Raw genomic sequence first — 230,686 nt, forward strand, 5'->3', positions numbered from 1 at the left:
CAATCCGGATGCAAAACCGCAGGAAATTGATCATTTATTTCGCATAGCTGGTAGTGTGCAAGCCTTGTTTATCATTACAATCCCAGTTGCCGCAGGACTATTCTTATTCCGATACCTTCAGGCAAAATCACCCGCAGATCTTTGGCATAGCCTGCCTTTACGCAGAGAGCATTTATTTACAGCTCATCTGACGAGTGGACTTACCTTACTGTTGCTGCCTGTTTGGTTAACTGCTGGGGTGGTTGCCGTTGTTAAGCCATGGAGTGGGAATTTTTTTATTTTTCAAGGCGCAGATATTTGGCAATGGTGTATCACAGTTAGTATTCTGACTTTGTTCCTCTTCTGTTTTAGTGTTTTTGTGGGAATATGTACGGGCCAATCTATTCTTCAGGGAATTATCATTTATATTTTGCTTATTCTTCCTGTTGTACTGATCTCATTAATCAATAGCCATTTAGTCATGTATCTTTATGGATATGCAAATGCAAATGTAAACTTCAGTGATTCTAGTTTGCAAGTCTGGTCTCCGTTTGTTCATATCGTGTATTATTTTACCGGCAAACCCTTCACAAATACAGAATTATGGATTTATGGGGTATTGGCACTTCTATTTATTGGATTATCTTACCTTTTATATCGAAAACGTAATACGGAAAAAGCGGGTCAGGCTATTGCTTTTGGATATTTCAATCCACTGTTTAAAGCAGGGGTTATGTTATGTACTATGCTTATTTCCGGAAATTATTTTGCACAAATGAAGCAACAGCAAATGGGCTGGGTGATTAGTGGATATGCCATCGGAGCCATTATTGGTTATGTTGCCGCAGAAATGATTATTCGGAAAACATGGCAGATTATGACGCGTAAAATGGTAGCTGAGTTTGCAGTTTATGCGGTAATGATAGGGTTACTTCTGTATATCCCGGTATCAAGTGTTACGGGGTATGAAGCAAGAGTGCCTTCCGGTGATAAGATTAGCGGTGTATATATGGGAGCTAACTACCGGTTGTATACCCCAACGGATGATTTGTACACTACACCCTTCATGGGGCAGAACCCTTTTTCCGATGATAAAGATTATATAGAAGCTGTCCATAAACTTCATCAAACAGTAGTTGCAGTACGTCCAGAACTTACCTCACAACAATACGTTTATGAATATTTTACTCTGGCTTATCAATTGGAGAACGGCGACAAGCTAGTGAGGGAATACTGGATCCCTAATAAGGGGTTTGAATCAGAGCTCAAGGCGGTTAAGGATACTGAAGCTTACAAGTATGAAAAGTATGATTTAGCTCTCTTAGACAAAGATCTGGATTTTATGTGGGTTACTAACAGGAATAAAAAAGTAGCCATCTCTGATCCCGGGGAAATTTCAGAGCTAAAGGAGATTATCAAACGCGAAATTTCGAATATGTCCTACGAAGTACAGATAGATAAGGACGGAAAACCTGATGTGGCTAATATCCAAGTGGAGGTGAAGGCAAAAGAGAACAGTAATCAAGTTTCTACAGATTATGGTTATTATTATCCGTGGAAGTCATCTTTTCATGAGTTAGAGAAATGGATGAATGAAAAAGGTTATGCCGATAAAATACGAATAACAGCTGAAGATATCCAATCGGCAGAGATTATAAAAGATGATTATATGGACGAGCAAACACCTAAGAACCCTACTAGTCCTGAACAAAGAGTAGTGCTTGCACGTGAAAAGAATCGTACGGCTGTTACGAAGGATAAGACATTATTAACAGATATTTTGGACCATCATTTCCATTATGGTGTTGAGAATGGTAACTACATTGTGAAGTTGATGTACAAAGAGGGGTATAGCGATTTCGTAATGTTAAAAGAATCGGATATGACGCCTGAATTGAAAGCATTGCTGAAATAAGTTAAGAATAAGTTAAGAATAAGTTTAGAATAAGGTAAGTAAAAGATTACAGATAAAAGACTACTGGTTGACATAAACTGGATAGTTGGATTATGCTTTTGGAGATACGATAAGGATGAAATGGAACTTTCAGGTCAGCCTCTGAACCAGTATATTCATTTCCGGTAAAATAACATCGCTGTATTAACTGGTAAGGAGTTTTGTATTTAGGTGAAGCCCGACCATGGACGATAGAGTCCATGGTCTTTTTTGCATAGTAAGAGGTAATACATGGATGTGTGATTGCTGTAATGCCTCTGGAATCTACTTCGAAGAGATCCTTTACTGTAGAATAATATAAATAGGAAAAATTGAGGTGTAAATATAATGTTAAGCAATACAGCGGAAGTGTCGTTAAGTAAGTTTATGACTAAGCTGCTGCGGCATACCCCGGAGCAATATGGTCTTATTTTGGATCCAGGGGATGGTTCCTGTAGGTTGGATGATTTGCTGTCTGTTATTGTAAGCACTCCTAGATGGTCAGAGGTGACTGTGGGAGATATTCGGCAAGTGGTCGCAGGTTGCGACAAGCAACGATTGGAAATCGTTGATGACCGGATCAAAGCCCGGTACGGGCATAGCCATACAAAAATCACTTATGAGCCGGGGACTCCGCCTGCTGTACTTTTTCACGGAACTCATGCTGGTGTGCTTACTGTGATTTTGGAAGAGGGGCTTCAATCGATGGGACGGCAGTATGTTCATTTGTCTGAAGGGACTCATTTTGCCAGTTTAGCCGGAAGTCGCAGAGGGAAATTGATATTGTTAACTGTTGATACGATTAGAGCGGGTCAAATGGGTGTAACCTTTTATAATGCGGGTAATAAGGTATGGTTGGCAGGTCATATACCGCCTTCCTGTCTTAATGGGTTTACCCCGTAAGTTGAACTAGATCGACGTTTAGTTAGGAGGCATAATAACATGGATGAAATTCCAGATCACTTAGATCACGGATTACAGATTGTATTTATTGGGTTCAATCCTAGTATCCGTTCTGGCGAGGTAGGACATCATTACGCGAATCCGCGGAATAATTTTTGGAGAATATTACATCAGTCTGGACTTGCTCCCCGGTTGTATGATGCGTCTGAGGATGGGGACTTGCTTAAGCTGGGCTATGGGTTTACAAATATTGTTGCCCGTCCCACACGGGGAATCGACGATATTACTCGTGAAGAATACCAGGAGGGTCGGGAATTGCTTCGCTCCAAGCTGGAGAAATATCGGCCTCAAGTCGCCTGTTTTGTAGGTAAGGGTGTGTATACAGAGTTTAGTCGCAGAACAAAAGCTAACTGGGGATTTCAAGGGGGCGAGCCTCCAAAGGTAGATGGTGTCCGTGAATTTGTTGCACCCTCTTCCAGTGGATTAGTTAGAATGCCGATGGAAGAGATCGTTGGAATTTATCGCAGATTAGCCGAGTTTACGCAAGAGAACGATGGGTGATTGATGTATTTGGAGTTAGGGTGCTAAAGGACACAGGAGTCGCTAAAAGTAACAAATCACTCTAATTTGCGTGCTATCGGACTCCAATGCAGCTATTGGGTAGAAATAGACTGAATATGAGTCCATTTTGGGTAGATAGCGTCTCTGGAGTCCGAAATCACCACTAAATGGCCGAAAATCCGCGAATAACGGCGACTGAGTCCGTAAGAGTAAAAGCTGCGGAGTTGGCCATGGATCTACGTAGATTCCGTAGATCCCGCAGATCACCGTAGATCCCGTAGATCCCGTAGATCTCGCAAGCTCTGGCAAACTATCGCATCCTAGCTATCTCTCGCTACTCTAGAATACCCTCCAACACAAAAAGAGCAAGATTCCATATCGGAATCCTGCTCTTTTTATAACTTTAAAGGGCAGTCTCAGTATATGAGACGTGCCCTTAGTCCCTAATGCATTAGGTCTCAATCAGCAGCAGAATGATAGAGGATAAGGATAGGCAAACACTAATCAGGCAAAGCACGGCAACGACCTGCTTCTGGTTCAGGCCTGCCCGAAGCAGGCGGTAATGAGCCTGGGTGGCATCGGCTTGATAAATGGACTTGCCTTGGATGAAACGTTTGACTACGACAAAAATGTTGTCGAAGATCGGTACGCCCAGCGCCAGAATAGGGATGAACAGCGACAGGACGGTGGCTTGCTTGAACGCGCCGTCGAGTGCGATTACCGCAAGGATGAAGCCGAGAAAGGTTGCCCCAGCGTCGCCCATAAAGATTTTGGCGGGCGGCTTATTGTAGCGCAGATAAGCAAGCGTAACGCCAATCAGCGAAATTGCCATAATGGCAGATGAGGATTGACCCTTCGCCAGTGCGACTACGAATAACGTAACCGCCGAAATGGCCGTCAAGGCACCAGCTAGACCGTCCATGCCATCCGAGAAATTAATAACAGTGGTTACGCCGAAGATCCAGATAATCGTCAGCAGAAACGATAGAATGACTGGCAAAATGATATAATCACCTGAAAATGGATTGTAAAATCCGGTAAAGGCGTTGCCAGAAGCATAAACCAGGATCGCTGCGCTAACTTGTACAATTAACTTGGGCAGGGCTGGGAAATCTTTGCCCTTCGTTTTGTACCAATCATCCACCGTGCCTATGGTCAGCAACAGTACTCCACCAACAAATAATGCGACAGTCTCCATGGAGAAATCACGCGCGAACACCAGATAAGTAACAAAAAATCCGAGAAATATTGCGTAGCTGGCCGTTAGCGGAATGGGCTCTCTATGAATTTTACGCTCAACGTCCTGCCGAGGCTTGTCCACAAAATCAAGCCGAAAAGCAAGCTTGCCGAGCGGCGGAATTAGAAAGTAGACGATAAGAAATGACATTAGAAATGATAAAACGTATAAAATGACGCTCACCACCGTTTTCTTTTTAAAATACCACAGATCGATTAAATCTACCTTAAAAAAGTAAAATTTTGTCGTGAGAGGTGTGAAGTTGACTTGCCAGCATCGCTGTAGTACCTTGTTGAGAAAAGCTCTTTGGGGGATATTTATGAAATACGATGTTATTTTATTTGATGCCGACGATACGTTGTTTGATTATGGAATGGCAGAAAGTCACGCGTTGTCTAATGCCTTTCTACACTTTGGGATGCCCACAGGTGCAGCAGATTATGCTGCCAGTTATCAAGAGATTAACCACGCATTGTGGAGGGATTTAGAACAAGGAAGGATTTCATCTGCGGCGCTGCGGGTAGAGCGGTTCAATCGGTTGTTTGCTGCACATGCGCTTGAGCTTGATCCTGAATCATTTAGTGAGGCGTATCTACGTTTCTTAGGCGAAGGAACCTTTCTGATGCAGGGAGCGATCGAGCTATGCGGAGAGCTTGCAGAGTGCCGCCTGGCGATTATCACGAATGGAATCAAGGATGTGCAAACTTCCAGAATCCAAGGCTCGCTGCTGAGTGATACATTTGAGCAGATCATTATCTCAGAGGAGGCAGGATGTCAGAAGCCAGAGACCGGGATTTTTGATTACGCTTTTGCCAAATTGGGGATTGAGGATAAAGAAAAAGTATTGATTGTGGGTGACTCCTTAACCTCTGATATTCAAGGCGGAATTAATTATGGGATTGATACCTGCTGGTTTAACCCGCTCGGTAAGATTAATGAGTCCGGCGTTCAGCCAAAATACGAAATTCGAAACCTCTCGGAGCTACTAGATATTGTAGGGAAAGCTACTAACCTTCAATAAAAAAATAAGGTGTGAGCGCATAAGCGTCTCACACCTTTTATTTAGTAACCTGAAAGAGGTTTATTGCCGAGTATCCAGCGGCTTCAGATACGCCTCGATTTGCTGGCGTTTCGATTCCAGAAATGGCGGCAGCGCAAGCGATTCACCTAAACTTTCCATAGGCTCATCTGTAGCAAAACCTGGTCCGTCTGTAGCTAGCTCGAAAAGGATGCCGTTAGGCTCACGGAAATAGAGGGAACGGAAGTAGAAGCGGTCGACGAAACCGGAATTAGGAAGCTGTGCCTGGCGGATGTGTTCGATCCATTGCTTCAATTCGTCTTCATTATCGACGCGGAAGGCGACGTGATGTACCCCGCCACGTCCCAAATGCTCTTGATCCAGATCATTGCGTTCCTCCAGATGTACCTCAGTGCCTGACCCGCCTTCACCGGTCTCGAATACGATCACATCTGGCTGACAGGCAACTGTTGAAGGGTAGGTTCCTATACGGCGGAAGCCAAGCAACTGCTCCAGCACCACCGCTGTATGTTCTGCACTTTCGACTGTGAGATGTGCGGGACCTAAGCCTACAATGCCATATTGGGCAGGCACTGGGCTTTTAGCCCAAGGAGTACCGCCGGCAACACCGTTATCATTTTCGTCGGATACGAGAATGAAACGTTGACTCTCGTGATCGCGGAAGGATAAAGTCTGGCGTCCACCAAGTACCTGTATCGTCCCATGCTCCACGTTAAGCTCGGTGAAGCGTTGCTCCCAATAGGTAAGTGCGGCATCGCTTGGGACTCGAAGGGAGAGGGCGGAGATGCTGTTATTGCCCTCGCGGTTGCGGCCCGCCATCGGAAGTTCAAAAAAGGTTAATTCGGTTCCGGGATTGCCCTTCTCATCTCCATAGAATAAATGGTACACTGAAATATCATCCTGATTTACTGTTTTTTTAATGAGACGAAGTCCGAGTACCTCTGTATAGAACTTAAAGTTCTCCTGTGCTTTGCCAGTAATAGCTGAGACATGGTGAAGTCCTTTTAACGTTAAGCTCATGGTAGTTACCTCCGTGTAAATGCTTAGGGTTTGTGGATTATTTTTAATATCGATAGAATTATTGGTGAATATTATTAAGTTACTATAATTTTAATAGTAATAACAAACTTTTGCAAGTGGATATTAATGTTTCATGAAATTTAATTCATACATAAGGAGAGAGTATAAGTGCACACAACAACAAGCTTGATGAAACAATTACAGGAGTTGGAGATTGATCCACGGGGGACCATTCTAGTTCATTCCTCGTTAAAAAGTGTTGGCGAAGTAGAAGGAGGTGCGAACACGGTGCTGGATGCACTCAGCGAATATATGAAGGACGGGCTGCTTGTTTTGCCAACGCATACATGGGCTTATATTAATGCGGATAATCCACGCTTCTCTGTTCAAGATTCCCCATCTTGTGTTGGGATATTACCGGAGCTGTTCAGAAAACGTCCGGGCGTTGTTCGCTCTTGGCATCCGACTCATTCTGTAGCGGCTTTGGGTGTTGATGCTGAGGCGTTTACTGCAGGGGATGAACGTTGGGATACGCCATGCGCCCGTGGTTCAGTATGGGGCAAGCTGCTTGATCGTAAGGCGGAAATAGTACTGCTGGGCGTCGATCTGCGGCGGAATACGTTCATTCACGGTATTGAAGAGTGGGTGGATATTCCGGGCAGAATGACGGATAGTCATGAGGAATTATATACTGTGACGCCGGGTGGCGATGAAATCATGGTGCCTTCTCGCAGACATTGTGGTCTCTCTTGGTCGGAGCATTTTTGGAAAGTGGAACGCGAGCTTGAGGAAGGCGGTGCCATGCGTAAGGGGAATTTCGGGGATGCGCTAGTTAGAGTGTGTGGAACAGTAGAAACGACGGATATTTTAAGCCTGATGCTAAAAGAGAATCCTGATCTTTTCTCCGATAATGAACCGCTGCATGGTGAGTCCAAACCAGATCCGCTTCCAAAGACCAGACGTGAACAACCATAGGTGGGAGAGGCTAAACCAATTTTTCAGCCCGCACAATCTGGAAGCCGCTATCAATGTATGGTATATTAATCTCACTAAAACATAGTAAGGAGATTGGAAATGGAAAAAACATTGGTCTTTGGACACAAAAATCCGGATACGGATACTATTTGTTCGGCAATTGCTTATGCAGCACTCAAAAAAGAATTAGGCTGGGATGCTGAGCCAGTTCGTCTGGGAGACGTTAGTGGTGAAACGCAATTTGCGCTTGATCATTTCGGAGTAGAGGCTCCTCGTCTGGTAGAGAACGTAGCTGGAGAAGCTAATCAGGTTATTCTTGTTGACCATAATGAACGCCAACAAAGTGCGAATGACATTGATCGAGTGCGTGTAGTTGAAGTTATCGACCATCACCGGATCGCTAATTTTGAGACTGCACATCCGTTATACTATCGTGCTGAGCCAGTAGGCTGTACTGCTACTATACTTAACAAAATGTATAAAGAAAACGGTGTAGCTATCCCTAAAGACATCGCCGGATTGATGTTGTCTGCAATCATTTCTGATTCCTTGCTGTTTAAATCTCCAACCTGCACCGCTGAAGATGTAGCGGCAGCGCGCGAATTGGCTGAAATCGCTGGTGTAAATGCAGAAAGCTACGGCCTTGATATGCTGAAGGCTGGTGCTGATCTTAGCGACAAGAGTATCGCTCAACTGATCTCCTTGGATGCTAAGGAATTCAAAATGGGTGAATACAAAGTAGAAATCGCCCAAGTGAACGCGGTTGACGTTAATGATGTACTCTCCAAGCAGGCTGAACTGGAAACTGCACTGACTTCCATTATTGCTGAAAAAGAATTGGATCTGTTCCTGTTCGTAGTTACAGATATCCTCAACAACGATTCGGTGGGTCTGGCTCTGGGCCGTGTTGCAGGTGCAGTAGAACAGGCGTACAACGTGAAGCTTGATGACAATAAAGCCCTTCTTAAAGGTGTAGTATCCCGTAAATCACAAATCGTACCGGTACTTACAGAGACGATTGCTAAACTGTAAAGCATTTTGACAGTTGTCTATGAGAGTAGATTGGATAAAAAGAGCTCATGCCCCATCAGTAGTTAAGATGGTGACATGAGTTCTTTTTGTTTTACGGCGTATTCTGCTACAATATTTTGGGAGGGGATCCAACTGATCCTCTTCTAATTGCATGAACTTTGAACCAGCATGAGGAATATGACAAAGGGATAGGGGATATTGGAGATGGAATTGTTTGCAGCATTGGAACGGGACGACTACGAGGAATTATTATTTTGTCAGGATAAGGCATCGGGATTAAAGGCGATCATCGCGATTCATGACACGACACTGGGACCAGCACTGGGTGGAACACGGATGTGGACCTACGCTACGGAAGAGGAAGCTATTGTTGATGCGCTTCGATTAGCAAAAGGGATGACCTATAAAAATGCAGTATCCGGCCTGAATTTGGGTGGTGGGAAAACAGTAATCATTGGAGATCCCAAGAAGGATAAAAATGAAGCCATGTTCCGTGCTTTCGGAAGATACATACAAGGTTTAAATGGACGGTACATAACTGCTGAAGATGTAGGGACTACGGAAGAGGACATGAACATTATTTATCAAGAGACAGATTATGTTACTGGCACCTCACCTACGTACGGTTCTTCGGGCAATCCGTCACCAGCAACGGCTTACGGTGTTTACCAAGGAATGAAGGCAGCCGCTAAAGCCGCCTTTGGCAGTGATTCGCTCGAAGGGAAGACAGTAGCTGTTCAAGGTGTGGGGAACGTGGCCTTTACACTGTGCAAACATCTTCATGAAGAAGGAGCACAGCTTATCGTAACGGACATCCATAAACCAGCCGTTCAACGTGCAGTAGAGGCCTATGGCGCTAAGGCTGTAGATCCAGGCGATATCATCAGTGTAGATTGTGATATTTATGCTCCTTGCGCTCTTGGAGCGACAATTAACGACGAATCCTTACGGGTAATCAAGGCGAAAGTGATTGCAGGAGCTGCTAATAATCAGCTGAAGGATTCCTCGCATGGTGATGCACTTCATGAGATGGGGATTGTATATGCTCCAGATTACGTGATTAATGCAGGTGGCGTCATTAATATTGCGGACGAGCTGAACGGCTATAATAAGGAACGTGCCTTTAAGCAGGTGGCGAAGATTTACGATAATATTACCCGCGTAATGGAAATTTCCCGTTTGAACGGAATACCTACTTATGCCGCTGCGAACCAGCTTGCAGAGGACCGGATAGCGCTATTAAGAAATAGCCGCAGCACCTTCCTGCGTAATGGTCAACATGCACTTACCAGAAGATCGCTGCGGGGATAAGCTGTAAAAAAACTCGGCAAGCTCCATCCGATTACAACTTCGGAGGGACTGCCGAGTTTTTTATGTTCTTTTATTTCTACAAGAAACGTTTATCCTCTTTCGAGGACGGTAACGTCGCTTCTGCTTATTCCTAATTACTGAACCTTTTGGGGTTCTGGGTAAGTGACGCCGAAGGTGTCGACCGTCACCTTTTTCATTACTGGTGGCTCATCTGGACGATCAGAACCGTCACGAGGCAGGCTCACAATTCTTTTTACAGCTTCGATACCTTCGGTTACTTTACCAAAAGCGGCGTAGCTTCCATCTAGACTAGGGTAAGCTGCATCCATAATAAAGAACTGGGAACCGGCAGAGTCAGGAGCCTGTGATCTTGCCATGGATAGAACACCTTCTGTATGCAGAAGGTTATTGGTGAACCCGTTGCCAGAGAATTCTCCGGCGATACTGTAACCCGGGCCTCCCATACCTGTGCCATCAGGGTCGCCGCCTTGAATCATGAAGTCAGGAATTACTCTATGGAATATAGTGTTATCATAAAATCCTTTTTGAATAAGTGAGATGAAATTGTTTACGGTGTTAGGGGCAACCTCAGGGTATAGCTCAGCTTGGATGATATCCCCGTCTTCCATTTCAATGGTTACTAAGGGATGACTTGCCGTAGCTGAAGGAACGCCTTCAGTTGGGGCTGCACCTTCCCCAGGTGCTGATCCGCTGCTTCCATTATTACTGCTTGCATTGTTATTGTTTGGCTTGTTACCGCAACCTGCCGCAATAACCATGACCAGGCATAACATGATCAGAAGAATAGCGGATTTTGTTCGTGTAGACTTCACTAAATAATCTCTCCTTTTTATTGAATAATCTCGTAGGTACTTCCCATAATACCTCCTTTGTCCTATTACATGCAAAGGTCAGTTATGACTTCTGGGATTGGCACATCTTAAAAAGAAGTTTACAATGGTAGGATGTTTCCAAAGAGAACATCGAGAAAGGATGTGCATAGGATGCTCTTTTCGTGGAAGCGGAATTTGATCGTGCTTTGGATAGGGGTTTTCTTTTGTAGTACAGCTTATTCGATCTCGATTCCCTTCCTTTCCATTTTTTTGAGCGACGAACTTGGGGTTTCAAATCATTTGGAGATTTGGTCAGGGGTTAGTTTTGGAATAACCTTTCTTGCCAGCGCTTTAATCTCTCCCTATTGGGGTTCGCTAGCCGACAAGTATGGTCGGAAACCGATGCTTATTCGCTCGGGTTTTAGTCTGGCAGCTTTATACCTTATTAATTATTTTGTACATGATCCTTATGTTTTTTTGATTGTGCGTGTGCTGCAAGGACTGCTTGCCGGTTTTGTTCCAGCAGCTATTGCAATGGTAGCCACCAATACCCCTGAGCATAAGACGGGGTACGCTTTAAGTATTATGTCTACAGCCGGAGCTACAGGTAGTATTATTGGGCCATTAATCGGCGGTGTAGTGAGCTATTATACCAGCAACCGGATTGCTTTTTTATTCTCGGCGGGTATTGTACTTATCTCAGCGCTCATTGCTACTTTTTTTGCAAAAGAGGAGAACTTCGACCGTTCGGCTCCAAGGTCACATGTAAGTGATGATATCAGGGAAGCGAGAAGTAACCGAGCCTTTATTACTTTGCTCTCGCTGGCGGGAATCAGTACCTTCTCCGTTATGATTCTGGAACCGTTAATCCCAATTTATCTACTGGACATGGGGATCTCCAAAAATAGTGCCTCGCTAAGCTCGGGAATAGTGTTCTCTGCTGTGGGGATTGCTACGGTGCTGATGGCTCCGCAGTGGGGCAGAATCGGCAGCCGAAAGGGCTTTGGGATGATCTTATTTATTGGACTGATCGGGGGCGGCATCGGTAATATTCTGCAGTTTTTTGTTTCGGGCTATGTAGAGTTCGCTATCCTTCGCTTTGCTTACGGCTTGTTCTATGCAGGTGTGCTGCCGTCAGTGAATGCCATGATTGTACAAGTAATTGAGCCGGGATTCCGTGGACGGGCCTTTGGCCTGAATCAGGCGGCATCTCAGCTTGCGACGATGGCTGGACCGATTATCGGCGGCTTATTGGGCGCGGTTATTCCAATTCGCTGGGTGTTTGTAATCAATGGAGTGATGCTGCTGGTAGCAGCGATATTGGTTAAGACCCGCAAGCTGGAAGCACAAATCGCCGCTGCTCGTCCCGCAGAACAGCCAACAACGATGCAGGGCTAACTGCTAACTCAATGAGCATGTTGTTATTTAGAAACAACATAAAGCCGCCGGGCTCATAGCCCGGCGGCTTTATTCATATTAAGCTGCTATTCTCCCTGCGAACCGTTCAAAACGTCTGTTCCCGGCATAACATCCACTGGCGGGGAGGCAGGGTCAATAATGGAATTTGGATATACATCGTCTGCATCTGGAACATCCTCTAGCGGCTGATCTTCTTCTTCCATCTCCAAGAGTTCCTCATCCTTAGTATAATCCGTATCATCTAGGGTTAATCCTGCGGTTTTAGCGGCTAGATATGCATCGGATTCCACCAACTCATCTCTTTCGATTACATCCTTAGGTGAGTTTAAACCAATATCTGCTGCCAAGTATTTATCGCCAACCAAGACAGGATCTGCGTCATCATCAACAATATCCTCTTCATCCATATCAGCTTGTATATAACGTTCATATTCAAAGTCAGCTTCAGTTTTATTTGGTGAACTATCCATAGCCGTTCACTCCTTTTTTATGATAAAATTTGAACTTCCTATGTTTATCTTTACCCGTTTGACCATGATCGAATCGCTGATCCAATAAATGGGTATGTCTGTATTGGATTAGTAAAAATGGGTGAAAGCAAAAGCCGATGAAAAACGTCCTTTTTCGAGAAAATTTACAAGAATAGGCAGGGATAGTGCGAAGCTTGTCGAAATTAAGAAGCATATATGAACGTTTAAACAACTAATGAATTACTGAGGTGCTACGATGAAGTTGCCAAAGCCCAATATAGCGGCTGCTTTTTTATTAATTCTACTGCTGACCGCTATGGTCCCTTTTGGTACGGCGATAGTGAGTGCTGAATCATCAGACTCTACGCTGCCCAATTGGGAGATTAAATTTGAACGTATAGAAGTAGATCATATTGAAGAAGCTGTGGCAGCTCTTGATGAAGAATGGACTCGTGTTATGCCTCATGGGAAAAGCCCAGAGACTCCAAGTGGGGCAACCTCAGCCTGGCTGCGGTTTACTTTACCACAAATTGGTGATAAATCTGCGTTATTCATAGATAAAGTATATGGAAATAATGTTAAGGCTTATTTAAATAACGAATTAATATATGATTCCGGAAAAGATTTTAATTTCAATGGCAGTAAGGTTTTCATTCCTCTGTCCAAAAGTGTTGGAGGACAACAGCTATATTTATGGACCCATGGTGGCAGCAAAGACTTAGGGATCCACGGCGAAATAAGAGTAGGCCAATACGATGAGCTGTTATCTGTTTATGTAAAGCAGGGCTTAATGGATCTGATCATTGGAACGACGCTTATTTTTATTGCGATTGTACTGCTGATCTGCTCGCTATTCATGAGAAAAGGTTATTTTTCCGGCGGATTTCTATTGGTGCTGATTATTTTATCCATTGGCGTGTTAGTGGTAACGTATTCATCGTTCCTGCCGACAATCCTAGGCGATTATGGAGAGATTGTACTTGTTTTCTTTGATGTAGCATTATATACGCTTCTGCCCTCCTTTACATTTTATTTTGAAAAAATATTTGGTCCAGGGAAAAAGAAAATCGTTACCCGATTCCGCAAGTTTCAAATTGTCTATTCTATATTCTGTTTTTCCCTAATGGTTGTTAATATCCTTTTGTCATATCAGTTGGATGACTTTTATAGATTGATGACTACGAGTGTGCTGGGTATCCTTATGATTGTGCAATTTATATTGTTGATCAGCTTAGCGTTTATTCATGCGAATCGTGGGAATGTAGATGCTGTTGTTTTTACTACAGGGTTCTCAATATTTGCTTTCATGTCTCTTAGCGAACTGGTCATGTTCTATGTATCGGGCCAATCCTATCAATTATATTGGTGGAAATGGGGAGTGGTGATTTTCGTAATTGCCTTAATCGTCATTCTGGGAAGAAGGTTTACTAGAAACCATGAACAGCTTATTGAATATTCCCATCAGCTTGAGAAGTTCAATAATGATTTGCAGCGCTCGGAGAAGATGGAGATTATTAGTGAGCTGGCAGCTTCGGTTGCGCATGAAGTACGGAATCCATTGCAGGTTACCCGAGGGTTTCTGCAGATTCTTGGGGAGCGTTCAGATCAAAAGGAGCGGGAATATCTGCAAATGGCGGTTACAGAACTGGATCGAGCTACGCTCATTATTACAGACTTCCTAACCTTTGCAAAACCAGGACTTGAAACCGTAGAGCAGCTTGATGTGTCCGAAGAGTTGAGGCATGTGACGGGTATTCTTTCTCCGTTAGCGAATCTGCAAGGGGGCGTCATTGAACTTAACCTGCAGCCAGGACTTTACGTTACTGGATCATCTGCCAAGTTCAAGCAAGCGTTTATCAACATTCTCAAAAATAGTATTGAAGCTTTAAAGGACAATGGGCTGATTAAAGTCACAGCCTGGAAGTCTGGAAAACATATAATAATCAGTGTTCATGATAATGGGGAAGGGATGAACCGGAATGAGCTGGCTCGGTTAGGGGAACCTTATTACTCCAATAAGACCAAAGGAACGGGGCTTGGACTGATGGTAACCTTTCGGATTATTGAGGCGATGGAGGGATGCACTGAGTTTCGCAGTGAGAAAGGGGAAGGGACTGAAATTATAGTAAAAATACCAGAACTTAGAAGAATTTAGAAGTAATTTATGATAATTCCGTTTTTTAGAAGGAAAGAGTGAGGGGCTGAGCGAAGTAGTACAGACAGAATATTGTTTCTGATACTTACTTCTGAGGTGCATATATGCGCTTGATGATTAAAGTCCTACATATAGCAATAGCCCTTACTCTCCTTCTGATAGGATATAGTTCAATTGTTGTATCAGCAGCGACCCCATATCCATCCCAAGAAATTACCAGTTGGCAGATGAGATGGGGCGATGGAAGCGAAAACAGCGGCGTAGTGGTTCCTCAGAATAATGACCAGCAGTATTGGATAAATGTGAATGCTACGAAGGAAATCCCACATCTGCCATCAGGCGTATCCACTTCTTGGACTCGTATTTCCATACCTAACTTTAGTTATATCTCCCCTTCAATCTACATTGATACTTTATATGCTCTTCATGTGAAGGTGTATGTGAACGACCGTTTAATCTTCGAGGAAGATCGTAATTATATTAAGGATAACTATTCTTTGTTGTTGCCTTTGAGTCAAAGCGATAGTGGGAAAACATTATACATTTGGACTGAAACGCTGCAGGATAGAATCGGAATTAAAAATGAAGTAGTGATCGGTGAACACAACCTGTTAATCAATGATTATATTAAAAATGGACTCAGCGATGTGATTTTGGGCTGTGCTTTTTTTCTTGTGGCTATCGTTCTATTTATAAGTTCTCTCTACATTAATAGGGACTATTTTTCCAGTGTGGCTTCACTAGCCGTTGTAATAGGTTCAACCGGAATTCTCTCGATAACCTATTCTCCTTTTATTTATACCTTTTACAGCAATTTGGGCGCGATTAGTAATGTATTTCTTGATTTGGCTTTATTCTCACTTTTACCGGCGCTTACTCTTTTATTTGAAAAAATATTTGGCAGTGGAAAATATGCGATCGTCCGTCGTTTTCGTCAATTTCAAGTCATTTACTCCTCATTTTGTTTGCTATGTCTTTTGATCAATTTTCTATCGAATAATAGCTATATTGAGTTTTATTATTTTGTATCCACCACTATTATCGGGTTCATCCTCATCCTTCAGTTCATCTTGCTTATCGTATGTGTGATTATATTTTCGCTTAAAGGGAATAGGGACGCTATCATTTTTGCCATTGGCTTTGGAACGGCTGCATTTACTGTAGTGTCAGAGTTACTGTGGTATTACATTCATAAGGGGAACTATGATTTATTCTTGTGGAAGTGGGGCATTGTTGCCTTCATAATCTCCTTGATCGTAATTCTAGAGCGAAGACTAGCCTATAGCCATCAACAGGTTGTTAACTATTCTAAAGAATTAGAGCGTTTTAACAACGAATTGCAGCGTTCAGAAAAAATGGAAATTATTAGCGAGCTTGCTGCATCTGTTGCTCATGAAGTGCGGAATCCACTCCAGGTAACTAGGGGTTTCCTTCAGCTGCTTAGCGAGAAATCCGTTGGTGAAGAGGAAATATTTATGTCGATGGCCCTTAGTGAGCTGGATCGTGCTTCCGGGATCATTACGGATTTCTTAACCTTCGCAAAACCGGAATTTGAGACGATTTCCAGTCTGAATTTGTATAATGAATTTAAGCATATTGAGAGTATTATGCAGCCGCTTTGTCATTTAAATGGAGGAAAAATGATTCTCGATGTATCGGGCGAATTATGGGTGAAGGGGAATTCCTCGAAGTTTAAGCAAGCCTTCATCAACATTATCAAAAATAGCATTGAATCTTTCCGTGACGAAGGATTTATCTATATGTCGGTGTATGCGGAAGAGGAGAACGTAATTATTCATATCAAAGACAACGGGGAAGGGATGGACGCGGATGTCCTGCACCGATTGGGAGAGCCTTATTTCACTAAAAAGAATAAAGGCACAGGTCTTGGATTAATGGTCACTTTCCGTATCATCGAAGCTATGCAAGGTAAAGTGAAATTCACAAGCAAAAAAGGAGTGGGAACCGAATCCATCACCATACTGCCATTGGCAGAAGCTCCGGATGATTCTCACTCCTTAGGGGGTTAATCTTGTTGTCTTACCACGAACCGCGTGGTGCTGCGGTTGCCTTCAATACATCGGATGTAGGACTTGGTGGAATTACAAGATAGAATTCGTTGGAGCCTTCTTCAACGGCTTTCAAGGTAACGCTGTCGGGAATGATTACGCCTAGTGCTTCTTGGAGAGCCGCTTTTGGGTCTGAGAGTAGTCTTTTCTTGAAACTTGGATCTTCCCATGCCTTTTGAATGACTTGATTTCTAAGAATTGCTTCTGACATAATAATCACCCTTCCCAAATTGTATATATTTACCTTTAATAATATAACATAGCAAAACTACTAATACTATTCTTTTTATTACAAAATAATAGAATTAATGGACATTTTTTGACAACCAATGATATAATCCTCCGTTTAGCAAGAGCTGCTTGTCCGCCTCGATGGAATCAGAGATCTGCTGTAAGTTACTTACTAGCATGGAATGGAACGCGATAAGATGAGGGGCATTAAGGTCGGAAGCTGTAACTTTGTTATGTGTGTCGTGTGCTAATTCCGTATAGGTATGTAGACCATTTGCAGTGAATAGATAAAATTCGACCTCTTGCGAAGTGAGTTTAGCTGCACTGCTGTTTGGCAGATGTTTGCGAGTTAGGGAGAGAAGACAATTATAGTTGCCCGCGGATAAATCTTCTTTCCAGTCCTCATAGTCATCCAGCATTTGCAGTGTAAGCAAAACCGAATGGATAAGTTCTTCAGCTTGCGGCACTAAATCACTCTTTCCAGACATCAGAAGGGCAGCGGTGCTGGATAGCTTGAGCGGACTGGCTTTATAGGAAATTTTGACCCGATCATTAAGAAAATAGTCACTGGTATTTTCGTTGCTAACACTATCTGCCCACTCCATGATATAACGATTAAATAAGATCCAGAAAGCGGATGGCTCCGGAAATAGTATCCGGTAGATATTTAAAAATTCCACATAAAGCAAATTCGCCAAGGGCAATTTTTCGTATGCGGAGGATTCTTGGCTGTCCATCAGGTCATCCTGTATGAAGAAATACAACATAAAAAAGACGTTGCCCATCGACATCTGGCGAGTAACCTCTGCAGAGATTCCGCATCCCTTTTGCAGCCAAAAGGGTAAAAGATAACATATGTAATTTTTGTGGCTTTCAGCGTTAAATACGTTAAAATGCTCAAGATAGGACATGCCTTGTTGATTTAGAGGTTCTGGAAATTCAGAAATAATCCGTCTGCTTTCTTGGAATACCAAGCGCAGTTCATCTTCGTAGTCATTTAGCCAATCCATAACAACCCTCCTATAAAATTTTTACGAAAATGGTTCTTTTGCCCTGATTATAGCTTTCTCTTTATTCCATTACAACTAAAATTTAGGAGGTATTAGCAGATATGGAATGGTATACTTTCGGCCAGATGCTTATGGCTATTCGAATGGGTCAAAAGGCGGAAACACCGGATGGCCGCATGGTTATGCGTACTTCCACGGGACTTTTTTGGATAAACGGAATCTTGAAGGGAAAAGTGGTAGAAATCAAAGACTATCTGTTCTCTGACCTATGGCGAATCTATGAGGATGAGGAAAGCCAGCAGGAGGGAATTGGCAGGGAACAACACGAGCAACGTGAGCGGGAGATGCTTGAGAATCAATATGAAGAGCTGCGTTGGGCGAACCGAAAGCGTTAGTTCAACGTTCGTTTACCCAACAGCAGCTATATAGTGAATATTAATAAGAGGGATTAGGAACTTACGGATGCGGAGAGTTCTGATTTCAATGCTTCATATTGACTACGCAGGCGTTGAAGTTTCGAGATACTTTGCTCCAAGCCGCCGAGCCGGTTGCGTTCCGTCCACAAGAGACGATATTGGTGAAGGAGTACATCAAGGTCATTGATTTGCTTCGTAATCAGCGCAGGATCAAGCGAATCTGGTGCTGATGTCAACTGTAGCTTGATTCTGCCCAGCTGCACAGCATGCTTCACAAAATGGATGCCATTACTCAGTTCTTTCAGCACAAGAGCAGCATCTTCACATTGAAGATCTAACCCCGATAGCCGCGCCTCAATGGAGAGCAGATATTCTTCGAGATTATTGAAGTGTTCCTCAGTAAGCTTCTCTATGATTAGGAAATTGTCCAGATGGGTACGCAGCAGCAGGGACATTTCTGCATCATTTGAACGGTTGATACTGGATTCAAGCTGATAGTAATTGCCGAGATCCAGGAGCAGCTGGCCAATTCCCTCAGAACGATCTGCAAAAATAAATCTATTTAAATACTGTGCAGTATCTGCTTCCAGATTATGATCTACACTCCAGGATAGGGCTGCGCCGTAGGCGAAGCCGGCATAGCTGACCGGCAGATGCTGCCAGTGTCCAAAATCTCCCCAATCCGTAATGAGATAACCGATAGCGCCGTTGTTTTTGCCATGAATAGCTGCACTGCGCAGATTGGCTAACATATTGTCTGTGCGTCCTGTAATGGAGTTCCATGAGCTGGTGCCTGGGCAGACATAAAAAGGAATACCTGCTTCATGGAATTTGAGCGTATCGGACTCGAAGGGATGCTCCGCGCTATAACCCCATTCCATAGCAATAATATCCTTAGGAAGCTGAGGAATCAGTTCGGGATGCTGGATAATGATATCGCCCCAGAATTGCATCGTTTTGCCACGTTTTGTAACCAACTCATAAATCTTTTGCAGGAATGATAAATAGAGTTGACCTTTGCCTTGAGTTTCTGCCAGAGCTTTATTTTTACCAAGACCGAGTTCATAGGTCTCATCGCAGCCTACATTAAACTGATTGGAGCTAAAGTAAGGTAGCAGATCGTCAAACATTTTGTCTAGCAGAGGTAGTACAGCAGGATCTTCGGTATCAAAAGTACCAGGGTGCATAAATAAGCCTTCTGGATAAACGTCCTGCGCATACAAATTCTTCGGAAGCATAAAGCCTTCGGGAATTTCAGCTAAAGCGTTGAATTCTGGACGAGAGAGCCAGCCCTCCATATGCCCAAAGCTGTTCTGATTGGGAACAAGCTCTATATAACGTGCTTTGCAATAGGCATCCAGAAGCAGGATTTCCTCTCCGGTAATTGGGGTTTCAAGCTCCCAGACTTGAGGGAAGGATTCATAAGCGAACGGAGCACCTTCTATATATAGCTGAAGTTCATTCATCTTCAAATCAGCCATAAGGTCAATGATCCGGTACAAGGTTTCTTGCTTCGGGATTTTATTGCGGCTGATATCTATGAGCAGGCCTCTGGCTCCAAAATCAGGTTCATCGCGAATATGCAGCTGAGGTATAGATTTGCCACTTTGTTCTATGATTTGTTTCAGGGTTGCTGCTGCGTAGAAGGCGCCTACAGGAGAGCTATAGGAGACAACGATACCCTTCTGATCGACAACAATCTCATATGCCTGTGCAGACAATAATGGCACATAGTTAAAGTTACAGACAGATACAACGGTTGGACGTAAGCCAATGGATAAAGTCAGCTGCAGATTCAATGCTTGTGCAATCACTTCCTGTAGTTTTCGTGCAGCTGGCATGGCAGATTGTTCTTCCATATTAGGAAGCACGATGCTTCCGCTTGTTGGGAAATGGAAGGAGCCTTGTGACAATGTGATTTCACGCGGATTAGGGAAAAGCAGTAGTGTAGAATGATTAAGCATAGCGTGGACACCTCTTATTCATGTAGAATATGATCATCTTCACAATAACCTTATCACTACTAAACAAGGGGAGGAATGCCTATAATGTCCAAGCACATGGATTATATGATCAGTCCATATCCAATAAGAATTATTGATCCGAAGGTTGAATCCTCCAAGCTGAAGCTCAAGAATATAAGGGTGGGACAGGCAGGTCATCTGCCAGGAAGAACGTTATTCCGTTCAGGTGTAGTTTTTGAGCACTGGGCCATTGTTTACATAGTGTCAGGTAGTGGCTCCTACATGGAGATTGGGGGAAAAGAGCAGCAGGTGCGTGAAGGCAGCTTATACTTTTTTCGCCCAGGTTACAGTTATAACTTTGGTCCACCACCGGGAGGCAGCTGGGATGAGTATTATATTAACTTTAATGGCACGCGTGTATCCGAATGGCTGGAATCGGGCCTCATAGCCGGGGGAAATGTTTTTCAAGCCCAATCTATAGTAGGTCTTACTACCTTATTTGAAGAAGTGCTGGAACGGATGGAGAGCGGAGAACCTGTGGATGCGGATCGGGCAGCATTATTGCTCGAAAGAATGCTGCTGGAGTGTTCTTTTATAATAGAAGAAAAAAGTTGGAATTCTCAGGCTGATTATATGCGTCAGATTCGGGAAGACCTGAACTTATGCATGTATGGTGAAATGGACCTAGAACAAATAGCGGCAAAACATCATGTTTCGATGTCTACACTTCGTCGTCTTGTTCGACGCAGCAGTGGATACCCGCTTCATGAATATATTCACCGTCTAAAAATGGCGGAAGCCAAAAAGTTGCTTTTTAACACCTCATTACAAATTAAGGAAATTTCTAGTATGCTTCATTATAATGATCCGTTCTATTTTTCTCGTTTATTTAAAAAATATATGGGGATCGCACCCCAGCTTTGCCGGAATAACATTTAAATCGACATCCTCCTACTAGAGTCCCAACAGTAATTGTTATAATTTGTATAATTGTTGTCGTTTTATAAGATATGTTGAAAAATATGGATTAATATTACATAAATGCGTTAGTTCTTATTAACTATAGTGGATAAAATTCCAAATTTTAGTGATAAAACCTACTGAAAAAATAATAAATTTTTTGTAACTATTTTTCAAATGGAAGCGCAAACATGGGAAATGTCAACTTGTTATTGTGATTTTTCTCATGTATGATGCTTTTATCGAGCACAGTACAATCTCGCATTTTCCAAAAAACTGGAGAATAGGGTGGTGGGATGAAAATCAAACCAACTGCAGAAGACAAACTGATTGCGTATTACAGGTATTTTTCATTGTCCCTCACATCACTCATGTATCTTCTAGATAAGACGGGACCTTCCATAATTTATAAATCACTTATTATTGCTATACTTGTTGTGTTTGCACAAACGTTCTCATTTTGTTATCGAAGGCTACGCAGCAGGCCAAAGACTCTCGTCCTGGCTGTTAGTATAGAGATGGTGGGAATTATCGCATTGACCTTGTTTACGGGTGGGTACGAAAGCTCTTTTAGGCTCTATGTGCTTAATCCTGTATTGATTGCTGCAGGCTCATTGTCCATTTATTTTGGATGGTCGTTGCTCTTAAGCTATATCAGTATTTTTGCGGTGCTCTGTTATTTTTTTATCAATTCTGCGAACAGAAATTTTTTAGAAATTGTATTTATAAATGGGAATCTGTTTCTAACACTGGTACTTACGGTTATAATAATGCAGATCGTTAATCGGATGAAGCGGCAACGTGAAGAATCGAATGCTCGCACGAAAGAGACGATGGAGCATATCAAATCCCTGTACCATATCGTGGAAACCTCAAGCCAACATGATTTCATGAATATCGGTCAAGTGATCACCGATTATGTTGTTAAGCTAACGAAGCTAGATAAGGCTTTGTTTTGGTTCGCCAAGAAAAGCGGAGAACCAGCTCCGCAGAGCAGGCAGACCGGCTGGCAGCAGGAAGAGGAACAGTTCCTATTCTCAGAACTGGGAAAACATGAGCATGAATGGAGATTGCAGCGAGAGCCTATTTTTAGAAATCTGCCGGGATTAGGCGATTTCCTGCTGATGCCTGTACGGATGAGCACCCGTTTTGTAGGGATGATTGGACTCAAGCTGGAGTCTACAGAGGGGCTGGAAGGCCGCAGATGGTATATTCAACAATTGATATTCTTATCTGAGCTAAGTGCGAATATTCTTGAAAGACATGAGCTTGGTGTGATCGAGAACCGGTTGATCATCACGAACGAACAGAACCGGATTGCGGATGAAATGCACGACAGTGTATCGCAGAGCCTTTTTGGTATTGTGTATGCGACGCATTCGCTGAAGGAATCGTGGAAGAGAATGTCAGATCATGAGCTAGAAGAACAAATTGAGCTTATTCATGATTCTGCTACAAAGGTTGCTAAAGAACTGCGGATCACGATCTACAGTCTTAGCTCCAAGAAGAGTGGCGGTCCTACTTGGTTGGGCATGGTAAGATCACATTTGAAGAGCTTATCCAGGTTAAATGATGTTGATATTGATTTAAAAATAACGGGCGATGATTTCAGTCTCCCTTATCCTTACCACAAAGCGCTTTTTCGGATTATCTCCGAAGCCACGGGTAATGCCATCAGGCATGGTGCTGCCAGTCGAGTAGATGTAGAACTGTCTCTGAAGCCGACTTGGATTCGATTATTGATTTGTGATAATGGTGTTGGTTTTGATACTGATTTGTTATGGATTGAATCTGAAGATAGTGTAAGCGGACTTGGCATGAAGAATATGCAATATTTGACCCAGTCGCTCGGTGGCGACTTTCAGTTGTCCAGTAATGAGAGCACAGGAACAAGAATTATGATTTCGATTCCTGTCGGTGTAGCTGAATTAAAGAATGCATAAACTTTAGGCGGGAGGTCGTTTCTGTGAAAATCGTCATTGTTGATGATCATCCTTTAGTTAGAAGAGGACTGGCATCTGTCATTTCGATGCAACCGAATGTGCAGTTTGCGGGTGAGGCGACGAATGGCCAAGAAGCGCTTCTTGTGATTGAGGAGACGCAGCCTGATCTCGTATTGATTGATCTTAAGCTAGCAGATGAATCGGGATTGGATGTCATCAAGACAGCGCGTGCTCGTGGTATCGTTAGTAAGTTCATTCTGTTGACGTCATCTGCAAGCAGAGAGGATTTCCTGAAGGCTGAAGAAGTACTGGTAGATGGATATGTACTGAAAGAGGCGTTGCCCGAGGAGTTACTGTTTGCTATCCAATTGGTGCACAAGGGAAGAAAGTATTATGATCCTGGTCTGATGGAAGATAAAATGCGCATGAGTGGAAGCAGCCCAACGGATGAATTAACACCCAAAGAAAAGGAAGTCCTGATCGAGCTGGGACAGGGCGCCTGCAACAGAGAAATTGCTTCACGTCTTTTCATTAGTGAATTTACGGTGAAGAAGCATGTCAGTCAGATTTTAGCTAAATTACAGGTGGCTGATCGTACTCAGGCAGCGCTTTATGCAAATGCTGTCGGATTAACCAAATATGAAATGTCTTACGAGTGAAAATTGAAATAATTCGTAAGCATAGTACATGAACACGGACAGGTTGTCCGTGTTTTTTTGTGCGTTAAAACCTAAATTTGCCCTCGATATGGCACTAAAGTATACCTAATCCCCCTCTTAAGAGGTATAACGTCTTACTCCAAAGTGAAGAGGAAAGTGATGGTATGAGCCATGTGGCGAATGGTGTGGATTGATAGAATTAAAGCAACAACTGAAACTTTCATGAATGCTTTCAGAATGTAATTTTAGCGGAAGGAGGGTTACTGTGGAAAAGACGATTCTGGATTACATTAACCTGATTAAAAAAAGGTTTTGGCTCATCATGGTGTTCGTTTTGATCTCCTGTGCTACGACTTACTATGTTAGCAAAAACTTCGTTGAACCCGTCTATTCCGCTTCCGGACAGCTGCTTGTCAACAACATTGCCAAAGCTCCCGAGAGCAACAATCTTAACGATTTGAGCTTTAGCCTGAATTTAATTGAGAGTTACAAGGAAATTATGAAATCACCGACCATCATGAAAAGCGTAATAGAAAATCACCCGGAGTTTGGTCTCACGGCCGATGAACTAAGCCAGAAGCTTGAGATTAAAACTTCAGAGAAGAGTCAGGTGATCAACCTCAATGTTCAGGATGAAAGCTACACTAAAGCTGCCGGGATCGTAAATGCGGTATCGCAGACATTCATTCGTGAATTGCCATCGCTGATGAGGGTAGACAATGTTACCTTGCTGACACCGGCCGATCCGACTGATGTTCCAGGGCCCTCGAACGGCGGGTTTGCGATGAATCTCATCATCAGCTTTGTTGTATCACTTATGGCTGCCCTAGGAATTATTTTGCTGATGGAAACACTTAACGGCACATTAAGGTCTGAAAAGGAAGCGGAATATGACCTTGGTCTTCCGGTAATTGCTTCGATCGCAACCATTCGTAAACGTGATTTAGGTAAGGCGGCAGGCAACACCAGAGTGAAGGAGGGTGCTTATGTTGCGGCTAAATAAGAGTCTGGTTACAGACGTTAATCCATCCTCGCATATCTCCGAATCGTTCCGATCACTGCGCACATATATACGTCAGCTTGGACTAGCACAGGGCGGCGGAGGAAAAGTGCTGCTCTTTACGTCAGCAGAAGCTGGAGCAGGCAAGACGACAATATTGTCGAATCTCGCGGTCTCTTTCGTCCAGGATGGCAAGAAGGTAGCGGTGGTTGACTGCAATCTGAGACATCCCGGTCTTCATACCGTGTTTGAAGTAGAGGGGAGTGACGGGCTTGCGGCTTATTTAAGTGGGCAAGAGGAAGCAGATAACATCGCTGTCCTCGGAAACTTAGCCAATCTTTCAGTCATCCCGGCGGGAAAAACTCATGTTAGTCCGCCGGATTTGCTAGGCAACCCCAAAATGACCGCTTTGCTTGAGGAACTAAAAGAAAACTACGATCTGATCCTGCTGGATTCTCCTTCGGCAGTCGATTTCAGTGATGCTCGTATATTGGCACCTCAAGCGGACGGCGTGATTCTGGTGGCCAGATATGGAAAGTCCAAACGGGAATCGATTCGCAAAGCGAAGACGCTGCTTGAACAGACCGGCTCTAATCTAATCGGAATTGCCATGAACCAGGCGAAGTAAATGTTTATGCTTTCGAAGTGTTTTTTGCTCGAAGTGAAATCATTGAAGCTAATGCTCACAAAACTTTTAGGAGGTAAAGTGCGATGAAAAAGGTGAAAAAAGTAATCATACCCGCGGCAGGACTAGGTACGCGCTTTCTTCCTGCAACGAAAGCCATGCCTAAAGAAATGCTTCCGATTATCAATAAACCAACCATTCAATACATTGTTGAGGAAGCTATTGCTTCCGGTATTGAAGATATCATCATTGTTACTGGTAAAGGTAAAAGAGCCATTGAAGATCATTTTGACAATGCGTTTGAGCTGGAGTCTAGGCTTCTGGAAGATGGAAAGCTGGATCTGCTTAAAGAGGTTCAGCGTTCAGCCAAGGTAGAAATTCACTATATCCGCCAGAAGGAACCAAAGGGTCTAGGGCATGCGGTATGGTGTGCAAGACGGTTTATCGGAGACGAGCCATTCGGTGTCATGTTAGGCGATGATATCGTCACAGGAGCCGTACCTTGCCTTAAGCAGCTGATTGATCAATATGAAGAAACACAAAACTCGGTTATCGGAGTTCAAGAAATTCCTGATGAATTCACGAATCGCTACGGTATTATTGAACCGGATTTGCAGGACGGTAAATTGTATCGGGTTAACAATTTTGTAGAGAAGCCGCCACTAGGTACGGCACCTTCCAATCTGGCGATCATGGGTCGTTATGTGTTTACTCCGAAGATCTTTAAGTATCTCGATTTAATGGAAGAAGGCGCCGGCGGAGAGATCCAGTTGACAGATGCCATTCAGAAGCTGAATCAGAGTGAACGGGTATATGCCTATAATTTTGACGGAACAAGATATGATGTCGGCGAGCGGCTTGGATATATTTTGACAACACTTGAATTTGCACTGCAAAGCGAAGATTTGCGCTATCCGGTGATGGATGCAATGTCGGAATGGCTGAATAAAATGGGACAAACCAGCTTGAGTAGTTAAGTTGAGTTCGCAAAATTTTAGATGAGGAGGATGAGCATGCAAAAACTGCCGGAAGACTACGAGGCGGTCCTGCCGAAAATTTACATGCTGCATACCGATGAGAGAAGGAAAGAAGCAGAGTCCTATTTGATAATGAAACGGATGATCGATATCTTTTTTTCCGCTCTTGGTCTTCTCGTGTTAATGCCATTATTTGTTGTCGTGGCGATTCTGATCAAGCTGGAGGATCCGAAAGGAAAGGTGTTCTTTCGGCAAAACCGGGTTGGGAAGAATGAAAAGCAATTCCCGATGTATAAGTTCAGATCCATGGTTAGTAACGCTGAGGAGTTAAAAGAAAACCTGATGGCCTATAACGAAGTGAGCGGTGCCATGTTCAAGATTAAGAACGATCCGCGGATCACACAGATAGGGAGATTCCTGCGCAAGACGAGCATCGATGAGCTACCTCAGCTGTGGAATGTGCTGATAGGTCAAATGAGTTTGGTTGGTCCTCGTCCTCCGCTGCCAGAAGAGGTGGCTCAGTATACGGAATATGACAAACAGCGTTTGACGGTTACACCAGGCTGTACCGGATATTGGCAAGTGAATGCCCGAAACAGTGTCGGCTTCGACGAAATGGTACAGCTGGACTTAACCTACATCCATATTCGGAGCACCATGCTGGATCTAAAAATCATTGCTAAAACCGGACTGATGTTACTCGGTTCAAAAGATGCTTATTAATAATGTGGAAATTAGGTGAATGCCGATGCGTGAATACGGAGACGTTCCTAAGCTTTCCATTATCATCTGTACCTACAACAGAGCACCTTTATTGATCAAGACGCTTCAGTCACTTTTAAAGCTGGATCACTTAGAGCAGGCGGAGATCATTGTTGTGGATAACTGTTCCAAGGATGATACTGAAGCTTGCGTCAAAAAGTTTATAGGAAAGCATGGAGCTGATGTGGATATCCGCTACATGATGGAGCCGATGCAGGGGCTTTCAGCGGCTAGAAATACAGGAATTCTGGCTTCCAAATCGCCGCTGATTGCCTTTCTCGATGATGATGCGATACCTTGCCAGCGTTGGATAACAACGATTGTCAGTACTTTCGAGAGTAAACCGGAGGTCATGGCTATGGGAGGCAAAATCGCTCCGATATTTGAAAGTAAACGTCCGGACTGGTTGATTAAACCCTTTGAGCTTCCGTACACGATTGTTGATTTAGGTAGCCGGATTAAGGAATATCCCAAGCAACTTCATCCTTGTGGGGCCAATATGGCGATGCGGAAGCTCGTATTCGACATCAGTCTTTTTCCCCTGGATCTCGGAAGAAAGGGTGATTCTCTGCTCTCCGGTGAAGAGACCTGGTTATTCGGACAGATTCAAAAAGAAGGGCATTCCATCCTCTACCATCCGGAAATGGCGGTTGACCATTTCGTTCCGGCGGCCCGCTTGACGGAAGACTGGATTATGAGGCGCTATTATAGCCAAGGTATCTCTAACGCTATGAAAAGCGAAGGACTAAAAGGCAAGCTGCTTCTAGTGGGAAAGACAGCCGCTAAACTCGTGTATATCCTGGCTGATTCTATCCTCTCAAGAAGCAAAGGAAGAAGGCTTTTGAACAAATGCAGGCTGGAGAGTATTCGTGGAACGCTTCATATGATTCTCAATCGGGAGAGGCATTCCGCAGCGGGGTGAGGGATTAACATGACAAATTTTGAGTGGGGCTCCAAATTAAATGTTTTGCCATACGGGATGCTCTATCTCATGTCGGCCCTGTTCTTTGGAACGGCGGTCATCTACCAGCCGATGATTGCGATAGCTGCCGTGCTTCTGATTATTTTGCTGGGAATCTCGATTTCACGGCCTGAACTGATCAGTTATTTCGTTCTAATCACAACGGCAATATCGATTAACTTTTTATATGATGGCAGCATGTTCGGAATGGAGATACTGTCCCTTTATAAATTAGTTATCGTGATGCTGCTTGTTCCTTGTATTCTGGTCAATGGCTTGCGGTTTCGTCTGAGTCACCCCTTGTGGGCAATGGTGGCGCTGCTGGTGATTACCTTTGGATCTTCGATCTGGCTGCCGGAAATGACCTCATCCATTGCAGTTAAAGCTTTTATCGGTCTATCCATTCCATTCGTATTTTTATTAATTAACTGGAAAAAGAATGTAGCCGAGCTGCAAATCAAAATTATCTGTATGCTTCCTCTTGTTAGTGTAGTGGTTGGTTTGTTGCTGCAGCTTGCGCATGTTCATAATTTTCTCAACATCGAGTATACAGGCGCTGTACGGATTCAGGGGGCTAATATTCCTGCGCATCTAGCGATGCTGGCCTTTATGGGAGTAGCGATTCCATTTATTGAGGTGAAGCGGAATCCGCAGCAAGCACGCTTTTTCTATATCATGTTAGTTCTGAATTTCTTTATCTTGATTGGAACAGGAACAAGAGGGCCTATCTTGGCACTTGGACTTACCGTTCTCTACTACTTCTATGATATTCTTCGCCAATATTTGAAGGGCAGAACCTATCTGCTAATTCCGTTGATGGGTGCATTTTTCCTGATTATGGTCGCTGTTTTCTGGCAGCTTGATAATTTTGAGAAACGTTCCTTTGAGAGACAGACAGATACGGCTGTTGATTTATCAGGAAGGTCGGAGGCATGGGAGTATTTCTTAAATAAGGCTGCGGACTCTCCTTGGTCTGGTAGAGGGCTTGGAGCAGTGACGGTAGCAAATGATGGAACGTTGTATAAGGGTTTTGTAGTTCCGCACAACGAGTATATCCGCTTTTACTTCGATGGGGGATATATTGGCGCTATTCTGTTGATGTTCTCTTTATTGGCTGTATTTATTCTGGTGTACAGAGCATTGGCTCCGCCGATCAAACCTTATTATCTGTTATTTATTGCAGCGTTTTTAATCTACTCATTCTCCGATAACACGCTGTCGACGGTCCAATTTATTATTCCGTTCTGTTGGTACCTGAACTGCCTGTATCGATCTTCACAGCCAACCGATTCCCCACAAAAAGAAGTGATACGATGAGTCAAGTGAATATGTTCGATGTCAATTTTGATAACTATGATTTCATGGATTTGCTTGATTACATTGATAAAACCATTCAGGAGAGGAATCAGTCTTATATTCTCACTTGTAATGTAGATCATGTGATCAAGCTTCGTAAGGATAAAGAATTTCAAACGGTATATTCGAAGGCAGGCGCAGTTGTTGCTGACGGAATGCCACTGATCTGGGCATCCAAAATGCTAGGTAAGCCGCTTAAGCAGAAGGTATCCGGCGCGGATCTATTTAATCGATTGGGCAACGCCTTTGAGCAAAGGAAGTACCGGCTGTTCTTCTTAGGCTCAGCTGAAGGCGTGGCGGAACGGGCAGCAATGAATTTGAAAACAGCGCATCCCGGAATAAATGTGGTTGGCTGTTATTCTCCATCCTATGGATTCGAGCACAATGAGGAGGAGAATGAACGCATTATAGAAATGCTGACAGAGTGCCAGCCAGATATCGTGTTTGTTGGTGTAGGAGCGCCTAAGCAGGAAAAGTGGATTTATCGCCACTATACCTCTTATCAAGCTCCGATATCGATCGGAGTGGGAGCGACCTTTGATTTTCTGTCAGGCTCAGTGAAACGAGCACCTAGCTTCATGCAAAAAACAGGGTTCGAATGGTTCTGGCGGCTTAGCCAGGAGCCCGGCCGGCTCTGGAAAAGATATCTTGTGGACGATGCACAATTTCTACTTTTATTACTTAAGGAACTGCGTAAGCGGGATAAGGTGAAGGAAGGAGGCTTGGAATGAGTGTATTTACGCCCCCATCACTTAGGTTCATCAAGACAGCTGGATTAATAGGGGGGACTGCTGCTGTAGGTGTCTCTCTTCCGCTGATCATTGGCTTCTCCAGTGCGATGCTGAGTTCATCGAACAGTCTGCAGGGAGCCATTCTCTCAGCCATCCTATTCCCGGCTTTCTTGTTAGCCATACTTAGACCGAAAATGCTGGTTGCTTATACCTTGCTAATCTGGGCCGTAGCTCCAGAGCTGCGCCGCATTGCTGACTGGTCAGAAGGAGTTTATCACTCTGTATCCTTGCTGAGCTTAGCTCCCTTGTTAACCGGTGTGACCTTGATCATTCCGCTGCTGAAGGAGATTCATAATATTCAAAAAGCCTCCACGCGGATCATGTTAATGTTCGCAGTTGCGCTGGGTTATGGTGCTTTAATCGGTTTGGCTAAGAATGGCATGGGCTCAGTTTATGACTTAGCGAATTATATTGTGCCACTGCTGTTATTGCCGTACTTTGCCGTCACGAAGTTCAAGCCGAAGGATATCGATCGATTGCTTACTGCTTTTGCCAATATTGCAGTCCTAGTTGCCATTTACGGGATTGTTCAGTATTTGACAGTGCCACCTTGGGATGTGTTCTGGATGAAACATGCGGACATGATGTCCATCGGAAATCCATATCCATTGGAAATCCGAGTGTTCTCTACGCTGAATTCGCCCGGACCGGCAGCAACATTCTTAGCGTTTGCTTTAGTTCCGATGATACTGGAGAAAAAATGGCGGGGAACATTGCGCTGGATCGGCGTTCTGCTAGTTGTAATTTGCCTGCTGACTACTTTAGTACGTGCGGCATGGCTGATACTTCTGGTAATGCTGCTCATGTACATTGGAACCTCTCCTTCTAAGGGAAAGTGGAAAACCTTGATCCAATTAGTTTTTGTGGCTGCTGCGTTGTTCTGGGTTGTGCCGAAATTGCCTGGCGCCGAAGGACTGGTTGCTCGGGTAGAGACACTATCTTCTGTTCAGGAAGATCACTCTTATAATGAACGGCTAAGCTTATGGCAAAACATGCTGCCGATGGTCGCTGCCAATCCAGTAGGTCAGGGAATTGGTAGTGTAGGCCAAGGGACTAAGCTTGGTAATGACGGCGAGCTTGGAGAGTACGGAATTATGGATAACGGAGTTATCGCTTTACTGCTTACCTTTGGTGTTCTGGGTGCTGTGTTCTTCTTCGGAGCTTTAGGCGCAGTTGTCAAACAGATATTCGCTAGAGTAATCAGCAGGGACCAATTGCAGCCCTACGCCCGACTTGCGTTAGCTACTTGGACCGGTGCGATTGTCAGTTTGGTATCAGATAATGGATTTCCCGGACTCAAGGGATACTTAATCTGGATGCTGATCGGTCTTGGCCTCAGCGCAAGGGAGATTACTCAAAGTAGAAGGAAGGGAACACCGTATGCAGCAGTTGAATGCAAAATCTCTCCCCGCTAGAACAATCTGGTCATCTTTTAGACTGTTCGCCAAGAGCAAGGACAACAGCTCGGCAGCCGTAAAAACTATGTTTGTCAGTGTCATGATCCTATTGATTAACATGTTAACTGGTGTACTGACCGCCCGTTATCTTGGACCGACAGGTCGTGGGGAACAGACGGCGATGATTAACTGGTCACAGTTTCTGGCGTTTAGCATGAGCTTTGGCATTCCTTCAGCTCTCATCTATAACGCTAAGAAAAACCCGGAGGATGCCGGAGTGCTTTATCGTATGGCGTTGCTGCTTGGTACCATTTTTGGGGTCATAGCGATGATTATAGGTATCGTGGTCTTGCCTTATTGGCTGAAGTCATTCAGTCCGGAGGTCGTGACCTTTGCTCAGTGGTCTATGATTCTGTGTCCGATTATAGCGATCTCTCAAATTAACAATGCAGCTTTTCAATTCAGAGGAGAATACAAGAGATTTAATTGGATTCGCTATCTAGTGCCATTGCTTACACTGACGATGATCGGGATATTGATCGCGCTGGATCAGATGAATCCTTTTACAACTGCAGTTGCCTATCTCCTTCCGGGGGCGCCGCTGTTTATCGGAATGACGATTTCCTTGCTTCGCACCTATAAGGTGAAGATGAGAGGGGCCTATCAGAATTTAAAAAGATTGTTCACTTACGGGCTGGGTTCCTACGGCAATGACTTGCTTGGCAATTTCTCTACCTATATCGATCAGATCGTAATTGCCGGTTTGTTAAGACCTGCTGATTTGGGACTGTATGTAGTGGCTGTGAGTCTATCGCGGATGGTTAATTTTTTCTCAAGTTCGATTACGATCGTCTTGTTTCCTAAGGCTTCTGAGCTGTCAAAAGAACAGGCAGTTGAGTTAACATTCAAAGCCTTTCGAATAAGTACGACCTTCACCATGCTTGGCGGAGTAGTTCTGATGCTCTTAGCCCCTTTAGTAATTCCGTTGATGTACGGCAAAGACTTCAATGCGGCATTAACCGTGTTTCGTTTGTTGCTCCTTGAAGTGACTATTAGCGGGGGGACGATCATTCTGGCGCAGGCCTTTATGGCGCTAGGCAAGCCGAAAATTGTTTCGATGCTTCAAGGTTTTGGCTTACTCTTGGTTATCCCAATGTTGTTCCTGCTCATCCCTAAATTTGGCTTACTCGGAGCAGGGATAGCGATGTTGTCATCAGCAATCCTGCGATTTTTCTTCATTGTTCTCAATATAAAGTACACCTTAAAAGTTAAACTTCCGCGGCTGCTTATTACCCGCGAGGACATTCAGTGGATGAAGACGACGATGAATTCTTACATTCGCAAGAAACCTATGGATATGAATGGATAATGCGAAAGATAAAGGAGGAAACCTTCATGGATTCAGTAAAAAGCGTGGTAGGCGGCCAAGGCAATTATCCAATATCGGCTGTCATCATCGCTCAGGATGACGAAGTTCGAATATCTAAGGCCATACAATCCTGCAGGTTATTCGCCGACGAGGTGGTTGTGATTGACGGAGGCAGCAAAGACGGGACAGTACAGCTTTCTGAAAGCTTGAATTGTCGAGTATACGTCAACCCTTGGCCCGGATATGCGAAACAGAGGGAGTTCGGAGTAGAACGCGCGGTTCATGATTGGGTCTTCCTTATTGATACTGACGAAGTGGTCAGCGACGAGTTGGCCGCAAGTATTCTTGAACTGAAACCGGGGCTTATGGATCAATCGGTTGCCTATTCTATCTACCGGATCGGTGATTTTATGGGCAGATGGCTGGATCGTGGCGAATATCTAGTGCGCCTATACAACCGCAAAGCATATGGAATTCGAAATAGCTTGGTGCACGAGATGCCCGAGGTCTCAGAAGAGCGAACCATACGTTTGACAGGAACCCTCTGGCATTATGGTTACCGCAGTATTAACGATCATGTGGCACGTTTCAATAAGTATACTGACTTGGAAGCTGAAAGTGCGTATGCCAAGGGCAAACGATTTCGGGTCAGTCATCTGCTGTTAAGACCACCAGCCCGTTTCCTGCAAAAGTATTTCTTACATGGGTTGTTCAAGAAGGGAATGTCAGGCTTCGGTGTATCCGTATTCTGGGTCATGTATGAATTCATGGTCGGCTTCAAGCATTACGAATTAATTAGATCGGGAAAGCTGACTCAGCACAATGCGAAGACGAGTCAGACCGAGAAGGAGAATAAAGGAGAGAGAAGCTATGCCGTACAGTGACGGATTGAACATTATGACGACAGGCCTTAGCTGGCCGTCGCTACAGCCGGGTGGGCTTAACACGTATTTCAAATCCGTTTGCGAGCAACTCTCCTCACGTAATCGGGTGCATGCGCTGATTTGCAGTCAAGAGACGCCTGCTACCCCTGAGGAATTGATTATTCACAATGCCGGAGATCCAAAAGATGGGATCTGGAAACGTAAGGATGCTTTCCAGCGTAAGGCGGCCGATCTGATGGGAGAGGGCAGTGGCCGTATAGATATTTTATACACTCACTTTGCTCCTTATGGTATTGGTCCAGCCTTGGAAGCAAAGAAACGTGGGATTCCTGTAGTAATGACTTTTCATGGCCCATGGAATGAAGAAATGAAAATCGAAGGCCAAGGCATTAAGCACCGGGTCAAAACAACCATCGCCAAATCCATTGAACATAGAGCCTATAAGCTTGCGGATAAGTTCATCGTGCTTAGTGAGACGTTCCGCGATATTCTCCATAAGCTGCACGGAGTGCCACTACACAAAATTATTGTGATTCCAGGTGCAGCTAATGTGGAACGTTTTATCCCCGCTACGAATCGATTGGCGATTCGCCGGACCTTGAATTTACCTGAGGGAGCAACAACCGTGCTGACTGTCCGGCGTTTGGTCAATCGAATGGGACTACTCCAGCTGCTTGAAGCCTGGAAGCAAGTTGCGGAGCGTTTTCCGAATGCAATTCTGCTGATTGGTGGTAAAGGGCCGTTGCGGGGGGAACTGGAAGAAAAGATCGCCGACTATGGCTTAAGCAACAAGGTAAGACTGCTAGGCTACATTCCTGATCATGAACTAGCCTCTTATTATCAGGCAGCGGACATGTTCGTGGTTCCCTCACAGGCATTGGAGGGCTTTGGTTTGATTACCGTTGAAGCCTTATCTTCAGGATTGCCAGTGATGGCTACACCGATTGGCGGCAATAAGGAGATTTTGCAAGGCTTCCGGCCGGAATTGCTATTTAAGAGTTCAAGTAGCGACCACATGGCCGAAGGCATGATCCATATGCTTAGCAATCGAAAGCTGCTTCCGAGCCGTGATGAATGTAGAGAGCATGTACTAGAGAGATATACTTGGGAGCATGTTACGGATCAAGTAGAATCCGTGTTCCTGCAAGCTTTAGGAGAGGAGGTGACCACGTAATGCTTAGAGTGGCCTATATAGATCACACTGCTAAATGGAGTGGTGGAGAAGTTGCCCTGTTTAACATCCTTACCCATATTGGAGAACAGATCGATCCACTGGTAATCCTGGCTGAGGATGGTGCGCTGGCTGAACGGCTACGTGAAAAAGGGATGGATGTCCGTATTATTCCGCTGGATGAGAGCATCAGAAGTCGTGGTAGAAATGCAGTCAACTTGGGAGCACCTGCTGCAGCCTTCAAGCTGTTGGCTTATGGCCGCAAGCTTGCGCCGCTCTTAAAAGCGGAGAAGGTAGATTGCGTGCACACCAATTCCCTGAAATCTGCATTATACGGAGCCATCGCTGCAAAAATAGCAGGCGTTCCATTGATCTGGCATATCCGGGATCATATTGGAGCCCCTTATTTAAAGCCTATCGTTGCCAAAGGAATTCGTTTGCTGTCGCGACTGCTCCCAAATGGAGTCATCGCGAATTCACATTCTACGCTGAATGCTTTGGAGCTGCCGCGTTCCAAAAAAACGCTGGTCGTATACTCCGCTTTCGCTAAAGCGATTGGTAATGGGATCGGCATGCGGGACCAGAAGAATTTTAACGTACTGCTAGTTGGTCGATTGGCGCATTGGAAAGGTCAGCATATTGTGCTGGAAGCCGCAAAAAGCTTTAAGAACGAACCTCGTGTGAAGTTCTGGCTGGCCGGAGACGCTCTGTTTGGAGAAGAGGCTTATAAGCAGGAATTGCTGCAAAAGATAAAAAACGACGAGCTTACTAATGTAAGCATGCTAGGGCATGTGGATGATATTCAAGGCCTTATGAATACTGCTGATTTACTGATTCACACTTCGGTAACTCCTGAGCCTTTTGGCCAAGTTATCGTTGAAGGAATGGCAGCGGGATTACCGGTGATCGCCTCCAATGAAGGCGGGCCGGTAGAAATTGTAGTTCAAGGTGAGACAGGATTACTGATAGAGCCTGGTGACGCGGCGATACTGGCAGACTCCATTAAATGGATGCTGGATCACCCAGAGGAAAGACGGCGGATGGCGGACAATGGGATGAAACGAGTGAAAGAGCATTTTGTTATCGAGAATACGGTCAAGGACATCGTTGACTACTATAAAGGTTTGTTGGCGGGCACCTGACAGATGATATGACGCGGTAATTCTGAAGATGATGCTCCATAAAACTTTGAGGATGATTCACATGAAAATTGCGATAGCGCACGATTACTTAATCCAAATGGGCGGCGCGGAAAGAGTGGTGGAAGTCTTTCATCACATGTATCCCGAGGCTCCAATCTACACAACGGTTTTTAACGGAAGCCGCCTTACTGACAATCTCAAAGATGCGGATATCCGTGCCTCCTGGCTGCAAAAGATTCCGGGAGTAAAGACCAATTTTAAAGGGGTGCTGCCACTTTATCCAATGGCCATCCGTGATTTGGACTTTCGCGGTTTCGATATCGTCCTGAGTTCCAGCAGTGCTTTTATGAAAAGTATTCAGGTTCCTAAACATACGTTTCATCTTTGTTACTGCCATACGCCTATGCGCTTCGCATGGGACTATGACACCTATATGGAACGTCAGTCGAATTCCGGGCTGTTCAAGAAAATGCTTAAGGTATACATGCAGCAGCTTAAAACGTGGGACCAACGGACTTCCAAAAATGTGAATCAGTTCGTAGCCAATTCTTCAGTAGTGAAGACGAGGATTCAGAATTATTATCACCGGGATGCAGATGTCATATTTCCACCGATTAATACAGCCCGGTTTACAAGCTCTTCTACCATTGGCGACTATTATTTAATTGTCTCCCGGCTTGTTTCCTACAAGCGGATTGATCTGGCGGTAGAGGCTTTCAATCGTAACGGTCTTAAGCTTTATATCGTAGGGGATGGACCGGATCGCAAGCGCCTCGAAGGCATGGCTAAGGATAATGTATCGTTTCTGGGCCGGCTAGAAGATGAGCAAGTGACTGGAATGATGGCACAGTGTCGAGCATTTATTTTTCCAGGAGAAGAGGACTTTGGAATTACACCGCTGGAAGCGAACGCTGCAGGAAGACCGGTAATTGCTTATCAAGCAGGTGGCGCACTAGATACTATTATTCCTTATGTAAATGGTGTGTTCTTTCAGCATCAAGAAGTGGAGGATCTACTTAAGGCTATTTATGAGGTAGAGTCCTACGCTTGGGATATCGATCAAATTATGGAGCATGCACGTAAATTCGATGAGCAGGCGTTTATGGTTAAGTTCAAGCAGTATGTTGAGCAGGCGTACGTCAATTTTCTAAAAGGAGGATGATTATATGAAGCTGACAGTAATCGGTACTGGGTATGTGGGTCTTGTATCTGGCGTGTGCTTTGCACTGGGCGGACATCATGTCATCTGTGTGGATAAGGACGAGGAAAAGATTAAGAAGCTGAAACAGAAGGAATCGCCCATCTATGAGCCGGGAATCGAGGAACTGATTGAACTGAATCTTCGTGAGGAACGGTTATCTTTTTCTGCGGATCTTCAGGATTCGGTGCGCCGTTCAGATATTATCATCCTTGCTGTAGGTACGCCATCACTGCCTAATGGTGAAGCAGACTTAACCTATATTGAGGGTGCAGCCGCTGAAATCGCTAAAGCGATGGAAGGGCACAAAATTATAATGACTAAATCTACAGTTCCAGTAGGGACAAATGAGAAAATCTCCAAAATGATCTCTAGCCATACCCATCATCCTTTTGATATCGTGTCTGCACCTGAGTTTTTACGTGAAGGCTCAGCGATTCGCGATACCCTCCATCCCGACAGAATTGTCATTGGTCTTGATAATCCAGAGCTGGAACCAACTATGCGCGAGCTTCATAAGGGTTTCACAGAAAATGTATTTGTAACAGATATACGCAGTGCTGAAATGATCAAATATGCTTCGAATGCATTTTTGGCCACGAAGATTTCCTTTATTAATGAGATCGCCAATATTTGTGAAAAAGTGGGAGCTGATGTAACCGAGGTAGCACAAGGAATGGGTATGGACCAAAGAATCGGGTCATCCTTCCTGCAGGCTGGCATCGGTTATGGAGGCTCCTGTTTCCCGAAAGACACTAATGCGCTCATTCAAATTGCGGGCAACGTCGATTACGAATTCAAATTATTGAAATCTGTAGTCGAAGTGAATAAGGGACAACGCTTTATGATCATCTCCAAGCTGCATGAATCACTTGGCAGCCTGCGCGGTTCGACGATTGGGATATGGGGGCTTGCCTTTAAGCCTAATACTGATGATGTCCGCGAAGCTCCCGCCAGAGAGATTGTTGAGGCACTGGTGGCTGAGGGGGCAACAGTCAAACTATATGATCCAATCGCAGCTACAAATTTCAGGCTGCAATACGATCATCCGCAGCTTCGCTGGTGCCATCTGCCAGAGGAAGCGGCTGAGGGCAGCGATGCCGTCTGCCTCTTGACCGATTGGAGCCTGCTCAAGGAGATTGATCTGCATCAGCTGGCGAAAAGCATGCGTAATGGGGTATTGATCGATGGACGCAACGTGTATTCCAAGGAGCAAATCGAGGGTACCGGCCTCGTTTATCATTCTGTCGGCCGCCCGCAGATGGGCGGATTGAGCGGTTATTCTGCTAGTGTGGCTGGAGCGGTTTAATCTAAGTTATATTGATTGAACTTGTGATTTTTCTATTTAGGGATGAGCCGTGACTCCAGAGAATGTTTGGACTTCCAGCCGCTGTTGTCTGCAGATTTCCTGATTTTAACCGCTGATAGCGGTAGAAATCCGCAGACAAAGGTGGACCTATCGCTCCTCCAGTTCCAAAATTCTCTTCCGCCACTCCATTCCCTTAATCTTAAGTTTCTAAGCAATTTATAAAGTTAGGTACTCTGATTATATACCGCAGTAGCATTTGTAGTTGTCATTGTCATTGTCTCTGTCTCTGTGGTGGCAACTAGTCTTGTTCTTGTAGTTGCAGTTGTTCTTGCAGTTGTTCTTGCAGTTGCAGCTGCCTCCCCCGGAGCAGAAGCAAATCTTTAGAAAAACGTGCTCGCTTCCGGCTGGTACAGCCCGGTGCGCATGGATCATTGTTAAAAAGTAGTTGGTTAGGTTAAGAACGGAAAGGGAATTTGGAACTGTAGAAACGGAGTGTTCGCCTTTATCCTCGGATTTCTACCGCGAGAAGCGGTCCAATCAGGAAATCTGAGGATAACAGCGATCGGAAGTCCAAAATCCCTTGGAGTGGTTCATACCTAATAAATTTTTTAAAAAATGCATCCGCTCGAACTAAGGCTAAGCGGAAGCTATACGTTTTGATAACAATTCCATTATGCTCGATTTCCATAATTCAAGGAGGGTTCATTCTATGAAAATGGTACTTCTATCAGGCGGTTCAGGTAAACGGTTATGGCCGTTGTCTAACGACTCACGTTCAAAGCAATTTCTAAAGGTACTTGAAAGCCCTCAAGGTGAACCAGAATCCATGGTACAACGTGTCTGGAGACAGCTGGAGGAAGCAGGGATGGCAGAATCATCTTATCTAGCCACCGGCCGCGGCCAAGTAGAAATGATACAAAGCCAACTGGGAAGTCATGTGCCGATTATCGTTGAACCGGAGCGTCGGGATACTTTTCCGGCTATCGCCTTAACAGCTACCTATCTTTATTCAGTGGCAGGTGTTTCTCCAGCGGAGACGGTAGCAATATTGCCTGTTGACCCTTATGTAGAAGCATCCTTTTTCGATACCATAGCTATGCTTGAGGGGACCATGCTGGAAAGTGGAGCAAATCTGGCACTAATGGGTGTTGTTCCTGAACATGCCTCAGAGAAATACGGATATATTATTCCTACCGCTGAAGAGGCGGGGGGGAATGGTTTTATGAAGGTGAGTCACTTTCAAGAGAAACCAGACCGCATACAAGCAGAACAGCTCATCGAGCAAAATGCATTGTGGAATTGCGGAGTGTTTGCCTTCCGTTTAGGGTACTTGTTAGATATTTTGCAGCGTAAAGGGTTGCCTTTAGGATATGAAGAATTGCAGAAGCAGTATAAGCTATTGTCTTCCATCAGCTTTGATTATGAAGTGGTGGAGAAAGAAGAACATATTGTGGTGCAGCCGTATGATGGATTCTGGAAGGATCTTGGAACGTGGAATACGCTGACAGAGGAAATGAGCAGCAAGCATGTAGGAAAAGGTTTTGTGACGGCGGATTCTGAGGGGACTTGCTTGATTAATGAGCTGGACATTCCGATTACGGTAATTGGTGCGAAGGATCTGATCATTGCGGCTAGCCCGGATGGAATTCTAGTTACCCATAAAGCTGAGAGCCCACGGATTAAAGAAGTGCTGAAGACCTTTGAACAAAGACCGATGTACGAGGAACGCCGCTGGGGCCATTACAAAGTTATTGATTATGTGAAATATGATGAAGGCAATGAAGTGCTGACCAAACGGATTTTTATATCCGAGGGGAATAATATCAGCTATCAATTACATCGCAAGCGTAGTGAAATTTGGACAATCGTCAGCGGCGAAGCAAGTATTGTGCTGAATGAGAAAAAACATAATGTGAAGGCTGGGGACGTGGTACGTATACCGGAAGGAACGAAACACGCGATCCTTGCTTTGACGGATGTTGAGTTTATAGAGGTACAGACGGGGTCTGAATTAGTAGAAGAAGATAACATACGTATTACTTTAGACTGGAATGATATAGAACTACAACAATTCATTTCATAGGTCTAACCTATCTATTTAACCAATTCAAAATTTCTTGAAACAGGTAAATTGACTCAATTATCAAAAAAAGTCATAAAAACACTAAATATATCATTAATTGTCGTCGATACTTACGGTAAGAGAGATTATTTCTCTTAAATTGAAAAGGCAAACCTATCGAAAGGTAGGGACGCAAAGCTATAGGGCCTTCGAAAGAGTGGCAGCCTGGCTACCGAAAGGGAGATTATTTTGAAAGCTTACCGTACGTATCGATTGTTTGGTGCATTTCTGTCACTCGTCCTGTTTCTGACTGCACTTCCGCTTGCTGTTGGAATTTCGCCGTCTATTGTCATAGCTGCTTCAAATTCTGGAACGCCAGTTACCCCAGGTGCCTCACCTGAAGCCGTAAAGCTGCTTAACTATTTTTACTCGATCTCAGGAAAAGGCATTATTGCTGGTCAACATGACTATTTAGAAAGTCCAGATGAAATTAACAATATGCTGAAGGGAACCAGCGGACAATATGCGGCTCTTCACGGTTATGAAATGGGTGCGATCAGTGGTCAGTCCGAAGCAACGATGGCTTGGCAACGTCAAAATGTGGTGAACAGCGCCATCAACTGGAATAAAGCGGGCGGGATCGTAGCTATGACTTTTCATGCTAACCTGCCGGGCACCTCTTATGACTGGGATAATGTGAAAAAAACACTTAGCCAGAGTGAGTTCGATAGTTACGTTACACCGGGTACTAAGCAATATAATAATCTGATCGCTGAGCTTGATAAGGTGGCAGTCTCTTTAAAAAGCTTGCGTGATGCCAATGTTCCGGTGCTTTGGAGACCCTATCATGAAATGAACGGGAACTGGTTCTGGTGGGGGAAGAAAAATAACTTTTCTAAACTATGGAATATAATGTATGACCGTTTTGTTAACGTTCATAAATTAAATAATCTGTTATGGGTATGGAGTCCGAATGCTCCCAATGTTTGGTCAGATCCTTATGCGCTAACTTATCCAGGTGCTGATAAAGTAGATATTCTGGCAGCAGATATATACGAAAATGATTACCAGCAAAAATACTATGACAGCTTGTTGAGTCTAGCCGCAGGCAAACCGATTGCGATCGGGGAGAATGGTGAAATGCCTAATCTGGAGAAGCTTCAGCAATCGCAAAGTAAATGGACGTATATGATGAGCTGGGGAAAAATGCTTTACGAAAATAACAGTGCAGACACAATCAAAACATTTATGAATAGCAACTACACCCTGACCAGAGATAAATTAAATACTGGTCTGGCACCGACACCTAGCGCCGCACCAGCGCCGGCACCTTCCGAAGAAGAGGGGGAGGCAGCAATTCCTCTCGCGAAGGGGCTTGCAGGAGAGTATTACAACAACATGTTGTTGTCGGGAGCGGCAACTCTTAACAGAACTGATGCAATAATCGATTTCAATTGGCGGCAAGGATCGCCGGATGCCGCCCTCGGGATTGATCGTTTCTCCATACGTTGGAGCGGTAAAATTAAGCCGTTATATAATGAGCAATATACATTTTACACTACCTCAGATGATGGTATCCGTGTCTGGGTGAATGGGGAATCCGTGATTGATAGTTGGACTAAGCAAAGTGGTACTGAGCGTAAGGGCACTATAACGCTGAAGGCTGGTCGGCTATACGATATCAAGGTGGAGTATTACGAGAATGAAGGCGATGCGAGAGTCCGCTTGATGTGGGAAAGTGCTAGTCAAGCTAAAGAGACAGTTCCAGCAAGTGCACTTTTTCTTCCGGATGTCTCCTGATTGATGAAAATTAAAGGTCGATCCTTAGTGGCTCTGCGTTATTGCAGAGCTACTAAGCTATAGTCCTCATTAGGTCAGAAGACGATTGTCCGATAACAGGTATGTTTATTTAGCACCTGTAGAGGCAGTACAGCTACCGAAAGGAGGATTTATTTGCGTAAATATTATAAGAAAAACAGATTGTTGTTTACTATGTTACCGGTGTTTATTATTTTTTCCTTGCTGCCTTGGGGAGAGGTTAAGAGTCTTCCGAAGGCTATGAGTGTTTCTTCCTCTTTACCTCCGGTTATACCCAGTAATCCATCGGCTTCTGAAGAGGCTAAGCAACTGCTGAGTAATTTGGTGAATCTACGTGGCAAAGGGATTTTGTCCGGCCAGCATGATTATCTAGAAAGCCCAGATGAACTGGTTCATAAGCTGAAGAATACTTCGGGACAAAATGCCGTTCTACATGGTTATGAATTAGGGGCGATTAATAATCAATCCGAAGGGACGATCGCAGAACAGCGGCAAGCAGTGATAGACAGTGCAATTGAATGGCATCACGAGGGTGGCATTGTAGCCATGACATTCCATCAGAGTTTGCCGGGAACATCTCCAGAATGGTCCAATGTAAACAGAAGTCTCAGTCAAGAGAAATTTAATGCTTATGTTACACCTGGGACAGCTCAGTATAAGAGGCTAATCTCAGATCTAGACGAGGTTGCTGGATATTTGGGACAATTGCGTGATGCCGGAGTTCCGGTCTTATGGCGACCTTACCATGAAATGAATGGCGGTTGGTTTTGGTGGGGGAAAAAGGAAAATTTTTCAGAGCTTTGGAGTATTGTCTATGATCGTTTTGTAAACACACACAAGCTAAATAATCTACTGTGGGTATGGAATCCGAATGCGCCGAATGAATGGTCAGATCCTTATGCTGCATATTATCCCGGTGGGGATAAACTCGATGTTCTGGCTGCGGATATCTACAATAACGATTATAAGCAGTCCTACTATGAGGATCTGCTCGCATTGGCCGAGGGTAAACCTATCGGAATCGGGGAGAGCGGACAGCTGCCGAACCCGGATGTATTAACTGAGAAACAAAATAAATGGGTCTATATGATGACCTGGGGAAAATTACTGACAGAAAATAATACGCTACAGTCAATTAAAAGCTTTATGAAAGACTCGTTTATAGTATCGAGAGAGGACTATGTTCTCACAACAGGAGGTCCTTCGATAGCACCCGTAACTCCGGTAACCCTAACGGGTTTAACTGGAGAATACTATAACAATACTGATTTAGAGGGAGAAGCGGTACTTATCCGCGATGACCGTAAGATTGATTTTAATTGGCATGGTGCGTCACCTGCCTCAGGGATAAATGAAGATCACTTTTCTGTACGCTGGAAAGGGAAGCTCAAACCCAAATTCAGTGAGAAATATACAATTTCAGCATCCTCTGATGATGGAGTCCATGTCTGGATTGACGGAAAGCTGATCATCGACAATTGGAAAAATCAAAGTGCAACCCTTCATAAAGGAAGTATCCCGCTCACAGCTGGAACGCTTTATGATATCCAAATTGAATATTATGAAAATGAAGGAGATGCCAATCTTCGTTTGCTATGGGAGAGTTCCAGCCAGAAGCAGCAGGTAATTCCACAAGGGGCATTGTTCCTTCCTTAATCTAATGAAATGATAGGGTAAGACATTCCGGAAGAAAGAGAGGACCTATGGATGGGAATAACGAGGAGAATATCTAATAGAAAAAATAAGATATCTGCAAACAAACCATTACTGTTATTACTAAAATTCGCCGCATTAACCGTCTTGTTTCTGTTGTCTGTCTCTGTCTTCGGAACGAATAGGACAAACGATTATAAGGTAGGTGCCAATATACCGAGACTATCTGCAGGAACTGATGCTGCAGCAGAAATACCGGATGGTACTGTGATCTGGAATCTGGGACAACATGATGGCTCAGCAGCTGAATTCGCTGCGAGTGGCACTTCTGGCAGCAAGAAGGACTTTAATGTTCCTTCTTCGGTGCTCAAATCATCGGCTCTGCAGAGCTTGCCTGCAGGCTTGAATGGAAAGACCCAGCCGGAATTAACGATCACATATCAGCTAAATAAGATCCCGGAGAATGGGGTCTTATTTAGCGTAGGTATTCTGGATGCGTATAAATCCGTGCCGCAAATGAGTGTGTTCTCCAATCATCAATTGTCGGGGATCATTCAAATTGCAGGCGTTGCTGGCACAGAAAGTGAATATAGCTTTCAAAAGACCTATGAATTATATATTCCCAAGGAGCAATTGAAGATAGGAACGAACGAATTGAAGCTGCAAACGGTTCGCTGTTTATATTGCAGTGACAAAGAAGACGAATATTCCTGGTGGACTTGGGATAATCTCCGTTTAGAGTCTCTTAACGCTCCAATTTCTGAGCCTATCCATGGCAGCTACACATTGACCGGAACAGTAGTGAATAATAAGCAATTTTATTTCGATGAAGGTGCAGTTACGCACTTGCCTTATGTTATCAAATGGCTAGGTATGGCTTATAGCGGCAATGTGATGCGAACCAGCTGTGCCAGCGATGTTGGGCGGTCCTGCTCGGATATGATGGAATATTACAAGGTGTTGCAGGATTACAACATGCAGGCGGTTGCTCTGTATTTGCATACTGGTGATATTAAGCTTAAGGCAGACGGATCGTTGCCCGCTGATGCAGAGAAAAAGCTGACGGATTATTTTGAGCAATATAGCCCCTATTTTCAATATTATGAGGTAGATAATGAGCCAGGATTATTCAATCGTTCTAAGGCAGTTAACTTGGCGATTGCGGACTGGCTAAATAAAAAGGGCAAGCAAATCGCGCCCCATTTACAAACTGTTGCTCCGGGCTGGGCGTATTGGCCGAGTTACAGTGAGGATTCCTGCGGTAATCAGAAGGGAACTGGGAAGGAATGTGGAGATCCGGATGGCTGGGAACGTGATCCAGAGCAACGTATGGAGCTGGAGAAGGTTACGGATTTGACCAATGGACATTCCTACGGGGACTCTTATATTTTTAGTAATGGAGGAAGCTTTACTGAGAATTTGAAGACCTTCACTGGCGCAGAAAATGGACTCGGCAAAAAAATGCTGACCACTGAATTTGGTACCTCGGACAGTCATGTGGATGCCTATCAATACGGGGCAACGGAGCGGACAGCGGCTGTATTCGACCGGATCATGCGTGCACATATTGGTTATGCGGATATGTTTGTGCAGCATGCTGCTTTTTTTAAGGATTTCAGTTTATTCAAATACGGGTTTAATTTAGAAGAGCATGATCCGGCGACCACAGAGATTTATTATACAAAAGAAAATGAGGATTCACGTGTCAGCATCATGAGAAGGCTCAGTCTTGCCTATGCTACGCATGGAGCTCCATTAACTTATCAAGTTGCCAACAAAGATGTGTTAGCCGACAAGCTGGTATATGTTCGGGCCGTGGATACTTCTACATTGAAGCCTCTTGCGGGAAGCGGAGCGACCTCAAATAAGGTGCTGGTTAATTTCGTTAACTTTGAGTCTACTCCACAAACTGTGAGTGTAAATGTGACTATGCCGAAAAACGGGGTGTATGAAGGGGAACGTTTTGGAAACGGGGATACGTATGAGAAAGCAAGAAGCTATGTAACAGGTAAAAAGGCTACTCCCACGTTAACTTTTACGGAGACACTTGCTCCAGGAGAGGCTGTGCAGTATATTTTGCAGCCTTCCTCTGAAGTAAAGCCGTCGGCCCCTAAAGGATTCAAAGCCGCAGCAACAAAAGGTTTAGCTGTAAAATTAAATTGGTTGGAGGCACCGGGAGCAAGCTACGAGCTGCTTCGTGCTGAAGGTAGCGGGGGGGAAATGAAGGTGGTAGCCACCGATGTGAAGCTTACAGAATACACGGATCATAATTTACGTGAAGGGACGTTATATACCTACGCGGTAAGGGTATCAGGTTCAAATCTACTTTCCGACAAAATTCAGATTACAGCCACCGGCCTGGTTCCTCTGGATCGGACAAAGTGGAAGGTAACCTCAAATGTGAATACGGTGGCATCAGCTCCAAGTCTGGCCATCGATGGGGATCGGCGCACGCGCTGGGATACGGGGAAACATCAGGTTTCTGGAGAGTATTTTCAGATTGATCTGGGTGAAGCACATGAAATTGAAAGAATAGATTTGGACAGCACGTTATCACCATTTGATTATCCAAGAGACTATGTAGTTTATATTTCTGACGATGCTCAAAACTGGAAAAAACTCACGTCTGGTAAAGGTACGAAAGAGCTTACTAAGATATCCGTTTCTAAAGTGAAGACGAGGTATGTAAAAATTGTACAGACCGGAGCGGGCGGGAATTATTGGTCTATTCAAGAGCTACAGGTGTACTCCAGAGAATAAGCAATCCTTTGAATTTATATAACTGTTAATAGAGCATACTAAATAACCTCAGCGGGATCATTCTCCCGCTGAGGTTATTTTTGTGCTTTAAATAAAATGGAGACCAGACATATAAGGTAATGGAATTGCCTCAGATTCCCCTGAGGAATCTGAGGTGCGAAGCGGGCTCGCTGGATCAAACAGCAGCGAGATCAGCTCCTTGTCGTCCACGGACGACAAGTCGAGGCTACGCTTGCGGCATACTTCCGTCTGCCGCAAAAGCGCTTCCCGGTCTGCTATGCAGACCGTCCCGCTGTTCGCGCCGGCGCTTAAGGAGGCGCCGGCGTCCCGCAGAAGCGCGAGCAGGCTGCGCTCCTGCCACGGCACAGGCACTTGCAGCGTGCCAACGCCGTTGCACAGAGCCGCCTTGGCCAGCAACGCCGCTACCGCTTGCGGCTGGCCGGCCCAATCCACCGCCGTCGCTGGGCTCGGCGCCGGCACATCCGCCGCGGGCACAGCCATCGCGGCGAACCCCTCGATGCTGCCGTCCCGCACGGCTACGAGTGTGCGCTGGGACAAGCCCAGCACACCCGCGTAAGCCTCGGCACCCAGCAGCAGCGCCAGCTCACCCGGACTGTACATCTGTCCGGCTTCGCGTTCATTCAGCAGCCGGTTGACGGCGAAGAAGTCGCCCGGCTGCATTGGCCGCAGCGTCCATTCTTCCCCTGCTGCGGCAGCAAGTGCGTGAGCCGAGCTTGCGTTCAGCTCGGCAAATTGCGTACCGCCGAACGGTACGCATCCCGCTCGGGTATACAGCGAGCGGTCACCCGAGACAAAGATAAGTGATGCGCCAGCATTCGCAGCATGGGTCTGGCATAGCTGTAGAAGCTGACCGGCTAGTCCCTGGCCGCGATAAGCAGGATCTGTGCAAACTGCACCGATGGAGAATACGTTCAGGAGAGCTTCTCCAGTGCGGATCGTGGAGGGCACTAATCCCATAAAAGCAGCGATGCTACCGTCCTCGGCAACGGCTGCATAAGAGTGAGTGTAACCAGGGCTGAAAATCAGCGGAAACAGCTCTTTCATAGAAGTGTCGCCGGCTTTGCGAAAGATGGAATGGGCTAGAAGAGCGGCTTGATCCAGCTCCGCAGGTTTAATTAATCTCAATTGCATTTACAGTCAGCCTCCTTATATGTAAATACGAGCAGGGTAGGAAGGAATTATTTTAAGTATAAGCCCCAGCGGATGAAATCTTCAATCCTGCTTATATTATTCAATGTCTCAAAAGGATGTGGATAAGGGTAATAACGTACATAAATAAGGAAGCTTATATTTTAAGCTAGAAGAGAAAGGGAAGTGAATAAACGGTGACCCAACTTGCAGATAATATCATATTATTGCTGGCAGCTCTCTTACTTGTAGGTGTGTTTTCCACCAAATTCTCCACTAAATTTGGAATGCCAGCGCTAGTGCTTTTCCTTGCTGCGGGGATGGTACTGAGTCAATTTATCTTTTTTAACAATGCTTCCTTAACACAAATGGCCGGGATTTTTGCGCTGGTTGTTATCCTGTTCGAAGGTGGGATGCAGACCAGTATTAAGGATATCAAGCCTATTATTCGGCCGGCATTATCCTTATCTACGGTAGGCGTATTGTTAACGACAGCTATCGTTGGGGTGTTCGCTAAGCTGATTCTTGAGGTGTCATGGGCGGAAAGTTTTCTGTTCGGAGCTATCGTGGGTTCGACTGATGCGGCTGCGGTCTTTTCGGTATTAGGCGGTAAGAATATTGACAAACGACTGACCTCGACACTCGAAGCGGAATCAGGCAGCAACGATCCTATGGCGGTGTTTTTGACAGTATCGCTGATCGAATGGATTCAGCATCCGGATATGGCGATATGGGGACTTGTGCTGTCCTTTATATGGGAGATGGCAGTTGGTTTGGTGATAGGGATTGTACTTGGCAAAATCGCAGTATACCTTATCAATCGAATTAACCTGGATTCCACGGGGCTTTACCCGGTATTGGCGATTGGATTTGCTGTCCTAACCTACGGGTTATCTGCACTCGTTCATAGCAGCGGCTTGCTGGCTGTCTATGTAATGGGTCTTACCCTTGGCAATTCTGAGCTAATGTATCATCGAACAATTATGAATTTTAGTCATGGCTTCGCTTGGATGATGCAAATATTTATGTTTATATTGCTGGGTCTACTGGTATTTCCACAGGAGCTGGCGGAGGTGGCTTGGCAAGGTATATTGCTGTCCGTCATTCTGATGGTTGTGGCAAGGCCCATTGGTGTGTTTATAAGCTTGCTCTTTTCCAAATTCTCTATTCGTGAAAAAACACTGATTTCCTGGGCAGGCCTGCGCGGAGCCGTTCCAATTGTACTGGCAACCTATCCGCTGCTAGCCAATCTTCCCCACGGACGACTGTTCTTCAATGTGGTGTTCTTCGTCGTGCTGACCTCAGCAGTGATTCAAGGAACAAGCATTTCACCGCTGGCTTCCCGGTTGAAGCTGGTGGGGCAAGAGGATTCAGCACAGCCATCACTGATGGAGCTGGTCGCCCTTGGCAAGACAGATTCCGAGTTCAACCACATAGGAATTGAACCCTACATGCCCATTGCCGGGCAGAAAATCTCCGATATTGGACTGCCAGATGATATCTTATTTACTGCTATTATCCGGAATAAAAGCATTGTCACCCCCCATGGCAGTACCGTCATTGAGCCAGGGGATACTGTATATGTCTTAAGTCCAAAGAGCAAACGCGATGAGATGAGGGCTTTTTTCCGGAGTCAGAAAGGGAAGACGGCGGAGGAAAATATATCTTTGATTTAAGTTTAGAAAGAGGCCGTTATCCAGAGTGTGACAGAGATAATAGGCGGTATAACAAAAGTTATGCTAGAATCGGCAACATGTAAATCTTCAAAGTGGTTGCAAAAAGCAAAAGGATGTGTTAAATTGTATATAGATTTAGAACGAGTCTAAATACAATATGATAAATTAACCATAGGAGGTTTTATTAATGAGTACACAACTAAAGAGCCAAACTGAACTGCACGCTGCTTTGAACCACCAGACCGCGAACTGGTTCCTGCTTGGGGTAAAGCTTCATCATTATCACTGGTATGTTAGCGGATCCCAATTCTTCACGCTGCATGAGAAGTTTGAAGAACTCTACAATGAAGCTGCTGGTTATGCAGATGATTTGGCTGAGCGCCTGCTTGCTATTGGTGGACAACCTGCCTCCTCTATGAAACAATATTTGGAGCTTTCCGATTTACAGGAAGCTCGTGGTGGCGAAGATGCCAAGGGTATGGTAATGGAGCTGGTTAGAGACTTTACGACTGTCTCTAAAGAACTGCAAGCTGCGATTGCTACTGCAGAAGAACTGGCTGATCAACCTACTGCGGATCTGCTGATTGGTATTAGAAGCAGCATTGAGAAACATGCATGGATGTTGAATGCTTTTATCGCCTAAGACAACAGTCTTATAAAGGATAGAACCACAAAGAGCGCCTGCGTATAGGATACGCATGGCGCTCTTTGTTTTGTTGTTTTACTGCTGAACACAACTATTTAATAAACACACCCCCGAAGGGGACTACCTCGCGTAGAAATCGTTTAACAATTCCATCATCGTTATTATCTCTTTCGAATCGGCGGTTCTGACGTCCTGCCTGAAACAGCACAGGCCCGTGACCTGTCATCTTCCAGTGATAGCTCATATGCTGGCTAGCCAAATGGTTGCCGTAAACGGTGAGCTCCAGCTTGGCATTCTCAGGGTAGGCAATAATGCTGCCTGCATCGACATAAAGGGGGTTGGTCGGATGCAGTACAGCTTCACAGACCGTACCCTCTGTCAGTATGCCAATCATGCCATTGCCCGAAAATTTCACCTTTACAATATCCCGTGTAACGAGCACATTCTTCATGCTTAGCACCCGGGTCTCCAGCGAAATACCTATACTGTAGAAGAAGAGATGCTTAAAGTCGTACAGCAGATCGCTTTTACCATCGAGCTGCAGGATTTTTATGCGATAGCCTGGCGGAAGGGCGGCAACGAAATGGCAAGGACCTGCCATATCGGAACGAATCAACTTTCGCTTGCGGTATATGCCCTTTACATCCATAAATCTGTCCGCTCGTCCTGAGGAAGGACCTTGATAAGCGATAATTTGTTGTGGATGGAGTACATGAACCTCTTCCTTCTCCTGAAGGGAGAAGGCTACGGCTTGTCCGCTTCCACTGTCGCTTTCATCTTGGATATCGATGTTCATAGTTCATCTCCCTCATGCTGTGACTGTGATCTTCAATGAATACGTAAGACTAACGCAGACGATCCCCTTTTCGAGAACGGTAAAGCATGCTGAAACGAATAAAACGGATCAGTATAAAATAACCTAGGATTAGTCCAATCCCTGTAAAAATAGTCACTTTGATTTTATGATAATATTCTTCGCGTGCCGTCCGGTCATTTTTTAATTCATCAACCATCTGCGTCAGTTGGCGATTCTGCTCTTGTAGGCTTTCGTTCTGTATCCGGTAAGCTTCCATCTCCTGCGTGGTATTCGCGAGCTTATCCTTTGCCTGCTGAAGCTCTTCAGCAGTTTGCTGAAAACCTTCCTTTAATTCATTCACTTCGTTTGGCAGCTCGGAGAAATTTTTAACTCCATTATAGATATCACTGAATATATTAGCTTTTGCTACAGGAGCTGGCAGGCATACAGTAAGCGTCAGCAAGAACAGGAGCGAATATAACAGCTGTAGATATGCTCGGGATTTATGTTGCTTCATCTATATAATCACCACCCAATTTAGGCTTGTAGTTCTTTTATTTTAACACAGCTTGACAGCTTCTGACAGCGTACGCCATGGGACTGGCAATGCTTATAATGAAAGTAATTTTTACCTCCTTAAGGTTTTCGTTTACTCATTATTAAACACGATCAGTCCGTGATTATCTCGATTGAGAAGAGGTACTATTTATCGTATACTTTGGACGAAAGGGGCTGCTGTCGATTGAACAAATGGCTTAAAACAATATTGCTTCTGATCGGATCTGCTTTTTTGACTAGATTGATCCCATTTTCATCTTTGTTTCGGAATTTAGACACGATGATTCATGAATTTGGTCATGCTCTGATGACCTTACTACTGTCGGGTAGTGTGCTGAGGATTGAATTATACGCAGATCATAGCGGTGTAACCTATTCAGCCATTCAAGAAGGGGGCAAGGCAATATTAGTTTCCCTCTCGGGTTATTTGCTAGCCTCCTTATTTGCACTTCTGCTCTTCTATTTATATAGTAAGGGACGCCATGATTGGGGCCTTATCTTAGCTACGGGTGTGGCGTTGATTATGCTCCTGCTATACGTACGAGGAAGCTTTGGCATGATGTGGTTGGGCGGATTTATTGCGTTAAATATTCTAATGCTGGTGGTTTGGAAGAAGGCCAGCAAATATTATTATTTGTTATTGGCCTTTTTAACCTTGGAGGAGTCTGTAATGGGAAGTTTATTTCTGGTATACGCGGCTGCTGTATCACCGTCCCGTGCAGGAGATGCCAGCAATCTGGCAAAAATGACTCCCGTACCGGCTATATTTTGGGCCACACTGTTTTTTATATTTTCTCTGTTGTGTGCCAAATGGGCACTGGGACTATTTTTCAAGCGAGAGCGAGTGCAGACTAAATTAGGGAGTCGATGAGAAAAAAAACATAAAATTTTCGTCATAAAAAGACAAAAGGGGTTGTTTTTACAAGAGTCAGTCTACTAAGCATGTAGAATGACTCTTTTTTTGTCGATAATATAGAACCGAACATACATTCCATGACATGGAGTTGTCCGCCATTATTGGTACATTAATAGAAGACCCAAAAAAAGAAAGAGGTGGAAATAATGATAGAAAGTATTCATCCCGTATTCACATGGAGTCAAAATCGTATTTTTGCAGGCGGCAATCGTAATGTTATCTTGCTTGTCGAATGGAAAGGGAATATGCCTTCAGAGCACAGCCGACCCAGCAGTTATAAAGTGGTTGCACGTGAAATCGAACTGCGGGTTTGGCTTGAACCCCATGTAACTTTTAAGCGCTCGTATGGGTGTGAGTTTGAAGTCGGTGAAGGCAGTTCGCTACTTCTTAAGCTTGGCAAAATAAAAACGGGGCAACGAAAGTTTATTGCACTGGAATTCAATATCTCTACTACTATTGCAGGTAGATATGAAGCTCTTTCCTTACAGTGGAAATATAAAAAGCCAACCGTAGAGCGTGTTCAAGAGCTTCCAGTAAAGGTTCTTGAGCTAGAATACACTCATCATACTCAGGTTCTGAGTGAAACCTGCTGCTTTCATGTAGAGAAACATCTGGAATTGTTAAAAACAGCTGAAACGATTGAGGAGGCAACCACGTTGCAAAATGAAGGACAACATAGTCAAGCTCATGAAATGCTCTGCCGTCACGCAGATAAATTACTATTACTAGCCGTACGTTCTGGAGATCCTTTACTACTTAAAGAGGCCGAAATGTTGTATAAACAGATTGGATTCGAGTATCAGAAGCGGGGTAAAACTGCTACTGGAAATTGATATAGGACATACAACTAGAAGATGCATATTGACGAAAAAAGACCTATACATAAATTTGTTTTGTCAGCGGGTTCGGCGGAAAATAATCAGAAGAATTGTAATATAAAATGTGGTAACATAGTAAAAAAGTTCTATCACACTATTACTTTTTTTCATAAAATAATGGGTCTATTTAACCATAAATCAAGGGGAACTGAATATGACAGACCGATTAATCCGACTGATGCGCATTATTACACTTGTTCAAGCCAAGCCAGGGATATTAGCCCGTGAATTGGCGGAACGCTGCGGCAACAGCGAGAGAACGATATACCGGGATATGGACGCGCTTAGCGCCATGCATATTCCTATAACCCACCTTGGACATGGAAAAGGCTATGCTTTTATTGGCAATTTTGCACTTTATCCTTTGGATTGGTCGGAAGAAGAGGCGGCTGCGTTTTCGCAATTACGCTATATTATGGAAGATATTAAACCCGTTCTGCCTATCGATTTTGAAGGCGCTTATGAAAAAGTAGTCGCAGCTGAATACAAGCGAAAGGCAGAGCGGGAAGAAACGATAGAACGTGCAAGAAGAGAAGCAGGTACAAGCTGGTTGGAAAGAAGCGGTGCACAGATGGAGCATCAATCTTTTTTGACACCTATTTTGGAGTCTTTATTAAAGCAGAGGAGTATTCAAGCGAATTATTGCGAGAATGCGGTGGAGGAGAAGGAAATAACCATCGATCCTTATTGTTTAGTCCCACTGGAAAATCGTTTTCATCTCATTGGATTTTGCCATCATCAGGGTGTTATTCGTACATATCATATCAACGATTTTTCAAACGTAAAGCCATTAAACCGCTGCTTCTCAAAGGAATCATTTGATTTGCAAGCTTTTATGAAGCAAAAATGGTCACTTGACCGCGATAGTTTGCAGGTAGAGTTTAAAGTGAAATTTTCGGAGCGAATCATGGAAGGGCTAAAGAAAGAGGATTTGCCCTATAAGCCGAATAAAGTAGACCGTCAAGCTCGGTGTTGTTATTTTAAAGTCGCATTGGAACAAGATATTGCATTTGTCCGCTGGATTAAGCGATTTGAAGAGGATGCGGAAATCATAGAGCCGTTTTATTATCGTGAAGTGCTCAGGCAGCAGTTGGAGAAATGGATATCGCAATATAAATAAGATGGATTCTCACCTTCAAATGAAATATTCGTTTACATATATTGTTACAAATCAAAAATTATAGAATATTTCTCTTGTTTGGTGAGTCTTTTTATAATACCACATACATTTAATAACATAATTGCAATTTAGAGGTTTATTTTTATCCTCGAATTTGACCTTTGTTCAATTTTATACAGAAGAGGGCTATTCTCTAGATCCATTTGATTCTTAAAAATGAATATATTAATCCGGGTGAGCTTCTTGGGGGAGTGGATTATCCATTATGTTGAATGTACTTGGCTTTAACCTGGTGGGTGACGGTCAACATGATGTGCTTGGCCCACAGATGAAGAATTAATATCATTCGTGAAATAGGTGTCTTTGCAGCCCTATTTAGGGGAGTCAGAGGCATCTTTTTTGTGTGCAAAAAGCCAAAATCATCATTATATATTGTCTAATTATAACAATATATAACTAAACATATCTAAACATATCTGTAGTTATAGAAAAACGAAAAAGTGTATGCTAGAATAGCATCTAAATATATACATACGAAATTGGGAGGAATGGAAATGTTTAAGAAATGGACACTCTCCGTGATGGGGATATTGGCAATCGTTCTGGTTGTGAATTTATCTGCAGGTCCAGGGGGAGAGGTGCAAGCAGCCACCAAGAAGACTGAAATTATTGTTTCCGCTGCGGCTAGTTTGCAGGATAGCCTGGATAAGATTGCCCTCCTTTATGAAAAGAAACATCCCGATATTGATTTGGTTTTTAATTATGCAGCATCCGGTACTCTGCAAAAGCAGATTGAGCAAGGGGCTCCGGCGGACCTGTTCTTCTCTGCAGGTGATAAACAGATGAATGCACTGGTGGAAGGTGGACTTATCTCCGATCATAAGGTTCTGCTTAAGAATCAATTGGTTGTAGTCGTACCCTCAGATTCAAAGGTTAAATTAACAACGATTACTCAGCTTACGGATAAAGCTTTTAAGAAGGTGGCAGTGGGACAGCCTGAATCTGTACCAGCGGGTCAGTATGCTCAGCAATCATTGACAGCGAAAAAGGTCTGGGATCCGCTGCAAAGCAAACTCGTATTTGCCAAGGATGTGCGTCAGGTTCTCTCTTATGTAGAAACAGGAAATGCCGATGCCGGTTTTGTCTATAAGACAGATGCGCTTACTTCAAAGAAAACTAAAATCGCTTTGACGGTCGGTCCACATGTACACAAAGCTATTAATTATCCGGCAGGCATCGTGAAGAGCTCGAAGAATCAAAAGGCAGCTAAGGAGTTGTATAGTTACCTTCAAAGCAAGGAAGCTAATGATATCTTTGTAAGTTATGGCTTCCTGCTTCCTTAAATAGAAATTACGAGTAGAAGCGGGTGGAATAAGGTTGGAAATAAATTGGACTGATTTCTTCGCCCCGGTATGGCTTTCCGTAAAAATATCTGTGATTACAAGCATTATTGTATTCATTTTGGCAACAGCTGCTGCGAAGGCTATGGCGGGCCGGAGGTTTCCCGGTCACAGCTTGGTAGAGACTATAATGCTGCTTCCGCTCGTATTGCCGCCGACGGTCGTAGGATTTGTACTTTTAGTTATTTTAGGCCGACGAAGCTGGATCGGCAGATGGTATGAACAGATGACGGAGCAGACGATCCTGTTCACATGGGGGGCAGCTGTTATCGCCGCTGTAGTCGTAGCTTTTCCACTCGTATACCGCACAGTGAAGGCGGGTTTCGAAGGGATAGAAGCAGATCTTGAAGATGCGGCGCGGGCACAAGGGGCAAGTGAACTGCAGGTACTGCGTTATGTCACGCTGCCGCTTGCGGGCCGGTCGCTGGCAGCCGGTTATGTTCTTGGTTTTGCCCGCGGTCTTGGGGAGTTTGGCGCTACCATCATGGTAGCTGGCAATATTCCGGGCCGCACGCAAACCTTACCCACAGCGATCTATGTTGCGGTAGATGGAGGCAATATGACGCTCGCGTGGATGTGGGTATGTTCAATTATTGTTATTTCAGCCGCTATGCTGATGTTTGTGAATCGGCGTTCTTAAAAAAACACCAGACAGCGATTCTCCGGTTATTGGAGAGTTGCTGCCTGGTGTTTTTGGTTTGAAGCGGGTGGTTTGAGCAGATGCTGGGCAAGTGAACCCGGCAACTTTGATGTCATCTTCTAGCGCCGTCGGATTTTGATGGAGTCTGTGAGTTAACTGCATTCTATACAGTTATTCCGTCTGCATAAGGAATCGTTCTAACTTTAATTGTATTCTATACAACTAAAACTAGAAAAGTCGCCTATGGGGTAGTAAATCAAGAGAAATAGGTGTACCAAATACAGTTATATCTAATTTGCGAGTTGTTCGAAGTAATATAGTTGTACGAAATACAGTTAAACGCTTCTGCATAATGCTCCCGTCTTCTGCTGTGACCCATTAAGTCTCATAAATTATCGTCCCTGTTTCCGTGAGATCATATCCGTGAATGGACCCAAGCTCACTCTGGAAGGCTGGTGAACGCAAAATATCAATCACGGCAGCAATCCATTGCTCATGATCCGGTTTTTTAATCATCACCAGATCGTAGCACTCCTGAATCATAGGAACGAAATCAACACCGTCGACAATCTTAGCGGCTTTCTCGGTGCCGATGGCTACATCTGCTTCTCCCCGGGCCACTTTACCGGCAACTGCCAAATGGCTGTTCTCCTCGTTCTCATAGCCTGATAGGCAGGCTGCTGGAATGCCATGCAATCGAAGCTGTTCATCCAATAATACGCGTGCACCTGAACCTCGTTCTCTATTGATCAGCGTGAGTCCGTTCTGCTCTAAGTGAGACCATTCATGAATACCCCTGGGATTCCCTTTTTGTACATAAAAACCTGCACTTCGGGTAAGTAGGCGAACTACAACATAAGAGCATCCTACGAGTATTTTTCGGATATAGGGTAGGTTGTATTCTCCAGTATCCCCGTCGAGCAGATGTGTGCTGACAATGTCCGACTCCCCTTTATACATGGCTATCAGGCTATCAAGACTCCCGGCATAAGAACGAAGAGGGCGTTCAGGCAGAGCCCGTTCCAAATAGGTAGCTAGAATATCCAGTGACATATCCTGACCTGTAATCACCAAGCTGTGTCCTACAGTTTTAAGGTGGGGAGATTGTGCTGGCATTTGAGCTGGATTTGTACCGGAAAAGGCCAAGGGTATTGCTGGTGGAGTCTGGGCCATTATAGTAGTAGGATTAGCGGTGGACGCCCCACTCCGTGTATTTTGTTTGTAGGTTTCCAAATCGGATTGATCCACGCGCATTTGTTTTCCTACACGGTAGGAGGGGAGCTCCCCTTTTTTAATTAGATCATATACTTTTAATTTTGATATTTTTAATAAGCGGGCAATTTCCTCTGTCGTATAGGATGTATTATCGGACATGACAAAAGCCTCCAGAACTTCATATTAGGACAAGACTACCCTATTTTGAAGTCCTGTGCAATTAGCCTATTGTTGTTTACCCGCCTGCTGTGTACTGGATAATTTGATCAACTCAGAGACAGTGACAAATCGAAAGCCTTTCTTTTCTAATTCCGGCAAAATAATTTTAAGAGCTTCTCTAGTTTGTGACTGCCCGTGCACATGATCATGAAATAGAACGATGTCCCCATTACGTGCATTTCGAATGACCTTGTTCGAAATACTGTACACGCCTGGGCGATTCCAGTCACGAGTATCTTGATGCCAGGACCATAATATTGGCTTCAAGCCCATATTGTTAGACAGATCAACTAAGGTCTCGTCATACATGCCGCCTGGTGGTCTGAACAGTGAACTATGTTTACCGGAGACTTTTATAATCTCTTCTTCGGTCAATCTTAGCTCCTGCTCAAATTGTGCTTCATTAATAGGTTTTTTAAAATAAACGTGATTGTAGGTATGGTTAGCTAATTCATGCCCCTCAGCAATAACTCGTTTCGCTACCTCTGGATAGGCTGCAATTCTTTTTCCTATCGCAAAAAAGGTGCATTTCGCATGATATTGATTCAATACCTTTAAGATTTGATCGGTTTCAGAAGGGTCAGGACCGTCGTCGAACGTCAATGCAATCACTTTTTGGTTAGTATGTACTTCCCAAATCATGTCTCCTCTTTTTTCGTAGTAGTCGCGGTTTTTGCTTGGACTACCTAGAGCAGAGTTCGTGAAGCATAAAAAGAATGCAAGGGTGATCAACATAATTTTGCTGCAAGTTTTCATCATTTCACCTGTTTTTTTATTTTAGAGTGCTCCTTTTGGGGGTCGGTATATTCATAGTTTCAGTTTTGTATAGGCAACCAGTCTTTTTTCGTGCTCATTCTTCTTTCTACTATATCTTCATGTACAGGTTATGAGATTCATTTTGGCTTCTGACGATTACATAGTTATCCACGTGACCGTCTATAATTAAATTAGCCTTTGTATTTTGATGTGAAAATTGTTATGAAAATGCCTTATAATGAAGTACTATATACAGACATTTGGTTAGGGTGGTGGGAACATGACACTTATTGAAAAAAGAGAACACCGGCAGTATCCGGAGATTACCCGCCTAGAAACGTCGAGAGCTGCTTATGAGCGTGATTATTCACGCCTGATTCATTCGCCTACTTTTCGGAGGCTGCAAGGTAAATCACAAGTATTCGGGGCTGGGACGGGTGATTATTACCGCACGCGTCTGACTCATTCACTTGAAGTTGCACAGATTGCTCGTGAGGCGGCGAAAAGTCTGCTGCGATCGTATCCAGAAGTGGAAACCACCAAGGCGGAGAATCCGGGTCTTGTTATAGATCCAGAGGTAGTGGAATGCGCAGCTATCGCTCATGATTTTGGCCATCCTCCCTTTGGACATAAAGGGGAAGAAGTGCTGGATAATATTTTGGAACAGCTTATTGAAAAGAAAACTAACGAAGCTGCGCTGCAATCAGTTGCAACGGGTGTGGATCGCCTGCTGATCCATGAGCAGATGAAGCAACGTTATGAGCATTTCGAAGGCAATGCCCACAATTATAGGCTGATTATGTTTCTGGAGAAGCGTGAGAATATTGATGGGCTAAATCTGTCAGATGCTGTGCTGCTAGGCATAAATAAGTATCCTTTTCCCGGCACCTCGCTGAAGAAGGGGATGTACCTTCACGAATGGGGATATATTTCGGAGATCCGCAAAGAGTGGGGAATACCGGCAGGTAAGAAAACGTTAGAGGCTCAGCTTATGGACCTTTGTGACGATATCGCTTATTCTGCACATGATCTGGAGGATGGGATTAAAGCCGGAAAGATTGAAGTGCATGAACACTTTATGCATGATTCTTATATCCAGCGGTTAATCGTAGAGAAAATCACCACGCTCGAGGATTTCTTCTGGAAGGGCTGGGAAGAGGAAGGCATTCGCGCGAAGGTCGAGGAAGTGCTCAGTTCATTTCTTCGGGTTTGGAAGGAAAAAATGCCAACCTGCGAAAATGACTATTCCCGCACTCGACGTGAAGTTAAGGCTTATTGGGTAAGTACCTTTGTCGCCAGCTTGGGAGTGATCCAAGATGAAGACTGGAAGAAGGTCACCTTTATAAAGGAAGGAAAAGAAGACGAAGATATGCTGCGGACCGTAAGTGTGCTGAAAAGCTTCGCGTGGGTTACTATGATCCGTGATTTGCGTGTGCAGCGGCTGCAGAAACGTAGTGAGTGGATTTTGCGCCGTCTATGGGGAGCGTTTCTGGATCCACAGACCTCTAAAGCCATTATTCCATCGGATTGGCTGCAGCGATTTGAGAAAGATCAGAAGCAGGCAAAACCGATTTGGACTTGGGAGCATATGGTGATTGATTATATCGCAGGGATGACTGATGCTTTTGCAGAGAAAATATATAATGAGCTGTACGGACTGAAAGTCGGCTCGATTTATGATTTGGATTAGAGACGCTTAGACAAGTAGTCCCTGCTGTTCATTTAGGATAATCTAAATGAACAGCAGGGGCTATTTTTATAAGGATTATTGATTTAAATACCACTCATATGCAGTTCTTTCAAGATTAACCACAAATTCTTCTTTCCCGTCTATATAAGCTGCAATGTCCTCTGGGAATTGTTTGGCAAGAGTATCCTTCAAATCTCCGTACTGTTTAACCGTCTCCGGATGTGATCGAAGGTAGTCTCTTACAGCCAGATGACGGTCGATATCTATCTTATTATCCATCTGGAAGACATGAACATGATGGGTTCTGCTATTTCCGCCTTTTCTGAAATATCTTCTGCCACTGGTACCGAACTCACCCATACATTCATAACCAAGTGCTGTCATTTGCTGGTTGAACTCATCTACAGCTTCGATATTTCGTACTACAGGCATTATATCTATGATTGGTTTAGCTTTTAGTCCGGAAACAGAAGTGCTGCCAATATGGTGAATATCAACGAGGGCATCAGCAAAGATGGCTTTAATCTTCTGAGCCTCTTCAATGAACGTTAGACTCCATTGCTCGTTAAATTCTGTGACCGTGACCTTCATTTCACTAACCCTCTCTTTATGGATAACTTTGGATTTTCTTATTATAGAACAGATGTTCCTGTTTTGTAAAGCGTATTATTAATATTGCCGGTCGTAATCAACAAGATTTAGAGAAGGTGTGCCTGATGATAAGTAAGACTTCACATTTTCGGTAAAAATATTAACGATCCGGTCAGCGTATTGATCTGTAATTCCAGCGGAGTGTGGAGTGATGATTACTTGCTCCATAGACCAAAGCGGATGATCCTGCGGAAGGGGTTCGGTCTCAAAAACATCCAAACCAGCGCCACGGAGTTGTCCGCGATTCAATGCATCGATCAGAGCCTCAGTATCGGTAGTTGCGCCACGGCCAATGTTAATGTAATAGGAGCCTTCTTTAAACGCGGAGAAGCTGGTGGCATTAAATAAATGCTTGGTTTCATCGGTAATAGGAAGGGTATTGATGATGAAATCGCCTTGACTTACAGCTTCGGATAAACGATCTGTTGTATAGATTTGATCAAAGTCTGCGACTGGTTTACCGGAACGGCTGACACCGATAGTCTTCATCCGGAAGGCTTTAGCAATTCTGGCGGTTTCACTGCCGATCGCTCCAGTTCCAGCTATTACGGCTGTTTTACCGGACAGCTCGCTTTCACTGCCATCAGATTTCCAAATCCGGTTCTGCTGATTACGTACAGCCGTATGCAAATTACGTGTGAAGAGAAGCATGAACCCGAAGATTACCGCAGAAATAGGTTCGGCATGAACTCCGCTCCCACTGGTGAGCAGGATTCCTTGTTGCTTAAGACGATCGAGAGGAAGCTTCTCAATACCAGCAGACCAGGACTGGACCCAGCGAAGGGAGGACTCGGGGCGAAGGAGTGTATCCGAAATACCTTTTGCCCAGCCAATTACAATTTCTGCTTCTGCAAGCAGCTGCAAATCCGGATTTTTTGCGTCTCCTTGTGTAAATGTATAGCCTGGGGCAGCCGCTTTGATCCTTTCCTGCTGCTGAGATGTAAGTGGTTGTAGACATACTATAGACTTAGTCATGATGTGTTCCTCCTACTTTGTGGTTTAATGGATATGGATCATGTTATAGGTTAAGAATACCAAATCTATTGGAGAAGGTGAAATTGACCATGAATACTAAAGTATCAGAGAACGAATCAGAACGGCTTTTTCTAGCTGTGAAATTACCTTCTGAGCTGCAAGAAATAGTGGCGCAGGCATGTTCAAAGCTATCTGGAAACTTTGAATTTGCTAAATGGACAAATCCGCAAGATTATCATATTACCCTGCAATTTTTAGGAGATACCCCAAAGACCGTAATTCCAGATTTAGTAAAATCATTAAGGCAGATCGCGGGTCAAGGCAGCCCCTTCAATCTCTCTTTGGACAAATGGGACACATTTGGTCTTTCAGCTTCCCCCAGAGTCCTGTGGATAGGGGTTTCTGGCGAAATAGAGGCATTAAATCAATTAGCTGCGAGAGTGTATTCTGCGACGTTTCCATTAGGTTTTTCAGGCGAATCCAGGGCCTATAAACCGCATCTTACCGTGGCTCGAAAGTACCGGGGAAAAAATTCATATGATGATAAATTGCTGGAAAACTTACTGAAATTGGATGATGATTGGAACCTAAAAAACTATCAGAGAGACTGGACGATTGATAGTTTTGTGTTGTATGCTACCAGAATGTATGCCATTCCTATGTATGAAATTATTGAAAAGTTTACAGTTTAAAATCGATAATAAAGTTTTCAAAGCTTCCGTTTTCGGTTACATACAATAGGAATGTGCCGTGAAATAGGAGGAATATCATGTTAATTTTTAAACAAAACCGCTATATTGCGTTGCTCGTTGGCGTTATACTAGTGTGTTTCTCTGCCATAAGCTTATTGCAACCCGAACAAGTTGCGGAAGGGAAGATGGACAGGGTGCAGATGGATAAGTTGCAATCCACCAGCCGTGCATCCGTACTTTCTCTTTTGCAAGATGAATCGAAGTCTAGTATAACGAGTAGCATTACGAGGGGCATTACTGAAGTTACACAAGCCAATAAGCTTAATAACACACTCAGTCTTTTAAGTTCCGCTTGGAAACCGGCGAAGGGTGTGGAATGGCTTAGTGTAAAAAAAATAAAACAAAAAAACACAAAAAACACATCGAACGTTTCCATTATTCGGGTGAAGGCTGATGTAGTACAATCCAAGCCAGCTGCGCAAAAAGCGTCGCAATTGGCGGAAACAGCAACAAAGAGTAGTCAGGCGACAGCGAAGATAGCCTCGGCTTCTCAGAAACATCCCCTCACAACATTGTACTTCTCTCGGACAGAGCTATTAAGCCAGGAGCAGCAAAGTAAAGCAACCCGGCGCTACGCTGTATCCGAAGAAGAACTGCTTCTGCTACAAAAAATTGTAATGGCAGAGGCGGAAGGTGAACCGTACAAGGGCAAGGTGGCAGTTGCCAACGTTGTTCTGAATAGGCTGCGGTCAGCCAATTTCCCCGACACGATATATAAAGTTATTTATCAGAAGAGCCAGTTCAGCCCTGTAGCTAACGGGCGTCTTAACCGTGTGAAGCCTAACGATGATAGTATTAAAGCGGTGAATGCTGCACTCTCCGGAGTAAAGGAAGTTCCCGATAATACTTATTTTTTCTTGTCGCTAAAACTTGCACAGGATCTGACCGTACATCATTCACAGACTTATGTTAAAACTATTGGCAATCATACTTTTTATAAATAATTTGGTGGATCTGTGAACCTCAGCGCTATATAGGGTAAACTAAACTATATGAATCTGGAGGTGGAAGATAACCATGAAAATCACTTATTATGGACATTCAGCTCTGCTGGTAGAGACGGGGAACGTGAAGGTTATTATTGACCCTTTTTTGTCAGGTAATCCGAACTCCGGTATTTCACCTGCCGATATTTCCGTTGATGCCGTTCTGCTTACTCACGGCCACTCTGATCATTTAGGAGATGCTGTCGAAATTGCCAAGCAGAATGATTGTCCGATCTTTGCAATGTTTGAGCTTGCCGAATATTGCCGGATGAAGGGTGCACAGGTTAAGCACATGAATATAGGTGGTAGTCATACCTATGCAGGGATGACTGTGAAATTTACGCAGGCGTTTCATTCCTCATCCATTCAGGAGGGCGATTCTTGGATTTATGCTGGACAACCCGCGGGGATTTTGTTGACGATTGAGGGTAAGACGATTTTCCATGCGGGGGATACCGCACTATTCAGCGATCTGCGCCTCATTGGAGAAAGGAATGCGATTGCCCTGGCAGCTCTTCCTATAGGCGATATGCTAACCATGGGACCGGATGACGCCTTGCTGGCCGCACGCTGGCTGCGGGCGGATAAAGTGATCCCGCTACATTACAATACATTTCCGGATATTGCTCAGGATGGTGCTGATTTCTGCGATCGCCTGCATCAAGAGGGAGTAGAAGGTTTTCCGCTTAAAGCTGGTGAGAGCGTAGAAATTTAACCAATCCGATTTATATTATAAAAAAAAGCAGGTAGCCGGGGGAAATTCCCTGACTGCCTGCTTATTCTTTAAGGTGTAATACATACAGGTTCTTCATTACGTGCTTGCGCTCTTGTGCCTCTGATTTCAGTTGCCTCGCTTACGGGGTTACCTAACATCTTCAGAACAGTAGTCGCACAGCTTTGCGGTTGATGTTTATCTGGAGCGAGACGTCGTCTGCGTTGCTCTTCCAGAACTGAATATTCACGAAGCATCATAGTGAACCATTTGTTCACTACTTCCGAGTCGAGCACCTCTGCCAGCCCAAGCTCTACGAAATATTGGCAGTTTTTCTCTTCCTGACCTGGAATAGCTTTATAGAAAAGCATTGGAATTCCTTTGGCCTGACCTTCCGTACAGGTCATGCCTCCAGGCTTCGTAATCAGCAGGTCTGAGGCATCCATCAATTTATTGATTTCACTGCTATATCCCAGAATTTTAACATTGGGATGATTGAGCAGTGGATTGGACTTCATTTTGGCGATTAGCTTCTCATTGCTGCCCATACAGAAGACGAGCTGAATATCATCCATTCTGGCGGTGAGGGAATGCATAATCTCTTTGCCGAACATCAGCCCCCATCCTCCGCCCATAATGAGTACGGTTGGAATATCAGCCAATCCCAGCTCCTTGCGTAGCAGCGTCTTGTTGGAGCGTTCCCAGAACTTTGGATGCACTGGGATGCCAGTGACGGTTACTAGCTCTGGAGCGATCCCACGGCCTGTCAGAATGGACTTGACGCGTGGGGTAGATACGAGATAACGATTGACCTCGGAATTTACCCAACTCCCATGTGCATCATAATCAGTAATTAATGTATACAGAGGCACATGTAGTCCACGACGTTTCAGTCTGGAAATGACCGCAGCCGGAATGGGATGAGTGCAGATAATTAAATCAGGCTTTAGCTGCTCAATGACCTGTGAAGCATGTGTATAAAAAATCCGGTGAAGCGCCATTTTAGTCAACGGGTTCAATGATTTATGATATTGTGTCTTATACATCATGCCGACCAGCTTAGGCTGGCTGCTAACTGTTTTGCGGTAAGCGGAAAGAATCCAAGGGGCGACCGTCGGGTTAAGAAATTTCCCCAGCTCGATGACTCGGCATTGGACATCCGGATTCAGCAGCTTTATTCCTTCGGCCAGAGCATAGGCTGCTCCTGTGTGGCCCGTACCGAAGCCTTCCGAAAACAGCAGTACTCTTTTCTTTCGCATAAGTTCACCTGCTACTTTCCTTTTCTATAGAAATGCGTTTCTTCTTCTAATTATACTAGGAAATCTATACTATACTCACATTATACAAGTAAGACGTAAATAGAAAGTTAAAACCCTGCAATAAATAAAAAAAATAAAAGGTTCGCCCAAAGTATTGCAAACTAGAAAACAACATGATAAAGTAGTGAATGACCAATTGACCGGATTAGTAAAATGGTCAGAAGTCAGCGGGAACGATATTTTCTGGAGAAAGGAAGTGTGCACAGGTGGCAGTGGTGGATCGAAGACAGCAGGTGCTTCAGGCCGCAGCAAAATCTTTTTCATTATTTGGCTATAAGGCAACTACAATGGATCAGGTTGCTAAGATTGCAAATGTCGGTAAGGGGACCATCTACACCTTTTTTACAAACAAAGAGCAATTGTTTGACGAGATCCTGCACGATATGATGATGGAAATGAAGACGATTGCTGAGCGGGAGATCAGGCGAGACAGACCCTTCTTTGACAACTTGCATCGTGTGCTGGATGCTCTGCTTGAGTTTCGGAGTGAGCAGGAGCTATTCATAAAACTTTCCCAGGAGAATCGCGAATTCGGTACGCCGCAGGCTGGAGAAGGACTCGAGAAGATCGAGAACGTAGTTTTAGAATATTTAGAACGGGAGGTGCAACAAGCGCTCCAACAGGGAGAAATCAAACCTTGCGATCCCAAAATCGTCTCGGTAGTCATGTTCAGATTATATATTGTATTGACTGCTGAACTGAATAAAACACATACTCCCTTGGACAAGGAACAGATCAAGATGTATTTTCATTTGTTTCTCGCCGAAGGATTGGCACAGTAAGGGTTGATTCAGGACAGGGATGGCGTTCTCAGCTTCACTCGATTCGCTTTCCCTTAACAATTCTCAAGATGGATTAGGCATTGAAAAAGAGCCGCGAGGCATTTTTTTATACCCTGAATTGACCGAATGGGGAAAACAGTCACTTAGTGTTACGTAATATTTCGCAAACAAAGCATTTTAAAGAGAGCATAAGCTCATAAGGAGAGAACCAGAATGAAATCATTATCCGTATTTACCAAGGATCTTGGCGCAGCCCTTAGAAATCCGAAGGTGCTAATTCCAATGATTGCTATCCTATTTATTCCGGTGATGTACAGCGGATTCTTCCTGAAGGCATTCTGGGATCCGTATGGCAAGATGAATGAGCTTCCGGTTGCTGTGGTCAACCAGGATGTCGGCGCTAATTATGAAGGCAAGCAACTACAAGCCGGTAATGATCTTATAGAAGAGTTGAAGGTAACCGACGGCTTCCAGTGGAACTTCGTTTCCCTTGAAGAAGCGGAAGCAGGAATGAAGGACAATACTTATTATATGTCGATCATTGTTCCGGAAGACTTTTCTGCTAAAGCTACTACTCTTATGGATGATGAACCACAGCCTGCAAAAATTATTTATGAGCCAAATGAAGGTTACAACTTCTTGGCTGGTCAAATCGGTGGTACGGCTGTAGCAGAAATTAAAAATAAAGTATCTGCTAAAGTAACTGAAGCTTATGTAGAGTCTGTATTCAATCAGATTACAGAAGTATCTGATGGATTGGGCGAAGCAGGAGATGGAGCCTCCAAGATCGCTGATGGCGCTGGTAAGCTAGATGACGGAGCCTTGAAGCTGAAAGATAATCTACTTGTACTGACAGATGGTACAGGTAAACTTCAAAATGGTGTAGAACCCCTTACACAAGGCGTGACTGATTTGAATGCAGGTGCTACGGCGCTTAAAACAGGATCAACCACGTTGGCAAGCGGATTGCAACAACTGTCTACTGCACATACGCAGCTTCAAGACGGTGTTGCACAGAGTGCTGCCGGCAGTAAACAACTTAGTGACGGCTTGAAACAAGCTGTAACAGGGGCAACACAGCTTCAGGCGGGAACGCAGTCTGCTGTGGATGGTACTTCTAAACTACAAGCAGGAACACAATCTTTAGTTGATGGCAGCGCGAAGCTGGAAGCAGGCTTAACTTCTTCCGTAGATGGCAGCGCGAAACTGGAAGCAGGTTTGCAAGCTTCCGCCGCAGGCAGCACGAAGGTAACTGAGGGTGCTAAAGCGGTAGCTCAAGGATTGGAGCAATTGGCACAGGCTAGTCCTGAGCTGGCACAAAATCCAGCGGTACAGAAGCTGCTGGCAGCCAGTGCAGCTGTGGCACAAGGCAGTGAGCAACTGCAACAAAGTCAAGAGCAGCTGGCACAGGGTGCTACTGCACTCCACAGTGGGCAAGAGCAGCTGGCACAAGGTGCAACTCAATTGCACTCGGGTTCACAGCAGTTAGCTGCTGGTGTAACTCAGTTGCATGATGGAGCACAGCAATTAAATGCTGGTAGCACACAGCTTTTGACAGGACAACAAAAACTGGCACAAGGCGCATCTGCACTTGTAACCGGTGGAGATAAGCTGAATGCAGGGATGCAACAATTTGGTGCGAAGCTTAAAGAAGCTGCAGCTGGAGGCAGCAAGCTGGCTGAAGGCGGTAAAGCGCTTGGCGATGGTACTACAAAACTGTTAAGCGGTGTAGGCGAACTAGGTTCCGGTATCAGTGCTGTAGCAGATGGTTCGAAAAAACTGGCTGATGGCGCAGGCGAGCTGAAAGATGGTATGGATGATCTGAAATCTGGATCAACAGAACTGGCAACTAAGCTTGGCGATGCTGCTGAAAAAACAGGCAGTGTGAACAAAACAGATGCAATGATGGAAATGTTCGCACAACCAGTGGTGGTTGAGGATCAAGTTGTGAATCATGTTCCGAACTATGGTACAGGTTTTGCTCCTTACTTCCTATCCCTTGGATTGTTTGTAGGTGCTTTGATTTCAACAATTGTTATTCCAATGCGTGATTCGGCTGTCCTTGGTGCTAGCCGTATGAACCGTTTCATTAGCCGTACGCTTACTTTCACAATCATGAGCTTTATCCAGTCTATGCTGGCTGCTGTGGTTGTATTGTATGGACTTGGATTGGAAGTACAAAGTAAACCGCTATTCTTCGTATTTACATTCTTAACAAGTTTAGTTTACACATGGGTAGTTCAAGCGATTGTTACTTGGATGGATCAACCGGGACGTTTCGTTGTTATCGTTATTCTTATTTTCCAATTAACAACTAGTGCCGGAACATTCCCACTTGAATTGATCCCTGACTGGATGAAATTCTTTAATCCACTGCTTCCAATGACTTACACAGTTAGTGGACTTAAAGCAGTAATTTCTACAGGTGACTTCAGTGCAATGTGGGGAGATGTAGGTATCCTGGCAATCTTTGGTCTTGGATTCCTTGCTCTTACCTTCGCTTACTTCATGACTCGTAGCCGTGAGAATGAAGTTGGAGTGAAAAGTGAACAAGTTTTGACTGTATAAACTGATAGATTTTTTGAAAAAAAAGTATAAAAAAGCGTCTCCTCCGGGAGACGCTTTTTTTGATTTAAAATCATAAAAACCCTTTTTCTTGCAAACATATTAGAAGGGATGAAAAATCTTGTAACGCTTTCATTGCATATGCACTTATGCGTTATTTATGTATAATTATGCATCGTGAAGTTTTTTTAAACTTTTACTCGCTAAAGCTGTGATGCAAAAACAAATGTTAATCAGCATCATAAAAAAGTTTAAATTGCGCTGATGTTACCTCGGTGATAAAATAATAGCACTAATCTGGATTGAATAATTATTAAGATTTTCATGTGAAAAATTTTCCTAAGACATTGCATACTTTATAATAGAAAGGTTGCGTTCGATGAAACACACTGAACTGCCCGTAAAACAGGGCCTGTATGATCCCCAGTTCGAAAAAGATGCTTGCGGCATGGGATTTGTAGCTCATATTAAAGGCACACCGTCTCACAATATCGTAAGTAATGCTTTGACAATGCTCTTTAATATGGAGCATCGGGGAGGCCAAGGTAGCGAACCCAACTCTGGTGACGGAGCAGGTATCATGCTTCAAATTCCGCACCGTTTCTTTGCAGGTGAAGCTCAGAAGCTAGGCTTTACTTTGCCGGAACAAGGCCATTATGGCGTGGGCATGATCTTTTTATCTCATAACGAAGAAGTTCGGGCGCAGCATGAAGCCCTCTTAAGCAATATTATTGCTGAAGAAGGTCAAATAGTACTCGGCTATCGTGATGTACCTACCTATGATGAAATGCTTGGCAAGACAGCGAAAGCTGCTAAGCCTTTTGTGCGTCAAGTGTTTATCGGCCGCTCGGCTTCGGTCACGAATGAATTGTCTTTTGAACGTAAGCTTTATGTTATCCGCAAACGTGCGGAGCTTGCCATTCGTTACGGTGGTGTAGAAGAGGCTGAATCCTTCTATATACCAAGCTTGTCGTGCCGTAAGATTGTATACAAGGGCATGCTGACTACAGAACAAGTCAGACAATTCTACCTGGATTTGCAGAACGAAGAGCTGGAATCAGCGATCGCGTTAGTTCACTCCCGTTTCAGCACGAACACCTTCCCAAGCTGGGAACGTGCGCATCCCTACCGTTTTATGATCCACAACGGTGAGATCAACACCTTGCGTGGTAATGTGAACTGGATGCATGCACGCCAGTCATTGTTCAAGAGCGAAGTGTTTGGTGAAGATCTGAACAAGATCAAGCCTGTTATTAACCCGGATGGATCGGACACTGCAATGTTCGATAACACCTTTGAGTTTCTCTATTTGAGCGGACGCTCCCTGCCACAGGTAGCCATGATGATGGTTCCTGAACCATGGAGCAATCATGATAGTATGGATGCTGATAAAAAAGCATTTTATGAATATCACAGTACTCTAATGGAGCCATGGGACGGGCCTGCTGCAATGGGCTTTACCGATGGGATACAAATCGGCGCTATTCTGGACCGTAACGGTCTGCGTCCTGCTCGTTATTATGTAACGAAAGACGATATGATTATTTTATCCTCAGAAGCCGGTGTACTGGACATTCCAGCAGAGGACATCTTATATAAAGACCGCCTGAAACCTGGACGCATGCTGCTTGTGGATACGAAGGAAGGCCGCATTATCTCAGATGAGGAAGTTAAATCGGCTATCGCCTCTGAGAAGCCTTATCGCCAGTGGCTGGATGAGCATTTGATCAGTCTTGATGAGCTTCCGGATGCGCCTGAACTGCCAAATCCTAAGCATGACAATGTACAACAGCTACAGCAGGCTTTTGGCTATACTTTTGAAGACTTGCGCAAGGTGCTTGAGCCAATGGCATCTACTGGTGCTGAAGCTGTCGGTTCCATGGGTTATGATGCTCCACTCGCTGTATTTTCGGACCGCCCGCAACGTCTCTATAACTATTTCAAACAAATGTTTGCTCAGGTAACGAATCCACCCATCGATGCCATTCGTGAAGAGCTGGTTACATCCACAACGACTACGATTGGACCAGAGCGTAATTTGCTTAAACCGGAACCGGAAAGCTGCCGCCAGATCTCGCTGCAAACGCCAATTCTTTCGAACGAAGATTTTGCTAAGATTCGCCATGTTCGCCGTGCAGGCTTCAAATCGATGTCTATTCCAATTCTTTTCCCAGCTGAGCTTGGGGCAGAAGGATTACGCATCGCGCTTGAGCGCATGAACGAGGCTGCTGACCGTGTTATGGCTAAAGGGCATAACATTCTGATTCTGACTGACCGCGGTGTGGACAGTGAGAATGCTGCGATTCCAGCGCTGCTTGCGGTATCGAGTCTGCATCACCATTTGATCCGCCAAGGAACACGGACGAAAGTAAGTATTTTGCTGGAATCCGGTGAACCACGTGAAGTCCATCATTATGCGCTGCTGCTCGGTTATGGGGTGAGCGCAGTAAATCCTTATCTGGCTTTTGAAAGCTTGGATGATATGATCGGCCAAGGCTTATTGCGGGGAATCTCGCATGAAAAAGCAGTGAAGAACTATATTAAAGCTGCGACTAAGAGCGTAGTTAAGATTCTTTCCAAAATGGGAATTTCGACGATTCAATCTTACCGCGGTGCGCAGATTTTTGAAGCTGTGGGTCTGAACTCTGAGTTCGTGGATCGCTACTTTACTTGGACACCTTCCCGGATTGGCGGTATTGGCCTGGAGGAAGTGGCAACTGAGGCACTTATCCATCATAACCGTGCTTTTACAGAAAAAGACGGAAATGATAAGGTGCTTGATTCCGGTGGCGATTATCAATGGCGTAATGATGGGGAAGAGCATCTTTTCAATCCACAGACCATTCATCTGCTTCAGCACTCTGTGCGTAGTGGGAATTATGATATGTACAAGAAATATGCTGCCCTTGTTCAAGGAGAAAGCGAGAAGCAATTGACGCTTCGTTCCTTGTTGCAATTCAAGTCAGCCTATGAACCGATTCCACTGGAAGAAGTAGAACCGGCATCGTCTATTATGAAACGGTTTAAGACGGGTGCAATGTCCTTTGGTTCCATTAGTAAGGAAGCACATGAGACACTGGCCATTGCGATGAACCGTATCGGTGGCAAGAGTAATACGGGGGAAGGCGGCGAAGATCCAGCCCGTTATATTCCGGATAGCAATGGTGATTCACGCCGCAGTGCGATTAAACAAGTAGCTTCCGGACGTTTTGGTGTTACCTCGAACTACCTAGTTAACGCTGATGAGATCCAGATTAAAATGGCTCAGGGCGCTAAACCAGGGGAAGGTGGACAGCTTCCAGGACGTAAAGTTTATCCTTGGGTCGCTGAAGTACGTGGCTCAACAGCAGGTGTCGGTCTGATCTCACCTCCACCGCATCATGATATTTACTCAATCGAGGATTTGGCAGAGCTGATCTATGATCTGAAGAATGCAAATCCACGTGCAAACATTAATGTTAAGCTCGTATCGGAAGTTGGAGTGGGTACGATTGCTGCTGGTGTAGCCAAAGGGCGCGCTGATATTATCTTGGTTAGTGGCTATGATGGAGGTACAGGGGCATCGCCGATGAACTCCATTCGTCATGCGGGTCTTCCGTGGGAGCTTGGCTTGGCTGAAACCCATCAGACATTGATGCTCAACAATCTGCGTGACCGTGTTGTTCTAGAAACAGATGGTAAAATGTTAAGCGGCCGCGATCTGGCTGTAGCTGTATTGCTTGGGGCTGAAGAGTATGGATTTGCTACTGCTCCGCTAGTATCTGTTGGCTGTATTATGATGCGTGTCTGCCAAATGGATACTTGTCCGGTTGGTGTAGCTACCCAGAATCCGGATCTTCGTAAGAACTTTACTGGGGATCCGCAGCATGTAGTTAACTTTATGACCTTCGTGGCACAGGATCTACGTGAAATTATGGCAAGTCTCGGCTTCCGTACAATTGAAGAGATGGTAGGCCGTACCGATTGCCTAGACGCAACTCAGGCGTCGAAGCATTGGAAGAAGAAAGGCATAGATTTGAGCAGCCTGCTGCATACACCGGAATTACCGGAAGGAAGCACACGCTTCCGCAGTAAATACCAGAATCATGGTCTGGAAGAGACACTGGATGTCTCGCAGCTGCTCGACCTGGCAGCACCTGCATTGGAATCGGGTACGGCTGTTGAGGCATCTCTGCCGATCACGAACGTAAATCGTGCCGTCGGAACTATCCTTGGCAGCGAGCTGACCCGCAAGTATGGGGCCGCAGGTTTGCCAGATGATACGATTCGGTTTCATTTCACCGGTTCTGCTGGTCAAAGCTTGGGTGCATTCGTGCCTAAGGGGATCACACTTACGGTGGAAGGAGATTCCAATGACTATGTAGGTAAAGGATTGTCAGGTGGTAAGATTATTATCAAGCCATCTCCGAAAGCTACCTTTGCTGCTGAGGACAATATCATTATCGGAAATACTGCATTCTACGGTGCAACAGGTGGAGAAGCTTATATCAACGGTATCGCTGGTGAACGATTTGCCGTCCGTAACTCCGGAGCGAAGGTTGTTGTAGAAGGCGTGGGTGACCACGGCTGTGAATACATGACTGGAGGCCGAGTGGTTGTCCTTGGTGAAACTGGCCGTAACTTTGCGGCAGGGATGTCAGGCGGTATCGCTTATGTCTACGACCCGGATAGAACCTTCATCGGCCGCTGCAATCTCGAAATGGTACTGCTCGAGAGAGTGGAAGAGTCTGAGGAGATCGAAGAGCTGCGTGAGCTGATTATCCGCCATACCGAGCTTACAGGTAGTGCGGCTGGCGCACGGGTACTGGATCAGTGGGCAGATAGCTTGCCGAACTTCGTTCGTGTCATTCCGAAGGATTACAAACGGATGATGGAGCAAATTCGCAAGGTAGAACAAACCGGATTGACCGGAGAAGCTGCGTTGATGGCTGCATTTGAAGCGAATATGCGCGAGCTTGCCCGTGTTGGCGGCTAAACTGCTGTACCTGAATGAAATAGGAATTAAATGAATAAGGGAACCTGACTCTTCCTAATGCCGGAGAAGTCAGGTTCCTTTTTTTTAGATGGCAGACTCGTATCCTCTAGTGATTTTCGGGAAAAAGGGTATATGTGGTAAACTAGGTTATAGATGAAAGGAAGTGAGACTATGTCGAATACAGAAATATTGATGGAGCCTGTTGCCCGCCTGCAGGGAGTCACCAAAAAAATCGGCTCGAAAACGCTGGTGAGCGATTTAACGCTGGACATCCCGCCTGGACAAATCTTCGGTTTTTTGGGGCCCAACGGAGCAGGTAAGACTACTACAATACGGATGATGGTGGGGTTGATTTCCATTAGTCGTGGAGACATCTTGATCTGTGGCCGTAGTATTAAAAACCATTTTGAAGAGGCTATCGCAAATATAGGGGCCATTGTAGAAAATCCTGAGATGTACAAGTTCCTATCCGGTTATCAGAATCTGCGCCAATATGCACGGATGGTGCCAGGGGTAACGAAGCAACGGATAGACGAAGTCGTCGAGCTAGTTGGACTAGGTCAAAGAATTCATGACAAAGTTAAGACCTATTCACTGGGAATGCGTCAGAGGCTGGGAGTGGCTCAGGCACTGCTGCACAGACCCAAGCTGCTGATTCTAGATGAGCCAACCAACGGCCTGGATCCACAAGGGATACGCGAGCTTAGAGACTATTTACGCCGTTTATGTCAGGAAGAAGGAACAACTGTATTCGTCTCCAGTCATTTACTTTCCGAGATGGAGCTCATGTGTGACAGCGTGGCGATTATCCAAAATGGACGACTGGTGGATGTGAAGCAGCTGAAAGGGGTAGGCAATACTGCAATGCCTCTGGGAGAAACCTTGTTCGAGGTTGATAATGCTGAAGCTGCTCTAGCCCTCATTGGACGTGGAGTATTTAAGAGTGGGGGACTTGTGCTTGAGGCAGAGCGTGAGGAGATCGCAGAATTAAATGCCAAGCTAGTGGCAGGTGGGATTAAGGTGTATAGCATCAGAGCCCTTGCCCGTACGCTGGAGGATCAATTCTTAGAGGTTACAGGAGGTGAAGGAATTGGGTGAATTTACAGCTCTCATACATAATGAGAATATCAAAATATACAGCCGTGTCCGCACATGGATTATGCTGCTTATTCTTGCAGTGATGAGCGTGCTGCTTCCTGCGCTTATTTATTTCACAAGCGAAGGCGATTCATCGCTCATGGGGCTTTGGGACAACTTTCAGATGACGGTGAGTATTGCGTTCTTCTTGAATACAATATTTACCGTTGTAGTGGCTTCTGACTCCGTAGCGGGCGAATTTACCTGGGGAACCATCAAGCTGCTGCTGATTCGCCCGTGGAGTCGCTCCAAGATCCTGCTCTCGAAATATATTTCCATGGTGTTATTCAGTTTGCTTAGCACCGCAGTATTGATTGCTTTTGGCTTTGCTGCTTCGTTAATCTTCTCCTCATCTTCGGGAGATACGATGTCATCCATTACGGCTTGGAGCCCAGCGGAATATTCCTTCCTAGATCTCCTATGTCGTTACATTGAGCTTTTCCTGACCGCTGCTCTGGCTTTCATGGTATCTAGCGTATTCCGCGCAAGTGGACTGGCTATTGGATTATCCTTATTTATTATGTTTGCCAAGAGTATTTTTACGGTTATTTTTAGTCCAGAACGGTTTGAATGGGCCCAATACTTGATCTTCACACATATGGATCTAAGAGGCTACCTATTGTCGGATACGGGTCCGGGGGGCTCTACACTTGGCTTCTCCATAGCTGTACTAGCGGTGTACTATATCCTATTCCTGGCCATTTCCTGGATTGTCTTCCGTAAAAGGGACGTTGCCTCATAGAAATAAGTCTAGCCGGCTTCGAGTGTTCCTTGTGCTTTGGAGGAGCGCTTGGCTGCCTTGTCCTTTTTCATATTACTTTTGGGCTCACCTGCTTTTTCAGAGGTGGGCTGTTCTTGCATGGCAATGGAGCCATTCAGGAGGCTGCCTTCCATAATGCTAAGTGCTCCTGCTGAAATATTACCATGTAACTCCCCGGTTCCGGTCATAATGAGTCTGCGGTCTGCGGTAACATCCCCGTATACTTTGCCGGCAATCACGATTTCCTCCGCTTTAATACTGGAGCGCACTGTTCCTTCTTCTCCTACAGTCACGACACCACTGCAAATAATCTCACCGCTAAAAGTACCCTCAATCCGCAGGTTTGTATCGCATTGCACCTTGCCCTCCAGTGTTCCTCCATGCCCTATTAGGGAATCGGTAGATTTAAAGGGGACACGCTGCTGCCGTTTGTTCCACATTTATAAATTCCTCCTATTATATATATTGAATGAATCCTTAGGGTTTGACATACGCCAAAGGGTTGACAGTTTTATTCTGCTTCACAACCTGAAAATGAAGGTGAGGACCTGTGCTTCGGCCAGTGCTTCCAAGCAAGCCGATTTTTTGCCCCTTGCTAACCTTGTCTCCGGCAGATACGTTCATTCCGTTCAAATGCATGTACCAGGTTTCCAACCCGTTTGAATGCTTAAGCACGATGTATTTTCCGCGTGCGCCCATTTGTTCCGCAGTAATAACCTCGCCATCTAAGGCAGCATATACAGGATCACCGATGTTCCCGGCAATATCGACACCGGAATGGAAAGCAGACAAACCTTTGAATGGATCTGAGCGGTAGCCGAAGCTTGAAGAAATAACTTTGGACTCGGTAGGCCAAAGCGGTACTGCGTTAAGTCTAGCCTTTTCTGCACGGGCCTTTTGAGCTTGCAGATTTGCTTGTACGTTATTCTCATGCTCTGCCTGTGTGATTGTCTGTGTGATACTTTCCACCATTTCATCAAGCATTCCGTGAATCTCCTCAAAGTCATCCTTAGTTTCTTCCACCAAGCTTGTAGCGTCGTTCTGATACACCGCGATGTATTCTCCACCAACCTGTGGGGTGAGTGTTTTTGGAAGGGCTGCAGTAATGGCTCCAAAGCGGAAACTTATGGCGGATAGAGAAGTGGAAGATGAGTTCTCTTCAGTACTCTGCTTAAAGGAGGTCTCTTTAGGAACAGGAGAAGAAAGACGGCTCGATAAACCTAATGTTGAATTTGAAGTGGCCGATCCAGCTTTTGATTTTTCTGTTGCGGATTTCTCCGGTTGGGATTCATTCGTGTCTGTAGCGGCAGCAGCACCTTTGCTTTTGTTAATCAATGCTTGCAGCTCCTGTTCCAGTGCATTTACACTCTTCAGCTTGTCTTTAATGTTATCTGCCTCTTCCGAAAGTTCGCTGACCTGGCTACGAAGCTGGGTTAAATCTTTATCCTTGTCGGCGACCTTCATTTCCATGCGGAGATTGGTTAGCGATAGTGCGGCTGCCTCGGCTTCTAGCTGTGAGATGGACTGAGAGGCATGGAAATGCATAGAGGTGACCAGACTGGAGATAGAGAGGGCTGCTGCTGCCGGCAAAGCGAACGCTAGCGGTTTGGAGATGTGGAGCTGTTTGACTGGACGTCCGGCATCCCTTACGACAAGCAGCGTAATCCGTTTATGATCTGGCTGACTCTTCATGGCTTCTCCTTTCTGCGGCTTATGGCAGCCGCTTGCGATACCTGAGGCTAACGACTTTTCTTCCATTAGGCTCATCCGAATTGTCCTACTACTCTATGTATTCCATATCTTTCAGGAACATGACAACGGTTTGTTTGAATAAAGAAGGAGAGTTACGGCAAAACCTGTACTAGAGTCATCGCAGAGAGTCTATTGCATCTGTTTTTATTAATTGAGGGGGTAGAGAATTGAAGATTTTTGCGATAATTCTAATTCTTTTTATCATACAGATTGCATTGATTGTATTTCTGGAGTACCGCCGCCCGCAAAGGGCTATAGCATGGTTGTTTATTTCCTTCTGTTGTCCACCGCTTGGTCTGGCATTCTATTATTTTCTAGGTCGTGACTACAGACAGAATAGAAAATTGAACAAAAGATGTACTTCGCTCTTCCGGGAAATTCGTTCGTATGTCACTGGCAAGATTAAGGTAGTAAAACAAGCGTCGGATACTGGAAACGCTCAGTTTGAGAATAACGAAGGTTTATTGGTTTTGCTTGCAAAGCTCTCGGAAGGGCCTATTACAGGCCATAACAAAAGCAGAGTACTGTCAACTGCGAGAGAAGCGTACGACGCAATGCTGAAAGCCATGGAAGAGGCAAAAGAACATATCCACATGCAATTTTATATTTATCGTGATGATGAGATCGGAGAGCAATTTCAGGACGTTATGATACGAAAGGCGCGGCAGGGAGTTAAGGTGCGTTTGCTTTGTGATGGACTGGGCAGTCATCGATTAAGCCGTAGGTTTATTCAAACCATGAGAAATGCCGGGGTGGAGTTCCACTTTTTTTTACCTCCGGTTAGTTCTTTACTGGATCGTCGTTTTAATTTCCGCAATCATCGGAAGATCCTAGTGGTGGATGGATTGATTGGTTTTACGGGTGGAATGAATATCGGGGATGATTATTTAGGAAAGGACGCCAAGATGGGTTACTGGCGCGATACTCATCTGCGTCTAGAAGGAGATTCTGTTTATTATATTCAGTATGTTTTCCTGAAGGATTGGAGACTGGCCTCTGGTGAAGGTATGAGCCATCCTCGTTTGTTCCCTGAGCATTTTTGTAAGGAGCAAGAAGCCGTGCAGATTGTAGGAAGTGGACCGGATGCTGCGATCGATGCTTCTCAGGAGATGTATTTTGCCGCTTTTTGCTCTGCTAGGGAACGGATCTGGATTACTTCACCGTATTTTATTCCGGACCCTGCGATTTGTCGTGCTTTGAAGAGTGCAGTCCTTCGTGGAGTGGATGTTAGAATCATCATTCCGGCGAAGCCTGATAATAAGCTCGTTTATCATGCTTCTTTGTCTTATCTGGAGAATTTACAAGATGCAGGCGTGAAGTTCTATCGCTACACCAAAGGATTTATGCATGCCAAAGTCATGATTGTGGATGATCTGCTGGGTACGGTGGGAAGTGCGAATCTGGATATGCGCAGCTTCTATTCTAATTTCGAAATGACAGCGGTTTTGCTGCATCCTGAGACGATAGCAGTGCTAGTCGCGGGGTTTGAAAAGGATCAAAAGCATAGTGAATTCATTGATCCTGTAAAATTTAAGGAGAGAGGGAGAATTGTCAAACTCGGTGAAGGGCTATGTCAGTTGTTATCACCGCTGTTATGACCGGAAAGAGGACTAAATCTGAATTTTTCGAAGGATAGTACGTGTTCCATTCATTATTAGAGCATATTTTGTGATATAATAATTGTATAAGAAGAAATGTAAGAAAGTATAGATTGTAATTATACTTCCGAATGTTTCAAAACTATATTGTTAAATTGTAGGGGGAGTTCTATGAATGTGAGTCCACAAATGTTTACCAAAGAGGAGCAGAACAAACTGCAGAAGACCGGTGCCCATAAAATGGCTAAGTTCGCGCAGCGTATGGTTATGTTATCCATTGGGGCCGCCATGATGGCTGTTGCACTTGAGATATTCCTAGTACCTAATCAAATGATTGATGGCGGGATTACCGGTATCTCCATTATTTTATCACATTTATTCGACATTCCTCTGGGTATTTTATTGACACTGCTCAATCTTCCGTTCCTGTTAATCGGTTATAAGCAAATCGGTAAGACATTTGCCTTATCTACCTTATATGCGATTTTACTTATGTCTATCGGCACTTCAATGCTGCATCATGTAGAGGCCTTTACAGTTGAACCGATGCTTGCTGCCGTGTTTGGCGGTATCATACTAGGTGTAGGTGTTGGGTTGGTTGTACGTTTCGGGGGATCTCTAGACGGTACAGAAATTGTTGCGATTTTAGTGGCTAAGAAGCTTCCCTTCTCTGTAGGTGAAGTAGTTATGTTCTTCAACCTGTTCATCTTGTCCGGAGCTGGATTTGTGTTCGGTTGGAATAACGCGATGTTCTCCCTGATTGCTTATTATATTGCATTTAAGGTTATTGACATTACCCTTGAGGGTCTGGATCAATCGAAATCAGTATGGATTATCAGCGATAAATTCCGCGATATTGGGGAAGCTCTGACAGAGCGTCTCGGACGTGGTGTTACTTATTTAGATGGAGAAGGCGGATTTTCCGGTGAGAACAAGAAAGTGATCTTTGTAGTTATCACCCGTCTGGAAGAAGCTAAGCTTAAAACCATTGTTGAAGATTGGGATTCTGATGCATTCATCGCAATAGGTAACATCCATGATGTTAAAGGTGGCCGCTTCAAGAAGAAATCCATCCACTAGCGTAGCTCTTAAGTATCATTAACTGAAAGAAGGTATTTTTACGGATAAAAAAGCAATAAATACGGTGAACAAAGCTCGGCATGCCGTATTCTTATATAGTATACCTTCTGTCCTTGAGTGGGACGCCAAATAAGCTCGTAGCATGTAGTTGATGCTGCGGGCTTATTGCTGTTTTTGGGGTCTTTTTTCTATGGGATTGCTCCTTTATGGGAGCTTAGCGATGAGCTGTTCAACAGGCTGTGGTGGCACTTTCTCTAAAAGATCTCCCATACGCTGAAGGCGTTCCTCGATATTAAGCAGATGAAAATTAGAGGGAGATACATTTTGCTGAACCTCCTCCCAGAGCAAGGGTGTAGAAACTGTAGCAAGCGGTCTTGCACGCGGTGTGTAAGGTGCAGCTAATGTTTTGCCGCTATAATGCTGGAGGTAGTCGAAATAGATTTTATCTCCGCGATTCTTTTTTAGACGTTCCAGGGTGAACAGGTTGGGATGCTTTTCGGTGACATAACGACCCACAAAATGCCCGATTTTCCGCAATCCATCAAAAGTAACACCAGTCTCGATAGGGACGATGATCTGCACCCCGGTAGCACCAGAGGTTTTGGGTACAGAGGAGAGGCCAAGGGAGGTTAAAACCGCCCCAACGATCGCAGTTGCTTCCATGATACGAGGTTCGATTTCAAGTGAAGGATCAAGATCAATCATCCATTCACAGGGCAGCTCGCTGCCTACATAATGCAGGGAAGGGTGAAATTCCAAAGCAGCCAGATTCCCCAGCCAGATCAGCTCAGGTAAGCCTTGCAGCTTGATATAGTTAATATTCTCGTGTACAGCGGTTTGGACAAAGGCCGGAAGAGGATCAGGCGCATTTTTCTGATAAAAGGACATTCCAGAGATGCCGTGCGGATAACGAATGACGGTAAGCAGCCGGTCTCGGCAATAACGCAGCAGATAGGGAGAGAGTGCAGCGAGCTTTTGCAGATAAATCCGTTTTGTAATGCCACATTCAGGCCACAGCAGCTTCTCTGGATTAGTGATGATGATTTCTTCTCCGTCTATGGTAATTGTACCTTTGATCGCTGCCGGCATCGGGAAACTCCTTTCTGTGATAGGAATGAAGGTATTATGTGTCAGTCTGCTCCTTTTCATGAAAAAAATATTCCCAAAGTGTCCCTTTTGGATGATCATAAGACTTATAAAGATATACGATTATTAGAAAGGGGAGTTTGCTGATTTTGGACGGGATCGAGCACACCGTTGTTCGGGTACAGGCAGGCGAGGTTGAGTCTTATGCCTTGGTCGTCGAGGCTTTTCAAAAGCCGATTTACCGCTATTGCTGTCGGCTGCTTGGGAGCCGTACTGAAGCTGAGGATGCAGTACAGGATATTCTGGTAAAGGCATATCAGCATATAGGCACATACCGCCCTACCGCGAGCTTCTCTTCATGGCTATATAAAATTGCCTACCATCATTGCCTTAGTCTAATCCGCAAACGTCAAAGCCATATAAAGTTTATGGCGCTTTATCAACCAGATCCGCCTGCAGAAAGCCCGGAACAGTTGATGGACCGTTACATATTTAACGAACATCTGACTTTAGCCCTCGCGAAGCTGAAGACAGAGGAGCGAAACCTGTTAGTACTTAGAATCTTTGAGGAACAGAGCTTCCCGGAGATTGCGGAGATTCTGGATAAGAATACTGATGCTGTGAAGAAGAAATACAGGCGAACGATTACGAAGCTTGGCAAAATGCTGAATGCTCAGAAAGGGGGAACGGAATGGTGCGGCAACGAGGCTTTGTTGAAGAGAAAATGATCAAGAAAATGGATGCGGTAGGGAGCTGCGAAGAGCTGGATGTAAAAGCAGCTGTTATGAAGCGGGTAAGAGCAATTCATGAACAACAGAATAGGATTGACGGTGAAAGGACGAGCATGGTTAGCGAGCTGAAGCCGTTCCCAGAACCGGAAGATCCTATTATGCAGAAGCAAAAGGAGATGCCCCAACACCCGTCTAGGTTTAGAAAAAGAGTGCTCACTGGAGTCTCCGCGGCTGTATTGCTGGGGATTATCGGGTTGGGTGCTCTGCAGCTGTCTGAACATGGAAAGTTATCGGAACAAGGTAGCCAGTTTACAATTGATATCACAAAACCCCAAGGTGGTATTATTACACTAGTGAACAGCGGAGGGAAGGCTGTTGTGAAGACGGTGCATAATAATACGCCTGATCCGACAACCTCGCCTGCGATAGAGAAGTATCAGAGCTTATCTATGACTTATAAAGAGCAAGTGCTTGCTCGTTTAAACACTGGGGAAATGGCTGCTTATTATGTGAAGGATGCTGAATTAAATAAGCTGGAGTTAGGGTTAGGCTATGGAAATCAATTGCAGTTTGCTTTTATTTCGCCGGTGTATTCGAAATATCAAGACTTCGTAAAAGAATTAAAAAATGTTGGCGATTTCTGGCCAGGGTTGCCTTCCTCGTTAGCTGATGGTTATGAATTCGAGCAAGGAACTTTTAATGCAGCTCCCCTATACAGGTCGCTAGACACAGAATATGAAGAAATCCTTGAACAATTTCAAAAAAAGGCTACAACCGATAAAACTGGCCAAAAGTTGTTTATGGAGAAGATAGCTGTAAATTCCATAGATAATGCTGAAGTTACCTACCACAAGGGACATGAAAGAATAACACTATCCTTAAGGCAGAGTGCCTTTAGGGGTTATACCATGCAAGTGTCTATCTTGGAAGGCCAGACTGCTGAAAAATGGTCTGTGACAGGCACGAGGAAAGAGGCAGTTTTTATCGCGGCGGGTACTGGAAAAGGGAAGAAAGCTTGGTCTTCTCAGAATCGATTGTATTGGTATGATGAAGCCACCCAGATGGTTCTTTCTCTAAGCGACAAGCAGGAGAGTAAACTGACTCGTGAGCAATGGCAAAAGATTGCCACCAGTTTTATTCACTAGCTACTGTTCTAACTGTACATTATGAGAAGCTGTCTCAAAAGTAGTGAATTCTACTTGGGAGGCAGCTTTTTTTATGGAATAGGAAAAGTAATGGATATTACTGTGCCATGTGACGATATGCCACGCGTAGTGTTCTATGCTACTGGTTGGGGCGGTGGGCGATGTGCTATGTGTGATTTTCGTGCGGCTTGCAGTAGATGATTTTGTGGAATTAGTGGTATATGTGACGGTGGACTATGGGCGTTACGTTCTGTGTTTGTGCAATGTATAGAGTGCTTTAAACTAATTAGGGAAAAACTCCCTGAAAATAGCCGCTATTTGCCCTAAATGAACGAAATCAGGGAATTCCTCCCTAATAATCATGGGAATTTCTTTATTCGTTGCCGAATTGGCTGAATTTCAGGGAAGTTTTCCCTAATTATAAGTCCGATGAACAGAAATCTCTGAATTTTAGGGAGAAATCCCCCAATTGTTCTATAAGTGCTTCACATATTGCATCCTTAGGAGCATCACTTAATGCGTCACTTGTAATGTTAAGAACAAAAAAGAGGCTGTCCCAAGCAACTATTTCATGGCTTTTGGGACAGCCTCTTTTTTGTGAGAAAATGTCCCTTTTTCTAATGATGGATTGTTATAGAAGTGTAGTTAAAAAAAGTGGTGAAAATACATTACCATTTTGAAGGAGAGGATGTTAGAAATTGAAGCTTCATTATGATTTCAAAAAAACACTGATCGCACTCTCTGCAGCAATCTTGCTGGGAACAGGAGTGGCCGGGGGTGAGGATGTACCTGGCTTGTCCCTTACAATTGCGGTGGCATCAGGACAGCAGGCTGCATCACAAACTGATCAGAAGACTCAAAAGGAATTGCAGGCACTCGTAGCTGGAGTGAAGGAAGGTTCGCTTTTGGCCTACTACGTACGGGATAAAGTCTCCAATCCACAGGATACGATCAGCTTCTCTGGTAAAGGGTTTGTTTTTAAAGACTATAAATCCTTTGCAGCTAAGTTTAAAGCGCTAAAGGGTCCGTCTTCTCCGCAGCCCGGAAATCTTCCCAAAGGCTTCACTCTGGCGACAGCCATCATCTATCCACCGGCTGTAGCTAATGATTCAGAGCTGTACTTGCAACTAGAGCAGGAATTGAAAGCAGCAGCAGCTGCTGGTAATTCTAATAAACAGTTGTTTAGTAAAATCATCAGCTGGAACCAGACGAATTTGTCTATGCAGCTGTATGCCAAAGGAAAAGCTAATTTTAGCATTGTAACTGGGTCGCCGCCCGCCAAACTTCCAGAAGGAGCGGTACCTTTTGTACGAGCTTCGGAAACTAAGAAAGAATTAACGGTCAACGGCAGGAAAGTAGTACTTACAACTGATTCCGCTAAAGACGCAAGCTTTAACACAAAGCTAGTGTGGCTGGATAACTCAGGCACGATACAATATACCCTTTCAGACAATCGGGCTAGTACGCTGACGACAAATGAAATGTTGGCGGTAGCTAAAACCATGATCAAATAACCAAGGGGCTAAAGGAGGATATTATAATGACGATTAAGAAAAGCGCGGCGATTACAGCCTTAAGCTTATTAGTATTGATGAGTGCGGTGAGTGGAACAGCAGGCGCAGTGCCTGCGGGGAGTAATAATAAAAGTAAAGCTACCGCACCCGTTGAGCAGAATACGCCCGTATCTTCAACGATTGAAGCTTTGATTGCCAAAGAAAATACGGTTCCCTTACAAGCAGGCGAACTTAAGGTTCTGTATGTAAATGATAAGAAATCTAATCCACATGAAACCTTGAGTATAAGCTATATGCCATATAGATTCAGTTCTATAAACGAAGCGGCGCAGAAGTTTTTTTCCTTAAGCGGGAAGTCACTCCTGATACCCACTTCTCTACCAGAGGATTATAAGTTACAGGATGTCGTTTTAAATCCAGTGATTCCAATGTTTTTTAGCTCAGAGTATAAGACCCTCAGGGATCAGTTAAAAGCTAAAGCCCAAGCTGGGGGTAAAAAGGTGATTTCGCAAAGCTTGAAGTGGAGCAATACAGAAACTTCTATCACCTATCTACGAAATGGAGAGAGGGTGAATTTAAGATCTGCACCTGCATACACGCTACCGGAAGGGGTGACTTTGGCCCAGCTGCCTGGCGACCAAGATGAGAATTTGAACATCAACGGAGTTGAGGCGGTTTACACAGTTTTTGGGCCTCATCACGGAGATCTTAAAGTCCAGCTGGTATGGTCCAGTGCTGATGGAAGTGTCGATTATACGCTTACGAGTACAAAAAATACTGCGCAGACAAAGGCAGAGCTGGAGGCCCATGTAACAAGACTTACAGTGCAATAAGAAACGTCCTCCCACTTCAGATTGGGAGGACGTTTCTTTATTAATTTATCCTTTTTGCTCCATTGTGCATGACTCCGGGGGAAGATCCACTTTAGCTTGAGTAACAGGCTGACGCAGAGTGCCTGAGGTGTTCCATTCCAGAAAATGAACTTTGAAGACGAGCTCCGGCTTTATCCAAAAAGCACCCTTGCCTCGCTGTGGAACATCAGCAAAGGGCATCCGATCCAGCTTAAGGCGGTGTGCCTCCGCAGTTAAGTCGCGTTTATCCTGTACAGTCAATTTGCCCGGACCGGCATGTCCGATATAATGCAAATTTCCTTTATCATCATAAAGACCAAGAAGTAGTGCGTTGACGATACCGTCACGGAACGTCACACCCCCGGCTACAGCTGTAATGTCAGAACTGATTTTGCGTTTCTGCCAACGTTTATCTTTTCCGCCCGGAGCATAAGTACTGTTGATGTCCTTGCAGACGATTCCTTCCAAACGCTGGTTCTGAGTGGCGGCGAACAGTTCTGTAGGATCGGTATAACTTGGCACAGCTTGAACATGGGGATGGGGCAGCAGAATATCACTTAACAGCTGCTGCCGCAAGAATAATGGTTGATCCATCGTCGATTGGCCATTATAAAACAGAATATCAAAAATCATATAAATGACAGGAACCTGATGCCTAACGACGGAAATCGTGGAACCATTTTTTAAACTGTCCCTCCGCATCACCTCGTGAAATGAGGGTTTGCCGTCCTTGAGTGCGATGATCTCACCATCAAGAATAACGGAGCCAGCCTTGCAGTAAGCAGATACATCAGTAAGCTCCGGGTATTGCATGGTACGGTAATTGCCACGTCTGTTAATAAGCTGAGTAGTGCTTCCATCGTAATAGGACAACATCCGCACACCGTCCCATTTAATTTGTGCGATCCACTGGTCACCTGCTGGAAGCTGCCCAGCCAGTATAGGTTCAAAAGGAATAATGGGCTGAAGCTTCATCCGCAGAGCCTCCTAAGATACGGTTGTTTTGCTTTTTGTGCTGCGGCGTTTCGGTTTCGGCGTAATAACAGGAGTCGGCCCGGAGACCTCGTTTTGCTGCTCCGCAGGTTCCGCGGCGGTTGTTTTGGTCTTGGTTGTTTTTCTTTTGGCAGCAGGAGCCGCTTTAGTTTTGGTTTTTGTGGTGCCTGTTAATGAAGGACCAGGGTCTGAAGGAATATGCTGCACAGCTTGAATACTGGCCTGCAAGGCAGCCATTAGATCAATCACATTGCTTTCCTGTTTAGCAGGAGCGATATGAAATTCCTCGCCTGCAATTTTATGTGAAATCAGATCAAGCATACGCTGGCGATAATCATCGGTATATTTTGCCGGATCAAAAGGAGTGGATAGCTGTGAGATCAGCAGCTTAGCCATTTCCAGCTCTTTATCGTTCACTGTCCCTGCTTCGGGCAGACCGGGCACTTGTGAGATCGGCCGCACCTCATCGGGATAAAAAATGGTCTCAATCGCAAGGCAATCCTCAAGCACACGGATCGCTGCCAGACTGCTTTTTGAGCGAATTGAAATTTTGGCGATGCCAATTTTACCTGTCTGCTTCATGGCCTCCATAAGAAGTCGATAAGCATTTGATCCTGCCTGATCCGGGGATAAATAATAGGTTTTTTGAAAATAAATCGGATCGATTTCCGTCAGGTCTACAAAGTCGAGAATGGAGATGCTTTTACTGGTCTCGTCGGATAGTTGATCCAATTCCTCTTTGTCGAAGAGCACAAACTTCCCTTTTTCATACTCATATCCTTTACCGATCTCTTCCCAAGCCACTTCTTTGTCACATACCGGGCATTTGCGTACATACGACAGTGGGCTGCCACATTCCTTATGGATATAACGCAGAGAAATGTCCTTGTCTTCCGTAGCGGAGAACATTTTAACCGGAACATGCACAAGCCCGAAGCTGATGGCTCCTTTCCAAACGGTATGCATGAGAAACACCTCCTGATCTAAGTTGATTTGCTTTGGGTTAGTATGAGGCAGGAAAGGCTTTTCTAGCCGGGTGCATTTTTTGAGAAGCTTGGGAAAAAATAAACTCGGACCTGTGAAGTTGAGGAGGAGAATCTAAGGTATGGAACCAAGAGATAACGAATGGAGCGATGCGCTGAGCGAGCAGGATATTCCGGCCACAGTTGTGGATTGGGAGAGCATTATTGCGCCCACGGAGGCCAGTCAGGTATCCGATTCGGAAAAGCTGGATGCAGAACGAACCCTCGAAGATACGTCACCCTTAGAATCGTAAACTTTAGGAAAGATAAAGGAGGAGAACAGTTGTGGACGTCAAACGGGCACAGGATATTTATGCTTCTAAAGAGACTGTAAGTGTACATTTGGATGGGGAGCCTGTCTGGATTGAACATGTGGATGAAGAGAACGGAATGGCTACGGTACAAGTTGGTTCTCGACCAACCAATACGCACACTGTGGGTGTTGAACGACTCGAAGAGCAAGAGCACTAACAAAGGTCTACTTAGAGCCTACGTTAAAGCTGAATTATAGTTTTTAAAAAAAGAGACTTTTTATGCTTAAGTTTGCGTAAAGGTCTCTTTTTTGCGTAAGAATTAAAGCAATATATTGGGTCAGGCAGGACAGTCCATTATTGTTGCGCTGTGTTCAGGAGTTATTGCGACAGTATTATTCTTTCAGGCTACAGATATGGTAAGGAGCAGCATGAGCGGATTAGCGGCAGTCGAAGCCACCCAATCTCGCAGCGTTCATTATCGAAATCTGCTTAACCACGCAAGTGAAGAAGAGGGCTGTACCTCCTTCGGCTTAAACAATGGGCAGGGACAGTTGTTGCGGTGGATGGACCATACCGATATAATTGAATGTAATGGTTTTCGACAGGGATATTTTAAAAGGTGGTAGTTGTAGTTGGACAAAACAGTCGAAACGGTGTTCACGTACCGTTCTTACAATCTGCAGGATACGGAGCAACTGGCAAGTGCAATAGCTGCTGCTTCAACGGCAGGCATGGTTATCGGTTTGGACGGTGATCTAGGCGCAGGAAAAACGGCCTTCTCGCAAGGTTACGCTCGCCATCTTGGAGTGAAAGGGATCGTAAACAGTCCTACTTTTACTATTATTAAAGAGTACGAAGGTCGTCTGCCGTTATATCACATGGATGTATATCGGATTTCACTTCAGGAAGCAGATGAGCTTGGATTGGATGAGTATTTCTATGGTCAGGGTGTTTGTTTGGTAGAATGGAGCAGTATTATTACGGAGTTAATGCCGCCGCGGCATATGCATATATACATGGAAACAGTTGGACCGGAGGAACGAATCATTACGGTGACCGGAATCGGGGCGCCTTATGGTGAGCTTTGCCGGGAGCTATCCAGAAGTGGGGTTAATGAATATGACGAATGAGAATACAGAGCCGCGCAAGCGGCTTTTAGCGCTGGATACATCAACTGCTGTATTGGGGGTTGCAGTGACCGAAAATGGAGAATTATTGCATGAAATTAATGCTTCCGGTGAACGGAATCATTCGGTGCATTTGCTGCCGATTATAGAGCAGGCGCTGCAAGCTTCGGGAACAACCGTTGCTAATCTGGGCGGGATTGCAGTTGGTGTGGGTCCGGGATCTTATACGGGAACACGGATCGCGGTTACGGCTGCCAAAACGCTGGCTTGGGCATGGAATGTCCCAGTAGTTGGTGTTTCGAGCCTGCATGCTGTGGCATGGGGTGGGTATGAAACAGCCCTTAAGAATAAGACGACAGCAGAGTCAGGACAAGCCAGTGCGAACAGTGGCTACGGTCCAGACTGGATCATTCCACTGATGGATGCGCGCCGAGGACAGGTCTACACAGGGTTATTCGCAGCGGATGGGAATAGTGCTCTCAGCCGCCTTGAACCAGATGCCATCCGGTTGATGGCCGACTGGGTGGAGTACTTGGCAGAACGTTTACAACAGGCTTCAGCCGAAGGAACTAAACCAGCTATTCTATGGTTTGTTGGAGAAACCGCTGTACATGGCAGCGAAGAATCACTACATCCGCTGGCGGAACTCGGCACTTCTGTAGAAGTTCCTTATGAGCTGGAGGGGCGTTGGACAGGCTTCCTTGGTGAAGCCCGGCTGCAAGTAGAGAATGATGATATTCATAGCTTAATCCCTAACTATACTCAGATTTCGGAAGCGGAGGCCAATCTGCGGTTAAGTAGTAAAGGAGGCTTAAAACGATGACGGAAGTGGAATCATTGAGAGCACAAGAGGCTGATCTTGTTTTTCGCCTGATGAAGCTAGAGGATATACCGGACATCCTTATTATTGAGCGTGAAGCCTTTACCATGCCGTGGACAGAGGAAGCTTTCCGGAATGAGCTGACGCATAATCATTTTGCTAAATACATGGTCATGGAGCTGGCGGGTCATATAATTGGCTATGCTGGAATGTGGGCTATCGTGGATGAGGCGCATGTGACGAATATTGCCTTACTCGAAGCTTATCGTGGACGTAAATGGGGGGAGCGCCTGTTGGAAGAGTTAATGAATACTGCCTCTTACGTAGGCATGAAGTCCATTACACTTGAGGTGCGGGTATCCAACGAGGTAGCTCAGAATTTATATCGTAAAAAAGGCTTTCGTTCTGCCGGCACGCGCAAAGGATATTATTCCGATAATCGCGAGGATGCACTCATTATGTGGGCGGATCTACCGGAGTATAAGGAGCACGGCTATTTGGAAGGAAGCGTGGACTTGAAATGAAGACAGAAACAGGCACAGCTCAACCTGTACTAATACTTGCTATAGAGACGAGTTGTGATGAAACCTCGGTGGCCGTGGTCAAAAACGGATCAGAAGTGTTATCCAACATTATCTCGAGTCAAATAGAGACACATCGCGCTTTTGGGGGCGTGGTGCCAGAAGTGGCTTCCCGTAAACATGTGGAGGTAATTACGCTCGTAATCGAGGAAGCGCTCGCCAAGGCAGGCGTTACACCCGAACAATTGACTGCGGTAGCGGTGACTCAAGGCCCGGGGTTGGTGGGCGCTTTACTGGTCGGTGTAGTAGCAGCTAAAAGCCTTGCCCTTGCATGGGGCAAGCCGTTAATTGGCACGCATCATATTGCAGGCCACATCTATGCTAACCGCCTGGTTGCAGAGTTGCAGTATCCATGTATGACACTAGTAGTGTCAGGTGGACATACTGAACTGGTTCATATGGAGCGTGAGGGTGAATTTCGAATTATCGGCCGCACGCGTGATGATGCTGTAGGTGAAGCATATGATAAAGTGGCTCGGGCGCTTGGGTTTCCTTATCCCGGTGGCCCCCATGTAGACCGCCTGGCACGCGAAGCGACGGAAGTTGTTGCATTGCCGCGGGTATGGCTGGAGCCGAACTCTTATGATTTCAGCTTCAGCGGTCTAAAATCGGCGGTGCTGAATGTGGTGAATCAGAGCAAAATGAAAGGTCTTGAACCCAATGTCGCAGGCATCGCCCGGGGGTTCCAAGAATCGGTAGTAGAAGTGCTGGTGGAAAAGGCGGTACGCGCCGTTAAAGCCACTAACTCCAAACAGTTATTGCTCTGTGGGGGTGTCGCTGCTAATGGTGGACTCCGCTCGGCATTAATCTCGCGCTGTGAAACGGAGGGCATTGAACTTATTATTCCTCCACCGGTGTATTGCACGGATAATGCGGCGATGATTGGAGCGGCTGCATACGTGAAGTGGCAGCATGATGGAGGAATACCGCTGGATATGGTTGCTGACCCTGGATTCTCACTGGAACAATGGTCTGTATCTGCCTATTGACATCATTTGGAGCTAACGAGTATAATCAGTTCAATTAAACAAGCAAACGCGATGAGCGGAAGTAGTAAGGATACTCTGGGATAAGAGAACTGCGGGTGGGTGCAACGCAGTCGAAGGAGTCCTGAACTCGTCTGGGAGCGGAGCGGTGGAAGCATTACTGGCAATTGTCGCCGGAACGTTTGTACACCGTTTACGGGTAACCTCCGTGATAGGGTGGTCTAGTACCTAACATACTGGACCGTAGAGTGGATGTTCAATTGGAATCGGCAGTAACTTAGCCGATACAGAGCATCAACAAGAGTGGTACCGCGAAGGTTAACAGCCTGTCGTCTCTTGAATGAGATGGCAGGCTTTTTTGTATGGATTTAGAGTGGTGAATAATTTATATTACACACGCTAAGAACGGGAGTAGTAGAGTTTGACGGTGAACAGAGAGCTGCGGGTTGGTGCGACGCAGTCACCGGATTTCTTGAAGCTCGCCCGGGAGCGGAGCGGCGGAACTAGAGTACGCTGCCTACGATTGTCCTCGTTATCGGACCTTTCCGGATTTAAGCTGGCACGCCAGATTGAACCGGGGAGAAGAGCTGGACGCAGCTTTAAGGCTTGTTAGTAGTGACAGCCGATGCGTCAAAAAGAGTGGTACCGCGGAGGGGTAACCCGCCGTCTCTTTATTAGAGACGGCGGGTTTTTGCGTTCTTGTAGAAGAAGTCCGAGTTATGGACTCATCGCTACATAAGACGCCAAAATTGAACGCTCTGCACATTGTGCAGAGATTCATTTGTATCAGCTGCCGGCAGCAGTGGGTGGGAAATGAGCAGAACCGCAAGTCGACGTGTGGTTCTGCGCTGAAGCATAGGATAGAGATAAAGCATCCAATTACATGAAAACAAACTAGGAGGAATTCAGATGATTATTCCAGTTAAGAAACGTATACAAATTTTCGATACGACTCTGCGCGATGGTGAGCAAGCCCCTGGGGCGAGTCTGACTCCTGAGCAAAAAATATTGCTGGCCTATAAGCTTGCTGATCTGGGTGTTGATGTAATGGAGCCGGGGTTCCCGGTATCGAGTCCTGGAGATTTTGCAGCGGTGCAGACGATTTCGCGCAAGGTGCGCAACGTGGAGATTTGTGGTTTCGCGCGGGCCGTAAAAGGAGACATCGATGCTGCAGTCCGGGCCACTCAAGACGCTGAACGTCGGCGGATTCACTTGTTTATTTCTTCTTCTGATATTCATTTGCAGCATCAACTGCGTATGAGCAGAGCTGAAGTCGTAGCTAAAGCGCGCGAGATGACGGCTTATGCGCGACAATTCTGTGATGTAGTTGAATTCACGGCCATGGACGCTGCACGGACAGGGATTGATGATCTGATTGAAATGGTTGAGGCAGTTATAGAGGAAGGGGCCTCCATTATTAACCTGCCGGATACAGTAGGATACGCATTGCCACATGAATATGGCGAGATGTTCCGGAGAGTGCGGCAGGGAGCAAGAGGTGGCGGCAAGGTCAGCTATAGTGCCCACTGTCATAATGACTTGGGGCTGGCTGTAGCTAACAGTCTGGCAGCGATTGATGGAGGGGCGACTCAGATAGAAGTCACCGTGAATGGTGTAGGCGAGCGCACAGGGAACTGCGCGCTGGAAGAGCTTGTTATGGCGCTCGAAACCCGCGGCGATGCAATCGGTGCAGAAACAGGTATCGTGCTTGATAAACTGTATGATACTTCCCGGCTGATTAGTGGAGCGATGCATTTTCCAATCGCCTATAACAAGCCGGTCGTCGGAAGAAATGCCTTCCAGCATGAATCCGGGATTCATCAGGATGGCCTGCTCAAGGATCGTAGTACCTATGAGATTATGGATCCCGAACGGCTGGGCATCCCCCGCAGCATGATCATTCTGGGCAAACATTCTGGCAGACATGCGCTGAAGGATCGGGCTGCGAAGTATGGAATAACGCTGGAGCCTGCGGAGCTGGATGCACTTTATGAGTCCTTTAAAGAGACCGCTGACCGTCAAAAGGTGGTCAGTGATGACCAACTGCTGCAAATGGTAAGCAGTACAACTGGACAACAAGCTCAGGTCTATGAGCTGGGTGAGGTTCAGGTATTGGCGGGCAGTGCCCAGCGCCGTGTAGCCGCAGTTACGGTACGCCATCTGCAGACTGGCCGGGAAACGTCACATACCAGCACTGGCGAAGGCCCGCTTGAAGCGATTATCGCCGCTATTGGGCAAGGGATTGCTGAGGAGATAGACTTTGCAGGACTCGAGCTTCATTCGCTTGGAAGCGGAGAGAATGCGCAAGCAGAAGCAGCGGTGATGGTGGAGTGGGAGGGCCTAAAATTCAGAGGCACGGCCACTCACCAAGATATAATTATGGCGGCTGGCATCGCTTATATCGCAGCCTGTAATGCTGCTCTGCTCTCTACACAGATTGTCTAAAATACGACGTGCCCGCTGTCAGTTTAGGAGATAGCGGGTTCTTTTTTAGCATAAATTCGGTCTTGTAAAATGGGGTTACGTCTTTTGTCAAGTTGTGGACAACGTTATCCACATATTCTGCCTGAGTTGTGTAAAAAGTGCGTAAAATCAGCAATAACGGCTTTTTTCAAAATGCTCTAATAAACAATTTTGTTGGCAATGAAACACTGTGAGAATTGTGGATAATGTGGATAGATCCGTGGATAATAATTCCTTTTCCTTGAAAATACCGATTTAACGCATAAAAAAGACCCCGAAGGGTCTTTTAAAGTAGGGAGTTATACACGAAACCTGTGTATAGAGCTGTGGATAACTATTTATGAACAAATCTAGAACGATGAAAAAATATTTATAAGGAGGATTTACATTATTCGTCAGCAAGGATTTCCCATTCGCTAAAGAAATCTGCCAGCTGAGATTTTTTGTTCTTTAGGTCCTCTTCATAACCTTGAAGTGCTAAATAATCCTGATAAACTTCAGGTTTAGTCATTTCATGCTCTATAAATACGATCGATTCTTCGAGTGTGGCGATGTTCTCCTCAAGCTCTGCGATACGCCGTTTGCGGTTACGCTCTTCACGCTTAGCCTGCTTGTCTGCTTCAAAAGAGGTTACAGCGCTTTTTTCAGGTACAGCAGTGTCCTTATTGACGTTTTTAGTAGCTAGTTCAGCGGCATCTTTTGCAATCTCTTCTAATTCTCGTTTCTTCTCGACATAGTCATCGTAGTTGCCGAGGTATTGGTCGATCCCTTCGGGATGCAGCTCCAGTACGCGTTCAGCCATTTTGTTCAAAAAATAACGGTCATGGGAGATGAACAGCAGGGTGCCTTCGAAATCAATTAAAGCAGATTCCAGAACCTCACGGCTGACCAGATCCAAATGGTTGGTAGGTTCATCGAGAATTAGCATATTTGCACCGCGGAGCATTAGTTTAGATAACGAAACCCGAGCTTTTTCGCCGCCGCTGAGTGCGGAAATTTTCTTAAGAACATCCTCTCCGCTAAAAAGAAAATTGCCAAGGATCGTACGAATTCTGGCTTCCTCGATCATTGGATATTCACTCCACAGTTCTTCCATAACCGTATTTTGTGGATTAAGTCGGGTTTGTTCCTGATCATAATAAGCAATTTTTACTTTAGTGCCCCAATTCACCGTTCCGGCAGAAGGCTCACGGGTTCCGGTCATACACTGCAGCAGCGTGGATTTACCGATACCATTGGGACCAATCAGGGCAGCAGTCTCCCCGCGACGAAGCTCAAAAGAGGCGTCCTTGAATAAAGGTGAACCTTCATTAAAGGCAACCGCAACATTGCGCACTTGAAGCACCTCTTTTCCAGACATGAAGTCTGGCTCAAAGGAGAAGCTAGCTTTCTTCAGATCGCCCATTGGGCGATCTAGACGATCCATCTTTTCAAGCGCTTTGCGTCTGCTCTGTGCACGTTTTGTGGTGGATGCCCGGACAATATTTTTCTGAACGAAATCCTCCATCCGCGAAATTTCATCCTGTTGCTTCTCATATTGCTTCATCCGTGCTTCATATTCGGCAGCCTTCAAATCTACATACCGACTGTAGTTACCTGTATAACGCCGGGACTGGTGCCGCTCGATCTCTACAATAGTAGTCACGAGCCGGTCTAGGAAATAACGGTCATGGGATACAACCAGAATCCCGCCAGCATAGCTGCGGAGGTAATCCTCCAGCCACGTTAACGTTTCGATATCCAGATGGTTAGTAGGCTCATCCAGCATCAGAAGATCCGGAGCCTGAAGCAAAATACGGGCCAGCGCGAGCCGGGTCTTTTGGCCTCCGCTAAGGGTAGAAATGGGTGTATCCGGTGGAAAATCACTGAAGCCCATGCCGTGTAGGACACTGCGAATCCGTGTATTCATTTCATAGCCGCCGTGGTCCTTGAACCAATCCGAACGCCGCGCATATCGTTCAAGCAGTTCTTCGTACCGCTTGGGATCTTCCGCGAGCTTAGGATCAGCAATACTTACTTCTAACTCTCTCAGCTCAGTTTCGGCTTCGATCAGCGGAGCGAAGACCGCCATCATTTCTTCATGAATGGTTTTGTCAGATTGCAGTCCGCTATTCTGAGCTAAATATCCGATCGTTGTTTCTTTTGATTTATGAATTTGACCGCTGTCATAAGACATCTCACCGGCCAGAATTTGTAGAAAAGTCGATTTGCCGGCACCATTCACACCCACTAGCCCGACACGTTCCTTTTCATTTACCTGTAGGCTTATGCCATCCAGTACGTTCTGTATACCATATGATTTAGTAATTCCTGTCGCTTGAAGAAGCATAACGATGAAACCTCCACCCTTGCATATTTCGCCTTGGTATTTATCCCTCAGCCGTATGAACAACTTATTCTATAGTTTACATGAAAAGCGTTTCCCAAGCGAGGGTTCGATCTAATGTAAGGAGGGAATAACGACCTAGTCCGATAACACAGTTCTATCCACCTTGGCGAACCGGGGAGAAGAGTGGTAAACTGGATTTACAAACAAGGATAAGCTAGGGATGAATAAGAGGGGGAAGCCGACAATGTCCAGCAAGGAGTCGGAGATCTCCAAAGTAAAGCAACAACTACGAGCGGAGAAGACCATCGCCCGAAACGAGCTGTCTTCGGACCAGAGAAGTAAACTATCATTTCAAGTCTGCCACTATGCATTGGAGTGGCTGGACACGAAGGATATAACTTCACTAATGGCCTATGTGTCTTTTCGTTCAGAGCTTGAAACCCGCCCACTTATCACACAGGCGTGGAAGGATCAGCGTAAGGTGCTGTTGCCGCGTGTAATTCCAGCAAGCGGTGAAATGAGTGTCCACGTGGTGAATGCATGGAGCGATTTAGAGCCGGGAAATTATGGTATCCATGAACCTATCGTCTCCAGCAGAGATTTATTAGAGGTTGAAGAGATTAAGCTACCTGCTGTTGTTTTCGTACCAGGGCTAGCATTTGATCTTCAAGGCGGCAGGCTTGGCTACGGTCGAGGATACTATGACCGGCTACGTGCGTCTTGGGAGAACGCCGGGTACGTTAGCGCACAGCCTCCGATATGGATCGGGTTAGCTTACAGCATGCAGTTGGTTCCAAGAGTGCCGATGGATGAGCATGACGCTTTAATGGACATGCTGATTACTGAAAATGGTATAGTGCACTGCCGAAAAGGAGAGTGAGCCATGGAATTGACCCATTTCAACGAGCAGGGAAGAGCTCGTATGGTGGATGTGAGTGAGAAGGAGATCACGAAGCGGACAGCTGTCGCGCGGAGTATGATCAAGATGGCCGCTGGAACGCTGAGCGCCATTAAGAGTGGCAAGATCAGCAAAGGTGATGTCCTTGCTGTTGCACAGATTGCCGGAATTATGGCGGCTAAGAAGACGTCAGACTGGATTCCGATGTGCCATCCGCTGCCACTTACCGGTATTGATATCAGCTTCTCCGATAACAGCGAAGATGAACTTTATATAGAAGCAACAGTCCATACTACAGGAAAAACCGGAGTAGAGATGGAGGCTTTAACCGCTGTTTCTGCCTCAGCACTAACGGTGTACGACATGTGTAAGGCTATTCAGAAGGATATGATTATCGGACCGACGCTACTGGTATCTAAGAGCGGGGGCAAGAACGGAGATTATACGCTCGAATAAGTATCAGTTGCTTATGTTCGAAGCGCTGATGCGAGCAGGCTGAACTGTACAGCCAACTATACATATAGAGAGGAAGGACAAACCTATGGCGTGGAAGACAGCAATCCTAACGGCCAGTGATAAAGGGGCCAGGGGCGAACGGGAAGACACGAGCGCCCAGGTTATTCGGGAGCTGGTGGAAGAGGAACTAGGTGGCGAGATCATTGAATATCGAATCGTTCCCGATGAACAAGATGAGATTATCGCAGCATTGATTGAACTGACGGACTATTTTCAGGCAGATTTGGTACTGACCACCGGAGGCACAGATCTGGCAATTCGTGATGTGACCCCGGACGCTACTCGGCGAGTGGTAGAACGGGAAGTGCCTGGGCTCTCAGAAGCTATGCGCAGCACAGTGATGCAAAAAAACCGTGCAGCTATGCTTTTCCGTGGGATATGCGGCATTCGTGGACGCACGTTGATTGTCAATTTACCTGGAACGCCGAAGGGTGTCCATGAGAATTTGGCAGCTATTATGGATCAATTGCCGGAAGCGCTGCTCATGGTAACTGGCCAATACCGCCAATAACCCTTTGTCATCTTCTTGTCACGTCACAACGATAATCTATTTATAGAAGAAAGTGGATGTAACTGTGACATAAGTTATGGTATTATTAAATTAAAGTAAACGATACCATGAACGGACAGGTGGACAAGGAGGAATAATAATGTTTAGTGGAATTGGAACTCCTGGTATTATTTTGTTGGTCATACTGGCACTTCTGCTCTTTGGCCCAAATAAACTGCCAGAGCTAGGCCGTGCAGTTGGACGAACCTTCCGTGAATTTAAGGAAGGCGCGCGTGAAATCATCGGGGATAATGAACCGGTGAAGAAGAGCGAAGCTCCTGTGCCGACGGCCCCGCAAACGGTCGCTGCAGATATTCCTCAGGACAAACGCCTGCCGGAATAATAGAAGATCTTTCAATGGGGCATTCTCAGGAGTCTACTAGACTTGAGGAGACGCCCCTTTTTCTTTGCTTTCCGCAGCAACGGACACTGCTTTGAAGAAAGTTAGTGTTATCTTTTTTACTCTTGTCATGGGATGGTGTCTGGATGTCTCTGAAATCGGAAGAAATGTCGGTGGTGGATCATCTCACCGAGCTGCGCAAACGGATTATTTATGTGTTAGTCGTATTTGTCCTTGGATTAATTGGCGGTTTATTTTGTGCAAAGCCCATTTACGATTATCTGATTAGCACGGACCTGGCGCAAGGTTTTGTTCTGCATGCATTCTCATTCTGGGATGGCATTGGGATGTACATGAAGATCGCGATGGCCGTTTCGCTAGTGATATCTGTCCCGTTTATTGCCTACCAATTGTGGGCATTTATCAGTCCGGGCCTGCGGCCGGAGGAGCGAAGTGCGACACTTCGTTATGTTCCTTATGTGTTTGTTCTTTTCCTTATCGGTCTTTCTTTTGCTTATTATATTGTTTTTCCAATGGCACTTTCGTTCACGATCTCAATTACCCGGAGTATGGGACTGGAAGAGACCTACGGGATTGCACAGTATTTTAACTTCATGTTCAGCCTGGTATTGCCGCTGGCATTGCTGTTTGAACTTCCATTGCTGGTGATGTTTCTGACCAAACTAAGAGTTCTCAACCCGCTACGCTTGCGTAAAATGCGTCGGTATGCCTATTTCACGCTTGTATTTATCGCCGTGGTTATCACACCCCCGGATTTTATCTCAGACTTTCTGGTGACGATTCCACTGCTCATCCTGTATGAGTTCAGTGTATTTTTATCTGCATTTGTCTATCGCAAGCAACTTGCTGCGGACGCGGCACGGGATGAACGGTATGTTCAGAAGAAGGAGTGAGGAAAAAAGGCTGCCGCTAAGTAGATTTTCTACGAATGTGGCAGCTTTTTTGCTATAAGTTGATTTCATTAGTTGGATTGAATACACTTAATAAGTAATTGTTATCGGCCGATCAGGATCATTAGATGCAAAGGTCTAACCATTCTAGCAACGTTCATATCGATAAGGGGTGAGAGGAAAGCGCTGGAATCCTACGCATATTTTCAAAACCCGTGGATACAATGTAATAGAGTGTGTGCTTGGACAAGCATTGAAACGTATTTTTTGCGAAAACTAATACGAATTTGTGTAAAAAGACTTGAAATCCGGGCTCAAGTTGAGTATCATAAAAATTGTTGTTAGCACTGCACGCTGTTGAGTGCTAACGCTCTTGAAAAATAGGAGATGGGCTGGAGATTAGCAGGCTTCCATTGATATTTTTCAAGAACATCACAGAATTCTAAGTTTGGCCCGTAAGTTCTAAACTATGTTTTGAAGCAAAATAACATAATTTTAAAGGAGGCTATTTTTTCATGATCAAACCATTAGGTGAACGCGTATTGGTGCTACCGAGCGAGCAGGAGGAAACAACTTCATTCGGGATTGTGCTTCCGGACTCCTCGAAAGAAAAGCCACAAGAAGGAACGATTATCGCAGTAGGTAGCGGAGCTTTGAAAGATGGAGTACGTGTAGCGCTTGAAGTTAAAGAAGGCGACCGTGTTCTTTTCTCTAAATATGCAGGAACAGAAATCAAATATGAAGGTAAAGAATATTTGATTATGAAAGAAAGCGACATTCACGCGATTCTTGACTAAGCAGGAGTCGATCATAAGCTAAATCTAAACTACTTAAAGTAATAGGATATACAAAAAATTCTAGGAGGTAATTACACAATGGCTAAAGAAATTAAATTCAGTGAAGAAGCTCGCCGCTCTATGCTTCGTGGTGTAGATGCTCTGGCAAACGCGGTAAAAGTTACACTTGGACCAAAAGGCCGCAACGTGGTGCTTGAGAAGAAATTTGGTAGCCCACTCATCACTAACGATGGTGTAACGATCGCTAAAGAAATCGAACTTGAAGATGCATTCGAGAACATGGGTGCTCAATTGGTTAAAGAAGTTGCTACTAAGACTAATGATGTAGCCGGTGACGGTACTACAACTGCAACGGTTCTGGCTCAAGCTATGATCCGCGAAGGTCTGAAGAACGTAACTGCTGGTGCTAACCCAATGGTTATCCGTAAAGGTATCGACAAAGCGGTTCGTGCAGCTGTTGAAGAATTGCAAAAAATCGCTAAGCCTATCGAAGATTCCCAAGCTATCGCTCAAGTAGCTGCTATCTCTGCTGCTGACGATGAAGTAGGTCAATTGATCGCTGAAGCTATGGAAAAAGTAGGTAAAGACGGTGTTATCACTGTTGAAGAATCCCGTGGATTCGCTACTGAGCTTGAAGTAGTAGAAGGTATGCAATTCGACCGTGGTTACATTTCCCCGTACATGATTACTGATACAGACAAAATGGAAGCTGTTTTGGAGAATCCATACATCTTGATCACTGATAAAAAAATCAGCAGCACTCAAGAAATTCTTCCATTGCTTGAAAAAATCGTTCAACAAGCTAGACCGCTTGTTATTATCGCTGAAGATATCGAAGGCGAAGCACAAGCTATGCTGATCGTGAACAAACTGCGTGGAACATTCAACGCTGTTGCTGTTAAAGCTCCTGGCTTTGGCGACCGCCGCGAAGCTATGCTGCAAGATATCGCTGCCCTGACTGGCGGCCAAGTGATCACTGAGAAGCTCGGTCTTGATCTGAAGAGCACTTCCATTGAACAACTGGGTAACGCACGTCAAGTACGCGTAACTAAAGAAAACACAACAATCGTAGACGGAAGCGGCGACAAAGCGGACATCAATGCACGCGTAAGCCAAATCCGTGCTCAACTCGAAGAAACAACTTCCGAGTTCGACAAAGAGAAATTGCAAGAGCGTCTGGCTAAATTGGCTGGCGGCGTAGCCGTTGTCAAAGTGGGCGCTGCAACTGAAACTGAACTTAAAGAGCGCAAACTTCGCATCGAAGATGCCCTGAACGCAACTCGCGCAGCGGTTGAAGAAGGTATCGTATCCGGTGGGGGTACAGCTCTTGTGAACGTATATAACGCTGTTGCTGCTGTAGACGTAACTGGCGACGAGAAAACTGGCGTTAACATCGTGCTTCGCGCGTTGGAAGAGCCAATTCGCACCATCGCAGCTAACGCTGGTCAAGAAGGTTCCGTAATCGTGGACCGCTTGAAAAAAGAAGCAGTAGGTATCGGCTACAACGCTGCTACTGGTGAATGGGTGAACATGTTCGAAGCGGGTATCGTTGACCCTGCTAAAGTAACTCGTTCCGCGCTGCAAAATGCTGCATCCGTAGCTGCTATGTTCTTGACTACTGAAGCTGTTATCGCTGACAAGCCTGAGCCTGAAAAAGGCGGCGGCATGCCAGATATGGGCGGCATGGGTGGAATGGGTGGCATGATGTAAGGAAATCATTATCGAAGCAATTCGATGATGAGTTTCCTTGAGAGGAAACACCATTTGACCACATAGTACAAAAATGAGAGACCTTTCATAAGTTCATTGAACTTTTGAGAGGTCTCTCATTTTTTTGTGGGTATAATTTAATCTAATTCTTGCTCTAAAACAGTTTTTACTAACCGACGTACTTCATCAGTTGATCTTGTATCCATTAATTGGTTTCTTAGTTCACCTGCGCCTCTAAATCCACGAACATAGATTTTGAAAAAGCGAAGAAGTGGTTTAAATAAACGTGGCTCAAGTTCATTTGAATATTTATCGTGAAGATCCAACTGTAAAAGAAGTAAATTGAGAAAATCCTTCGCGCTGTGTTCTTTAGGTTCTTTTTCAAAGGCAAATGGATTGGTGAAAATACCGCGGCCAATCATGACTCCATCAACGCCGTATTGTTCTACTAATTTTAATCCTGTTGCGCGGTCAGGAATATCTCCATTAATAGTTAACAACGTATTTGGAGCAATTTCATCGCGCAATTTTTTTATTTCAGGGATTAGTTCCCAGTGTGCCTCTACTTTACTCATCTCTTTTTTTGTACGAAGGTGAATGGAAAGGTTCGCAATATCTTGTTTCAATATATGTCCTAGCCAATCGCGCCACTCGTCAACATCAGAGTAACCCAATCTTGTTTTAACACTAACCGGCAATCCACCTGCTTTTGCTGCTTGAATAATTTCTGCTGCTACTTCAGGATGTTTTATTAATCCAGCACCTTTTCCATTCGAAGCGACGTTTTGTGCCGGGCATCCCATGTTTAAATCGATACCACGAAAACCAAGTTTTTTCATATCAATGCTCATCTGTTCAAAAAATACGGGTTTATCACCCCAAATATGAGCGACAATCGGTTGCTCATCTTCTGTGAATGTTAATCGACCACGTACACTGTCTTTTCCTACAGGGTGACAATAGCTTTCTGTATTTGTGAATTCTGTGAAAAATACGTCGGGTTTTGCAGCTTCACTAACGACGTGACGAAATACAACATCTGTGACATCTTCCATGGGTGCTAATATAAAAAACGGCTTCGGTAAATCAAGCCAAAAGTTTTGTTCGTTACTCATATTATCTCCTCTTGTTGTAATATATAAAAACGATATAAGGATAGCAAAGTCCTATACCCATCATACATAGTATCATTTTTTTTCGTTTGATGCACAGAATCCATGATGTGTGAATGTTCGTCCATGGCTATTTGTTTATAATCTGTTTATTGATACTTGTTATAATCCTGTAGATGAAAAGTTTGTAATATAAAGTCGAATCGTGTTAACGAATCGATTATAGACAAACGACATAACGCATCCAAAGAACAGGGGGATAAGCAAGTGAACAAAAAGCAATGGATAAGCTCTATATTGGCTGCTGCTGTATTATCAAGCCCTATCATTATGCCGACCAAAGGATCGGCAGCTGCTTCCTTTATTGATATTGATGGCTCATATGCAAAGAAAGCGATTGTTGAGCTATTCGATCAGGGGATAGTGACCGGTGTTGGAGAGAGTAAGTTCTATCCTACGTCGAATATTACAAGGCAGGATTTTGCAATTATTTTAGCAAAGACATTAAAGCTGGATGTTTCGAACCCTCCTGCACTGCCAACCTTTCTGGACGTTCCCACAAGCAACTACGCATACAGCTATGTGGAGGCAGCTGTCAAAGCCGGATTGATTAAGGGTACAGGCAGTAATCTTTTCGGTACGGGGCAAAATTTATCACGTCAGGATATGGTCGTCATGTTCGTGAGAGCATTGGGAGTCAATCCTACGGGTAAAGCTGGAACTTTGCAATTTGCTGATAGTAGCCAAATTGCTGATTATTCTAAGGATTTTATAGCTGCCGCTGTGGAATATGGATTGATTACAGGATATAATAATTTTTTTAATCCTGATACCAAAGTAGATCGTCAGGCCGTAGCTCTAGTAGCTTCTAAGTTTCTGAAGTTTAAGGAGAACGGAAACACTGAGCAGCCCGCTTCCACCCCAACTGCTCAACCGAGCAAAGAACCGGTAACAGTGCCTACTCCTGTTGTTGGAGGGTCTTCGTCTTCGCAAAGTGAGCATAGCAGTAATTCAGATACAAATGCACCTGTGGTTGAAAGTACCAAGTTCGAGGCGATCGACAACTACAACGGGACACAAGATCAGCTTCGCGGGTTAGCGGGAGCCATCGGGGAGCAAGGAGCAGCGGTACAAGCCTACCTGTGGACGGATGCGAATGAGAACGGTGAAGTAGATGCCGATGAATTAGGAACAGCCATCACATTAGGCACCAGTGCAGCAGATGGATCTGTGAGTGCGGCTAATATTGGTGATCTGAACGCAGGAACGTATCGTTTCGTGATTACCGCTAAGGATTCATCCAATAATGAATCAGCGAAGAAAGCTGCACATGCGGTTACGGTGACCTTGAGCAAAAACGATGTTCCGGATACGACTGCACCGGTAGTGGACGCAACTAAGTTCGAGGCGATCGACAACTACAACGGGACACAAGATCAGCTTCGCGGGTTAGCGGGAGCCATCGGCGAGCAAGGAGCAGCAATACAAGCCTACTTGTGGACGGATGCGAATGAGAACGGTGAAGTAGATGCCGATGAGTTAGGAACAGCCATCGCTTTAGGCACCAGTGAAGCAGACGGATCTGTGAGTGCGGCCAATATTGGAGATCTGAACGCAGGAACGTATACTTTCGTGATTACCGCTAAGGATTCATCCAATAATGAATCAGCGAAGAAAGCTGCACATGCGGTTACGGTGACCTTAAGCAAGAATGAAGTTCCGGATACGACTGCACCGGTAGTGGACGCAGCCAAGTTCGAGGCGATCGACAACTACAACGGGACACAAGATCAGCTTCGCGGGTTAGCGGGAGCCATCGGGGAGCAAGGAGCAGAGGTACAAGCCTACCTGTGGACGGATGCGAATGAGAACGGTGAAGTAGATGCCGACGAATTAGGAACAGCCATCGCTTTAGGCACCAGTGAAGCAGACGGATCTGTGAGTGCGGCCGATATTGGTGATCTGAACGCAGGAACGTATCGTTTCGTGATTACCGCTAAGGATTCATCCAATAATGAATCAGCGAAGAAAGCTGCACATGCGGTTACGGTGACCTTAAGCAAAAACGATGTTCCGGATACGACTGCACCGGTAGTGGACGCAACTAAGTTCGAGGCGATCGACAACTACAACGGGACACAAGATCAGCTTCGCGGGTTAGCGGGAGCCATCGGCGAGCAAGGAGCAGCAATACAAGCCTACTTGTGGACGGATGCGAATGAGAACGGTGAAGTAGATGCCGATGAGTTAGGAACAGCCATCGCTTTAGGCACCAGTGAAGCAGACGGATCTGTGAGTGCGGCCAATATTGGGGATCTGAACGCAGGAACGTATCGTTTCGTGATTACCGCTAAGGATTCATCCAATAATGAATCAGCGAAGAAAGCTGCACATGCGGTTACAATTGAGCTTGTTAATGGTGTTCTGACCACACCTACGGTTACTAGCTCTATATATGGTTTTGACGGAGGCGGCGGTTCAAAAACAAAACAACTGATAACGGGTTCTACACAATCGCGCATTCGCTTCGACTTTTTCTCCGGAGAAAGCTTTACGAATGCTGAAATTCAGGTAACGTTGGAAGGCATGATCTTTACCACAAACGACTATTATACCATTAGTGGATGGACACATCCGACGAGTGATCAAATTAGCAATAATGGGCATACGTTAACTTTCACAGGAAGTAACATAGGTGTTTCGGATATCGCTTTTGAACTTCATAATAAAGTGATGCCGGCACCCGGGACCTATCTCATTAAGTTCAAAGCAGATGCGGATGGACCTGGAACAGCTAGATCTTATTCCGAGGAACAAGTCATTACCTTAATTATTTTGCCACCGGCTTAAACTAGAAGTTTCTCATGAGTTCTTTGAACTTGTGGGAAGCTTCTTTTTTTATGAAAAATAGGATTGCTCAATATAGTCTAAATGATTATTATGAGTAAGGTATGTTCATATAAAAATAGAGATAAACAGGATGGAGAGCACCATGAAAACAACACGTCAGAACGCATTGATTTTCTCGTTTACTTTTATGGCTTTTATTCTGGGTACGACGGAGTATATTATTGTTGGTTTACTCTCTGAAATATCCTCAAGCCTCGGAGTTACGCTTGCGACAGCCGGGGGCTTGGTATCTGGCTTCGCGATTTCTTATGCCATTGGCACACCAATTATGATGTCCTTGTGCAGCCGTGTTCCGAAACGGATTACGATTCTTGTGTCACTTGTATTGATTCTGCTGCTGAATTTGTGGAGTGCTGTAACTGGAACTTACAGTATGCTGCTGGTGACTAGAATAGTTACTGCCATACTATGTGGCTTTGTTCTTTCTGTAGCCATTACGGTAGCGAATGAAGCGGTTGATCAGGAGAAGAGAGGCAAAGCGATTGCTACAATTTTGAGTGGTTTTGCTATTGCAAATGTTTTTGGTGTGCCGATCGGTACTTTTGTAGGGCAGTTTTTTAATTGGCCAGCAGCGTTTGTTCTGAATGGGATATTAGCTGGAGTTGCCATAGTCCTAAATTATATTTATATTCCACGCCAATTACCGAAACCTGTGCCTAGCTCACTCAAAGATCAGATCGGATTGCTCACAAACGGCCGCATTATTCTTGCATTTCTCATTCCGGTTACAGCAGTGGGAGCCGTATTTGTGATGTACACTTACATTACACCTATACTGGAGCAAGTCATGAATGTTCCTAAAAGCTCGGTTAGCGGCGTGCTGTTTGCCTACGGGATTGCCACGATTGTCAGCAACTGGATTGGTGGCAAAGTTGCGACCGGGAATGCGGTAAGTAAGCTAAGATTCGTATTTCTTATTCAAGCTGTGGTCTATGTTATCTTTAGTATGACCGCATCTGTTTCCATTCTTGGAATGATTGTGCTAATGGCTCTGGCCATGATGTCGAGTATTGTGAGCGCACCTGCGCAGCTCTATTTGATTGACTTAGCTAAGCAGTTCTCACCAAAAACGAAGGATCTTGCTGCTTCCTTGAATCCAGTAGCCTCAAACCTGGGAATTGCAGGCGGGTCTGCGATCGGTGGAGTGGTTGCCGGGCATGGAGGATTAATCTCTCTTCCTGTAGCTGCTGCCATTCTGGCAATATTGGCATGTGTGATTACCTTGATATGTTATAAGATGGATCATCAAAGCCAAGCAGCGGTCATCACTCAGCATCATAACTTAACCTAATGAGATGATATAAGATATCCCGGCTTCATACGAGTTCATTGAACTTGTGTGAAGCTTTTTTATAACAATAAGCTGCAAAGCGTTGACTTCCTATAGATTCAGTGCTAAACTTATCTTAAATTAAAGATAATTAAAGTAAAGATAAAAAGTCTCGGTGGTATCCGCTAAGGAGCTTGCCCAGTAGAAAAGATCTTTTTTTAAGTGATATCTTAACGTTAAGATAATTAAACTAAACCTTCTTATTCTTGGGAATTATATTACGAGTCAACATCAACTAAACATTAGGAGTGTATAACAATGAGAAACTTAAAAGGGATTCACCACGTTACAGCCATCACAAGCAGCGCAGAGAAAAATTACGAGTTTTTTACTTACGTATTAGGTATGCGTCTAGTGAAGAAAACAGTCAATCAAGATGATATCCAGACGTATCATTTGTTTTTTGCAGATGATAAGGGCAGCGCCGGAACAGACATGACCTTCTTTGATTTTCCTAACATCCCTAAAGGGGTTCATGGAACTAACGAGATTGCGAAGACATCCTTCCGGGTACCAACAGATGCTGCATTAGACTACTGGGTTAAGCGTTTTGATCGGCTTGCAGTGAAGCATACCGGCATTAAAGAGCAATTCGGCAAAAAGACATTATCCTTCGTAGATTTCGATGATCAACAGTATCAACTTATTTCAGATGAATTGAATAAAGGTGTCGTATCAGGTACACCGTGGCAAAAAGGGCCTATCCCTTTGGAGTATGCAATAACTGGCTTGGGACCGATCTTTGTACGAATTGCTGACTTCAACTACTTCAAAGAAGTATTGGAGAAAGTGATGTTGTTTAAAGAAATTGCTCAGGAAGAGACGTATCATTTATTTGAAGTTGGCGAAGGCGGAAACGGTGCACAAATTATTGTAGAGCATAACGAGTTCTTACCGAATTCACGCCAAGGTTTTGGGACTGTTCACCATGCTGCATTCCGTGTAGAGGATCGTGCGATGCTGGACGAGTGGACAGAGCGTTTTGAAGGCTTTGGATTCCAAACTTCAGGATATGTAGATCGTCACTTCTTCGAGTCGTTGTATACACGTGTTGCACCACAAATATTGTTTGAGCTTGCCACTGACGGGCCTGGATTTATGGGAGATGAGGAATATGAAACCGTTGGCGAGAAGCTTTCTTTGCCACCTTTCTTGGAACCTAAACGTGAGCAAATTGAGAAGTTAGTCCGTCCTATTAATACCGTTAGAAGTACGATCGACTTTGTGAAAGAGTGAAGAAGGGGCTGAGGAAATTGATTTCAATTGATCCAAAGTACAACAGTGAGCGGGAAAATTACAAATTATTAATTGGCACTATTATTCCTAGACCTATAGCCTTTGTCACAACACAATCAGAAGAGGGTCTCTTAAATGGTGCACCTTTTAGCTATTTTAATATCGTTTCGTCTAATCCTCCAATGGTTTCATTGGCTATTCAAAGACCGGCAGGCCGTTTAAAAGATACAGCCCGTAATATTTACGATAATCAACAGTTTGTTGTGCATATTGTAGATGAGGAGAATGTTGCGAAGATCAATCAGACTGCAGCCACATTACCTGCTTCTGAAAGTGAAATTGAATTGGCGAATCTTACACCGATTCAAAGTACAAGTGTAGCTGTGCCTGGCGTTTTGGAAGCGAAGGTGCGGATGGAGTGCAAGCTTGTTCAAGCAATCCCTCTAGGGGGTGAAGAACCTGGGAGTGACTTGTTTATTGGCGAAATTGTTCAATTCCATATCGATGAATCGATCTATCAGGAGGGGCACATTGACCCGAGAGTTCTAAACGCTGTGAGCCGCTTGGCGGGAAATAATTACGCAACTCTTGGAGAGATTTTTACAATAGATAGGCCGGAATAAGCAACTATAGAATAGACCTGCTAGTAAGCAATGAAGCCTACTTAGCAGGTCTTTTTGTGTACCGAAGCTACAGCGCGTCCGCAACCCCCAACAAAGCAATCCCTAGAATCACAACGAAAATAACGGCATATTGTGCCTTGCTTAGTTTTTCTTTGAGGAAGATGCGCGATAATATTACGGAAAAAATGCTGTATGAAGCAATAAGTGGTGCCGCGATAATGGCGTTGCTGGACATAGCAAATACGTAGAAGAATTGTCCGGTCGTTTCCAGAATGGCTGCGAAGCCCTTATCCCGTTCTTTAAATAGGTTGAACTTTACCTTTTTAAAAAATTTCAGGTATGTAAAAGACAAGATGGCACATATAAAGAAGGTGTATTCATACGCGAGCAGAGCTGCTTTTTCGCTAATCAGGCTGAGTTCATCCAAATAAATAGCATCGGCAAAGGTGCCAAGTCCATCGATTAGGCAGTATAGGATTGGAAAAATGATGGCGATACGCCAATCTGATATTTTTTATCAATCTGTGTGGTGCTGTTTTGAAGCGCTTGGTGTTCTGCTCTCTTTTCCAAGATGGCGATCCCGATAATGCCTAAGGTGATAACGGCAACACCAACGATTTCAAGCGCCCCTAGCTCATGGGTGAAAAAGATAAATAATAATATCGTCGTTACAGCGCCTGATGAATTTTGTACGGGGGAGGCAATGGATAACTCAATATATCTAAGTCCAATATAACCAACTGCCATCGACAGGATATAGAGTGCAGACACAGGGAAATATCGGATTAAGTCTATAGGATCAAAGGTCAATCCTTGAATGAGCATATAAGCTGTTGCGTGAATACCCATGACTATCCCCACGATAATGACAATCTTAATATGGCTATACCGATCCTGACTATCGGTCCCCTTTTTATAAAATAAGTCAGCCCCTCCCCAAGCGAAGGCCGTTAATAATGCAAACATAAACCACATGATCATTGCTCCTTGATGTAATTTAAAATCCCCGCCGATTATACCAGATTAGATTCTACACAGGGTGCTCATTTCGTCACACATAAAAAATACACCCTCTAGAAGCGACCGGACAAACCATAGGTTTATCGAAAGTCTATTCTAAAGGGTGTACTTCATAACATAACAGAGGGGGAAGGCGTTCTATCTTAACGTAGAGTTTTCAATGCGCCACTCCAAGCCAAGACTTGATCCAGCATCCCATTAAGATTGGTAAGATGAAGATCCGCTGGTTTGAACACAGTTCCGTTCTCGAAATCAGTGAACAGTGACAACGCAGGGTGTACACGAACGTCTGCTACAGATAGTTCTCCCAAGATTCCGCGTAGATGTTCAGCTGCACGAGCGCCCCCTACGGAACCATAACTTACGATACCTGCTGCTTTATTATTCCAAGCTTCACGGGCGTAATCGAGCGCATTTTTCAGTGATGCAGAAATACTGTGGTTATATTCTTGTACGATAAATACGAAACCGTCTAGTGTAGCAAGTTTAGTGTTCCAAGCTGTTGCTTGTTCAGTTGCATCAGCCTCACCCAATAGTGGAAGCTTGAAGTCTGCAATATCTATGATCTCATAATTAGCATCCCCGCGTGCATCCGCAATCTTTTTAACCCATTCTCCTACTTGCGGGCTTAAACGACCTTGACGAGTACTTCCGAGAATAATACCGATGTTTAATTTTGACATTGTTTGTTCCTCCTCAATTTTTGTTCTACCAAATAGTTTGTCTAGAAATCCCATGAAGTACACAACCTTTAAAAATTATTTATCTCAAGAGTAGTAAACTCTGGTTGTCTTTAAGTTAAGTATCTTTAAGATGAGATAATGATACCGCACATAGTGTGCTTTGTCAAGCAACTTTATAATAGTTAGTTTATAGCTTTGCTTCACCTTTACAAAATTAGTTGTTAGGAATATAATTGTTTAAGCAACTATTAAAACAGTGTTAATTGGGAAGGGATACGATCATGACGACAAAGCATAACCAATCCGAGCTTACTTTAGGATTTATGATGGGCACGACTTATCGTAAATTAAGCATGTTATTTCAAAGTGGGCTGAAAGAACATGATATAACACCGGAGCAATGGTCAGTCCTTTTTCATATTGACAGAACGGAAGGTCTGATTCAGAAGGATATCGCTAAGCGCTCTGGTAAGGATAAGCCAACTACAACGCGAATTCTGGATCATTTGGAAGGAAAGGGACTGATCTACAAAAGAACCGGCGAGAACGATCGGCGTTCTTTTAAAGTCTATATTACGGAAAAAGGAAGGTCTCTGGTGAAGGAAACCGTTCCTATTGAAGATAAGGTAACAGAAGAGATTATGAACTGTATTTCTAGTAAGGAATATGAGTTGCTCATGGAATTGCTGCTAAGAATAAACAATCATGTAGATCAAATAACAGATGGAGAGTAGGAAGGCAAGTTATGTTAGAACAACAAGAACTACGTACGAAATTATGGACCAAATCTTTTATTGCTTTAACGATTAGTGCTTTATTTTTATTTATGAATTTACAGATGTTGTTATCTTCATTTCCGTCTTACGTAAAAAGCGAATTTCAGGCCGGAGATATTATGGTCAGCCTCGTTACCAGCGTCTTTGCATTAACTGCGATCGCTTCACGTTTTATGACCGCTTTTCTGATGCGGAAGGTTAGCCGCAATGTATTATTATATATTGGCTTAGCAATTGCCGCCGCTATAACCGGCCTTTATGTTGTAGCAGATTCCATTGGCTCGCTGCTGCTGATGCGTGTGGGCTATGGGATTGGATTCGGGATTGCCAGCACGATTATTCCAACGATTGTTTCGCAGATTATTCCGAGCAAAAGAATGGGTGAAGGGATAGGTTATTTCGGTTTATCTACCAGCCTGGCGATGTCGATCGGTCCGATGATTGGCTTAAATGTGATGAAACAATCGGGTTTTGGAACACTGGCTATGATTGGTATGGTAACCTTACTTCTTGCCTTTCCAGTACTTTTATTTTCTCGTTCACTTCCTGCACAACCGAAAAAACAGCCAACCCCAACTCAAAGCGAATCCACCAAACCTCTCAAGGTTCCGTTTAATACAAAGTTAGTATTGCCTGCCATTCTGAATGTCATGTTGGCAATTACCTACGGGGGATTGCTAAGCTTTATCGCTTTATTCGGCGAATCAGTTCATCTGGAGCAAGTGGGTTTGTTCTTTTTATTTAATGCGGTTACGATCATCATTATAAGACCTATCTCCGGCAGATTATTTGATAAAAGAGGACCAGCTTCTGTCCTAATCCCGGCGGCGGTTTGCGTCGTTGCAAGCTTAACTGTGCTTTCTTATACGACCTCTATGCCAATGCTCATCGTTTCTGCACTGCTATATGGACTTGGTTTCGGCGCTATTCAGCCAACGATCCAGGCTTGGATGCTTCGCACCTCAACACCTGCACAATATGGTATGGCCAACAGTATGTTTTATAACTCAACGGATTTGGGTGTAGCCAGCGGAGCCATTATTCTGGGGGCAATCTCGGCAGCAACTGATTATGGGATAATGTATCGTTATTCGGCTGGGTTTATGGTGTTGTTCCTTATCGTGTATGTGGGAATTCAGATTAACAAGGCTAGAGTGAATCCTTCAACCTTAAGTCAATAGGGTTCGGAGATTAAGCCAATCTTTATCTACTATTCATATTATTTTAAGCTAAGAGGGTTATAGTAATCACATAACCCCCTTATAATATAGACTTTGACCCTGCCGGACGTTGGCAGGGTCCTTTTTTTGTGTATGAAGAGAAGAAGTACATTATGTCGATGCACTTTTCTGGCAGGATGGATTATGCTTAGAAGAATAGGAATCGAAGGGGGAGAGATTTGCGGATGAATATGACATGGAACTTAGATAGTTTATATCCTTCCTTTGAATCGGAGCAGTTAAAAAGGGATCGCAAGCTACTGGGCCAGCATGTACAAGATTTAAAGCGGTGGGCTAAGCACCATTTGAATGTAAAAGACGTTACAGCCATGCCTGTGGAGGGCTTTTTAAGAATTTATAATGATTATAAAAGCATATATGTATGCTTGTTAGCTTATGCAGAGTTAACACTCAGCGCAGATCGTGGCTGCGAGGAAGCCATGAATCTTGCTGATGATATTGAGGAGGCCAATTCAGAAATCATTGGGGTAGTTGTGGCTTTTAAGCGCTGGTTTAGCACTTGTGATCATATGGATGAGCTTATCGTTAGCTCCCCTTATCTAATGGAGCATCAATTTTATTTGCGAGAACTCCTGTTACAATCCCGCTATGAGTTAAGCGAAGAACTTGAAATGGCTATAGCCAAAATGCAGAGTACAGGATCCAAAGCATGGAGCAGACTGTATATGGAGAGGACTTCAAGTACACTTGCAGATTTAGCGGTGGATGGGGAAACTAGACAAGTGACGCTTGCGGAGCTAAGAAGTATGGCTTATGAGAATAATGCCAGCTTAAGAAAAGCTGCTTATGAAGCAGAGGCAGAAGCCTGTAGTCTTATTGCTGAGGTCTGCGCAGCCAGCTTAAATGGCATTAGTGGTGAGGCGCTGACGATTTATGGCATGCGGGGTTATCAATCTTCGCTGGAAAAAGTGTTAATCGCTTCGAGAATGGACAGTGAGACTTTAGCCGCTATGCTCACTGCTCTTCGGGAGAGCCTGCCAGCCTTTCATACCTATTATCAAAAGAAAGCCGAGCTGCTGGGACATCCGGCAAAGCTGCCTTTTTACGATATTTTTGCACCAGTCGGTGTAGAAAACGGGAAAATTACATACGCTAACGCCAAAGATACAATCATCTCGAGCTTCGCAACCTTTAGTGAGGAACTGGCTTGTTTTGCTCAGAAGGCTTTTGATCAGCAATGGATTGATGCAGAACCTAGATCAGGCAAAGGGGGTTATGGACTTTGCATCGATATTTTCCCGATTGGCGAGAGCAGAATTATGACCCAGTTCACCGGAAATGCCATAGATATTAGTATCCTTGCCCATGAGCTCGGCCATGCCTATCATAGCTCCTGTCTGGCTAATGAAACGATGCTGAATACGGATTACCCGATTCCGATTGCTGAAACGGCTTCGATTTTTTGTGAGACGATAGTGAACCATGCCATAATTACAAATTCAACGGAGAAGGAAGCTCTGCTTATTCTGGAGAGAAGTATTTCTGATGCCGGTTATTATCTTGTAGACTTTTATGCCCGTTATTTATTTGAGATCAAATTATATGAGAGAAGAGCATTAGGCCCGCTGTCTGTTCAAGCGCTAAATGAATTGATGATTGCCTGTATGGTGGAAGCCTATGGTGAGGGCATTGACCCGGGTACAATCCATCCGTACATGTGGATGAACAAAGCTGGATATTTTATGGCTAGTAATGAATTTTTGAATTTCCCGTATTCCTTTGGTTTGTTATTCTCTAAAGGACTGTACGCGGAATATTTAAAGAGGGGCGAAGAGTTCGCCCCTAAGTATCGCCAGTTCCTTAGGGATACCAGCAAACATAATATTGTTGATGTAGCAACAACAATGGATATAGATGTTCACTCCGTCGACTTCTGGAGAAGTGCGTTGAAGCTGATAGAGAGCGACATTGGGGTGTTCATCGCTAAAGCCTAAACAACTCTCCAATTATGGTCACAGGTAGCTTCAATTTGGCCATGCTTTTCAATGTAGTCGGTGACAATTTCAGATATGTCGATCATAATTTCTTGAACAATCGGCTTACCCTTATACATCTCATAATCTCCGCCACCGCTGGCTCTATAATTGTTCATAACAACCTCATATTCTTTAGAGTCCTCTATAGGCTGACCTTGGTACAGCAGATGGAGGACTCTTTCGCCTGCAGGTCTAACGGTATCAAGCTCGTATTGTATTCCTTCCCACATATCATAATTGTAATGCTGCGGTTTAGGCTCGATGTAGGCGGGGTTAACGGCTATTATTCCGTTCTCGTCTTGTTGGAAATAGTTAGCGGTTTGTTCTAAGGCCTCTCTAATATCTTGTCCTGTCAGTCTTAGGACGGTTAAGGTGTTGGGATAAATGAAGTTCGATAAAATGTCTCTGCGTGTGATGGTTTCGCTGAAACCCTTGCAATCGTTACTGAGTAAGGCTGCTGTAGAAATGTCTACGCCAGCAGCCTCCATTTGTACCTTATTCATAAATTCTATAAAAGGATGGTCAGCCAAGCGGCATTCATCAGCACTGGAAATAGACAGGTCCCCGATAACCGTTCCTATTCTCTCATCCAGCCAGGTTTGTGTTTCTGATTCAAGAGTACTGTTCAGCTCTAGGATTATATCATCTGCAGCTGTTGTCTCATTAACGTTAAGGAGCTCGGCATGTTTACGCTGAATCTTCCAGTGTGTATTTTCTTTTTGGAAAATAACCGAAATTTTACCGAGGGAAAGTCCATTACAACCAGGTTGTATGATTGTAACACCGTTCAACTCCCCAGCTATGGAGCGGTGCTGATGTCCGGTAATTAGCACATCTATGCCCTCTACCTCTGTACACATGGCGTAGGCTTGATTCTCCCCCGTTAGTCTTTCTACAGGTTCTCCACTGCTTAGATCGCGTTCGAATCCGCCGTGGTAAGCTACAACGAGCAGATCAGGCTGCTCTTCTGCCCGTATAATGGCACACCAATGCTTTACAGTCTCTAGCGAATCCTCAAATTGAAGCCCTTCAATATGGCTAGGGTTCTCCCAGTGGGGGATGTAATGCGTCGTAACCCCTAGAACGGCTACTTTGATTTTATCTACCCATTTGATGATATAGGGTTTACCAAAGGCGGGTTGATTTGTCGTGTTATCTATAATTCCAGCTGATAACCATGGAAAGCGGGAATCCTGAACGGCTTTATTCAGCAGAGTTTTGCCAAAATTGAATTCATGGTTGCCAATAATTGCAGCGTCATATTTCAATTCATTTAGTGCAGCTATGCCCGGATTCAGCTCATTACTATAATGTGTAGCTGCATAATAAGTTAACGGTGTGCCTTGAATAAGATCGCCGTTATCTATAAGGATCAGCTCAGGAGTATGGGATCTTTCTTGTTTAATGAGGGTAGCAATTGTTGCTAAGCCTGCTGGTCGTTTCCCCCCCGTGCGGTAATCGACGGGCCCAAAATGTCCATGTAGATCACTTGTTACGAGGATTTCACAGGTTATTGAATTCTCTTTATTCATAGGTAGCCCCTCCTGATAATAAGTTCAGACCTCATTCTAGCAGATAATTTGCTAACTTTAAGAGATTGGAATAAATTTTACATATATTTGATGCTTGGTTGCTATTGATTTAATAAAACACATCTATAGTTTAGAAGTACTCAAAAATAAAAATAGAAAACAGTGGAGGTCTTTCGTTTGAGAAAAATCAGTAAATTCGTATTGCCGCTAATGATGTCTATTACATTGCTTAGTGGTTGTGGCGCTAACAACACTACAAATAATGCAAACCAAGGATCGACGGACGGGGCAAATGCACCGAAGGAAACGGCAGCTCCTGTAGCAGAGGGTTATGTTCCAGAGAAGCTTACTGTACAATTTGTTCCTTCTCAAAATGCAGATACGCTCGAAGCTAAAGCGAAACCTCTTGAAAAATTACTGGGTGACAAGCTCGGTATTCCTGTAGAAGTAAGTGTCTCTACTGATTACAACACCGTTATCGAAGCTATGGCCTCTAAAAAAGTGGATGTAGGTTTCCTTCCTCCAACTGCTTACGTGTTAGCTAAAGAAAAAGGAGCAGCTGAGGTTATTCTTCAGGCTCAACGTTTTGGTGTAAATGATGAAACCGGTGGTCCAACAGATGAATTAGCGGATTTCTATAAATCTATGATTATCGTCAAGAAAGATTCTGCGATCAAATCGGTTGCCGATTTGAAAGGTAAAAAAATTGCCTATCAAAACGTTACATCCTCTGCAGGATTTGTATGGCCGGCTGCAACGCTTATGGATGCGGGACTTGATCCGCTGAAGGATGTACAAGCCATTACGGTTAAAGGTCATGATCAAGGCGTGCTTGCTGTGCTGAATGGTGACGTAGATGCAGCAGCTATTTTCCAAGATGCCCGGAACACGGTCGTTAAGGATTATCCAAAAGTATTTGAAGATACTCAAGTTCTCGCCTTTACTGATAAAATTCCTAACGATACGATTTCGGTCCGTTCAGATATGAATAAAGAATGGATTGAAAAAATCCAGCAGGCATTCATTGATATCGCAGCTGACACAGAAGGCCATGAGATTATCAAAGACATTTACTCTCATGAAGGTTATGTGAAATCACAAGACAGCAACTTTGACATTGTTCGCGAATACAACAGTAAAGTAAAAACAGAGTAGAACAGGCCGTTCAAGGATACAACGATGTTGGTGTATAACAGGCATTAAGGATAGCCAGCTCCGGATTCCCCCCCGGATCTGGCTATCTCTTTTATACGAATATACGAAAACACATAAAGGGATGATTTCATGATAGAGCTTCGTAATGTATCCAAAACGTATCTAAACGGAACCAAAGGATTAAACAACATTAACCTGACCATTCCAGCCGGAGAATTTGTAGCTATTGTTGGTCTTTCGGGAGCAGGGAAGTCGACCTTGCTGCGTTCCATTAACCGGCTTCATGATATTTCCGAAGGTAATATTCTTATTAACGGACAGTCCATTACGAATGCAAAAGGAAGCCGGCTACGAATGATCCGTAGGAATATCGGAATGATCTTCCAAAGCTTCAACTTAGTGAAACGTACGACGGTGCTTCGTAATGTTTTGGCAGGACGGGTGGGCTATCATTCCACACTGCGGACGATACTTGGCAGATTCCCACAAAAGGATATCGATTTAGCCTTCGAATCCCTTGATCGGGTAAATATCGCGGAGAAGGCCTATACACGTGCAGATCAGCTATCTGGAGGTCAGCAGCAACGTGTAGCTATTGCCCGTGTTCTTGCGCAGGAGGCACAGATTATCCTCGCAGATGAACCTGTAGCTTCACTAGATCCGCTCACAACCAAGCAGGTTATGGATGATCTAAAGAAGATTAATATGGAACTCGGGATTACGACCATTGTGAATTTGCATTTTATTGATCTGGCTAGAGAATACGCTACCCGGATTATTGGGCTCCGGGCAGGAGAGGTTGTCTTCGATGGTCCTGTATCAGAGGCAACCGATGAGAGGTTTGCGGAGATTTACGGCAGACCGATTCATCAGGATGAGTTGTTGGGTGAGCCTGTACTCGGAGGCGTGTGAGATGAGTGTGAATGCAGAGAAGCTACATCCCAAACCGCCAAGAAAGATAAAACATTATTTTACAGCCATTATATTAGTAGTATTACTGTGGAGAAGTGCTGTCTTAACCGATTCATCCTTCGGAGAGCTGATTTCCGGTCTGCCGAATATGCTTGATTTGCTTAAGGAAATGTTTCCCCCGAACTGGGGGTATTTTGACAACATTATAGATGCGATGCTGGAGACGATCCGGATGGCGCTGGTTGGCACAACGTTTGGTGCCATTCTTGCGGTTCCGGTTGCGCTGTTGTGTGCAAGCAATATTACGCAAAGCCGTTGGCTTCATTATCCGGTCCGTATGCTGCTGAACCTGATCCGCACGATTCCCGATCTGCTGTTGGCTTCTATCTTTGTGGCCATTTTCGGCCTCGGTGCGCTTCCTGGGATATTTGCTTTGACGATATTTTCGTTGGGGCTGATCGCCAAGCTTACCTATGAAACGATGGAGACGATTGATCAAGGACCTTTGGAAGCAATGACTTCAGTAGGGGCTAATAAGATTCAACGCATTATGTTCGGAGTCATTCCACAGGTACAGGCTCATTTTATGTCTTATGTCCTATATGCCTTCGAGATTAATGTTCGTGCTGCGGCGGTTTTAGGTCTGGTAGGAGCGGGTGGGATCGGCCACTATTATGAAGTCACCCTAGGCTTTTTGGAATACGATAAGACTTGCACCATCATCTTGTTCACATTAGCAGTAGTACTGATTATTGATTATGTAAGCACTAAGCTACGGGAGAAATTAATATGAGTAAATCATGGAATACCCTTGTCCCTAAACCCCGTAAAAATCGTTTTCGTTGGCTGATTTATGTAGCCCTAGCTGCGTTATATATTTGGGCTTTTTCGGGAGTGCCGTTTAATGGATTCAAAGAAACCGCCGGGATCATTACTAAAGCAATTTTTGCCGGGATATTCTCACCTGACTGGGCCTTCGTTTATTTACCAGATGGGGAGGATCTCCTGCGGGGATTGCTCGAGACGTTAGCTATTTCAATCCTAGGCACTTTTATCTCGACCTTTTTATGTATTCCTTTTGCATTTTGGGCTGCAGTTAACATGAGCAAGGGAAAGGTAATTTCAGGTTCCGGCAAGCTGATGTTGAGCTTTATACGAACCTTCCCTGAGATTATTATGGCTTTGTTATTCATCAAGGCTGTTGGACCGGGTTCTTTTGCAGGTGTGCTGGCTCTGGGACTACATTCGGTGGGCATGCTCGGCAAATTGTTCGCGGATGAGATTGAGAATATCGACAACGGTCCACTCGAAGCTTTAATTTCTTCTGGCGCCAGCCGCATGCAGGTATTGTGGTTTGCAGTGTTACCGCAGGTGCTGCCGGGATTCTTATCCTATACCTTATATAGATTCGAAATTAACGTTCGTTCGGCTACGATTTTAGGTGTGATTGGAGCAGGGGGGATCGGCACACCGTTAATCTTCGCGCTCAGTTCACGGAATTGGGACCGCGTGGGGATTATACTGCTAGGTATCATTGCGATGATCACAATTATTGATTTGATTTCCGGCAAGATCCGGAAGAAGCTGGTGTAACCGAGTTGCATAATGATATGTGAGACAAAGACCTCCTTAGGGTATGAACCGAACCTGAAGTGCACCCCTTAGAATAGACATTGGATAAAACCCCTGGTTTGTCCGATGAAATTCTAGGGGTGTATTTTTATGGCGATTAAAGGACAGTAGTACTACGCTCGGGCATCTTTAATACCACATACTGGCGTGTCTTCCATTCGATAAAGGTTGCGACATGCGCCTTGCTTTTCCCCACGACTAGATACACAGCAAATTCTTTACCTCGGTTAGTCGTCGCTGTTTGAAATGTGTCGTTCGGGTACTGACTAGCCACAACCCCAAACGCAATCTCCATCGAGTGTGCCGTTTGAGACGGTATCGAGTCCCCAATGGCCAAAGGTTGTACGTTTGCGAACTTCTTTCGGTCGCTTACTGATGGGAGTCCCGATGAGGAAGCGACCACGTGTTTCGACAGGCTTCTGTCGCTTGCCTTTATGACGCAGCGTTTAAACGTTACCTTCGGCAAGACGTCCTTTGTAGAGCCAACGATAGATTGTTACGAAGCACACAAAGGTTTAGTCGTCTGATCGGCGCTTCTCTGCAATTTGTTCAGGGGACCACGTTTCCTTTAGTTTTTAGTCGATCTCTTTGCCAAGAGCTGCAGTGTATTTACCGACAGGAACGCTCAACTCTCTTCATTTGCAGTGCCGTTGCTGAGCGATTTGAGCGCACCGTCCTGCTCACAACCGCGACCTAGATCTCGAGCGATGGTTGAGGGATGTTGGCCTAGTTTGCTAAGCTAGGAATAGCTCATATTTGGTTCTCCTGTAATGGTTTAATATCCTAAGTTTCAACTTTATTCTGAAGGTAATTTAATAGGTCTATAGCTAATAAATTGCAGCGCACGTACCAGTCAGAAAATGTATAACATAATAATAAAAAGCCGCTTCACAGCGACTATTATTGTGTTTGAGTTATAATAATGGTAAGTGGTTGTGTGTAGATCCTGTTACGAATATTATTCCACCCTATTCTTCTTGTACTACAAACGGTACTGTTCAAGAGCGTAAGGTATATCGGTTACATGGTCCGCTTTTAAGAGATCATAATTTGACATAAGAACATCGTAATATTCGATGAGCCATTCATCTGGGCTATACCCTTGCAATATATAAATCTTGTCAAGCTTATCTCCATCTACAATACCTATCTGTTGGCCTTTTAATAATCCAACCCCTGAACCAAACAATGAATAAGTAATCGCACCTCGTTTAATTTTAGCAACAGATTGATCTGGATTAGTTATTCGGGAAAGACGTTCAAGAGGTTCCGACTGAGAGTCCGTTAAAAACAATGATTTAATTATAAAGAGTCCCATTACTATTCCAACAACTGAAAGAGCAATGATCATTTTTTTTATTTCATTTCCCCTTTATCTACAAGGTTTTGTTAGTACAAGAAAGCAATGAGCCTTGTTCTTAGCTCATTGCTTTATCTTTAGTCTCACATGAAAAATTAATAGTGCGTGTGTGCTTCTTCTGTATGCGCGATCCCGTAAAACCAGGAGCAGTTGATATGGCTGAGTTTACTAGCCCCATTACGCATGTTCGACTTCCCATTACAGTATATATTCTCAGCACTGGTTTCCTCAGAACTAACGGCTTCATTAACACAATAAATACTATTGTTATACATTGAGAGTTGGCTATTTTGAAGAGCCATAACACCAAGTTTTACTGATACAGAACAGTCAGAGTTTTGAAGAGCAAACTGAGCTGCTGTAACTGAATTCAAGTTTGCATCGTGTTTATTGCAGCCAACAATATTTTTGTTTTTGTAGACCATGGATCTGCCAACACCTGCTCCAAAATATGAGCCGACAGGTATTTGGGAGTAGGTATTTATTCCTTGTGCCTCTGCCTGCATGTCTGTCCCCATCTGTTGAACCCCTTGAGCAAACTCTTCAAAGCTTTTTACAATTTTTATTCAGTGCTTTGCGAATACTGATATTTTCAACTCCGATCATTTTCTTAACATCATCGAGTGTTGAAAAACCATTGTTATCCGAGGTTTATTTCGAATCAGCTTCTTTTTTAACCATTTCATTCTCAACGTAGTTGATATTGTTAGTAGAAACAAATTCATTGTCTGAGACAAGTATTTCCTCGTTCGCATGCTCAAGATATGGATGATAGGGGTATGATATACTAAAAAGTAGAACCAAAAGGCATATCGAAAAAAACATTCTAAAAAGTGAATTCTTCATAATTTCATTCCCTAACCTCAACGGAGTATGATTTCGGAAAAAAAGATTAAATTTTAAAATGATTACAAAATTTAACAAATATGGCTTTTGGGATCATTATATTAGAATATTCTTAAATTAACAACCCACATATTACATTTTTTATTTAGGTTTACGAAGGGGGGGCGAGGAATTCATCGAAATCTGAATTATATTACCATCAAACTAAGGATAACCTAATTAGTATTATCGTATATTTCAATATTTTTCTAATCAAAAAATCGGTAACCTTAAGAAAATAACGGTCTATAGTTACAGAAAAAACCCTGAAAATGTATGAAAAAGTAATAATTATTTTTTCTGAAACATATGTTGGTCTATCCGACTTGTACCAAAGGAGTTGAAGGTTTGGAATCTGCGCTTATTGGCAGCTTTGTATCGGCAATGGCTACCGTTCTTGGAGCATTTCCGATCCTGTTCGTGAAGAGGTTATCCGAGAAGTGGAAAGATATCCTCGTAGCCTTCACTGCGGGGATTATGGTGTCCGCCTCCACGTTTGGACTCATGCCGCAATCGATCAAAGAATCGGGGATTATCGCTTTAACCTTGGGCTTGATTACCGGAGTGCTGCTGCTTGATTTAATTGAAAATAACATCCCGCATATCGATGTGGAGAATAAGCCCGGTTATACCAATATGGATTCAAAAGCGCTGCTTGTTATGATTGCGCTGTTCATCCACAACATACCAGAAGGCCTCAGTACAGGTTTCAGTTATGCCAGCGAACAGGCCAGTTTAGGTCCTACCGTGGCGATTGCCATTGGCGCACAGAATATGCCGGAAGGTTTGATTCTTGCGGTCTTTCTGATGAATTCGCGAACTAGCAAGCTAAAAGCTTTAGGAATCGTTACGCTTACCGGCTTAATGGAGATGGTATCTGCGGTGATCGGGTATTTTACTGCCAGTTACCTGCATAATGTTGTGGGTTATGGTCTCGCTTTTGCAGCCGGAGCTATGCTCTTTATCGTCTACAAGGAGCTGATTCCGGAGAGTCATGGCCATGGTTATGAGCGGCCTTCGACGTATTCTTTTATTTTTGGATTATTGATCATGGTGTACATCACGCAGATATTTGGGTGAGCAATTAACTCTAATCTATAAAAAAGAAGACCAATGAAATGCCAGAGCAGCTTTAAGCTGCCTGACCTCATTGGTCTTTGCTGTTATAACTAAGCTTTATCCCCGCAGAATTGCCTCAATTTGCTCTAGCTCTTCAGCGCTAAGATCTGGGGCATTTAAGGAAGCGACGGCGTCTTCAATCTGGCTTACCTTACTTGCGCCGATCAATGCAGAAGTTACTTTGCCTCCACGGAGTACCCAAGATAACGCTAGCTGAGACATTTTTTGTCCACGTGCAGCAGCAACCTCGTTCAGTTTGCGAACCTTGCCGATCGCCTCTTCGGTAATGGCATTCTCAGACAGGAATACACTTGGACCAGCGGCACGGGAATCAGGAGCGATTCCGTTTAGATAGCGATCGGTCAGTATGCCACCTTGTAACGGGGAGAACACAATGGAGCCGATGCCTTCTTCAGACAATACATCCTGCAAGCCATCTTCAATCCAGCGGGACATCATGGAATAGTTTGGCTGATGAATCAGGCATGGCGTGCCAAGTCGACGCAGAATTTGTGCCGCTTCGCGTGTTTGTTCAGGTCCGTAATTCGAAATCCCGACATACAGCGCTTTACCTTGGCGTACCACGAGGTCCAGCGCTGCCATGGTTTCTTCCAGCGGTGTATTTGGATCTGGGCGGTGGTGATAAAAAATATCAACATAATCCAGTCCCATACGTTTTAAGCTTTGATCTAGGCTGGAGACGAGATATTTTTTGGAGCCCCATTCACCATAAGGACCAGCCCACATATAATAACCAGCTTTAGTCGAGATAACCATCTCATCACGATAAGGGGTCAGATCCTTTTTAAGAATTTGGCCAAAGCTTTCTTCGGCGGAGCCTGCGGGTGGACCGTAATTATTGGCAAGGTCAAAATGAGTGATTCCAAGATCAAAAGCTCTTCTTACCATGGCGCGGCCATTCTCAAATAAGTCGTTGCCGCCAAAGTTATGCCATAGACCAAGCGAGATCGCTGGCAGGAGTAGACCGCTCTTTCCGGTGCTATTATATTTCATATTGTCATATCTGGTAGCGCTTGCGTTATACATGATTTATTCCTCCTATAAACACTTATTACTTAGTAAGTTACGTCCTTATTGTAGCGAAAGATCGCGGACAAACGTATGTCAGCAAGGAAGGAGTTTATAGTACAATGTCATTTTCGAGATGACGGCTACGGTATTCTTTTGGCGAACAACCTTTCACCTTCTTGAACATCCGCGAAAAGAGTAAGGGGTCCTGATAGCCTACAGAACGTGAGATTTCACCAATCGTGCATAGGGTCTCTGTCAGCAGCTCGCACGCCTTAGCGATGCGAAAATTTAATAAATACTGCTGTGGTGGCATACCTATTGTCCGTTTGAACAAGGAGGATAAATATTTGCGATCCAGCTTGAGCGAAGAGGACATCATCTCAACCGAAATATTTTCACAATAATGTGTATGCAAAAAGTGCAGGCATTGCTCGACGTAAATACTTTTTTGACGTGGTAAAGGAAGTACATCTGGAACTGCTGGCACCGCTCGAAGTAACAGAGAAAAGAACTCATACATAATTGCTTTTAGAGGTAGATCCAGGCTGTCCGAAGCTTCAGCTGCTTGTGTCAGGAGCTCGTATAGTTTCGGCATAAGCTGTTCATCCATTGGAAAGATCGGGTGCTCAGGTGACAAGGCGGTTTTGGCCAAAATATAATCAACCTGCTCCCCGGTAAAAGCTACCCAAGAATAGGTCCATGGATTTGCTATGTCTGCTGTGTAGGCAGTTACGATATGCGGATAGGTGAGAAAAGCTTGTCCTGGCTTAAGATAATGGGTTTGTTCACCCACAGTAACTTCACCTGTTCCTGCATGGATAAAATGTATCTTATATACGTCACGGACCCCAGGTCCAAAAAAATGCCCGGGAAGACACTGCTCCCGCCCCCAGTAATGGAGATGCAGGTCGGGATTGCCTCGGAAGGGACGCTCAGAATTATAGTTAAATATCGCCATGGATGATTCCTTCTCTTTCTTTTATAGAGTTGATCTAGGGTAGTTGTACCCGCTTACTTTTATTATACAGCATATTTTAGAAGGAATATGAACTCGGAATTGTTGCGAATTTAAATATCGTAGTTTATCCTTGTCCAGTTTGGTTAAGTAAGCTATGAAGCTGAACGTATGAGCTAACTACATCAATAGGAGGTAATGGAGATGAATAAGAGAATAGTGGGTGTCTTTGCTGCCGAATACGAAGCTTCGCGAGCTATTGAGGAGTTGAAGCGTCAGGGCTGTAGGACAGAGGATATTTCGATTATCGCGAGAAATAAAGCGGATGAGGAAACTCTTAGAGACGAGTCGGGAACCGTGGCCCCGGAAGGTATGGCTACAGGTGCAGCTACTGGTGGTCTGCTGGGTGGAGTAACGGGGCTGCTGATGGGAATTGGCGCTTTGGCTATTCCTGGTATTGGACCTATTATTGCAGCCGGACCTCTTGCGGCAACACTAGCCGGAGCGGCGATAGGCGCAGGCAGTGGCGGTTTAGTCGGCGGACTTATTGGCCTTGGTATCCCTGAAGAGGAAGCAGAAAGCTACGATAACTACGTGGATGAAGGTCATATTCTAGTAATGGTGGATGTGGAAGGCGAGCAGAAGGAGCAAGAAGTGAAACAAATCTTCACAAAGTATAACAGCCTGAACGCAGAACGCTTTGAGAAAGTTGCTAATATAGATCCATTAGCGAGTGAGCGTATTGGAAATAAATAAGAAGCAATTAGCATTCAGTGTAAAAAAAAAACAGGCTATCTCACTAGCAATGGATACTGTTAGTGAGATAGCCTGTTTTTTGTGGTTTTATAGAGAGACAGCATTTTGTCTAACGGTCAGCGCTTCTGGTATTTCTTTTCCTGGCAGGAAATGAATGCTGCGGATATAGCGGATCGTGCGGCTCTGTGCCCGCATGATTACCGAATGTGTCTCCGCGCGTTCTTTGCCGATAAAACGGACACCGTTCAGGAATTCACCTGACGTTACACCCGTGGCGGCAAAGAGGACGTCGCCCGTGCCAACCATGTCTTCCATGTATAGCACTCGCGTTGGATTGGCAATTCCCATGCGTACACAGCGCTGCAGCTCTATGGGTCCATCCGGGAGCAATCTGCCCTGCATTTCACCACCAAGGCATTTCAGTGCAGCGGCAGCAAGAACACCTTCCGGTGCTCCACCGGAACCCATATATAAATCGACATCGCTGTCTGGCAGTGCAGCCGCAATAGCGCCAGCGACATCTCCGTGACCAAGCAGCTTAATTCGTACCCCGGCTTCACGCAGGCTATTAATCAGCTGCTCATGCCGTTTGCGATCCAGCACCATTACGGTTAACTCGGAGAGGGATTTGCCAGTGTAATGGCAGGCTTTTTGCAGAGTGATCTCTACAGGGTCCTCGAGTCTAAGCTTACCGGCAAGCTCGGGTCCGCAGGCTAACTTCTCCATATAAATGTCCGGGGCATGCAGCAGGCTGCCTTTATCTGCTATAGCAATAACAGATTGCGCATTATGCAGGCCGCAGGCAACAACCTCAGTTCCTTCGAGTGGATCGACGGCTACATCGACAGAGGGACCTTTTTGGTTCCCGACTTTCTCACCAATATAGAGCATTGGAGCATCATCCATCTCTCCTTCACCAATCACAACAGTTCCGTCGATGGACACAGAATCGAACATGGAACGGATCGCAGTCGTGGCTGCATCATCTGCCGCATTTTTATCGCCCCGCCCAATCCAACGAGCCGAGGATAAAGCACCTAGTTCAGTTACCCGTACAATCTCAAGGGCCAGTTCGCGCTCCATTCTAATTCCCTCCAGTGCATTCTATATATTTTGTAAACTGAAATTTAGATATAACCCATAATAATACCAGCGGTTTCTTCTATAGCCTTGTCAGTAATATCAATTACAGGACAGCCCAGCTTGTTGAACAATGAAGTGGCGTATTCCATCTCTTCGGTGATCCGCTCCAGACTTGCATATTGGGAGCCTGTCGGTAATCCGAGAACCTTAAGCCGCTCAGAGCGGACCTTCAGCATGTACTCGGGTTTCATGGTTAATCCGATAAGCCGGTTCGGCGGCAAGCTTAATAGTTCTTGTGGAGGACCAATCTCCGGGATAATCGGATAGTTAACGACTTTTTTTCCTCTATGGGCTAAAAAGATGCTAAGCGGTGTCTTTGAAGTACGGGACATGCCCAGCAGAACGATATCGGCTTTGAGCATGGCACCCAGATCACGGCCGTCATCACAGGCGACGGTGAATTCTATAGCTTCTATGCGGCGGAAATAATTCTCGTCGAGCTGGTGGAGAAGACCCGGCCGCTGCTGAGGAGCATCGTCGAAGGTATCAATGAAGGCCTGCATCATTGGGCCCATGATATCAACGATCCGCAAATCAAGACGTACCGCTTCCTCGCGGATCATTTCTCTTAATTCTGGCTGCACTAATGTATAGGCGACAAAACCTTGATGCTGAGCTGCTTCTTCCATAAGCTTGCGTAGCTCGTCTTCATGCCTAATATTGCCGTATCTTTTAATGGTGACCTGCTGATTCTGAAATTGGTGAATAACGGCCTGCACGACAGCCTCTGCCGTATCTCCTATAGAATCCGAGCATATCGTTATTAAGTTGGAAGATTGCTCGATGCTCATGGGTTCCTCCTGTTATCCTTTGGCTTCAAGTTCGAGGAGAAGTTTGATGATGGAGGTTTTTGTTAAACGTCCTACCACATCCAGTTTTGTACCGCCGTCTTCAGCGGCGCTGGGAACAACCACCGGCAAACTGTCTACCTCGTGAAAAATCATCTTATGTGCAGCTTCAAGCACCGGCTCATCCGGTGAAGTTGTGACCACTTTGGGCTGGCGCGTCATAACCATGCTTACGGGCATGGAGACTGCACCGGGGTTGCCCAAGGTTACCTTTAGGAAATCCTTACGTGAAGCAACGCCCGTGAGTTTACCCTCTTCGTCACAGATAATAAGAGTGCCTACATCTTGTAGAAAAAGCGTAACTACGGCATCTTGAATAGTTGTGGTCTCACGGATAACTATAGGTACACTTTGAATTTCTTTGACCATCGTTTCCTGCAGCAGATAACCGCTTCCCTGACGACTGGATGATTTCAATCCTGGGAAGTACCCGACCTTCGGCTTGGCGTCGATATATTTGAGCATAACCAAAACAGACAGATCCGAGCGAATTGTAGGCCGGGTAAGATTCAAACTTTCGGCAATCTGTTCGCCGGTAATCGGAGCTCTTTTGTTAACGATATCGATAATCTCTATTTGACGTGATGTCAGTTCGATCACAATTCCCTCCACTTCCGATAAAAAAGGCATTCCTCTTTAGAAAAGAAGCGCCGTTAAGCGAATCCTCCTTTCATATATGAGTCATATTTAGCTGTATTTAATTTAACTTGTTTATATAATACGCAATAGTGGTCATAAATGCAATATATAGTACGTCATATATTTGATTTTTTTAACGCAACAGTGTTGATCTTCTTTTTTTGCAGTAATTGCTTTAAAGCATCAGCATTCACTAGGATTGTTCCGGCAATGATGGTGAACACTCCGAGAATCGTAATCCAAGATACGGACTCATTGTAAAAGAAAAAGCCTACACCCACCGCAATCGGTGGAGAAATATAAAGCCAGGTAGAAGGAAACACTGGGTTGGTCTTAGCTACGAGCCAGTAGAACAAGGTATGGCCGACCATGGAGCCGATAACTGTGAGATAGAGCAGTGAACCTGCTGTCTCGAATGAGAAGAGAAATGCAGGATGTACTTTTTCCGTGGCAAAAGAAAGAATGAATAACAGTGCACCGCCATACATCATTTGAGCCGCATTCAGTGCGATCGGTGAGACTTCAGGCATACTGTTAATTACTTTTTTGGAGTAAATCGCACCTACAGCATAGCAACACTCTCCAATTAGGACTACAGCGCAACCGATGAGCCACAGTGGTGAAATATCAACGGCGAGATTGGGGAGAACCAGCAGCAGTACGCCAGTGAAGCCGATGATGCAGCCATATAGGGAGATGGCGGGTGCTTTTTGCCGAAGAATAGAGGTTTGGAGCAGCAGGATCATGATCGGTCCAGTGGCAGAGAGTACAGCTGCAAGCCCTGAAGAAACATATTGTTCAGCCCAGTAGAGACCCGCGAAGGTGCCGAAGGTTAGAGCAGACCCGGTGAACAACATTTCTTTGCGCAACAGCAAGGAGAAGCTGGCTTTTCGTTTCCAGACCATCCATAGGAATAGAACAGCGCCCGCGACAAAAAATCTTAAGCCCGCTGAAAAAAAAGGAGGCGCACCGGCATCTACACCGATTTTGATAGCTAGAAAGGTCGTGCCGAAGATCAGACATACAAGTGCATAAGCAAATAAGATCATTTTGAAAGTCCCCTTTTGTGTGCTTTATAAAATATAAGAATTTATAAGCTGGCATTTTGTTAATCATATAGGGGAGTGGACAGAACAGATTACCTTGAGTAGAACAGATTAATTCAGAAATCGTGTACAATATGATTACTAGGTTGTTCGGAGAGGAGTTGGTCAGATGAAAAAAGTTGTAGGAGCGGAGCATAATCATCCCTTGTTTCGGCAGGTCTATGAATTTCTATTAAATCGCATGGAGCGAGGGGAGTGGGTCGCACATGATAAGCTTCCTTCTATACGGCTGCTGGCGGAGGAGCTTAAGGTACATCGACTGACCGTCTTCAAAGCGTACAGACGGTTGACGGAGGATGGAAAGGTTTATGTAAAAGATAAATCAGGATATTACGTGGCACCCATAATCTCGCTTCCTGCTATTGAAGTAGGAGCCGCAGTATCGGCTTATGCGCTCACTAACCCGCTGTCTGATATTCAGAGAGTGCCAGTTAAGTATCAGTTCTCGCAGGCGCTGATTGATCCGGGGCTGCTGCCGAATCTTTTTCTATCTGACTATGTCAAAAAAGTGTTCGATCTATATCCCAAGGTAATGGGAACGTACGCCTCGGTCCAGGGGGATAACGAGCTGCGTGAGACGTTAAGCCACCATTTTCGGAACCAACATCGGCTGCAGTTATCCTCGGAAGAGCTGCTTATTACCTCGGGTGCGCAGCAGGCGATCAATCTGATTGCCCGGATTGTGCTTGGTCCTCTGGATACGGTGCTTGTGGAGCGGCCTACTTATAGTGTTGCTATGGATATTTTTCGCCGGGAGGGGGCACGGTTGGTTCCGGTAGAGATCACTCCGGAGGGATATGATCTGGAGGAAGTAGAAGCTTTGATGAAAAAGCATAAGCCGCGTATGTTCTACATTAATCCAACGCATCACAATCCAACTGGATACACGGTACCTGTGCAACAACGCAAGCTGTTGGTAGAACTGGCCGAACGTTATCGCTGTTTACTGGTGGAGGATGACCCGTTCCGCGATATGTATTTTGATGAGGAGCCGCCGCCGCCCTTTTTTGCTTATGATACGGAGGGGTGGGTGATCTATATCAGCAGCTTCAGTAAATATGTAGCCCCTGGCTTACGAATCTGTGCGGTGGCCTGCCGATATCCATTTATGGAGCGTCTAATCACGGCCAAATCACTCGCAGACAATGGCACTCCGCTGCTGAATCAAAAAATATTTCTACATTACTACACCTCCCCACGCTTGCAACAGCATCTTGGTAAGCTGCGCATTGCGCTTCAAGTGCATAAGGAAATCGTGGAAGAGGAGCTGGCGGGAACTGGCTGGGAATGGACGACTCCGCAAGGCGGATTAAATCTATGGGTGAAACTACCGGAGCATCTTACGATGGATCGCCTGTTTGCTTCAAGTATGGCGCAGTCGATCGCTTTTGTTCCTGGGGAGTTATTTGATCCACTGGGGGAAATGAAGTCAAGGCTTCGCCTAAGTTATTCCTTTGCAAGCGAAGGGGTGCTGCGCGAAGGAATACAGCGTTTGATTGGGATCGCGCACAGTCTGTGAGTGGTACAGCAGGTATGGGGGATTAATGAAGAGGATATGAGGAGTTAAAGAGGATTAGAGGAATTAAAGAAGAAGATTAGAGGAATTAAAAAGAGGATTAGGGGAATTGCTCCCGGGTAAACTTGTATCACTTGTTTGGGAATTCCTGTAACACTTTCCACGTTTGCTCCGTCTGTAAGGTAAAGAAGGGGGTTATCAAAGTGCGAAAGATCAAAGTGCGAAAGATCAATTTCCGAAATTTTAATTTCCGAAGTCCAATGATGATATTTCTAGGTGTCCTATTAATATTTACGGCTTTGCTGACGGTGCGGCCCTCAGTCACTTACGCTTGTTCCTGTGTTATGCCTGCGGAGCCACTGGAAGCTCTTGAGAAAAGTACAGCTGTCTTTGTCGGGAAAGTAGTGGACATGAAGGAGCCGTCTCAGGGGAACATAATTTCTTCTGCTGATCCAGTAAAGGTAACCTTTGAGGTGGATTCCAGCTGGAAAGGGGTCGAGGGAAACCAAGTTACATTGACTACGGCTTTATCTTCTGCAAGCTGCGGCTTTGAGTTTGTGGAAGGGGAAAGTTACATTGTCTATGCTTATGCTAGAGACGGTGGAGACTCTGGTAATCTGGAGGCTAGTTTATGCAGTCGAACTAAGCGGCTAACCGCTGACTCAGTGGATCTAAAAGAGCTGGGGCCGGGTATTTCGGCAACGACGCCTACCGCTTCTCCGGAGGTAACCCCGAATAATTCACCGGAGTCAGGAGCAGGGAGTAATGAGCCTGATCAAACGGGGGACCCCGCTGTGGACAGTGATTCCTTTCCACTTGTTACTGTGGGGATCAGTGGAATAATTATCGTTCTAGTAACTATCGCTGGGGCTGTTCTATACCGTCGTAGAAATGATGGAACGCGCAAAAAATGACTCTACCTGTAGAGTCACGTCATGTAATGGTGAGATCAAAGTAGGCAGTAAGAGTATATAAGGTGTTGTGCTGAAATAAGCGGTCGCTCGGGATAACATCCGAGCGACCGCTTATTTGTTTGAGATGACCTTGAGTAACTGGTGGGCTTGTTGGTGGCTGCTGGTGGTTGTGCTGGTGCTGGTGGTGCTGGTGGTGCTGGTGGTTGTGCTGGTGGTTGTGCTCAATTGTAGCTCGGAACCATCTAGAATCAATAATTAGGGAAATCCTCCCTGATTTTATCGTGTTTTACTCAATATTAGCGATAATTGGGGAATTCCTCCCTAAAATTCTGCGGAAATTGCCCTTTTTGCCTATAATCGGCTAATTATTAGGGAGAAATTCCGCAAAAAGTTCAATGTGTGCTTATAAAGTACGATTATTAGGGAGGAATTCCGCAAAAAGTTCAACGTGCGCTTATGAAGTTCGATTTTTAGGGAGAAATTCCGCAAAAAGTCCAACGTGTGCTTATAAAGTTCGATTATTAGGGAGAAATTCTGCAAAAAGTTCAATGTGTGCCTATAAAGTTCGGATTTGAGGGGGAAATTCCCTAAATATGATTTCAAAGTGGGCGGGACTTTGTGAAGCAAATTCTAGTTATTGTTGGTGTTGCAAAGTGAAGCAAGATGAACTCTAGATATTGTAGGGTGTTGCAAAGTGAAGCAAGTTGAACTTTAGATGTTGTAAGGTAAAGTAAGGTGAATTCCGTGTAGCAAGGTTAATTTGGGTGATGTGATTAAGGTGAATTTAATGAGTTAATGATGAATTTTTGCGATGTAAGTTGAAATCAGTTGAAGTTAGTTGTGAAGTTACTTGAAGCTAGTTGAAGTCAGATAAAATTAGTTAAAGTTAGAAGATGTCAATTGAGTTTAGATCGCAAGCCTACCTCGCCCTCGTCACACCCACCCAAATAACCGGGTAAGCTGAGCGACAGCAAAGGTTACTCCGATGGCGATACCCAGCGGAATGACTGCTGAGAGAACGGCCCACTTCATGCTTTTTGTTTCCTTGTAAATGTTCACGAGTGTCGTACCACAAGGATAGTGAAGCAGGGAGAACAGCATCATGTTGAGTGCGGTCAGCCAGGTCCAGCCATGTGAGAGAAAGACATCTTTGATACTGCCTAAACTGTCGATATCAACCATAGCGCCTGAGGACATATAGCCCATAAGCAAGATAGGCAATACGATTTCATTCGCAGGAAGTCCAAGAATAAAGGCCATGATGATAAAGCCGTCCATGCCGAGCATATGTGCAAACGGATCAAAGAATGCAGCCATATGATTCAGTACAGAATCGCCGCCAATAAACAGATTGCCTAGAATCCAAGTGATAATCCCGGCAGGGGCAGCAACGACGATAGCCCGAGTAAGTACGTTAAGGGACTTATCTTTGGAGGAAATAAGTATGGTCTTCCAGATTTGTGGACGGCGGTAGGGAGGAAGCTCCAATGTGTAATGTGTGGGAACCCCACGCAGCGCAGTTTTGGACATGACCCAGGAAACGGTTAAGGTAACAATGATGCCGATTAGAACCATTCCCATTAGGACGGAGGCAGTGGTGAATGTACGAAGCGCACCTGTCGTAGCGGCTCCTGCCATAAATAAGGAAGACAATAAAATCAGCGTGGGCCAGCGGCCGTTGCAAGGGACAAAATTGTTGGTCAGTATAGCCAGCATTCGTTCACGCGGCGATTCGATGATTCGTGTGGAGAGGATAGCGGCCGCGTTACAGCCGAAGCCCATGGACATGGTTAAAGCTTGCTTGCCATGACCACCTGATTTTTTGAACAGTCGGTCCATGTTAAAAGCAACGCGTGGCAGATACCCGAAATTCTCAAGCAGAGCGAATACGGGGAAAAAGATCATCATTGGTGGCAGCATGACACTGATTACCCATGAGGTGCCTCGATACAAGCCAAGCACAAGCACGCCGTGCAGCCAAGCTGGGGCATGGAGAGCTTCAAATCCCGCTGTCAGATATCCTTCAATGAAGCCAAAGAAGGAAGCGAGCCAGCTAGAAGGGTAGTTAGCCCCGGCAATCGTAATCCAGAATACGACACCGAGAATGGCGAGCATGATGGGAAAACCCCAAATTTTTGAGGTCACGATATTATCCAGCTTATAAGTGCTGTTCAGTTTCTTCTTATCCCGATAAGTAACTGCATCCCCGCAGATGCCTGCAGATACCCCGTATATACCACTGACAATCTCATCCCGAATGGCTCCGCCGTCAGCGAGCTTTTTTGCGGTAGACAATAGGGAATCTAGAGCGTCAGATCCCTTAGTGATAGGCAGTGACTCCATGGCCGATGACCTCCTTTGCTTCGGGTAAATCCTTGCTTTTCATATGCTCTTTGAGTGAAGTAAGCAGGCTGTCATCACCGTCCAATAAGCGCAGTGCAATCCAGCGAGCGGGATATTTGGTGCCGATGGTTTGCTCTACCAATGGTGTAAGCTCGGCAATTCCCCGTTCGATCTCTTCGTTGTAACTAATGCGCAACGGCTGCGCTGTGAATGCGCCTGTAGCCACTCGCTCCACTTGATCCAATAAGGCATCGATCCCGATTTTATTGCGTGCCGATATCGCAACGACGGGTACGCCGAGACGTTTGGAGATACTCTTCAGGTTGATGTCGATGCCCAGCTTACGTGCTTCATCAATGAGGTTGATGCAGACAACCGCCCGTCCGGTAATCTCCAGCACTTGCAAGGCAAGATTGAGATTACGTTCCAGCGAAGTAGCGTCAAGCACTACAAGTGTCACATCTGGCTGTTCAAAAATAATATAATCTCTAGCCGCTTCTTCATCCGCGGAATTTGAGTATAGGGAGTACGTTCCTGGTAAATCTACCGCGAGGTATGAATGGTTATTGTGTTTGAATTCCCCTTCGGCAGTAATGACGGTCTTACCTGCCCAGTTTCCAGTATGCTGTCGCATGCCGGTTAGCAGGTTGAATAGTGTGCTTTTTCCAGTGTTAGGATTGCCTGCAAAAGCGACGGTGAACTGACTCATGCTTCTACACCTCCAATTAATTCTCCGAATATTAAAGAACTTTCTTCTCTACGCAATGCAATGGTCGTATTGCTTACCCGAAAAGCTATAGGATCTCCTAATGGACTACGCCGCAACACCTCTACGATATTCCCGACTACGAACCCGAGGTCCAGTAATCTTCTTCTAAGCACACCTTGGACTTCAATGTCGCTGATGCGCAGCGTGCTACCCTTTGCAGCTTCTGATAAAGGAATAGTTGTTCCAGTCATGAGATCCCTTCTTTCATTTATATTTTTACCGCCTATGGTTTTTATTTTGTGTATTAGAACATTTCTTGTAGTCTGGCACAACATTAGTATATGGCAACAACTTTGTCCCTGCAACAAGAATGTTTCCCTTAGGCAAAATAAAATTAAGCAAAAAAAGCCCATGACGAAAAAGGGCTTGTACGCTCTTTTCCGCAGGGTTGAGCTTAATTCCTAATTAGCAGTAAAATTACGACCAGCTGCCAAAATCAAGTGTACGTCCGGTCTCGACCAAGGTTTTAATATTACTCAGAACCTGCCACCAGGCGTTGATACTGCCAGCATAGGAAGGATCATCAGGATGCCATTCATCGTGGATAAGCGTAAGCTTAGTAGTTCCACCCACCGGTTCAAGCAGCCAAGATATACGCGATTCATATCTTTCTGTACCCTTATGATAGGAGGGGCCGACCTTATGCGTGAAACGAAACGCTTTTTGTGGAGTGAACTCCAGCAGAGTCCCATATACATGTATCGTTTCATCGCCATCTGCACCGGGACCAACATATTCCAGCAATTCGCCTTCTTTAAAGGTGGATTGGATTACGCTCCCGTAGTAAATCTGTTTAGTACCTTCCGGAGAGATCAAAGTCTCCCATACCTGCTCAGGTGTTCCGCCAATATAAAATTCATAGTGAAGTTCTTTCATTTGTTATTCCTCCTTGGTTTGTACAATCATTTATTCCCTTAGACTTATTTACACTATACAAAAGGATCACTGACAACTACGGTCAGTGATCCTAAAATAATCATTTTAAGTTTTATAATAAGCTGCCAGATCGGTAGCTATAGCGGACAGCTTTTGCTTCAGAGCTAAAGGCTCTAGGATTCGTAGTGTTGATCCATAAGGCAACAAGAAGTAAGGCGCATAAGTCAGTAAGGAGGTCTCATCGACTTGAAAGCGGGCTTGTCCGTCAATACGCTGCACCAGAGTATGTCCAAACAGCCAATGACTGCATAGATCGTTCAGGATTCCTTCATCAGCGGCGATGACTACTGCTATGAGTTTCTCTGGAGTATTTGGTGTTGGCAGCAAGCTTTTTAACAAAAAATCACGTGCAGAGAAGTCAGCAGGACGGGCAAACACAGCTTCTGTACGTTTCAGTTCAGTCATTCTATCGACTCGGAAAGACCGAATTCCTTGCCTCTGATGGCAATAAGCAACGGTGTACCACTGCCCTTTCCACAGTACAAGTCCATAAGGATCAATAGCGCGGGAAGAAATTGTCTCCCCGTTTCCCTTCCGATATTCCATCTGGAGGGTATGTCCGTTCGCCGTCGCTAATTCAAGCTCTTGCAGCAGGTGGGGAAGCGGCACAGCAGGGGAGTGGATGGTTTCTATCCCGCCCTCATGACGCTCCATCTGTTCTAATTGCTGCGCATTGCTGTATCGTTTCAGTTTGGCGATTGCTTGATCTAGAGCTTCTACATAAGGATATCCAGTTCCCCGCGCAAAGGAGGCGGCTTGCAGGAGGGAACGCTGTTCGTCGGAGTCAAAGAATAACGGGGCCTCGGAAAAATGCTCCGGAAGGCTATAGCCACCACCAGGTCCACTATCCGCGATAATGGGTACGCCACTGATGCATAACGCGTCGATGTAACGATAGACAGAGCGGACACTGATCTCTAGCGCTTCTGCTAGTTCCCCGGCGGTTCTTCCCCGTTGCTTGAGCATCCAGAGAATGGATAACATGTGATCAGCCTTGGACATAAATCAAGAACCTCCTTGCTTCATTAATTAATAGCTCACTAACTATAGCAAATTGCCTAATGATCAGCTAGAGAACCTTTTGGTGCTGACATAAGTTCCAAGCCGCGAAGTACATCCAGGGTTATGATTCTTTTCGACATGTCGTTACACCATTATTTTCTTGAGACTATGAATGTAACGTGATCTCGCAATAAGGAAATAGATAGTTTGCACAACCAGAAATACAGCTGATGTAGTAAGCACGGGCACAGTTACATTTGTGATATTAATCTGTTTCAGTATCGGACGAATCACGACAAGAGTCTGGATGGTGGCAATAATAATCGGAATATAGAAAAGTACCGAAATCTGTTTGGTAGCAGAAGCTGACATTTCTTTAGTGCTTAAACCGATTTTGGATAAAGCATTATACATTTGCTTATCTGTATTGAGCTCAGTATGAAGCTTAAAAAAGAGAAAGCTGGCCGATGAAAGCGAGAAGATCAGAGCGATAAAAATCCCTATAAAGCTAAGCATGGCAGCTCCCTGCTTGGTCGATAGATAGCTGTCTGCTCGCGATCCCAGTATAGCGCTGTATTGATGGTTAGCCTTGTTAGCGGCTTTATTCCATTGGATGAGGTCTCTGGTGACAACAGCTTCAGCTGAGCTGTCATTAGGTGTAGGACCGTCCCATGCAGGGATTTTGTATAGATATTTCACATAAGGTCTCGTGTACTTCTCTGTTGAAGTAGAAATCTTATGATATAAGTTGTCATCTACGATTAGAAGTGAGGTGGCCATTGGATCTACTGGATGCACCTTTGGTGTTCGTAATTCTTTTAGCATCAGCTCCGCATCTTTCTGAACCTTCAAATGAATCGCTCGATCAGCAGCAAAATTCTGTGAATCCATATGTGGGTTCAGCAGTAATACAGCTTCTTTTTCAGACAAGGGCCCAACCTCGGACACATCCATTTGTAAGCCCAGTTGATTGAACTGTGAGCGGGATATCAGATCAATTCCAAGTATTTTTTCCTTATCGATTCCTTGAATGGAAGCAGAGATTAGTTCTACTTTATTCTCTGTGTACTCGACTTTAGCATTCTTTAATTTAGTGTGAATGGGCTCTAAATCTGGTGCTTCATCCTTCGGATCATAAATCGTATAACTCACAGCGAATGGGGATTTTTTATAGAGGTCTGAGTTCGCTTGATTAATCGATAAAAGAATCCCCGATGCCATGCAGGCAAGCGAGGTAACTACAGTTACAAGGAAGAGCATTCTTGCATTGTCTTTAATCTTATAACTCATCTCAGAAATCCACAGCAGATTGGTTCCGCGCCACAGCCGCTTGCGTCTTAGTTTTAGTAAGCGAATGCCCAATACAGATAACTGAGAGTAGAAAAAGTAGGTTCCAGCGATACCTGTGACAGCGGCGACTAACAGTGAGGTCGGGGACAATTGCTTCCGAATCGCGAGAGCGCCGACGGTCAACAGTAGAAGCCCAAAGAATGAGAACAATAAGGAGACACGGGGTTCTTTTTTAGGTTTAACATTTCCCTTAAGCAGTTCAAGAACTTGATGCTTACGAATGAACAATAATGTGAAGATCGAAATGACCAGAAATAATGAAATGAAAGAGATAGAGGTAATCATTAACGCCTTCATTGGCCAATAAAAGGGCAGTGGCTCCATGCCCATAATTGTCGTGCTTAGCAGCAAAAATAACTTGGATAAAAGCATGCCGAAAGACACACCTGTTACAATAGAGAGCAGTCCGATAAGCATATTTTCTATAAGAATCAGCTTGTTGATCTGGCCAGGGCGTGCGCCTAAAATCATCAGTATGCCGAACTCCAGATTACGCATTTTCAGAAATGCGCTAATCGAATATAGAACGAAAAAGAACGCAAAGATAAACACGATGTAAGAAGCAATTTGCATGCCGGAGGCTGAATTCGCACCCAGCTCGATGTTGGTAATACTAGGGTGGTAAATAAAGACTGAATAAGAGAAAAAGATCATGACCATAAAAGCACTGCTTAAGAAAAAAGCAAAATAAGCGCGTGAATTACGGCGTACATTATTAAACGCGAATTGAGGAAAGTTCATGACTATTCCCTCCCCAGAACGAAAGTGTGTCGATAATCTTTTGGAAGAAGGCCTGACGGTTATCGCCCCGATGAATTTCCGCTGCTAGTTTGCCGTCTTTTATAAAAACAATTCGGTTGCAGTAGCTCGCTGCCAGTGGATCATGTGTTACGAGCATTAGCGTGGTGCCTTCTTTGTGATTAATATCCTCCAGCGATTCCATCACCATCCGCGAAGAATTGGAGTCAAGCGCACCCGTAGGTTCATCGGCCAAAATAATCGAAGGAGAGGTGATGATCGCCCGGGCAATTGCGGTCCGCTGACGTTGTCCCCCTGAAATTTCATAGGTGCGTTTGCTCAGAATATCGGTAATGTTTAAGCGTTCTGCGACTCTTTGAAGCAAGATCTCCATCTGGGAGAGCTTACGGTTATCCAAAGTCAGGGGCAGCACAATATTCTCGGCGACGGTTAATGTCTCAAGCAGGTTGAAGTCCTGAAACACAAAGCCTAGTTGTTTTCGGCGAAAGTGGGCGAGCTCTTTTTTATTCAAAAGATAAGGGTTGCTGCCATTGATATTCACTTCGCCAGAGGACGGCTGGTCGATTGTGGATACCATATTGAGCAGTGTTGTTTTACCGCTACCAGACGGTCCCATAATTCCGACAAATTCACCTTTTTCAATATTTAGATGAATATCAGTGAGGGCTTGGGTCACTATTTTGCCGGGGTATACCTTATGAAGTCCTTTGACTTCCAATACGTTCATATCATTCATTCCTTCCAATACAAAAATGATTTCATCCGCCTTATTCGGGGAACGGGTTATGTATATAATTTATAAGATCGAGAGATTAGCTGCTATGGATTTACCTTAAGGTTTCCTTACAGAGAAGTTAAGGTTATGTTCGCCTTTCTCCTTGTGAAGAATGGGTTGAGAGATAAGTAACCTATAAAGAAGAAGGAGGCTTCAAAGCCATGAATAATGACGACGAAGTCCCCTCAATATTATTTCTGTAGATGATCACTGTTGCTAAAAATAAGCCGCACGCGGGTTCCTTCCCCGAGCCGGGACTGAATATCCACCTTGTGTTCGAGCCTGTTGCAAATCTCCCGGACGAGATACAGCCCCATCCCTGTCGATTCATGATAATGTCGTCCGCGGTCACCCGTAAAGTAGGGATTAAAGACCCGCTTCAGATCCTCAGGAGAAATGCCGATCCCTTGATCGGTAATATCCAGAATAGTGTCGGTGCCCACACGCTGAGCTGAGAGGGTAACGGTTTTGCCAGAACCGGAGGTATAGTTTACGGCATTAGTTAAGATTTGGGCCAGCATAAACATTAACCATTTGGCATCGCTATATACCGCTAGATTGGCATCCACCTGTATATCTACTTTTATGCCCCGGCGTATGAATAGTCTGCGATTTTCGGCTACCGCCTCACTAACGGTTTTGCGCAGAAGTAACGGTTCAACTTGAAAATCATTTTCAAATCGGTCAAGTCTTGAAGTGTAGATAACCATCTCCAGCCCTCCGCGCAGACGTTCCAGTTCCTCCTGAATACTTGCGGCAGCCTCCTCTTCAAGATCCTTTAGCGTAAGCTGAATTACAGAGAGCGGGGTCTTCATTTGATGAACCCAGCGATTCATGAATACGATATGCTGATCCATCTGGCGCGCATGCGCATTCACTTGCTCTTGATATTGGCGGTCAATCAGCTGCAATAACTCATGGATAGCTTCTGAAAGAGGAGTGTCTCCTAAGGAAACAAGATGTTTTTGGAGCATGTCCATAGGTTCGCTTAATGCCGCATACAATCTCCGGTGCTGAACGTATCGGTAGCCTAGATATAGCAGTAGAACTACGGTACTCAAGGCGATTCCATAAAGCATGATAGAGATCGGTCTGCTCTCACCAGACAGCCAATACAGCAAAGGGATAAGCAGCATCTGAAGCAGATAGAATAGGATCAGTGAGATCTGGTCTCTCCAAAAAAGCCTCATGGCGTATCCTTAGAGACATTAAGCCGATAGCCAGCGCCTCTTACGGTTTCCACAATGTCACCAAGACCGAGATCCTTGAGCTTTTTGCGGACACGGGTTATGTAGACATTTAATGTATTGTCATCTATGAAATGCTGATCCTTCCACATGAGATCGAGCAGACGCTCCCGGTTAACCACTCGTCCTTCCTTAAGCAGTAAAGCTTCCAGTAGAACCGCTTCCTTCTGGGTTAGCTCACTCGTGTGCCCGTCGTATTGGATCACATATCGTTCAGGATAGAGGATTAAACCTCCAGACTGGAGTTTATGCTCTTCTTGAGTCTGTGAGTATGAACCGTATGCTCTACGTATGTGGCTGCGGATTTTGGCAAGCACAACCTCATAGTGAAAAGGCTTAGTGATATAATCGTCCCCGCCATTCTCAAGCGCCATCACCTGATCCATTCCACTATCCCGTGCAGAAATGAACAGAATCGGGCAGAGTGAGAGGGAACGGATCTGGCGGCACCAGTAGAACCCATCATATTTAGGCAGATTGACGTCCAGTAAGATAAGGTCAGCCGAGCTTTCATTAAAAGTCTCCAGCACCCTGTTGAAATCCTCTACAATAATTGTACGGAACCCATATTTCGATAGGTACGTGCTCAGCAAGCTTGCCAGCTTGGCATCGTCCTCTATGATTAGAATTGTCTCCATATTTTCACTCCTTTGTTCAGTAATACAGTAACATGGACAAGGAAAATTATGCAAAAAGAGTACTCTTATTCGTGGTCAACGTAAGAATCTAGCTAGATTTACCGAAGGGGAATTTAGCTGATCTAAGTCTAGCTGACCTAGCCTAGCTGACCTAGCCTAGCTGGCCTAGCTCTAGCTGATCTAGCTCTAGCTAACCTAGCCTAGCTGACCTAGCTGTAGCTGACCTAGTTCTAGCTGACCTAGCTCTAGCTGACCTAGCTGTAGCTGGCCTAGCTCTAGCTGACCTAGCTCTAGCTGAATAGCTCTAGCTGATCCAACTTTAACCGATCTACCGCTAATCGATCCAAAACTAACTGATCTAAAATCTAACTCAGCTAGATCTATGCAATCCAAATTTAGCTCAAGCGGCTTATCCAGACTTAATTGCACTTTGTACACTTATTTCTGCGTAGATAGTCCATAGAAGCCATTTAATTGCACTTCGTGCAACTAAAAAGGGTGAATTCGGTGCAATTAAAGGAAAACCGGAAATTTAACTGCACGAAATACAACTAAACTAACTTTTGAATGAGCATTCTGAGGAATAGTTGCACTAAATGCAGTTAACGGATGCGTGGAGCTCATATATCGCTTGAAAATGCTTGATCAGTGACTATTTCCTCCAGAAGAAGATCGCCCACTCAACAAACTTACTCTAATTGCACTTTGTACACTTATTTCTGCGTAGTTGGTCATTAGAAGCCATTTAATTGCACTTCGTGCAACTAAAAAGGGTGAATTCGGTGCAATTAAAGGAAAACCAGAAATTTAACTGCACGAAATACAACTAAACTAACTTTTGAATGAGCATTCTGAGGAATAGTTGCACTAAATGCAGTTAACGGATGCGTGGAGCTCATATATCGCTTGAAAATGCTTGATCAGTGACTATTTCCTCCAGAAGAAGATCGCCCACTCAACAAACTTACTCTAATTGCACTTTGTACACTTATTTCTGCGTAGTTGGTCATTAGAAGCCATTTAATTGCACTTCGTGCAACTAAAAAGGGTGAATTCGGTGCAATTAAAGGAAAACCAGAAATTTAACTGCACGAAATACAACTAAACTAACTTTTGAATGAGCATTCTGAGGAATAGTTGCACTAAATGCAGTTAACGGATGCGTGGAGCTCATAATTATCGCTTGAGAAAGCTTGATCAGTGACTATTTCCTCCGGAAGAGATCGCGAACGCCAAAACTTTCTCTAATTGCACTTTGTACACTTATTTCTGAGTAGATAGTCCTTAGAAGCCATTTAATTGCACTCTGTGCAACTAAACAGGGTGAATTCGGTACATTTAAAGAAAAACCAGAAATTTAACTGCACGAAATACAACTAACTATCTTTTAAAGGACCATTCTGAGGAATAGTTGCACTAAATGCAGTTAACGGATGTGTGGAGCTCATAATTTTCACTCAAGAAATGTTTGTTTTGTGAACGTACGGATCATATTCGGTAGTATAAAATAATAATAACTAATTATGATATATGCTTCATTTTGCATCCCCCTTAATATGAAATTAAAGAGAGGGGCGCGGAAAATGAACATTAATTTTAGAAGCTACCGTTCAGAAGATCTGCTAAAGGTACGTCATTTTCTTATACAAAGTTATAGTAAGCTGAAGACTCCAAATACCTGGCTTATAGACCGCTGGGAATTCGTTGTTTTTTTTCAGGAGACGAGAAGTGGAACGCTGGAGCAGTGGGAACAAAAAGTAGGCTTATGGGAGTATGAGAATGGAGAGCTTGCAGCTGTAGTGTGCAGGGACGATGGGTTCTATTTTCAGTGTGCTGAGATGAATCCTCCGGAAAAATTACTTGAAGAAATGTTCGCTTTTGCTGAACAAAAAGCTGAGGAAGAGAACGGTGGTTACGTAGAGCTGTATGTGCCAATACCGGAGAATATGACTTCTGCGGCGGAGGTTGCTCGTAAGAGGGGGTATCATCAAACGGGTGGTAAGGAAAGCGTAAACTCCTTGCGATTGGATAAGGAATTTCCTGTGGAGCTCCCCTCTGGATTCAGAATTTGCAGCGGAGATGAGATCGAGGTTACTGCAAAAGCGCTCGGACATATTATGGCCTTCGACTATGCAGAAACGGTGGAGGCAGAACTCACGCTGCTGCATTATGGGAATATGAGTAACGCTCCAAGTTATAATCCGCAGCTCGATCTTAGCGTTGTGAATGACGCGGGCGAAGTGGTTTCCTTTTGTAATATTTTTTGGGACAGCAGCAATAGAATTGGTATTCTGGAGCCTGTAGGCACATCCATTAATTATCGAAAGCTAGGACTGGGACGGGCGGTCCTACACGAAGGATTTAACCGTTTAAAACAACTCGGAGCTAGTAAAGTTTACGTAGGTTCGATGCAGCCTTTCTACGAGAAATTGGGCTTTACTACTGAAGTTTGGTTGCAGGTGTGGGAATATTCAGGTCACACAGATTAAGTTGCACCGGCTGCCCCCAACACTGGATCTGTCAGCAGTACCTAAACTGGCAACGTACTATGAAAAATCCCCTTGATGGGTAAGTCGTCAAGGGGATTTTTGGGTTTGAGCTCGGCAATCATATGCTGCACAGTAGTTTCAAACGTCGTACAGCAATCATACCGCTATAGCAATTATGCGCTGCAAACTGCCTCTGATTACACTTTGTACAATAGAATCATATATTCTTAGTAGCCGTCTGGCCAAGAGATTTTATTGATATTTGACTACAATTGCATTGCTGATCTGACGCCCGGGGGACGTGAGATATTTGCCGTTGTAGTAGAGCCCGCTGGATGCACCACCATCCAGATTCATGGCTTGATACGCTCCAGCTTGCTTCATCATTTCTGCCAGCTGTGGGATGGTGGCTCCACCAGTGGTCAGCAGAATGAGCTTATGGTCGCGTGTTAATCCGAGCGCGCTGCGGGCTCCGCCGCCGGTCAAGATTTTCGGATCCTTGAAGCCTTCTGCCGCAACATTAAGGGATACCTTGCCGTTCACAAGAAGACGCGGGCCGGCTTGAAGAGCTCCTTCCATGGAGCCGGAAGCGAAGCGGCTTGTGAAATCCAACCCAGGAATCAGTGACGCTAGATGGTTGCTGTCATAGGTAAAAATCGTCCGGCGATCCCCGGAGCTATTTTTAAGCATTTTTCCACCGCTGACAATGTAACCGTATGGAGCTTTGTATGCCCCTTTTGTATAGGCATCAAAAAACGTTCCGTTAATCGCAACTACGGCATTATTACGTTTAGCCAGACTGCTTAGGTCCTCCACTTTTCCGACCGTATTTCCAGCCAGTACGACATCAAGTTTCACCTTAGGATGCAGCAGGGACACTGTAACCGTCTGGGCTTTGAAGGATCTGCCGCCAACCTTGAAGGTTTTACTAGCGCTGACAACTGGTGAAGAATCCGCTTTGATTAGTGCGCCGGACTGTACAGGAACAGTGGTTGCAATATCATTACTCTTAAGGGTTAACGAAGAGGCTTCCTTATCCCAAGTTAATTGAATGCCAAGTGTTGTGCTGATAAAAGACAACGGAATATATACCGTGCCGTTATCACTGAAAGCAAGATCAGTTAGTGTAACCGACTTTTCATTGACGAGCGCAGCGGTTTGACCTAATGTAAGCGTTATGGTTGTGTCTGCATTCGTAATGCTTATACGTTTTTCGTTAGGATTCCATACAGATTGTATACCAGTGAAGCTATTTAATAGACGCAGTGGTATGTATGAATGGTTATTCTTGTCCACATAGACGGTGTTTTTAGGAAGCGGTGTTGCACCAACAGTGGAAGGGCAAGTGGCGACAAGTGGAATGAGCAGTAAGAAGGTAAGAAACAAAGTGGACCCTAGCTTTTTCATCATAAACAATTACTCCTTATCTTGTAGCTGTTGTAAAAAACGACAAGGTTTATTATACCTCATGTTCAAAAACTTGGATAACCTTTATTTTTAAATGTTCATAGGGTGAATCTGATAGAATATAGATTATATTATTTATATTAGCACTGAAGTAGCACTGAAATTAGCATTATAACTAGCACTATAACTAGCACTATAACTAGCACTATAACTAGCACTACAACCAGTATCACAACTGCCACTAGACTCATTAGCTAAAAGGAGATTTTTATGACTACAATAGGTTTAATTCGCCATGGAAGTACCGCGTGGAATAAAGAAGGCAGAGTGCAAGGGCATACGGATAATTCATTGGATGCTGAAGGCCTGCAACAGGCACAACTACTGGCTGAACGACTTAGCACAGAACAATGGGATTACATATATTCAAGTGATTTACTCAGAGCGCGGCAAACGGCAGAGGTTATTGCAGAAAGATTAGGCCTTGAGATCACGGGTTTAGCGCCGGGCATTCGAGAGATGTATGCGGGACTTATTGAAGGAACTACGCAGCAAGAGCGGATTGAACGATGGGGAACCGATTGGAAGACGTTAGATTTGGGTTTGGAAACTCCAGAAGCCAGCGAGCTCAGAGGCAGCGAAGTGATTGAAGAAATTGCGGCGAGACATCCAGGCAGCCATATTCTGATCGTTAGCCATGGTGCAATTTTACGCAGTAGCCTTAGAAGACTACTTCCAGAACTGGACGGCACAGTATTATTGAACAATACGTCAATTACGCGAATAACAAAATCCGAATCGGATGGCTCCTGGAACTGCGAGTTATATAATTGTGCGCGGCATTTGGAGAAAGAGTAAGTGTTCAGATAATGTTCAGAGCTTTTTTATATATTGGTATCGCAGTACAGTAAGCTAATTATTTGTAGTTCAGAAGGATGTGCGAATTAAAGGTGGTAGAGGTTCAGATTTATTTACAAACGTTAATGTCCATTATCATCGCAGGGGTTGTAGGTTATTTAGTATTGAGATTTTACCGGGATGTTGCTAGTAAGGAACCAAAACAAAGAGCGGTTTATACGGGCCTTTCCATTATAACTATCGTCGTTGGATTGTGGGCAATGCATCAGTTAGGCAAAAAATCCTTAGAAGAAACTATAGAGGTCAATGGGGGGATTTTCACTCCGTTATTGATATACGCGCTTACGATAGCTGTTTTAATGTTTTTGCTTACACGGCTGAACCTTGTTTTGGCGGAAAGAGAGCAGCTTAAGGAACTTGCCTATAAGGATGGCTTAACGGGGCTGTTAAACAAGAATGGAATGGATCACTTTTGGGATCGCTGCAAAGTAAATGAGCAACTAGCCGTATTGTTTATGGATTTGAACCGTTTCAAATCAATTAATGACAGCTTAGGACATCATGTGGGCGATTTACTGCTGCAAGAGGTGGGAGGAAGGTTAAGTCAATTCTCCAGCAAAAGAAAACGCCATATTTTCCGCATAGGCGGTGATGAATTTGTGATCGTAGCTAAAGGCTGCAATCAGAAGGAAGCGGAGCAGTTAGCGGTGCAGATTCTGGAGAAGACGACCAGACATTATCAGCTGGGAGAGCACAACCTCTTTGTATCTGCGAGCATAGGCATCAGCATTAGTCATGGCAAGGTGGATCATTTCAGGCTGCTGCATGAAGCAGATACAGCGATGTACACCGCCAAACAGCTCGGGACAGGTCGTTATTCAGTTTTTAAAAATTAGTTTGTTAAATGTAAAATATAAGCGTCAGCCTTGGACATAAATAGATGTCTAAGGCTGACGCTTTTTTAGGCTCCCGGTGTGTGAAACTTGTGGGGTACTTGCTTGCGTCCCTTCATCAAGAAAAGGCAGAGCAGGGCAACCGCCATACTAATCGCTGCTACATAGAACAGGATGGAGTAATCAAAAATATCAATCATTAGCCCCAGCAAAGGAGGCGAGCTGATCGCTGCCAGTGAAGAGACCAAATAATACATCCCTGTTCGAGTACCAATACTTTCCTCAGTCCCCGTAGCAACAACATAAGGATAAGAGTTGATGTTGATACAAGCCCAGAAGATTCCTCCTGTCAGGAGCAACGCTCGAAGCACCAGCAGGTCCTGTGCAAACCCAACAAGCGCAAAGACCGTCATCAGGCCACATACGCCGACGATAATGATCTTCTTTTTCCCGAATCGCCCACCCAGCCAACCGCTCGGAATAGCGAACAGCACAAAGGCAAGGGAGAAAAAGGTAAGGGAGAAGGAGGCTGCTTGTTCACTGAGGCCCAGATGGTTTTTGCCATACAATGTAAACAAGGTTTCGACCCCTTGATAAGCTACAAACCAGAAGAAAATCGCTGCCAGTAGAAATACTGTAGTACGATCCAGCTGGCCGCGAAAGGAGACTCTGGAAGGCTTAACTATCGTCGCAGAAGGGCTCCCCGCTGTATCGGATAGAAGCGTAGGGCTTATATTCACACCATCCCGTTTTTCTTTGATGAAGCGCGATACGATAAACAGACATAACAGGGTAATCAGTCCAGCAACGAGAAACGGCAGCGCAGGATTTGATTTATAGAGGATCGAACCCACGCCGAAAGCCAGAATTGATCCGAATCCACCCATGAAATTAATTAGTCCGTTAGCCTTTGTACGCTGCTCTTCAGGTGTTATGTCGGGCATGAGAGCGACGGTAGGGGAACGGTATAAACTCATGGCTAAATTCATCAGCATCATAAATAAAAGCAGTGTAAATAGTCCGGTATGAAACGGAATCAGCATAGTCAGCACGGCAGCGAAGGGCATACCGATCATAAGATAAGGCATTCTGCGTCCAAAACGCGAGGTCGTGCGGTCACTCCGATTGCCGATCCAAGGCTGCAAGAATAAGGCGAAGTAATTATCAATCGTCATCATGAAGCTGATTAGGGCTACACTATGTACATATTTTTCGAGGAAAAAAGGTACAAATGCGTTATACAGACTCCATGTAATGCTGATGCTGAAAAAGCCGAATCCGAGCAGCCAGACTTTTTTCACACCATCACACTCCCTTGTCAGCCAGAAGTCCAGCCAACAGGTCTGGATGATCGGTAATAATGCCTGATACACCAGCTTCAATTAAATATTTCATCCGCTCGGGATCGTTAACGGTCCAAGGATGGTAGGCGACGCCATGCTTTGCAGCTTCTTCGACGAATTCAGGCAGTACCGCAAAATGATACGCATGCAACGCAGTCGCTCCAAGTGTAGCTGCATAATCCCAAGGACGATACAAGCCTTCCCCGTACAGAATTCCTGTTCTGATCTCCGGTGCCAGCGACTGACAGTAAGCTAGTGAATAATGGTTGAAGCTCGAAAAAATGACGCGATCGCTCATCTTGAAATCCCGTACGGCCGCGATCACTTTTTCCTCCATGCCCGGATATAAAAAAGTGCCATTTTTAAGCTCGATATTTAGTATGGTATCTCTACCTTGCAACAGATCTAATAAATCTTCCAGCAATGGAAGGCGCTCATCTTTGAATTCAGGTCCGAACCATGAGCCTGCGTCCACTTCCAGCAGTTCTGCGAGTGTATGATCCTTCACATAGCCGGTTCCGCTTGTCGTGCGGTTTAGAGTTTCATCATGAATGAGGACTAGGCCGCCATCCTTGGTCATTTGTACATCAGTTTCTATTCCGGTTGCACCCAGCTCAAGACCTTTGCGAAATGCTGCCATAGTATTTTCTGGACAGACTGCCGACGCTCCACGATGCGCAAAATTAATGATGTTGTTCATAAGTTATTGTCCCTCCAACTTTAGTGTTTGCTATGCCCCTATAGATGGGGGCTACTTGTCATATTCCACAGAGAGTAAAGAAACCCTGTCTGGAATTTTAATTCAGTTGTTCATAGCGCCATAAGGGATTCGTTCCAAAAGTCCAGCTTCATAGATGCTCCGCAGCTTCAGCTCGGGCATATGAATATAACCGATATAGCAATCGCATACCTTCATGCGGCAGCTTCTAACCGCAGAGAGACCTTCGAGCCCATCACGGTAAAGATTGCCTATGACACCTCTGTCCTTATAGCAGCGTTTCACAAGCCCAGCGCCCTGTACATAAAAAACATCTTTTCCTGCATTGCAGGCTTGGCCAAGGCTTTCATAATCCATAGCATTTACAGAAAAATGTGGATCAATCTCGCTAAGGAAGGCAAAATCCTCAGCTGTATAATAATCCGGTTTATCTTTGTAAGCATTGATCCATAGGTACACGTTTTCCGGTAATGCAGAGCGAAGTGAAGCTATAGCTGAAAAAGCGCTGCGTATTCCAACGCTTCCCACACTAAACGGAACGTCGTTCTCGTATAAAGTCATACATTGCGCCAGAAATTTATCCTCCCGCACTTGTCCGGGGTGGTAGGTGGCCCAAAAGGCCACTTTTTTACGATTCAGCTGGGAGATGAAATCCAGGTTGGCAGAAAGGTTGGTCTGAATCGCTACCTTCTCTACATGGTCCATATTGGAGAGCGCAATCATTGCTTCTTTGTACCAGCGATGAATCAGCCCTTCGCCATAGGGATTAAAAAATATAGAAAGCCGATGACCTGCCGCACCTTGCTCAGACGCCCATGCTACAAAGGCCTCCAGCCCCTGGCGGTCCTTGGCGAGCGTAGCTGCGCTGTCTCTTGTTTTGCCAAAAGGACAATAGGGGCAATCATAGTTGCAGGACGTGAGGGAGCCGCGGTAGTAGAGGACCGCATTCATGGCAATACGAACCTTTCCATCTGCTCTCGGATCTCCCCAGAAATAAACCAATCCCCAATCGAATCAGAGTAACCCATCCCTTCGGTGGTAAGACGCAGGATGCCATCTTCCTCCTGCCCAAGACCGGAATGAAGCAGGTTGGACAGCTCAGGATAATCGTTCCAGAGCGATTGACCGAAACGCTGGCTGTAATCTTCAAGCTTCAGCCCTTCGCTATGTAGAATCGCCTTCAGAATAAAGCGGCGTTTCTGTTCTTCAAGACTCAGCACAATTCCGTAATCCGCAGTATCGTAACGATCCGTCGCAACGTAATCAGCAATAATGCTCTCGGTTGCTTTACGGCTTACCCCATAGCGGGAAGCGTAATGCACATGGCGGGTGTAGGATCTGGCTCCGCAGCCCAAGCCGACCATTCCTTCTTCTTGGCAGCTATAATCGAGAATGGGTTTAGCTGTTCCTGCGTCTTCCTTGGCGAAACGACGCATGGAGTATTGGCGATATCCTCTCGCTCTAAGCAGCTGCCCAGCGGCTTTGTAGCAATCTAGGCGAATATCGTCCTGACGCTGGATATCACCAGGCTTCACAATCGTATGCTCTCGGGTGTAGAGCGGATAGATGAAAATTTCCTCTGGCTCAAAGCTGATCGCTTGATTGAGCGAATATAGCCAAGAGTCGACCGTCTGCCCCGGAAGCCCGTAGATCAGATCTAAATTTAATATGGGAAAATCATATTTCCCCAGCAGCTCTAGTGCCCGATACACCTCATCCGGATTTTGTGGGCGATAGATGGCCGCCGATTCAGCAGCGACAAAACTTTGGATGCCCATGCTGACCCGATCCACCGTATATTCTTTTAGAATATTCAACTTCTCTTCGGTAATCGTCTCCGGTGAAGTTTCCACTGAGATGGAGGCTGTATTTGTATCCAGTCCCATCGTATCAACGGCAATGTGGAACAAGCGGCGGAGCTGATCTGCTGCCAGCAGGGTGGGAGTTCCGCCGCCGATCGCAAAGCGCGCATAAGGTTTATGTCTGGTGAATTCCGCCCATTGCTTTGCTTGGCGTTCCAGTGCATCCACGTATGTGGCATGAACATTTGCGCGTTTATCAGGCAGGGTAAATAGGTTGCAGAATCCGCAGCGTGCGCCACAAAACGGAATATGCATATATAGAAAGAAAGATTCCGCAGGCTCATCACGCCAGAGTGTTTCTAGCGGCATCGGAGGCTGCAAATCCCTGTAAGCCGTTTTGTGTGGATAGGAATACAGATAAGAACGGTAAGGGTGGGCAGTAATGCTGTTTTTCCACTTATGAAGCTCTTCTAAAGAGAAGGACGATAACGTCATATCAGTTCTCCATCCTTTCCTTGGTATAAATATTATAAAATAAACTCCCGATAAGGGACGTTCCATACCGTCTCGTGGGCAAGGCGATGCCCCTGATAGCCGTCTTCGCCATAAGCGGTTCCATGATCTGAAAAAGCCAGGCAGAAGACCGGATTGCCGCGTTCCCGGAACGCATCGAACAACCGGCCCAGTTCACCGTCCACATAACGAAGAGCGGCGCGCTGGCTGTCTACGGAGTCTTTTTTAGCACCAGGTACAAAATAATGATTTGGTCCGTGAATGGCAGAGACGTTGAGGAACATAAACAATCTTTGCTCGCTAGGAGTATCTCTTAGCAGCTTCAAGGCATGGTTCACCTGATGCTCTGTGGAACGCGGATTGGTCACACCGAAGGTCATCCGCCAGTAGCTTTGCTGGAAATAGCTTGGCAACACACGAGCGAGTGGATTTTTTTTGGTGAAAAAAATAACGCCTCCAATACAAACCGTACGATAGCCCTCAGCAGCAAGTCCTGACACGATATCCGGCGTATCGAACAGCCATGTATGGGGATGCGTCTTCATTCCGGTATTTCGGGAATGGAACATGCGGATATGCTCGGTTTTATCCGTTGTAGCTGGAGTAGGCAAGAAGCCGCCGAAAAAAGCGTGATGGGCCGCATAAGTAAAGCTGCCGGGAGTATGTCTTTTCTCCCAGGATCCCGTTCCGCACAGGTTCGGGCAGTTCGCTTCCTCCATAGTAGCTGCATCGTATCGAAGGGTATCGAGTGTGATCATTAGAATGTCATGGGTGCCAACGATAGTGTTCATATCCATTAAGAGGATCCTTCCTTTATAAGCGGTGTTGAGGGATGAGTAATATAGTCTCTGGCGGTTAATACCTTCATTTCCCATTCGTAGGTGCTGCAGCCACGGTATTTCACATCGTACAGCAAATCGCCAAAAGGATTAACATCGGCGACAAAACACTGCTGCGATCCTCCAGATATCAGCACGTCTATCCCGGCAACTCCAGAACGGGGAAATGCCGCCAGCGCTTGCAACGCGGTATTTCGTACCTGCTCCTGTATGAATTCTGATAGACCGGCTTCCGAAGGAGACATCCGCTGGCTGCGTAAATGCAGATTCGTAATTGGGGTGGAACTTACACGAGCAATTGCATGACAGGCTTCGCGGAGAACCACGAGCTGGCGGATATCGAAGGCTTTGCCGTTATGGCCGATCTTAGGAATCCATTGCTCGGCATAACCACCATGCCGATAAATCCAGTTAATAATGCCGGAGATCGTGGCGGCATCTGTGTACCGCCGCAGTTTACCGGAATTATAGTAAATGGGCGGTCGGGTGATGTAATTCTCGACCCCTACTGTAGTTAAGGCAACTTCGGCACCTGTAACGGGATGGAGCTGATAGGCGATCACCCCGGAAGCGGCAGAGCCGAAGGCTAGCTTGATGAATACCCGGTGCATTCGCCGGGATATCATCATCTCACGGAGAGAGGCATAGTCCGTAGGCTGCTGTTCCACGCCTAATGGACGAGGAATAGTGATGCCTGCCTCACTTAGAATCTGTTGTGTCCGACGTTTATCGGTCATGGCCGCAATGTCTGCGGGGTCATTTAACCATAGCGAACCTGGACAAACCTCTTTGGCTTCGCGCTGTAGTCTAGCCAGCATGCGGCAATAACCGCGGAACCATTGCGAAGGATGATGCAGGACACCCTGCATCTCCTTCAATTGATGAGCTACCTTCACACGGAGTGGGCGCGGATCAGGTCTTTCAGCGTAGGGATGCAGCGAATCGTCAACATCAACGGCATCCGGTGCGCCGAGAGCGATCAAGGCACGTTCTACCTCAAAGCTGCTTCCAGGCGATTCCAATCTCAGCAGCGGGGGAGCCGCACTGAGATCTATTCCGTTATAAACAGCCGGCTGGCTGGATAACTGCTGCTTCTGCACTTCCAGCAGATCACCTAACGATTGACCTTGCAGGAACTCAGCATACGATAAAATGATGGCGGGTGGCATTCCGAGATCGGAACGCGCTTGCTGAATGCCGCTAGTTCGTTTATCTCCGGGAATACCAATAACGATCATTGGCCGCATGAGGGGCTCATTCTGTGATGGAAGGATAACGCCAGTCTTCCTCATCATCGCTTTCCTGCTTGTCGCTGACATCGACAGGCAATCCACTCTTTTGCCAGCGGCTGATCATCTCGTCAGACATATAATGATGGCTTAGGTTCAATGCCTTTAGTCCCTTGATTCTCTCGCTGGCTAGAAGCAACTCAGCCCCCTCGTCGCTGAGGGTACCTAGAGACAGATCTAGCGTATCCAACTGATCCAGAATTGGAGCATTTGCTACTGCACCGGCGATTTCATCTTGTATTTCGCTATTTTTTAATCCCAGATAGGTAAGTTTAGGGAACTTTCCTACTTCTAAAAGAGGTAGAATATCTGCGAGGCTTCCGTCAAAGCCGTAGTTATCTACGCCAAGATATAGTTCCAGCTTACGCAAATTCGGCAATTGGCTGGCTGCAATATTTTCAAGCACGGTTTTACTCAAGCCACCAGTAATAATAATTAGCTTTTCTAACTTGTCATGTTTTAGCTCTGAGAGGCTTAGCTCATTTCCACCTTGAATGGTGAGTGATTGTAATTCTGGAAAAGCAGGCAACAGCGGTGATAGATCGCTTTGGGTAATCCAAGAAATCTCGCACTCCTCATAACCCATCTCACCAATAAAAAGCTTGCGTAAAGCAGGGAAGCTTGCACTATGCGTAACGAGCGCATCCACAACCTCATCGGAGCTATTCTCGTAGGCTTGCCCCCAATCACCAATAATTAGGCTGGTTAGTGACGCACTTTCAGCGCTGCTGCTTAACTTCTCAATTGCTTTGCCAATTCTTTGACCTTCTTCGAATTCGTCGTATCCGATGCTAAGCTTTACTTCCGTCATGGGTGTTCCCTCCCGGAAAAATTTAACTTCGAAAATACCCTATCATCTGTAGCCGAGGGAGTCAAATAGCTAAAATGCAAGAGGCTCTGGAAGCAGGTTTAATCAACTCAGAGGATATAGTTCAAGTGTATTTGGAGCGGATCCATAAATACGATATAGACATAAACTCTATTTTAGAAATAAATCCAGAGGTTATACAAATCGCGCGAGCACTCGATAAAGAACGAGCAGAAAAAGGGAGCCGGGGGAGCCTGCACGGTATTCCTATTGTATTGAAGGATAATATAGACACCGCGGATAAGATGCATACGAGTGCCGGTTCTGTAGCTTTAGCTGGATCAATTGCGGCAAAAGATTCATTTGTAGCGGCCAAGCTTCGATTGGCGGGGGCTATTTTACTTGGGAAGGCGAATATGTCGGAATGGTCTAATTTTATGTCTAGTACAATGCCTTCGGGATATAGCTCGCGGGGAGGGCTTGTACTGAATCCGTATGGACCTGGGACGGTATTTGTCAGTGGTTCCAGCTCTGGGCCTGCGGCAGCCGTAGCAGCGAATCTGGCAGCAGCAGCGATCGGAACGGAAACCGCAGGATCTATTATCGGTCCAGCCAGCCAACATGCTCTTGTCGGAATCAAACCTACGGTGGGATTAGTCAGCCGTACTGGAGTCATTCCCATTTCAGTAAGTCAGGATACCCCTGGCCCTATAGCTAGAACGGTTACAGATGCGGCAATTATTTTAGGGGCATTAACCGGAGTGGACGCCAACGATTCAGCAACATTTTCAAGCAAAAAATACGCTTATACAGACTATACTTCAAGTTTAGATAAAAGCTTTATACGACAAGCAAGAATAGGTATTCCACGGCATTATTATAAGCATTTAGACACTGAGAGGCTTGCAATTATGGAAGCAGCTATCTTGACCTTGAAGAATGAAGGGGCTACCATTATAGATCCTGTCACAGTACATGTTGAACAACAGAATTGGAATAATGATGTGATTTGTTATGAATTTAAAAAAGGGCTCAACCAGTATTTAGCACAAGTAGATGATTCCGTTCCGATTCACTCTTTGCAGGAATTGATAGCCTATAATGAAAGACATGCTGAGATTGCCTTGCAATATGGGCAAGACACCCTGACAAGATCACAAGAAGTAACATTAACTGAAGAGGCCTATGAAGAGAAGAGACAAGAATACAAGGAATTAGCGCTTGAGCAAGGAATAGATTATGTGTTGGAACAATATAGGTTAGACGCGTTATTGCTGCCTGGTGATGTAGATGGCATGTATATTGCCGCACGCTTAGGTTATCCATTAGTTACCGTTCCGGCGGGATATGTATCTCAAGGCATTATTGATGCGGATGGGGATTCGACCAGGGGGCCTTTTGGTGTTGTTTTTTCCGGAAAAGCTTATAGCGAGCCTACGCTCATAGCCTTAGCATACGGGTTTGAACAAGCTACGTATCACCGGATTCCTCCTCAATTGGAGTAGAATTAGGCTAACTTAGAATAGAAGGAAGCGATCAGTTTGAAGTATTGCCTGGAATGTGGGACTGCGTTAGTAATGAAAGAAGCCGATGGGGAAGGGCAGGTACCTTATTGTAATGCATGTGAAATGTTCCGATTCCCTATTTTCAGCACGGCGATTAGTACAGCAGTATTAAACAGGGAGAAAAACAAGATTTTATTAATTCAGCAATATAATCGACCAGACTACATATTACTCGCAGGATACGTGAACAAAGGTGAAGATGCGGAAACGACTCTCGTACGTGAGGTAAAAGAAGAGGTAGGACTTGATATTGTCGCTTATGAATATATGCGCAGCTTGTACTTCGCACCATCCAATACGCTAATGCTGAATTTTATAGGTGTTGCAGATTCGGAGGACTTGAGCCAGGTGAGTACTGAGGTTGATCATGCTGAATGGTTTACCTTGGAAGAAGCCGCCAGAGCGATTAAAAAGAACAGCCTAGCCGAAACCTTCTTACTGGCGATTATTGAGAAATTGAACGCGGGACAGGTACAGGTCAATCCGGTAGCTGTTGGAGGAAAGTAAAAAGGAGCCATGAGGCTCCTTTTTGTTGTTTCCATGCAAGGGGGTAATTATTTAAGCTTATACACACGAGCTTCATAAGGGCGAAGCTGAATTGTATTTAGTTCTTCTTCTGGATTTACCTCGTAGTTGGCAATAAGCAGTTCCTTCGTTTGAAATTTCACAGTGGGAGGAAGCTCGAAGGTCGCAGGCTCTCCGAAGAAATTCAATACAACCAGTAGCTGTTCTTCTCCAAGAGTACGCAGATAAGCATAGATTTGCTCGTTCTCTTCAGCCAATATCGTATAGCTACCATATACGATAATTTCATGCTGCTTGCGTAGCTCAATAAGTCTCTTATAATAGTAAAAAATAGAATCAGGATCAGCCAGCGCCTGCTCCACATTAATTTCCTTGTAATTAGGATTTACGGCTAGCCAAGGAGAGCCCGTCGTGAAGCCTGCCTGCGGCTCGGCGTTCCATTGCATTGGCGTACGGCCATTGTCCCGGCCTTTAATGTAAATGGAGTTCATGATAGCTTCTTCCGAATGTCCGGCAGCCAAGTATTCTTTATACATATTCAAGATTTCAATATCTTTGTAATCGTTGATGGAATCAAACTGTACATTCGTCATGCCGATTTCTTCGCCTTGATAGATGTAAGGTGTGCCTTGGAGCGTGTGCAGCAGTGTTGCCAGCATCTTGGCAGATTCTTTCGGATATAACTTATCATCTCCGAAGCGGGATAACATACGCGGCTGATCGTGGTTGTTCATATACAGACTGTTCCAACCTTTACCGTCCAGCGCGACTTGCCATTTGGAAATGATGGACTTGATGTCCGCCAGCTTCCAAGGCTGCACATTCCATTTACCTCCAGGTCCGGAATCGACGTCCATGAGCTCGAAATGGAATACCATGTTAAGCTCGTTACGATCCTCGGAAACATACAGTGAAGCTTCTTCTGGAGTGACATTAACGGCTTCGCCCACTGTCATGATATCGTACTTGGACAGGACCTCACGGTTCATTTCCTGCATATACTCATGTACACGTGGTCCGTTAACGAAATACTCGCCTCCAAAGTGGTAGGCAGGCTGTTCTCCGTTATTTTCTGGGGCAACGCTAGGTAATTCCGGTACTTTGGAAATCAAGTTGATTACATCCATGCGGAATCCGTCAATACCCTTGTCCAGCCACCAGGTCATCATATCGTAGACTTCCTGGCGCAGCTTAGGATTATCCCAATTCAGGTCGGGTTGCTTTCTCGAGAAGAGATGGAGGTAATATTCCTCCGACTTCTCATCGAATTCCCAAGCCGAACCGCTGAAGAAGGAGCCCCAGTCGTTAGGCGTCTGTCCGTCCTGGCCCGGCCGCCAGATATAATAATCACGATAAGGATTATCCTGCGATTTGCGGGACTCCACGAACCAAGCGTGCTCATCAGAGGAGTGGTTGACCACGAGATCCATAATCAGCTTCATGCCGCGGCTATGAAGTCCAGCTAGCAGTACCTCCCAATCAGAGAGTGTTCCGAAATCATCCATAATACTTTGATAGTTACTGATATCATAGCCGTTATCGTCGTTTGGCGACTCGTATACCGGGCATAACCAGACTACGTCGACGCCAAGCTGATTTAAATAATCGAGTTTCGAGATAATGCCCTGCAGATCACCGATGCCGTCCCCGTTACTGTCTTTGAAGCTGCGGGGGTAGATTTGATAAACTACGCTTTCTTTCCACCATTTCTTATCCATGTATAACTCTCCTATCTCTCTATATAAATCTTAGTTATTTAATGGACCCTGATGTTAGTCCACTTATAATCCATTTTTGCGCGAACAAATAGACCACGAGCATCGGGGATAAAGCGAGCAGATACGAAGCAAAGGCTAAGTTGAAATCTGTGCTGAATTGACCTTGGAAGACATACTGTACAAGCGGAAGTGTGTATGAATCCTGATCACCGAGCAGAATCAGCGGCAGCATAAAGTCGTTCCAAGTCGACAGACAAGAGAGAATACCAATTGTTGCACTGACCGGAGCAAGAAGTGGGAAGATAATCTTCCAGAACGTTCCGAATGTCGTTGCACCATCTACTGTGGCAGCTTCCTCTAGCTCATAAGGAATAGAGCGGATATAGCCAGTGTATACAAACACGTTAAAAGCCAAGCCATAAACAATGTATAGAATAATAAGACCCAAAATGTTGTTCATATGCAGATCCGTTGTCACTTTGACCACAGGCAGCATAATAATCTGGAAAGGAATAAACATTGCGCTGATAAAGTAAAAGTAGAGCGCTTTGAAGAATTTTCGGTTCATATTGCGGGCAATCGCGTAGGCTACCATGGAGTTGGTAAGCAAGATGAACACTACTGATGTTATTGTGATCGTGGCGCTATTTCCCAAGGCGTTGAAGAAATTAGTTGCCTTAATGGCATTGGCGAAATTCTCAAAATGCAGGCCAGTCGGCAGTGAAAAGATGGATTGAGCCATTTCCTCGGGATTCTTTAACGCGATAGCAATAGTCATGTACAGCGGAAAAAGGATCAGTAGTGAGCCTAGCGCGATAAGAATCGTTGCAGGCCAGTTGCTTGATTTTTTGATCATAAGTCCATCTCCCGTTTCTGCAGAAATTTAAGCTGAAGGGCGGAGATCACAACGATCACGATAAAATAAATCACGGCGTTCGCCGATTGATAGGCAAATTCTCCGCCTTGGAAGCCGCCTGTATAGATTAAGTGGGCAATGGATTGTGTTGAACGTCCGGGTCCCCCCCCTGTCAAGGCTACGATTTGGTCGAATACCATTAAGCCGCCCTTCATCGCCAGCACCATGTTGATCGTGAAGAAGGAAGCAAGCATTGGAAAAGTAATGCTCCAGAATTCTCTCCAGCGGCTAGCGCCGTCCAGATTGGAGGCTTCGTAAAGATCTTGCGGAATCGTCTGTAGACCTGCCAGATAGAGAATCGTGTTATAAGCAATTCCCTGCCAAACGGCCACAATGACGATACCGATCCAGGCCCAATCGGAGTTGCCGAGAATGTTCTGCGAAAGGAATTCGCTGCCAAGCTTCTCGCCCCAGATAGGGAATACATTTGCGAACAAATAGTTGAAAATAAAGCCGACAATCAGCACGCTGAGGATATTAGGCAGGAAATATACACCGCGGAAAAAGTTTTTGGCTTTAATCTTGGCGTTAAGTCCAAGCGCAATCAACAAACTGATGATGTTGATGAGAATAGTTGTTAAGATGGCATATTTAAAAGTGAATACATATGAATTCAGCACATTTTCGTCTTGAAAAATGTTAATGAAGTTCTTAAATCCTACGTAATCAAAGCTGTCACTGAAGCCGTCCCAGTTAGTGAACGAATAGTAAATACCCTGCAGTGCAGGAAAGGTGTGAAAGGCAAAGAAAAGAAGCAATGCCGGTATAGTCATTAGATAAAAGGCGACTCGGCGTTTGGCCATCATGTAATCCTCCTTGGAAAAGAGAAAGAGAAGGGGGAGTCCCGTTCTCTTTCTCGGCTCTTATTTGTCAGGTCTCGTTATTTCCGGTCAGCTACCTTATCCCATTCTTTATCAAGCTGTTTCAGGTACGCATCAACATCTTTCTTTTGCAGGAAGGCTTGATTGATGGTATCCACTTTCATGGCACTTGGGATGTAGTGGTCCGCAAAGTCGGCCAAGTTACCTGAGGTAAATGCTGCTTTGAAGCCGTCCATTGTCGGATCATCTTGTGTTACACCTTGCACAGCTGGGAATGCTTTTTGCTCGTTAATGTAGAGGCTGACATTCTCAGGCTGGAGCAGGAATTCAACGAATTTTTTAGCTTCTTCTTTATGTTTAGTGCTCTTAGAGATAGTCAACAATGTGTCTACGCCAGAAATGACCTTATTGTTAGCAGCATCATTTGTCGCTGGGAAAGGGAATACACCAAGCTCAATGGATGGATTAGCCTTCACGATTTCTGGGATCGCCCATACCCCTTGCAGATACATTGCAGATTCACCTTTTGCGAAAGCTGTGTTGCCGTCATTGTAGCCTTTTCCAAAAATATCTTTCTGACCGAACTCCGTCAGCTTAAGCAGCTTTTCAGCAATTTCGTTGAAGCTGTCTGCGAAAGTCACAGTACCTTCAGTACGCTGCTTGAAGAAATCATTGCCTTTTATGATTGTAGAGAGGGAGTTGAACGGCGTAAGGGTTGTCCAGGAATCCTTAAGGGTCAGGTAAAAAGCATTTTTACCGCTGTCCTTGAACTTTTGAGCGACGGCAATGAACTCGTCCCAAGTGGTTGGCACAGTAACGCCGGCTTCAGTGAACATCGCTTTATTGTAAATGACACCACTTGCGTTCGAAGAGAATGGAAGACCATTCAGCTCGCTAGAACCCGTCAGGTCTTTCAGCATTTGAACATAAGCAGGCTGGATACTTTCAGCAAGTGGATCACTAGAGAAGTCTTCAAACAGACCACTTCCGGATAATGTTTTGTAGGTGTCAGTGGCACCGATACCTACCACGTCAGGAATGTCTTTTTTAGCTGCACGAGTCTTCAGTACTGTTTCGGCATCCGGTGGGTTCACTTGAGTGACTACGATGTTCGGATTGGCTTCATTAAATTTCGCAACCAGCTTGTCGAAGGTGGCTTTGGCTTCGGTCTTATTTTGGAAAAACTCGATTTTCACCTTGTCACCGGAGGAGTTCCCGCCGCTAGATGTGTTGTCAGCCGCATTGTTACCACTATTGCTACCGCAGGCGCTAAGCACGGACATAGCCAGTAGACTAACCATTACGGGTTTAATTGTTTTTTTCATGATAAATCCTCCTAATAATGTGTTGGTATTATGGTGAATTTGGTAAGAGTAAACGTTTACGTTGATTGCAAATTTAAATGATATTCATGTTCTTCTAAGCGACGGGTATGCCATAAAAGAAACAGTAAACGTTTACGTAATATTGATAAAAAGACTTAGGTAAGCGATCTTACCGTTTGTCTTTCCACAATTGTGTGATCGACAATCTGGCTGTTCACAGACTCGCCTGTTTCAATCATCTGAATGAGCTTCTCCACGGCGATCTTTCCAATATCGTACAGCGGTTGGCGTACTGTTGTTAAAGGCGGAATAACCATTTTGGCTAATCCAAGATCGTCATATCCCATAATGGAGATATCCTCGGGCACGCTTAGACCATTTTTGATAACGGTGGAGAGGGCACCAATCGCCATTTCATCACTAGCAGCAAAAACGGCAGTCACATCAGGCGCTTGCTCCAAAAGAGTCTCCATAGCTATACTTCCGCTCTCATACAAAAAATCTCCGTAAGCAAGATAGCGGCTGTCAAAAGGAATGCCATTTGCTTCAAGCGCATGCTTGTAACCTTCTGCTCTTGGCGCACCAGCGATAAGATCGCTAGGGTTCCCACTAATCATGGCTATTTTGCGGTGACCTTTTGAAATTAAGTAGAGGATAGCGTCAAAAGCAGCTCGATAATCATCTACTTTCACATAAGGGACCTTGGCGAATTCTGTTTGGGAAGAGACCAGTACAACGGGGATCCTCATGGTTTCTAGCACATCGTAATATTCTTTCTTAAGGACTTCACTCGAAAAAATAATGCCATCAACCTGTTTCTCTCTCAGGAGCTGCAAATACTTCAACGTTCTTTTACCGTCCTGATCGGTATTGCATACCATCACACTGTAGTTCCGTTCATTGGCCAATTCTTCAATACCTTTGAGCAGATCGGAAGAGAAGGCACCAGAAACACTAGGGAACATTACACCAATGGTCTGTGTACGCTTATTGATTAGACCCCGGGCAATCGCATTGGGTTGATAACCAATTTCTTTGATCGCCTCATTTACCTTTTGTTTCGTTTTGTCCGAATACCCACTTAAATTGTTTAGCACGCGAGAGACTGTGGCAATGGAAACGTTCGCTTTCTGTGCAACATCTTTAATCGTTGGGTTCATTCCTATGAGCTCCTTAAACTACGGTTATCCTTGAATTAAACGCTTACGCTGATGAGAGTAAGTTATGAAGGAAGAGAACGTAAACGCTTACCCCGAATATAAATGCTGGTAGGCGCTTTTGTCAACTGTACTTAAAAAATAAAAAAATGATCAAAACTACGCAAGAGCAGTAATCTTTTAATAGGAATGATACCGATGTATATACCAAAAATTTACTTAGAAATATCGGAATTGACAAAAGAATATTGGAGGTCTAACATTTAGAGAGTAAACGCTTACGTAAAATTATAAAATATGGCATGCAAGCCCTGGTTTTAATGATTTACTCGGATAAGGAGTTGCATTTATGAATATTTATCTCGAGATTCCGGATGTAGATAAGCACTTTCCTTACCGCAGTTTACTCTGCAATGGTGATACGTTGTGTTATCCGCATTGGCATAAAGAAATTGAAATTATCTATGTTACCAAAGGAAGCCTGAATCTGGGAATTAACGATACCCCTATTCACATGGAGCAGGGCGAGGTTCAGTTTATCAATGGTGGGGATGTGCATTATTTTCTCTCTTCACCTGAGAGTGAACGGGTAGTGATTCAATTTGACCTGAATTTGTTCCAGGAAGTAGCCGCTTTGAACGGTAATGACTACTCACTTCGTGAGGTCTTTACGCTTATGGAGTATTCCAGTTCAAGATGGCCCGTGGCAACTGCCGCGAAGGTCAAAGGGCTGATTGAGAGTATTTACGAGGAAGATGTACAGCGAAGAGAAGGGTATGTTTTTCTAATCAAGGCTAGATTGTTTGAACTGCTGACCGTTATTTTACGGGAGGTGCCGAAGAGTCCGATCAAGAAACAGCCTAAGTTCTCGGAAGATACACTGAATCAATCCAGAGAAACACTGGAAAGACTAGAGCGGATTTTTATTTATGTGGAGCAGCATTATCAGGAGGCTATTTCGCTGAATGAGGTAGCTAATTATATGGGTTTTAGTCCTTATTATTTTACCAAATTGTTCAAGAAAAACACGGGCATGACCTTTATCGCGTTCTTAAATGAATACCGGCTTAACAAAGCCAAATGGATCTTGATTAATGAAGATCTGCCGATGTCTGCCGTGGCGGAAGCAGCCGGGTTTGGCAGCGTGAAGACCTTCCATCATTTTTTCAAGGAAGCAACGGGGATATCCCCGCTGAAATACCACAAGACAATATTCGGGAATAATACAGCAAGATTGCAGGAAGAAAGCCCTTCCTCAGCTTTGTATGATAGAGATATCAAAACAGGAATAAGTGGAGGTTAGACCAGAATGACTTTAACAGTAGGAATTATCGGCTGCGGAGGTATTGCGAACGGCAAGCACATGCCCGCGTTAAAAAAAGTAGAAGGTGCGCGAATGGTTGCTTTTTGTGATATCGTCGCTGAACGTGCCGAGAAGGCAAAAGCGGAGTTTGGAGATGAGCAGTCCGTAGTTTACACAGATTATAAAGAGCTTCTTAACGATGCAAGTATAGATGTGATTCATGTATGTACGCCGAACATTTCCCATGCGGAGATTTCCATTGCGGCTATGGAAGCAGGCAAACACGTAATGTGTGAGAAGCCGATGGCTAAAACCACGGCAGAAGCACAAGCGATGATCGAGGCCTCAGAGCGAACTGGTAAAAAGCTGACCATCGGTTATCAGAACCGTTTCAGACCAGATTCAGCTTATCTGCATGCGGTATGTGAGAATAATGAGCTTGGTGAGATCTATTACGCCAGAGCTAAGGCTATCCGTCGTCGCGCTGTCCCAACTTGGGGTGTGTTTTTGGATGAAGAAGCGCAAGGCGGCGGTCCGTTGATTGATATCGGCACCCATGCGCTCGATTTGACCCTGTGGATGATGGATAATTACAAACCTAAATATGTCGTGGGCAACGCTTATCATAAGCTGTCCGGTCGTAAAAATGCTGCAAATGCTTGGGGCCCGTGGGATCCTGAGAAGTTTACAGTTGAGGATTCCGCCATTGGATTCATCACTATGGAGAATGGGGCTACCATCGTCTTAGAAGCAAGCTGGGCACTGAATACACTCGATGTCGGTGAGGCCAAAACGGTACTTTGTGGGACTGAAGGCGGAGCAGATATGGAGAACGGTCTGCGCATTAACGGAGAAGCCTACGGTAAAACATTTGAAAAGCATATCGGTCTGGATGCCGGTGGCGTCGACTTTTATGATGGTGCGGGAGATGATCCTGCGATGATAGAGGCAGCTCAGTGGATTGACAGCATTGTAAATGACACCGAGCCTGTGGTGAAGCCGGAGCAGGCGTTGGTTGTGACTCGCATCTTGGAGGCTATTTATAAATCCTCTGAAACTGGAATGCCTGTGTTTTTGAATAATTAAGCAAATTCGATGGTCATAGATAAATATGAACTAGGAGTGTGTCCCAAGTGACAAGAGTAACCGTATGGAATGAATTCCGTCATGAACGGCAGGAAGAAAGAATTCTTAAGGTCTATCCGCAAGGTATTCATGGACAACTGGCCAGCTTCCTTCAAGAAGCAGGACTGGACACTAAGACAGCTACGCTGGATGAACCAGAGCATGGACTGACGCAAGAGGTATTGGATAACACGGATGTACTGATCTGGTGGGGACATATCGCCCATCATGAAGTAAGTGATGAGATTGTAAACCGTGTACATGCGCGAGTGCTGCAAGGTATGGGACTTGTAGTGCTTCATTCGGGCCATATGTCCAAAATCTTTATGAAATTAATGGGCACCAGCTGCGATCTGAAATGGCGTGAAGCTGAGGAGAAGGAGCGCCTGTGGGTCATGGACCCAAGTCACCCGATTGCTGAGGGCATTGGTGAATACATCGACTTGGAGCAAGAGGAAATGTACGGTGCGCATTTTGATGTGCCAGCACCAGAGAGTCTTGTATTTGTCGGCTGGTTCGAAGGCGGCAACGTCTTCCCAAGCGGATCGACCTACCGTAGAGGCAGCGGGAAGATCTTTTATTTCCAGCCTGGTCATGAATCTTACCCAACCTATTACAACAAGGATATTCAAAAAGTTATCATCAATGGCGTGAACTGGTGTGCCCCAACGAAACGTGACTATCCGGTTTACGGACATTCTGAAGCCTTAGAGCCTATCAAAGAAAAGGTGGTCGTATAAATGAAATTAGGCGTATTTGATCCTGTATTTGGAAGCTTGAGTCTTGACGAGATGTTAGATAAAATCGCCGCCGCAGGTTTGAATGCGGTAGAAATCGGCTCGGGTGGTAATCCCGGTAATGCTCACTGTCCGACAGATGAGCTGCTTGCCAGCGAGTCAGCACGTCAAGAATATTTGGAAAAGTTCACGAAACGTGGCATTATGATCAGTGCCTTCAGTTGCCATAATAACCCGATTTCACCAGATAAAGAAGAAGCCCGCGCTGGGGATGAAATTCTCCGTAAATCGATCAAGCTGGCTTCACTCATGGGTGTTAAGGTCGTGAACACCTTTTCGGGAACGGCTGGGGACAGCGATGAGGCAAAAGCACCGAACTGGCCAGTCACGCCTTGGCCTACCGTGTACAGCGACATCAAAACCTGGCAGTGGGAACATAAGCTGATCCCTTACTGGAAGGAAATCGGCAAGCTGGCCGAGGAGCATGGCGTTAAGATCGGCATCGAGCTGCATGGTGGATTCCTGTGCCATACCCCTTATACGATTTTGAAGCTTAGAGAAGCAACCTGCGATGCTATCGGAGCCAATCTGGATCCGAGCCATCTGTGGTGGCAAGGTATTGATCCTGTAGGTGCTATTAAGATTCTCGGTAAAGCTGGCGCGATTCACCATTTCCATGCCAAGGATACTTACTTGGATCAGGACAACATCAATATGTATGGTTTGACCGATATGCAACCTTATGGCGATGTGCAGACCCGCGCATGGACCTTCCGCTCCGTTGGTTGTGGGCACAGCATATCTGAGTGGTCAGATATCATGAGCGCGCTGCGCACTTACGGTTATGATTACGTGGTGAGCATCGAGCATGAAGACCCTCTTATGACGGTTGACGAAGGCTTCCAACGTGCAGTAACCAATTTGCAATCCATTCTTATTCATGACCAACCTCAGGGTATGTGGTGGGTGTAAGGTCAATTTAGAAAGCCTTGATTCTCTATTAAGAGAATCAAGGCTTTTTCTGTGTGTAGTGGGGGTGGAGGGGAAAACGGAAGAGCGGAAGGGGAGAACGGCAGAATGGGAGGGGAAAACGGAAGATCGGAATGAAAGAACGGAAGAACGGAAGGGAGTAGAAATGAGCTGGCAAAGAGATAGGGAGGAGGTAGAGACGAGTAGGAGCTAATAAGAAACGAACTAGAAACTAACAAGAAATGAAACAAGAAGCGAACGAAAAGCTAACTAAACACGAACTAACTACCAATCAAAAATGAACTAGTTTGCTAAAGGACTCAGATGCAGCTATTCGCGTGTTTTAGGGTTTTTGGAGCGAGTTTTGGACCCGAGAGACCTTATTGGTCGTGAAAAGTAAGGAATTCGAGGTGATTTGAGCAAATAACTGCGCTGGAGTCCGATAGCATCTCAAAACAGCGGATTTGTTGCAAATAGGGTCTCTGGAGTCCGCAACTAATGTGCTTATGCGCTAGCTGATCTTCGATGGTAAAACCGTAGTTAGTTTGGGGGCTGGTGCTTTGAGCTTCGGTAGAATGGGATACGGGTAAATGTGCAGCGCAGTTAGTCTGGGACTGGAGCGGAGCGTGGTGGAGATGTGGTGGAAAAATGGTGGAGTTTTGGTGCAGATGTGGTAGGTAACTGTGCTAACGGTAACGGGCAAATGAGCGGACGCAGTAATGTATGAGACGTAGGGCGGAAATGTATGAGACATAGGGCAGAAGTGTATGAGATGTAGGGCAGTAATGTATGAGACGTAGGGCAGTAATGTATGAGACATAGGGCAGAAATGATAGAGACATAGGAAAGAACAAGGTAGAACTGTGCTAAAGGACTCAGATGCAGCTATTCGCGTGTTTTAGGGTTTTTTGAGCGAGTTTCGGACCCGAGAGACACTATTGGTCGTGAAAAGCAAGGGATTCGAGGTGATTTGAGCAAATAACTGCGCTGGAGTCCGATAGGATCTCAAAACAGCGAAATAGATGCAAATAGGGTCTCTGGAGTCCGATAGCATCCCAAAACAGCGAAAAAGTTGCAAATAGGGGCTCTAGGGTCCGCAACTTATGTGTGTATGCGTTAGCTGATCTTTGCGTATCCAAAGGTCGGCTTTTTGTCGTGCATTCACTGGTTACAGTATTGCAATCTCTGCGTCAAGCGGGAGGGGACGAGTTGAAAAGAATAGGTACAGGCTGGTACGCAACATATTTGAAATGATTTCGTCTTTATATAACGGAGGTGGAGCAAGATGAATTTATGCTTTTCGGGAGGCCGGTTTCAAACTTTTTTACAGCGGAACATTAAACTGATGCTTGTATTTGGGCTTTTGTTCGCTGCTTGCTTTACAGGAGTTGGAAGGGTGGAAGCTGCTGGCTCAGATCTGATCATCGTGAACAAAAAAACAAACAAACTCGCGTATTTCAGTGACGGCAAGCTGGTGAAGACTTTTCCGGTTGCCACAGGGAAGTCGAAGGAACTGACGCCAGAAGGTAGCTTCAAAATGGTGGTTAAAGTAAAAAACAGACCCTACTACAAAGAGAAAATTCCCGGTGGGGATCCGGCCAATCCGCTTGGCGACCGCTGGCTGGGGCTGGAAGTGAACGGGACCTATGGCACGACGTATGCGATTCACGGCAATAATAATGAGTCATCGATAGGGAAGTATGTTAGCGCTGGTTGTATTCGAATGCATAATGATGATATTCATTGGCTGTATCCAAAAGTAGCCAAGAATACTCGAGTTATCATTACAACGAGCACACTGGCTATGGAGAATATTGCAACTAAAAACGGGTATTCTGTAGGAAGCAATAAGTTTGCGGGGACTTTTGAGATTAATGGGACGACAACAAAGCTGAAGGATCCTTTTATATTGGAAAATTCCCGTGTGTTTGTTCCGCTGAGAGAATCCGTGGCCTTACTGGGTGGAACTTTGCAGAGTGAAGCGGGGACAGGTGCACTGCTAATTACGATCGGCAATCGTACGGTGACACATAAGCCATTATCCAATAAGGCTATTGTGAATGGAAAATCCATTACGATTTTACCGTCACGCAATGAAAATAACCGATTACTAATTCCGCTGAGTATCTTGCCTGATTTATTTGCTGTTCAGGTGCAGTGGAATGCGCAGACTCAGGTGGTAAAGATTAAGTTATAATTGTTCTTGACCTTTTATTTCTGATTTAAATTGTTATATACTGTACTTATTCTAAAAATACGGACAATTACGGAGGGCCACCGACTGATGAATAACTAACACGTTTCCTGAAACAGACCATAAAGTTTGTGAAGTGCATATGCACAAGTCACGGAGCACCCGCGCAGGGTGATAACGGTCAGGGATACGTGTGTCGGTCGGGGGCCTTACGATGCTTTTATATGGATAGTTCTATCTATTGTGTTGGTTTACTCTGCATCCAGCAGGTGATCACGGCCGTAGTCTATCCATGTCTGGGCACATTCCCCCTTCATACGCTATTCGACCGCAGACCGCTGGCTGCGGTTTTTTATTTGCAATGAAATCGGAGGAATGAAAGATGACTGTAATTAAAGCGAAGAATTTACGTAAGGAATGGAACGGGATCCCTTTATTTAAGGAGGTATCCTTTGAGATAGCAGAAGGAGAGCGCGTGCTTTTATTTGGACGAAATGGGATTGGCAAAACCACACTGCTTAAGGGGCTGATCGGTCGGCTTACTTTTGAAGAGGGAAGTATCTATCATGGCCTGTCATCTGAAGAATGGGGTGTGCTCGATCAACAGCTTGAGGTACCAGGGGAAGTAACCGCATTGGACTACGTTCTTTCAGGGTCAGCGCAGCTGCCTGAATTAAAACGCCAGCTCGAAGCCCTCAGTCAGAGATTGCAGGAGCAGAAAGCTGATAACGAAGCTGAGTTGGCTGAATATGCAGAGGTGTACGATCGTTACTTGCAGCTTGATGGATATGGCTGGGAGGTCAAAGCGGAAAAAAGTCTAAAGCAGCTCAAGCTTGAACATGCAGTCTGGGAATTGCCATACGCCTCACTTAGTGGAGGGCAAAAGACACGGGTGCAATTAGCAGCATTATTAGCCCGGCAGCCCAAGCTATTGATTCTGGATGAACCGACCAATCACATAGATGGAGAAACGATGGAGTGGTTGGAGCATTGGGTGTGCAACTACCCTGGAACCGTGTTTTATGTATCACATGATCGTACATTTATTGATCGAACTGCGACGTCTGTGCTGGAGCTTAGTCCGGAGGGATGCCGGCGTTATTCGGGTGGATATACACAGTACCGGGAGCAGAAGACTATAGAGTTGAGAACATTGGAGGGACAATATAAAAAGCAGGAGCAAGAAAAGGAGAAGCTGTTGGAGAGCATTAGGCGGTATGCAGAATGGTTCCAGCAAGCGCATCGTGCTGCCGGACAAAACGATTTCCTGCGTTCGAAATCCAAGAAAAATGTGTCTCGTTTTCATGCCAAGGAAGCTGCGCTGGAACGGTTAAATAAGAACCGTGTAGAATTGCCCCGCGAGACTGGCAAGCTGAAGATGAAGCTGGAAAGCGAAGAGTTTCTGGCAGATTCTTTACTGACACTCCGTGAGATAGAGTTTGCCTATAAGGGGAGTGCGCCTTTTCTTAGGAATTTCAGCTTGTCGCTAAATCGGGGAGACCGATTGTCTATTCTGGGTCCTAATGGTGTTGGAAAGTCTACGCTGTTGAAATTAATTGCAGGGATCAATAAGCCTATAAAAGGTGAAGTACGGCTGCATCCACGGACGACAATCGGTTATTTTGCACAAGAGCTAGATAACTTAGAGATGAACTCTACGATTCTGGATAGCTTGCTTGAACTGCCGGGAATGACCCAGACGGAGGCGCGGACAATTTTGGGTTGCTTTTTATTTACGCGGGACGATGTATTTAAACGGATTGGGGATTTGAGTCTGGGGGAGAAATGCCGTGTGGCTTTCCTCAAGTTGTATTTTGGAAAAGCGAATTTATTGGTCTTAGATGAACCCACTAATTATCTGGACATTGACACTAGGGAACGTGTAGAAGAGGCACTGATGGTGTATCCCGGTGGACTAGTGATGGTCTCTCATGACCGTTATCTTCACTCTAAAGTGGCTAATCGCTTGGTGATATTAGAGCCGTCTCAGGCACCAAAGTTTTTTCAAGGAACGTATGCTGAATACTTCGCAAAAGACAGAACCCGTCTGCTTACTGGTATAGAACAGGCTCGGGAGGATGACCTTGCCCTTCTGCAGCTGCGTCTGAATCAGTTGATTCAGAGTAGCAGTGTGGATTCTGAGGCGGAAAATGCAGCGCTAGTGGCGGAAATCGTTAATTTGCAGCGACAAATACAGGAACTAAGGGGCGAGGGGAAACCCGCATCCTCCTAAGCTGATAAAAAACACAACCTTGCTCAGGATGTATTTATCTTGAACAGGTTGTGTTTTTAGATAGGAGACGTAAGGTGTAAGGTGTATAATTTGGAGGAATGTGGATTTTTTGGCGATAAAGAAACCTTGAGAGGATGGTTGCAGAATTGCTGAAATTGGGCTCTTTTATATTGGAATTACTTCGATTATGTATATTGCTTGTGCTGACTTTATTAGTTTTGGGTTGGGCAGAAAGATTGATCTATCAATTGATATTTGGTCAGCCCGTGTATAACTGGAGTATGGGATTCGGGAATTTATTGTTATTTTTTATGCTGTACCGGAATCATTTTCAGTTTAAAGGCTGGTATAAATCAGAGAAGAACCAAAAGCTAACGCTCCTCACCACAAGAGTAATCACCGTAATTTCCATAGGACTAATAATCCTGCCGCTAGGGCTGGGCTGATCTTATGAAGATTAGAATCATTGGAGCTTGCGGCAGCGGCAAATCCTATATCGCCCGGGAGTTATCTAGAAAATATGGTGTAGAGTATTACGAGACAGACAACTTGGTATGGGACAGAAGTGCCGAGAATTTGCGTTTTTCAGTTGAAGCAAGGGATGCTCAGTTGGAAGAAATCCTTGATAAACCCTCATGGATTCTGGAAGGTGCACATTACAAATGGGGACAAGAGAGTTTTAAAGCTGCTGACTTAATCGTTATTTTGAACCCTAATAAAGTGATCAGGGATTTGAGAGTGGATATGATCAGGAGGCCGCACATAGGATTATAGAGTTAACGGATACTCTGTCTGATAAACGGGTAATTGTTAAAAATAACAAAGAGCTGGAGCCCATTATCCAAGAGCATCTGAGGAAGGGATTGTTAAATAGGGATTGAGCGACAAAGTAAACGATAGAGAGAGGAGTGCTTGCATGGATAACATTCTACCCGAGCATTTGGATCAGGAGAATTTCATAGGGTTTTGGAAAAGAGTGCTGGCTTCCATTCTTGATTTCTTGGTCATTGGAATACCTGGGGTTATCGTATACTGGATACTCAATTCATTAGCTGTTTCATTACACTCGGAGATACCTATTATCCTGGAGTACATTTTGTTTATCGCATTTGATATCTTTATGATCGTTAGATTTGGCGGAACCCCTGGGAAGCTGATTTTAAAAATAAAAATTGTCAATGAACACGGGAATTACCCAACAGTGAAGGAAGCTCTGATTCGAAATGTTTTCCGAATGATTAGTATGATTCTTTCAATGGTAATTGCGGTCAGCAGCTATGACTTTACCGTTATTTCCGCCAAATTATCCTTATGGTCGGATTTGGCTTTTGACCTCACTCAAATCCTGGGTCCAATCATGCTGGTGGATTACTTGTTGGTTGGATTCCATCCCCGTAAACGTGCGATTCACGATTTGCTGGCTGGCACTTATGTTGTTGATAAATCCGCAATTTGAAGAATGCTTTTCACCAAGCATTCTTTTTTTTAATATTAGGTATTTTACTATTAAATATTTTAGTGTTAAAATACTTTTATAAGCAGCCGATCATCATGAATGCCAAAGGAGAACCTCTTGGAAAATCCAGATATTTTTAAGCTAATACATGCAGTTGAATTATTTACGAATGAAGTTATTGTTCGATGGATGAACGCATTTGATCACAATATTGGGATATCTCCAGTTCTAGTCTTGGGTGAATTGAATAAAAAAGGCCCCTTGAAGCAGACTATTTTGGCTAAGAGACTAGGATATACGCCAGGAGCAATGACAAACATTGCTAATCGACTAATTAAGCAGGGGATGGCCGAGCGAAAATATAACGAAGATGATCGACGGAATGTACTTCTATCTATCACGGACAAAGGAAAAGACGTTCTGAAGGAAGCACAGCTTAAGGGACAGGAGCTAAGAGCTGAAATGTTCCAAAAGCTCAATGAGGAGGAACTGCAGCAATTCTTGAAAATCTATGAGAAGTTGTTAACGAGCTTTGATAGCTCTGAAACATAAACCAAGTCATCTTAGAAGCACAATAACATTATAAAGGGGTATGAACATGGGAAGAGTTCAAGGTAAAGTTGCATTAGTAACTGGAGGCGCTTCAGGTATTGGCTTATCAGCTGCCACTCTATTAGCTAGAGAAGGAGCAAAGGTTGTCATTGCCGATTTTAATGTGGAAGCAGCCAAAGAAGCAGCATCTAAGATTAAAAATGAAGGCGGAGAAGCTGAAGGTCTTTTCTTAGATGCCTCCCAAGCGGATTCGATCAAGGAAGCTGTTGATTTCACTGTTGCTCAGTATGGCACCATCACAGTATTGTTCAATAATGTAGGTCTAACTAATCTGCAAAAAGACCTTGATGTGGTCAATATAGATTTGGAAGAATGGGATCGCCTGATGAACGTGAATACTAAAAGTGTTCTGTTAGGCAGCCGTTTTGCTATTCCTCATATGATTAAAGCGGGCGGAGGCTCGATCATTAACACGGCTTCGATGTCAGCATTCGCTGGGGATTCATTGCGTACTGCTTATGGCTCCTCTAAGGCAGCGGTTGTGAACCTTACTCGTTACATCGCTACACAATATGGTAAAGACAAAATCCGTTGTAACGGCGTGGCACCAGGGCTGATCCTGACACCTGCGGCAGCAAGAAATATGCCGCCAGCTGTATTGGATATATTTCAAAAATTCAACGCCCTACCTTATCACGGAGAAGCCGATGATATCGGCAATACGGTTTTGTTCCTGGCATCGGATGAATCCAAATTCATCACAGGCCAAACGATTGAAGTAGAGGGTGGTCATTATATGTCTAACCCAAGTATCACTGATTTCCAGAATTACATGATGGAAGCTAAATCTAAATAAAAGATTATGTGTAATTAAAAATCCGGTCCATGCTCGAATTTATCGAGCGGGGCCGGATTTTGGTTTATTTTAATGAATTAGCGTACCTCTAAAACCTCCTGCATAAAGGTCTTCAGAGCGGAGGGTTTGGCACTTGCGATCCATTGCTTTAACTCATCAGTTTGACCATTCATATACCATCCAAGCTTCTCTTTTAACTCTTGGTCAAAGACTTTAGGTTGATTTTTTCGTTCCGCTAACAGTTGTTTAATCATTTGTGGCCAGCGATACCCACTATGACCAAAGCTGAGTTCAGGATAACGCTCAGCAAGTGTCATTACCGAAGAGAGTGATTCACCAGCGTATAATTCTGCCGCCAAAAAGCTGCCAATAAAACGATGGCTATCATCATACTTTAGGGCGATCGCGAATTGTTTACGAGCTTCTTCAAGCTTCCCTTGTTGCATGAGGGCTGTGGCGTTAATAGAAAGTACATAACCGTTAGTATTGGGTCGGTTTAGTTCGTTGTAGTAGGAATAATATTCGTTATACGACTTCCAGTCGGCATGGTCAAAATAGTACTGCGATAATGTGAAGGCATAATTAGTAGAAGGCTGTAGTTGTATTAGCTTTTCGAGTAAAGGAATCGCCTTATCTTCTAATGTTGTATCCTTTGTGAGGGACGATTTTGCCAGCATCATCTTTACTAGCATGTGCAGGGCATGAACATCCTGTGGGTCATCGGCAATATTTTGTTGGTACATTTCTAGTGCCTGATCCGTTTTCTTATCCAGTAGTAGTTGGTCAGCCGCAGTAAGCTCTCTTTCCTTGAGATAAAAGAACGGCAGATTGCCGACAGTGTCTTCGTTCAGCCTGTAGCCATTACTGCGGGTAATCAGGCGTCCATCTGCATCTAAGGCTTCAATATTCCAAGAAAAGCGCACTTCGGGATTCATAAATCCGAGAAGGGAGAGGGGGTCAATAGATTCCCAGCCATCTCCACTGCTGCCATAGGAAAAACCGCCGCCATCGTAAAGTTCTTCTACTGGAATGGAGATATGATTATCTACAATACGATCCCGAATTTGTACACCCAACACGGCCCCCTCCCCGCCACCGCTTAAACGATAGTAAGCTGCACCTTCAACAGCTTTCCAGCGGAAATCTATGGTCTTGCCCGTTAGGGTTTCCTGATTAATGGGAGACTGCAGCTCAAGCAGAGGTTGTAGAACTATGCTCTCATTCAACCTGCCATCCGGTTTAACTTCAATCCAATCGTCATATTGTACAGGCCAGGTCCAGCCGTCGATCTGATCATAGCCAAGTCCAAGCTGTAACTGATAAAAGCCCGGAATCACACCGTGAAATTCGAAACGTCCTTCAGTATCTGTGACGATTCGGTAGGGTTCAGCAGAAGTGATGCTATGGTTAACTTCGCTTTCAGCACGGAGAAAAATACCTGCCCGCGGAACTGGGGTGCCATCGCTTCGTGTAAGGGTACCGGAGACGACAGCAGTTGAAGTATTTCCCATATCTATAGCAGACTGAATTGCGGTTCGAAGCGATTCCAGCTGTCTTTCAGTATCTGAAGTCCCAGCTTCTGGTGCTGCTGCTGCTGATCCTGTATTGTCTGTGGAGCCTTCGTTCGAACTGCTGGTGGCAGCGTTCATTTGTTTATGAATATCCTGCCAGAATTTTTTGTAGCTCTCCAAGCCATCTTTTACTACGGCAAGTGCTTCCTGCGCTTCGCCTTTTGTAAAGAGTAAACGCCCGGTAAGCCATGCTTTTTGTGCGTTTAGCTCTTCCTGATACTCGGATGGAAAGGGGGTTTGTTCAAGAATTGTTTCAGCGGTTGTTATATCGCCACTATTTAGAGCTCGCTCCGCTCGAAGGAGCTCCAGTTGTTTAGCTATATCGGAGTTGCTGTTTGACTGTTTCGTTGCGGTGATTAGCGCTTGATCTCCATCTTCCTTTTGGCCAAGAGCATCATATTCATAAGCTAACTGCTTAGCCGCAAATATACGTGTATTATCCGAAGGCCCCTCAAGGATATATTCCTCAAGCAAAGGTACTATGTCCTCCGGTAACAGACCGGAACGCTGGGTTTCATCATTACTCCACTGGCTCATCGAAGGGCTGACATTAACGTCATATCTGTAGGGATCATAGCTGTGATCCTTATCAAGGATGTTTGTACGGATTAGCTCGATACGTTTACTCCCGGTTGTGGAAGCCAGCTTTTGCAGAAGATCAGTTCTAGCTATGTTAGATTGAATAGCTGTGCTCTGATCTATCTGCCTTTGTGAAGGTAAGAAGTTAAACAGAAGAATAAGCAGGGAGGCAGGGAGTAACACGAATAACACCAGATGTTTGATTTTTATCTTAATTCTCATGTTTTTTCACCGCCTGCTCGTAGATATCCTTCCAATACGTATTGCCTCCAGCTTCGATTAGTTCTCGGTTCGCACGCTGCGGGGTATTTTGTTGTGGCTGTTGTTTAACCTCTGGTTGATGTAGGGTAAGCGAAACTACTAAAATAATAGCACCGATCGCACCTATAGGTTTGACAGGGATCTCAATTTCTTTATTCCACAGCGCCAATAAACGGGCTCCAAAGGTTGGAGGATGAGTCTGCTTAATGACCCGGTCGTGTCCAGTGAACTGGAGGTTCTTTAATTCTTCATCCAGCTGCTTTTTGATCGCATCGCGTTCTGTATTCATAAGAAATGTCCCTCCTTCACCAAAATCTTTTTTAAGAGCGTCCGGCCTCTGGCGAGTCTGGATTTGATCGTATTTTCAGATGTATTTAATTGCTCGGAAATTTCCCGGATACTCATCTCATGAAAGTAATATAACGTCAGACATTCACGGTATAGATAATCGAGATTTCTCATGGACTCGGCGAGCCTCACGTTATGCCATTCCACCATAAAAAGCTCTTCCGCTCCGGCTGTGAAGTCAGCATCCTCGTTGGTTTGCAGCTCTGACCCTCCCGCCGGGAAAATATTACGCCAGCTCCAAGTCCGTTGCCTCATGCGGCAGCGATTGACCACTATCCGTATCAGCCATGCCTTCAGCCGATCCGGTTCCTGTAACTGACTCATTTTGGCATAAGCTTGAATAAAAGTATCTTGTACCGCTTCTTCGGCACTTTGTCTATCTTTGAGCAGTAAAGAAGCGGTTCGCAGCAGCATATCTCCATATTCGTCCATTAACAGGCGGAGAGCTGACTCATCTTTTGCCACAATTCTCTCTATAATATTCAGATGTAGCTCCCCTCCCTTTACTAATAAGATGCGGATTGGAGGATTAAGGTTGCGTTTGGATGGAAAATTATTCAACAAATGTCGCGATTGCAGTTCGCCGGATAAGAGGTTACTGTTGGAATCTATTGTACAGATTGCAATGGGTCGCTTTTTCAAGCAGGATTAGCTCCTTTCTATTGTACGTTCTGCAATGAAACCCTTCGAGGCTGGGAATGACGGGTAAGGTCATATAGTTCATAGGTTTACGAGTTTACGAGTTTATAGTTAGATGGAGTTATGTGGAGATTTTAAAAGAGAAACTTACTTGAGTTAGGTGTCGGAAAAAAGGGTTTTATGTAGAAAAATAGAGTGTGTATGAATTTATATTTGTAGATATGGGTAAAAGAGGGTTAGCCAGAAAAATTGCCGCTATCCTGCAACTATTTGATTTTCAGCTCGTCTGTATGTTCAGTTTCATTTTTGCAAGATGACTTTTAGGTAATCTACTAAGGAGATGACATCATGTCAGAAAAGATAAAATTAATAGCAGGCTCTATCCTACTCGCAGGAATGATTGGGCTTGCTGGATGCAGCTCGAACAATGAGGCGGGGAATTCAGAATCCCAGGCAACTTCGCCAACAGAAACGGCTGTAACAGCAACCTCTGAGCCGGAAGTTAGTCCATCAAGCACCCCAGCAGAAACTGCACCAGCAGCGACTTCCTCCCCTACGGAGACTGATAAAGATTCAACCGGCTCAAATTCACAAAATAGCGACAAACAGCTTAAAGAGTTGCTCGAGCTTGCTAAAAAGGGGAAGGTGCCTGGCGTAAAATATGCCGCTCATACCGGACTCATTGATGAGGTCGAAGCGGATTGGGGCAAGCCTGATCAACAAGAGTCAGCGGGAAAAGGAATTTATGCAACCTACACTGACAAACATGTCGTGTTTGGATTTAATAAAGGAAGTTTAATCTTCGATGTTCGTTCAAGTGATTCCACACTGCAAAAGCTGACGCTGAAGCAAATTGAGGCAACACTCGGCAAGCCTGACGCTACCAAAGTGAACGGAGACGATAAGATTTACACCTATCAAGCCAATGACCAATACCAGCTGAAATTTATTATTCCAAGCTCGACCGGTACAGTAGATCATATTTCCGTGTTTAGTGAACAGGATTCCTTTAACAATATGGCTGGGTAAGTGGCATGGGTTAGAAGAGGAGAGAGCAATCATGCAGAGGAATCTGTGGGTTGCTCTTTTTGTATGTTCTTTTTTGATGTGGAGTAGGCCTTGGACTGACTGTTATAATGTAACCAATGAGCGGGTTCGGGGAAAGTGAGGTTCTATCATGCAACTGGAATTAAACGAAAGTGAATATAAAGTGACCGCAGAAGGGATAACGATAGAATTATTCCCAAAAGAATTTACGCTTTTTCAGTTCTTGTATAAAAATAGAGGGCGTACATTCAGTCGAGAACAGCTGTTGGATAAGGTGTGGCCGCTTGAATATCCGGTAGAGCGAACAGTAGATGATCATATTTATCGGCTTCGTAAAAAGCTAGGCAAGTTTCAAGACTTAGATATTAAGACTGTTCGGGGATTTGGTTATAGTCTGACTATGCAGGAGCCCTCAGCTGCTATGGCCAATCCGACTACATATGACTTAGAGATGCAAAAGACGATGCGGGAGGTATTCAAGAAATATCACCTATATGGCCAAGGTCGCTCGATGTTAATCCTCGCACGCCAACAGGATGTTTTGGGGTATGCGATGGATCCGTTTTATTCGATCTATATTCATTTTGTACAGGGAGATTTGGATTGGCTGCTGAACACAACCGAGGTGGGGATAGGGGAACGGTTTTATTCCTTATTAATCTGTTATGTTCTATTGGGTGATCCTAAGAAAAAATTAGAGTTCTGTGAGTTGGTCCTTGAGAAAAAAATTCTTTTGCCGCCTCAGCATCGCGAAGTGGAGATTCTAAATATTCTGGATTTGTACACGCTGGCAGGGCAACCGGAAAAAGCACTGGAACGACTAAAGCTAACATATGAAGTGATTAAAGAGCCGGGGTATGAGAGTTTCATTCCTATAACGGCGACCTCAGAAATGCTTACACACTTGTGGATGGGAACAGAAGATCACGTAATAGAACGGATGGCAACAGACATTGAAGCACTTTTGCTGGAGAAACCTTATTTGCGTGAGATTGGTAGTTATAAAGTTACAAGGGGCTTGTGGTTTCTACGGCGCAAGTCTTGGCGTGAAGCCGAGCAACTGTTGGATGAGGCACTTCAGGTGCTTGAGATGTCAGGGTTCGTGCCGATACGGATATATGCATTGTACCGAATAGTTCATTTTTGTAAACAGTTTCCACCTAAGCCAGCTTTGTATCGCAAATATGTGGATATATTTGAACAGGAGAAGGAAGAGCGGGGATTCCATCGGTTAGAACAATCCTTGGATACCGTGCTTACGAACCTTGTGACTGCCCCCTGATAATTCTCTGACAATTCTCCATTACATTAAGGTCATGCTAATAAGTTCTTAATTGTAATTTGGAGGAATGTTTAATGAATGCTTCAACACAAGCAGGCACGAGCCTGCTTAAGAACAAGGTGTATATGCGTGTGTACAGCGCATATGCGACGGCTACCTTTGGGGATTGGTTCGATGCCTTAGCAATTCAGGTACTCGTAGGGTACCGCTGGCAGGCCAGCCCGCTAATGCTGGCTTTGATTCCGGTCTCCATAGCTTTGCCGGGGATTTTGCTGGGCTCGTTCGCAGGGGTAGTGGCTGACCGACTGAACAAGCTGAAGCTAATGCGGATGTGTGATCTGCTTACGGCATTGTTAACCGTATTCGTATTATTTGCTCCCAGTATGGTGTGGTTGCTCCCGTTATTGATGTTGCGTGCTGCCATTTCTACGTTAAACGTGCCTGCTCAGCAGTCGATGACCCGTAGTATGGTTAGAGAAGACCAACTGCTTCAAGCTACCTCGCTTAATGGGCTTGTAAATCAAGGCTCGAAAATCGCGGGACCTTTACTGGGCGGCTTCGCGTTGTCTGTTCTTACGCCACAGTGGTGTATATTGATCAATGCTTGCCTTAGAGGCTGTTCCTATTTGCTCCTACTTACAGTTAAGAAAAGTGAAGTAGAACAAGTTGGCATAGAAGGCAAGGGCGATCAAGAGGAACGTGTTGCTCTCCGCACGATGTGGAAAGAAGGCTGGAATTTTATGCTGCATAGTAGGTTGCTGCTAAATACCATGCTGTTTGGCATAGTCTGTTCAATGGCTATTCAGATGATTGATTTTCAATTCACCAGTCTATTTAGGGTACTTGCACCCTCTAATGAATCTTTACTGGGCTGGCTCGTGGCGGCATCCGGAGGTGGTGCTGTATTCATCATTATGGTCATGAACAAAATGAATCGCGGAACAGGTTATGGCTGGAAGCTTGGAACGGGTTATGTGCTGATGGGTTTATCGGTTGGGGGACTTGGACTGCTTCAGCCAGGAGCTTCCAGTATTTCTGTATTGCTATTAGGGTTCTTACTAGGTATTGGGAATGGAATTTTTATCATCACGTTCAATTATTGTCTGCAAAAAGAAACACCCCCGCATATGACAGGGCGTGTGTTCGGTATTCAGAGTACCATTCTTAGCGGAGTTATGATTGGCGCACCACTTCTCGGCGGAATGATGGTTCAGATTGCTGGGCCTAGCCGTATCTTTTTGAATTTCGGCATCGTAATCGCTCTGATTGGTGTGCTGGGCATCGCATTTGGGCGTGTGCTGTGGCCTGCGCAGAAAGAGATGAACGATAGCTCTGCGGAGCAATCTAGGACAGTTGAGGTGATGGAGGGGAGCTAGCAGGTAGCACGCTAGTCTAGCTAGCGGGACTTCCTAACTGGACTAGATTAGCTAGACTGGGAAGGTTGAGTGGCAGAGAGAACCTAGCGTGACAACCTAGCAGATACTTAGCTAGACTAGACAGGTTGAGTGGCAGAGACAATCTAGCGTGACTCCCTAGCCGATACTTAGCTAGACTAGACAGGTTGAGTAGCAAAGATAATCTAGCGTGACTTCCTAGCATTTAGTTGCAGAATGTGCAGTTAAATTCCCCTCCATCGATCAAACTGGGATTTAGTTGTACTTTGTGCAGTTATTATTTGATATTCTCCCTTTTAGTCTAGGAATGATGATTTTTAGTTGCACAAAGTACACTTATTTGCTCAGGATGTCTCTTTTTACGCTTAATAGTTGTATATAGTGCAATTAAGAGTCTCTTTAGTCATAGTCGCCTTAATATGTGACTTCTCAGTAAGTGACTTCTCAATAAGTATCTCCTTAATAAGTGACCTCTCAATAAGTTATTACTTTGTGATCTAAAGCAACTGCTGCACGAAACGTTATAAGTTACAATATTACCTAGCCCGATAGGACAGTTTCTCGTCCGTAAGGGCTTTTTTAGTGTGTAGAGGAGATTGGCTAGAACATTAGAATTTGTAGAGGTAAAGGATGGAAAGGATGGAAAGGATGGAAAGGATGGCTACTTTTATTTACATGGTGAGGCACGGTGAGTCGCCCAAACTGCCCGGAGAAACTGAAAGGACTCGCGTACTAACCGCGAAGGGGGAGACGGATGCCCGCAAGATAACGGAAAAACTACGTCTGGAAGGAATTCAAGTCTTCTATTCAAGTCCATACCTTCGGGCTATACATACGATTTCTGGATTGGCGCAGGACTTAGGAGCAGAGATTCAGAGTGTTGAAGACCTCCGGGAAATCCATTTCTCGGACGGAAATAAGATTATGACTGATCAGGAGCTGTATCCATTACTGACAAAAATGTTTGAAGATCCGGATTTTGTCCCAGTTGGTGGGGAATCCATTCATGCGTGTCAGAAGCGTTCAGTTAGTGTGCTGGCAGAAATACTGAGCAATCACAGCGGTCAAAAGGTTGCTATTGGAACTCACGGGGCAGTCATGACGCTTATGATGAACTATTTTGATGCCAAATATGATCTGAACTTTCTTCTTCAAACCACAAAGCCGGATATTTATAAAATGAAGTTCGCAGGCGGAACGTTAGTGGATGTGGAGAGGTTATGATTATTGGGGACTGCTTACAAGCGTCCCGAGTCATCATCAACCTGAGGCTTACGGACCCAGATGACATTATTCGCAGATTATTAGCCTTTGGAGCATGGTTTCGGACTCCAGCGTCGTTATTCCTTAAAAAGAGCACCTTATTGGGTGTTTTTTATGCCAATAGCGACTCTGGGGTCCTTTCTCATCCCAAAAGTGGGGAATTGCTGCATATAAGGTCAGCTGTGTCCGATAGCGGCTTCACACACGTAAATACGTACGAGTAAATACGCACGAGTAAATACGTACGCGTAATTACGTACAGGTAATACGTACACGTAATTAGATACACGTAAATGGGTACGCGTAAAATACATACGCATAAATAAGTACACATAAACACGTACGCATAAATGCGTACAGGTATAAGTACGCGTAAACTACGTCCACGTAAATATCTACGCGTAAATTACGTACGCATAAATACGTACGAGTAAATACGTACGCATAAATACGCACGAGTAAATACGTACGCATAAATACGTACGAGTAAATACGTACGCATAAATACGTCCACGTAAATACATACGCAAAAATATGTACGCGAAAATATTACCGAATCAAATGAAAATGTGTAAGGGGATCTGGATTAAGTAAGGTTGGCTTGTGAACAGTACTTCCACTATGAAAAATACGGCTTCACAAGCCAAGCTGTGTTTAATCATAACGTTAGTCTGACTTTAGGCTATTCTAGCTAAGGCACTGACTTTCTTCTACTCTAACAATAGAACTATCTACAAGGAATAGATCTATCTATAGTCTATAGAGCTATCTACAAGCTATAAAATCGCTTAGCATTCGCAGTCACTAACTCTTCCGCTTCGCCGGGGGTGTAACCATGAAGCGCTCCCCAAGCAGCGGCGACTTCCCGAATCATAGACGGATGGGTGATTTTCCCCGCAAAAGGTCCTTCGAACGGCCAAGGCCCATCGGTTTCAGCCATGACTAGCTCTGGGGGATAACGGCGGGCAAGCGCCTGTATCTCCGGCTCATACAGGATATCCGGGGTGAAGGAGATATAGTAGCCGTTCTTAATCATGCGGGCAATGGCTTCTTCCGGACCTTTGAACCAGTGAAAGTGGGCATGCTGTATGTTATGTTTTTCCAGGAGATCACAAGCAATAAGCGCATCTTCATAGACAGCATGCAGCACCACAGGTTTATCGAGACGGGCAGCTAACCCAAGCAACTGATCCAGCAGTTCAATATAGGGCTCCATATCAAAGGTTTCGCCACGTTCTAAAGCTTCAGCACGCGTATAGTAAGGCAGCCCGATTTCCCCCACAGCAATATAATCCTCACTAGATTGACTCTCGATCCATTTCAGCAGAGCAGCCAGCTCAGCATCCTGCGGCAGGGGTTGCTCTGGATGAAAGCCATAAGCTGGACGGACCACGCCGGGATTTATGGCTGCAAGTCTTTGGGTGCGTATACAAGAGTCCAAATTCATAGAGACAGCGATAAGGGCTTTAATTCCCATGTCAGGTAGTTCACTCAGTATCTGTTCGGCAACTTCAGGTTCATATTGCTCTAAATGTATATGGGCATCAATCATAACTGTTTACCCTCCACGTAAGAAGCTAATTCCTCATGAACCTCAAAGCGAATAGAGTCGGGTTCCATTCCATCTTTTCCCGGTTTGTAGGCAAAGGTTAGTGTGCCAATACTCTCCAGAAATCCAATATAAACATTTGTTTCCGCCTTTAGCTTGCCCTCTTCCACTATGTAGTGAGTAACAGCACCAATGCCGGCTTGTTCGCCTAGATTGCCATCCTCAGCACGATCTGGATATCGCAAAGTCACCATGGATGGAGTTGAGCCTTTAACTTGAATTTGAATCAGGGCGTCCCCTTTTTCATTAGAAATTTTTGACGTAAGCAATGCGGAGGCGGCTTTATCTGCAGAAGGGACAGTGACTTCTTCCCACGGGTTAGGCTTAATCACGTGAAGTTCCTGCATGGACATGCCCGTACCTGTTCCGAGCCACAGAATGACAACGACTTCTTCCTGTCCATCCTGATCGATGTCGGCATAATGAATCTCAGGAGGGTAACTTAGGAGTCTGGGTGTTTCCCAATCAAATGCATGCTTGTTACCGTTCACCTCTACAACAAATCCTTCGTAGGTACCGCCATCTTTAAGGGCAGTATACAGCTTCACTTGGTCATTTTCTGTAGCAATAGCGAGAGGTTCGCTGGGTGTTCTGACGGTAGTACTAACATCCCCTGATGTTATTAATACTTCAGTTCCAGCTGCATTCAGCTGCGCAGTGGCACCAGACAGAGAGTTTAGGGAATCGGCTGGAATATATAAAATACCATTTCGTAGAATAGCTGGTCCTTCAAGCGAGGTTTGATATCCATCAGCTTGCATATACTCATTGTCCGGCGTCAGAACATAACTACTGCTTCCATCAGAGATGGTCAAGGTCTTTAAGTTATTATCCCATTTTTGTTCTGAGGTGTAGTATTCCATTAGTACTTTTGCAGGTACATAGACCTTATCATCTAGGAAAAAAGGGGAGAGAGTAGGAAGAACGGCTTCGCCGTCCACGATTAGTTTCAGTGGTGCTGAAGTAGCTTGTGTTTGGTTAATAGCCATTGTTGTATCCATATCTATGGTTGCCGATGCTCCGCATCCGGCCAAAAAGAGCGTGATAGCTCCTATAGCGATGATTTTATTCATAATTACCTCCAGGATAAAGTCCAGTCCCCTTAAGTATAGAATAAAACAGCGCGTTGTAGGTCACTTTCTATTAACAAAGAGAATACAAGCTTGTTACAGTTCGCTAGTTTTTTATAAAATGCAGGCATCCACGCAATAAACGACGAGTGTAATAGAAAGAAATGAACAAAAGTAAGGAGAGGCACAGACCAATTGGAAGGCTGAGAATGTTCGGGAAATCATAATCTGGGAAGGCATTTAGTCCTATCCCTTTGATGCCAACAATACCTAGCACACCACCGATAGGTGCAATGATTGCACAGACAACACTCCCCACGGCCCAGACACTAAGGATCGGTACACAGAACAAGATGGTGGCACCTTTGGCGATATTTTTGAGTATAGTGGCTCCTGACAAATGAGTGATTTTTTCCATGTAGACTCTCCTTTATTGGTTTAAAAATACAGTTCGGTCAACTTGCGACTTAAGATCCACCGTTAGACTTTTGCTATAGCGGATTTCCCCAATGGTACAACCCGGTCCGACGATGATTTCTTCACCGCACACAAGGTCAGCTGTCGTCCGGTATAACGTTATGCTAGTTCCTTCAATCGTTGTGCAGGTAAGTTTTCGAAAAGGGTGCATCAGCGCATTAATCAACTTGGAGGAGGGTTTAACGATAATGTCACCGCCAGCTCTCATAACCTCGACTGTGCTTCTATTGCCTAAACGGATCTCAATCGATGAATCTGCATTTAGTCTCTTTATGTTCACAGCACCTTCAGCATAAAAAGTCCCGGCTGCAGCATTTTCTGCTACGGACATGTATCCAGAAGATCGGAGATTATCTGCTTGGATATTTTGAACGCGCAGACTCCCTAGATTGTTTACCTGATTGGCCTTACAATTCCCCCCAATTGTACAGTCGCCAGATACTTTGAGTTTTGATGTCGAGACACTACTTTTAGTACTTAAGTGGCCAAACACATCAACAGTAACCGCACGAATATTCTCTCGGACAAACAGCGAACCTCTTACCTTCAACGGTGGATCGATCATGTCAGTACGTTCATAAGTATTGTTATTATTGGACATTTACAGTACCGTCCTTCAAAATATATTTTAATAATTAAAATATATATTCATTATAATATATAGTCAATATAATAAATTGGGAGTTTAACATAAAAAACACTGCCGTCAGTTTCCTGACAGACAGTGTTTATAGAAAAGAGTATAGCTGATAAGGAGCAAAATGAAGGCTGTTAGTGCATCATTTGTTCCATCAATTTATTTATTTGTTCTAAAGTTCCGGAGATTTTATTCAGATCTGAGGTAGGAAATGCTTCAAATATTGTATGGATACGCTGATCGCCTTGTTCTGTAAGGACAATATTGACAACTCTGCGGTCTTCTTTAGTCCGCACCCGTTCAATAAGTCCGGCTTCCTCAAGTTTATCGCACATGGAAGAAGCGGCTCCGGGTGTGACCACGAAGCGTTCAGAGATGTCAGTAATGTTCAAGCTTCCGGTAAGCCGGAGTTGAAACAGCAGCATGATCTGATTGTGAGTCAGGGTTTCCTTTTTAGTGATCATATCAATGAAAAACTGGGATTTCTGCTGCACATTTGCCATAGATTCCATGACCTTATGGATAGCATTTTGTTTCTCTTCCTTTGTGCTCATAACATTGCCTCGCTCCAATTTACTTTAGTTACTAAAATATATAGAAGCTATAATAAGCTTGTCAAGTTGACGGGTTACTGTAGCTTGGTTAGAAAGACTGAATTTAGCGCTGGAACCCTTCTTTTTTTTATATCTTGTAATGAAATTGGAAATATATCGTATTAACTGATGAATTTACTTAGCTAAGTGAAAATTTGGTGGGAAAGGAGAGTTAGATTGATGCATGAGCGCGCATTGCTTCATCCTTTTGTTAAAGAGAATATACAGGAAAATACTGACATAGATGTTTTGTTCACAACGATTTTTGAAACCTACTATAAAAGAATATTCAACTACATCGCTTACCGGGTTAGTTCTCTCCATACGGCTGAGGATCTGACAAGCCTTGTTTTTGAGAAAATGTTGGCGAAACTATCGACCTATTCTCAGGAAAAAGCTCCTTTAGAGGTATGGTTATTCGCCATTGCCAGAAATGTGGTCAATGATCATTACCGGAGTTTTAAAAGGAAAAGTTTCTTTTCGCTGGATGCCGTCAAGGAACTGGTTTCTAGCAGAAAAGATCCGGAAAGCTTGATCCTCCAGGGAGAACGTAGTGGAAGGCTTAACGAAGCCTTGAATACATTGAGCTCAAAGGAGCGGAATATTGTGGCTCTAAAATATGGAGCTAATCTGAGAAACAGAGAGATTGCCCAGGTTACGGGAATTTCGGAGAGCAATATCGGTGTGATACTCTACCGGACTATGAAAAAGCTGAAGACTGAAATAGGGAGCGTGGAGCAGCTATGAACAGTAAAGAGATACAGCAGAAGTTCTCAGCAGATTTAGATGAAAGTATATATGGAGCGGCAAATGATTTAAAGGGTGCTGGGGAGTACAAGGAGCTGCTGGAGCTAGGCAGGGTTCTGGCCCATAAAGATTTCAGCGAGGGCTCTGACAAAACAGCCATTCTGAATAAGGCTCGGAGAAAGTATGCCGGCCAAAAGGAGGAGAAAGGATTGCATACAAAACATAGATTAAGACGTCCTGCTGTTATGCTGGCAACTTTGCTAGTGGTTAGCGTATTAAGTGTAACTTTTGTGCAGCCGTCATTTGCACAGGAGCTGTTAATGAAAGTATTGCAAACGATAAACTTAGGCCATATTGTAGCCCATGAAGTAGAATTTTCTGCGGATTCCAACGTGATTCCGGATGACTTTAAGGGGAAGATTTTTGATAGCAAAGGAAATGCGCTTGTGACCCTCGACGCTGCTCAAAAGGCAGGTGATATCTACAATGCTGATGGGGAAAAAATCGTCGGAGTTGAAGACGGCAGACTGGTTACGCAATCTGAGAGGGATCAAGAGAAAGCGGAATTGCTGATCGAGAGGGATTCTAGCAAGCTAAATGAATATACGATTTTTAATGTGGGATTGCCGGAGTATTTGCCAGACGGTTATACCTTTGATCGTGCAGAGTTTTATAAGGATAGCAATGGTGAAGTAATCAACAGCAAATATATTAATTTATATTTTGTTAATGAAGCTACCGATGAGATCATCTCGATGCAGCAGCGGCACGCTGATTCCGAAACGGCTTATGAGATGTCGACGGATGGCACAATCGAAAAAGTGAAGATTAACGGAGCTGATGCTGTATTGGTTAATGGAAAAGGGTTGGACTGGGAAGCCAATGGAGTCTTATACGGTGTAACATCAGCTAGCTTGGACAAGAATGATTTGATCAAAGTTGCTGAGTCTATCCGCTGACTGATTTTTTAGAGAGATAGGCGGTTACTGTTCGAGTATATATAGGCAAGGGGATGATCCATATGGATCTCCCCTTTTTCGCTTTATTGAGGGCACATGCAAACAATGAGTGGGAGAATATAGCTGTACTTCGTACAACTATATTTCTGCGAAATAACGCTTGGATGGATATAATTGTATTTCGTACACTTATTTTCACGATTTATCCCACTATAGGAAGTTTCTCCGCTTTTTAATTGTATAGAATACACTTAAAATCAGAGTAAACCTTTTTGCATATGGAATAAGTGTACAGAATGCAGTTATCTCATAGATTTCTGCGGGATCCGGCCAAAGCTGGCGTGTAAAGCCGAACATCAGCTTCCACCTGCCCATAATCTGTTCAAGCAAAGCTGAAGACTAGCTTCCACCTGCCCATAATCTGTTCAAGCAAAGCTGAACATCAGCTTCCACCTGTCCATAATCTGCTCAGGCAAAGCTGAAGATCAGCTTCCACCGTCCATAATTTGCTCAAGCAAAGCTGAAGACTAGCTTCCACCTGTCTATAATCTGCTCAAGCAAAGCCAAAGATCAGCTTCCACCTGTCCATAATCTGTTCAGCTGGCAGTCGCCTCCGCTTACTTCATCTACTCCATTAAGCCGCTGCAGAGTAAAAAATAAATCGAACGATTTATTCTCTATTTACCAATACATAGTGTAAGACCGAAGGAGGGATTGAGAGGGATGAAACATCCAAATGAATATTCTCAGCTCATTGCGCTTACGCTAGCCGGCAGCCGTGAAGCGTACAGTGAACTATATGAAGCAACGATTCGGGATGTGTATCAGACCGTTCATTTTCTCGTTCGCGAAACCTCCGATGTGGATGATGTTGTTCAGGAGATTTATATTCAGGTGCACCGGTCGCTTGAGCAATTTGACGTCAATCGTCCTTTTAGGCCTTGGCTTATGGGGCTGGTTATGCGGCAAATTCATGCCTATCGAAGAAAGAGATGGACGCATCTCCGAATGGTTAAAAAAGTAGAGCAGACTGATTTAAGGATGGAACCTGATTTCACTAGTGATGTTGTGGACAGGTTAGCTAACCGCCGTCTACTAGCAAGTGTAGATCGTCTTCCATTTAAGCTGAAGCAGGTGATTATTCTGCACTATTTAAATGAATATTCACAGGAAGAAAGTGCCGCGATACTGGGTATCCCTCTGGGTACGGTGAAATCCCGTATTCATGCTGCACTGCACAAGCTTCGTCAGAAGCCGGAGAATCATACTCTTTTTAAGGGAAAGGTGGAGGACCTGCATGAATTTCAATGAAGAGTTACGGACAGTTCTGCAGGAAGAGGCGAGAAATCTAAGTGCCCCACCGGAACTGAAGGAGCAAATACTAAATCAGACCGAGAAGAGATCAGGGGGAAGACGAATGAAAAAATGGCTTGTAGCAAGCATTTTGGCGGCTGCATTATTAATTCCTACTGGAGCATATGCCGGATATAATTATTTGGCGGATACCCTGTATGGCTCACAAGCAACTGCTGCTACGATTGGAGTAACCCAGCAACAATATGACAGGCTTGAAGCCAAGCTGCAGAACGCGAAACAAAGCTTTAACGAAGAGGAATTTACAAGATTGATGTCTTTACTAGAGGAATTGGGAGCTTACAATCTGCAAATGGCCGATGCTGACGGAGTCTTTCACCTAGAACAGTTAAGTGCGAAAGATCAAAAGGCATATAATGATTTACAGGTTGAGCTTAAACCTTATTTCGAGAAAATGAATGAAAATGAAATCCCTCAGGCAAAGGCGGCTGTCGTTGATCGTGATACTTTCTGGAATGGCGTGCTGGAAAAAGCTGAACAGAGGTTTACTAAAGAAGAGTTTGAGGAGATCGAACAATTAATAAATGAGTTGCAAAGCTATGATGCCAAGGTATTTGATGCAGATGGAAGTGTTCATATGGATCGGCTTTCGAAAGAGGAGATACAAAACCAAGAGAAGTTAATTGAAGCGCTCGGTCCTTATATAAATAAGCTGGACATGATGATTAAACCTAGTTCTTAGTTGAATTTAAATGCATGTATTGAATAACTATGGATAGAAGTAGCATTAGAAAAGCCACCAGAAAAGGTCTAATACACCTTGTGTTCTGGTGGTTTTTTACATTCGGCTAATTTGTATTTTATACATCACTAATTGAATAAATGTATAATCAATTAAGCCAAAAAAAAGTATTTGACCACTGGAATAATTAGACATATTATTATTTAAATACTATTGATCTATATATGAATCATGATGGCGAAAGGTGGCTTTGATCATGAAGCAGATGACCATTCGTGCAGAACTGGCGGACTACCTCAAGAAGAATGGAATAACAATTAATCAATTCGCAGAGGTATCTAAAGTGAATTCGGGCACAATTAGCAACATTATCAATGGGAATCGGCCTATAGCCATGCAGCAATTAGACCGTATTACAAAAGGTATGGGATTAGAAGAAGGCGGCTTTTATGATATGTATGTGGAGGAGTGTTTCATACATTCCAATCCCAATTGGAGACGACTTCGACCTTTTCTATATCGCTGTGCTGAACTAGATAAGCTGGAATGTATAAGTCGCGTGATTGGAATCATGATGGACAGCCTATCTTATACACCCTCGTTGTTTGATACAGCAGAAGATTTTTTTGTACAAGGAAAATATGATGCTGCAGCGTTATTATACCGGAGTGTCGCGGAGAGTGAGAAGTATCAGCATTCAGAGCGGCTGGCTTTTTGCCAATACAGACTGTTCACGATTGCTCTAGGGGGTGATCAGGATCTGAATTTGCGAGCAGCTGTGCAGTTTGAGGGTTTTGTAAATCGGCTTGATGAAGTCGATCAACTTGACGCGCTGAAGGCTCTGGCGAATACATATAGCGCATTGAGGTATTGGGATAAGGTAATGCTCATAGCTATTGAAATTGAAAAAAAAGCATCCATTCAATATAAGTATAATAATGAGCGAGCCAGAAAAAACGTGTTACAGAAGGAACCTGCAATGCCCTTATTTTCATATATTCTATTTTCTTATGTGTTACGTTCAGTAGTTTACAGAGAGCTGGGAGATTATGATAGAGCATTGCAGTATGTTAACCTTTACATGGATATGAGCTGGATCCGTGAGGATACGGAGGAAGCTTTGCAACTTATGAATCGATGTATGGGTTGGGCACAGGGCAATATATATTTACTGAGAATTTTAAAAGGTGATGTGACAGCGCTTCCGGAATATGTGACCTATATTGAAAAAAGAGAGGAAGACATTCTTCCAGGTCTGTTCAAAATCCTTCAGGCAGCCAATCACTATGATTTTAATGTGGATGATATTCTTCAGCGGTTTGAGCAAGAAATATCAGATTATAGAGATCAGCAGAGAAATCTTAAATGTTATAATCGACAAATTATCGAAGACAGATACACTTTTTTTATGGCTGAAATAGCATTGTATTATATAAGAAGAGGAAAATATGAGCTTAGTATAAAGTATATAATGGATAGTTTGGAGACTTCTGTAAGGATTAATAACGAATCCTGTATAATAAAGTGTGTCAGAATGTTTGAGCAGCTTCGGCATACTGCATCTTTAGAAACGCAGAAGCAATACCAAAATCTGATTAGAATCAATGAAAAGAAAAATGGTTTTGTTATTGGAAGTGCCTAGTATTGATAGTTTTATAGAAGAAACAAAAAAGAGTTTTCAGATTAAATCTGAGATCGCTATCTATTGAATTGTAGTAATGCACTTTAATGTAAAATATAGAATTTGACATATACCTCTAATATATTAAATTAGGGAGGTAGTGTTAATGAATGATCAGGAAATTATCCAAAAGAGAATAGAGGGTGCTAGAAAAAAACTTTATTTAATGGAGAGGCAACACGGAGGGCTTTTGCATCCGAATGTGATCAGACAGTCCATGAGATTAGATGAATTAATTAATCAGTACAATAAAGCAGTACATAGCGATAATGAGGATTGAAGAGAATGGTTAAACACCCTACATAATGATATTGCAACTTCTGATGAAGTATAGAGCCAGCGCTGTGCGCGGGCTTTTTGGCTTGTTGGATCTCATAAAATAAATCTATGCTGCACGCTTGTCATGCCCGTCTGCATATTGCGGCCAAGTCCCTCATAGACATGTACTAATCAATGCATTCAAAACAGGTTAAGGGGATGATGTCATGCGCCGGATAACATGGGTACTCGCGATCATTATGAGCGTGGCCCTGGTGATGACGGGGTGCGGGAAGAAGGATGCCGCTTCCGTAGTCAAGGATTTGAACAATGTGGCTGACAAGTTGGAAAGTAAGCAGGGAACGTACCAAGGTTCTGGCACAATGACCCTGTATACCGGGGAACAGCCGCAGGAGTATAAGGTAGAAGTATGGTACAAGAATCCTTCCTACTACCGGATCAGCTTGGCAAATGTTCAGAAGGATATTACGCAGATCGTACTTCGTAATGATGAGGGAGTGTTCGTACTCACACCAAGTATGAATAAGAGCTTCCGTTTCCAAAGCGATTGGCCGGATGATCAAGGTCAGGTCTATCTGTATCAGACGTTGGTTCGTGGCATAGTTTCGGATAATAACCGCCAATTTGTGGAAGATGGAGATAACTATGTGTTCGAGGTAGCCGCGAATTATCAAAGCAATGCCCTTGTGCGGCAAAAGATTTGGCTTGATAAAAAGACTTATGAGCCTAAACAGGTTCAAGTCTCTGATTCTGAGGCGAAGGTAGTTGTAAACGTGAAGTTTGACACCTTCAAATTCGATACGGATTTCACCAAGGATTCCTTTGATATGGAAAAGAACATGGCCTCGGGTAAGTCCGCAGAGAGCACAGTAGCTGAGGTTGATGAGAATGGTAATCCGGTTACAGCTCCTGAGGGCCAAGAACAGGCTGAACAACCAGTGGCAGCAGAGCTTGGAGACTTTGGGATCATTGAACCTGATTATATTCCAGCTGGTGTAGAGTTCAAGGACTCGCATAAATTGGAGGGCAACAAAGACCATGCTGTTCTCATCCGATATGATGGGATTTATCAGTACACTATTATGGAATCCCGTCCACTGGACCGTGCGGTAGCACTGGCGCCTGGAACCCTGAAAGACCTTGGTTTTACGTGGGGAGTTCTGAGTGGGGATGAGCAGCAGACATTGACTTGGATGTCTGAGGGTGTAGAGTACCGAATTACAAGTGCCAATCTTCCTGCTAATGAAATGATGCAAATTGCCGCTTCTATGGAGGCACAATCGGGTAAATAATAAAAAGTAGGCGGATACTGCGTTTTGTGGGATTCTTTCCTCTACAACGTAGTATCCGCTTTTCTTTATTTGCCGGGGCTCCAGCACACATTGACAGCCACCTTCTGTAGCATTACCATTGGTACTAAGACAATGATTAATGCAATGCAGCAATGACGTTTTACTACAACGTAAGAAGGTGACTTGAAGTGCAAGCAAGCTATCGACCGACAGTAGCCGAAATTAATCTGGATGATTTGCGTGCCAATTACGAAGCCTTTCGCCGCTACTTGCCGGCAGAGACAAAGTTTATGGGATGCGTCAAAGGAAATGCGTACGGCCATGGAGCAGTGGAAGTGACACGGGAGCTGGAAAGACTCGGAGCAGATTATGTTAGTGTGGCTTTTTTGGATGAAGCATTGGAGCTGCGTCAGGCGGGAATACTGATTCCTATACTGGTGCTTGGCTACACTTCCCCAGAAGGAATAGCCGTTGCCTGGGAGAACCATGTAACTGTAACACTGTTCACACCGGAGGTACTGGAGGCTATAAGACAGCTTCCTATAGATCCGGAACATCGGCTAAAGGTGCATATCAAGATTGATAGCGGGATGGGACGACTGGGTCTTTTACCAGCTGACGCACCTGCATTTATCTCTGAAGTGCAGTCTGTTGCGCAGGCGGAGCTGGAGGGTATGTTTACCCATTTTGCCAAGGCAGACGAACAAGACAAAAGCTATACACTGGAACAGCATCGACGGTTCATGAGCGTGGCGGAAACGCTGCGGGAGCAGAACATTCAGATCCCGATCATACATACGGGCAATAGCGCTACGGCCATTGATTCACCTTATTTATCCAGCAACATGGTGCGTGTAGGCATCAGCTTGTACGGATTTTATCCCTCCACAGAGGTGAACCGTCAACTGGTAGAACTACGTCCGGTATTGACGCTGAAGACGCAGGTTGTATATGTCAAAAGCCTGCCTGCCGATTGGGGCGTTAGTTACGGCACTAGGTACATCACAGAGAGCGAGGAGATTATTGCAACGCTACCTGTGGGGTACGCAGATGGATATTCCCGCATGCTAACTGGCAAAGCGGAGGTGCTAATACGTGGACGCCGCGTTCCTGTCGTCGGAACAATCTGCATGGATCAGTGTATGGTATCACTCAAATCTTTCGCTGCAGAAGCGGAACAAATTAAAGCAGGCGAAGAAGTTGTTCTCATCGGCCGTCAAGCTGACGTGATGATCACGGCAGACGAGTTGGCTCTCCAGCTTGGAACAATTCACTACGAGGTTATCTGCATGTTGGCTCATCGGGTGCCACGCGTTTATATAAGTGAAGGCACACTTCCTAAATTAGTAAATGCTCTACTCACAAACTGAAAGTTCTTGACAGTGATGTTATACAAGGGAGAAAATAGAAGGAATTGTATCGTATTAGGAGATGTGACTAAAAGCCTATACGAACCACCATTTCTAGTTTATAATGGGATGCAGCATACTTGATATACTGGCGGCATATATTCCTTGTATAAAATTCCTTGTATATTGTAACACTGGAACACAAGGGCAGAAGGTTTGTGGGGGTGGAAGAGAAGGTGGCTAATTTGCAGAACACCAAAAGAATCATGATCAGCTTGCCCGATCATCTCTTGCAGGAAGTGGACGGAATTGTTCAATTGGAGAATTCCAACCGGAGTGAATTGATTAGGCAGGCCATGAAGCTGTACTTGAGCGAACGGAGGAAACGTTCCATCCGGGAGTCCATGCAGCGCGGCTACATGGAAATGGCTAAGATCAACTTGACCATGGCATGCGAGGCTTTCCTCGCGGAGGAAGATGCAGACAGCACTCTTGGCCGCTTAGTAAGCGGGGTGTAGACATTGATCGTTAAACGTGGCGATGTTTTTTTTGCTGATCTTTCGCCGGTTGTAGGTTCTGAACAAGGCGGAGTAAGGCCAGTTCTGGTCATCCAGAACGATATTGGCAATCGCTTTAGCCCGACGGTAATTGTGGCTGCAATCACAGCCCAAATCCAGAAGGCTAAGTTACCTACACATGTGGAAATTGACGCAGCTGCTCATGGCTTTGACAGAGATTCTGTTATTTTGCTGGAACAGGTTAGGACGATTGACAAACAACGCTTAACTGACAAGATCACCCACCTTGATGATGAAACGATGAAAAAGGTGGATGAATCGCTGCAAATCAGCCTTGGTCTGATTGATTTTTAATCACCCTAGGTTATAGATAACTCATGAGATTGGCGCTCGGGTACGAATCCGGGCGTCTTTTAATGTGCGTTTTTGCGTATAGTAAATAAAGAATCGTTAGGTCTTCACTTTTTGAAAATGATCTGATATTATTAGACCGTACGGTCGGTTTAGGAGGTGCTTAGAATCAAAGGACGCTCAGACGGAGAAGAAACTAAAAAAAGAATTGTGCGCAAGGCCACGCAGCTGTTTGTACAGAAGGGTTATGCTGCCGTAACTATGAATGAAGTTTGTGTAGCCTCGAATGTCAGTAAGGGCAGTCTGTATCACCATTTTCCGAGCAAGGATGAGCTTTTTCTATTTGTAGTGGAAGTGGATACGTTAGAGTGGCTGCAAGCGTGGAATGATAAGAAACAGGAAATTGCAGGGATCGAAGAACGATTTTATGCGTTAGCCGAGCATTACGCAAATGATTTTCAAAATCCACTGATTCATGCGCTCGAGGAATTCTCCAGAAGCAGATGCCACCCGGAAGAGATTAGCAAGCGGCTTTCACTTCTTTATGAAGCAGCCTCACATGCTTGTCGTGATCTTTTGAAGGAAGGGATTGAAACAGGATATTTGGTAAAAGGCGACTTGGAGAACTATGTAATTATCGTGAGTGGCATGCTTGAAGGGATTGGAAGAGTTTCTGAATTCTCGATTCATGAGAAGACCCGGGAGGATATAAAAAAATATTACCGGGAAGCAGTAAATTTATTATTACAAGGGATTCGTACGGGGTAAGATAACGAGGGGCATGAAAAGAAGCTTTACATTCAGGATTATGAAGGCTGAAGCTTCTCAAAGGCACCGGAATAGGAAGGGTTATTTTTTTACTATTATTTAGACCGGATGGTCGGTCTTAACATGCATAATATTCGAAGATTTGGCTTTAAACACACGGAGGGTTAATACAATGTCATTGTTACTTAGAAACAGAGGCGCTATGCTGCTTGTTATGCTTAATATTTTTCTAGCTTTCACTGGAATTGGGCTAGTAGTCCCAATAATGCCAACCTACATGAATGAGCTTGGGATCAGCGGAAGTACTGTCGGGCTCTTGGTCGCCTCCTTCTCGCTTGCCCAATTATTAATATCGCCATTTGCCGGCAGATTATCCGACAGAATCGGTAGAAAAAAGGTGATTGTAGCAGGTTTGATCGTGTTTGCGATATCTGAGCTGATTTTTGGTCTGGCCAATGTACCTTGGCTCTTGTTCGTTTCGAGATTGCTTGGTGGTGCAGGAGCTGCTCTAATTATGCCGGCAGTTATGGCTTATGTAGCGGACACGACTTCTTTTGAAGAGAGAGCTAAAGGAATGGGACTAATTAATGCAGCCATTACCACCGGCTTTATTATTGGTCCTGGGATTGGCGGTTATCTTGCTGAGCTTGGAATGCGGGTACCCTTTTTCTGTGCGGCTGGTGCAGCTGGAGTTGCAGCTCTAATTACAGTTTTAATCTTGCCTGAGTCTCTGTCTGAAGAGAAACGTAAGGAAGCGACGTTATCAAAAAATAATCAGGAAAGCTTCTTGACGCAGCTGATGCGCTCTTATCGCGAACCGTATTTTTTCGGCTTAATTATTGTATTTGTCATGGCTTTTGGACTGGCTAATTATGAAACAGTGTTCGGATTGTTCGTGGACCATAAATTTGGCTTTACGCCTAAGGATATCGCTTTTGTAATTACCTTTGGTTCTATTGCAGGTGCGGTGGTGCAGGTGTCCGCGTTTGGCTGGATCTTGAATAAATTCGGGGAGAACAAGGTGATCTCCACTTGTCTTATAGTCTCATCATTGTTTATTCTGCTGACCTTGTTTGTAAGCGGCTTTTGGGCGATTATTACGGTTACCTTTATTGTGTTCTTTGCAATGGATATTCTGCGTCCAGCAGTAGGTACACAGCTTTCCAAAATGGCCGGAGAATCACAGCAAGGTTTCGTAGCGGGAATGAACTCAGCTTATACAAGTCTCGGAAATATTGCTGGGCCTATCGTCGCAGGGTATTTGTTTGATCTTAGTATTAACTTCCCATATGGGGCAGCCGCGCTCGTTCTGGCTTTGTGTTTTGTATTGTCACTGAGTTCCGGCAAACGGGGAATGGGGCAGCGGGCGTAATCGCTAAATCCGGGCTCTGACCCGTCTACGATGCCTCGCTATATGCGCACAGCGGTTCAGTACAACGCGCGCTATTCGGGCTGGTCTTTGGTGCAGAGCCGAATCTGTGATACTATTTTAATTATGAGATCAAGATATGTATAAGCAGATTGTGTACGGGAAGAGGGATACTAATGGCGGTAGATAACAGCAATACGGAAGTCATTACGGATGAGGCAAACGCACAGCGGGAGCAGGAATTGATAACCGTAGCGATTGCCAAGGAATTGAACATTAGTCTGAAACAGGTACGCACTACGGTAGGACTGCTGGATGAGGGAAATACCATTCCGTTCATCGCCAGATATCGGAAGGAAATGACGGGTGAGCTGGACGAGAATGCGCTTCGTGATATTGAAGAACGGCTGGGTTATCTTCGCAATCTAGGCGAACGTAAAAAAGACGTTATACGCAATATTGAAGAGCAGGGCAAGCTGACCAAGGAGCTTCATGAGCAAATTATCAATGCGGTCAAACTTCAGGAAGTAGAGGACTTGTATCGTCCCTTCAAGCAAAAGCGTAAGACGCGGGCTAGTGTTGCGAAGGAAAAAGGACTTGAGCCGCTGGCTAACTGGATCTTGGAGCAGCAAAGACAAGGGGACCCGCAGACTGAAGCATCGAAATATATTGATGTGGAAAAGGGAGTAGAGAGCGCAGACCAAGCGCTGCAAGGCGCACTGGACATCATTGCCGAGAACATAGCAGATGATCCTGCGATCCGCTCTTGGGTTCGCCAGTATACAGCAAGTCAAGGTATTCTTGTGTCTGAAGCAAAGGATGCAGAACAAGAATCCGTATACGAAAATTATTATAGTTACCGTGAACCTGTACACAAAATGCCACCTCACCGCATCCTAGCAATTAACCGTGGTGAGCGTGAAAATATATTAAAGGTAGGCATTGAGGTCGTCACTGATAAAATTCATGCCTATATTGCACGGAAAATTATTAAAGGGCCATCCCCGGTGAAGGAACTGCTGGAAGCAGTGACTGAGGATGCCTACAAACGTTTGATTGCTCCTTCAGTAGAGCGCGAAGTTCGTGGAGAGATGACCGAACGTGGGGAGAACCAGGCGATTTCGATCTTCTCTGGCAATCTACGTAGCCTGCTGCTGCAACCGCCAGTCAAGGGGCGTTGTGTTCTGGGGGTTGACCCTGCATACCGTACTGGATGTAAGCTAGCCGTTGTAGACGATACTGGTAAGCTGCTAGAGGTAGCCGTGACCTATCCGACGCCGCCGAATAACAAGAAGCGCGAAGCTGCTGCTAAGTTCAAAGAGTTGATTGCTAAGTACGGCATTCAGCTCATCGTAATCGGCAATGGCACAGGCTCGCGTGAAACGGAGCAGTTTACGGCAGAAGTGATTGCCGAGATTGGCAATCCAGAGCTGGCGTACCTGATCGTTAATGAAGCGGGAGCGAGTGTCTATTCTGCTTCCAAGCTGGCGCAGGAGGAATTCCCGGATCTGGATGTAGCGGAGCGCAGCGCGGCTTCTATCGCCCGCCGTGTGCAAGACCCGCTGGCGGAGCTGGTGAAGATCGATCCGAAAGCTATAGGTGTGGGACAGTACCAGCATGACGTCTCCCAAAAGCATCTGGAGGAGAGTCTTAAAGCCGTCGTGGAATCGGCGGTTAACCATGTTGGCGTAGATGTCAATACGGCATCTCCTGCCTTGCTCTCTTATGTAGCAGGGGTTAATGGAACGATTGCTAAGAATATCGTTAAATTCCGCGAAGAGAACGGCAAGTTCACGACCCGGAAGCAGCTGCAAAAGGTTCCTCGTCTAGGTGCCAAGTCCTATGAGCAATGTATCGGCTTCTTGCGGATTCCGGGTGGAGACAACACCTTGGACCGCACGCCTATTCACCCCGAGTCCTATCCGGTGGTGGATCGTTTGTTCCGTGAGCTAAGCCTCGATGTGAATAAGCTTGGCAGCAAAGAAGTAGCCTCACAGCTTGAGGTACAAAATGCCGAGGAGCTGGCTGTGAAGCTGGATGTCGGCGTGCCTACGCTGCGCGACATCCTGGAGAGCTTGCAGCGTCCGGGCCGCGATCCGCGCGAGGAGCTGCCGCTGCCGATCTTCCGCACCGATGTGCTTAAGATCGAGGATCTGGTTCCTGGCATGGAAATGCAGGGAACCGTCCGCAACGTTATCGATTTCGGCGCATTCGTCGATATCGGCATCAAAAATGATGGGCTGGTGCATATTTCCCAGCTCAGCGGCAGCTTTGTGAAGCACCCGATGGACGTCGTCTCCGTAGGAGACAATGTCACCGTCTGGGTGATGGGTGTTGACCTGAAGAAGGGCCGGGTCAGCCTGACCATGCGTCCGCCGCGTGTTGAGGCGGGAAGCGTGAAGTAGACAGATAGCAGTGATCCTCAAAGAACGACAACAAGAAGCCAGTCTCCTATTATTGGGGACTGGCTTCTTGTTGATTATTTTCAGCTGCAACCCTTTTTGTCATTATAGGAGTGAAGGACGTGCACTCTTTGGGTAAGTTTAGAGTAACAGTTGAACTAATGGCTTATTACTAGGAGGAGATAGATGTGGGAAATCCATTGAAAGAATTAAAAAATAGTGTGAATGGCCTAAAGCAATCCCTTGATGGAGTTAAGCAATCGGTAGAGGGATTGAAAGAACCTATAGATGAGATGAAGGGAAATATTCAGGTCACGTTGGAGCAAGCGAAGGACAGATCTGAGGGATTTAAATCGGAGATCAATCGTATGAAGGAATGTGTGGAGGAAACTAAGCTGGTTGTTAATGAGGCGAAGGAAACGGTAATGGAGGCGGGCGAGGTGTTATACACTCAGAAACGCTATAAAAAATTGTTGAAGCGAAACCGAAAAATGCAGCCTGCAAAGGCAGGCCGCCGTTTACTATAATCCGCCGGAAGTCCAAACATTCACCGCAGTTACAACCCGTACCTTTTAATTATAGGAATGAGAGGGAAGCGCATTTAAAAAAATCTGCAACAGCTCATTTACCGAAGCATCCATATTGGAACGTTGCTCAGCTGCAAGCCAATCCTCTTGAATGATGATGTAGCTGCAGGAGCTGCTTTTTAAATAGCTGTATATTATTTGTGCTTCGTCAATCTCATGGCGCCCGATCGCTGCCGAGGTCTGATTGGTTTCACTCTGAAAGGTGTTCATAATCGCTGACTTTATTGCCGCTTGCAGGTGGGTGATATCCGGTTGATCATATTGTAGCTTGGTATGGGACAGGATACGGTTGCCCTTGAGCAGAATAAGTTTAAGCGTCTGTTCATTCATGGCCTCAAGAACTGCGATATTCTGATTCTCCTGTGCGAATTCGATGACCTTCTCTTTGTGAATCAGGAAGCTGACAGCTCCAATATAGTCCCTGTATTTGGCGGCGGTTTCGAAGTCATAGTGCTCCGCGGCCACTGCCATCCGTTGCTCCATTTCCTCAAGGATACTGGAATCTGAGCCGTTTAGTAAGCCAATGACTCGATCAATAATTTTATTATATTGAACAGCGGCATCTCCGCCTGCACACATCCCTATGCATAGGCCAAGCGAATGGTTTAGGCATAGGGAATTTTTAAAGCTAGGGTTACTGCAAAGGATTCTTGAACTTTCTTTAATGCCTTGCACGGCCCGTTCCACGGTGCTTCTGCTTGTATAGGGACCAAAAACCTGAGTGCCTTCTTTGACCGCAGGATCATAGGTAATCTCTAACGAACGTATTTTTTCATCCGCTCCTATTACGATATAGGTATAAGCCTGCGGATTTTTCATTTTTTTATTGTACATGGGTTTGATCTCTTTAATTAATTTGCATTCCAGCATAAAGGCTTCAAATTCGGTATCCGTAAGGATGATTTCCAGATCTTTAATATTTCTTACAAGCTGTTTAACCTTTGGGGAATGAGATTTTGAGTTTTGAAAATAGGATTGGACTCTCCGTTTTAACTGTTTTGCCTTGCCAACATATATAATATGACCGAGATTATCCTTCATGAGATAAACGCCGGGAGTTAGGGGAAGGCTTTTAAGTTTTTCTGTTAAATGAATAGTAACCCCGCCCTCTCATAAGAGTTGTATGATTGATAGTTTTAGTATAAGCTTGCAACCTTCATTTGTTCAAATCAGTCTAAAGAGTGAAGAATCAAAGCTAAGGAGGGATCTTATGTACTTCGCAAAAAAAATCGGTGGGCTGGCGCTTATAGCAGCTATGTTATGGCTTACAGCCTGCAGTGGAACGCCAGAAGCGGGAACGGAGCCGAAGCAGACGCCTGAGCAGTCACAAGAGCAGGCACCAGTGCAGACGCCAAAGCAGACACCAGAGCACACACAAACTGCACAGCCAGCGGCTACTACACAACCACCACAGGAGACGGAACTACCACAGGAGACGAAGACATCAAGTACGGGGCAGCCGCAGGATCTAGAGGGATTGCCGCCATTAGTTGAGGAAGCGGCGTCTACGGTAATGAACTCCATTAAGAATAAGGATATGAAGCAATTAGCGGCGTGGGTACATCGGGATAAAGGGCTACGCTTCTCTCCATATGCATACGTGGATACAAAAAATGATCTTGTATTCACCCAGGAGGAAGTAGAAGGATTAATGAATGACTCTACCAAAAGAGTCTGGCGAACATTTGCTGGCTCCGGTGATTTAATCGAGCTTACATTCGCAGATTACTACAAGCGGTTTGTCTACGATGCGGACTTCATTCAGAAGGCCGAAATTGCTGTGAACAAGGGGCTTGGACAAGGGACGACGATCAACAACTTAAACGAAGTGTATCCAAAGGAGCAATATGATTTCGTTGAATATCATATTGCTGGTATCGATCCTTCTGTCGAGGGAATGGATTGGCGCAGCCTGCGTCTAGTTTTTGAGAAGATCGGAGAAGACCATGCATTAGTCGGCATTATTCATGATCAATGGACGCCTTAGCTTACGGACTCAGATGACGCTAATATGGACGCCTTAGCTTACGGACTCAGATGGCGCTATTATGGACGCTGTTTGCCTGCTTCAACTGATTATTCACATCCGTTGGCATACGCTGATCCTTACGGACCTAGATGACGCTATTCGCGTTTTTTTAGCGATTAGAGCACAGTTTCGGACTCCAGTGCAGCTATTCATCAGAAAAAGGCATATCTATGGTGCTTTTTGAGCCAATAGCGACGATGGAGTCCTTTAGTAGTCCAAATGTGCGATTATGCAACGAATAAGGTCAACTGGGTCCGATAGTAGCTGCATTCCTATCCGCTGTAGCCCCATCTGTTGCACACCTAACTGGTGCACACCTAACTGCTGCATACCTAACTGGTGCACACCTAACTGTTGCACACCTAACTGGTGCACACCTAACTGTTGCACACCTAACTGGTGCACACCTAACTGGTGCACACCTAACTGGTGCACACCTAACTGCTGCATACCTAACTGGTGCACACCTAACTGGTGCACACCTAACTGCTGCATACCTAACTGGTGCACACCTAACTGGTGCACACCTAACTGCTGCATACCTAACTGGTGCACACCTAACTGCTGTGCACCTAACTGCTGTGCACCTAACTGCTGCACACCTATCTACTACACACCTATCTTCTGCACACCCATCTGCTGCGTTCGCATAACGCAAACATTGGAGCATCGCTGACCTGTATTTTGTTTTTGGCTACCTGCTTCAGCGGATTTTCATATCCGTTGATACACGCTGATCCTTACGGACCCAGATGACGCTATTCGCGTGTTTCTAGCGATTGGAGCACAGTTTCGGACTCCAGTGCAGCTATTCAATAGAAAAAGGAATATTTATGGTGCTTTTGGTGCCAATAGCGACTATGGAGTCCGATAGCATCGTAAAAGTGGCATATTTTTGCATATAAGGTCATCTGAGTCCGATAGCTGCTGCGTCTGTGTAAATATGATCTAATCGCTCGAAGTTTGATGTTCATCATCGTCAAGTAGCTTCATGCACAAATATGATCTAATCGCTCGAAGTTTGATGTTCATCATTGTCAAGTAGCTTCATGCACACAAATATGATCTAATCGCTCGAAGTTTGATAATCCTCACTGCCAAGTAATCAGCATTTCTGAGCCTGAGTTAGCTTGAGGACCCAGATGACGCTATTCGTATGTTTTTAGCGATTGGAGCACAGTTCGGACCCCAGTGCAGCTATTCGTTAGAAATAGGTTCATATTGAATGCTTTTTGAGACAATAGCGACGATGGAGTCCGATAGCTAACAACAAGTTGGATTATGAGACGATCTATGGGGAATTACCAAAGACGTCCCACCTCTGCTTAAATATGAGTCAGACCCTGGTGGGGCCTCCTCTGTAAAAGTGGGGGCAAAAATTATAATCAGTACAGCTTTTTTTCGGGAAATATGCTTTAAGCATGGAGTCTCAAGTGCGCTTCAGGAATTTCCCCCTGCACCGGAAGCCACACCAAAAAAACCGGCAGAGGATTCTGCCGGGTAATACAGGATAGATTAAGAAATTAAATATTAGCAGGTTTAAGCTTTCTCGCTTCTTGCAGATGAAAAGACAAGTATAATCCTAATCCGGCAAGAGCCGTCAACGTCCAGAATGCAATGTGGACCCCTTTGAGCATATCCAATGGAAAGGATAAGGAACTGGCACTCGCAGTAGAAGTCATTATCGTTACAAGCAAGGCGCCTCCTATTGAACCGCTGAGCGAGCGCAGCGTGATTGTCATTGGAGAAGCATGTGCAACCATGGTGTTGGGGATACTTGCCATGGCATAGGCCGTAATTGGAGCCATAACTGCCCCTACTCCAAACATAAGCAGGGCATACATTATAACCAGTAGATTAAAGGACGTCTCTGTTGATAACGTGAGGGCAAGAGCCACTGCCATGATCAGAATGAGCAGAAATCCTCCCTGGGTTACGCGGCTAACCCCAAACCGGTCATATAGTCTGCCTGAGATCAGACCGGAGACACCAATCAGCAGTGCACCTGGCAACAACATAAGCCCGGACTCCCTTGGTGTTAAGCCTCTTATCGTCTGTGCATACAGAGGAAGAAGGAGTTCAACTCCCACCATCACCGCAAATAAGATCACCCCCACAATAGAAGAACGGGTAAAGGAGCGGTGCCGAAACAGCTTGAAATCGAGCAAAGGTGCCGTGAGCTTGAGCTGTCTTTTAATAAACAGCGCCACGATCAGGAATCCGGCCAGAAGGATGATCCCTGCGACAACAGGATTTCCCTTTTCTTCCCCGACAATGCTAAAACCATATAATATACCAGCGAATCCGAGTGAAGAGTAGATAATGGACCTGGTGTCGAGCTTGGTCTGATGAGTCTCTCCCACGTTCCGCAGCGTGAAATGCGCTAAGAATAAATTGGCGGCTGCGAGCGGAGCCACAGCATAAAACAACAGTCTCCATGAATGATTCTGAACCACGAACCCAGACAGAGTAGGCCCAAGTGCAGGAGCCAACCCCAGAACCAAACCGACTACTCCCATCGCTGCACCGATTTTCTCCTTCGGGAAGACTCTGAGTATCGTCGTCTGAAACAGAGGGAACAGCAGACCCGCACCGATGCCTTGAACCAAACGCCCCGTCAGGACTAGGGGGAAACTCCAGGCGATCCCGGCAATCAGTGTTCCTGCTGTGAACGCTCCGACAGAGGCCATGAACAAGGCCCTCGTAGTAAACTTTCCGATCAAAAATCCAGCAACAGGAACAGTTATACCTATCATCAGGTAGTACACCGTAATCAGCCACTGCGCTTGATTCTCATGAATGGCAAGATCCTGCATGACACGCGGCAACGCCGTATTTAACATCGTTTGCATTAATTGGGCTAGAAAATTGGCAACCACCAGAGAGGCTACAATAATGCTGGGTTTATTAGTCAAGCTGTCTTCACCGCTTTCAGAGGTATTATTCGGATGCAGTGAGCTGCTGCAAGGCATGTATGGATAATATCCCCACCTCTTGTTGCCGTGGTTGTCCATCCTTGAATATGAGTGTGGCCGGTATACTCATCACGTGGTATTTTCCAGTCGTCTCCGGGTTGTCATCCACATTGACCTTCACTACAGTTATTGTAGCATCCGACTCCCGCTCAAACTCTTCCAGCACAGGTGCAAACATCCGGCACGGTCCGCACCAGGGCGCCCAGAAGTTGACTACAGTTATTCCTTTCGGTTGAATGAGTTGTGCAAAAGTAGCATCTTCCGCATGGAGAACTGCCATTATGAATCATCCCTTCAAGATTGATAAAATATATTATAGATCCATTATATCTATAATTAGGATAAATAATAGACTTAGTGTATCCACAATATATCTAAATCAGTATTTTGTCAAACCGATTTTCACTTACTCCTGTGCTTGTACATATAAAACAAAAAGATCCGTTAAGTGCGCTTGAAGCAGTTGATAGATCTATGATTGTAAATGATGCGGTCGAGAGGACTCGAACCTCCACGATATTGCTGCCACACGAACCTGAATCGGGCATGCAATTCGGTCACTAGCGGGTTGTAAAATCCTTGTATAATCAAGGGTTTTTGCGGTTTTTCTGTTTTTCTCAAGCACAACAAGGGGATGCCGGGTTCACCCAAAACGCAGTCAATTTTGTAAGTTTGAAAGAACTCAGAGAGAACTCAGAGAGAACTAGACAAGAAACAGCTGTGTTAAGGTCATCTGAGTCCGATAGCGGCGTTACTTAATCAATCAGAGTTCGGAGTTGGGATAAAGGGGGAAGGAACAACAAACAGCAAACAAGGGATGCTTCAGCAGCCATATGATGGCTTTTGAGGCATCCCTTCTCCGTATCTCAGCCGTCATAAACGGCAGCTGGAAGTCCAAATATACACCGCAGCTGCGTCGGACTCTTAACTCTAAAACCTTCAAGTTGAATTTATATTATTGTGCCGCGCTAGAAGACGAATAAGAAGCAGAGCCAGTTACAGGTTGAGCGACAGCTTTGTATCCATCTGGCAGATAAGTGGCAACAGATGCCTTTGTGATCACCTGCGCGTACATTTTCCCTGGTTCAGGAGCAGTCACGTTAAAGTAAATCACAGCCGTATTGTCTTTACCAAATTCGATTCGCTCAATCACCAGCCCATACCCGGGGTTAGGCAGATTATTAACGGTAAGTGTGGCTTTATTTACGCCTTCACCCGCTTTGGTCAACGTAACCTCTGTTTCGTAGGTGGGAGTAGTGGGACTGCCATTAGATACAATTACACGTTTAGCAAAAGTTGCTGCATCATAGATGAGAGCGGCTGCTTCAGAGCGGGTAATAGCATCATTTGGCCGGAAATTACCGTTCTTATCGAGTGTGGCAATATGTGTATTCAGCAGGATCTGGAGACTATTTATAACCTCCGTAGAGAGTTTATCGCCATCCTTAATGTCTACATACATCAGCGTAACAGGGAAGTTACCTTTACTTTGCAGCGCTTGCGTCAATAAGTGAGCGAACTGAGCACGGGTGATGGTTCCGTTAGGATCCACTGTCCGGTCGAGTGAAAGACCATTTTGCTTGGCAGTCAGGAAAGCCGAAGCATACCAGGCTTTGTCGTTTACTTTATCGAAATAATCACTGGCTTTGGAAGAATTACTACCTACCGCTGGTTGCGGAGTCAGATTCAGACCCCCAACGATGAATTGTATCCCTTGCGCAAAGCTTACCTTAGATTTAGGGGCAAACTTATCTTTGTCTACTCCGTTTATAATCCCCTCTTTATGCAAAGAGTTGATTTTTGCTTCCGCAGGATCACCTTTCAAATCTGAAAAAGCAAAAGCGGATGCCCCAAAAGACACACTCGCTGCCAAAATGCCGCAGGCTATAGTCATTTTTTTAGCGTTATTTATGAATAATGTTTTTTTCATTTGCGTCACCTCCATACTCTTAGATGGTAGATTAGACCAAAATGTTGCATAGATTTTAAAATATTATAACGATTCGAGTAAAAACTTATCCGCGCAGGAGTGACTCGGCACCATCTACATAAATCTCAGTTCCCGTAACATGAAAAGATTCATCCGATGCGAGAAATAATACCAGATTGGCAACCTGCTCAGGCTTACCCGGTGCATTTTCCAGCGGATGATTACCTTCCGGAAATTCCACAGGAATCTTCACTTTTTGAAGATCATCGCTTTTATACGTATTATCTCCAATTTGTGTATCGATTGATCCAGGACAGATTGCATTTACACGGATGCCGTATTGCGCCAGCTCTAGTGCAGCCATTTTCATAAAAGCAACTTGTCCTGCCTTGGAAGATGAGTAAGCGGAAGCGCCAATGTTCGAGAATACTCGGTTGCCGTTAATGGAGCTGGTGATAATGATGCTGCCGCCATTTTCTTTCATATGGGGGATGGCATATTTTACTGTGGCAAAGGTGCTGCGTAGGTTGGTATCCAGTGTCTGGTCCCAATCTTCGATTTCTAGTGTTTCGATTGGAGACCATGTACCATTAATGCCAGCATTGGCAAAAACAATATCAATCTTCTCGGCCGCCTCCCCAACCTTACGAATACTTTCTTCGACCAGACCTGGATTGGAGACATCGCATTCAATTACTGTTGCTGTACCGCCAATAGATTCAATCTCACGTTTAGTTTCATAGGAATCCTCGGGAGTGCGGTCAAGCATATATACCTTAGCTCCGTGTTGGGCAAACCTTATGGCTGTAGCTTTTCCAATACCGGAACCAGCACCTGTAACCACTGCAACTTTATCCTGCAAACGTTTATCTGTCATGATGAATTTCCTCCCCGGCGTTAGATTTCTTATTAGTAATTACATACCCGGCATAGCTGAATCTAACCAATTGAACTGGAGGGTGGAACAACGTGGGTGGATATATTACTATGGAATATAAGGATGTAAATAATATAAATTCAGATAAATCTAGCTCATGATAGGGGAACTATAGATGATTCAGCAGCAGGGAGCAGAACGGATTAATGTGGGGATATTTGCCCATGTGGACGCCGGGAAGACGACAACAACGGAGCATATTTTGTATGAAAGCGGTCGCATTCGCGCGCTTGGCAGCGTAGACACTGGGACGGCATTGACGGATTCAATGGATGTGGAGCGGCAGCGGGGGATATCCGTACGGGCGGCATTGGCTTCTTTTGCTTGGAAAGGTGTGCATATTAATCTGGTCGATACCCCGGGGCACGTCGATTTTCTGTCCGAAGTTGAGCGGTCTTTGCGGGTGATGGATTGTGCGGTGCTTATTCTTTCAGCCGTGGAGGGTGTGCAGGCCCAAAGTGAGATGATCTGGAACGCGCTGCGGAAGCTGGGAATCCCCACGCTTATTTTTGTGAACAAAATGGATCGCGTAGGCGCTAACCCTGAAGCTGTGCTGGCAGAAGCGCGAAATTATTTGTCTAGTGATATCCTTCCAGTTCAGCAACCCATCGGCAAAGAGAAGGGGTACATAGGAGCAAGAGATTTATGGGAGAACGAAGCTGATGCTAGCGCGCGAACAGAATTATTAGAGGCGTTAGCGGAACGGGACGAAGAGCTGTTGGAGAAGTATATGTCAGGTAGCACTATTGATTTGGCTGAATGGAAAAAATATATGAAAACAGCCTCCTCATCAGGCCGCTTTTTTCCGATGGTTTATGGCGTCGCCGCCAAGGGGCTTGGGGTTACTGCCTTACTGGATGCGATGGTTGAGTATTTTCCGCGCGCTGGTGGGAATGTGGAGGGGGCGGTGTCAGGCATCGTATACAATATTCAGCGTGATAAAAGTATGGGACGGATGGCGTTTGTCCGCCTTTATGAAGGGACGATCCGTAACCGCGATACGCTGATGAATTATACGCAGGATATTCAGGGGAAAGTGACCCAGATCCGCAAGGTCGAAGGTGGTCGGACCGAGGATGTCGGAGCGCTTGAAGCCGGAGATATTGCTGTTATCTATGGCCTTTCAGGGGTGCGCATCGGAGATGTGCTCGGCCATCCGGGGGCCATTCCGGAGGAGGCGAAGCTGGCTGTGCCGCTGCTAACGGTGCGTGTATTCTGGGAACCAGATGTGGATGACCATAAGGTTATCGGAGCGCTGCAGGAACTGGCGGATGAAGATCCGCTTTTGGATGCGCAGTGGCTGCAGGATGAGCGGGAGCTGCATATCAAAGTAATGGGACCGATTCAGCTGGAGATTCTGAACAGTGTTCTGGAGGAGCGATATGCGCTGAAGGTTACTTTCGGTCAGCCTTCTGTCATATATAAAGAAACGCCAGCCCGTGCCGGGGAAGGTTTTATCGCTTACACGATGCCGAAACCGTGCTGGGCGATTCTACGCTTTCAGATTGAGCCGGGATCTCCGGGCAGTGGTTTAGTCTACGATTCGGTAGTGCGGAGTTCCGACCTGCTGCCGCAATATCAGAGCGAAACCGCACGCCGAGTACCAGAAGCCTTACAACAGGGTTTGTATGGCTGGGAGGTTACCGATCTTAAAGTGACCTTGATCGAGGGACAGCATCATGTGTGGCATACCCATCCGCTGGATTTTGCTGTGGCGACTCCGATGGGAATTATGGACGGACTCGCTCGGGTAGGCACTAAGCTTTTGGAGCCGATTCTGCAGGTTCGCATCGTGGTTCCTGAGGAGAATGGCGGACGGGTGATGAACGACCTTGTGCAGATGCGTGGCACGTTCGAGCCTCCCGTGCTGCAAGGCGAACGGATGATCATCGAAGGACGTCTGCCGCTGGCAACATCGCTCGATTATCCCGTCAGCTTAAGCTCCTACACGAAGGGGCGCAGCACGTTTACTTCTTTTTTTGCCGGCTATGAAGAATGTCCACCAGACGTATCTGCTGAGCGCACCCGCCGGGGCGTGAACCCACTTGATCAGGCGAAATATATATTAAGCGTGCGAAAGGCACTGCAAGGTTAAATTGAGGTAGAGTACTAAATGGGCTGAGGGGGAATAAAAAACTAGAGAGTGTGCGAGGATGTTGGTACTAAGATATACTCAGAAAACTATTAGAAGATATGAAAGTAGCTCCAGTAGAAGTAGAAGTAGAAGTAGAAGTAGAAGTAGAAGTAGAAGTAGAAGACATCTCCTCCTTTTTAGTTGGCATGTGAATATTATGCAGCTCAGAAAAACATATCAATTCGGTAGCTCAAAGTGATTTCAATAGTTTGTTTGAGAGGAATAAGTGGTTGAACACTAGTCAATGTTGGACTAGCTGAAGCTTTTATCGGAAATCTAAGGGGGAATTAAATTGAAGATTAGAGAAGCAACAGCTAGTGATATAGACGGGATCGCTTTTGTCCACGCTACGAGTTGGAAAACCACATACAGAGGGCTAATATCAGATGAGTTTCTCGATAAAATTACAGTGGAAGCAAGAAGGGAGCTCTGGATTCGGAATTTTGAAAACCCCAATAAAGACGAGGTTATGTATGTGGCTGAAGATGAGGCTGGGACGATTATTGGTTTTGCAAATGGAGGAGCGCGAAGAGGGCCAGATCTCTCAGATCTCTATGATGCGGAGCTATATGCACTCTATTTGCTTAAGGAACAGCAAGGAAAGGGTCTTGGAAGGCAACTCATAAGAAGCGTAGCACAGAATTTATTGGAGGAAAATTATAGCTCGTTCATGACTTGGGTGGTAACAGGAAATCCCGCGATTCATTTCTATCACAAAGTGGGTGGGCAATCTGTTGCGACAAAAGAAGTGAAGATTGGGAATGAGGTCGTCGAAGAGATCATGATTGGATGGAGGGATATTGGAGTTGTTGGGGGTTAAGAGCCAAGGGGAGCGATGTACAGAAGCTTTTAACTGTATTTTGTACAACTATAATCCTGCGAATAACCCGTCAAAAAATATAACTGTATTTCGTACACCTATTTTCGTGATTTATTACTCATTGGGCACATTTTCTAGTTTTTAAGTGTACAGAATACAATTAAAGTCTTGAAGATCCCATTTGGATGCGGAATAAGTGTATGAAATGCAGCTATTTCATGAGTTCATAAAGCTCCGTGCACAAAACTATCTAGAGAAGGCCAGGTTTTTTTCACTAAAAAATAGGATGAGTTAAAGGTTGTGAGAAAGTGAGTGATAAACAAGCACGGCTATTTCGTATGGAGCAACTGAAAAAAAGAGTGAAAATAGAGAACCCATCAGGTTCTCTGTACAGTGAGTGTATCGAAGCTTTAGGTCCCAACACAAGAATATATAGTTTAGAAAAGTCGTCCGAGATTGTAGCTATGATGGAGAGTATAGTTAATTTCACACAGTGGGCGCGGATTGACTGGGAATCTATTGATCAAAAGAAATCCTTTAAGACACCGGAAGAACTGAAAGACATAGAGTCTATTTTATTGCGTGATAACTATTTTATTGTGTGGAATGAGTTCAATCTTCCGGTAGTGGAGACTAATTTAAAAAATATTATAAACAATTTCAATGATGTTATTGCTGTTGGATTTGATACATGGATTGTAAAATTGGATAAAGGAATTATTATTGAAAGTCATCACGAGGGGGATTTAACAGTGGGTTGGATCTCGCCTCCTCCATTACCAGCTTAACCATAGGCTCTAATGGATGCACAGAGAGTAAAAAATGTACGTAATTCACACTGCGCTAATAACCTCAAGTTTATCCTTCATACACATAACAAGCTTATATTAAGTATAAGAGTTTTAATATGATCTATTAGCCTATAGACTTTATTCCCCCTCAGACTCAGCCTTCTTCCGCGCCCGGAAACGCCGCACCTTCATAAGGTTGCCACAGGCTTTGTCATCGCAGTACCGCTTGGAGCGGTTGCGTGTATCATCGTAATAGACCCAGAGGCAATCGGGATTCTCGCAGATACGGAATCTTGTGGGTTCTTTTTCAAGTAATGCCTCGGCAAAAGACGCTGCAATCTCCGCCATTACCTGCTCCCAGCCACTATGGAGTGGCAATAGCTTTATTTCCGCTTGCTCGTCGCTTTTCCACACAATTCGCCGTATAACAGGACCCTTGTCCATATAGACATTGAGCTGTTCCAGTATTTCTCCATACACCGAGTTTCCTTGCACAATGGCCTGTACCCAGTTCCATAGTAGTGAGCGAAGCTTTTTAAGCTGCGCCATTTCTATCGTGTTCGGCATCTGTGTTTCTAATAGAGCATACTCCTTCAGCCATTTAAAAACCCACTCTTCTTCATCGAGTCTGTCCCGGTCTTTATTCTTATCTCCTGTTCGCCAATCCCGCCAGTAACTGTTAATGAAATCCTCCCACAACACGGTCTGTTCATCCTTTCCGATTCAACGCTCATTACAAATCATTGTAACAGTTAAAAATAAGTTTAGCTAGTTACTTGAATACAATCTGGAAATATGCTACATTTCTTTTGTAACCACTATATTATGGTTTAAGTCGTTACATATTAGTTCGCTTTGAAGTAGTTCTTTTTGAAGCTACACCATGAAGTTTATGTTTACACAAATTTTTAGGAGGTTGAACATGCAAAATAAAATCAGTGAGGTCTTGCTCCAAAATTGGGATTATTGCATGGATATCGAGGATTGGGCTCCGCCGCTTAGCGATGCGCTGGAAGGTGTGGATAGCAAACAGGCTCTCTGGAAGCCAGAGGGTGGGGCGGCCAATTCTATCTGGGAAACGGTTAACCATCTAACTTATTATAAGGTGCGTTTGCTGCGAAAGCTAAAAGGGTTGCCCAAACAACCCGATGCTGAAAGCAACGATGATACCTTTACTGTAACAGCTGAAGGAGAAGAATCATGGGCGAAAGCCGTTGCAGACCTGAAAGACGTGCATGCTGCTCTTAGAGAAATCATTGAAGCGCTGGAAGAAGGCGCGTATGATTGGGGCGGTTCGGGTCATGCGCCAGGGGAAGAGGTAATGAGCCTTATCCTACACGATTCGTACCATACTGGACAAATTATTATGCTGCGTAAATTGCAGGGTTCGTGGGTGTCCAACCGTAGTTTTAATTAGAACCTCCATATTTAAAAATACAAGCCGTACACTGCTATTCCGGTATACCCGGGTCAGCGGAGGTACGGCTTTTTTTTGTGCAACTCTGGGAGGCACGAGTATATATTCTATATTGTTTTTTTGGTTGATTTGGATAAATTAAAACGCGATATGGATATGGGCTCAGAAACTAATCACTGATATCATATAATCCAAAGGCTGAATTAACAAATAACTAGAGCTGTAGATGATTCCTGAAGATTCAAGGGTCATCTTTTTTGATGAGGAATCAAGTCTATCTGGCGGAGGGGAGTGTAAAGATTGACGAGGTTTGGACAGTTAAACACATTGCGTAATCAAATTTTCCTGGGTTTTATGTTTGTCATGGTGATCGTACTCGCCACGGTTGGTTTTTTTATGTACGGGCAAGTTTCGGTTCTATTACGCAATAGTGCGGAGAAGCATATTGAACAGACTGCAGTTCAGGCAACGGGCAAATTGGATGTACTGATCCGGCAGATTAACACGTTGACGGCGCAAGTGGCAACCAACGCCTCCATTCAGCGATTGCTCGCTCAAGAGGCCGAAGGAAAGCCGATCAGCTTCGCCGAACGTCAAACCATCCAGCAGGAAGTACGTAAATATGAGGCGTATGCGACAGGGATTCGTTCCATTGAGCTGTATGCAGGTGATTATCAGAAATTACTTTCTGTTGATGACGCCAGCCTGAACAATCGAGTATCAGAAGAATGGATCAGCCGGGTGGACGTGGGCAAAGGACGTCTCGTATGGTTTGGACTTGACCCGCGGAATTCGGATATCGTCATCGCGATTCGTAATATTAGACTGATTGATCATTCATTCACGAAAGCTGGCTATATTATGGTTCAAATTGAGAAAAGTTACTTCCAGCTTACGGATGAGGTGGACAGCTCACAGGCGGAAACGCGTGAATTAATGAGATTATTTGATGAAGCGGGACGGCAAATTTCTTCCGATTTTTCCGTAAAGGTCAATGCGAATAAGATACTGGATCATGGAGGAGAAAAGGTTGAGGTTGGCGGAGAAGACTACATTGTAATTCAGAAGCAGTCCAAGGCAACAGGTTGGAGGCTAGTAATCCTCACTCCAGTTGACTATACGACAGAGGGGATATCTGTCCTTCGTACAGCGATCATCGTATCCGGTGTTGTTGGCAGTTTATTGTTTCTCATCTTTACTTTTATTTTATCCACGATGATTACACGGCCCATACTGAATTTGATAAAAGTGATGCGCGGTTCACGATTTGGAACCTTGAAACCGATTTCAGTCACTTCTACAACTATGGAGATCAATGAGCTCAATAATACTTACAACCAGATGGTTCACTCTCTGAATGAACTAATTGAAGTCGTCTATCAGAAGGAGATCGTCCAGAGTCGCACAGAATTAAAGGCACTTCAGGCTCAAATCAATCCGCACTTTCTATTTAACACATTAGAAGCATTCTACTGGGCCCTCGATGAAAAAGGTGAGGAGGAATTAGCTCAAATTGTGGTTGATATGTCGGGGCTTTTTCGTTATGTCATCAATCGAACTGATGATGATGAATGGGTGACTATCGGCGATGAGCTCGACCATGCCGAAAGATATTTGAAGATTATGGAGATGCGTATGCTCGACAGGTTATCCTGGCGGATTGAGTCAGATGAAGCTTGCCGAAGTGTCCCGCTACCGAAGCTGTTAATCCAGCCTCTTGTCGAAAATGCGATTCTTCATGGCGTAGAGCAAAGGGTTGGACCGGGGACAGTCATGCTAATTGTCAGACCCTCAAGTCGTCCGGGATATACATTGGTTACGGTAACTGACGATGGTCCAGGGATGGATGCAGCAAAGATATCGTCTATCTATCACACCATGGAGAAGGGGAGCATGAGGTCTTCCAAAGGGACTGGGATTGGTATTGCTAATATAGAGCGGAGACTGAAACTCAGTTACGTAGACAATACGGACGGGCTTGAAATACGAAGTGAAGAAGGTTATGGAACTAGCATTTCTTTTGAAATACCGAATGAACCTGGAGAGGGGAAAAACACGTGAAGACTATACTCATCGTAGATGATGAACCTAGAACAAGAGAAGGGGTTCGTAAAACATTAGAAGCCTGGTCATCCGGTCAATATCGCATCGAAACCGCAGCAAGCGGTGTTGAAGCACTGGCATGGCTGCAAAATAACGAAGTTAATCTGCTTATTACCGATGTGCGCATGCCTGAGATTGGAGGGCTAGAATTAGTTGAAAAGCTGAACGAAATGCCTCATCCTCCAGTGGTTATTGTGATCTCCGGCCATCCTGAATTTGACTATGCACAGAAAGCCTTGCAGTTTGGTGTGGTTGAATATTTACTGAAGCCACTCGACAAAACGAAGCTGGTCCGAGCAGTGGAACTGGCACTGAAACGCAAGGATGATATTTATCGAATCGAACGAATGGAGAAGCTGATCGATCCCAAGCTTATGGAAACGGTACAGCAGGAGAAAGTGTATAGCACTCAAGTGCGTGAGGCACTCCAATACTTAGACGAACATCTTCACGAATCGATATCCATGCGTGATATAGCGGATCAATTACACATGAATGCCAGCTATTTCAGCGTCCTTTTCAAAGAGCAGACGGGACTGACTTACAGTGAATATGTAACGAGAAGGAGAATACAACGAGCCAAAGAACTACTGGTGAGCACACGGCTGTCCATTGCTGAAATCGCGGAACAAGTAGGCTATCAAACGGCCAAATATTTTGTGAAGGTATTTCGTGCACTCGAAAATGTTAGTCCAGGGCAATACCGCCAGAACGTCATGACCACGGAGGAAAGAATCCAATAATAGTGGTATTAGTCCCAATCCTTATGACCTTACGACATCATGGGATCCAAGCTACAATTTAGTTAAGCGGTTACAAGGCCGCTAGACAACAATAGAAAAGGGGTTGTAAGCGTGCGCAATAAAAAATGGACAATATTGTTCTTAACGATGTGCCTCGTTCTTGTCACAGCTGGTTGTGGTCAAAAAGATAACAATGCAGGTGAATCTAAAGGTAGTGCAAATGGGGGAAGCGACAAAGTCACCGTTAACTTCATGCATTTATGGCCAGAAGGTGTTTCTGCCGGGCAAAATAAAATTGTTAATCAAATCATTAAAGAATATCAAACAGAGCATCCCAATGTTGTGATCAAGCAAGAGGTTCTGGACAACGAGCAATACAAAAATAAGCTGAAGGTATTGTCTGCTTCTAACGAATTGCCAGACGTTGGGGTAACTTGGGCCGCTGGCTTTTTGCAGCCTTACGTTGAAGGAAATCTCTTCGCTCCTGTAGATGACTTGTTGAATGGTGAATTAAAAGACAAGTTCGTCGCAGGAACTACAGAAGCTTATGCTATTAACGATAAAACGTATGCGCTTCCACTTGAGTTTAACATCGCACCTATCTACTACAATAAAGCTATTTTTGAAAAATATAATCTTGAGGTTCCACAAACCTACGATCAGTTTAAGCAAGTTGTAGAAACACTATCTGAAGGGGGCATTGCACCGATTGCTCTCGGTAATAAGGATCGCTGGACAGGATCGCTTTGGTATATGTATCTGGCTGATCGGATCGCAGGCCAACAGGCACTTGCAGGTGCGATCAGTGGTTCAGGATCATTTATGGATGAAGGATTAGTAAAGGCGGCTTCTGAGGTTCAATCACTTGTTGACAGCAATGCATTTGTTAAGGGTTTCAACGGTTTATCAAATGAAGAGGCAAAATCAGAGTTCGTAAATGGCAAGGCAGCAATGTACATGATGGGATCATGGGATCTGCCAAATTTCACAACTAATGAAGAAATTCCACTGGAATTCCGTAATAGTGTTGGTTTCTTCAAATTCCCGACAGTGGAAGGCGGGAAGGGAGACATTAACAGCTGGGTAGGTGGACCAGGCGTAGGATTATTTGTTGCTGAGAACTCTGAGGTAAAAGAAGAAGCAAAATTATTCGTCGAGTATTTCGTATCCAAATGGGGAGAGCAATCCGTAACTGGAGCAGGCGTTATTCCAGCTACGAAGGTGGACACCGCCACACTGGATCTACCACAGCTGTACATCGATTTGTTTAACGAAATGAACAAGGCTAGCAGCATCACTTTATTCGCAGATGTTCAAATGCGTGCCAATGCAGCAGAAACGCATCTGAATATGATCCAGGCTCTTTTTGGCAAAGCGGTGACGCCGGAGAAGTATTCTGAGGAGCATGACGCAGCCATCTCCAAAGGCAACTAAAGCTTCGACAACTAGGTGAAGGGGACAATTAGCTTATCCGGCAGCGTGATGCCGGATAAGCCTTTCCTCAAACGGTTTATGAAGGAAAGGAGTCGGACACTTTGGATAAAGTGATGTCTAACAAAAAAATAATCGCGTTATACGTATTTCCCGCCTTGCTTCTCATTCTGGCTATTGTATATATTCCGATTGTTCTAACGGGTTATTACGGACTGAATAAATGGAATGGTATAGGCGCTCTGACTTTTATCGGATTTGATAACTATAAAGCTTTGCTAACAGACCAAACCTTCTGGAATAGTGCTTGGCACTCTCTGCAGTTAGCGTTGTTTTCTACCCTAAGTCTCATTATTTATTTGGCAATTGCTATGGTATTAGCCGCCCGGATCAAGGGAGCTAACTTGTTTCGCAAAATATATCTGATTCCGATGCTGTTATCGTCCGTTGCGATTGCGCAGCTTTGGCTAAGAATTTATCATCCGACGAACGGAATTGTGAACAGCTTATTAGTTTCCATTGGTTTTGCTAATCCTCCTGCATGGCTTGCAGAGCCTACATTAGTTTTGTTTGCTTTATTTATTCCCATTCTGTGGCAATATGCTGGTTTCTATATTCTGATCTATTACGCAGCACTCAAGAATATCCCGACCTCTCTGGAAGAGGCAGCAAAGATTGACGGAGCCTCTGCCTTACAAATCGCTTGGAAAATTAAGCTTCCACTCGCAATGGAAGTCATCAAAGTTACGATTGTTCTAGCCGTTGTAGGTTCTCTGAAGTATTTTGACTTAATCTTTGTTATGACGGATGGAGGTCCTAATGGCTCTAGTGAAGTGATGGCGTCTTATATGTATCATCAGGCTTTTCGGGCTTATGATTTTGGCTACGGGAGTGCAATTGGATTCTTCCTGCTCGTCATCTGTCTCGTCATTACTTGGGTCATTCGCAAATTAACTGCTACGAAAGATTCGATCCAATACTCATAAGGAGGGGCGCTTCATGATGTCTGGAACTGCAGGAAGGCTAGAAATCGGGCCAAAGACAGGCGGCGCAGGTGCGGAGATCACACGTAAATTCGGCTACTCATTGCTATATATCGTGTTGATTGCCGTTGCTGCTCTGCAATTGTTTCCGCTTGTATGGCTGCTGTTTTTCTCATTAAAAAATAATCAGGAAGTGTTCAACCTTCCTGCTCTATCGTTGCCGATGAATCCTCACTGGGAGAATTACGCGAAGGTCTGGAATGTAGGGAACATCAACGTGTATTTCTTCAACAGCGTATGGATTACCATCGTGGCTACGGTGTTAACGGTTATCTTCGGGAGCTTGGTTACGTATGCAGTTACCAGGATGAAATGGAAGGGAAGCTCGTTCGTACTGGGTTTGTTTATGGTAGCGATGATGATTCCTGTTCACTCCACGCTTATTCCGTTATTTAGTATATTCAATAAGATTGGCTTAACGGATCACCCTTTGTCACTTATTTTGTCTTATGTCGCTTTTAACATGCCGATAACGATTATGATTTTGCTGGGTTTCTATTACGCACTGCCACGCGAAGTGGAAGAGGCCGCGGTTATTGATGGTTGTTCCGTGAACAGAATGTTTTTTAGAATTATACTTCCTATGACAAGCTCGGTGATCGCGACTACAGCCATTATTAATATGATCTATAACTGGAACGAATTTATTTTTGTAAACACATTTATTAGTTCTGATTCTTACAAGACGCTGACCGTGGGGGTGCAAAACTTCATTGGTCAATATACAACGGATTGGGGTGCGATCGGGGCAACGCTTATGATCAGTATTTTGCCTATCCTGATTACATTCCTGTTCCTCAGTAACCGTATCGTTGAGGGAATTGCGGCGGGTTCGGTTAAAGGGTAAGTAGAAAGAAGACCTGAATTTCTCAGCTCGAAAAGCTGAAGAGAATTCCGGTCTTTTTTTTTAATCCAATCTAGAATTTTGATTCAATCCTGAAAGCCTCGGGTTAATGGAGGCTATCAAAGATGAACATTCGAAAGGAGAGATTGCTGATGGAACCGGGCTATAAGGATAGAAGTGTTGAAGTGGAGCATAGGGAGGTACAACGGAAATCGGATTCCAGCGTTGTCGCATCTACCTTTATTAAATATGCTGCTTACATTATTATATTTTTTGGTTTTCTGTTCTTTTTGGTTAAATATGTATTTCCTAAGTTTTAATAAGAATTGATTCTTAAGGCGGAGTTTTATTGTTTCTCTGCGATGATCTTTTTTATTACTGCTATAGTTTCTGGTGCAGCATTCTCCAGCATAAACTCAATTGCAGCGAACTGCCGCATAACGTACCTGTGCTCAAGCTTCTCTAAAGGGTTGAAAAAGCCTTTCGGATAATCGATAATCTCCAGATCCCGCTCCGTGACCTGTCCTATGTATTCAAAGGCGTATTCGAATGTACCTTCTGAAATATATAAATCGACGACTTCTTCAATTCGCTTGCGATCAATATGATCCACGACAGTTAGATAATTAGGTGCACTCCAGTAGGCCCCATTTAGACAAGCACCACTTTGGATGTATTCTTGTCGGATCGCTTCGATGTTCTTGAAGGTGTAGAAATCCGATGCCCAGCGGGAGCGGTCAGGGAATGTGACTATGACATAGAGATTATAATTGTCCTCTTCCTCAGTCCCACTTTCCGGAGACAGCTGTATATGTCTTGTTCTACTGATCATGATTATAAGTCCCCTTTCTTAACAAAAACGGATACCGTCTTTTTAAAAGACGATATCCGCTGCTTTAAAGATGTCCTAGATCTTAATCATCCGAGGCTATAACTTCATCTCATTACTCGATTCCGCAGAATTACGATAAAAGAACCAGCACTCATTCAGCAGCTTGATCTGACGGCGGTCTTTTTTGTAATAGGCTTTCATTAGCTGATGGCAGAGCCACTGTGGCAAGCGAATCCCTCCTCTAACAACTTACGTAAGTTAGAATATGGAGAAATAAGCCTAAAGGTGCGGATTACAGTAGGCTTTCTGCTTCCTCTTCGTACCACTGCTCCAATTGAGCCTGTAGCGCTCGGATCTCAGTAAGCAGGGAGATCAGTGGGTAGTTCTTCTGCTCTTGAACAGAGGCGAAGGCCTGTTCCAATCTATTGATATAATCCAGACCGGACTCCAGGGAGTAATCCTCACGTAACAGATCCAGCGAGTCACATTCGGCGATGGCTAAGGGCAGATCCGGAATATTATCGGCTGTCAGCTTATCGATTTCTTTGTTCAGGCGTAAATTGAGCGCACTTAGTTGGTACGCATATTCCTCAGGCATTTCCACGAATTGTAATTCTTGATTTTGCTGCAAAATTACATACCGCATTTTCGGCATTGTTCATTCTCCCTCCGTACTTGTCTTCCTTCTTGACAGTTTAGCCTATGCACAAGTTACAATTCAAGTAGAGATCTTATTTCCCGTGGAAAGGACTTGTGATAGAACGCTATGGAAACTATGAGCAACGAAGAGCTGCAGCTGTGGATTGAGCAGGTATCACGGGACAGCTTTGGCGTGCCGTTTAGACACAAGGCGAGCTTTAACAGCCGGTTGTCCTCAACGGGCGGCCGATATTTTACCAAAAGCCATAATATAGAGATTAATCCCCATCAGCTTGCCATGTTTGGCAGAGAAGAGACGGAGCGGATTATAAAGCATGAGCTCTGCCATTACCATTTGCATTTGGCTAAGCGAGGGTATATGCATCGTGACGCTGATTTCAAAAGCCTGCTGGCGCAAGTCGGCGGAAGCCGCTACTGTCAGACACTGCCGGGTGCAAAAGCTCGGAAGTCGCTGCCCTATCGATATAAGCTTGTATGCAGTGCCTGTGCCATGGAGTATCCGCGTAAGCGAAAAGTAGACCCTAAGCGTTATCGCTGCGGTAAATGTTCGGGCAAGTTGAAGCTGTTTATTTTATAACCAAACCTAATAATCCGACAAAAGAAACAGCTTGCTGAGGCGAAATGATGCATCCTTCTAAATCTTTGATATCCACGATCAAGCCACTGAACTCGCAGTCACTAAGGTCAATCCCATTAAGCTTTGATCCTGACAATGTGGCTTGATCCATATTACACTCGCTGAAGCTGATTTTTTGGAAATTTGACTGATAGTAGTCGGAACTCATTAATGAACTGCTCTCAAAAGCAACCTGCTTCAGATTAGCGAATCGAAACGTAGCAAAATCCCCGATACAATCTACTACCCGAACATTCTGGAATCTGCCTCTTGTAAAGTCTGTGCCAATGAGCTTGCAGTTTCTAAATTCAGTTCGATGAATAATGCCATTCGTAAAATCCACATTAGATAGATCACAGCGATCAAAAATCACGTCCATAAGCTCGATCCCAGTTAGGGAGCACTCCGTAATCGTTACATTTTTAAAAATCACACGATCAAAGCTGACCTTATTAGCCTCTTGATTATCAATAACCGTATCGCTGATGCTGCAACAGCTGAATTCGTCCTTGGTTTGCAGCGAATATATTTGCTCAGGAAGAAGAGAGTCTGGATCTGCTATTTTTGGCGAATCAATTTTGAAATTCATATGTACCTCCGTTTGTTTACTCTTTGCGGGTAGCTAAAACTAACTATCATCGCGTTAAACCGATTTGTCAATCTTCATGAAGGTTGTAGGGATTGGATATCCGTACAAATACACCTTTTTCTGGATAAAATCGCACATCGTTTTGTAAGCGTTCCCAAACTAATATGAAAAGGAAGTCCATATTAATTAGAGGGGGCACATGTATGAAACGAATCAGGTCCGCAATGGCGGGTCTGCTCGCGCTGCTGCTGATTTTTTCAAGCTTGCCTGTAATGGGAACCGGTAAAGGTTCCGTAGGAGCAGAAGGGGTTGGAGGAACAGGCGCTGAGCAAATTCCATCAGGTACGGTACTCATCAAGAATAAGTGGAAAAACAACTTTTTATATGAGACATCCGCAGGAATCGTGCGTTATGGCATGACCAATCCAGCCGATACTTCAGCGCATTGGACGGTTGAGACGGTGAATGGGCTGTCACGAATCAAGAATGTGAAGACAGGCCATTACATTACAATGGATGGTAACAACGGCAAAGAGGATTCACTTAAGGCGGCAGAACGCCAAGGTTCAGGAAGTGTTGCGGATCAGTGGCTGATCGATACTTCCAATCGCAATGGATACATGATCATCCGAAGTGCGACTGTGCCAGAGGGGAAGTTGGTTATCCACGAGGAGAATCAGCTTGGTTATGCGCAAGTAAGCTCGGATATCAATGTTACGTTTGAGAGTCCGCAGTGGGCTTTTATAGATCCAAATGCAGCACCTGTACGGCTAGAGAGCCGTCTCCGCCCCGGTCAGGTAATGTATGAAAGTGAAGGGAACGTTCTTTACGGTAAACAGCCTGTCAGCAATGAAGCAGCACAGTGGTATCTTGAATCAGGGACGGATGACGGAACAGTAATGATTCGCAACCGTGCGACAGGTCATTATATTAAGCAAAATGAAGTGACCTGGGCTGGGGTTTTTTCGCAGGAAGTCGATATGGATCACGTGAAGCTAAGTGAGTGGACCCAAGAGCATGCACCAGGCCCTGATGGAACGGGCTTCATTACCCTTCGTAACAGTGGTTTAACTGATGAGGGGAGTCCATTATGGCTAAATCCGCAATTCAGCGATGACAATAATGTGCGATCTAACAGCTGGCCGGGTTCAGCCTCTAATCCAAGTGCACAGTGGAGAATCGTGCCTATTTCCGAATTACAGCCTGTACGACTGGCAACTTATACGGATGCACAAGTGGCTACAGATTTTTTATATGAATCCGTAAACGGCGAGCTTAAGCATGGAATTATTGCGCCAGATGCCGCCAACACCTCTGACTATCTATGGTATATAGAGGATTATGACGGCAATAAGCGTATCCGTAATGCGGCAACCGATCATTATGTTTCTTATAGTGAAGGTACTGCCAAGGCCTTGCAGATTAGCGGAAGTCAGCCGTCGGATCAATGGATTTTTAATGATTCCGATGATTATGATGATTACCAGACGCTTCAGAATCTCGAAAGCACAGGCATTTATTTGTCTACATTGGGTGGAGAACAGGCTGGTGCGATTGGGGATGCGACTTCTTTGAGCGCTCAGTGGGAGCTTTTAGATCCTAACACACCGACTGACGGCACAATGCCATATTACCGGATTCAGAATGGCTGGAAGTCATTTTATTGGTATGAGAGTGTTGATGGTCTTTTAAAATATGGAAATATGCAAAAGGACGGCTCCGATCAATGGCTCGTGGAGAAATATAACGGCCGCAAGCTGTTCAAAAACAAGAAAACGGGCCATTACATGAACACGATGAACATGCCAAATGGCCACCTTCAGGTCACAGAGCTTCCAGACAGAAATCATGTGGAACGAGAATACATCTGGACAGGCAAAAATGTTGGGAACAACACCTACGTAATCAGTAGCGTTCTAGACAAGGAACCTAATAAAATCCCAGAGAAGTATATTTCACTTCAGAACCTCACTAAATATGCTGAGTACGGAGTGATCAATCCAGGTTGGGGCAGTCCGCAGTGGAGATTTGTACCGGTTACCGAGAAAAAACAAGACTTGTTCCGTTTTCAGCTAGATGCTGTAAATGGAGAGGATCAATATCTTAAGGACGGTCCTTTGCTGACTTCTCCAGCTGCACTAGAGGAATTGCCAGAATCCAAGACGGTTACTGAAGCTGTCTATGCTGACCAGGACTCTGCTCACTCTAACCAAAATCTTGCACCTCTAGCAGCTGCCAACGAGGATGTAACAGTAGGCCAGGCTACTTATGGTCCACTTGATTTGAATGACGATTCCTTTGTCTGGCAGTTGCAAGAAATAGCCGGCAGCAATGGATCGGTGAAGATAAAAAATAAAGGCACTGGACGTTATCTCTCCCTTGAGCATATAGGTGGGGGTGTAGATGAGATTGATCCTAAAGTTAGCGTTCAAACTTTGCAAACAGTGTACGATGTATGGGCCAGCATTAAGTGGAAGGTTGATATGCAGGCGTCCGGTGTGACTACCATTATGAGCTCATGGGCTGGTCACTATATCTATGGTGCGTCGGATGATAACGGCAACCCAATTCTCCGAATCAGTAAAGCTGCAGATACAGCGGAAAAAAGCAGTGCGCATTTTACTGCTGAAGCGGTTGATGCGATTGCTCCGCCACTGCCTGATTACCCTGTAAGATTCAAGAATGCAAGCAGTGGGGAGTATTTATACGAAAATGAGCATGGGGTTGTTCTGTACGGACAGCCGTCAGCAGACAATGGATTTTCGCACTGGAATGTAACTGTGCAGGAGGGTAAACAGACGATCACCAACCGGGCAACAGGTCATTTTTTAACGCTGAATGGTGATTATTCATATTTGGAGAGCAGTAGTACAGAACCTGCTGTAGACGGAGCCTCTGCCTGGGAAGTAAGCTTGGCTTCCGATTATACACATTACACCATTCGTAGTCTCTTTGGAGAATACGACGATGAATTAATAAACATTGCCAATAAGACAGGATATGCTGAACGTGCGCTTTTGCTAGAGAGTGAGGGTACGGCACTATGGACACTTGAGGCGGCTACACAGGAATTTACTACTCCATCTGGAGAACTGCGCAATAACAATACAACAACTCCAGTTCAAAATGATACCAACATCATAACCATTGTACCGAAAGGCATGGCTGGTAAAGTATTGGCCGAAAAAGAGGGGGCTGTCCTATATGCAGATGCCTCCGATATGGCGGCTCAATCCCAGTGGCTGGTTCAGGAGATAAACGGACGCAAACGGATTATGAATGTTCAGACACAACATTATCTTTCGCTCAATGAATCGGGCCAAGTGGTCTTGTTAGCTGCTGGAGATACAGAAAGATCCCAATGGAAGCTGGAAGAGAAGTTAGGTTATACTCTTCTGCTAAATGCGAATGGAACAGGTCTTCTTACTCACAGCGCATCGGCTGTTCAGCTTGGTTCTGCTGCAAATGGAACTGATAGTGAGCTCTGGAGCTTCTTACCTATCCCTACTGATGCAATTTATGCAGGAGGAGAAGCATTCAAAGGGGATCGTGTTATACGGTTTGCAGTCAACGCCCAGCAGGCCGGGGAATATGACGCTGTTATTCGATACAAAAATACCGCTGCTGCTGCAACGGATCTGGCGCTAGAGGTGAATGGTTTAAACGAAGGGGGCAAGGTTAGTCTTGGTAAGTCTGCCTCTTGGAAGAATGCACAGGTAATACTGCAGCTTCGTGCAGGCATCAACACGGTTTCTCTAAGTAGTGACAACGTGGATTGGAGTAAAGTAACCCTTGATAGCCTGACCGTAAAAAACAGCGTTAACAAAAGATACCGTGGAGCAACGGTTCCATATATCAGCTATGAAGCTGAGGATGCGGCAACAAACGGAACGCTGATTGGCTCGTCGCGGAAATATCTCAGCATGGCTTCCGAGGCTTCTGGACGACAAGCGGTGGCCTTGAAGAATACGGGAGATTATCTAGAGTTCAAGCTTGCGAAGTCGGCTAACTCCATTGTTCTTCGATATTCCATTCCTGATAGTCCAGATGGGGCTGGTGCGGAAGAAACCTTGACTCTATATGTGGATGGAGTTAAGAAGCAGCTTAAGCTGACATCCAAATATGCTTGGGAATATGGCAGCTACCCATGGTCAAATGATCCTCGCCAAGGCAGTGGACACCGCTTCTTTGACGAAATCCATGCTCTGATCGGCGATACTCCTGCCGGAGCAACTATTCGCTTAGAGAAGGGAACAGGAGATAACGCAGCTTCTTACGTCATTGACCTGGTGGATATGGAGCAGGTTGCCCCTGAGTTGGCTCGCCCGGACGGATTTATTTCCGTAACGGATTTTGGAGCGGCAGCGAATGATGAGGGAGATGATACCGCAGCCTTCAAGGCAGCCCTTGCCGAAGCGAATGCGACAGGTAAAGGTGTGTGGTTCCCGGCGGGTACCTTTAATGTCGGTGAGGGTCTGCTGGATCTGGATACCGTTGAAATACGTGGTGCCGGCATGTGGTATACGGTTCTGAATGGAGCTAAGTTTTATGGTCACGGCGGTAAGGTTGGTGTTTACGATCTGATGATTGAAGGCGGCATTAACGAACGGGATGATGAAGCGATCACCAACGCTTTCCATGGTGCTTTTGGCCAAGGTTCGATTATACAGAACGTTTGGATAGAACATACCAAAGCAGGCTTGTGGTTAACTCAGCCGATGGGTGAAAAGGCGCGTACGAATGGTCTGTACATGGCAGGTCTGCGGATCCGCAATCTTATGGCAGACGGGATTAACTTTGCCGTAGGGACTGGCAACAGCATGATGGAACAAAGTGACATCCGCTATCCAGGGGATGATGGAATTGCAATGTGGTCGTTTACAGACGGCAAGTTGACGGATATGAATGGTACGGAACGTACACCGAGCTATAATAACACGGCACGTTTTAATACGGTATCCTTGCCTTGGTTAGCGGATAACATTGTAGTCTTTGGGGGGAAAGATAACAAAGTCCAGGACAACGTGGTAAAAGACACTGTGACTAATGGAGCCGGGATTGCAGTGTCCACCCGTTTCACCGCCGAGCCCTTCCAAGGAACAACGATTGTGGAGCGAAATACCTTGCTTAGAACTGGCAGTTATGATTCCGGTTACGGCGTGAATCTGGGTGCGTTATGGCTTTATGCTGGTGAGAGTGATCTGAAAGGAAGAGTACTCATTCGCAACAATACGGCACTGGACAGCACTTATTCGGGGTTGATTGCTCAAGGTGATCTAGAAGGAGATACTCTCACTTCCATTGATGGAGTAGTGCTGACGAATAATGTATTAGATGGCGCAGGTACAAGCGGTATAGAAGTTACGAAAAATCTGAAAGGGAGTCTGCTGGTCGACAACATGATTATTCGTGGCGAACGGATGAATCTTCTGACCAATGCCTCTCCTGACCTAAGCATTAAAGAACAAAATCAAGGAATAGCCACAGCCATTAAACCGTTCTCTATCAAACTAGCAGATGGACAGAGCGGTCCTGTGGTATTAGAGCAGGGTAAGTCAGCTACGCTTAAGGTGCTAGATAAAGAAGGCAGAGATATTACCGCACAAGCTACTCTAAATATTATGAGCAGTGAGATTGCTACATTTACCAACGACAGTCTTAATGGAATTAAAGCGGGAATCACAGATTTCACGGTAACTGTGGGCAACGATAAGAGGGTCTATACAATTGAGGTGCTATCACCTGGTGGGACAGATCCTGTAAACCCGATCGATCCTGTGGATCCAACAAGTACTCCTAGCCCGACGAGTACTCCTAGTCCAACGAATACTCCAGAACCAACAAGTACTCCTGGTCCAACAGACCCTACAGGGTCAGTGAACCCTGTTCAAACCGGCACACCGACCGCTACACCAGCACCTACACCAGCAGCTAATCATGATGCGCAGCTAAAAGCTAAGGCGACTGCAGGGCAGGCTGTTATCGAGATTTCAGCTAATGGAGACGGCACAGCCCGCTTTAGTGCAGATGCTTTACGTAAGGCGGCGGCACTTAGCCCCAAAGCTGTGCTTGTTATTGAAAGTGGAGGTATGAGCTACCGCTTCCCGTTAGAGCTTGTGGAGAGTGTGCTCAAAGCCGCACAAATGCCGGCAGGCACACTGGAGTTTAATTTAAATTCGCTAAGCGGAAAAGGATTAGATCAACTGCTTGCCAAGGCTAAGCAGCAAGGCTTTACTGTGCAAGGAACACCGGCTATTGTCACTCTAAAGGTAACGGATGGCAAAACCTCTGTAGCAGCAAGTGGGTTCGGCACCACTTATGTAGATCGTACATTTATGCTTA

The 230,686-nt window shown here is 44.8% G+C and carries 207 protein-coding genes, 2 pseudogenes, 1 riboswitch and 2 other annotated features (2 of these 212 cut by a window edge); of the genes and pseudogenes, 132 read left to right on the forward strand and 77 right to left on the reverse strand.

The window, feature by feature from the left end; genetic code table 11:
- From MKZ16_RS04690 to MKZ16_RS04700, 3 genes are all read left to right on the forward strand, one after another.
- On the forward strand, positions 1 to 1,894 hold the 3' portion of the coding sequence (locus MKZ16_RS04690; RefSeq protein WP_076104215.1) for a hypothetical protein. 128 nt of this gene lie to the left of the window's left edge; 1,894 of the gene's 2,022 nt are visible here — the last part of the coding sequence; its start codon lies beyond the left edge, outside the window; its stop codon occupies positions 1,892 to 1,894.
- 366 nt (positions 1,895 to 2,260) lie between these two features.
- Positions 2,261 to 2,815 carry an RNA 2'-phosphotransferase gene (locus MKZ16_RS04695; RefSeq protein ID WP_076104216.1) on the forward strand — a complete coding sequence of 185 codons (555 nt, stop codon included), beginning with the start codon at positions 2,261 to 2,263 and terminating at the stop codon, positions 2,813 to 2,815.
- Between the two features lie 39 nt (positions 2,816 to 2,854).
- Positions 2,855 to 3,376, forward strand: a complete 522-nt coding sequence (locus MKZ16_RS04700) for a mismatch-specific DNA-glycosylase (RefSeq protein WP_076104217.1) — start codon at positions 2,855 to 2,857, stop codon at positions 3,374 to 3,376.
- A gap of 451 nt (positions 3,377 to 3,827) precedes the next feature.
- Here MKZ16_RS04700 and MKZ16_RS04705 read toward each other — a convergent pair whose 3' ends face one another.
- Positions 3,828 to 4,763 carry an MraY family glycosyltransferase gene (locus MKZ16_RS04705; protein WP_038568881.1) on the reverse strand — a complete coding sequence of 312 codons (936 nt, stop codon included), beginning with the start codon at positions 4,761 to 4,763 and terminating at the stop codon, positions 3,828 to 3,830.
- Between the two features lie 169 nt (positions 4,764 to 4,932).
- Between MKZ16_RS04705 and MKZ16_RS04710 the strand changes: the two genes are divergently transcribed.
- Complete coding sequence (locus MKZ16_RS04710) at positions 4,933 to 5,634, forward strand: YjjG family noncanonical pyrimidine nucleotidase (protein WP_036680840.1); 702 nt, start codon at positions 4,933 to 4,935, stop codon at positions 5,632 to 5,634.
- 60 nt (positions 5,635 to 5,694) lie between these two features.
- Here the strand turns inward: MKZ16_RS04710 and MKZ16_RS04715 are convergent, their stop codons facing one another.
- Positions 5,695 to 6,672: a ring-cleaving dioxygenase gene (locus tag MKZ16_RS04715; protein ID WP_038568883.1), complete on the reverse strand. Its 978-nt coding sequence runs from the start codon at positions 6,670 to 6,672 to the stop codon at positions 5,695 to 5,697.
- A gap of 168 nt (positions 6,673 to 6,840) precedes the next feature.
- Here MKZ16_RS04715 and MKZ16_RS04720 point away from each other — a divergent pair, with 168 nt between their 5' ends.
- The 3 genes from MKZ16_RS04720 (at position 6,841) to MKZ16_RS04730 (ending at position 9,990) form a co-directional block, all read left to right on the forward strand.
- On the forward strand, positions 6,841 to 7,647 hold the full coding sequence (locus MKZ16_RS04720; RefSeq protein WP_052096796.1) for an AAC(3) family N-acetyltransferase: 807 nt from the start codon (positions 6,841 to 6,843) through the stop codon (positions 7,645 to 7,647).
- A 99-nt stretch (positions 7,648 to 7,746) separates the two neighbouring features.
- A complete protein-coding gene (locus MKZ16_RS04725; RefSeq protein WP_036680844.1) occupies positions 7,747 to 8,679 on the forward strand; it encodes a manganese-dependent inorganic pyrophosphatase in 933 nt (310 codons plus the stop codon).
- Between the two features lie 204 nt (positions 8,680 to 8,883).
- Positions 8,884 to 9,990: a Glu/Leu/Phe/Val dehydrogenase gene (locus tag MKZ16_RS04730; protein ID WP_038568887.1), complete on the forward strand. Its 1,107-nt coding sequence runs from the start codon at positions 8,884 to 8,886 to the stop codon at positions 9,988 to 9,990.
- Between the two features lie 134 nt (positions 9,991 to 10,124).
- Here MKZ16_RS04730 and MKZ16_RS04735 read toward each other — a convergent pair whose 3' ends face one another.
- Positions 10,125 to 10,784 (reverse strand): peptidylprolyl isomerase, encoded by a 660-nt coding sequence (locus MKZ16_RS04735; protein WP_051491160.1) that lies wholly within the window; start codon positions 10,782 to 10,784, stop codon positions 10,125 to 10,127.
- A gap of 210 nt (positions 10,785 to 10,994) precedes the next feature.
- On the opposite strand from MKZ16_RS04735, the gene MKZ16_RS04740 reads away from it, so the two are divergent.
- A complete protein-coding gene (locus MKZ16_RS04740; protein WP_036680852.1) occupies positions 10,995 to 12,221 on the forward strand; it encodes an MFS transporter in 1,227 nt (408 codons plus the stop codon).
- Between the two features lie 86 nt (positions 12,222 to 12,307).
- Here the strand turns inward: MKZ16_RS04740 and MKZ16_RS04745 are convergent, their stop codons facing one another.
- Complete coding sequence (locus MKZ16_RS04745) at positions 12,308 to 12,712, reverse strand: hypothetical protein (RefSeq protein WP_076104218.1); 405 nt, start codon at positions 12,710 to 12,712, stop codon at positions 12,308 to 12,310.
- A gap of 256 nt (positions 12,713 to 12,968) precedes the next feature.
- Here MKZ16_RS04745 and MKZ16_RS04750 point away from each other — a divergent pair, with 256 nt between their 5' ends.
- Together MKZ16_RS04750 and MKZ16_RS04755 are read left to right on the forward strand one after the other, a co-directional pair.
- A complete protein-coding gene (locus MKZ16_RS04750; protein ID WP_036676638.1) occupies positions 12,969 to 14,867 on the forward strand; it encodes a sensor histidine kinase in 1,899 nt (632 codons plus the stop codon).
- 113 nt (positions 14,868 to 14,980) lie between these two features.
- Positions 14,981 to 16,897 (forward strand): sensor histidine kinase, encoded by a 1,917-nt coding sequence (locus MKZ16_RS04755; protein ID WP_244886494.1) that lies wholly within the window; start codon positions 14,981 to 14,983, stop codon positions 16,895 to 16,897.
- A gap of 10 nt (positions 16,898 to 16,907) precedes the next feature.
- On the opposite strand, the gene MKZ16_RS04760 is transcribed toward MKZ16_RS04755, so the two are convergent.
- The gene (locus MKZ16_RS04760) at positions 16,908 to 17,147 is read right to left on the reverse strand and encodes an NHLP leader peptide family RiPP precursor (protein WP_170914256.1); all 240 of its coding nucleotides are present in this window, start codon (positions 17,145 to 17,147) and stop codon (positions 16,908 to 16,910) included.
- A 94-nt stretch (positions 17,148 to 17,241) separates the two neighbouring features.
- On the reverse strand, positions 17,242 to 18,177 hold the full coding sequence (locus MKZ16_RS04765; RefSeq protein ID WP_036676632.1) for a hypothetical protein: 936 nt from the start codon (positions 18,175 to 18,177) through the stop codon (positions 17,242 to 17,244).
- Positions 18,178 to 18,278: 101 nt separating this feature from the next.
- On the opposite strand from MKZ16_RS04765, the gene MKZ16_RS04770 reads away from it, so the two are divergent.
- Entirely contained in the window at positions 18,279 to 18,572 is a 294-nt protein-coding gene (locus MKZ16_RS04770) for a hypothetical protein (protein ID WP_036676631.1), read from the forward strand.
- Between the two features lie 53 nt (positions 18,573 to 18,625).
- On the opposite strand, the gene MKZ16_RS04775 is transcribed toward MKZ16_RS04770, so the two are convergent.
- On the reverse strand, positions 18,626 to 20,557 hold the full coding sequence (locus tag MKZ16_RS04775) for a glycoside hydrolase family 20 zincin-like fold domain-containing protein (RefSeq protein ID WP_076104219.1): 1,932 nt from the start codon (positions 20,555 to 20,557) through the stop codon (positions 18,626 to 18,628).
- An 84-nt stretch (positions 20,558 to 20,641) separates the two neighbouring features.
- Here MKZ16_RS04775 and MKZ16_RS04780 point away from each other — a divergent pair, with 84 nt between their 5' ends.
- From MKZ16_RS04780 to MKZ16_RS04860, 17 genes are all read left to right on the forward strand, one after another.
- Positions 20,642 to 21,496: a helix-turn-helix domain-containing protein gene (locus MKZ16_RS04780; RefSeq protein WP_076104220.1), complete on the forward strand. Its 855-nt coding sequence runs from the start codon at positions 20,642 to 20,644 to the stop codon at positions 21,494 to 21,496.
- 317 nt (positions 21,497 to 21,813) lie between these two features.
- On the forward strand, positions 21,814 to 23,460 hold the full coding sequence (locus MKZ16_RS04785) for an ATP-binding protein (protein WP_036676625.1): 1,647 nt from the start codon (positions 21,814 to 21,816) through the stop codon (positions 23,458 to 23,460).
- Positions 23,461 to 23,483: 23 nt separating this feature from the next.
- Positions 23,484 to 24,119 carry a response regulator transcription factor gene (locus MKZ16_RS04790; protein ID WP_036676623.1) on the forward strand — a complete coding sequence of 212 codons (636 nt, stop codon included), beginning with the start codon at positions 23,484 to 23,486 and terminating at the stop codon, positions 24,117 to 24,119.
- A gap of 265 nt (positions 24,120 to 24,384) precedes the next feature.
- Positions 24,385 to 25,122, forward strand: coding sequence for a Wzz/FepE/Etk N-terminal domain-containing protein (locus MKZ16_RS04795; protein WP_036676620.1), 738 nt, complete (start codon positions 24,385 to 24,387; stop codon positions 25,120 to 25,122).
- Positions 25,106 to 25,747 (forward strand): CpsD/CapB family tyrosine-protein kinase, encoded by a 642-nt coding sequence (locus tag MKZ16_RS04800; RefSeq protein WP_036676617.1) that lies wholly within the window; start codon positions 25,106 to 25,108, stop codon positions 25,745 to 25,747. The genes MKZ16_RS04795 and MKZ16_RS04800 overlap by 17 nt, the downstream gene beginning before the upstream one ends.
- Before the next feature lie 83 nt (positions 25,748 to 25,830).
- Positions 25,831 to 26,721, forward strand: coding sequence for a UTP--glucose-1-phosphate uridylyltransferase GalU (galU, locus tag MKZ16_RS04805; protein WP_036676615.1), 891 nt, complete (start codon positions 25,831 to 25,833; stop codon positions 26,719 to 26,721).
- A gap of 30 nt (positions 26,722 to 26,751) precedes the next feature.
- Positions 26,752 to 27,444, forward strand: a complete 693-nt coding sequence (locus MKZ16_RS04810) for a sugar transferase (RefSeq protein WP_036676612.1) — start codon at positions 26,752 to 26,754, stop codon at positions 27,442 to 27,444.
- Between the two features lie 25 nt (positions 27,445 to 27,469).
- Positions 27,470 to 28,405 (forward strand): glycosyltransferase, encoded by a 936-nt coding sequence (locus MKZ16_RS04815; protein WP_036676610.1) that lies wholly within the window; start codon positions 27,470 to 27,472, stop codon positions 28,403 to 28,405.
- A gap of 9 nt (positions 28,406 to 28,414) precedes the next feature.
- A complete protein-coding gene (locus MKZ16_RS04820; protein ID WP_036676609.1) occupies positions 28,415 to 29,761 on the forward strand; it encodes an O-antigen ligase family protein in 1,347 nt (448 codons plus the stop codon).
- Positions 29,758 to 30,531: a WecB/TagA/CpsF family glycosyltransferase gene (locus MKZ16_RS04825; RefSeq protein WP_036676606.1), complete on the forward strand. Its 774-nt coding sequence runs from the start codon at positions 29,758 to 29,760 to the stop codon at positions 30,529 to 30,531. Before MKZ16_RS04820 ends, MKZ16_RS04825 begins: the two co-directional genes overlap by 4 nt.
- Positions 30,528 to 32,006, forward strand: coding sequence for an O-antigen ligase family protein (locus MKZ16_RS04830; RefSeq protein WP_036676604.1), 1,479 nt, complete (start codon positions 30,528 to 30,530; stop codon positions 32,004 to 32,006). The genes MKZ16_RS04825 and MKZ16_RS04830 overlap by 4 nt, the downstream gene beginning before the upstream one ends.
- Positions 31,972 to 33,357 carry an oligosaccharide flippase family protein gene (locus tag MKZ16_RS04835; RefSeq protein ID WP_036676601.1) on the forward strand — a complete coding sequence of 462 codons (1,386 nt, stop codon included), beginning with the start codon at positions 31,972 to 31,974 and terminating at the stop codon, positions 33,355 to 33,357. Before MKZ16_RS04830 ends, MKZ16_RS04835 begins: the two co-directional genes overlap by 35 nt.
- 26 nt (positions 33,358 to 33,383) lie before the next feature.
- Positions 33,384 to 34,241, forward strand: coding sequence for a glycosyltransferase family 2 protein (locus MKZ16_RS04840; RefSeq protein ID WP_038568901.1), 858 nt, complete (start codon positions 33,384 to 33,386; stop codon positions 34,239 to 34,241).
- Positions 34,228 to 35,415 (forward strand): glycosyltransferase family 4 protein, encoded by a 1,188-nt coding sequence (locus MKZ16_RS04845; RefSeq protein WP_036676596.1) that lies wholly within the window; start codon positions 34,228 to 34,230, stop codon positions 35,413 to 35,415. The genes MKZ16_RS04840 and MKZ16_RS04845 overlap by 14 nt, the downstream gene beginning before the upstream one ends.
- Complete coding sequence (locus tag MKZ16_RS04850) at positions 35,415 to 36,554, forward strand: glycosyltransferase family 4 protein (RefSeq protein ID WP_076104221.1); 1,140 nt, start codon at positions 35,415 to 35,417, stop codon at positions 36,552 to 36,554. Before MKZ16_RS04845 ends, MKZ16_RS04850 begins: the two co-directional genes overlap by 1 nt.
- Before the next feature lie 61 nt (positions 36,555 to 36,615).
- The gene (locus tag MKZ16_RS04855; protein ID WP_036676592.1) at positions 36,616 to 37,716 is read left to right on the forward strand and encodes a glycosyltransferase; all 1,101 of its coding nucleotides are present in this window, start codon (positions 36,616 to 36,618) and stop codon (positions 37,714 to 37,716) included.
- A 4-nt stretch (positions 37,717 to 37,720) separates the two neighbouring features.
- Positions 37,721 to 39,061 carry a UDP-glucose/GDP-mannose dehydrogenase family protein gene (locus MKZ16_RS04860; RefSeq protein WP_076104222.1) on the forward strand — a complete coding sequence of 447 codons (1,341 nt, stop codon included), beginning with the start codon at positions 37,721 to 37,723 and terminating at the stop codon, positions 39,059 to 39,061.
- A 1-nt stretch (position 39,062) separates the two neighbouring features.
- On the opposite strand, the gene MKZ16_RS04865 is transcribed toward MKZ16_RS04860, so the two are convergent.
- Positions 39,063 to 39,245 (reverse strand): hypothetical protein, encoded by a 183-nt coding sequence (locus tag MKZ16_RS04865; protein ID WP_339815416.1) that lies wholly within the window; start codon positions 39,243 to 39,245, stop codon positions 39,063 to 39,065.
- Between the two features lie 525 nt (positions 39,246 to 39,770).
- On the opposite strand from MKZ16_RS04865, the gene MKZ16_RS04870 reads away from it, so the two are divergent.
- From MKZ16_RS04870 to MKZ16_RS04885, 4 genes are all read left to right on the forward strand, one after another.
- The gene (locus tag MKZ16_RS04870; protein WP_076104223.1) at positions 39,771 to 41,144 is read left to right on the forward strand and encodes a sugar phosphate nucleotidyltransferase; all 1,374 of its coding nucleotides are present in this window, start codon (positions 39,771 to 39,773) and stop codon (positions 41,142 to 41,144) included.
- Between the two features lie 136 nt (positions 41,145 to 41,280).
- A riboswitch (cyclic di-GMP riboswitch) is annotated at positions 41,281 to 41,360 on the forward strand.
- A gap of 12 nt (positions 41,361 to 41,372) precedes the next feature.
- Complete coding sequence (locus MKZ16_RS04875; RefSeq protein ID WP_081382474.1) at positions 41,373 to 42,923, forward strand: glycosyl hydrolase; 1,551 nt, start codon at positions 41,373 to 41,375, stop codon at positions 42,921 to 42,923.
- Between the two features lie 153 nt (positions 42,924 to 43,076).
- Complete coding sequence (locus MKZ16_RS04880) at positions 43,077 to 44,597, forward strand: glycosyl hydrolase (RefSeq protein WP_339815418.1); 1,521 nt, start codon at positions 43,077 to 43,079, stop codon at positions 44,595 to 44,597.
- Between the two features lie 51 nt (positions 44,598 to 44,648).
- A complete protein-coding gene (locus MKZ16_RS04885; RefSeq protein WP_081393346.1) occupies positions 44,649 to 47,354 on the forward strand; it encodes a discoidin domain-containing protein in 2,706 nt (901 codons plus the stop codon).
- Positions 47,355 to 47,441: 87 nt separating this feature from the next.
- Here the strand turns inward: MKZ16_RS04885 and MKZ16_RS04890 are convergent, their stop codons facing one another.
- Complete coding sequence (locus MKZ16_RS04890) at positions 47,442 to 48,506, reverse strand: GNAT family N-acetyltransferase (protein ID WP_076104224.1); 1,065 nt, start codon at positions 48,504 to 48,506, stop codon at positions 47,442 to 47,444.
- A gap of 194 nt (positions 48,507 to 48,700) precedes the next feature.
- On the opposite strand from MKZ16_RS04890, the gene MKZ16_RS04895 reads away from it, so the two are divergent.
- On the forward strand, positions 48,701 to 50,179 hold the full coding sequence (locus MKZ16_RS04895; RefSeq protein ID WP_036676580.1) for a potassium/proton antiporter: 1,479 nt from the start codon (positions 48,701 to 48,703) through the stop codon (positions 50,177 to 50,179).
- A gap of 187 nt (positions 50,180 to 50,366) precedes the next feature.
- Positions 50,367 to 50,822 carry a Dps family protein gene (locus MKZ16_RS04900; protein WP_076104225.1) on the forward strand — a complete coding sequence of 152 codons (456 nt, stop codon included), beginning with the start codon at positions 50,367 to 50,369 and terminating at the stop codon, positions 50,820 to 50,822.
- A gap of 94 nt (positions 50,823 to 50,916) precedes the next feature.
- Here MKZ16_RS04900 and MKZ16_RS04905 read toward each other — a convergent pair whose 3' ends face one another.
- Both MKZ16_RS04905 and MKZ16_RS04910 read right to left on the reverse strand, forming a co-directional pair.
- A complete protein-coding gene (locus MKZ16_RS04905; RefSeq protein ID WP_036676578.1) occupies positions 50,917 to 51,621 on the reverse strand; it encodes an AIM24 family protein in 705 nt (234 codons plus the stop codon).
- Between the two features lie 49 nt (positions 51,622 to 51,670).
- A complete protein-coding gene (locus MKZ16_RS04910) occupies positions 51,671 to 52,138 on the reverse strand; it encodes a hypothetical protein (RefSeq protein ID WP_076104226.1) in 468 nt (155 codons plus the stop codon).
- A 225-nt stretch (positions 52,139 to 52,363) separates the two neighbouring features.
- Between MKZ16_RS04910 and MKZ16_RS04915 the strand changes: the two genes are divergently transcribed.
- The 5 genes from MKZ16_RS04915 to modB all read left to right on the forward strand — a co-directional run bounded on the left by MKZ16_RS04915 (position 52,364) and on the right by modB (position 57,133).
- Positions 52,364 to 53,050: a M50 family metallopeptidase gene (locus MKZ16_RS04915; RefSeq protein ID WP_076104227.1), complete on the forward strand. Its 687-nt coding sequence runs from the start codon at positions 52,364 to 52,366 to the stop codon at positions 53,048 to 53,050.
- Positions 53,051 to 53,241: 191 nt separating this feature from the next.
- Positions 53,242 to 53,928 (forward strand): hypothetical protein, encoded by a 687-nt coding sequence (locus MKZ16_RS04920; protein WP_036676574.1) that lies wholly within the window; start codon positions 53,242 to 53,244, stop codon positions 53,926 to 53,928.
- Between the two features lie 199 nt (positions 53,929 to 54,127).
- On the forward strand, positions 54,128 to 55,093 hold the full coding sequence (locus MKZ16_RS04925; RefSeq protein WP_036676573.1) for a WYL domain-containing protein: 966 nt from the start codon (positions 54,128 to 54,130) through the stop codon (positions 55,091 to 55,093).
- Positions 55,094 to 55,641: 548 nt separating this feature from the next.
- Complete coding sequence (modA, locus tag MKZ16_RS04930; protein ID WP_176462621.1) at positions 55,642 to 56,436, forward strand: molybdate ABC transporter substrate-binding protein; 795 nt, start codon at positions 55,642 to 55,644, stop codon at positions 56,434 to 56,436.
- Positions 56,437 to 56,476: 40 nt separating this feature from the next.
- Entirely contained in the window at positions 56,477 to 57,133 is a 657-nt protein-coding gene (gene modB / locus MKZ16_RS04935) for a molybdate ABC transporter permease subunit (RefSeq protein WP_170914257.1), read from the forward strand.
- 378 nt (positions 57,134 to 57,511) lie between these two features.
- Here modB and MKZ16_RS04940 read toward each other — a convergent pair whose 3' ends face one another.
- Positions 57,512 to 58,507, reverse strand: coding sequence for a helix-turn-helix transcriptional regulator (locus MKZ16_RS04940; RefSeq protein WP_076104229.1), 996 nt, complete (start codon positions 58,505 to 58,507; stop codon positions 57,512 to 57,514).
- A gap of 66 nt (positions 58,508 to 58,573) precedes the next feature.
- Complete coding sequence (locus tag MKZ16_RS04945; protein WP_339204511.1) at positions 58,574 to 59,326, reverse strand: polysaccharide deacetylase family protein; 753 nt, start codon at positions 59,324 to 59,326, stop codon at positions 58,574 to 58,576.
- Positions 59,327 to 59,603: 277 nt separating this feature from the next.
- Here MKZ16_RS04945 and dgt point away from each other — a divergent pair, with 277 nt between their 5' ends.
- Positions 59,604 to 61,013: a dGTP triphosphohydrolase gene (dgt, locus tag MKZ16_RS04950; protein ID WP_076104230.1), complete on the forward strand. Its 1,410-nt coding sequence runs from the start codon at positions 59,604 to 59,606 to the stop codon at positions 61,011 to 61,013.
- A gap of 75 nt (positions 61,014 to 61,088) precedes the next feature.
- Here dgt and MKZ16_RS04955 read toward each other — a convergent pair whose 3' ends face one another.
- Positions 61,089 to 61,604 carry a GrpB family protein gene (locus MKZ16_RS04955; RefSeq protein ID WP_076104231.1) on the reverse strand — a complete coding sequence of 172 codons (516 nt, stop codon included), beginning with the start codon at positions 61,602 to 61,604 and terminating at the stop codon, positions 61,089 to 61,091.
- 78 nt (positions 61,605 to 61,682) lie between these two features.
- The gene (locus MKZ16_RS04960) at positions 61,683 to 62,639 is read right to left on the reverse strand and encodes a D-2-hydroxyacid dehydrogenase (RefSeq protein WP_076104232.1); all 957 of its coding nucleotides are present in this window, start codon (positions 62,637 to 62,639) and stop codon (positions 61,683 to 61,685) included.
- Between the two features lie 89 nt (positions 62,640 to 62,728).
- On the opposite strand from MKZ16_RS04960, the gene thpR reads away from it, so the two are divergent.
- From thpR to MKZ16_RS04975, 3 genes are all read left to right on the forward strand, one after another.
- Complete coding sequence (gene thpR, locus MKZ16_RS04965) at positions 62,729 to 63,331, forward strand: RNA 2',3'-cyclic phosphodiesterase (protein ID WP_076104233.1); 603 nt, start codon at positions 62,729 to 62,731, stop codon at positions 63,329 to 63,331.
- Between the two features lie 77 nt (positions 63,332 to 63,408).
- Positions 63,409 to 64,335 (forward strand): cell wall hydrolase, encoded by a 927-nt coding sequence (locus MKZ16_RS04970; RefSeq protein WP_038568918.1) that lies wholly within the window; start codon positions 63,409 to 63,411, stop codon positions 64,333 to 64,335.
- 73 nt (positions 64,336 to 64,408) lie between these two features.
- Positions 64,409 to 65,092, forward strand: coding sequence for a metal-dependent hydrolase (locus MKZ16_RS04975; RefSeq protein ID WP_076104234.1), 684 nt, complete (start codon positions 64,409 to 64,411; stop codon positions 65,090 to 65,092).
- 68 nt (positions 65,093 to 65,160) lie between these two features.
- Here the strand turns inward: MKZ16_RS04975 and MKZ16_RS04980 are convergent, their stop codons facing one another.
- Complete coding sequence (locus MKZ16_RS04980; protein WP_038568920.1) at positions 65,161 to 66,348, reverse strand: UDP-N-acetylglucosamine--LPS N-acetylglucosamine transferase; 1,188 nt, start codon at positions 66,346 to 66,348, stop codon at positions 65,161 to 65,163.
- Between the two features lie 266 nt (positions 66,349 to 66,614).
- Here MKZ16_RS04980 and MKZ16_RS04985 point away from each other — a divergent pair, with 266 nt between their 5' ends.
- From MKZ16_RS04985 to MKZ16_RS05005, 5 genes are all read left to right on the forward strand, one after another.
- Positions 66,615 to 67,190 carry a TetR/AcrR family transcriptional regulator gene (locus tag MKZ16_RS04985; RefSeq protein ID WP_036676550.1) on the forward strand — a complete coding sequence of 192 codons (576 nt, stop codon included), beginning with the start codon at positions 66,615 to 66,617 and terminating at the stop codon, positions 67,188 to 67,190.
- A 213-nt stretch (positions 67,191 to 67,403) separates the two neighbouring features.
- Positions 67,404 to 69,758 (forward strand): YhgE/Pip domain-containing protein, encoded by a 2,355-nt coding sequence (locus MKZ16_RS04990; RefSeq protein WP_038568922.1) that lies wholly within the window; start codon positions 67,404 to 67,406, stop codon positions 69,756 to 69,758.
- Positions 69,759 to 70,134: 376 nt separating this feature from the next.
- Positions 70,135 to 74,730, forward strand: coding sequence for a glutamate synthase large subunit (gene gltB / locus MKZ16_RS04995; RefSeq protein WP_076104235.1), 4,596 nt, complete (start codon positions 70,135 to 70,137; stop codon positions 74,728 to 74,730).
- Between the two features lie 171 nt (positions 74,731 to 74,901).
- Entirely contained in the window at positions 74,902 to 75,828 is a 927-nt protein-coding gene (locus MKZ16_RS05000; RefSeq protein ID WP_235219382.1) for an ABC transporter ATP-binding protein, read from the forward strand.
- Positions 75,821 to 76,609, forward strand: coding sequence for an ABC transporter permease (locus tag MKZ16_RS05005; RefSeq protein WP_038568926.1), 789 nt, complete (start codon positions 75,821 to 75,823; stop codon positions 76,607 to 76,609). The genes MKZ16_RS05000 and MKZ16_RS05005 overlap by 8 nt, the downstream gene beginning before the upstream one ends.
- 8 nt (positions 76,610 to 76,617) lie before the next feature.
- Here MKZ16_RS05005 and MKZ16_RS05010 read toward each other — a convergent pair whose 3' ends face one another.
- Positions 76,618 to 77,067: a polymer-forming cytoskeletal protein gene (locus tag MKZ16_RS05010; RefSeq protein ID WP_038568928.1), complete on the reverse strand. Its 450-nt coding sequence runs from the start codon at positions 77,065 to 77,067 to the stop codon at positions 76,618 to 76,620.
- Positions 77,068 to 77,104: 37 nt separating this feature from the next.
- Positions 77,105 to 78,385 (reverse strand): M23 family metallopeptidase, encoded by a 1,281-nt coding sequence (locus MKZ16_RS05015; protein ID WP_051490924.1) that lies wholly within the window; start codon positions 78,383 to 78,385, stop codon positions 77,105 to 77,107.
- Between the two features lie 161 nt (positions 78,386 to 78,546).
- On the opposite strand from MKZ16_RS05015, the gene cls reads away from it, so the two are divergent.
- Positions 78,547 to 79,977, forward strand: a complete 1,431-nt coding sequence (gene cls, locus MKZ16_RS05020; protein WP_076104236.1) for a cardiolipin synthase — start codon at positions 78,547 to 78,549, stop codon at positions 79,975 to 79,977.
- A gap of 240 nt (positions 79,978 to 80,217) precedes the next feature.
- Positions 80,218 to 81,057 carry a YitT family protein gene (locus MKZ16_RS05025; RefSeq protein ID WP_235219386.1) on the forward strand — a complete coding sequence of 280 codons (840 nt, stop codon included), beginning with the start codon at positions 80,218 to 80,220 and terminating at the stop codon, positions 81,055 to 81,057.
- 204 nt (positions 81,058 to 81,261) lie between these two features.
- Here MKZ16_RS05025 and ligD read toward each other — a convergent pair whose 3' ends face one another.
- Positions 81,262 to 82,146, reverse strand: coding sequence for a non-homologous end-joining DNA ligase (gene ligD, locus MKZ16_RS05030; RefSeq protein WP_036676536.1), 885 nt, complete (start codon positions 82,144 to 82,146; stop codon positions 81,262 to 81,264).
- Between the two features lie 146 nt (positions 82,147 to 82,292).
- On the opposite strand from ligD, the gene MKZ16_RS05035 reads away from it, so the two are divergent.
- From MKZ16_RS05035 to MKZ16_RS05050, 4 genes are all read left to right on the forward strand, one after another.
- Complete coding sequence (locus MKZ16_RS05035; protein WP_052096798.1) at positions 82,293 to 82,871, forward strand: sigma-70 family RNA polymerase sigma factor; 579 nt, start codon at positions 82,293 to 82,295, stop codon at positions 82,869 to 82,871.
- The gene (locus MKZ16_RS05040; RefSeq protein ID WP_076104237.1) at positions 82,835 to 84,019 is read left to right on the forward strand and encodes a hypothetical protein; all 1,185 of its coding nucleotides are present in this window, start codon (positions 82,835 to 82,837) and stop codon (positions 84,017 to 84,019) included. The genes MKZ16_RS05035 and MKZ16_RS05040 overlap by 37 nt, the downstream gene beginning before the upstream one ends.
- A gap of 698 nt (positions 84,020 to 84,717) precedes the next feature.
- On the forward strand, positions 84,718 to 85,533 hold the full coding sequence (locus tag MKZ16_RS05045; protein WP_076104238.1) for a hypothetical protein: 816 nt from the start codon (positions 84,718 to 84,720) through the stop codon (positions 85,531 to 85,533).
- 26 nt (positions 85,534 to 85,559) lie between these two features.
- Entirely contained in the window at positions 85,560 to 86,366 is an 807-nt protein-coding gene (locus tag MKZ16_RS05050) for a hypothetical protein (RefSeq protein ID WP_076104239.1), read from the forward strand.
- A 45-nt stretch (positions 86,367 to 86,411) separates the two neighbouring features.
- On the opposite strand, the gene MKZ16_RS05055 is transcribed toward MKZ16_RS05050, so the two are convergent.
- Together MKZ16_RS05055 and MKZ16_RS05060 are read right to left on the reverse strand one after the other, a co-directional pair.
- Entirely contained in the window at positions 86,412 to 87,359 is a 948-nt protein-coding gene (locus MKZ16_RS05055; protein ID WP_038568937.1) for an RNA ligase family protein, read from the reverse strand.
- Positions 87,360 to 87,371: 12 nt separating this feature from the next.
- Positions 87,372 to 88,343: a Ku protein gene (locus tag MKZ16_RS05060; protein ID WP_038568938.1), complete on the reverse strand. Its 972-nt coding sequence runs from the start codon at positions 88,341 to 88,343 to the stop codon at positions 87,372 to 87,374.
- Positions 88,344 to 88,482: 139 nt separating this feature from the next.
- On the opposite strand from MKZ16_RS05060, the gene MKZ16_RS05065 reads away from it, so the two are divergent.
- The 8 genes and pseudogenes from MKZ16_RS05065 to MKZ16_RS05100 all read left to right on the forward strand — a co-directional run bounded on the left by MKZ16_RS05065 (position 88,483) and on the right by MKZ16_RS05100 (position 94,612).
- Entirely contained in the window at positions 88,483 to 88,653 is a 171-nt protein-coding gene (locus MKZ16_RS05065; RefSeq protein WP_155288087.1) for a hypothetical protein, read from the forward strand.
- 31 nt (positions 88,654 to 88,684) lie between these two features.
- A complete protein-coding gene (locus tag MKZ16_RS05070; protein WP_036676525.1) occupies positions 88,685 to 88,870 on the forward strand; it encodes an H-type small acid-soluble spore protein in 186 nt (61 codons plus the stop codon).
- 121 nt (positions 88,871 to 88,991) lie between these two features.
- Positions 88,992 to 89,132, forward strand: a pseudogene (locus tag MKZ16_RS05075) (multidrug resistance efflux transporter family protein); the annotation flags it as partial.
- A gap of 174 nt (positions 89,133 to 89,306) precedes the next feature.
- Complete coding sequence (tsaE, locus tag MKZ16_RS05080; protein ID WP_256715449.1) at positions 89,307 to 89,783, forward strand: tRNA (adenosine(37)-N6)-threonylcarbamoyltransferase complex ATPase subunit type 1 TsaE; 477 nt, start codon at positions 89,307 to 89,309, stop codon at positions 89,781 to 89,783.
- Complete coding sequence (tsaB, locus tag MKZ16_RS05085; RefSeq protein ID WP_076104241.1) at positions 89,773 to 90,603, forward strand: tRNA (adenosine(37)-N6)-threonylcarbamoyltransferase complex dimerization subunit type 1 TsaB; 831 nt, start codon at positions 89,773 to 89,775, stop codon at positions 90,601 to 90,603. The genes tsaE and tsaB overlap by 11 nt, the downstream gene beginning before the upstream one ends.
- The gene (gene rimI, locus MKZ16_RS05090; protein ID WP_036676521.1) at positions 90,600 to 91,124 is read left to right on the forward strand and encodes a ribosomal protein S18-alanine N-acetyltransferase; all 525 of its coding nucleotides are present in this window, start codon (positions 90,600 to 90,602) and stop codon (positions 91,122 to 91,124) included. The genes tsaB and rimI overlap by 4 nt, the downstream gene beginning before the upstream one ends.
- The gene (gene tsaD / locus MKZ16_RS05095; RefSeq protein ID WP_076104242.1) at positions 91,121 to 92,170 is read left to right on the forward strand and encodes a tRNA (adenosine(37)-N6)-threonylcarbamoyltransferase complex transferase subunit TsaD; all 1,050 of its coding nucleotides are present in this window, start codon (positions 91,121 to 91,123) and stop codon (positions 92,168 to 92,170) included. Before rimI ends, tsaD begins: the two co-directional genes overlap by 4 nt.
- Positions 92,171 to 92,212: 42 nt before the next feature.
- Positions 92,213 to 92,507 (forward strand) — a binding site (T-box leader).
- Between the two features lie 52 nt (positions 92,508 to 92,559).
- Positions 92,560 to 92,841, forward strand: a binding site (T-box leader).
- A gap of 235 nt (positions 92,842 to 93,076) precedes the next feature.
- Positions 93,077 to 94,612, forward strand: coding sequence for a 2-isopropylmalate synthase (locus tag MKZ16_RS05100; RefSeq protein WP_036676518.1), 1,536 nt, complete (start codon positions 93,077 to 93,079; stop codon positions 94,610 to 94,612).
- Between the two features lie 406 nt (positions 94,613 to 95,018).
- Here the strand turns inward: MKZ16_RS05100 and MKZ16_RS05105 are convergent, their stop codons facing one another.
- A complete protein-coding gene (locus tag MKZ16_RS05105; RefSeq protein ID WP_036676516.1) occupies positions 95,019 to 96,959 on the reverse strand; it encodes an ABC-F family ATP-binding cassette domain-containing protein in 1,941 nt (646 codons plus the stop codon).
- A gap of 244 nt (positions 96,960 to 97,203) precedes the next feature.
- Between MKZ16_RS05105 and MKZ16_RS05110 the strand changes: the two genes are divergently transcribed.
- The 7 genes from MKZ16_RS05110 (at position 97,204) to groL (ending at position 102,681) form a co-directional block, all read left to right on the forward strand.
- Entirely contained in the window at positions 97,204 to 97,839 is a 636-nt protein-coding gene (locus tag MKZ16_RS05110; RefSeq protein WP_076104243.1) for a 5-formyltetrahydrofolate cyclo-ligase, read from the forward strand.
- 3 nt (positions 97,840 to 97,842) lie between these two features.
- Complete coding sequence (moaC, locus tag MKZ16_RS05115) at positions 97,843 to 98,313, forward strand: cyclic pyranopterin monophosphate synthase MoaC (protein WP_036676513.1); 471 nt, start codon at positions 97,843 to 97,845, stop codon at positions 98,311 to 98,313.
- Positions 98,314 to 98,398: 85 nt separating this feature from the next.
- Positions 98,399 to 98,884, forward strand: coding sequence for a MogA/MoaB family molybdenum cofactor biosynthesis protein (locus MKZ16_RS05120; protein WP_036676512.1), 486 nt, complete (start codon positions 98,399 to 98,401; stop codon positions 98,882 to 98,884).
- 139 nt (positions 98,885 to 99,023) lie between these two features.
- Positions 99,024 to 99,266, forward strand: coding sequence for a twin-arginine translocase TatA/TatE family subunit (locus MKZ16_RS05125; protein ID WP_036676510.1), 243 nt, complete (start codon positions 99,024 to 99,026; stop codon positions 99,264 to 99,266).
- A 143-nt stretch (positions 99,267 to 99,409) separates the two neighbouring features.
- Positions 99,410 to 100,177: a twin-arginine translocase subunit TatC gene (tatC, locus tag MKZ16_RS05130; protein WP_076104244.1), complete on the forward strand. Its 768-nt coding sequence runs from the start codon at positions 99,410 to 99,412 to the stop codon at positions 100,175 to 100,177.
- A 512-nt stretch (positions 100,178 to 100,689) separates the two neighbouring features.
- A complete protein-coding gene (groES, locus tag MKZ16_RS05135; protein ID WP_036676506.1) occupies positions 100,690 to 100,971 on the forward strand; it encodes a co-chaperone GroES in 282 nt (93 codons plus the stop codon).
- A gap of 78 nt (positions 100,972 to 101,049) precedes the next feature.
- Positions 101,050 to 102,681, forward strand: a complete 1,632-nt coding sequence (gene groL / locus MKZ16_RS05140) for a chaperonin GroEL (protein WP_036676504.1) — start codon at positions 101,050 to 101,052, stop codon at positions 102,679 to 102,681.
- Positions 102,682 to 102,818: 137 nt separating this feature from the next.
- Here the strand turns inward: groL and MKZ16_RS05145 are convergent, their stop codons facing one another.
- Positions 102,819 to 103,796: a tRNA-dihydrouridine synthase gene (locus tag MKZ16_RS05145; RefSeq protein WP_036676503.1), complete on the reverse strand. Its 978-nt coding sequence runs from the start codon at positions 103,794 to 103,796 to the stop codon at positions 102,819 to 102,821.
- A gap of 264 nt (positions 103,797 to 104,060) precedes the next feature.
- Here MKZ16_RS05145 and MKZ16_RS05150 point away from each other — a divergent pair, with 264 nt between their 5' ends.
- From MKZ16_RS05150 to MKZ16_RS05165, 4 genes are all read left to right on the forward strand, one after another.
- Positions 104,061 to 106,643: an S-layer homology domain-containing protein gene (locus MKZ16_RS05150; protein WP_339815428.1), complete on the forward strand. Its 2,583-nt coding sequence runs from the start codon at positions 104,061 to 104,063 to the stop codon at positions 106,641 to 106,643.
- A 142-nt stretch (positions 106,644 to 106,785) separates the two neighbouring features.
- On the forward strand, positions 106,786 to 107,994 hold the full coding sequence (locus MKZ16_RS05155; protein WP_076104713.1) for an MFS transporter: 1,209 nt from the start codon (positions 106,786 to 106,788) through the stop codon (positions 107,992 to 107,994).
- Between the two features lie 297 nt (positions 107,995 to 108,291).
- Entirely contained in the window at positions 108,292 to 109,269 is a 978-nt protein-coding gene (locus MKZ16_RS05160; protein WP_076104712.1) for a ring-cleaving dioxygenase, read from the forward strand.
- 17 nt (positions 109,270 to 109,286) lie between these two features.
- Positions 109,287 to 109,892, forward strand: coding sequence for a flavin reductase family protein (locus MKZ16_RS05165; protein ID WP_076104711.1), 606 nt, complete (start codon positions 109,287 to 109,289; stop codon positions 109,890 to 109,892).
- A 67-nt stretch (positions 109,893 to 109,959) separates the two neighbouring features.
- Here the strand turns inward: MKZ16_RS05165 and MKZ16_RS05170 are convergent.
- Both MKZ16_RS05170 and MKZ16_RS05175 read right to left on the reverse strand, forming a co-directional pair.
- Positions 109,960 to 110,867, reverse strand: a pseudogene (locus tag MKZ16_RS05170) (EamA family transporter).
- A gap of 188 nt (positions 110,868 to 111,055) precedes the next feature.
- On the reverse strand, positions 111,056 to 111,595 hold the full coding sequence (locus MKZ16_RS05175) for an NADPH-dependent FMN reductase (protein ID WP_036676495.1): 540 nt from the start codon (positions 111,593 to 111,595) through the stop codon (positions 111,056 to 111,058).
- A 281-nt stretch (positions 111,596 to 111,876) separates the two neighbouring features.
- Between MKZ16_RS05175 and MKZ16_RS05180 the strand changes: the two genes are divergently transcribed.
- From MKZ16_RS05180 to MKZ16_RS05190, 3 genes are all read left to right on the forward strand, one after another.
- Positions 111,877 to 112,329: a MarR family transcriptional regulator gene (locus MKZ16_RS05180; protein ID WP_036676493.1), complete on the forward strand. Its 453-nt coding sequence runs from the start codon at positions 111,877 to 111,879 to the stop codon at positions 112,327 to 112,329.
- Between the two features lie 11 nt (positions 112,330 to 112,340).
- Positions 112,341 to 113,552, forward strand: coding sequence for an MFS transporter (locus MKZ16_RS05185; protein WP_038568957.1), 1,212 nt, complete (start codon positions 112,341 to 112,343; stop codon positions 113,550 to 113,552).
- Between the two features lie 224 nt (positions 113,553 to 113,776).
- Positions 113,777 to 115,546, forward strand: coding sequence for a M3 family oligoendopeptidase (locus MKZ16_RS05190; protein ID WP_076104710.1), 1,770 nt, complete (start codon positions 113,777 to 113,779; stop codon positions 115,544 to 115,546).
- On the opposite strand, the gene MKZ16_RS05195 is transcribed toward MKZ16_RS05190, so the two are convergent.
- Positions 115,543 to 117,120, reverse strand: coding sequence for a bifunctional UDP-sugar hydrolase/5'-nucleotidase (locus MKZ16_RS05195; protein WP_076104709.1), 1,578 nt, complete (start codon positions 117,118 to 117,120; stop codon positions 115,543 to 115,545). The genes MKZ16_RS05190 and MKZ16_RS05195 overlap by 4 nt on opposite strands.
- 177 nt (positions 117,121 to 117,297) lie before the next feature.
- Here MKZ16_RS05195 and MKZ16_RS05200 point away from each other — a divergent pair, with 177 nt between their 5' ends.
- The 4 genes from MKZ16_RS05200 to phnE (MKZ16_RS05215) all read left to right on the forward strand — a co-directional run bounded on the left by MKZ16_RS05200 (position 117,298) and on the right by phnE (MKZ16_RS05215) (position 120,780).
- Positions 117,298 to 118,275 (forward strand): phosphate/phosphite/phosphonate ABC transporter substrate-binding protein, encoded by a 978-nt coding sequence (locus MKZ16_RS05200; protein WP_038568963.1) that lies wholly within the window; start codon positions 117,298 to 117,300, stop codon positions 118,273 to 118,275.
- A 129-nt stretch (positions 118,276 to 118,404) separates the two neighbouring features.
- Entirely contained in the window at positions 118,405 to 119,187 is a 783-nt protein-coding gene (phnC, locus tag MKZ16_RS05205; RefSeq protein ID WP_038568965.1) for a phosphonate ABC transporter ATP-binding protein, read from the forward strand.
- A gap of 1 nt (position 119,188) precedes the next feature.
- Positions 119,189 to 119,980 carry a phosphonate ABC transporter, permease protein PhnE gene (phnE, locus tag MKZ16_RS05210; protein ID WP_036676482.1) on the forward strand — a complete coding sequence of 264 codons (792 nt, stop codon included), beginning with the start codon at positions 119,189 to 119,191 and terminating at the stop codon, positions 119,978 to 119,980.
- The gene (gene phnE, locus MKZ16_RS05215; protein ID WP_036676480.1) at positions 119,977 to 120,780 is read left to right on the forward strand and encodes a phosphonate ABC transporter, permease protein PhnE; all 804 of its coding nucleotides are present in this window, start codon (positions 119,977 to 119,979) and stop codon (positions 120,778 to 120,780) included. The genes phnE (MKZ16_RS05210) and phnE (MKZ16_RS05215) overlap by 4 nt, the downstream gene beginning before the upstream one ends.
- A gap of 136 nt (positions 120,781 to 120,916) precedes the next feature.
- On the opposite strand, the gene MKZ16_RS05220 is transcribed toward phnE (MKZ16_RS05215), so the two are convergent.
- The 3 genes from MKZ16_RS05220 to MKZ16_RS05230 form a co-directional block, all read right to left on the reverse strand.
- Entirely contained in the window at positions 120,917 to 121,156 is a 240-nt protein-coding gene (locus MKZ16_RS05220) for a hypothetical protein (protein ID WP_256718576.1), read from the reverse strand.
- Between the two features lie 645 nt (positions 121,157 to 121,801).
- Positions 121,802 to 122,170 carry a hypothetical protein gene (locus MKZ16_RS05225; protein WP_076104708.1) on the reverse strand — a complete coding sequence of 123 codons (369 nt, stop codon included), beginning with the start codon at positions 122,168 to 122,170 and terminating at the stop codon, positions 121,802 to 121,804.
- 104 nt (positions 122,171 to 122,274) lie between these two features.
- Positions 122,275 to 122,697 carry a hypothetical protein gene (locus tag MKZ16_RS05230; RefSeq protein WP_076104707.1) on the reverse strand — a complete coding sequence of 141 codons (423 nt, stop codon included), beginning with the start codon at positions 122,695 to 122,697 and terminating at the stop codon, positions 122,275 to 122,277.
- 715 nt (positions 122,698 to 123,412) lie between these two features.
- Here MKZ16_RS05230 and MKZ16_RS05235 point away from each other — a divergent pair.
- On the forward strand, positions 123,413 to 124,144 hold the full coding sequence (locus tag MKZ16_RS05235) for a ZIP family metal transporter (protein WP_036676473.1): 732 nt from the start codon (positions 123,413 to 123,415) through the stop codon (positions 124,142 to 124,144).
- 96 nt (positions 124,145 to 124,240) lie between these two features.
- Here the strand turns inward: MKZ16_RS05235 and MKZ16_RS05240 are convergent, their stop codons facing one another.
- Positions 124,241 to 125,233 carry an aldo/keto reductase gene (locus MKZ16_RS05240; RefSeq protein ID WP_076104705.1) on the reverse strand — a complete coding sequence of 331 codons (993 nt, stop codon included), beginning with the start codon at positions 125,231 to 125,233 and terminating at the stop codon, positions 124,241 to 124,243.
- A 91-nt stretch (positions 125,234 to 125,324) separates the two neighbouring features.
- Positions 125,325 to 126,173, reverse strand: a complete 849-nt coding sequence (locus MKZ16_RS05245) for an AraC family transcriptional regulator (RefSeq protein WP_036676452.1) — start codon at positions 126,171 to 126,173, stop codon at positions 125,325 to 125,327.
- Between the two features lie 201 nt (positions 126,174 to 126,374).
- Here MKZ16_RS05245 and MKZ16_RS05250 point away from each other — a divergent pair, with 201 nt between their 5' ends.
- Complete coding sequence (locus MKZ16_RS05250) at positions 126,375 to 126,926, forward strand: general stress protein (RefSeq protein ID WP_076100480.1); 552 nt, start codon at positions 126,375 to 126,377, stop codon at positions 126,924 to 126,926.
- 87 nt (positions 126,927 to 127,013) lie between these two features.
- On the opposite strand, the gene glpX is transcribed toward MKZ16_RS05250, so the two are convergent.
- The 4 genes from glpX to MKZ16_RS05270 form a co-directional block, all read right to left on the reverse strand.
- Positions 127,014 to 128,009, reverse strand: coding sequence for a class II fructose-bisphosphatase (glpX, locus tag MKZ16_RS05255; RefSeq protein WP_076104704.1), 996 nt, complete (start codon positions 128,007 to 128,009; stop codon positions 127,014 to 127,016).
- 44 nt (positions 128,010 to 128,053) lie between these two features.
- A complete protein-coding gene (locus MKZ16_RS05260; RefSeq protein ID WP_081383794.1) occupies positions 128,054 to 128,854 on the reverse strand; it encodes a pyruvate, water dikinase regulatory protein in 801 nt (266 codons plus the stop codon).
- A gap of 18 nt (positions 128,855 to 128,872) precedes the next feature.
- Positions 128,873 to 129,547 (reverse strand): helix-turn-helix transcriptional regulator, encoded by a 675-nt coding sequence (locus MKZ16_RS05265; RefSeq protein WP_051490920.1) that lies wholly within the window; start codon positions 129,545 to 129,547, stop codon positions 128,873 to 128,875.
- Between the two features lie 125 nt (positions 129,548 to 129,672).
- Entirely contained in the window at positions 129,673 to 130,605 is a 933-nt protein-coding gene (locus MKZ16_RS05270; RefSeq protein ID WP_036676439.1) for an EamA family transporter, read from the reverse strand.
- A 166-nt stretch (positions 130,606 to 130,771) separates the two neighbouring features.
- Between MKZ16_RS05270 and MKZ16_RS05275 the strand changes: the two genes are divergently transcribed.
- From MKZ16_RS05275 to MKZ16_RS05285, 3 genes are all read left to right on the forward strand, one after another.
- Complete coding sequence (locus tag MKZ16_RS05275; RefSeq protein WP_076104703.1) at positions 130,772 to 132,181, forward strand: PLP-dependent aminotransferase family protein; 1,410 nt, start codon at positions 130,772 to 130,774, stop codon at positions 132,179 to 132,181.
- 200 nt (positions 132,182 to 132,381) lie between these two features.
- Positions 132,382 to 133,092, forward strand: coding sequence for a hypothetical protein (locus MKZ16_RS05280; protein ID WP_076104702.1), 711 nt, complete (start codon positions 132,382 to 132,384; stop codon positions 133,090 to 133,092).
- A gap of 130 nt (positions 133,093 to 133,222) precedes the next feature.
- A complete protein-coding gene (locus MKZ16_RS05285) occupies positions 133,223 to 133,351 on the forward strand; it encodes a hypothetical protein (protein ID WP_339815432.1) in 129 nt (42 codons plus the stop codon).
- A gap of 674 nt (positions 133,352 to 134,025) precedes the next feature.
- On the opposite strand, the gene MKZ16_RS05290 is transcribed toward MKZ16_RS05285, so the two are convergent.
- The 10 genes from MKZ16_RS05290 to MKZ16_RS05335 all read right to left on the reverse strand — a co-directional run bounded on the left by MKZ16_RS05290 (position 134,026) and on the right by MKZ16_RS05335 (position 143,349).
- The gene (locus MKZ16_RS05290; protein WP_076104701.1) at positions 134,026 to 135,435 is read right to left on the reverse strand and encodes a nucleoside recognition domain-containing protein; all 1,410 of its coding nucleotides are present in this window, start codon (positions 135,433 to 135,435) and stop codon (positions 134,026 to 134,028) included.
- A complete protein-coding gene (locus MKZ16_RS05295; protein WP_038568974.1) occupies positions 135,413 to 136,144 on the reverse strand; it encodes a FeoB small GTPase domain-containing protein in 732 nt (243 codons plus the stop codon). The genes MKZ16_RS05290 and MKZ16_RS05295 overlap by 23 nt, the downstream gene beginning before the upstream one ends.
- Complete coding sequence (locus MKZ16_RS05300) at positions 136,141 to 136,395, reverse strand: FeoA family protein (protein WP_036679839.1); 255 nt, start codon at positions 136,393 to 136,395, stop codon at positions 136,141 to 136,143. Before MKZ16_RS05300 ends, MKZ16_RS05295 begins: the two co-directional genes overlap by 4 nt.
- Before the next feature lie 226 nt (positions 136,396 to 136,621).
- Entirely contained in the window at positions 136,622 to 137,080 is a 459-nt protein-coding gene (locus MKZ16_RS05305) for an SRPBCC domain-containing protein (RefSeq protein WP_076104700.1), read from the reverse strand.
- Positions 137,081 to 137,185: 105 nt separating this feature from the next.
- Positions 137,186 to 138,142 carry a YafY family protein gene (locus MKZ16_RS05310; protein ID WP_038568975.1) on the reverse strand — a complete coding sequence of 319 codons (957 nt, stop codon included), beginning with the start codon at positions 138,140 to 138,142 and terminating at the stop codon, positions 137,186 to 137,188.
- A gap of 144 nt (positions 138,143 to 138,286) precedes the next feature.
- Positions 138,287 to 140,233 (reverse strand): ABC transporter permease, encoded by a 1,947-nt coding sequence (locus tag MKZ16_RS05315; RefSeq protein ID WP_076104699.1) that lies wholly within the window; start codon positions 140,231 to 140,233, stop codon positions 138,287 to 138,289.
- Entirely contained in the window at positions 140,208 to 140,978 is a 771-nt protein-coding gene (locus tag MKZ16_RS05320; RefSeq protein WP_036679832.1) for an ABC transporter ATP-binding protein, read from the reverse strand. Before MKZ16_RS05320 ends, MKZ16_RS05315 begins: the two co-directional genes overlap by 26 nt.
- 239 nt (positions 140,979 to 141,217) lie before the next feature.
- Positions 141,218 to 142,216, reverse strand: coding sequence for a sensor histidine kinase (locus MKZ16_RS05325; protein ID WP_076104698.1), 999 nt, complete (start codon positions 142,214 to 142,216; stop codon positions 141,218 to 141,220).
- Complete coding sequence (locus MKZ16_RS05330) at positions 142,213 to 142,911, reverse strand: response regulator transcription factor (protein WP_076100491.1); 699 nt, start codon at positions 142,909 to 142,911, stop codon at positions 142,213 to 142,215. Before MKZ16_RS05330 ends, MKZ16_RS05325 begins: the two co-directional genes overlap by 4 nt.
- 195 nt (positions 142,912 to 143,106) lie before the next feature.
- Entirely contained in the window at positions 143,107 to 143,349 is a 243-nt protein-coding gene (locus MKZ16_RS05335; RefSeq protein ID WP_143759034.1) for a hypothetical protein, read from the reverse strand.
- A 1,145-nt stretch (positions 143,350 to 144,494) separates the two neighbouring features.
- Between MKZ16_RS05335 and MKZ16_RS05340 the strand changes: the two genes are divergently transcribed.
- Positions 144,495 to 145,400, forward strand: a complete 906-nt coding sequence (locus MKZ16_RS05340) for a GNAT family N-acetyltransferase (protein WP_076104696.1) — start codon at positions 144,495 to 144,497, stop codon at positions 145,398 to 145,400.
- Between the two features lie 252 nt (positions 145,401 to 145,652).
- Here the strand turns inward: MKZ16_RS05340 and MKZ16_RS05345 are convergent, their stop codons facing one another.
- Positions 145,653 to 146,807, reverse strand: coding sequence for a phosphodiester glycosidase family protein (locus MKZ16_RS05345; RefSeq protein WP_036680436.1), 1,155 nt, complete (start codon positions 146,805 to 146,807; stop codon positions 145,653 to 145,655).
- Between the two features lie 270 nt (positions 146,808 to 147,077).
- Here MKZ16_RS05345 and MKZ16_RS05350 point away from each other — a divergent pair, with 270 nt between their 5' ends.
- Both MKZ16_RS05350 and MKZ16_RS05355 read left to right on the forward strand, forming a co-directional pair.
- Complete coding sequence (locus MKZ16_RS05350) at positions 147,078 to 147,665, forward strand: histidine phosphatase family protein (protein ID WP_038568983.1); 588 nt, start codon at positions 147,078 to 147,080, stop codon at positions 147,663 to 147,665.
- A gap of 77 nt (positions 147,666 to 147,742) precedes the next feature.
- On the forward strand, positions 147,743 to 148,561 hold the full coding sequence (locus MKZ16_RS05355; RefSeq protein ID WP_081382558.1) for a GGDEF domain-containing protein: 819 nt from the start codon (positions 147,743 to 147,745) through the stop codon (positions 148,559 to 148,561).
- Positions 148,562 to 148,626: 65 nt separating this feature from the next.
- Here the strand turns inward: MKZ16_RS05355 and MKZ16_RS05360 are convergent, their stop codons facing one another.
- The 7 genes from MKZ16_RS05360 to MKZ16_RS05390 form a co-directional block, all read right to left on the reverse strand.
- Positions 148,627 to 149,859 carry an SLC45 family MFS transporter gene (locus MKZ16_RS05360; protein WP_036680370.1) on the reverse strand — a complete coding sequence of 411 codons (1,233 nt, stop codon included), beginning with the start codon at positions 149,857 to 149,859 and terminating at the stop codon, positions 148,627 to 148,629.
- Positions 149,860 to 149,863: 4 nt separating this feature from the next.
- Positions 149,864 to 150,601, reverse strand: coding sequence for a glycerophosphodiester phosphodiesterase (locus MKZ16_RS05365; protein WP_076104695.1), 738 nt, complete (start codon positions 150,599 to 150,601; stop codon positions 149,864 to 149,866).
- Between the two features lie 102 nt (positions 150,602 to 150,703).
- The gene (locus tag MKZ16_RS05370; RefSeq protein ID WP_076104694.1) at positions 150,704 to 151,570 is read right to left on the reverse strand and encodes an STM4011 family radical SAM protein; all 867 of its coding nucleotides are present in this window, start codon (positions 151,568 to 151,570) and stop codon (positions 150,704 to 150,706) included.
- Positions 151,567 to 152,916, reverse strand: coding sequence for an STM4012 family radical SAM protein (locus tag MKZ16_RS05375; protein WP_076104693.1), 1,350 nt, complete (start codon positions 152,914 to 152,916; stop codon positions 151,567 to 151,569). The genes MKZ16_RS05370 and MKZ16_RS05375 overlap by 4 nt, the downstream gene beginning before the upstream one ends.
- Before the next feature lie 32 nt (positions 152,917 to 152,948).
- Complete coding sequence (locus MKZ16_RS05380; protein WP_076104692.1) at positions 152,949 to 153,731, reverse strand: STM4013/SEN3800 family hydrolase; 783 nt, start codon at positions 153,729 to 153,731, stop codon at positions 152,949 to 152,951.
- Positions 153,731 to 155,068, reverse strand: coding sequence for an STM4014 family protein (locus MKZ16_RS05385; RefSeq protein WP_256715469.1), 1,338 nt, complete (start codon positions 155,066 to 155,068; stop codon positions 153,731 to 153,733). The genes MKZ16_RS05380 and MKZ16_RS05385 overlap by 1 nt, the downstream gene beginning before the upstream one ends.
- Complete coding sequence (locus tag MKZ16_RS05390) at positions 155,028 to 155,873, reverse strand: STM4015 family protein (RefSeq protein ID WP_038568990.1); 846 nt, start codon at positions 155,871 to 155,873, stop codon at positions 155,028 to 155,030. Before MKZ16_RS05390 ends, MKZ16_RS05385 begins: the two co-directional genes overlap by 41 nt.
- Before the next feature lie 41 nt (positions 155,874 to 155,914).
- Between MKZ16_RS05390 and MKZ16_RS05395 the strand changes: the two genes are divergently transcribed.
- Both MKZ16_RS05395 and MKZ16_RS05400 read left to right on the forward strand, forming a co-directional pair.
- The gene (locus MKZ16_RS05395; protein ID WP_256715471.1) at positions 155,915 to 157,375 is read left to right on the forward strand and encodes an amidase family protein; all 1,461 of its coding nucleotides are present in this window, start codon (positions 155,915 to 155,917) and stop codon (positions 157,373 to 157,375) included.
- A gap of 36 nt (positions 157,376 to 157,411) precedes the next feature.
- A complete protein-coding gene (locus tag MKZ16_RS05400; RefSeq protein ID WP_076104689.1) occupies positions 157,412 to 157,942 on the forward strand; it encodes an NUDIX domain-containing protein in 531 nt (176 codons plus the stop codon).
- Between the two features lie 47 nt (positions 157,943 to 157,989).
- Here the strand turns inward: MKZ16_RS05400 and MKZ16_RS05405 are convergent, their stop codons facing one another.
- From MKZ16_RS05405 to MKZ16_RS05425, 5 genes are all read right to left on the reverse strand, one after another.
- Complete coding sequence (locus MKZ16_RS05405) at positions 157,990 to 159,678, reverse strand: alpha-glucosidase (protein ID WP_076104688.1); 1,689 nt, start codon at positions 159,676 to 159,678, stop codon at positions 157,990 to 157,992.
- A gap of 34 nt (positions 159,679 to 159,712) precedes the next feature.
- Positions 159,713 to 160,531: a carbohydrate ABC transporter permease gene (locus MKZ16_RS05410; protein WP_038574152.1), complete on the reverse strand. Its 819-nt coding sequence runs from the start codon at positions 160,529 to 160,531 to the stop codon at positions 159,713 to 159,715.
- On the reverse strand, positions 160,531 to 161,397 hold the full coding sequence (locus MKZ16_RS05415; protein ID WP_038568998.1) for a sugar ABC transporter permease: 867 nt from the start codon (positions 161,395 to 161,397) through the stop codon (positions 160,531 to 160,533). The genes MKZ16_RS05410 and MKZ16_RS05415 overlap by 1 nt, the downstream gene beginning before the upstream one ends.
- A 77-nt stretch (positions 161,398 to 161,474) precedes the next feature.
- A complete protein-coding gene (locus tag MKZ16_RS05420) occupies positions 161,475 to 162,740 on the reverse strand; it encodes an extracellular solute-binding protein (protein WP_038569000.1) in 1,266 nt (421 codons plus the stop codon).
- A gap of 155 nt (positions 162,741 to 162,895) precedes the next feature.
- Complete coding sequence (locus MKZ16_RS05425) at positions 162,896 to 163,900, reverse strand: substrate-binding domain-containing protein (RefSeq protein ID WP_038569002.1); 1,005 nt, start codon at positions 163,898 to 163,900, stop codon at positions 162,896 to 162,898.
- 346 nt (positions 163,901 to 164,246) lie between these two features.
- On the opposite strand from MKZ16_RS05425, the gene MKZ16_RS05430 reads away from it, so the two are divergent.
- The 11 genes from MKZ16_RS05430 (at position 164,247) to MKZ16_RS05480 (ending at position 175,322) form a co-directional block, all read left to right on the forward strand.
- A complete protein-coding gene (locus MKZ16_RS05430; protein WP_052096809.1) occupies positions 164,247 to 165,200 on the forward strand; it encodes an AraC family transcriptional regulator in 954 nt (317 codons plus the stop codon).
- A gap of 6 nt (positions 165,201 to 165,206) precedes the next feature.
- Positions 165,207 to 166,286 (forward strand): Gfo/Idh/MocA family oxidoreductase, encoded by a 1,080-nt coding sequence (locus tag MKZ16_RS05435; RefSeq protein WP_036680405.1) that lies wholly within the window; start codon positions 165,207 to 165,209, stop codon positions 166,284 to 166,286.
- Positions 166,287 to 166,333: 47 nt separating this feature from the next.
- A complete protein-coding gene (locus MKZ16_RS05440) occupies positions 166,334 to 167,065 on the forward strand; it encodes a ThuA domain-containing protein (RefSeq protein WP_036680406.1) in 732 nt (243 codons plus the stop codon).
- Positions 167,066 to 168,034 (forward strand): sugar phosphate isomerase/epimerase, encoded by a 969-nt coding sequence (locus MKZ16_RS05445; protein ID WP_036680409.1) that lies wholly within the window; start codon positions 167,066 to 167,068, stop codon positions 168,032 to 168,034.
- Between the two features lie 1,282 nt (positions 168,035 to 169,316).
- Positions 169,317 to 170,228: a L,D-transpeptidase family protein gene (locus MKZ16_RS05450; protein WP_052096810.1), complete on the forward strand. Its 912-nt coding sequence runs from the start codon at positions 169,317 to 169,319 to the stop codon at positions 170,226 to 170,228.
- 379 nt (positions 170,229 to 170,607) lie between these two features.
- Positions 170,608 to 172,458 (forward strand): ABC-F family ATP-binding cassette domain-containing protein, encoded by a 1,851-nt coding sequence (locus tag MKZ16_RS05455; RefSeq protein WP_076104687.1) that lies wholly within the window; start codon positions 170,608 to 170,610, stop codon positions 172,456 to 172,458.
- Between the two features lie 146 nt (positions 172,459 to 172,604).
- The gene (locus tag MKZ16_RS05460) at positions 172,605 to 172,904 is read left to right on the forward strand and encodes a hypothetical protein (protein ID WP_143759033.1); all 300 of its coding nucleotides are present in this window, start codon (positions 172,605 to 172,607) and stop codon (positions 172,902 to 172,904) included.
- Between the two features lie 4 nt (positions 172,905 to 172,908).
- Complete coding sequence (locus MKZ16_RS05465; protein ID WP_076104685.1) at positions 172,909 to 173,232, forward strand: hypothetical protein; 324 nt, start codon at positions 172,909 to 172,911, stop codon at positions 173,230 to 173,232.
- Between the two features lie 142 nt (positions 173,233 to 173,374).
- Positions 173,375 to 173,914 carry an RDD family protein gene (locus MKZ16_RS05470; protein WP_038569014.1) on the forward strand — a complete coding sequence of 180 codons (540 nt, stop codon included), beginning with the start codon at positions 173,375 to 173,377 and terminating at the stop codon, positions 173,912 to 173,914.
- Between the two features lie 117 nt (positions 173,915 to 174,031).
- Positions 174,032 to 174,466 (forward strand): MarR family transcriptional regulator, encoded by a 435-nt coding sequence (locus MKZ16_RS05475; protein ID WP_036680418.1) that lies wholly within the window; start codon positions 174,032 to 174,034, stop codon positions 174,464 to 174,466.
- A 46-nt stretch (positions 174,467 to 174,512) separates the two neighbouring features.
- Positions 174,513 to 175,322, forward strand: coding sequence for an SDR family NAD(P)-dependent oxidoreductase (locus MKZ16_RS05480; protein ID WP_076104684.1), 810 nt, complete (start codon positions 174,513 to 174,515; stop codon positions 175,320 to 175,322).
- Positions 175,323 to 175,399: 77 nt separating this feature from the next.
- Here the strand turns inward: MKZ16_RS05480 and MKZ16_RS05485 are convergent, their stop codons facing one another.
- Genes MKZ16_RS05485 through MKZ16_RS05495 form a run of 3 tightly spaced genes read right to left on the reverse strand, consistent with a single transcriptional unit; the run spans position 175,400 to position 178,546 of the window.
- Complete coding sequence (locus MKZ16_RS05485) at positions 175,400 to 177,694, reverse strand: carboxypeptidase-like regulatory domain-containing protein (protein WP_076104683.1); 2,295 nt, start codon at positions 177,692 to 177,694, stop codon at positions 175,400 to 175,402.
- Positions 177,684 to 178,022 (reverse strand): hypothetical protein, encoded by a 339-nt coding sequence (locus tag MKZ16_RS05490; protein ID WP_076104682.1) that lies wholly within the window; start codon positions 178,020 to 178,022, stop codon positions 177,684 to 177,686. The genes MKZ16_RS05485 and MKZ16_RS05490 overlap by 11 nt, the downstream gene beginning before the upstream one ends.
- A complete protein-coding gene (locus MKZ16_RS05495; protein WP_280513451.1) occupies positions 178,019 to 178,546 on the reverse strand; it encodes a sigma-70 family RNA polymerase sigma factor in 528 nt (175 codons plus the stop codon). Before MKZ16_RS05495 ends, MKZ16_RS05490 begins: the two co-directional genes overlap by 4 nt.
- A 522-nt stretch (positions 178,547 to 179,068) precedes the next feature.
- Here MKZ16_RS05495 and MKZ16_RS05500 point away from each other — a divergent pair.
- From MKZ16_RS05500 to MKZ16_RS05515, 4 genes are all read left to right on the forward strand, one after another.
- Positions 179,069 to 179,749, forward strand: a complete 681-nt coding sequence (locus tag MKZ16_RS05500) for a YjgB family protein (protein ID WP_076104681.1) — start codon at positions 179,069 to 179,071, stop codon at positions 179,747 to 179,749.
- Between the two features lie 148 nt (positions 179,750 to 179,897).
- Positions 179,898 to 181,049 carry a winged helix-turn-helix domain-containing protein gene (locus tag MKZ16_RS05505; protein ID WP_081393379.1) on the forward strand — a complete coding sequence of 384 codons (1,152 nt, stop codon included), beginning with the start codon at positions 179,898 to 179,900 and terminating at the stop codon, positions 181,047 to 181,049.
- 74 nt (positions 181,050 to 181,123) lie between these two features.
- Positions 181,124 to 182,425, forward strand: a complete 1,302-nt coding sequence (locus tag MKZ16_RS05510; protein ID WP_076104679.1) for an MFS transporter — start codon at positions 181,124 to 181,126, stop codon at positions 182,423 to 182,425.
- A gap of 675 nt (positions 182,426 to 183,100) precedes the next feature.
- Entirely contained in the window at positions 183,101 to 183,667 is a 567-nt protein-coding gene (locus tag MKZ16_RS05515; protein WP_076104715.1) for a histidine phosphatase family protein, read from the forward strand.
- 808 nt (positions 183,668 to 184,475) lie between these two features.
- Here MKZ16_RS05515 and MKZ16_RS05520 read toward each other — a convergent pair.
- The 5 genes from MKZ16_RS05520 to MKZ16_RS05540 form a co-directional block, all read right to left on the reverse strand.
- Positions 184,476 to 185,258 carry a TatD family hydrolase gene (locus MKZ16_RS05520; RefSeq protein ID WP_076104678.1) on the reverse strand — a complete coding sequence of 261 codons (783 nt, stop codon included), beginning with the start codon at positions 185,256 to 185,258 and terminating at the stop codon, positions 184,476 to 184,478.
- Positions 185,255 to 186,388, reverse strand: a complete 1,134-nt coding sequence (locus tag MKZ16_RS05525; protein WP_076104677.1) for a copper amine oxidase N-terminal domain-containing protein — start codon at positions 186,386 to 186,388, stop codon at positions 185,255 to 185,257. The genes MKZ16_RS05520 and MKZ16_RS05525 overlap by 4 nt, the downstream gene beginning before the upstream one ends.
- Before the next feature lie 103 nt (positions 186,389 to 186,491).
- Positions 186,492 to 186,803 (reverse strand): hypothetical protein, encoded by a 312-nt coding sequence (locus MKZ16_RS05530; RefSeq protein ID WP_038569032.1) that lies wholly within the window; start codon positions 186,801 to 186,803, stop codon positions 186,492 to 186,494.
- 12 nt (positions 186,804 to 186,815) lie between these two features.
- On the reverse strand, positions 186,816 to 187,463 hold the full coding sequence (locus tag MKZ16_RS05535) for a hypothetical protein (protein ID WP_036686760.1): 648 nt from the start codon (positions 187,461 to 187,463) through the stop codon (positions 186,816 to 186,818).
- 170 nt (positions 187,464 to 187,633) lie between these two features.
- Positions 187,634 to 188,053 (reverse strand): MarR family transcriptional regulator, encoded by a 420-nt coding sequence (locus MKZ16_RS05540; RefSeq protein WP_051491478.1) that lies wholly within the window; start codon positions 188,051 to 188,053, stop codon positions 187,634 to 187,636.
- A gap of 219 nt (positions 188,054 to 188,272) precedes the next feature.
- On the opposite strand from MKZ16_RS05540, the gene MKZ16_RS05545 reads away from it, so the two are divergent.
- The 14 genes from MKZ16_RS05545 to MKZ16_RS05610 all read left to right on the forward strand — a co-directional run bounded on the left by MKZ16_RS05545 (position 188,273) and on the right by MKZ16_RS05610 (position 202,390).
- On the forward strand, positions 188,273 to 188,839 hold the full coding sequence (locus MKZ16_RS05545; RefSeq protein WP_076104676.1) for a sigma-70 family RNA polymerase sigma factor: 567 nt from the start codon (positions 188,273 to 188,275) through the stop codon (positions 188,837 to 188,839).
- The gene (locus tag MKZ16_RS05550; protein ID WP_076104675.1) at positions 188,836 to 189,798 is read left to right on the forward strand and encodes a DUF4367 domain-containing protein; all 963 of its coding nucleotides are present in this window, start codon (positions 188,836 to 188,838) and stop codon (positions 189,796 to 189,798) included. The genes MKZ16_RS05545 and MKZ16_RS05550 overlap by 4 nt, the downstream gene beginning before the upstream one ends.
- A gap of 723 nt (positions 189,799 to 190,521) precedes the next feature.
- On the forward strand, positions 190,522 to 191,109 hold the full coding sequence (locus MKZ16_RS05555) for a sigma-70 family RNA polymerase sigma factor (protein ID WP_036686766.1): 588 nt from the start codon (positions 190,522 to 190,524) through the stop codon (positions 191,107 to 191,109).
- A complete protein-coding gene (locus MKZ16_RS05560; RefSeq protein ID WP_076104674.1) occupies positions 191,096 to 191,854 on the forward strand; it encodes a DUF3600 domain-containing protein in 759 nt (252 codons plus the stop codon). Before MKZ16_RS05555 ends, MKZ16_RS05560 begins: the two co-directional genes overlap by 14 nt.
- A 256-nt stretch (positions 191,855 to 192,110) precedes the next feature.
- Positions 192,111 to 193,496, forward strand: coding sequence for a helix-turn-helix transcriptional regulator (locus MKZ16_RS05565; RefSeq protein WP_339815444.1), 1,386 nt, complete (start codon positions 192,111 to 192,113; stop codon positions 193,494 to 193,496).
- A gap of 145 nt (positions 193,497 to 193,641) precedes the next feature.
- A complete protein-coding gene (locus MKZ16_RS05570; protein WP_094903681.1) occupies positions 193,642 to 193,815 on the forward strand; it encodes an aspartyl-phosphate phosphatase Spo0E family protein in 174 nt (57 codons plus the stop codon).
- Between the two features lie 205 nt (positions 193,816 to 194,020).
- The gene (locus MKZ16_RS05575; protein WP_036686774.1) at positions 194,021 to 195,106 is read left to right on the forward strand and encodes an outer membrane lipoprotein carrier protein LolA; all 1,086 of its coding nucleotides are present in this window, start codon (positions 194,021 to 194,023) and stop codon (positions 195,104 to 195,106) included.
- A gap of 188 nt (positions 195,107 to 195,294) precedes the next feature.
- Positions 195,295 to 196,476, forward strand: a complete 1,182-nt coding sequence (alr, locus tag MKZ16_RS05580) for an alanine racemase (protein ID WP_036686775.1) — start codon at positions 195,295 to 195,297, stop codon at positions 196,474 to 196,476.
- A gap of 215 nt (positions 196,477 to 196,691) precedes the next feature.
- Positions 196,692 to 196,973 carry a CopG family ribbon-helix-helix protein gene (locus MKZ16_RS05585; RefSeq protein ID WP_025698676.1) on the forward strand — a complete coding sequence of 94 codons (282 nt, stop codon included), beginning with the start codon at positions 196,692 to 196,694 and terminating at the stop codon, positions 196,971 to 196,973.
- 3 nt (positions 196,974 to 196,976) lie between these two features.
- The gene (locus MKZ16_RS05590; RefSeq protein ID WP_036686777.1) at positions 196,977 to 197,327 is read left to right on the forward strand and encodes a type II toxin-antitoxin system PemK/MazF family toxin; all 351 of its coding nucleotides are present in this window, start codon (positions 196,977 to 196,979) and stop codon (positions 197,325 to 197,327) included.
- 156 nt (positions 197,328 to 197,483) lie between these two features.
- A complete protein-coding gene (locus MKZ16_RS05595; protein ID WP_052096817.1) occupies positions 197,484 to 198,092 on the forward strand; it encodes a TetR/AcrR family transcriptional regulator in 609 nt (202 codons plus the stop codon).
- 172 nt (positions 198,093 to 198,264) lie between these two features.
- Positions 198,265 to 199,464, forward strand: coding sequence for an MFS transporter (locus MKZ16_RS05600; RefSeq protein ID WP_076100052.1), 1,200 nt, complete (start codon positions 198,265 to 198,267; stop codon positions 199,462 to 199,464).
- A 173-nt stretch (positions 199,465 to 199,637) separates the two neighbouring features.
- On the forward strand, positions 199,638 to 201,866 hold the full coding sequence (locus tag MKZ16_RS05605; RefSeq protein ID WP_076100050.1) for a Tex family protein: 2,229 nt from the start codon (positions 199,638 to 199,640) through the stop codon (positions 201,864 to 201,866).
- A gap of 185 nt (positions 201,867 to 202,051) precedes the next feature.
- The gene (locus tag MKZ16_RS05610; RefSeq protein WP_076104672.1) at positions 202,052 to 202,390 is read left to right on the forward strand and encodes a hypothetical protein; all 339 of its coding nucleotides are present in this window, start codon (positions 202,052 to 202,054) and stop codon (positions 202,388 to 202,390) included.
- A gap of 45 nt (positions 202,391 to 202,435) precedes the next feature.
- On the opposite strand, the gene MKZ16_RS05615 is transcribed toward MKZ16_RS05610, so the two are convergent.
- Positions 202,436 to 203,491 (reverse strand): GIY-YIG nuclease family protein, encoded by a 1,056-nt coding sequence (locus MKZ16_RS05615; RefSeq protein WP_051491480.1) that lies wholly within the window; start codon positions 203,489 to 203,491, stop codon positions 202,436 to 202,438.
- A 169-nt stretch (positions 203,492 to 203,660) separates the two neighbouring features.
- Here MKZ16_RS05615 and MKZ16_RS05620 point away from each other — a divergent pair, with 169 nt between their 5' ends.
- Positions 203,661 to 204,437 carry a hypothetical protein gene (locus MKZ16_RS05620; RefSeq protein WP_036686786.1) on the forward strand — a complete coding sequence of 259 codons (777 nt, stop codon included), beginning with the start codon at positions 203,661 to 203,663 and terminating at the stop codon, positions 204,435 to 204,437.
- A 249-nt stretch (positions 204,438 to 204,686) separates the two neighbouring features.
- Here the strand turns inward: MKZ16_RS05620 and MKZ16_RS05625 are convergent, their stop codons facing one another.
- The 5 genes from MKZ16_RS05625 to MKZ16_RS05645 form a co-directional block, all read right to left on the reverse strand.
- A complete protein-coding gene (locus MKZ16_RS05625) occupies positions 204,687 to 205,079 on the reverse strand; it encodes a hypothetical protein (RefSeq protein ID WP_339815448.1) in 393 nt (130 codons plus the stop codon).
- 923 nt (positions 205,080 to 206,002) lie between these two features.
- On the reverse strand, positions 206,003 to 207,451 hold the full coding sequence (locus MKZ16_RS05630) for a DHA2 family efflux MFS transporter permease subunit (RefSeq protein ID WP_081386716.1): 1,449 nt from the start codon (positions 207,449 to 207,451) through the stop codon (positions 206,003 to 206,005).
- Positions 207,420 to 207,734, reverse strand: coding sequence for a thioredoxin (trxA, locus tag MKZ16_RS05635; RefSeq protein ID WP_038569055.1), 315 nt, complete (start codon positions 207,732 to 207,734; stop codon positions 207,420 to 207,422). The genes MKZ16_RS05630 and trxA overlap by 32 nt, the downstream gene beginning before the upstream one ends.
- Before the next feature lie 675 nt (positions 207,735 to 208,409).
- On the reverse strand, positions 208,410 to 209,384 hold the full coding sequence (locus tag MKZ16_RS05640; protein WP_076104671.1) for an S-layer homology domain-containing protein: 975 nt from the start codon (positions 209,382 to 209,384) through the stop codon (positions 208,410 to 208,412).
- An 85-nt stretch (positions 209,385 to 209,469) separates the two neighbouring features.
- Positions 209,470 to 210,261: an SDR family NAD(P)-dependent oxidoreductase gene (locus tag MKZ16_RS05645; RefSeq protein WP_036686790.1), complete on the reverse strand. Its 792-nt coding sequence runs from the start codon at positions 210,259 to 210,261 to the stop codon at positions 209,470 to 209,472.
- A gap of 175 nt (positions 210,262 to 210,436) precedes the next feature.
- On the opposite strand from MKZ16_RS05645, the gene MKZ16_RS05650 reads away from it, so the two are divergent.
- The 3 genes from MKZ16_RS05650 (at position 210,437) to MKZ16_RS05660 (ending at position 214,063) form a co-directional block, all read left to right on the forward strand.
- The gene (locus MKZ16_RS05650; protein WP_076100045.1) at positions 210,437 to 212,416 is read left to right on the forward strand and encodes a TetM/TetW/TetO/TetS family tetracycline resistance ribosomal protection protein; all 1,980 of its coding nucleotides are present in this window, start codon (positions 210,437 to 210,439) and stop codon (positions 212,414 to 212,416) included.
- 331 nt (positions 212,417 to 212,747) lie between these two features.
- Positions 212,748 to 213,275, forward strand: a complete 528-nt coding sequence (locus MKZ16_RS05655; protein ID WP_076104670.1) for a GNAT family N-acetyltransferase — start codon at positions 212,748 to 212,750, stop codon at positions 213,273 to 213,275.
- A gap of 308 nt (positions 213,276 to 213,583) precedes the next feature.
- Positions 213,584 to 214,063 carry a hypothetical protein gene (locus tag MKZ16_RS05660; protein WP_076104669.1) on the forward strand — a complete coding sequence of 160 codons (480 nt, stop codon included), beginning with the start codon at positions 213,584 to 213,586 and terminating at the stop codon, positions 214,061 to 214,063.
- Between the two features lie 141 nt (positions 214,064 to 214,204).
- Here MKZ16_RS05660 and MKZ16_RS05665 read toward each other — a convergent pair whose 3' ends face one another.
- A complete protein-coding gene (locus MKZ16_RS05665; RefSeq protein WP_038569066.1) occupies positions 214,205 to 214,768 on the reverse strand; it encodes a CGNR zinc finger domain-containing protein in 564 nt (187 codons plus the stop codon).
- Between the two features lie 220 nt (positions 214,769 to 214,988).
- On the opposite strand from MKZ16_RS05665, the gene MKZ16_RS05670 reads away from it, so the two are divergent.
- The 7 genes from MKZ16_RS05670 (at position 214,989) to MKZ16_RS05700 (ending at position 221,967) form a co-directional block, all read left to right on the forward strand.
- A complete protein-coding gene (locus tag MKZ16_RS05670; protein ID WP_076104668.1) occupies positions 214,989 to 215,483 on the forward strand; it encodes a DinB family protein in 495 nt (164 codons plus the stop codon).
- Between the two features lie 300 nt (positions 215,484 to 215,783).
- Entirely contained in the window at positions 215,784 to 217,544 is a 1,761-nt protein-coding gene (locus MKZ16_RS05675) for a sensor histidine kinase (protein WP_076104667.1), read from the forward strand.
- Positions 217,541 to 218,329, forward strand: coding sequence for a response regulator (locus MKZ16_RS05680; RefSeq protein WP_076104666.1), 789 nt, complete (start codon positions 217,541 to 217,543; stop codon positions 218,327 to 218,329). The genes MKZ16_RS05675 and MKZ16_RS05680 overlap by 4 nt, the downstream gene beginning before the upstream one ends.
- A 111-nt stretch (positions 218,330 to 218,440) precedes the next feature.
- Positions 218,441 to 219,763, forward strand: coding sequence for an extracellular solute-binding protein (locus tag MKZ16_RS05685; RefSeq protein ID WP_076104665.1), 1,323 nt, complete (start codon positions 218,441 to 218,443; stop codon positions 219,761 to 219,763).
- 101 nt (positions 219,764 to 219,864) lie between these two features.
- Positions 219,865 to 220,746: a sugar ABC transporter permease gene (locus MKZ16_RS05690; protein WP_036686803.1), complete on the forward strand. Its 882-nt coding sequence runs from the start codon at positions 219,865 to 219,867 to the stop codon at positions 220,744 to 220,746.
- 13 nt (positions 220,747 to 220,759) lie between these two features.
- On the forward strand, positions 220,760 to 221,650 hold the full coding sequence (locus tag MKZ16_RS05695) for a carbohydrate ABC transporter permease (RefSeq protein WP_036686804.1): 891 nt from the start codon (positions 220,760 to 220,762) through the stop codon (positions 221,648 to 221,650).
- Between the two features lie 122 nt (positions 221,651 to 221,772).
- Entirely contained in the window at positions 221,773 to 221,967 is a 195-nt protein-coding gene (locus MKZ16_RS05700) for a hypothetical protein (protein ID WP_036686806.1), read from the forward strand.
- 26 nt (positions 221,968 to 221,993) lie between these two features.
- Here the strand turns inward: MKZ16_RS05700 and MKZ16_RS05705 are convergent, their stop codons facing one another.
- The 3 genes from MKZ16_RS05705 to MKZ16_RS05715 all read right to left on the reverse strand — a co-directional run bounded on the left by MKZ16_RS05705 (position 221,994) and on the right by MKZ16_RS05715 (position 223,134).
- Positions 221,994 to 222,479: a hypothetical protein gene (locus tag MKZ16_RS05705; protein WP_076104663.1), complete on the reverse strand. Its 486-nt coding sequence runs from the start codon at positions 222,477 to 222,479 to the stop codon at positions 221,994 to 221,996.
- A gap of 96 nt (positions 222,480 to 222,575) precedes the next feature.
- The gene (gene cmpA / locus MKZ16_RS05710; RefSeq protein WP_094903512.1) at positions 222,576 to 222,707 is read right to left on the reverse strand and encodes a cortex morphogenetic protein CmpA; all 132 of its coding nucleotides are present in this window, start codon (positions 222,705 to 222,707) and stop codon (positions 222,576 to 222,578) included.
- Positions 222,708 to 222,771: 64 nt separating this feature from the next.
- Positions 222,772 to 223,134, reverse strand: a complete 363-nt coding sequence (locus MKZ16_RS05715) for a hydrolase/acyltransferase (RefSeq protein WP_076104662.1) — start codon at positions 223,132 to 223,134, stop codon at positions 222,772 to 222,774.
- Between the two features lie 120 nt (positions 223,135 to 223,254).
- Between MKZ16_RS05715 and MKZ16_RS05720 the strand changes: the two genes are divergently transcribed.
- Positions 223,255 to 223,716, forward strand: coding sequence for a SprT family protein (locus tag MKZ16_RS05720; protein WP_080742673.1), 462 nt, complete (start codon positions 223,255 to 223,257; stop codon positions 223,714 to 223,716).
- On the opposite strand, the gene MKZ16_RS05725 is transcribed toward MKZ16_RS05720, so the two are convergent.
- Positions 223,706 to 224,344: a pentapeptide repeat-containing protein gene (locus MKZ16_RS05725; RefSeq protein ID WP_036686811.1), complete on the reverse strand. Its 639-nt coding sequence runs from the start codon at positions 224,342 to 224,344 to the stop codon at positions 223,706 to 223,708. The two genes, MKZ16_RS05720 and MKZ16_RS05725, sit on opposite strands and share 11 nt — an antisense overlap.
- A gap of 203 nt (positions 224,345 to 224,547) precedes the next feature.
- On the opposite strand from MKZ16_RS05725, the gene MKZ16_RS05730 reads away from it, so the two are divergent.
- Positions 224,548 to 230,686 carry the 5' portion of an S-layer homology domain-containing protein gene (locus MKZ16_RS05730; protein WP_076104661.1) on the forward strand. Its footprint extends 725 nt past the window's final position, so the window shows 6,139 of its 6,864 coding nt (coding positions 1-6,139); its start codon is at positions 224,548 to 224,550; its stop codon lies beyond the right edge, outside the window.

This window comes from Paenibacillus sp. FSL R5-0928 (assembly GCF_037970385.1).
Lineage (GTDB): Bacteria > Bacillota > Bacilli > Paenibacillales > Paenibacillaceae > Paenibacillus_AQ > Paenibacillus_AQ odorifer.

Bases quoted from the DNA above. Each gene is read 5' to 3' on its own strand.
- MKZ16_RS04695 (WP_076104216.1), top strand. From the start codon at position 2,261: ATGTTAAGCAATACAGCGGAAGTGTCGTTAAGTAAGTTTATGACTAAG.
- MKZ16_RS04700 (WP_076104217.1), top strand. From the start codon at position 2,855: ATGGATGAAATTCCAGATCACTTAGATCACGGATTACAGATTGTATTT.
- MKZ16_RS04705 (WP_038568881.1), bottom strand. From the start codon at position 4,763: ATGTCATTTCTTATCGTCTACTTTCTAATTCCGCCGCTCGGCAAGCTT.
- MKZ16_RS04710 (WP_036680840.1), top strand. From the start codon at position 4,933: ATGAAATACGATGTTATTTTATTTGATGCCGACGATACGTTGTTTGAT.
- MKZ16_RS04715 (WP_038568883.1), bottom strand. From the start codon at position 6,672: ATGAGCTTAACGTTAAAAGGACTTCACCATGTCTCAGCTATTACTGGC.
- MKZ16_RS04725 (WP_036680844.1), top strand. From the start codon at position 7,747: ATGGAAAAAACATTGGTCTTTGGACACAAAAATCCGGATACGGATACT.
- MKZ16_RS04730 (WP_038568887.1), top strand. From the start codon at position 8,884: ATGGAATTGTTTGCAGCATTGGAACGGGACGACTACGAGGAATTATTA.
- MKZ16_RS04735 (WP_051491160.1), bottom strand. From the start codon at position 10,784: ATGTTATGCCTGGTCATGGTTATTGCGGCAGGTTGCGGTAACAAGCCA.
- MKZ16_RS04740 (WP_036680852.1), top strand. From the start codon at position 10,995: ATGCTCTTTTCGTGGAAGCGGAATTTGATCGTGCTTTGGATAGGGGTT.
- MKZ16_RS04745 (WP_076104218.1), bottom strand. From the start codon at position 12,712: ATGGATAGTTCACCAAATAAAACTGAAGCTGACTTTGAATATGAACGT.
- MKZ16_RS04750 (WP_036676638.1), top strand. From the start codon at position 12,969: ATGAAGTTGCCAAAGCCCAATATAGCGGCTGCTTTTTTATTAATTCTA.
- MKZ16_RS04755 (WP_244886494.1), top strand. From the start codon at position 14,981: ATGATTAAAGTCCTACATATAGCAATAGCCCTTACTCTCCTTCTGATA.
- MKZ16_RS04760 (WP_170914256.1), bottom strand. From the start codon at position 17,147: ATGTCAGAAGCAATTCTTAGAAATCAAGTCATTCAAAAGGCATGGGAA.
- MKZ16_RS04765 (WP_036676632.1), bottom strand. From the start codon at position 18,177: ATGGATTGGCTAAATGACTACGAAGATGAACTGCGCTTGGTATTCCAA.
- MKZ16_RS04770 (WP_036676631.1), top strand. From the start codon at position 18,279: ATGGAATGGTATACTTTCGGCCAGATGCTTATGGCTATTCGAATGGGT.
- MKZ16_RS04775 (WP_076104219.1), bottom strand. From the start codon at position 20,557: ATGCTTAATCATTCTACACTACTGCTTTTCCCTAATCCGCGTGAAATC.
- MKZ16_RS04780 (WP_076104220.1), top strand. From the start codon at position 20,642: ATGTCCAAGCACATGGATTATATGATCAGTCCATATCCAATAAGAATT.
- MKZ16_RS04785 (WP_036676625.1), top strand. From the start codon at position 21,814: ATGAAAATCAAACCAACTGCAGAAGACAAACTGATTGCGTATTACAGG.
- MKZ16_RS04800 (WP_036676617.1), top strand. From the start codon at position 25,106: ATGTTGCGGCTAAATAAGAGTCTGGTTACAGACGTTAATCCATCCTCG.
- galU (WP_036676615.1), top strand. From the start codon at position 25,831: ATGAAAAAGGTGAAAAAAGTAATCATACCCGCGGCAGGACTAGGTACG.
- MKZ16_RS04810 (WP_036676612.1), top strand. From the start codon at position 26,752: ATGAGCATGCAAAAACTGCCGGAAGACTACGAGGCGGTCCTGCCGAAA.
- MKZ16_RS04815 (WP_036676610.1), top strand. From the start codon at position 27,470: ATGCGTGAATACGGAGACGTTCCTAAGCTTTCCATTATCATCTGTACC.
- MKZ16_RS04820 (WP_036676609.1), top strand. From the start codon at position 28,415: ATGACAAATTTTGAGTGGGGCTCCAAATTAAATGTTTTGCCATACGGG.
- MKZ16_RS04825 (WP_036676606.1), top strand. From the start codon at position 29,758: ATGAGTCAAGTGAATATGTTCGATGTCAATTTTGATAACTATGATTTC.
- MKZ16_RS04830 (WP_036676604.1), top strand. From the start codon at position 30,528: ATGAGTGTATTTACGCCCCCATCACTTAGGTTCATCAAGACAGCTGGA.
- MKZ16_RS04835 (WP_036676601.1), top strand. From the start codon at position 31,972: ATGCAGCAGTTGAATGCAAAATCTCTCCCCGCTAGAACAATCTGGTCA.
- MKZ16_RS04840 (WP_038568901.1), top strand. From the start codon at position 33,384: ATGGATTCAGTAAAAAGCGTGGTAGGCGGCCAAGGCAATTATCCAATA.
- MKZ16_RS04845 (WP_036676596.1), top strand. From the start codon at position 34,228: ATGCCGTACAGTGACGGATTGAACATTATGACGACAGGCCTTAGCTGG.
- MKZ16_RS04850 (WP_076104221.1), top strand. From the start codon at position 35,415: ATGCTTAGAGTGGCCTATATAGATCACACTGCTAAATGGAGTGGTGGA.
- MKZ16_RS04855 (WP_036676592.1), top strand. From the start codon at position 36,616: ATGAAAATTGCGATAGCGCACGATTACTTAATCCAAATGGGCGGCGCG.
- MKZ16_RS04860 (WP_076104222.1), top strand. From the start codon at position 37,721: ATGAAGCTGACAGTAATCGGTACTGGGTATGTGGGTCTTGTATCTGGC.
- MKZ16_RS04870 (WP_076104223.1), top strand. From the start codon at position 39,771: ATGAAAATGGTACTTCTATCAGGCGGTTCAGGTAAACGGTTATGGCCG.
- MKZ16_RS04885 (WP_081393346.1), top strand. From the start codon at position 44,649: ATGGGAATAACGAGGAGAATATCTAATAGAAAAAATAAGATATCTGCA.
- MKZ16_RS04890 (WP_076104224.1), bottom strand. From the start codon at position 48,506: ATGCAATTGAGATTAATTAAACCTGCGGAGCTGGATCAAGCCGCTCTT.
- MKZ16_RS04900 (WP_076104225.1), top strand. From the start codon at position 50,367: ATGAGTACACAACTAAAGAGCCAAACTGAACTGCACGCTGCTTTGAAC.
- MKZ16_RS04905 (WP_036676578.1), bottom strand. From the start codon at position 51,621: ATGAACATCGATATCCAAGATGAAAGCGACAGTGGAAGCGGACAAGCC.
- MKZ16_RS04910 (WP_076104226.1), bottom strand. From the start codon at position 52,138: ATGAAGCAACATAAATCCCGAGCATATCTACAGCTGTTATATTCGCTC.
- MKZ16_RS04920 (WP_036676574.1), top strand. From the start codon at position 53,242: ATGATAGAAAGTATTCATCCCGTATTCACATGGAGTCAAAATCGTATT.
- MKZ16_RS04925 (WP_036676573.1), top strand. From the start codon at position 54,128: ATGACAGACCGATTAATCCGACTGATGCGCATTATTACACTTGTTCAA.
- modA (WP_176462621.1), top strand. From the start codon at position 55,642: ATGGAAATGTTTAAGAAATGGACACTCTCCGTGATGGGGATATTGGCA.
- MKZ16_RS04940 (WP_076104229.1), bottom strand. From the start codon at position 58,507: ATGTCCGATAATACATCCTATACGACAGAGGAAATTGCCCGCTTATTA.
- MKZ16_RS04945 (WP_339204511.1), bottom strand. From the start codon at position 59,326: ATGATGAAAACTTGCAGCAAAATTATGTTGATCACCCTTGCATTCTTT.
- dgt (WP_076104230.1), top strand. From the start codon at position 59,604: ATGACACTTATTGAAAAAAGAGAACACCGGCAGTATCCGGAGATTACC.
- MKZ16_RS04955 (WP_076104231.1), bottom strand. From the start codon at position 61,604: ATGAAGGTCACGGTCACAGAATTTAACGAGCAATGGAGTCTAACGTTC.
- MKZ16_RS04960 (WP_076104232.1), bottom strand. From the start codon at position 62,639: ATGACTAAGTCTATAGTATGTCTACAACCACTTACATCTCAGCAGCAG.
- thpR (WP_076104233.1), top strand. From the start codon at position 62,729: ATGAATACTAAAGTATCAGAGAACGAATCAGAACGGCTTTTTCTAGCT.
- MKZ16_RS04970 (WP_038568918.1), top strand. From the start codon at position 63,409: ATGTTAATTTTTAAACAAAACCGCTATATTGCGTTGCTCGTTGGCGTT.
- MKZ16_RS04975 (WP_076104234.1), top strand. From the start codon at position 64,409: ATGAAAATCACTTATTATGGACATTCAGCTCTGCTGGTAGAGACGGGG.
- MKZ16_RS04980 (WP_038568920.1), bottom strand. From the start codon at position 66,348: ATGCGAAAGAAAAGAGTACTGCTGTTTTCGGAAGGCTTCGGTACGGGC.
- MKZ16_RS04990 (WP_038568922.1), top strand. From the start codon at position 67,404: ATGAAATCATTATCCGTATTTACCAAGGATCTTGGCGCAGCCCTTAGA.
- gltB (WP_076104235.1), top strand. From the start codon at position 70,135: ATGAAACACACTGAACTGCCCGTAAAACAGGGCCTGTATGATCCCCAG.
- MKZ16_RS05000 (WP_235219382.1), top strand. From the start codon at position 74,902: ATGTCGAATACAGAAATATTGATGGAGCCTGTTGCCCGCCTGCAGGGA.
- MKZ16_RS05010 (WP_038568928.1), bottom strand. From the start codon at position 77,067: ATGTGGAACAAACGGCAGCAGCGTGTCCCCTTTAAATCTACCGATTCC.
- MKZ16_RS05015 (WP_051490924.1), bottom strand. From the start codon at position 78,385: ATGGAAGAAAAGTCGTTAGCCTCAGGTATCGCAAGCGGCTGCCATAAG.
- MKZ16_RS05025 (WP_235219386.1), top strand. From the start codon at position 80,218: ATGGCTAAGTTCGCGCAGCGTATGGTTATGTTATCCATTGGGGCCGCC.
- ligD (WP_036676536.1), bottom strand. From the start codon at position 82,146: ATGCCGGCAGCGATCAAAGGTACAATTACCATAGACGGAGAAGAAATC.
- MKZ16_RS05040 (WP_076104237.1), top strand. From the start codon at position 82,835: ATGGTGCGGCAACGAGGCTTTGTTGAAGAGAAAATGATCAAGAAAATG.
- MKZ16_RS05050 (WP_076104239.1), top strand. From the start codon at position 85,560: ATGACGATTAAGAAAAGCGCGGCGATTACAGCCTTAAGCTTATTAGTA.
- MKZ16_RS05055 (WP_038568937.1), bottom strand. From the start codon at position 87,359: ATGAAGCTTCAGCCCATTATTCCTTTTGAACCTATACTGGCTGGGCAG.
- MKZ16_RS05060 (WP_038568938.1), bottom strand. From the start codon at position 88,343: ATGCATACCGTTTGGAAAGGAGCCATCAGCTTCGGGCTTGTGCATGTT.
- MKZ16_RS05065 (WP_155288087.1), top strand. From the start codon at position 88,483: ATGGAACCAAGAGATAACGAATGGAGCGATGCGCTGAGCGAGCAGGAT.
- tsaB (WP_076104241.1), top strand. From the start codon at position 89,773: ATGACGAATGAGAATACAGAGCCGCGCAAGCGGCTTTTAGCGCTGGAT.
- rimI (WP_036676521.1), top strand. From the start codon at position 90,600: ATGACGGAAGTGGAATCATTGAGAGCACAAGAGGCTGATCTTGTTTTT.
- tsaD (WP_076104242.1), top strand. From the start codon at position 91,121: ATGAAGACAGAAACAGGCACAGCTCAACCTGTACTAATACTTGCTATA.
- MKZ16_RS05100 (WP_036676518.1), top strand. From the start codon at position 93,077: ATGATTATTCCAGTTAAGAAACGTATACAAATTTTCGATACGACTCTG.
- MKZ16_RS05105 (WP_036676516.1), bottom strand. From the start codon at position 96,959: ATGCTTCTTCAAGCGACAGGAATTACTAAATCATATGGTATACAGAAC.
- MKZ16_RS05110 (WP_076104243.1), top strand. From the start codon at position 97,204: ATGTCCAGCAAGGAGTCGGAGATCTCCAAAGTAAAGCAACAACTACGA.
- moaC (WP_036676513.1), top strand. From the start codon at position 97,843: ATGGAATTGACCCATTTCAACGAGCAGGGAAGAGCTCGTATGGTGGAT.
- MKZ16_RS05120 (WP_036676512.1), top strand. From the start codon at position 98,399: ATGGCGTGGAAGACAGCAATCCTAACGGCCAGTGATAAAGGGGCCAGG.
- MKZ16_RS05125 (WP_036676510.1), top strand. From the start codon at position 99,024: ATGTTTAGTGGAATTGGAACTCCTGGTATTATTTTGTTGGTCATACTG.
- tatC (WP_076104244.1), top strand. From the start codon at position 99,410: ATGTCTCTGAAATCGGAAGAAATGTCGGTGGTGGATCATCTCACCGAG.
- groES (WP_036676506.1), top strand. From the start codon at position 100,690: ATGATCAAACCATTAGGTGAACGCGTATTGGTGCTACCGAGCGAGCAG.
- groL (WP_036676504.1), top strand. From the start codon at position 101,050: ATGGCTAAAGAAATTAAATTCAGTGAAGAAGCTCGCCGCTCTATGCTT.
- MKZ16_RS05145 (WP_036676503.1), bottom strand. From the start codon at position 103,796: ATGAGTAACGAACAAAACTTTTGGCTTGATTTACCGAAGCCGTTTTTT.
- MKZ16_RS05155 (WP_076104713.1), top strand. From the start codon at position 106,786: ATGAAAACAACACGTCAGAACGCATTGATTTTCTCGTTTACTTTTATG.
- MKZ16_RS05160 (WP_076104712.1), top strand. From the start codon at position 108,292: ATGAGAAACTTAAAAGGGATTCACCACGTTACAGCCATCACAAGCAGC.
- MKZ16_RS05175 (WP_036676495.1), bottom strand. From the start codon at position 111,595: ATGTCAAAATTAAACATCGGTATTATTCTCGGAAGTACTCGTCAAGGT.
- MKZ16_RS05180 (WP_036676493.1), top strand. From the start codon at position 111,877: ATGACGACAAAGCATAACCAATCCGAGCTTACTTTAGGATTTATGATG.
- MKZ16_RS05185 (WP_038568957.1), top strand. From the start codon at position 112,341: ATGTTAGAACAACAAGAACTACGTACGAAATTATGGACCAAATCTTTT.
- MKZ16_RS05190 (WP_076104710.1), top strand. From the start codon at position 113,777: ATGAATATGACATGGAACTTAGATAGTTTATATCCTTCCTTTGAATCG.
- MKZ16_RS05195 (WP_076104709.1), bottom strand. From the start codon at position 117,120: ATGAATAAAGAGAATTCAATAACCTGTGAAATCCTCGTAACAAGTGAT.
- phnC (WP_038568965.1), top strand. From the start codon at position 118,405: ATGATAGAGCTTCGTAATGTATCCAAAACGTATCTAAACGGAACCAAA.
- phnE (WP_036676482.1), top strand. From the start codon at position 119,189: ATGAGTGTGAATGCAGAGAAGCTACATCCCAAACCGCCAAGAAAGATA.
- phnE (WP_036676480.1), top strand. From the start codon at position 119,977: ATGAGTAAATCATGGAATACCCTTGTCCCTAAACCCCGTAAAAATCGT.
- MKZ16_RS05225 (WP_076104708.1), bottom strand. From the start codon at position 122,170: ATGATCATTGCTCTTTCAGTTGTTGGAATAGTAATGGGACTCTTTATA.
- MKZ16_RS05230 (WP_076104707.1), bottom strand. From the start codon at position 122,697: ATGGGGACAGACATGCAGGCAGAGGCACAAGGAATAAATACCTACTCC.
- MKZ16_RS05245 (WP_036676452.1), bottom strand. From the start codon at position 126,173: ATGGCGATATTTAACTATAATTCTGAGCGTCCCTTCCGAGGCAATCCC.
- MKZ16_RS05250 (WP_076100480.1), top strand. From the start codon at position 126,375: ATGAATAAGAGAATAGTGGGTGTCTTTGCTGCCGAATACGAAGCTTCG.
- glpX (WP_076104704.1), bottom strand. From the start codon at position 128,009: ATGGAGCGCGAACTGGCCCTTGAGATTGTACGGGTAACTGAACTAGGT.
- MKZ16_RS05265 (WP_051490920.1), bottom strand. From the start codon at position 129,547: ATGCCTTTTTTATCGGAAGTGGAGGGAATTGTGATCGAACTGACATCA.
- MKZ16_RS05270 (WP_036676439.1), bottom strand. From the start codon at position 130,605: ATGATCTTATTTGCTTATGCACTTGTATGTCTGATCTTCGGCACGACC.
- MKZ16_RS05275 (WP_076104703.1), top strand. From the start codon at position 130,772: ATGAAAAAAGTTGTAGGAGCGGAGCATAATCATCCCTTGTTTCGGCAG.
- MKZ16_RS05290 (WP_076104701.1), bottom strand. From the start codon at position 135,435: ATGGAGTCACTGCCTATCACTAAGGGATCTGACGCTCTAGATTCCCTA.
- MKZ16_RS05295 (WP_038568974.1), bottom strand. From the start codon at position 136,144: ATGAGTCAGTTCACCGTCGCTTTTGCAGGCAATCCTAACACTGGAAAA.
- MKZ16_RS05300 (WP_036679839.1), bottom strand. From the start codon at position 136,395: ATGACTGGAACAACTATTCCTTTATCAGAAGCTGCAAAGGGTAGCACG.
- MKZ16_RS05305 (WP_076104700.1), bottom strand. From the start codon at position 137,080: ATGAAAGAACTTCACTATGAATTTTATATTGGCGGAACACCTGAGCAG.
- MKZ16_RS05310 (WP_038568975.1), bottom strand. From the start codon at position 138,142: ATGTCCAAGGCTGATCACATGTTATCCATTCTCTGGATGCTCAAGCAA.
- MKZ16_RS05315 (WP_076104699.1), bottom strand. From the start codon at position 140,233: ATGAACTTTCCTCAATTCGCGTTTAATAATGTACGCCGTAATTCACGC.
- MKZ16_RS05320 (WP_036679832.1), bottom strand. From the start codon at position 140,978: ATGAACGTATTGGAAGTCAAAGGACTTCATAAGGTATACCCCGGCAAA.
- MKZ16_RS05325 (WP_076104698.1), bottom strand. From the start codon at position 142,216: ATGAGGCTTTTTTGGAGAGACCAGATCTCACTGATCCTATTCTATCTG.
- MKZ16_RS05330 (WP_076100491.1), bottom strand. From the start codon at position 142,911: ATGGAGACAATTCTAATCATAGAGGACGATGCCAAGCTGGCAAGCTTG.
- MKZ16_RS05340 (WP_076104696.1), top strand. From the start codon at position 144,495: ATGAACATTAATTTTAGAAGCTACCGTTCAGAAGATCTGCTAAAGGTA.
- MKZ16_RS05345 (WP_036680436.1), bottom strand. From the start codon at position 146,807: ATGAAAAAGCTAGGGTCCACTTTGTTTCTTACCTTCTTACTGCTCATT.
- MKZ16_RS05350 (WP_038568983.1), top strand. From the start codon at position 147,078: ATGACTACAATAGGTTTAATTCGCCATGGAAGTACCGCGTGGAATAAA.
- MKZ16_RS05355 (WP_081382558.1), top strand. From the start codon at position 147,743: ATGTGCGAATTAAAGGTGGTAGAGGTTCAGATTTATTTACAAACGTTA.
- MKZ16_RS05365 (WP_076104695.1), bottom strand. From the start codon at position 150,601: ATGAACAACATCATTAATTTTGCGCATCGTGGAGCGTCGGCAGTCTGT.
- MKZ16_RS05370 (WP_076104694.1), bottom strand. From the start codon at position 151,570: ATGAATGCGGTCCTCTACTACCGCGGCTCCCTCACGTCCTGCAACTAT.
- MKZ16_RS05375 (WP_076104693.1), bottom strand. From the start codon at position 152,916: ATGACGTTATCGTCCTTCTCTTTAGAAGAGCTTCATAAGTGGAAAAAC.
- MKZ16_RS05380 (WP_076104692.1), bottom strand. From the start codon at position 153,731: ATGGATATGAACACTATCGTTGGCACCCATGACATTCTAATGATCACA.
- MKZ16_RS05385 (WP_256715469.1), bottom strand. From the start codon at position 155,068: ATGATGAGGAAGACTGGCGTTATCCTTCCATCACAGAATGAGCCCCTC.
- MKZ16_RS05390 (WP_038568990.1), bottom strand. From the start codon at position 155,873: ATGACGGAAGTAAAGCTTAGCATCGGATACGACGAATTCGAAGAAGGT.
- MKZ16_RS05405 (WP_076104688.1), bottom strand. From the start codon at position 159,678: ATGGATAAGAAATGGTGGAAAGAAAGCGTAGTTTATCAAATCTACCCC.
- MKZ16_RS05415 (WP_038568998.1), bottom strand. From the start codon at position 161,397: ATGGCCAAACGCCGAGTCGCCTTTTATCTAATGACTATACCGGCATTG.
- MKZ16_RS05420 (WP_038569000.1), bottom strand. From the start codon at position 162,740: ATGAAAAAAACAATTAAACCCGTAATGGTTAGTCTACTGGCTATGTCC.
- MKZ16_RS05425 (WP_038569002.1), bottom strand. From the start codon at position 163,900: ATGAACCCAACGATTAAAGATGTTGCACAGAAAGCGAACGTTTCCATT.
- MKZ16_RS05430 (WP_052096809.1), top strand. From the start codon at position 164,247: ATGAATATTTATCTCGAGATTCCGGATGTAGATAAGCACTTTCCTTAC.
- MKZ16_RS05435 (WP_036680405.1), top strand. From the start codon at position 165,207: ATGACTTTAACAGTAGGAATTATCGGCTGCGGAGGTATTGCGAACGGC.
- MKZ16_RS05445 (WP_036680409.1), top strand. From the start codon at position 167,066: ATGAAATTAGGCGTATTTGATCCTGTATTTGGAAGCTTGAGTCTTGAC.
- MKZ16_RS05450 (WP_052096810.1), top strand. From the start codon at position 169,317: ATGAATTTATGCTTTTCGGGAGGCCGGTTTCAAACTTTTTTACAGCGG.
- MKZ16_RS05455 (WP_076104687.1), top strand. From the start codon at position 170,608: ATGACTGTAATTAAAGCGAAGAATTTACGTAAGGAATGGAACGGGATC.
- MKZ16_RS05465 (WP_076104685.1), top strand. From the start codon at position 172,909: ATGAAGATTAGAATCATTGGAGCTTGCGGCAGCGGCAAATCCTATATC.
- MKZ16_RS05470 (WP_038569014.1), top strand. From the start codon at position 173,375: ATGGATAACATTCTACCCGAGCATTTGGATCAGGAGAATTTCATAGGG.
- MKZ16_RS05480 (WP_076104684.1), top strand. From the start codon at position 174,513: ATGGGAAGAGTTCAAGGTAAAGTTGCATTAGTAACTGGAGGCGCTTCA.
- MKZ16_RS05485 (WP_076104683.1), bottom strand. From the start codon at position 177,694: ATGAGAATTAAGATAAAAATCAAACATCTGGTGTTATTCGTGTTACTC.
- MKZ16_RS05490 (WP_076104682.1), bottom strand. From the start codon at position 178,022: ATGAATACAGAACGCGATGCGATCAAAAAGCAGCTGGATGAAGAATTA.
- MKZ16_RS05500 (WP_076104681.1), top strand. From the start codon at position 179,069: ATGTCAGAAAAGATAAAATTAATAGCAGGCTCTATCCTACTCGCAGGA.
- MKZ16_RS05505 (WP_081393379.1), top strand. From the start codon at position 179,898: ATGCAACTGGAATTAAACGAAAGTGAATATAAAGTGACCGCAGAAGGG.
- MKZ16_RS05510 (WP_076104679.1), top strand. From the start codon at position 181,124: ATGAATGCTTCAACACAAGCAGGCACGAGCCTGCTTAAGAACAAGGTG.
- MKZ16_RS05515 (WP_076104715.1), top strand. From the start codon at position 183,101: ATGGCTACTTTTATTTACATGGTGAGGCACGGTGAGTCGCCCAAACTG.
- MKZ16_RS05520 (WP_076104678.1), bottom strand. From the start codon at position 185,258: ATGATTGATGCCCATATACATTTAGAGCAATATGAACCTGAAGTTGCC.
- MKZ16_RS05525 (WP_076104677.1), bottom strand. From the start codon at position 186,388: ATGAATAAAATCATCGCTATAGGAGCTATCACGCTCTTTTTGGCCGGA.
- MKZ16_RS05530 (WP_038569032.1), bottom strand. From the start codon at position 186,803: ATGGAAAAAATCACTCATTTGTCAGGAGCCACTATACTCAAAAATATC.
- MKZ16_RS05535 (WP_036686760.1), bottom strand. From the start codon at position 187,463: ATGTCCAATAATAACAATACTTATGAACGTACTGACATGATCGATCCA.
- MKZ16_RS05540 (WP_051491478.1), bottom strand. From the start codon at position 188,053: ATGAGCACAAAGGAAGAGAAACAAAATGCTATCCATAAGGTCATGGAA.
- MKZ16_RS05545 (WP_076104676.1), top strand. From the start codon at position 188,273: ATGCATGAGCGCGCATTGCTTCATCCTTTTGTTAAAGAGAATATACAG.
- MKZ16_RS05550 (WP_076104675.1), top strand. From the start codon at position 188,836: ATGAACAGTAAAGAGATACAGCAGAAGTTCTCAGCAGATTTAGATGAA.
- MKZ16_RS05555 (WP_036686766.1), top strand. From the start codon at position 190,522: ATGAAACATCCAAATGAATATTCTCAGCTCATTGCGCTTACGCTAGCC.
- MKZ16_RS05560 (WP_076104674.1), top strand. From the start codon at position 191,096: ATGAATTTCAATGAAGAGTTACGGACAGTTCTGCAGGAAGAGGCGAGA.
- MKZ16_RS05565 (WP_339815444.1), top strand. From the start codon at position 192,111: ATGAAGCAGATGACCATTCGTGCAGAACTGGCGGACTACCTCAAGAAG.
- MKZ16_RS05570 (WP_094903681.1), top strand. From the start codon at position 193,642: ATGAATGATCAGGAAATTATCCAAAAGAGAATAGAGGGTGCTAGAAAA.
- MKZ16_RS05575 (WP_036686774.1), top strand. From the start codon at position 194,021: ATGCGCCGGATAACATGGGTACTCGCGATCATTATGAGCGTGGCCCTG.
- MKZ16_RS05600 (WP_076100052.1), top strand. From the start codon at position 198,265: ATGTCATTGTTACTTAGAAACAGAGGCGCTATGCTGCTTGTTATGCTT.
- MKZ16_RS05605 (WP_076100050.1), top strand. From the start codon at position 199,638: ATGGCGGTAGATAACAGCAATACGGAAGTCATTACGGATGAGGCAAAC.
- MKZ16_RS05615 (WP_051491480.1), bottom strand. From the start codon at position 203,491: ATGAAGGATAATCTCGGTCATATTATATATGTTGGCAAGGCAAAACAG.
- MKZ16_RS05620 (WP_036686786.1), top strand. From the start codon at position 203,661: ATGTACTTCGCAAAAAAAATCGGTGGGCTGGCGCTTATAGCAGCTATG.
- MKZ16_RS05630 (WP_081386716.1), bottom strand. From the start codon at position 207,451: ATGCCTTGCAGCAGCTCACTGCATCCGAATAATACCTCTGAAAGCGGT.
- trxA (WP_038569055.1), bottom strand. From the start codon at position 207,734: ATGGCAGTTCTCCATGCGGAAGATGCTACTTTTGCACAACTCATTCAA.
- MKZ16_RS05640 (WP_076104671.1), bottom strand. From the start codon at position 209,384: ATGAAAAAAACATTATTCATAAATAACGCTAAAAAAATGACTATAGCC.
- MKZ16_RS05645 (WP_036686790.1), bottom strand. From the start codon at position 210,261: ATGACAGATAAACGTTTGCAGGATAAAGTTGCAGTGGTTACAGGTGCT.
- MKZ16_RS05650 (WP_076100045.1), top strand. From the start codon at position 210,437: ATGATTCAGCAGCAGGGAGCAGAACGGATTAATGTGGGGATATTTGCC.
- MKZ16_RS05670 (WP_076104668.1), top strand. From the start codon at position 214,989: ATGCAAAATAAAATCAGTGAGGTCTTGCTCCAAAATTGGGATTATTGC.
- MKZ16_RS05695 (WP_036686804.1), top strand. From the start codon at position 220,760: ATGATGTCTGGAACTGCAGGAAGGCTAGAAATCGGGCCAAAGACAGGC.
- MKZ16_RS05700 (WP_036686806.1), top strand. From the start codon at position 221,773: ATGAACATTCGAAAGGAGAGATTGCTGATGGAACCGGGCTATAAGGAT.
- MKZ16_RS05705 (WP_076104663.1), bottom strand. From the start codon at position 222,479: ATGATCAGTAGAACAAGACATATACAGCTGTCTCCGGAAAGTGGGACT.
- MKZ16_RS05715 (WP_076104662.1), bottom strand. From the start codon at position 223,134: ATGCCGAAAATGCGGTATGTAATTTTGCAGCAAAATCAAGAATTACAA.
- MKZ16_RS05720 (WP_080742673.1), top strand. From the start codon at position 223,255: ATGAGCAACGAAGAGCTGCAGCTGTGGATTGAGCAGGTATCACGGGAC.
- MKZ16_RS05725 (WP_036686811.1), bottom strand. From the start codon at position 224,344: ATGAATTTCAAAATTGATTCGCCAAAAATAGCAGATCCAGACTCTCTT.